The following is a 230,686-nucleotide window of genomic DNA, read 5'->3' on the forward strand; positions in this document are numbered from 1 at the left end:
TACCTGGTGACGAACGTCGCCAACCAGAACCTGCTGCCCGGCTGGCTCGCCGCGACCCACCCCGACGTCGTGCTCATGCACTTCGGCACCAACGACGTGTGGAGCAACATCGCCCCGGCCACCATCCTCGCCGCGTACTCGAAGCTGGTGGACCAGATGCGGGCCAGCAATCCGGCGATGCGGATCATCGTCGCGAAGATCATCCCGATGGCCCCGTCGAGCTGCGCCGAGTGCGGGCAGCGGGCGGTGGCCCTGAACGCCACGATCGACGGCTGGGCGGCGGGGAAGACCACCGCCGCGTCGCCGATCGTCGTGGTCGACCAGTGGACCGGGTTCAGCACCACCACCGACACCTACGACGGGGTGCACCCCAACGCGGCAGGCGACCAGAAGATGTCCGACCGGTGGTACCCGGCGCTGGTGGCCGCCCTCGGCGGGGTCATCCCGAGCACCACCCCGACCGGCTCGCCCACCCCGACCGGCCCGCCGAGCCCGACGGTCAGCCCCACGGTCCCGCCCACCGGCTCACCCACTGTCGACCCGCCGACCACCTCGCCGCCGGCCGGGGTGGCCTGCACCGCCAGCTACCGGATCACCAACCAGTGGCAGGGCGGGCACCAGGGCGAGGTGACCGTCCGCAGCACCGGCACCGCACGGACCACCGGCTGGCGGGTCACCTTCACCCTGCCCGCCGGACAGCAGATCACCCAGACCTGGAACGCCGAGCTGACCCAGACCGGCAGCGCGGTCACCGCCCGCAACGTGAACTGGAACGGGGCGCTCGCCCCGGCCGCCGAGGCCACCTTCGGGTTCCTCGGCACCCACACCGGCACCGCCACCGCCCCCACGGCGACCTGCACCGCCAGTTGACCCGCCTGGGGGTCCGGGCCCCGGCCCGGACCCCCGCCCGGGTCAGCCGGCAGCCGACATGGCGTGGTCCAGGGCGGTCAGCAGGCGGGCGCGCAGCACGGCGGCCCGCTCGGCGAAGCCGCGCTGCGCCGCCGCGTACTCGGCCCGGCCCTCGGTGGTCTCCACCCGCACCGGCGGGTAACCGAGGGCGGCCAGGTCGTAGGGGCTGGCCCGCATGTCCAGCGTCCGGATCTGCCGGGCCAGCGCGAAACAGTCCGCCACCAGCTCCGCGGCGACCAGCGCTGAGAGCTTGTACGCCCACTTATAGAAATTTCTGCGTATCCTCATCCCAGGCAACTTTGAGGGGAGGGAACGCAGGGATGGACGTCGTCATCTACGCACGGCTCAGCCTGGACAAGCTGGGTAACGAGCTGGGCGTTGATCGGCAGCTCGAAGCTTGCCGGGAGTTGGCAGCTCGTCAGGGCTGGATGGTGACGCGGGAGCTGATCGACAACAGCATCAGCGCCACGACCGGCCGGGTCCGGCCGGCGTTCGAGAAGCTGCTCACCCTGAGCCCGAAGCCGGACGCCATCATCGTCTGGCATCTCGACCGGCTCGTCCGCCTCACCCGTGAGCTGGACCGGGTGATCAGCTACGGCGTACCCGTCCACGCCGTGACCGCAGGGATGCTTGACCTGAGCAACCCGACAGGCGTCCTGATGGCGAACGTGGTCACGGCGTTCTCTCAGTTCGAGGGTCAGCAGAAGGCTGCTCGTCAGCGTCTGGCAGCCACGCAGCGCGCTTCCCAGGGCAGGCCTTGGTGGTCTGCTCGACCCTTCGGATACGAGCGTGACGGAACACCTCGTGGTGGTGAAGTCGAGGCCGTTCAGCGTGCGTACCAGGATCTGTTGGCGGGGCGCTCCCTGTTGTCGATCGCCGAGGAGTGGAACTGTCAGGGCATGCTCACCACCAGGGGGAGGAACTGGACGGGAGCAACTGTTCGTCAGCTCCTCGTGTCCGCCAGGAACTGCGCTATCCGGACGTACGCAGGGGATGAGGTCGGCCCTGGTAACTGGGATGCCCTGGTACCCGAGGAGATCTACCGTTCCGCTGTCCGTGTGCTGAACTCTCCTACCCGTAAGACTGGTGGTGGCGGTCCCCGTCGGAGCCTGCTGACGGGCGTCGCTACCTGTGCCAACTGTGGTGGCCCCATCCGCACGGCATGGCGTGGACGGAAGGGCGAGCAGGGTAGCTACGCCGTCTATGAGTGCAAGTTCAAGCACTGCGTGTCCCACCGTCAGGACGAGGCTGACACCATGGTCAGCGAGCGGGTGATCCGGTTCCTGACTGCGCCGCAGTTCGCGGAAGCGTTCGAGCAGAGCGGGGACGATCTGCCTGCTCAGCAGATGAGGGACGAGCTGGGGAGCCTGCGGTCACGGCTCGATGATCTGGCCACCGACTACGCTGCCGGACTCGTTACGCGATCGCAGTTCCTGACTGCATCCCAGACCATGCGCAGTCGGGTGGATGAGTTGGAGGATCAGCTATCCCAGCTGGGGAGTGACAGCGCCGTCAAGGGCGTCACCGGGATGACGGACGAGCAGGTGCGCCGTCACTGGGACGGGTTGGATGTAGACCGCAGGCGGTCCCTGATCCTGGCGGTTGTCGTGAGCTGTCGTCTCCGTCAGAAGGGGCGTGGCGTCCGCCGCACCGATGAGCGGCATGTCGATGTGTTGTTCAGGGCGGGAGACCCCGCGCAGGTTGCGAGCATCTGACCCAGGGGAGGAACCGAACCGGGGAGAGGGCCCCGAAGGGGCCCATCTTCGGACTCCTGATCCTCGGGTTCTCCGCCGACACATGAACACAGGGAGCGCAGTGATCCTGTAGCGCAGACGCTTCGCGTCAGTACCCCTGTATCCCAGTGCTACTGGTATCCAGCTATACAGATAGACCCCTTCGGGGTCTATCTAAGATCTTCTGTTTACAGGTTGTAGATCTACAGCAGAACAGCACTACTCCTACGGAGTAGTTCCTTGGTACGCGTACGCGAGGGCGTGCGCCTACGCGCGTAGGAGGACACCCTCCCCGGCTTCCTTCCGCTGCATCACCCTGCCGAGGCTGGCGCTCCTGACAGCTCAGCCAGCAGTTCCTGCGAGAGCCGCAACGGTGCGAGGAGGTCTCGTACGTATGCCGCAGGTTGTTCGTCGTTGGCGTCCTGCCACCACTCGCCTGCCTGGGCCAGGTGAGCGCGGACGGCCTCTACGCGGTGGTGGTGCGTATCGGCGTTCCGCCAGGTGCGCCACCCTTGGCCCGGGTCGGCGGCCTCAAGGGCGTCAGCCAGGCAGCGCTGTCTTCCCAGGTCAAGAGCCAGATCCCCGCTCCTGGGCAACCTTGGAACCGGGGCAAGATGGCGGATGCTATGACGTAGCGGTGCGGAGAGGGTGTCTCAGGGGGTCATGCCCCCACCCTTGCCGGTGGATCCGCTCCCTCAAGCAGCGACGCACATACATCGATCAACCGGGCGCGTAGTCGGCCCGCGCGCTGCGAGAACTCGCGTTGACGAGCGATGTACTCGGCCTTGCCCTCGGGTGTCTCGATGGCCACCGTCGGTTCCCCGTAGGAGGAGAAGTCGTACGGGGACGCCTGCATGTCGAGCAGCCGGATGTCCCTCGCCAACTCGAAGCAGTCGAGCGCCAGATCCCCCGGAACCGCAGGGCCCAGCTTGGTTGCCCACTTGTGGCAGTCCATCGAGGCATGCAAGCAGCCCGGCTGGTCAAGCTCTACCTGGCTCTCCCTCGTTGGTTGGAGCCGGTTGAGGCTGACTGCGTCAGGGGTGAAGAACCGGAACGCATCGAAGTGCGTGCAGCGGATCTGGTGAGACTCGACTACCGCGTCAGTTCCCTCTTGCCCAAGTCGCAGGGGGAGCGGATGCCGATGCTCGCGTTGGCGGTACACCATCGCCCACTCGTGCAGGCCGAAGCAGCCGGTGAAGGCCGGTCGTGACGAGATGGCGGACAACAGTCGGTGGATGAAGCGCACCGACTCAGCCCGGTCGGCAAGGAACGCTGCGACGTCGAAGCTCACGATCCCGTCCGCGTCGGTGGCATACCAACGCCACTGCCGGTGTGGGGCAGAGCCGTGCGGTCCCGGTTCCAAGGAGCTGCCCACGCCGGGGTGCCACCGTCGGAGCACGGAGGGTCGGGTGCCGTAGTAGTCGTATAAGAAGTCATCGATCGCGTGGCGCTCCCTCGTGGCCTTGCGGGCGCGGTGGCCTGCGGTAAGGGAGTCGGCGCGCTTCTCGTGAGCTTCCAGGAGGGGAAGCCAGCTTGCGGCGGGGATGTTGGTCAACGGTTCGGACCCTTTTTGTCCGCTTCGTGGTCCAGCCAGGTGGCCACCCGCGCCGCGTGGGCCGCCCGCCGGGCCTGCCAGTCGGCCGCGTCGAGGGCGGCGGGGGCGAGGGCGGTGGTCACACCCCTGAGGGTACGACCGCCGCCCGCCCCCGGTCAGGGCACGTCCACCCGGACCCCGGCGGAGAACACCCCGCTGCGCAACTCCAACTGCTTCGGCTTCTGCGCGCCGTGCACGGTGAAGACCAGCGGCAACACCACCCTGCTGCCCGCCGAGACGGGCTGGGCGAAGACGTCGCGTCCCAGGTTCGCCAGCCGGGTGGCGTCCTCGTCGGTGCTCACCCAGCTGCCACCGGGCAGGTACGCGCGCTGGAGCTGACCGTGCCAGCTCTGCTGCTCCGGGGTGAGGTTGCGCACCCCGACCGTGGCCTGGCACTGCTGGCTGGCCACCCGCGCGGTGGCGCAGGCCACCCGGTAGACGGTGAACTCGAACGCCTTCTCCCGCAGCGGGGTGCCCACCGGACCGGTCATCGTGGTGCCCGTCCACGCCCCGGCAGTCGGCTGCTTGGTGGTGTCGATGGCGGCGACCTCGCGGGTGGCCGTCCAGGCGGCGGCGAAGACCACCCCGGCCAGCACCGTCGCGGCCACCCCCACCACCAGCCACACCGACGGGCTGCGGCGTCGCCTCACCTGTCCGGGTACGGCGGGGCGCGGGTACACCGTCCCGCCGCCCGGGGCCGCCGGGCCGCCCGCGTACGGCGCGGTGCCGGCCGCCACCGGCGCGGTGCCGGTCGGCTCGATCCCGCCCACCCGTCGCCGGGCCCGCCGCCACCACCAGAGCGCGCCGGCCAGCAGCGCCAGCACCACCAGGGCCGCGCCGAGCAGGATCGGCGGTTGCCGCCAGGTCGGCGTCGCGGGCACCACCGCCTCCGGGGTCGCCGCGCTGTGCCAGGTGGCCGTCGCGCAGTCGTACGGCTGGTCGCCGTCACCGGTGTACGCGCAGGCCGGCGCGGTGAGCGCCTGGCCCGGCGCGGCGGCGGCCAACGCGGTGTCCAGGGTCCGGGTCGCCCCGGCCGGTAGGACTAGCCGCCAGGTGACCTCCCCGCCCGAGCCCGCCCCACCCGGCCGGGTGACCAGGCCACCCGCGCTGACCGCGGTGGTCGAGGTGCCGGCCGGCAGCTCCTGCCGGACCATGGTCTGCACCGTCGAGCCGCCCGTGTTGCGCACCATGATCCGGTAACCCGGCACCGTGGTCGCGGCGGGTGCCACGGCCACCGTGACCGGGGGTGCCGGCCGGGGCGCGCCCGGGTTGCCGGCGGTGGTCATCCCGGGGGCGGGCGCGGTCGGGGTGACCGGCACGACCGCGCCGCTGGCCGCCACGCCGGGGGCGGCCCGCGCCGGCCGGGGAGACGGCGTCTCCCGGGCGGCGAGGTGGGCCGGTACGGCGGGGCGGGCGGTGGCCGTCGGCCGGGCCCGGGTGACCGGTTCCGCCGGTGCCGGGCCTTGTCCCGCCGGTGCCGGGCCTTGTCCCGCCGGTGCCGGGCCCTGTTCCGCCAGGCCGGTGGGTGCCGCCGCCGGTGCCCGACCCGCTTGCGGGCCGGTCGACGTGGTGGCCGCCACCGGGGTGGCCGCAGGCGCGCGGGGCGCGGGGTCCGCGCCGGGCAGCGCCGGCACGGCGGCGAGAATGCCCAGGCAGTTCACGAAAACCGCGAGGGCCCTGTGGTGTCGTCTCGATGCAGGCATACCAACGAACCTCCGGAGCCGACGTTAGGAGCGCGCACCCTCCGGGCGGGTACGAAGCGCCGAACCCCGCCCGCCGCGCTGACCGATGGCCTACGCTGCGCCGACGTCCCGGTGGTCGACGGGCGACGCCGGGGGTGGGGATAGATTGGCCTGGTGCGTATCGCTCGTTTCGCTCATGCCAAGGGAATGTCGTTCGGGGTCGTCGAGGGCGAGCCGGAGGCCGGGCCACAGGGCCTGACCGTCGCCGAGATCGAGGGCCATCCGTTCGGGCAGATCCAGTTCTCCGGCGCCCGGTGGGCGCTCTCCGACGTGCGGCTGCTGTCGCCGATCCTGCCCAGCAAGGTGGTCTGTGTGGGGCGTAACTACGCCGAGCACGCCGCCGAGCACGGCAACGAGGTACCGAAGGAGCCGCTGCTCTTCCTCAAGCCGTCCACCTCGGTGATCGGCCCCCGGGACGCGATCCGGCTGCCGATCTTCTCCAAGCAGGTGGAACACGAGGCCGAGCTGGCCGTGGTGATCGGCGCGCCGGGGGCCCGCCGGGTCGACCGGGCCACCGCGGCGAAGGCCATCTTCGGCTACACCTGCGCCAACGACGTCACCGCGCGGGACCTCCAGCGTTCCGACTCGCAGTGGACCCGGGCCAAGGGCTTCGACTCGTTCTGCCCCATCGGCCCCTGGATCACCACCGGGCTCGACGTCTCCGACCTGGAGGTGCGCTGCGAGGTGGGGCGCGACCCGGACGAGATGGAGGTACGTCAGCTCGGCCGGACCAAGGACATGGTCTTCGACGTGCCGGCGCTGGTGTCGTACATCTCGCACGTGATGACCCTGCTGCCCGGGGACGTGGTGCTGACCGGCACCCCGGCCGGGGTTAGTCCGCTCACGGACGGGGATACGGTCACCGTACGGATCGAGGGGATCGGCGAGCTCACCAACTCGGTGGTGCCGGTCGCCTGACCCGTACGACACCCCTGTTTCCGCAGCTCAAGGGCGGTTTGGGGGATTGGATTTGGCCTGTTGGCGCGGGGAGGGTAAAGTTCCTTCCCGGCGCCACAAGGGGCCAATGGGGTATGGGGTAATTGGCAGCCCAACTGATTCTGGTTCAGTTAGTCTAGGTTCGAGTCCTGGTACCCCAGCGCAACCGCGGGTTCACCCGAATACGCGGACGCTGGATTCTGACGGCGATCGCTCCGTCCCGTTCGTCGGGGCGAAGTTGATCTCTGATAGAGTGCAGCTTCCTCGCCCGGCAGGGCAGGGAAGCACTAGCTATGTTCTGGCCCCGTCGTCTAGTGGCCCAGGACGCCGCCCTCTCAAGGCGGTAGCGCCGGTTCGAATCCGGTCGGGGCTACAACGCTGACAGCCCGTCCCACGTTTGCCTGGGACGGGCTTCTTCGCGTCCCGGGCAGCCCCGGCCTTGCGCGTGCCCGGCCGGCCCGATCGGCCGGCCCCGGCTCGTGCGCCCAGCCCCGGCTCGTGCGGCCCGGCCCCGGCTCGGCTCGTGCGGGGCTGGGCGTGCGGTGGAGCCCGCTCGGGTGGTGATGTCGCGCTGTCCCGGCCGCTGGACACCCCTGTTTCGCCACCCGGGCACCGACCTCGCCGGGATGCCGACCCCCGTCTCGGGGGCCGGGTGCCGGTGCCGTTAGACTAATGCCGCACCGCCCCACGGGGTGGTGAAGCAGGAAAAAGTGCCTGGCCCCGTCGTCTAGTGGCCCAGGACGCCGCCCTCTCAAGGCGGTAGCGCCGGTTCGAATCCGGTCGGGGCTACCACACGATCGGCCCGTCTCGCCCGCGAGGCGGGCCGATCGCCGTTTCCCCCTCGCTTCCAGCCTCCCCCCGCGCCGCCCGCCCCGCCGGTCACACCGCCCCCGCCCTCGCCCCCGCCCTCGCCCCCGCCCTCGCCCCCGGCCGCGCCGACCCGCCCCTGCCACGCTCACCCTCCCCGGTCTCACCTGCGCCCCGCCGCTCTCGCCTCGGTGATCAAGAGGTTTGCGTCACGTGATCAAGAGGTTTGCGTCACTTTGATCTCTAAACATGACGCAAACTTCTTGATCACCGAGGCAGGGCGAGGCGAGGCAGGGCGCGGCAGGCGAGGCGAGGCGAGGCGGGGCGGGGGAGGCGGGGCAGGGCGGGGTGGGCGGGGTGGAGAGGGGGTGGGTGGTTAGAGGCCGGAGAGGCGTTGGCCGGCGCGGACGACGGCCATGGCGTGGCGTTCGCCGGGGCGGCGGCCGAGGCGTTCGATCGGGCCGGAGATGCTGATCGAGGCGATCACCCGGCCGGTGCGGTCCCGGATGGGGGCGGAGACGCTCGCCACACCGGCCTCCCGTTCGGCGACGCTCTGCGCCCAGCCCCGGCGGCGTACCTCGGCGAGGGTGCGGCCGGTGAACTTGGACCGGGGCAGCAGCGGCATGACCGCCTCGGGCGGCTCCCAGGCGAGCAGGATCTGCGCGGCGGAGCCGGCCGTCATGGGCAGCACCGAGCCGACCGGCACGGTGTCCCGCAGGCCGCTGGCCCGTTCGGCGGCGGCCACGCAGACCCGTTCGTCGGCCCGGCGCAGGTAGAGTTGGGCGCTCTCCCCGGTGGCGTCGCGCAGCGCGGCCAGGAGTGGCTCGGCGGCGGTCAGCAGGACGTCCGGTGCGGCGTTGGCCAGCTCGCCGAGCCGGGGCCCGGGACGCCATCGCCCCTGGGTGTCCCGGACCAGCATCCGGTGGATCTCCAGGGCCTGGGCCAGCCGGTGTGCGGTGGCTCGGGGCAGCTTGGTGCGTTCAACGAGTTCGGCCAGGCTGGCGCCGTCGACACAGGCGGCCAGGATGACCACCGCCTTGTCGAGCACGCCGACACCGCTCATACTGTGTCCCACAAGCCGAAATTTACCTCCCAGAATTTAGGATGTCCAGATGGTGGGAGTCACTCAACCGAGGACCCTGGCCGAGAAGGTCTGGGACGCGCACGTCGTACGGACCGCCGAGGGTGAGCCGGACCTGCTCTACATCGACCTGCACCTGCTGCACGAGGTGACCAGCCCGCAGGCGTTCGACGGGCTGCGCCAGGCCGGCCGGCGGGTCCGCCGCCCCGATCTCACGCTCGCGACCGAGGATCACAACACCCCGACCGGGTACGACGATCCCGCGTTCCGGCTGCGCCGGGGCGACCTGCTGACGATCGCGGACCCGACCTCGCGTACCCAGATCGAGACGTTGCGCCGCAACTGCGCCGAGTTCGGCCTGCGGCTGCACCCCCTGGGCGACGAGAATCAGGGCATCGTGCACGTGATCGGCCCCCAGCTGGGCGTCACCCAGCCCGGCATGACGATCGTCTGTGGCGACTCGCACACCGCCACCCACGGCGCGTTCGGTGCGCTGGCCTTCGGCATCGGCACCAGTGAGGTCGAACACGTCCTGGCCACCCAGACCCTGCCGCAGGCCCGTCCGAAGACCATGGCGGTCAACGTCACCGGTCAGCTCGCCCCCGGCGTCACCGCCAAGGACCTGGTCCTCGCGCTGATCGCGCAGGTGGGCACGGGCGGCGGACGCGGCCACATCGTGGAGTACCGGGGTGAGGCGATCCGGGCGCTGTCGATGGAGGGCCGGATGACGGTGGCGAACATGTCCATCGAGTGGGGCGCCAAGGCGGGCCTGATCGCGCCGGACGAGACCACCTTCGCGTACCTCAAGGGCCGGCCGCACGCGCCGACCGGGGCGGACTGGGACGCGGCGCTGGCCCACTGGCGGACGCTGCCCACCGACGAGGACGCGACCTTCGACGCCGAGGTGACCCTGGACGCGAGCCGGATCACCCCGTTCGTCACCTGGGGCACCAACCCCGGTCAGGGCGCTCCGCTCGGCGCGGCCGTGCCGGACCCGGAGGAGTTCACCACCGACGCCGAGCGGACCGCCGCGCGCCGGGCCCTGGAGTACATGGACCTCACCCCGGGCACCCCGCTGCGCGACCTCGCCGTCGACGTGGTGTTCGTCGGTTCCTGCACCAACGGCCGGCTGGAGGACCTGCGGGCCGCCGCCGACGTGCTGCGCGGCCACCGGGTCGCCGACGGGGTACGGATGCTGGTGGTGCCCGGCTCCGCCGCCGTGCGGGAGGCCGCCGAGGCGGAGGGCCTGGACAAGGTCTTCGCCGACGCCGGAGCGGAGTGGCGGTTCGCCGGCTGCTCGATGTGCCTGGGCATGAACCCGGACACGCTGAAGCCGGGCGAGCGTTCGGCCTCGACCTCCAACCGCAACTTCGAGGGCCGGCAGGGCCGGGGCGGGCGTACCCACCTGGTGTCGCCGCCGGTCGCCGCCGCCACCGCCGTGACCGGCCGGCTCGCCGCCCCGGCCGATCTGTAGAAGGGCAGCCGAGAGATGGACAAGTTCACCACCCACACCGGCACCGCAGCACCGCTGCGCCGTTCCAATGTGGATACCGATCAGATCATCCCGGCCGTGTACCTCAAGCGGGTGACCCGTACCGGCTTCGCCGACGGGCTCTTCCGGGCCTGGCGCGACGATCCCGCATTCGTGCTCAACAACCCGGCGTATTCCGGGGCCACCATCCTCGTGGCGGGGCCCGAGTTCGGCACCGGGTCGTCCCGGGAGCACGCTGTGTGGGCGCTGCGCGACGGGGGTTTCCAGGCGGTCATCTCGCCCCGGTTCGGCGACATCTTCCGGGGCAACGCACTCAAGGAAGGACTCCTCCCGGTCGAATTGGAACTGGCCGCGGTCGAGCAGATCTGGGACCTGGTGGAGGCCGATCCGACCACTGCGGTGACGGTCGACCTGACCACCCGTGAGGTCCGGGTCGGGGATTCCACCTGGTCGTTCCCGCTCGACGACCACAGCCGCTGGCGGCTGATGGAGGGCCTCGACGACATTGGACTCACCCTGCGGCACGTCGCCGACATTGAGGCGTACGAGGCCGGCCGACCGTCGTTCACCCCCGCCGTGGTCTAGCCGTACGCCGGGCCACGGCACCGTTTTCGCCCCCACCGGTTCATCCGGTGGGGGCGAATCCGTTACGACACAAGGGCTTTTTTCCACCGAATGTTTGTGTCCAGGCAGCACAGGGCATACGGTGCGCGCAGAATGGCTCGCGTCGAGTCAGTTGCACAATCGGGAGGAAGTCGTGAACAAGGCCGAGCTCATCGAGGCACTCGCCGCTCGCCTGGGGGACCGCAAGTCGGCGACGGCGGCGCTCGACGCGGTCCTCGCCGAGGTCCAGGCGGCGGTCACCAAGGGCGACAAAGTGGCGATCACCGGTTTCGGATCGTTCGAAAAGCGTGTCCGGGCGGCGCGAACAGCGCGCAACCCGCGTACCGGTGAGGCGGTGAAGGTCAAGAAGACATCCGTTCCGGCCTTCAAGCCGGGCGCCGGTTTCAAGGAGATGGTGGCCACCGGCAAGGTGCCGAAGACCGCCGCTCCGGCGAAGAAGACCACCACCACGGCGGCCGCCAAGGCCACCGGCACGAAGGCCACCGCCGCCAAGGCGACCGGCACCAAGGCCACGGGCGCGAAGGCGACCACGGCCAAGGCGACCACGGCCAAGAAGACGACCGCGGCCAGCAAGGCGACCGGGACCAAGGCCACCGCGGCCAAGAAGACGACCGCGGCCAGCAAGGCCACCGGTGCCGCCAAGACCACCGCGGCGAAGGCCACCAAGGCCGCCACCGCGACCAAGGCGGCCACGAAGAAGGCCGCTCCGGCGAAGAAGACCGCCACGGCGACCAAGTCGGCTCCCGCCCGGAGCGCGGCGGCCAAGAAGACGACCGCGGCCAAGAGCACCACCGCCAAGGCCACCACCGCGAAGAAGGCGCCGGCGAAGCGGACCGCCGCCAAGCGCTGATTTTCCGGTACGACGCGACGGGCGCCCACCGCCATGGTGGGCGCCCGTTTCCGGTGTCCAGCCCCGGTCGGCTCGTGAGTGTTCAGAGCCGGTCGGCGGCGAGCAGCCCGTCGGGGGTGAAGGCGAGCAACCAGCCGCCACCCTTGGCGGTGCCGAAGTCGTCGTCGCGCCCCGCCAGCCGGGCCAACGCACCCGGGATCACCTTGCCCTGGCTGCACACCCCGACCGGCTGCCCGGTGGCGGCCAGCTCGACCAGCCGGCCGGCGGCGGCCAACGCGCACTCGTCGACCTGCTGGCCCGGCTGCGGCTCGTCGAAGTCGCCGCACACCTCGATCGGCAGGTCCAGCAGGGCGGCTGCCGGATCCAGCGTCTGCACGCAGCGTCGGGGCGAGGCCGACAGCAGCCGTACCGGCCGGACCAGGGCGACCAGCGGGGCCAGCGCCCGCGCCTGGGCGACCCCCTCGGCGTCCAACGGGCGGCCGGTGTCCGGCCCCGACCAGGTGGCCCGCCTGCCGGCATGCGCGTGCCGCACCAGCGCCACCGTGCCGGTGACCGCCGGCAGGGCGGCGAACGCGGCCAGCACCTGCGCGTCGTGCGGGTAGCTCACCCGGTCGACCGCCGCGTCGACGTCGAGCCAGCACACGTCGTCGACCTCGGTGCCCGGCTGGAACCCGCCGGTGCCCACGGCCCGCATCGACCAGTAGTCGACCGCCTTCGGCCGGCCCTCGCTGCGGTACCGCACGGTGGGCAGCCGGACCTGTGGCACCGCGCGGACGTCGGACTCCTCGGCCACCTCACGGACGGCGGCCAGCAGCGGATGCTCGCCCCGTTCCAGCTTGCCCTTGGGCAGCGACCAGTCGCCGTAACGGGGCCGGTGCACCAGGCAGACCTCGACCCCGCCACCGTCGGCCGGTCGCCACGCCACCCCACCGGCGGCCCGGATGCCGACCGGTTCCTCGTCCACCATCCGATCACCCTACGTCCGTGGAATACCGCGTACCTGTCGCCCGCCGCGACCACCTGGTGGATCAGCCGGCGGAACTGCCCACCCGGCGCAGCAGCAGCTCCTGCAGGTCGTGCAGCGGCTCTTCGGCGGTGCCGGTCCGCCGGGTCCAGCTGCCGTCGGCGGCGAGCTCGAACGCGTCCACGTCCGGGCTCATCGCCGTGGTCATCACCTGGTCCAGCTCGGCGCGGGCGACCGGGTCGCTGACCTGCACCAGCGCCTCCACCCGGCGGTCGAGGTTGCGGTGCATCAGGTCGGCCGACCCCATCCAGAACTCGGCGTCGCCGTTGTTGCCGAACCGGAAGATCCGCGAGTGTTCCAGGAACCGGCCGAGGATCGAGCGGACCCGGATGTTCTCCGACAGCCCCGGCACCCCCGGCCGCAGCGTGCACATGCCCCGGATCAGCAGGTCCACGTGGACACCGGCCTGCGACGCCCGGTAGAGCGCGTCGGTGATCTCCTCGTCGACCAGCGAGTTCACCTTGAACTGCACCAGCCCCGGCATGCCCAGCCGGACGTGCGCGATCTCCCGCTCGATCCGCTCCACCAGCCCGCTGCGGATGCCCTGCGGGGCCACCAGCAGCCGCCGGTACGCGGTCTGCCGGCTGTAGCCGGTGAGCACGTTGAACAGGTCGGTCAGGTCGGCGCCGATCTCCGGGTCGGCGGTGAGCACGCCGAAGTCCTCGTACAGCCGGGCGGTCTTGGGGTGGTAGTTGCCGGTGCCGATGTGGCAGTACCGGCGGATCTGGTTGCCCTCCTGGCGTACCACCAGGGCGGTCTTGCAGTGCGTCTTGAGCCCGACCAGGCCGTACACGACGTGGCAGCCGGCCCGTTCCAGGGTGCGCGCCCAGCCGATGTTCGCCACCTCGTCGAAGCGGGCCTTCAGCTCCACCAGCACCACCACCTGCTTGCCGGCGGCGGCGGCGTCGACCAGCGCGTCGACGATCGGGGAGTCCCCGCTGGTGCGGTAGAGGGTCTGCTTGATGGCCAGCACGTTCGGGTCGGCGGCGGCCTGCTCGACGAACCGCTGCACGCTGGTGGCGAACGAGTGGTACGGGTGGTGCACCAGCACGTCGCCGTCGCGCAGGGTGGCGAAGACGCTGCGCGGCACCTCGCCCTCGGTCAGCCGGGGGTGGGTGGCCGGCACGAACGGCTTGTCCTTGAGGTCGGGGCGGTCCGCCTCGCCGTAGAGCTGCCACAGCGCCGACAGGTCCAGCAGGCCGGGGACCCGCAGCACGTCGTGGTCGTCCATGTCCAGCTCGCGGACGAGCAGCTCCAGCATGTGGTCGGAGATGGAGGCGGCCACCTCCAGCCGGACCGGGGGGCCGAAGCGCCGCCGGGCCAGCTCCCGCTCCAGGGCCTGGAGCAGGTCCTCGTCGCGGTCCTCGTCGACCTCCACCTCGGCGTTGCGGGTGACCCGGAACAGGTGGCACTCGACCACCTGCATGCCGGAGAAGAGCTGCCCCAGGTGCACCGAGATGAGGTCCTCGACGGGCAGCATCCGCAGCCCCGGCTGGTCCCGGCCGACCCGGACGAAGCGCGGCACGTTGTTGGGGACCTTGACCCGGGCGAACAGCTCCGACCCGCCGTCGGGGTCCCGCACCGCCACGGCCAGGTTCAGCGACCGGCCGGAGATGTACGGGAACGGGTGCGCCGGGTCCACCGCGAGCGGGGTGAGCACCGGGAAGATGTGTTCCCGGAAGTAGGTGCGCAGCCGCTCCCGCTCCGGGTCATCCAGCTCGGCCCAGCGGATGATGCGGATGTCCTCCCGGGCGAGCTGCGGCAGCAGGTCGTCAACGAAGCAGGCGGCCTGCCGGGCGACCAGCCCGGCGGCGCACTCGGTGATCCGCTCCAGCTGGGTGCGCAGCGGCAGCCGGTCCCCGCCGCGTACCGGCAGGCCGGCGGAGAGCCGCCGTTTGAGCCCGGCCACCCGCACCATGTAGAACTCGTCGAGGTTGCTGGCGAAGATGGCCAGGAACTTGGCCCGTTCCAGCAGCGGCGTGCGCGGGTCCTCCGCCAGGGCCAGCACCCGGCCGTTGAAGTCGAGCCAGGACAGCTCCCGGTTGAGGAACCGGTCCGCCGGTAACGGTGTGACGGCGGGCGGCCCGTCGGTCGCTGTCTCCTCGCCGCCGGCCGGCCTCTCGGCGGTGGCCGGGCGGTCGTCGGCGTCGAGCACCTCGTCCAGTCCGGCGGAGGCCCCGGCGGCGCTGGCACCGGGGGAGTCGGGGGCGGTGGCGGAGACCTCCTCCGGGGCGCGGCGGGTCCGGGAACCGGTGCGACGGCGGGTGCCGTTGCGGGCGGGGTCGGCGGCGGTGGACGGGCTGGTGGGGTGCTCGCGAGGGGTGCTCACCCGCTCATAATCACCCGATTACGGTTAACGCAAAATGAACTTGGGCCTGGTTGTTCAGACCATCGTCGGCAACGTCACCCGGACGACCGCGCCGTCCGGATCGGTGTGCACCGTCAACCGTTGGCCGAGGCGCAGCAGCCGCAGCCCGGAGGCGTCGAAGGCACTGGCCGGGAAGGGCAGTTCGGTGCCGTCGTCGAGGAGCAGCACGCCGGTGCGGCTCTGCGCGTCGAAGGTCGCCACGGTGCCCTGCATGCCAGCACCGTACACCTGACCGTCGGTACGCGGCCCCCGGCCGGTGCGGCCGGGGGCCGCCGGGACGACGCCGGTCAGCGCGGCGGTCGCCGGGCCGAGACCGAGCCGGGCCGCGTCGGCCAGGTCGGCGGCGGTGTCCACGTCGCGGCGCAGGCTCGGCCAGACACCGGGCAGCGGGACCGCCCCGGAGGCCAGGTGCGCCGCCGCCGAGCCGGCCCCGAACCGGGGCGCAAGCGGCACCCCCGGGGGTGTGGTGAGCAGCACGGTGCCGGTGCCGGGGGCGTCGGCCACGAACCGGCGTACCCCCGTCGGGCCGGTGCCGGCCGCGTGCAGCGCGGCGGCCAGTTCGGCCGGGCGTAGCGCCGGCAGGTCGGCGGTGAGGGCGGCCAGCCAGCTCCGGCCGTCGTCGGCCGCCGCCTGCACGCCGTGCCGCAGGGCGGCGTTCAACCCGGCGTCCGGATGGTCCGGCACCACCCGCGCGCCCGCCGCGCCGACCGTCGCCGCCACCTGCGGGTCGGCGGTGACCACCAGCACCTCGGCCACCGCCGGGCAGGCCAGCGCCGCGCCGACCGTGTCGGCCACCAGCGCCAGCGCCAGCTCCTCGTGCGGTACGGCCGGCAGCGCCCCCCGCAACCGGCTCTTCGCCGCGCGGAGCCGCTTCACCGGCACCACCGCCACCCACCTCGCCTGGCCCACGTCGACAATCCTGCCAGCGGCGGCGGCGGTACCCGCACTGGCCGTACCCGGGACGAGCAGGCATGATTTCCGCTGCGGGCACGCAACGGTGGGGGTGCGGCACGCGGGTGGGGTGACGAGGAGGCACGGTGGCGCGGCGCAGGCTGGGTTTCTGGCGACGGTTCGCCGTGGCGCTGGTCAAGCCCGTGATGCTGGCCTGGACCCGGCGCACCTGGCACGGTGTCGAGCAGCTGCGCCGCCCCGGGGGCGTCATCATCGTGCCCAACCACATCTCGCACGCCGACCCGCTGGTCTGCGCCCACTTCATCTACGACGCCGGCCGGTGGCCGCAGTTCCTCGGCAAGGCCAGCGTGTTCCGGGTGCCTCTGGTCGGCTACATCCTGCACCGTTGCCGGCAGATCCCGGTGGAACGGGAGACCGCCACCGCGGTCAAGTCGCTGGACCGGCTGGTCGCCGCGCTGGACGCCGGAGGCGCGGTGGTGATCTATCCGGAGGGCACCATCACCCGGGAGCCGCAGCTGTGGCCGATGAAGGGCAAGACCGGGGCGGCCCGGCTGGCCCTGGCCACCGGCGCGCCGGTGGTCCCGGTGGTGATGTGGGGTCCGGAACGTCTCTTCGACCCGCGTACCAGCCGGGTGGGGCTGCGTCCCCGGACCCCGGTGACGGTGGTGGCCGGTCCGCCTGTCGACCTGGACCGGTGGGCGGGGGCCACCCCGAGCCGGATGGTGCTGGAGGAGATGACCGACCAGATCATGCTGACCCTGCGGGACCTGCTCGCCGGGGTCCGGGGCGGCACACCACCGCCGCTGTGGGAACGTCCCGTCCGTACGCGTACTCCCGAGGGGACCGAATGAGCGAGTGGATCGACCGGCGCGACGCAGGGGCAGGGGTGGCGTGAGCGGGCACGTGGCGGTGCTGGGGGCCGGTTCGTGGGGGACGGCGTTCGCCAAGATCCTCGCCGACGCCGGTCGGGAGGTGACCATCCTCGCCCGGCGCGAACAGGTCGCCGAGGCGATCCGCGTCCACCGGCGTAACCCCGACTACCTGCCGGAGCTGCGGCTGCCCGACCGGGTCACCGCGACCGGCGACGCGGCCAAGGCGATCTCCGGCGCGGAACTGGTGGTGCTGTCGGTACCGTCGCAGACGCTGCGCGGCAACCTCGCCGAGTGGGCCGGCCACCTCGCCCCGGACGCCACCCTCGTCTCCCTGATGAAGGGGATCGAGCTGGGCACCACCAGGCGGATGAGCGAGGTGATCGTGGAGACGGCCCGGGTCACCCCGGACCGGGTGGTGGTGGTCTCCGGCCCCAACCTGGCCCCCGAGATCGCCGTCGAACAGCCGGCCGCGACGGTGGTCGCCGGCACCGACGCCCGCCGCGCCGAACTGGTGCAGCAGTCGATCCGCACCCCGTACTTCCGGCCGTACACCAACGACGACGTGATCGGCTGCGAGCTGGGCGGAGCGGTCAAGAACGTGATCGCCCTGTCGTACGGGATCGCCACCGCGATGGGGTTCGGCGACAACACCCGGGCCATGCTGATGACCCGGGGACTTGCCGAAACCGCCAGGTTGGGGGTGGCGCTCGGGGCCGACCCGATCACCTTCGCCGGCCTGGCCGGGATGGGTGACCTGGTGGCCTCCTGCTCGTCGCCGCTGGCCCGCAACCGCACCTTCGGCGAGCACCTGGGCCGGGGGGAGACCCTGGAGCAGGCGCAGGCGGCCACCCGGCAGACCGCCGAGGGCGTGAAGAGCTGCCTGGCCATCCGGGACCTGGCCCGCGCGCACGGGGTGGAGATGCCGATCACCGAACAGATCGAGCGGATCTGCCACGAGGGGATGGACCCGAGACTCGCGGTGGACGCCCTGATGAGCCGGACCGCCAAGCCGGAGTCGTACGAGTGAGCGGCGGACCCGTCGACCCGGCGACGCCCTGGCACGACGGCACCCGGTGCGTGCACGCCGGGCTGCCCGAGCCGGAGCCGGGGCAGCCGTTCCTGCCCGGCCCGGTCTTCGCCGCGCCCTACCACCTCGACCCGTGGCAGGGGCCGGCCGCGACACCGAACGGCTACGGCCGCCCGGACAATCCGACCCGACGGCTGCTGGAGGCGGCCATCGGCGAGTTGGAGGGCGGCGACTGCCGGGTCTTCGCCTCCGGTCAGGCCGCCATCACCGGGCTGCTGCTGGCCGTGCTGCGCCCCGGTGACACCGTGTTGCTGCCCGCCGACGGGTACTTCCCGGTCCGGGCGTTCGCCACCGCCACCCTCGCCGCCCTGGGGGTACGGGTCGGGTTCGTGCCCACCGCCGGGCCGTACCCGTCGTTCGACGACGTACGGCTGGTGCTGCTGGAGACCCCGGCGAACCCGGGCCTGGACGTGGCCGACATCGCCGCGGTGGCCGACGTGGCGCACGCGGCAGGCGCGTTGGTGGCGGTGGACAACACCACCGCCACCCCGCTCGGGCAGCGCCCGTTGGATCTCGGCGCGGACCTGGTGGTCGCCTCCGGCACCAAGGCGTTGACCGGCCACTCCGATCTGCTGCTCGGCTACGTGGCCGCCCGGTCGACCGAGCTGCTGGAGACGGTGACCGGGTGGCGCACCACCACCGGCGCGGTGCCCGGGGCGTTCGACGCCTGGCTGGCCCACCGCTCGCTGGCCACCCTGGACCTGCGGCTGGCCCGGCAGTCCGCCAACGCGGCGGCCCTGGTCGAACTGCTCGCCGCCCGGCCCGACGTGACCGGGCTGCGCTGGCCGGGCCGCCCGGAGGATCCGGCGTACCCGGTGGCGTCGCGGCAGCTGCGCCGGATGCCGGGGGTGCTCTCGTTCGACCTCGGTGACGCCGACCGGGTGGCCCGGTTCGTCGCCGCGTCCCGGCTGGTCGCCGCCGCGACCTCGTTCGGTGGCCTGCACACCAGCGCCGACCGGCGGGCGCAGTGGGGCGACGACACCGCCCCCGGGTTCGTCCGGCTCTCCTGCGGGGTGGAGGACACCGCCGACCTGGTCGCCGACGTGACCGCCGCACTGGACGACGCGGGGGCGGCCGGTCCGCTATCGTGATCCCGGCCCGCACGGGCCCCGACCGGAGGAGGTGAGTCCGATCCATCAGACGTCAGGACCGGCGCTCCCCGTCGAGTCCCGTCGCCGCGGCAACGGATCCCCGTCGCCGCGCTAGCGACGGTGGGAGCGCCGACGTGCGCTCCCGAAAGGCATCACCATGGCATCCGATCCGTTCCCCCACGACCCCGCCGCTCTCGTCGCCCGGCTGCGCGCCGCCGGCTGCGTCTACGCCGAGGACGAGGCCGCGCTGCTCACCGCCGCCGCCGACTCGCCGCAGGCGCTCGCCGCCCTCACCGACCGGCGGATCGCCGGTGAACCGTTGGAACACCTGCTCGGCTGGGCCGAGTTCTGCGGCCGGCGGGTCGCCGTCGACCCGGGGGTGTTCGTCCCCCGGGCCCGGACCGCGCTGCTGGTGGAGACCGCCGCGTCGGTCGCCGGGCCGGACCCGGCGCTGGTCGACCTCTGCTGCGGGTCGGGGGCGATCAGCGTCGCGCTGGTCGACCGGCTCGCCCCGCGCTGGCTCGCCGCCGTCGACGTCGACCCGGCCGCCGTCGCCTGCGCCCGCCGCAACCTGGCCGGCCGGGACGTCACCGTCGTGCAGGGCGACCTGTACGACCCGCTGCCGGCGCACTGGCGGGGCCGGCTGGACGTGGTGGTCGCCAACGCCCCGTACGTGCCGACCCCGGCGGTGGCGCTGATGCCGGCGGAGGCCCGGCTGCACGAGGCGACGGTGGCGTTGGACGGCGGCGTCGACGGGCTGGCCGTGCTGCGCCGGGTCGCCGCCGGTGCGGTCGACTGGCTGCGGCCCGGCGGTCACCTGGTGGTGGAGGTCAGCGCCGGGCAGGCCGGGGCGCTCAGTGCCGCGATGACCGACCTGGGGCTGCTGCCGACGGTCCTGCACGCCGACCGGTGGGACGCGACAGGCGTCCTGGCCCGCCGCCCGGAGTGAGCGCCGCGCCGGCCGGCCGCGTGCCGTCCGCGCCGGTCGACGCCGCCGTCCGCGCCGGTCCCGTGCCGTCGGCGCGGGGCCGGTCGCCCCGGCGTGGGCGGTCGGTCGGTGGGCTGGCCGCACGTGGGGCGTGACGGGCGCCGGGAACGGGAACTAACCTCGCATCAGGCCCGGTCGGAGGTGGCGGATGGTCAGCGTGGACGTGCCGGTGGTGGTCGGCCTCGACAACGGTGGCACCAGCAACAATGCCACGGTGCTCCGCCTGGACGGCCGGTTCCTGGTCGACGGCTTGGTGGAGACCCCCAGCAGGGTGACCGCCGGCCCGCAGGCGGCCATCGAGGCGCTGGCCGACGCGTTCGACGGGGTGCTGGCGCACGCAGGTGTCTCCCCCGGCCAGGTCCGGGCGGTGGGGCTGGACACTCCCGGCCCGGCCAGCGCGACAGGCGTCATCTCGTCGCGGGGCTCGACGAACTTCGCCCAGCCCGCCTGGCACGGCTTCGACGTGCGCGGCGCGCTGGAGCGGCGGCTCGGACTGCCGGTGATCTATCACAACGACGGCAACGCCGCCGCGCTCTACGCCCACCACGTCCATTTCGGAGCCGACGCGGCGGCCCGGTCGTCGGTGGCGGCGATCGTCGGCACCGGCCTCGGCGGCGCGGTGGTGGTCGACGGGCGGGTGGTCACCGGGGCCGCCGGCATGGCCGGCGAGTTCGGTCACGTGCACATCCCGCTGGCCGGACTGCTCGCCCCCGGCCAGCCCGAACCGCGCTGCGCCTGTGGGTTCGCCGGGGACGCGGAGAGCGTCGCCTCGCTGACCGCGATCCGGCGCAACCTGCTGCCGTACTGGCTGTCGCGGTATCCGGGGCATCCGCTGGCGCAGGAGCCGCCGGATCGGGCCGCCACCCTGCTGCGTGGGTACGCCGAGCGGGGCGACGCGCTGGCCCGGGAGGTCTTCGCCCAGCAGGCGACGGCGCTCGGCCGGCTGTTCACCATCGCGGCCAACTTCACCGATCCGCACGCGTACTTCGTCGGTGGCGGGGTGGTGGAGGCGGCACCGGAGTTCCGGGACTGGTTCCTCGACACCGTCCGCGCACACACCGTGCTGCGGGAGGAGCAGGCCGCGCTGGCGACGTTCGCGCTGGTGCCGGACCGGGACATGGCCGGCGCGCGCGGGGTGGCCATCGCCGCCGCCGAGGCGGTCCGGTCCGCCGCGACCGTACCCGCCGACGCCCCGGTCGACTGACCCCTCCACCCGCCGACGCGCCCGGCCCCGCCCCGCACCCTGTCATGAAGGGTGCGGGGCGGGGCCTGGGTGTTCAGCGGCGCGGTGGGGCGGTGGCGAAGGCGGACCAGGCGGCGGGCGGGAAGAGCAGCACCGGCCCGCCCGGGTCCTTGGAGTCGCGGACCGCGACCCGGCCCGGCAGCGACGCCAGCTCGACGCAGGCCCCCTCGTCCCCGCTGTGGCTGCTCTTGCGCCAGGCGGCCCCGGACAGGGCCCCGCCGATCGTCGGTGTCATCGGTCTCCTACCGTCCCTTCATCAGTTGCACGAGTTGGTCGCGGCTGTCGGCCGGGCTGAGCGCGACGGTCCGCAGGTGTTCCATGATCTTGGTGCAGGTACGCAGGTCACCCGGCCGGTCCAGGACCATCTGGCCGGCGACCGTCTCCACCGAGGCGATCAGCGGGTCCTCCGGGTCGGCGAACTCCAGGATGTGCAGCGAGCCCCGGGTACCCCGGTGGTAGCCGGCGGCGAGCGGGATCACCTGGACGGTGACGTTCGGCAGCTCCGAGGTCTTGAGCAGGTGGCTGAGCTGTGCGTGCATCACCGTCCGGTCGCCCACCGGACGCAGCAGCGCGCCCTCGTCGATGATCGCGTCGAAGATCGGCGGTTCGGCGGAGGTGATCCGCTGTTGCCGGTCCAGCCGGAGTTTGACCCGCTGTTCGACCTGCTCGTCGGTGAGGGTGTGCGGCCCGCCCCGCATCACGCCCCGGATGTAGTCGGCGGTCTGGAGCAGCCCCGGGACGATGGACGGTTCGAAGTTGGCGATCGCGGTGGCCTCGGCCTCCAGCGCGATGAAGTCGATGGTGCGTTTGTCGAGCAGGTGTGAGTAGGGCACCCACCAGCCGGGCTTGCGGGTGTCCTTGGCCAGCTGGACCGCGGCGGCGATCTCGTCGGGCCGGACCCCGTAGAGGCTGAGCAGCGCGCGGACGGTGGCCGGGCTGACCAGCGTCTGCGCGTTCTCGTAGCGGCTGAGCGTGCTGCGGGTGCTGTTGATCTCGTCGGCGGCGGCCTCCAGGGTGAGGCCGGCCGCTTCCCGGTGGGCGCGCAGGGCGATGCCCAGGCGGCGAGCCCGGGCGGTCTTCGGTGCCATACGTCGATGGTGACACAGGTCTATGGGAAGACGTGCATGAGAGAAGGTCGATGAGAGTTGCATTCACGCCTGTCCACCTGTCACTCTGTAACGGAGTCCTCACCAGCGGTTGTCGTGGCGACGGCGATGGTGAGTGACCGGAGGGGATGAGGCGCGTGGCGATCGGTTTACTCCCCCGTTCCCGATCGCCACGTGCCGCCGCCGCATGCGTCGAGAAAGGACTTCCAACAGTGAGGGGTCTGGTGACGGCGATGACGCGGTTCCTGGTGGTGCTCAGCGACGTCCGGCCGGTGGAGACACCCACCCGCGACGAGCGGGCCCGGCCCGAGCGTCGGCGGCAGGTGGTCGGCACCAGCAGCCGGGAGGCCGCCGACCGGATAGCCGGGGCGTTCATGGCCCTCGGCATGGTCCGGGCCGGGCGGCAGCGGGTGAAGGTGATCGCGGTCGGACGGGGGCGTGGCAACCGCCTCCACCGGCCCTGATCGTGACGTAACGTATCGGGTCGGATGACCGTTTGCGAGGGTCGCTCGCTTCCTGCCGGGTATCACCATCGGCGCCCCGCAACCCACAGTAAGGTCAGTCGGGTGAGCGCAACTGACGGCTCCGCAGTCGCGTACCGAGAGGTGACCCGAGTGACCACCCCAGGCAAGACCCGCGTGGCGATCGTCTTCGGCGGACGCAGCCCCGAGCACGGCATCTCCTGCGTCAGCGCGGGCAGCGTGCTCGGCGCGCTCGACCCCGACGAGTACGACGTGGTGCCGGTCGGCATCACCCGGCAGGGCCAGTGGGTGCTGACCAGCGGGGACCCGGGCGAGTTGGCGATCCGGGCGCGCAAGCTCCCGGAGGTCACCGCCGGGGCCGGGGCCGAGGTGGTGCTCCGCGCCGACCCGACCGCCGGTGGCCTGCTGGTGCTCGACCCGACCGAGGGCCCCCGCGCGTTCGCCGACGTGGACGTGGTCTTCCCGGTGCTGCACGGCGCGTACGGCGAGGACGGCACCATCCAGGGCATGCTGGAGATGGCCGACATCCCGTACGTCGGGGCGAACGTCTTCGCCTCCGCCGCCGCGATGGACAAGGAGTTCACCAAGAAGCTCTGCGCCGCCGAGGGCATCCCGGTCGGCCCGTACGCGGTGCTGCGCAACGGAATGACCCTCAGCGAAGCCGACAGGCAGCGGCTGGGCCTGCCGGTCTTCGTCAAGCCGTCCCGGGCCGGCTCGTCGTTCGGCATCACCCGGGTCGACGACTGGGCGCAGCTCGACGCGGCCGTCGCCACCGCCCGTGAGATCGACACCAAGGTGCTGGTCGAGGCCGCGGTCGTCGGCCGGGAGATCGAGTGCGGCGTGCTGGAGGGCGAGGCCGGCGGTGCGCCCGAGGCGTCCGTGCTGGCCGAGGTCCGGATGGTCGGCGACCGCGAGTGGTACGACTTCGAGGCCAAGTACCTCTTCGCTGACGAGGTCTGCGAGTACGACGTCCCCGCCGGCCTGCCCGACCGGGTCACCCGCCAGGTCCAGGAGTACGCCACCCGCGCCTTCACCGCGCTGGACTGCGCCGGCCTGGCCCGGGTCGACTTCTTCGTCACCCCCGACCTGGACGTCTACCTCAACGAGATCAACACGATGCCCGGGTTCACCCCGACGTCGATGTTCCCCCGGATGTGGGCGGCCAGCGGCCTGGAGTACCCCAAGCTGGTCAACCGGCTGATCCGCACGGCCCTGCACCGGCACTGACCACCGCGCCGGCCGTCCCGCTGCCTCGGCGGCGCTCGCCCGGTGTCCACGAACGGTCAGGGCCTGCGGGCCGTCGTGGCGTGGGCAGGCCGCCGGGTGGCGCTCTGCGGCGGCGGGTGCCCCGGGTCCGCCGGCCGCACCCCGGCGCGCCGCACGAAGATGCTCCGCCGGGTCACCGCCCGGTCCCGGGCGTCGAGCTGGTAGACCTCAAGCCAGACCCACCCGTCGTACGTCGGCCGGTCGTCGATCCGGATCAGCCGGCACCTGATCGGGCGGATGAACTGCACACTGGCGGCCCGGGTGATCAGCAGCAGGTCGCCGGGTCTCACGGCGTACCCCGGTCGGTCTGCGCAGGTCGGTGGGTCTGCGCGGGCCGGTCGGTCGACGCGCCGTGTTCGTGGGTGGTGGGTTCCCGGGGCTGCCGGTCGGGGCGGTCGCGCCAGACGCGGAGGGTTTCGGCGGCTGCGGCGAGGCGGAGGCAGGAGCCGTCGGGCAGACAGCGGGTGCAGGCGTCGCGGTGGTGGAAGTCGACCACGTAGCCGGCCATCAGGACGCGGAACGGCGGTTCGGGCCGCCCCTCAAACACGGCCGGATCCCCGCCCGACTGGTCCGTCCACCCGGGCCGGTGCATCGGGCGGAACGGTCCGTCGCGCAGGGGACGGCTGGCCGATGACATCGATCGGATGATCTTTGCGCTGGAACCACTTCCGACGGGCCACGTGGCCACCTCCATTGATCGTCGACAGGCCGCTCTGCCAGCCACGATCCGAGATCAGAGCTGATCCGTGCAATGCTCCCGATGAGACACTCGCCGGAACGGTGCGCCTTGCGGGTGGCGAAGCGGAAACCGTCGCACGGCACGTCTGGTGACGTGTCGTGGTGAGACAGGAAGGATGGTGTCCGTGACGGAGATCGGCTCGACCGTGCCGAGACGAGAACTCGGCCGGCTGCTCAGACAGGCCCGGGAAGTCGCCGGCTTCGGCCTGGAGGCCGCCGCGTCCGACCTGGAGTGGTCACGTGCCAAGATGTACCGGATAGAGGCCGGGCAGACACCGCTGCGCGCACTCGACGTCGACCAGATGTGCCGCCTCTACGGCACCCCGTCCGAGCTGACCGAGGTCCTGGTCAGCCTGGCCAAGGAGTCGAAGAGCAAGGGCTGGTACCACGCCTATGGCGCGGTCATCCCGCGCTGGTTCCAGTTGTACGTCGGCCTGGAGGTGGCGGCCAGTCGCATCCGCACCTACGAACACGCCCTGGTCCCGGGCCTGCTCCAGATCCCGGAGTACGTCGCCGAGGTGGCCCGCACCAGACCTGGTATCGCAGACGAGGACGTGGTGAAACTCGTCGAACTCCGACAGGAACGTCAACGCCTCCTCACCAGGAAGCGGCCCGCGGCACCCGAGTTCGAGGCGATCATCGAGGAATCAGCACTACGTAAGCGGGTGCCTAGTATGGCTGGGCAGATAGACAGGCTGATCGAAGCTGGCCGGGCTGAGAACATCACTGTCAGGATCATTCCGGTCGCCTCGGGGCTGAGTCGCGCAGCGATCGCAGGGAGCTTCGTCATCCTGGATTTTCCCACCAAGGGAGCCCGGTCTGCCGAGCCGACGACGGTCTACAGCGAAGGGCTCTCCGGAGCGCTCTATCTCGATCGCCTCGACGAGGTCAAGGCTTACGCCCAGGTGTGGAACACGCTCAATCTTCAGGCACTGAACGCGGAGGAGTCGTGCAGGCTGATGCAGAAGATCAAGGAGGAGTGCCATGGCTGAACTCAACAGGCTGATCTGGCGTAAGAGCAGCCGTAGTAGCGACCAGGGCAACTGCGTCCAGGTCGCGGACAACCTGTCCGCTGTGGTGGGAGTGCGGGACAGCAAGGACATCGCTGGGCCGGTGCTGGTCTTTTCCGTGTCCTCCTGGCGGAATTTCCTCTCTGTCGTCCGTCAGGCCGACTGAGGAGCCACTCGGACGATCTCGCCCCTCTGCCCAGGCTCGTCGGCGGAGGGGCGCTCGATCGACGCGTAATGCGATGCTACTGCTGACCGCTCTCGTCGGATAAATTACCCAAATATTCCCTGATCTGCTCGATTAGGGCAGTCGCGCCTATTTTTTCCGCAGCGGCGAGGCTGATTTCCCACAATTGGCGAGCCTGGTCGATCTGGCCTGCGGATGCCATTAGTTGCCCGAATGTAAAACCGACGATCGCGATCCCGTCGGCACGTTGAAGCCGGCGCAGGATTAGTAGAGATTCGTCCAGGTGTTCGACGGCAGACTCGTAATTCTGCTGGGCTAGATCTATCTGTGCCAGGCCCCACCTGGCCGACGCGATACTATCGAGATCGCCGTGCTGCTCGTGTACCTGCAGCCGCTTTCGGTGCAGCTTTCTCGCTTCGTCGTAGTTGCCGCGTTGGTAGTGGATTTCGGCGATTCGGCCGTGGGTGGTTGCGGTTTCGCGGGTGTCGCCGAGTCGTTGGTAGACGGGTAGTTGTATTTCTTGGTGGATGCGGAGTGCTTCGTCGTAGTCGCCACGTTGGTGGAGTATGTCGGCGATTTTTCCGTGGGTGACGGCGGTTTCGCGGATGTCGCCGAGTCGTTGGTAGACGGGTAGTTGTATTTCTTGGTGGATGCGGAGTGCTTCGTCGTAGTCGCCGCGTTGGTAGTGGATGTCGGCTATTTTTCCGTGGGTGACGGCGGTGGCGCGGGTGTCGCCGAGTCGTTGGTAGACGGGTAGTTGTATTTCGCGGCGGATGCGGAGTGCTTCGTCGTAGTCGCCGCGTCGGTAGAGTATGTCGGCGATCTGGCCGTGGGTGACGGCGGTGGCGCGGGTGTCGCCGAGTCGTTGGTAGACGGGTAGTTCGATGTCGCGGCGGATGCGGAGTGCTTCGTCGTAGTCGCCGCGTTGTTGGAGTATGTCGGCTATTTTTCCGTGGGTGATGGCGGTGGCGCGGGTGTCGCCGAGTCGTTGGTAGACGGGTAGTTGTATTTCGCGGCGGATGCGGAGTGCTTCGTCGTAGTCGCCGCGTTGTTGGAGTATGTCGGCGATTCTTCCGTGGGTGATGGCGGTGGATTGGGTGTCGCCGAGTCGTTGGTAGACGGGTAGTTCGATGTCGCGGCGGATGCGGAGTGCTTCGTCGTAGTCGCCGCGATAGAAGAGGATGTCCGCAATGCTGCCGTGGCAGGTCGCGGCCTCCTGCTCTGATCCCCCCTCGGTAAAGAGGCGTTGGGCGTATCGCAGTAGTTGTTCGGCCCGGTCGGGTTGACCGCGGGTTATCAGAAACGTTGCCTGTTCAGCGATGGCCCGGGCCTGTTCGAGTCGATCCACTTCCGACGCTTCGGTGCTCTGCGCCTGCCGTACCGCACGGTCGAACATCTCCTCTGCGGTGTCGCCGTCACCGCTGGTCATCGCAGCGTCGGCGACCACACGGAGCAGGTGGGTCGGCACCACGGTGCGATGCCGGTCGAGGAGGGCAATCGCCTCTTCACCGAGCCGGAAGGCATCCCCGGCATGGCCGGCGCGCACTTCTCGTACCGCCCCGGCGCTGCAGGCCGCGACGACGGCGGCCGACGTGTCGGCGGTCAGGGCCAGACGGGTCAGTTGTAGGTCCAGGGCCGAGTCCCGCCGTCGGGATGCGGTGCCACCCCATGCGGTGAAGAGCGGCTCCACCGCCAGTGCCGCCAGCTTGGCATGTTCCTCGTCGGTGAGCGGGGCGAGCCGGCCGGCGGCGAGCGCGTTGACGGCGACCGCCGGCCGTTGTGGGTCGTACCGGTCGGGGAAGGTGTCCAGCAGGCCGAGCCCGCGCAGCCGCTCCGTCGACCCGCCGACCTCGCCGGCCAGCGCGTCGACCACCGGCACGGGCACCGGCAGGTCGAAGAGGGTGACCGCCCGCAGCAGGGCGACGTGCGGCGGGCCGGCCTGCGCCAGCAGCTCGTCCAGGGCGAGGTTCTCCAGGAACGTCCGCACCTCGGCGTCCGGGGGCAGGTCACCCTGGCGCAGGTACGCCTCCATGCCGGCCACCGCCGCCTCGGACCGTTCCGTCGGCACCTGCTCGCTGTAGACCAGCCGCAGCACGATCAGGTCCTGAAGGCCGGGGTTGCCCCGGCTCACCCACAGTGCCCGTCGGGCCAGCCTGGCCCGTTCGGCCTGCCGGTCCGGTGGTACGAGTGCCTGCTGGCGTCGGTGCAGCTTGCCCTGGGCCACCCCGGACAGCGGGCGCAACTGCACCGGGGTGAGCCGGCTTTCCAGCCCGTCGAGGGTGAACAGGAAGCGGCTGGTGAGCACCAGACGGCTGTCGGTCTCGGCGGGGTCGAACGCCCGCAGCACCGCCGCCAGCACCGGCGCGGCTTCGGCCGTCACCCGGTGCCGTCCCGCCGGGTCGGGACGGAGGATCTGTTCCAGGTCGTCGATGATCAGCAGCAGTGGGCGCTGTCCCTCGCCGGTCTGGGCGCACGGGCCGGTCAGCAGGTCGATGAGCACCGCCTCCAGCGCGTCGGGCCGGCTGCGCACCTCCGGCAGCCGCCTGGCGATCAGCTCCCGCGCCTGTTGGTTGGCCCGTACCGCGTCGGCGACCGCGTCCAGCACCGCCAGCGCGCCGTAGTCACCGAAGACCACCCCGACGGCCCGGTCAGGGAAGCGGTCGACGATCCGGGCGGCCAGGCTGGACTTGCCCAGCCGGCCCTGCCCGTGCAGCAGCACGCCGGCCCGGTCGCCGGACCGCAGCGCCCGCAACGACTGCTGCAACTCCGGCCGTCGACCGACGAACATGTCCGCCGTGGCCACCGGCACGTGCTGCTTGCGGTCGAGGAACTTCTTGGTGCCGCGTACGGCGGACACCAGCGACCGTCGCCGGGTGCCCGCCACCAGCGGGCCGCCGCCGCCCGGCCCCAGCCACAGGCGGGCCAGGTGCCAGTCGGCCCGCAGCCGCGGTGTCGTCGACTCCAGCAACGTCCGACGGGCGTCGGCGACGGCCACCGCGAGGTCGGCCCGGTCGCCCAGCCGCCCGTACAGCCGCTCGGCGAACACGGTGGCCGACCGGTCGCCGACCGAGCCGTCCCAGCCGAGCACCGCCGGCACGCCGGCCGACACCAGGGCGGTGGCCAGTGAGTGGGCGAGCAGCTCGGCCCCGGCGGTCGGCGTACCGGTGCCGGCACGCCGGCCCGGTCCGGGCGGAAGTTGGCCGGTGGCGTCGGCGGCGGTCGCGGTGAGGCAGGCGGAGACGAAGACCAGCCGGGGCATCGTGGTGAGCAGCCCGACCAGGTCGGTGGCGGTGGTGGGGCGCTCGTCGCCCAGCTCGTCCTCCAGCATCAGCACCGGCTCGGCCCTCCGGTCGGGCTGCTCCCGCCAGTTGTTCTGCCCGTGGCAGGACAGGTGCAGCACGGGCAGGCCGCCCAGGTCGGCCAGCCGGTGCGCCAGCTGCGTCGGGTCGCCGGTGTCCTCGACCATCAGGTCGAGCCGGGCCTCGCCGACCGCACGCAGGATCGCCGCCTCCTCGGCCTCGAAGTCGAGTTCGCGCTGCCCGCGCGGTGCCGCCGCCATGAATCCCAACCCCAGCCGGTACGGGTCGAGGGCGGGCCGTACCCCGGGCGGCCCCAGCCGTCGGACGACACCGAAGCGCAGCAGGGCGTCCGCCGCGAGGAACCCGCCGTCGGGGCGGGCCAGCAGCTCGAACGGCGCCCGCAGCACCGCCCACTGTCGCTCGGACGGGGTGCGCGGCCCCTGCACCTCGAAGGTCAGCGGGGTCGCTGCCCGGTGCAGCAGGTCGGTCAGCTGCCCCAGCTCGCCGTCCAACCAGGCGTACAGCGACCGGCCCAACCCGGTCAGCACGTCGTCACCGGCGTCGGCCTGGACCGCCTGCGCGTAACGGGTGCCCAGGTCGCCCACCAGGGTGGCATCCTCGGGGCCGAGTGGTCGGCGCGGTCCGACCCGTTCGCCGTCGACCAGGATCTCGAAACCGGTGTCGTCGAGCACCAGACCAGTTGTCACGCGACCCTCCCCGTGCCGACGCCCACTCCGCTGCGCCGGGTGTTCCCGGTGGCAGGCCCCGTGTCGGAAAGCGACGAGTCGGAAGGGACGTGCCGTCGACGCGTCGACCGGCGTCAGGGAGGGGATTGATCGCCACATTACCCAGCGGGGGAGCGGGCACAACGAAAGTCGAGAAGCCGACAGTCATCGGCAGCGTGAAGCTGTCCCCTGTGGAGCTCGGTGGGGGAGCGGCGGTGCCGGGGCGGTCACCGGGGGCGGGCTCCCCGGAGGAACTGGTCGACGGCGGTTCGGGTGATCCCGTCGAGCAGTTCGGCTGCGACCAGGTTGCCGTTGACCAGCGTGGCGATGCCCTGCAAGGTGGCGAACAGCACGGTGCCGGCGCGGTCCGGGGGACCGGGTTCGAGCATCCCCTGGGCCTGTCCCTCGATGATCAGGTCGTGCAGGAGCCCGAATGGTCCGGCGGCTGCGGCGACGAGGTGTTCGGCCCCCTCGCGGTGCTTGCCGGTGAACATCAGCTCCAGCAGGGCGGCGTCCTCGGTGGCGAACCGCAGGTAGGCGGCGGCGACGGCGTGCAGGCGTGCCCCGAAGTCCGTCCCGGCGTCGGTGAGCGCGGCGCGCAGTTCGGTGTGCAGCCTGGCGAATCCGGCCTCGGCGAGAGCGTCCAGCAGCGCCTGCCGGTCGGCGAAGTGCCGGCGCGGCGCGGCGTGGCTGACGCCCGCCTCCCGGGCCAGTTCGCGCAGCGAGAGCTGGCCCGCGCCGTGCTGGCGCAGGCTGCGCTCGGCGGCGGCGAGCAGCGTCGACCGCAGGTTTCCGTGGTGGTACGTGGGCACGGCGTCATCGTAGCCGGATTAAAGTCGCTGTTGCCAACATTGTTGTCGCCGGATACATTGTTTCCCATGACAACATTCACGACCGCCCAGATCCCCGCCCAGACCGGCCGTACCGTCATCGTGACCGGCGCGAACAGCGGCATCGGCCGGGTCGCCGCGACGGCGCTCGCCGCCCGGGGTGCCCGGGTCGTGCTCGCCGTCCGCGACCCCGCCAAGGGCGCCGCCGCCGCTGCGGGCATGACCGGTGACGTCGAGGTGCGCCGGCTCGACCTGGCCGACCTGGCCTCCGTCCGTGCCTTCGCCGAGGGCTGGACCGGGCCGATCGACCTGCTGATCAACAACGCCGGCGTGATGATCCCGCCGCCGACCCGGACCGCCGACGGGTTCGAGCTCCAGTTCGGCACCAACCACCTCGGGCACTTCGCGCTCACCAACCTGCTGCTGCCGCAGATCCGGGGGCGGGTGGTCACCGTCGCCTCGTCCGCGCACCGGGGCGGAAAGATCGACTTCGCCGACCTCAACTGGGTGCGCAGGCCCTACCGGGCGTTTCCCGCGTACGCCCAGTCGAAGCTGGCGAACCTGCTGTTCACCGCCGAACTGCACCGCCGCCTCACCGAGGCCGGCTCACCGGTGCTGGCGACCGCCGCCCATCCCGGCCTGGCCGCCACCAACCTGCTCGGGCACCTCGACAACGACCGTACCTGGTGGAACCGGCTCCAGACGGCCATGGTCGACCGCTTCGCGCAGAGCGACGCCGACGGCGCGTCGCCCACCCTCTTCGCGGCCGTGGCCGACATCCCGGGCGGCAGCTACGCCGGGCCGGACGGCCTGTTCGAAGGGCGAGGTGCGCCCAAGCTCGTCGGCCGCTCGAAGGCCGCCCGCGACGGTGCCGCCGCTCGTCGGCTGTGGACGGTCTCCGAGGAGCTGACCGGTGTCACCTTCCCGTTGGCCGCCCAGCTCAGCCGGTAGACGACCCGGGCCGTCACCGTCCGTCGTTTGTGGAGGATGGAACCGGGGAACAGGGCCGGTATGGCGAACGGACAGATGAAGACCTTCGGTGGTCTGCTCATGCGGGTTCTCGGTGTGCTGCTGGTCGTGGTGGGTGTGCTGGGCGCGCTGGCCTCGTTGACCCAGGGCAACGTGGTCGGGGTCGTCCTCGGCGTCGGCTTCGTCACGGGTGGCGCGGTGCTGCTCAAGCGTTCGGGGCGGGCCGGCCGACCGGGGGCGGTGGCGTCGACCCGGTGACCGCGCGGCGCGTGGTTAGGGTGGGGCCATGGTGTTCTGGCAACTGACTGTCGACGCGAACGACCCGGCCCGGCTGGCCCGGTTCTGGGCCCGGGCGTTGGGTTACCGGCCGACGCCGCCGGCCGAGCCGTCGACCACCTGGAACGCGCACTTCCGTGGCCGGTTGGGCGGGGCGGCGGCGTTCGAGGACCGGCTGTTCGACCCGGCCGGGCTGCGTCCGCCGCTGTGGTTCCAGCGGGTGCCGCAGGAACAGGCCGGGAAGAACCGGCTCCACCTGGACATCTACCCCACCGGTCGGGACGATGCCATGCCCCAGGCGCAGCGGATCGAGATCGTCGAGGCGAAGGTGGCCGAACTGGTCGCGTCGGGCGCGACCGTGCAGCGCCGCACCCGGGGCGACGACCCGGCGGACCTCTACTACTACGTCACCATGCACGACCCGGAGGGCAACGTGTTCTGCGTGAGCTGACCCCGGGCCGGTCGACAGGTGCGCTGCGCCGGCGCTCAGCGGCGGCGTAGCGCCGGGTCGAGCAGGGCCGGCGGGGTGTCGTGCTTCTCGCCGGGGGCGAGGTCGACGCCGGGGGCGACGATGGCGTCGATGGCGTCGAGCACGTCGGGGGTGAGCACGGTGTCGGCGGCGGCGAGTTGGCTGTGCAGGTGCTCCAGCGTCCGGGGACCGATGATCGCGCTGGTCACGGCGGGGTGTGCGGTGACGAAGCCGAGCGCGAGCTGGATCAGGGTGAGCCCGGCGGCGTCGGCGACCTTGGCCAGCTGCTCGACGGCGTCGAGCCGGGCCCGGTTGGCGGCGATGGTGAGGTCGAAGCGCTCGGGCAGGACGTCGGCGCGGTGGGTGGTGATCTCCCGGCCCGCCCGGACCGCGCCCGACAGCCACCCGGAGGCGAGCGGGCTCCAGGCGAGCACGCCCAGGCCGTACTGCGCGGTGACGGGCAGGACGTGGGCCTCGATGCCGCGTTGCAGGATCGAGTAGCTGGGCTGCTCGGTGACGTACCGGCCCAGGTGGTGTTCCCGGGCGGCCCACTCGGCCTGCACGAGGCGGTACGCGGGGAACGTCGAGCAGCCGAAGTAGCGGATCTTGCCGGCCCGCTGGAGGTCGGTGAGGGCGGACAGCGTCTCCTCGTCGCTGGTCGTCGGGTCCCAGCGGTGGACCTGGTAGAGGTCGATGTGGTCGACGCCGAGCCGGCGCAGGCTGCCGTCGAGCGCGGTGTGCAGCCAGCGGCGGGAGGTGCCCCGGTGGTTGCGTTCGTCGCCCATCGGCATGGCCGCCTTGGTGGCCAGCACGATGTCGTCGCGGCGGCCGGCGATGGCCCGGCCGACCAGTTCCTCCGACTCGCCCTGGCTGTAGCGGTCGGCGGTGTCGATCAGGTTGATCCCGCCTTCCAGGGCGGCGTCGATGATCGCGGTGGCCTCGGCCTGGCCGGTGCGGCCGATGACGCCGAAGTTCATCGCGCCGAGCACGAGGCTGCTGACCTGGACGCCGGTGCGGCCGAGGGTGCGGTACTGCATGAGGGTTTCCTCCACGGGGTGACGGGGTGGCGGCCGGTCGGTGCCGCCGGGAACCACGGCGCGTGCGGACGCACCGTGGGCTGGTGGGGGAGGGGACGGGGCGCGGCTGGTGGCCGGCCGTCCGGCTCTGGCATCATGGTTCAAGCGGAACCGTGTTCCGCTCTGAACTATACGGAACACTGTTCCGTTTGCCAAGGGTGTCCGGAGGTGACGGCGCGATGGTCGACGGTGAACCGGTGCCGCCCACCCCACCCGGGCGCACCGACGCGCCCCGGAAGCGGGCCGACGCCCGACGCAACGAGGCGGCCCTGCTGGAGGCCGCCGCCGAGGCATTCCTCGCCGCCGGGGTCGACGTGCCGGTACGCGACATCGCCGCGCGGGCCGGCGTCGGCGTCGGCACCATCTACCGCCACTTCCCGACCCGGGCCGACCTGATCGTCGGGGTCTACCGGCACCAGGTGCGGGCCTGCGCCGAGGCCGCGCCGGCCCTGCTCGCCGAGGGCGGCACGCCACACGCCGCCCTGACCGCCTGGATCGACCAGTTCGTCGACTTCCTGGTCACCAAGCACGGCCTCGCCGGGGCGATGAACTCCGACACCGCCGCCTTCGAGACGCTGCACGGGTACTTCCTCGACCACCTCGTCCCGGCCTGTGCCAGCCTGCTCGACGCCGCCGCCGCGGCCGGCGAGATCCGCCCCGGCACCGACCCCCGGGAACTGCTGTTCGCCGTCGGCAACCTCTGTGCCGGTCGTGCCCCCTACTACGACGCCCGCCGGATGGTCGGCCTCCTCGTCGCGGGGCTGCGGCTGCGCTGAGGGGCGACGTCCCCGGAGTCGGGGTCGTCCGCGCCGCGGCTCAGCGCGCGTAGTGCGCGGCGACCGCGGCGAACGCGGCCTTCGGTTCCCAGGGCAGACCGGGGTACGTGTCACCGGTACGACCGTCGAGCACCCTGACGATGCCGGGGCTGGCGAGGTCCAGGTCGTCGCGCGGGTCGCCGTCCGGTCGGTGCGGAAGGCTGGGCAGCGCGAAGAGGTGGACGAAGGCGCTGTCGACGCCCTCGCTGTCGAAGATGTCGAGCAGTTCGCTGAGATACGCGGCCTGGCCGTGTTCGTCGCGCTCGTATACCCCGTTCAGCCGGTGGGGTCTGCCGCTCGGGTCGTACTCGATGATCTCCATGCTGCGCGGCGCGACGTCGCCCGCGCCGCGCCAGGTGGCGGTGCCGAAGCCGGTGACGGCGACCGGCTTGGGCTGGTCGACGAGCCGGCGTACGCCGTCGCGGAACTGGTCGGCGACCTCGGCGGAGCGGATCAGTTCGACGGTCACCACGTCGAACAGGTCCCAGTCGACGCCCTCGAACGGGATCGCGGCGTAGGTGACCCTGCCGTGGAAACGTTCGCGGACCGCCGCCACGGTGGCGCGCAGGAAGCCGTCGAGGCGGGTACGGACCCCGGCGATGCGCTCGGCCCGGCCGTCCGGATCGGTGAACAGGTGGGTGAGGCGGTCCGCGAGGCGCTCACCCTCGATGAATCCACGGTTCATGATGCTCAGCTCGGCACCGGTGACGAAGACGATCTCGGCCCCGGCCGCGCGGAGCCGCTCGGCCCGCTCGGCGCAGTCGAGGAACAGGGCGCGGATCAGGTCGGGTTCCAGCTCCAGGGGGTACGGCGAGAACCACACCTCCAGGCCGAGCCCGGCGGCGATCCGGGCGGCGGACTCCAGCCGCCGGGGATCGCCGCCGACCAGGTGGACGGCGGTGCAGTGCAGGTCGTCCCGGATGATGGCCAGCTCCCGCCGGACCATCTCGGGGTCCCAGTGCGGCACCGAGCTGACGCCGTCGGTGACGAATCCGGTGTCGTAGGCCATGCCCTTGGCGCGCATGTCGGTCCCTTCGGTCGTGGTGCTCCCGCGGTTCGGAGGGACCGTAACATAATTTTGCGCGCACGCAATTTTGCGTGCGCGTACCGAAGGTGGGACAGTGGCACCGTGACCGATCCATCGACGCTGCGGGAACGCAAGAAGCGGGCCACCCGGGAGGCCCTCCAGACGGCGGCGCTGCGCCTCGCGCTGGAACGGGGGCCGGACAACGTCCGCGTCGAGGAGATCGCCCAGGCGGCGGGCGTGTCGCCCCGGACCTACAACAACTACTTCCCGAGCCGGGAGCAGGCGATCGTCGCCGGGGTCGCCGCCGACCGCGCGGCAGGCGTCGCGGCGGCGGTGCTCGCCCGGCCGCCGGAGACCGGCCTCGCCGACGCGGTCGTCGACGCCGTCGTGGGCCTGTACGCCGACCCCGGCGACCGGCCGCCCGCCGCGTTGCTGATGATCGCCGCCAGCCCCGCGCTGCGGGCCTGCTACGTCGAGGCCGTCACCACGTTCGAGGAACCCCTGGCCGGGGCGGTCGCCACCCGCTGTCCCGGGATCGGACCGCTGGTCGCCCAGGCGCTCGCCGCCGCGGTCGGCGCGGCGACCCGGGTGGCGCTGCGGCAGTGGCTGCACGGCACGACCGAGGTGCCGACGATGGCCGGTTTCGTGGTGCCGCCCGAGCCGCTGCCGGACCTCGTCCGGGCCGTGCTGCGACCACTGGCCCCGGCGCTCGACGCGGCCGTGCCCTGACCACGACCACGGTGGGCCCCGCCCCCGCCGGGCGGACGCCGGTCGCGCGTGGTGCCGACGCGCGGTCCGGATCCGGCCCGACGGGGGCGGGGGTACCGCGGGGCGGGACCGCATCGGTCCCGCCCCGGGCGAGGTGGTCAGGTACGCGACAGGGCGCGGTCACTGACCGAGGACTGGAGCCCGAACTGCCGGGCCCGGCGTTCGGCGAAATCGGTCAGGCCCTGACTGTCGGCATAGTCGAGGCTGTACAGGTCCAGCTCCAGCTGGAGCAACTGCTCGGCGATCTGGGCGTGGAACTCCAGCACGTCGGGCGGCCACGGCGCGTAGCCATGGTCGGTCCACCGGGCCGAGAACGACTCGAAGACGATCCCGTCGACGATCTCGGCCAGCCGGGGCAGCATGCCGAAACCCCGGTTCGCCAGCAGGTACGCCGGCTCCGCCTCCTCCCGGATCGCGGCGACCAGGGTCAGCAGGTGCGGCACGTCCTCCGGGAAGGTCAGCTCGACGTTGAGCGTGTCCAGGAACAGCCCGGCGAACCCCTGCGCGATCGCCTGCTTCGCCTGCCCCACCACGTGCGACACCCACAGCGGATGGTCGACGTGGACGAACGCGCCACCCCAGTCCGGGTTGCGTTCCTGCCGCTGCCAGGGCGCGGGCGGCCCCTGGTCCTCCGACAGCGACAGGTAGCCGAGGGTCTGCACGTCCTGCGCCGCGAGGTAGCGCAGCTCGGCCGGACGGTAGAAGTCCGGTTGCAGCACCACCCGTACGTAGCGGGTCAGTTCGGGCAGGCGACCGTCGCCGTAGTAGAAGCAGATCGGGCGGCGGTCCATCACGTCCACCCGTGTTCCCGGTACCAGGCGAACGTGCTGCGGACCCCCTCCTCCAGGCTGACGGCCGGCTCGTAGCCGGTCAGCTCACGCAGCCGGGACAGGTCCGGGCAGCGCCGGGCGACCGATCCCGGCGGCGCGTTCCCGGGTGCGATGGCCGGGCTCACCCCGGCCACCCGCAGGACCAGCTTGGCCAGGTCGCCGATGTTGGTCTCCTCCCGGTCGTTGCCGATGTGCACGATCTGCCCGGCGGCGGCCGGTGCCGCCATCAGCCGCACCATCGCCTCGACCGCGTCGTCGACGTGGCAGAACGCCCGGAACTGGTCGGCCCCGGGGACGGGGAACGGGTCGGCCCCGCGCAGGGCGCGCAGCGACATCTCCGGGATGACGTGGTCGGCGCCCATCCGGGGGCCGTACACGTTGTGGAACCGGCCCACCACGGTCGCGAAGCCCTTGGCGCGGGCCGTGTGCAGGAAGGCGGCCTCGCCGAGCAGCTTGCTGGCCGCGTACGCGAACCGGGGCGCGGCGATGTCGGAGATCATCGGCGGCACGGTCTCGTCCGTCGGCACCGGCACCACCCCGGCGGTCACGCCCCCGGCGTAGACCTCGCTGGTGGAGGCGAAGAAGACCCGCTCGCCCGGGGCCACCCAGTCGAGCAGGTGCAGCGCCGACAGGGTGTTGACCCGGATCACCCGGGCCGGGTCCTGCTCCACGTTGCGTACGCCTACCACGGCCGCGAGCAGGTAGATCTGGTCCCAGCCGGTGGGCAGCGCCGCCCAGGTGTCCGGGCTGGTCAGATCGCCGGAGACCACCTGCACGGCCGGGTCGGCGCGCAGCCGGTCGAGGTCGGCGTCGTCGCGGCCCCGGGAGAAGTCGTCCACGATCGTCACCCGGTGCCCGTCGGCGACGAGCCGGCGGGCCAGGTGCAGGCCGATGAAGCCGGCCCCGCCGAGCAGCAGCGCCCTCATGCCGACACCGTCGCGGTGGCCGCCGCGTCCGCGCCGGCCGCCCCGGCGGGGGCGGGCGGCAGGTAGCCGAGCCCGGCGTAGCGGACCCCGGCGGCCAGCACCGCGTCCGCGTCGAGCACCCGCCACGAGTCGTAGACGAACGCCGGTGGCGTCGCGCCGAGCACCTCGGGCACCCGCAGCGCCCGGTAGTCCGGGTGGTCGTTGATGATCAGGACGGCGTCCGCCTCGGTGAACGCCTTGTCCAGACTGACCGGTTCGCCGCCGTACTGGCGGATCACGTCGTCGGTGACCATCGGGTCGTGGCCGAGCACGGTGACCCCGGCGGCGGAGAACACCCGCATCATCGGCTCGATCGGCGTGCCGCGCATGTCGTCGGTCGCCGGCCAGCCCTTGTACGCCCAGCCGAGCACCGCCAGTCGGGCGCCGAGACTGCGCCCGCGCGCCTCGATCAGCATCCGGACCACGGTCTCGCCGACGTGGATCGGCAGGTACTCGTTGAGCTGGCGGGCCTTGCCGACGAGGAACGGCCGGCGGTCACCCGCGCTGTCGATCATGATGTACGGGTCCTTGGAGAGGCAACCACCGCCCACGTACCCGGGCTTGGCGAGATCGGGGCGCGGATAGTCGACGTTGGCCGCCCGGATCACCTCCAGCGGGTCGAGGCCGTGCCGCTCGGCGACCAGCGCGATCTCGTTGCCGAAGGCGTAGATCAGGTCGGTGTGGCAGTTGTTGGACAGCTTCACCAGCTCGGCGGCCTCCAGGCTGGAGACCGGGACGATGGTGCGGACCAGCCCGTTGAAGAACTCGGTCGCGGCGACCAGGCTGTCGTCGTCCAGACCACCGATCACCTGCGGCAGCTCCACCAGTTCCCGCAGCGCCTGCCCCTGGATGGTGCGCTCCGGGGCCATCACCAGCTTCACCCGCTCACCCCAGGCGGCCTGGAGCTCCGGCAGCACCACCCGACGGCTGGTGCCCACCGGCACCGTGCTGCGGACCACCACCAGGGTGTCCGGGCGGCAGCTCGCCGCCACCACCCGGGCGGCGGCGGCCAGGTTCGCCAGGTTGGGCCGGTGGGTCATGTTGTCCACCGGCGTCGACACGCTGATCACCGCCACGTCGACGGTGTCCTTCGGCAGGTCGGCGGCGACGTGGATGCGGGTGCCGAGGTGGGCGGCGAAGACGTCCTCGATGCCCGGCTCGAAGATGTGCGGCCGGCCGTGCGACAGCGCGTCCAGCACCGCCGGTGACACGTCCGCGCCGTACACCGTGAAGCCCTTGTCGGCGAGGGCGGCGGTGAGGGTGAGCCCCACGTAGCCCAGGCCCACGACCCCGATCTTCATGCTCATCTGCTGTCCTCTCGTGTGCGGGTGTGTCGTGAAGGGGGAGCGGTCCGCCGGCTCACCGCGCCTCGCCGGCGGCCCAGATGTCCTTGATCGAGGTGGCCAGGTCACGCACCGGCGACCAGCCCAGCCCGGCGGCCCGGCCGATGTCGGCCTGGATCCAGTCGACCGCCTGCGAACGCTGCGGCCCGGACCCGACCTCGCGGACCCGGCCCCGGTAGCCCGCCGCGTCGGCCAGCAGGGCGACCGCCTCCCGGGCGGTCACGGCCCGGCCGCTGCCGGCGTTGACCACCCGGTGCCGCAGCTCGGGCGCGAGGACCGCCGCGACGATCAGCGCGGCCAGGTCCCGCACGTCGACGAAGTCCCGGTACGCCGACAGCGGCCCGAGGGTGATCTCGGCGGCCCCGTCGTCCAGGGCGGCCCGCAGCCGGGCCGCCGCCCGACCGAGCAGGTTCTCCTGTGACATGCCGGGGCCGATCGGGTTGAACACCCGCAGCGAGACCGCGTCGACCTCGCCGGCCTCCCCGGCGAGCTGGAACAGCCGGGTGCCGGCCAGGTGGCTGACGCCGTACGCGCTGACCGGCCGGGCGGGGGAGTCCTCGGTGACCGGGACCCGCTCCGGCACCGGCCCGTACTCGCCTGCCGAACCGAGCCGGACCAGCCGGGCCCCCGGTGCCGCGACGGCGGTCGCCTCCAACAGTTTCGCCGCGACCAGGGTGTTCGCCGTGACCAGTTGCCCGGCGGAGCCGGTGAGGGCGCCCACGCAGTTGACCACCACGTCCGGGGCGACCTCCCGCAGCAGCCCGGCCAACGCGTCAGGCGTGCCGTCGAGCAGGTCGTGGGTGGTCCGTCCCGGGCAGACCACCTCGGCCACCCGGGGGTCCGCGGCCAGCGCGTCGCGGGCGTGTCCGCCGATGAACCCGGACGCCCCGAACAGCAGCACCCGGGTCACGTCAGCTCCCCGGCGCCCACCACGCCCGTCAGGTCGACGCCCACCGGCTCCCCGACCGGCTCCCCGACGGGCACCTCCACCGGTGCCGGTCCGGCCGGCAACAGGATCGGCTTGAGCTGGTGGAACGACCGGTTCGCCTCGTCGTAGTCCTCCGGCCGCCCGATGTCGAGCCAGAACCCGTCGAACGGGTACGTCATCGGCGGATCGCCGCTGGCGAGCAGGTCCAGCACGAGCTGGTCGAAACCGAGGGCCAGCCCGGCCGGGTAGGGCTCCAGGGTCCGCCGCGACATCCCGTAGACGCCCATGCTGACCGGGTAGCGCAGCGCCGGCTTCTCCCGGAACCCGACCACCCGGCCGGCGTCCACGTCGAGCACGCCGAAGTCGATCCGGTGCACCCGTTCGGAGGTCGCCAGGGTCAGCCCCGCCCCGGAGAGCTGGTGGCTGCGCAGCAGGTCGCCGTAGTCCAGGTCGGTGAGGACGTCCCCGTTCATCACCAGGAACTCCTCGGGCAGCCGGTCCTTGAGGCCGAACAGCGGGCCGACCGTGGACAGCGGCCGGTCCTCCTCGACGTAGTCGATGGCCAGCCCCCACCGGTTGCCGTCGCCCACGAACGCCCGGATCAGCGGGCCGAGATGGTTGATCGCCAGGGTCACCGAGGTGAACCCCCGCGAGGCGAGCTGGTCGAGCACGATCTGCAGGATCGAGTGGCTGTCCCCGATCGGCATCAGGGGCTTCGGCAGCGTCGTCGTGTACGGCCGGAGCCGCACCCCTTTGCCACCGGCAAGGATCACCGCGTGCAACCGGACCTCCCCATAGGTCTCAAGTGGAACTACCGGTAGTGCCGAACCTGCCCGATCACCGGAACCAGACCGAGCGCGAACAGCGCCTGGAGCAGCAGCACGCTGCCCAGGTGGAGCGAGGTGTCGGTGACCGGGTCGCCGCCCTGCCCGAGCAGCGGGGCGACGCCGAGCAACGCGCCGAGGCCGACGTGCAGCACGATCACCACCGTCATCGACAGGCACAGCCAGCCGTACCGGCCCTGCCCGGCCAGCAGGAACGCCAGGTAGTACGCCCCGGCCAGGGCCACGTGGGCGGCGGTCATCACCACCCCCGCCGTGGACAGCACGCCCGCCCGGCCGAGGACGACGAGCAGCAGCACCCCCAGTGCCGCCGGCACCGCGAGGCACACCACGAACTCCCGGCCGATGGTGCGCCAGATCCCGACGACGAAGGCGTGCGGGAGCCGGGCCCGCCGGGACAGGGCGACCCCGCCCGCCCAGAACCGGCTGGTCCGCCACTCGACGAACCCCATGGACAGGATCAGCGGCACCGCCGACGCCGCGACGTCCCACTGACCCAGCAGGTAGGGCGCCTGGGCGTGGAAGAGCAGCGTCGCCGAGCAGAGCCCGTACCCGGCGACGCCGAGCAGGGCGGGCCACGTCGGCCAGAGCGGGTCGCGGGGGGCCGGCTCCGTCGACCGGGCGGCGGCCCGGGTGGCCCAGAGCCCGGCGGCGAACGCGGCCAGCACGCCGAGGGCCGCCGCGCCCACCGCCCAGCGCCGCGCCACCATCCCGCCGTCGACCAGGAAGACCGCGCTGGCCAGGACGACCGGGACCAGCGCGGCGGCCAGCCACCCCTCCCGCCGGTAGAAGACCAGCAGGGTGCTGGCCAGCTGGTAGGCGAGTTGGCAGACCATCATCGTGGCCAGCGGCAGGCCGCCGTACGGCAGCATCAGGGCGCCGGCGGCCAGGCCGAGCAGCACGGCGGTCAACGCGGCGGTCCGCAGCACCCGGCTGGCCGAACGGGCCCGGCCCAGACCGAGCAGGCGGAACGCCGCGTAGGCGACCACACCCGACCAGACCCAGCCGAGGGTCCCGGCGAGGATCATCCCGGCCACCAGGCCCGGTCGTCCCACCACCGACAGCACGGCCGGGAACGCGGCGCTCGGCAGCACGTACAGCAGGCCGTGGGAGATCGTCCGCAGGTCGCCCCGCCGGTCGCGGCCGGCCCCCGGCGCGGCGGCGGGCCGCTGGTCGGGTGCCGGGGCCGGACCCAGCCGTCGGAACACCTCGGCGGCGAGGACGAAGACGTCGCGGTAGCCGTACTCGACCTGGGCACCCCGGTCGGTGTGCCCGTCGGCCTCCAGGGCGGCGGCGACCTGGAGCGCGTCCACCGCGCGGGCCAACTGCGGCCGTACCCGCTCGACCAGGTCGTCCACCGGGTCGGTGGAGATCCGGGGCAACAGGATGGTGCGTTCGGGGCCGTCGGACGACCCCGGCTCGGTGGTCATCGTGGCGACGGAGCGGAACAACGGATCGGTGACGTCCGGGTCGGTGGCCTCGGTCATCAGCGGCCACCGGGGGTACGCACGATGGCGATCGTCGTCTCGTCGTCGTCGTCCGGTCCGGGCGCGGCCGGCTGCGGCAGCTCCGGCGTGGCCGAGTTCGGGTCGTGGCGGGTCCGGTACGCCGCCGCCGAGTACTGCTCGGGTCCCCGCTGGCGGGGCACCCGCCCGGCCAGCGGCGACACCTCGGGGCGGACGGCAGCGGGCGTCGGCTCGGGTCGGGCGGCAGCCGGCGTCGCGGCGGCGGGGGTGAGCCCGGGCCGGGCGGTGGGCACGGCAGCGGGGCGGGCGGTGACCGACGCCACCCCGGGGCGGGTCGGCCGGTTCGGGACCCGGACGAAGCCCTGGGCCTGACCGCGCAGGTGCTTCGGCGCGGGCGACGCCCCGCGTGGCGCGGCCAGCCCCTCGTAGATGTCGCGGTACGCCTGTAACGACCGTTGCAGGGTGAACCGCTCCAGCACCCGCTGCCTGGCGGTCGCCCCGAGCCGCAGCCGCAGCTCCCGGTCGTTGAGCATCCGTACGCAGGCGGCGGCGATCGCGGCGACGTCGCGCGGCGCGACGACGAACCCGGTGTCACCGACCGCCTCGGCGACCCCGCCGACGTTGGTGCACACGGTCGGCCGGCCGCACGCCATCGCCTCCACCACCGTGTAGGGGAAGCCCTCGGAGATACTGGTGAGCGCCACCAGGCTGCCGGCGTGGTACGCCTCGACGGCGCTGCCGACCCGCCCCTCCAGCACCGCGTGCCCGGTCAGCCCGAGTTCGTCGATCAACGCCTCGCAGCTGGCGTGGTAGACCTTGTTGGCGGCCGGGGTTCCGCCGAAGATGCGCAGCCGGGCGTTCGGGATCTCCGCCCGCACCAGCGCGAACGCCCGGATCAGGGTGTGCAGGTCCTTCAGCGGGTCGATCCGGCCCATGAACGAGATGGTGGGCACGTCCGGTTCGCCGGCCGCGGGCGGGAACTCGTCCGGGTCGACGCCGTTGTACATCGTCCACATCCGCTCGGGGTCGGCGCCGTTGTGCAGCTGCCACCGCCGGTTGTACTGCGAGTGCGGGGCGAGCGCGCCGGTGATCAGGTAGGCCGCCCCGGCCAGCGAGCGGAAGAAGCTCAGCACCAGCACCCGGACCGGGTGCGGGGCGTCGTCGTGCAGGTAGGAGATGTAGCGTTCGCGCAGGTAGATGCCATGCTCCGAGAGCACCAGCGGGGTGCCGTACGTCCAGGTGGCGGCCATCCCGACGAGGGTGGCGAGACCGTTCATCGACGAGTGCACGATGTCGGCGCGGACCGGGGGCGCGCTCAACGGCCGCAGCATGTGCGCGATGAGCCAGGCCGCCTCCAGCGCGTCGGCGACGGTGGGGGCGGGCCCGGTCTCCTCGACCCGCAGGGTGTGCCAGGCCTCCAGCATCATCCGCAGCGCCTCGTTGGACAGCAGGGCCGCACCCAGGTCACCGCCGCCGGAGGCGTACTCGAACATCCCGCGCAGGGCGAGCAGGAAGGTGCTGCGGTTGACCGCCCCGGCCTGGGAACGGGTCGATTCCAGCGGGGTGACCAGGGCACGCAGGAACACCTCGTACGACTCGATGAACTCGGCGCCGGGCCGCCCGGAGGGGACCAGCACCCCCCGCCGGGGGCGGCGGCCTTTCGGCCGGCCGCCCCACAACGGGATCGAGTGCACGCGGTCGAGGTTGGCCGGCCGGTCGAACACCGGCTCCTCGGTGCCGTCCACGGTGAGCGCCACCACCTCCCACCGGTAGTCAGGCATTCCCCGGATGAGCTGTTCGCACCAGATGCTCACCCCACCCATCGCGTACGGGTAGGTGCCCTCCGAGACCAGCGCGATCCGCACCGGTTTCCCCCGTTCCTCTGTGCTTGTCTGAGCCGCTGTCCGCGCTACGGACGGGGAGCGGCGTTGAACGTCACGGCGGTGTTGGCCGCCAGCGTCACCGGCACGGTGACGTCGGTGCCGTAGGTGCCGGCACCGGTGGTGGTCGCGGCGACGCCGCCCAGTTGCAGCGAGCCGGCGGCCGGCGAGCTCACCGTGATCTCCCCGGTGGTCCGGTCGTAGATCGCCGACGCCCCGGCGGTCAGCGCCGCGAAGTGGGCCGTCCGTGCCCTGCTGTAGGCGGCGATGTCGGTCCACGCCGAGTTGAGCAGCGGCACCGAATAGAACGAGTCGTACTTGGTCAGCACGGCGTCGACCCAGTCGGTGAGCAGGGTGTTGCCCGAGCCGTAGTCACGCACGTTGGCGATGTGGAACGTGTGCGAGTAGATCGAGCCCGACGACACGTGCTGCAGGCCCACGGTGGACTCGTAGTCCAGGACCTGGGCGTACGTGCGGTCGGTGGGCCAGTACGGGAAGGCGCCGTTCGGGCCGTAGAAGGAGTTGTAGAAGTGCGCCTCCTCCGCCGGGTTGGTGGTGTGGTAGGCGATGTTCGTCGGCCAGCACGGCACCACCACGATGCTCGGGTCCAGCGGGTGCGGCGTCGACCCGTTGAAGTTCGCCGGCACGTGGCTGGCGAACGACATGTTGCCGGCGACCGTGTCGACGCCGAGATCCGCCGCCGCCTCGATCAGGTCCGGGTTGGACGCGGCGAGGCCGTGGTCGGTGAGCACCCCGCTCGAGTTGTTGTAGACGCCGAGACCTGAGTACTCGGGGGTCTTGAGCACGGTGGCCGGGGGGGTCAGCCCGATGGCGGTGCCAGCGGTCAGGTTCTCGGAGATCTCTTCGTGGTTGGTGGCGTAGTCCGTGGTGTTCAGCGCGGGGTGGTTCAACGTGTGGTTGATCCACCGGAAGTTGTTCTTGAGGCACTTGGTGGTGGCGGTGAGGGTGTTGGCGTCGCCGTTCGGGCTGCACGTGTTGCCGGCGAACGGGTCGATCTGGGCGCCGTTGTAGGGGATGTTGACGGTGAAGCCCGAGGCCAGCGGGTGCGCGGTGCGCAGCGCGGTCTGCTTCGCGTCGAGGTTGACCGCGTCGTGCCCGGTGACCCGGATCGCGGGGCCGTAGTCGACGGTGCCGTCGTCCATGTAGTGGGCCGAGGCGGCGAACCAGTCGTCGATGTCGACGTTGAGGTGGTGCTTCTGCTCACCGAGGAACAGGCCCTTGGTCGCCCACCGGAACAGGCCGTAGACCAGCAGGTCCGCGTGGAGCAGGTACTGGTTGGCGGTGAAGGTCAGCGCGATCCGCTCCCGGCCGTCGGTCGAGGTGGTGCGTACGGCCAGCACGTCGGACCCGTTGGTCATCAGGGCCTGGGCGTTGCAGCCGGCCCGGATCGAGGTGCGGTAGACGTACGACTGGGTGATCGGGATCTGGGCGGTGCTCTTGAGGTAGTCGAAGACCGCCGCGCCGCTGCTGGTCAGCGAGACGGGCAGCGGGGTCTCACCGACCGCGCCCTCCCCGGCGGAGTCGAGGCAGTAGTCCTCCGGCCAGGTGCCGTAGCTGGTGTAGAGGGCGACCTGACGCACCTCGAAGTTGCGCTCGTAGGCCCAGAGGGTGTTCCACTCCGTGCTGGTCAGGCCGCTGAGGTAGTTACCGCCCGACTCGTAGAGCTGCATGCTGTTGGTGAGCAGGACCGCGTTGTACTTGCCCACCCCGTTGCCGTCGACGAGCGTGTTCGCCGAGAGCGTCTGGGTGGTGGTGTAGAGGATGTCGTAGCCCGCACCGATCCGGTTGAGGGTGGTGGTGAGCGTGGCCACGCCGAAGTCCGCCGGGTCGGTGGCCAGGATCAGCGCCTTCAGCGCGACCTTGTCGTTGATCGCCTGGGTGCCCACGCCGCCGCTGCGGGCACCCGTCGGGGACGGGGCGACCTTGACGGTGCCGGCCCGGGTGGGCAGCGGGCCGGGCCGGGCCTCCTTCTTGCTCGCCACCTGGCCGAGGCCGGGTGCGCTCGGCGGCTGGGCCAGCGTGCGCGGCGCGGTCGGCGGCTGGGCGAGGCCCGGGGTCTGGGTGCCGAGCAGGACCGTGAGTGCGGTCAGCCCGGCGAGGGCGAATCGGTTCGCGCGACGGCGCTTAGGTCCGGTGTGGACCATGTGGTGACCTCCGATGAGGAGATGTGAACAATGCCGCCGGTCCTGTATGGACGACGGGGTTGCCATCGAAGGCTAGCAATTGTTGGTGCGGATTCCGCGCATGATCCTGTCGTATGTGGAGCATTGACGCAAGCGGGGTCGGGTGTTAATGCCGTTCGTCCGGAGGTGGCTTCCGGTAACGCGCTTTTTGTTGATCTTGGTGGTGTTGCTGGTCGGTTCCTGGTGTGTTGACGTGCTCTTTTCCGGAGGAGCCGAAACACCTCATTCACGTTCACTTCACACGCGTGAAGCCGGCCGTGGCCAGAATGTGGACCGTGGGCGGGTGCGGAACCGGGCGAACCTCAGCCATTCGCTCCGGCTGCGGCAATTGAGGTGCGGTAAGAGTGGCCGATCAGTCCATGCTGGCCCGCCGATCAGCCGATTACCCGACCATCCCTTCGGTTGACGGTGCCCCGCGCGGTCGGCACGGGGTGGGCCGGGGTCCGGAATGATCGCCGTTTTCCCAGTTCAGAGCACCTTCACGGGGGTGGGCCGGGGGTGGGACGTGCCTTTTGTCGGGCAATCGCTTGATCGACGGCACATCGTGGAGAATGTTGAGTTTCCGCAGCCGGGACGGCGGGTTAACCCGTACGGAAATGGCGAATACCACGGCGCTGACCCTCGAATCAGCCAGTTTCGGCGGAAGCGGTTCCCAGCCTCAGGAGTTGCCCATTGCCGGTCACCGGAAGCCGTCCGCTGTCTCCCCTATCAACACCGTCCGGGCCAAATCGTTTTACTATCCGATCGGTTTCGTGGAACTTCCACGGGGCGCAAATGCAGGAGTGGATGTGCGCGTCCTGAGTCGACGGTGGTGCCGGGACAAAACGCCAGACGGCGGATCGGCGCATCCTCCGGCGCGGTCCCACTCGGCGGCGCGGTGGAGAGGGCCCGACGCCATCGGCCGTGCAGTTTCGTCCGGGCCCGGCCGCCCGGCTGTCCGCCCCGGGCGAGGACCAGGCCCGGCGACGCGTGGGACAGCGACCAGGCGAACAGCGACCAGGCGAACACCGCGCCGGCCGGGACCGGCACCACCGACTCGGCGGCGGCACCCATCCCGGTCAACGCCCCCTGCACGGTGCCCTGCTCCTCGGCCCGGACGATCCGGGAGAGCCACGCCTGCACGGCGACGCCGCCGACCGTGGCGAGCACACCCACCGCTTCGCCACCCACGGTCAGCCGCAGGTACGGAGGATCAGATCATCGGTGCCGGCGCATGATTGTCCGGACCGTCGGGTCGCCGTCACCCCGGTCCGGTCGGGTGGGGCGGGCATGGGCCGGAGCCCGGTCGGGCGGAGGGGAACCTCAGCGTCGGCACCCGGACGGGCTGTCGCCGCCGGACGGCACGGATGCGACCACCGCGTCGGAGACCGGGGTGAGCCACTGCAACGGCCCCTCGTACGCCCGGGGCACCGTCACCGTGACCGCCGTCTCCCGGTCGAGCGTGGTGAGCACGGTGGCGTCCGACCGCTCGTCGGCGTACCAGCAGACCCCGTTGACGGTCCACACGTCGGCGGTGGCGTCCACGGTCGGCTCAGGGACACCGCAGGCGACGGTCAACGCCGGATCGCCGTAGGCGGCGTTCTGCTCGGCACCGGCCGTGACCGGGCGCTGGGCGAGCTCCCGGACGGTGGCCGGCAACTGCGAGACCAACGCCCGGCACACCACTCCGGGGCGCTCGGCCAGCGCCGGGGCGGCCATCTCGACCGGGGCGCCGGACTGGGGGCGCAGGCTGGTCGGCGACGCGCTCGGCGCGGCGACAGGGGTGTCCGGGGACAACTGGGCGAAGGTGAAGCCCGCCACGGCCACCGTCACCGGCACGGCGACCAGGGTGGCCCACAACGCGGCCCGCCGGGTCGACCGGTCCGCCGTGGGCCGGTCGGTGGTGGGTGCACCGGTGCTGGCCCGCTCGGTGCTGGTCTGCTCGGTGCTGGTCTGCTCGGTGCTGGGCACGGCGTCGGTCGGGATCTCGGGGGAGGAGGTCTTCTCGTCCACTTACAGGCGCACCACCGAACACGTGAGGGTGCGGGTGATGCCGGGCACCATCTGCACGTTGCTGACGATCAGTTTGCCGAGCTCGTCGACGGTGTTCGCCTCGGTGAGGACGACCACGTCGTACGGCCCGGTGACGGCGTCGACGCGTACCACGCCGGTAAGGTCCGCGATCAGACCGGCCACGTCCCGCGCCCGGCCCACCTCGGTCTGGATGAGGATGTACGCCTGTACCACGACTCGACCTCCGTCCGTCGCCGCCCAGGGGCGGCCCGAAGGGTGAAAATACCCTACGGAGCAGGCGTGATCCCTATCGGTGGTCGAGGTCAAGCAGCTAGCGAGCGTGTCGGAAGGAAGACATGGGTGTCGCGGACGTGGGCGAGTTCGGCCTCATCGACCGGGTGACCGCCCGGCTGACGTACGGATCGTTCTGCCTGCTCGGGCCGGGCGACGACGCCGCCGTGGTGGCCGCCGGCGACCGGCGGGTGGTCGCCTCCACCGACGTGCTGGTCGAGGGGCGGCACTTCCGGCGGGACTGGTCGGGCGCGCGGGACGTCGGGCACCGGGCGGCGGCGGCCAACCTTGCCGACATCGCCGCCATGGGGGCCACCCCCACCGCCCTGCTGGTCGCCCTCTGCATCCCCGCCGACCTGGACACCGCCTGGGTGGAGGAGTTGGCCGACGGGCTGGCCGCCGAGGCGGCACTGGTCGACGCGGGGGTGGTCGGTGGGGACATGTCCGCCAGCCCCACCCTGACCATCGCGGTGACCGCCCTCGGCGACCTGGCGGGTCGGGCCCCGGTGGTCCGCTCCGGCGCCCGGCCGGGTGACGTGGTGGCGCTCGCCGGCCGCACCGGCTGGGCCGCCGCCGGGCTGACCGTGCTCTCCCGTGGGTTCCGCACCCCCCGGGTGCTGGTCGAGGCGTACCGGCGGCCGGAGGTGCCCTACCCGGCCGGACCGGAGGCCGCCCGGCTCGGCGTCACCGCCATGATCGACGTGTCGGACGGGTTGCTGGCCGACCTGGGGCACCTGGCGAAGGCCAGCGGTGTCGGTGTCGACCTGCGCCGGGACGCCTTCGAGGTACCCCCGCAGATGCGGGACGCCGCCCAGGCGCTCGGCGTCGACCCGTACACCTGGATCCTGGCCGGTGGCGACGATCACGCCCTGGCCGCCACCTTCCCCCCGACGGTGGCGTTGCCGCCCCCGTGGCGCGCGGTGGGCCTGGTGGTCGAGGGCGGCGGGGTGACAGTCGATGGTGACGCGTACGACGGACCGGCCGGCTGGGACCACTTCCGGTAAGGGGCGGTCGTACCCTTCACCCCGTGAGTGAGATCGAGATCCGGCCGGTGGGCTTCGACGCGCCGGTGGCCCAGACGCTCATCCGGGCGACAATGGCCGACCTGGGCGTCCGCTACGGCGGCAGCGGCGACGAGACCCCCGTCGACCCCACCGAGTTCGTCCCGCCGCACGGCGAATTCCTCGTCGCCCACCTCGACGGCGAGCCGGTCGGCTGTGCCGGGTGGCGCAGCCACGGCGCGGACGCCGCCGAGCTGAAGCGGATGTACACCACCCCGGTCGTGCGGGGACGCGGGGTGGCCCGCGCCCTGCTCGCCGCCATCGAGGAGTCGGCCCGTCGGCACGGGCGCGAGCGGGTCATCCTGGAGTGCGGTGACCGGCAACCCGAGGCGGTCGCCCTCTACACCTCGGCGGGGTACGAGCGGATCGCCAACTTCGGCTACTACGCCGACGCCCCCGGCTGCCTGTCGTTCGGCCAGACACTCTGACCCGCCCGCCGGGGCCGGGTGAATCCGGATTCACCCGGCCGGTGCGGCGGCGTCAGGCGACGGTGAACCGGAGCCGGTCGGCGCCGGCGCGGGCGGTGGCCGCCGCCTCGGCCGGGTCGACGCCCCAGGCCAGCACGTGCCCGCCCCGGCGTACCGACGAGGTGACCTCGCCGACCCGGTCCCCGACGGCCACGTCGAGCTGCACGGCGAGGACGCCGGACACCCGGCGGGCGTCGCGCAGCCCGTCGACCGCGGTCAGCGTCCCCGGCGGCGGCAGCAGGAACTCCACCGCCGCCGCCCCGGACGGCCGGGCCGGCAGCCGGGGCCGCTCGCCGCGCAGCGTCCGCAGGTAGGCGTCGATGAAACTGCACTCGTACGCCACCGAGATCAGCGCGGCGATCATGTCGCCGGGCAGCCGGGCGGCGCACTCCACCAGCGTCGGCACCCCGTCGGCGACGATCCACTCGCTGTGCAGCACACCGCTGCCGAAGCCGGCCGCCGCCGCCAGCCGGGTGGCCGCCGCGACGAGTTCCGCGCGGCCGGCCGCCGGCAGCGCCGAGGGGACCGTGTGCCCGGTCTCCACCGGGCGGCGACCGGGCAGCACCCGCTTGTCGGTGACGTTGCCGAAACACACCTCGCCGTCGGCGACCAGCAGTTCGACGCTGTACTCCGGACCGACCAGGGTCTGCTCGACAAGCACCTCGGTGGGCAGGTCGGTGGCCGCCTCCACCGGTGCCTCCGGGGCGGCGGTCGCCGACCAGGCCGCCGCCACGTCGTCGGCGGCGTCGACCAGCTGCACGCCGAGGCTGCCGGAGCGACGGGTCGGCTTCAACACGCACCGGCCACCGAACCGGGCCGCGAACGCCGCTGCCCGCTGCGGGGAGTCGACCAGCTCGTACGCCGGATTGGCCAGCCCGGCCCGGTCGGCCAGCAGGCGCATCCGGTGCTTGTCGGAGAAGACGTCGGCGGCGTGCGATCCGGCACCGGGCAGGCCCAGCCGTTCGGCGAGCCGGGCGGTGGCCCCGACCGCGTACTCCAGGCCGGGCATCACCAGCCGGGCGGAGGCCAGCCCCGGCTCACCGGCGAGCAGCTTGTCGACGTCCAGGCCGGTCTGGTAGCGGGCGGGCACCACCCGGGAGACCACCGGCAGCCGGGCGGCCGTCGTGGTGAGGTTCCGCCGGGCGATGATCTCCGGCTCCTCGACGAGCACCACGCTGCCCGGCGGCAACTCCTCGGCGAACCAGTGCAACATGCCGAGCGAGGCGCCCACGACGATCATCTCGTCGCGGCCCAGGTCGAGGTCCAACGGTCGTCCTCCGTACGGGTCGGCCACCGGATTGCGGGGACACGACAGTACCGGCGGGCCGCAAGGCCCGCCGGTACTGATCGGAGCTGGGGCGGTGGAGGCGTCGCCAGGTCAGGCGCGGGTGACCTTGCCGGCCTTGATGCACGAGGTGCAGACCTGGAGCTTCTTGGTGGTGCCCCCACCGGCCGGGGTACGCACCGACTGGATGTTCGGGTTCCAGCGGCGGTTGGTCTTCTTCTTGGACCAGGGCACGTTGTGGCCGAAGCCCGGCCCCTTGCCACAGACGTCGCACACGCTAGCCACGGGATACTCCTGAGATTGATACGTTCATGAGGTCGCCGGCAGGCGCTGCCCGGACAACCTGGCCAGGGTACCCGATGCACTCCGGGCAGGACCAACCGCCCGTCCCGGCCCCCGCCGCCCGGCCCGGTCGGCCACCCCGGACCGGGACGTCACGCCCGAACCGGACCGGGACACGCCAGCCGACCCCGGCGGGTGTCGGTCGCCGCCAGTAGGCTTCTGGCCGTGCTGGACACCCTCGACGCCGCCGCGGTACGCCGCTGGTGCGCGAGCGGTCTGGCCGCGCTGCGCCGGCACCAGGGCGAGATCGACGAGCTGAACGTCTACCCCGTGCCCGACGGGGACACCGGCACCAACCTCGTGCTCACCCTCACCTCTGCCCAGCAGGCGCTGACGATGGAACCCGGCACCCTGCCCGAGGACGGCCCGACCGCGCACGGGCGGGCGCTGCGGCTGATGGCCCGGGGTGCGCTGCTCGGTGCGCGGGGCAACTCCGGGGTGATCCTCTCGCAGCTGCTGCGCGGCCTCGCCGACGCCCTCGGGGTGGTGCCCACCGTCGCCGGCCGGGCGCTGGCCGCCGCGCTGCGCGCCGCCAGCACCGCCGCCTACGCCGCGGTCGCCCAGCCGGTCGAGGGCACCGTGCTCAGCGTGGCCGCCGCCGCCGCGACCGCCGCCGAACGGGCCGACAGCGACGACCTGCGCACCGTGGTCCGGGCCGCCGCCGGGGAGGCCGCCCGCGCCCTGGCCCGCACCCCCGAGCAGTTGCCCGCGCTGGCCCGCGCCGGGGTGGTCGACGCCGGTGGCCGGGGGCTCTGCCTGCTGCTCGACGCGCTGGTCGAGGTGGTCACCGGGGAGGCCCCGCCCGGGCCGCCGCCGGTGGCCCGCCCGGTGCGCCCGGCGTCGACCGTCGTCCGGGAGACCGGTTCCCCCGAGTACGCCTACGAGGTGCAGTTCCTGCTCGACGCCCCGCCCGAGGCGGTGAGCCGGTTGCGCGCCGAACTGGCCACCCTGGGCGACTCGCTGGTGGTGGTCGGCGACGACGGCTCACCCACCGGGTCCACCACCTGGAACGTCCACGTCCACGTCAACGACGTGGGGGCGGCCGTCGAGGCGGGGGTGGCGGCCGGCCGGCCGTACCGGATCTCGGTGACCCGCTTCGCCGACCAGGCCCCGCCGGCCCCCGACGGCCGGGCGGCCGTGGTGGTCGCGACAGGCGTCGGCATCGCCGACCTCCTCGGCGGGGAGGGGGCGACGGTGGTGCCGGGCAACCCGTCCACCGGCGAACTGCTGGACGCCATCCGGGCCACCGCCGCCGCCCGGGTGGTGGTCCTGCCCAACGACCCGAACACCCAGGCGGTGGCGAACGCCGCCGCCCGGGAGGCGTACCGGCTCGGGGTGAAGGTCAGCGTGGTGCCGACCCGTTCACCGGTGCAGGCGCTGGCCGCGCTCGCCGTCCGCGACCCGCAGCGCCGCTTCACCGACGACGTCATCGCGATGGCCGAGGCGGCCGGTGCCTGCCGGTACGCCGAGGTGTGCCATGCCAGCCGGGAGGCGCTCACCGTGGCCGGCCCGTGCCGCCCCGGTGACGTGCTGGCCCTGGTCGAGGGGGAGGTCCACCTGATCGGCAGTGACCTGGTCGACACCTGCGCCGCCGTGGTCGACCGGATGCTCGGCGGCGGTGGTGAGCTGGTCACCCTGCTCACCGGCGCGGACGCCCCGGCCGGGCTCGCCGAGGCGGTCCGGGAGCACGTGGCCCGGCGTTGGCCCTTCGTCGAGGTGCAGGCGTACCCGGGTGGGCAACCGCACTATCCGCTCCTGGTGGGGGTCGAATGACGACGTCCGAGCCGGCCACGGTGGACACCGCGCTGACCAAGCTGGTGGGGGAGAAGACCGCCAAGGCGCTCGCCGGTCATCTCGACCTGCACACCGCAGGTGACCTGATGTACCACTTCCCGCGCCGCTACGACGAGCGCGGCGAACACACCGACATCCGTTCGCTGGACGTCGGTGAGCAGGTCACCGTGCTGGCCCAGGTGCAGCGCACGGCGGTGCGCCCGATGCGGCAGCGCCGGGGCAACCTGCTGGAGGTGACCGTCGGCGACAACTCCGGCGGGACGCTGACGTTGACGTTCTTCGGCAACCAGGCGTGGCGGGAACGCGAGCTGCGCCCGGGTCGGTGGGGGCTGTTCGCCGGCAAGGTCACCGAGTTCCGGGGCAGGCGGCAGCTCAACGGCCCCGAGTACGTGCTGCTCGGCGAGGGGGGCGAGGGCGAGGTGGCGGCCTCCGAGGAGGTCGAGGAGTTCGCCGGGGCGCTGATCCCGGTCTATCCGGCCGCCGCCGCCGTGCCGACCTGGGTGATCGCCAGGTGTGTCCGGGTGGTGCTGGACACCGTCACCCCGCCCGACGACCCGTTGCCGACGTCGCTGCGGGTCGACCGGAAGCTGGTCGGCATCGGCACCGCACTGCGCGAGATCCACCGGCCGTCCAGCAAGGAGGAGCTGTACCGGGCCCGTCGCCGGCTCAAGTGGGACGAGGCGTTCGCCGTGCAGCTGACCCTGGTGCAGCGCAAGCTGCGGGCGGCGTCCTGGCCGGCGAAGGCGCGCCCGGCGAAGACGGGTGGCCTGCTCGACGCGTTCGACGCCCGGCTGCCCTACGAGCTGACCCCCGGGCAGCGCGACGTCGGTGTCGAGATCGCCGCCGACCTGGCCACCCCGCATCCGATGCACCGGCTGTTGCAGGGCGAGGTCGGGTCGGGCAAGACGGTGGTGGCGTTGCGGGCGATGCTCCAGGTGGTCGACGCGGGCGGCCAGGCGGCGCTGCTGGCCCCGACCGAGGTGCTCGCCGCCCAGCACCACCGGGGCATGCTCGACCTGCTCGGCCCGCTGGCGCAGGCCGGTGAGCTGGGCGCGGCCGACGACGCGACCCGGGTGGAGCTGGTCACCGGCTCGCTGGGCGCGGCGGCCCGGCGGCGGGCGCTGGCCGAGGTCGCGCAGGGGCGGGCGGGCATCGTGCTCGGCACCCACGCCCTGCTCTACGAGGGGGTCGACTTCGCCGACCTGGGCCTGGTGGTGGTCGACGAGCAGCACCGGTTCGGCGTGGAACAGCGCGACGCGCTGCGCGCCAAGGCCGACCAGCCGCCGCACGTGCTGGTCATGACGGCCACCCCGATCCCCCGCACGGTGGCGATGACCGTCTACGGCGACCTGGAGACCTCCACCCTGTCCCAGTTGCCGCAGGGGCGCTCCCCGATCGCCTCGCACGTGGTGCCGGTGGCGGAGAAACCGGCCTTCCTGGACCGGGCCTGGCGGCGGGTCCGCGAGGAGGTCACCGCCGGCCACCAGGCGTACGTGGTGTGCCCGCGGATCGGTGAGGGGCCGGCGGCCGAGGAGGAACCACCGCGCGAGGACGACAACGGTCGACGTCCACCGCTGGCGGTGACCGAGGTGGCGCCGCTGCTCGCCGAGGGGCCGCTGCACGGGCTGCGGATCGGCGTCCTGCACGGCCGGCTGCCCGCCGACGAGAAGGACGCGGTGATGCGGTCCTTCGCCGACGGCGACCTCGACGTGCTGGTCGCCACCACGGTGGTCGAGGTCGGCGTGAACGTACCCAACGCCACCGTGATGATCGTGCTGGACGCCGACCGGTTCGGCGTCTCGCAGCTGCACCAGCTCCGGGGCCGGGTCGGCCGGGGGTCGGCCCCCGGGCTGTGCCTGCTGGTCAGCGAGGCGGCCGAGGGCTCGTCGGCGCGGGAACGGCTGGACGCGGTCGCCTCCACCACCGACGGGTTCAAGCTGGCCGAGCTGGATCTGGAGCAGCGCCGGGAGGGCGACGTGCTGGGCGCGACCCAGTCCGGCCACCGTTCCCACCTGCGGCTGCTCTCCCTGCTGCGCGACGCCGACCTGATCCGCGACGCGCGGGCCGAGGCGGTCACCCTGGTCGACCAGGACCCGGAGCTTTCGCGGCACCCGGCGTTGGCCGCCTCGGTCGCCGCCCTGGTCGACGAGGAGCGCGCGGAGTACCTGGAGAAGGGCTGACCGCCCCCGATCGGTCCCGGTTCCGGCGTGACGACCCGCTGTGGCCGAGGGGCCGCTGGTGGGTCGTCGGACGGGTGCTGACGTGCCGGCACCCGCTGCGGGTGTCTGGCGGGCGGGGTGGCGGTGGCGCGCGGTGGCGGCGCTCGGTGAGTGACGGCAGCGGAGCATGGTTCATCCGCGTCCTTTAGAGCTGATGACGTTGACGCATCAAGCCGTGGCAGCCTGCCCGGTCTCGGAGTTCGCGGCTGTCGGGTCCACTCCGTCCGGTTCGTTTCGGTGGGTTTCGGGTCGGTTCGTGCGGTGAATCGTCAACGTCATCAGATCTAAAGGACGCCCATGAGGTTATTGGTGCCCGCGAGGTACCGGGTAGCGCTGGAGCGGTTGGCGGTCGTGGTGTCGGCAACCGCGTCTGCTCCGTCCAATCGGCTCCGCGCCGGGGCCAGAGAGCGACGCAGGCGCGTGCCGACGATCCGGTCGGCACGCGCCTGCGTCGTGGTGCGGGTCAGCGGTGTTGCGGTCAGACGGTGAAGCGGATCCGCCGACGTCGGGCGACGAGGAAGAGCACCGCGCCGGCCACCAGCAGGGTGGCCGCGCCGGCCGCGATGGCGCCGGCCGCCGCACCGGTCACCGGGAGGCCGCCGTCCTGGTCGCCGCCGCCACCACCGCCGCCGCCGGTGGACGGGCAGTCCTTCGGCTGCTCCCACTTCAGCGGGCCGCCGGAGTCGAGGTCACCGGTGACGGTGACGGTGAGCCCCTTGCTGGCCGGGAAGCTGACCGTCCCGGTCCGGCCGGGCTCGACGGTGAGCTTCTTCGGTTCGCCCTTGTTGGGGGTGAACACCGAGGTCAGCGGGGTGCCGTCCTCCGGGTTGCTGATCCGGAAGGTCATCTTGTCGCAGCTCGACTCGTAGCTGGCGTCGGGGGTGCCGGCCTCGGGCTGCTGGCAGTCGGCGGGCTTCTGCCAGCCGCCGGTGAAGTCCTTCATGCCGGGGGCGGTGACGGTGATCTCCTGCGCCTCGCCGGCGCTGAGCTTGCGGGTCTCGATCTTGCGGAGCGGGACGGTCACCTTCTCGGTGAAGCCGCCGCTGCCGACGATGGCGAAGGTCGCCTCGGCGTTGCCGCTGCGGTTGACCAGGGTCAGCTCGACGTTGCCGTCGCAGTCGGACTCGGCGATCACCTCCGGTGCCGCCGAGCAGGTGCCCGAGCCGCCGTTGTACCAGGCGCTCGGGCCGGTGGAGCGGGCGCCGATGCCGCTCGGGCTGCCGACCTTGCGGTCGCCGTACCGGTCGCTGGTGTCGGTCAGCGGGTCGATCAGCTTGCTGCCGAAGACGAAGTCGACCTGGGTGTAGCAGTTGGGCACCTCGACGGCGAAGTCGAGGGTGGCCACGCCCAGCTCGCCCGGGGCCACCCCGGTGAACTTCTTGACCGACTTGTCGAGCACGTACTGCGGGACGGCGAACTTCGCCGACGGCGTCACGTACGACACCAGGGCCAGGTCCTGCTCCTCACCCCGGCACAGCGGGCCGTTGGTCAGCGTGATCGACGCCTTGCCCGCCGGCCCGTCGAAGGTGTGCGTGTAGCGCGCGTCGGCGGCGGCGACGCAGGACGGCGCGGGCTCCCCGCCGGGCGGGGTGGTGGCCGTCGCGCTCGGCGTGGCGGTCGCCGTCGGCGTGGCCGTCGGTGACGGTGAGGCTGAGGTGGCGCCCGCCGGGGCGGTCAGGGCGAGGACCGTGGCCAGGCCGGCCAGCGCGGCGGCGGTCACGGCGAGCGGTCGCCGTGGCGACAGCGGGGGACGGATCACGCGTACTCCCGGGGTGAAGATGCGTCAGGGCGCGGCGGGGGTGGCGTCTGCCGGGTCACGGCAGGATCTGGGAGTGCCGTGACGACGCCGGTGCGGCGCCCTGGCCGGCGGAGCGGCACCGGCACCGGGCCGACCCTAGTGGGCCCGTCGATACGGACACAGTGCACAGCCGGCACCCGGAGTGTTGTTATACATATGAGATCATTGATATACCCGAAGTGATCACTCCGTCACCCGGTCGGGGTGCACCGCGTCGCCGGCCCGCGCCGCCCGTCGCGTAGCGTCACAGGCATGCACAGGGGCAGACCGTGACCCGGATCGTGGCCGGCACGCTCGGCGGACGCCGGATCGCCGCACCCGCCGGCGGCGGCACCCGGCCGACCTCCGACCGGGTCCGGGAGGCGCTGTTCAGCGCCGTCAGCGCCGAGGTGGACCTGGACGGGGCACGCTTCGCCGACCTGTACGCCGGCTCCGGCGCGGTCGGCCTGGAGGCGTTGTCCCGGGGTGCGGCGCACGTGCTGCTCGTCGAGTCCGACCCCCGCGCCGCCCGGGTGATCCGGGAGAACGTCGCCGCGCTGCGGGCCGCCCCTGCCGCCCGGCTGGTCACCGGCAGGGTGGCCGGGGTGGTCGCGGCCGGGCCCGGCGACGCGCCGTACGACGTGGTCTTCGCCGACCCCCCGTACGCGGTGCCGGACGACGAGATCACCGCCCTGCTGACCGGGCTGGTGGAGCACGACTGGCTGGCCCCCGACGCGCTGGTGGTGGTCGAGCGGTCCACCCGGGGCGGCCCGGTCGACTGGGTGCAGGGCATCACTGCCGGGCGCAGCCGGCGTTACGGCGAGACCACTCTTTGGTACGGTCGCCGATCATGAGACGTGCGGTGTGTCCCGGCTCGTTCGACCCGGTCACCAACGGCCACCTCGACATCATCGGACGGGCCAGCCGGCTCTTCGACGAGGTGATCGTCGGCGTGCTGGTGAACCAGTCCAAGAGCGGCCTGTTCACCGTCGAGGAGCGGATCGACATGCTCCGCGAGGTGACCTCCTCGTACGGCAACGTCCGGGTCGCGTCCTTCCGGGGGCTGCTCGTCGACTTCTGCCGGGCACAGGAGGCGAGTGTGCTGATCAAGGGCCTGCGGGCGGTCAGCGACTTCGACTACGAGTTGCAGATGGCGCAGATGAACATCGGCCTGGCCGGCGTGGAGACGCTGTTCATGCCGACCAACCCGCTCTACTCCTTCCTCTCCTCCAGCCTGGTCAAGGACGTGGCGAAGTGGGGCGGCGACATCTCCTCCCACGTGCCCGACACCGTCCGCCGGGCGCTCCAGGCCCGGCTGACCGTCCCGCGTCCCTGACCGTACGCCCCCGCCCAGCCGGAGGCGGGGCCGCAGCGGACCGGGCGGCGCGTCGGGGCGGGGTGGTGGCGGCGGTGGTGGCCGGGGCACGACATCATGTGGTGCAGCGCCGAAGTCGGGCGCAGGCCGCATCATGTAGGTCGGCAGACGAACGACAGGGGTGAGGTACCGGTGGACCCGCTCGATCGCATCGACGAACTGATCGGCGTGCTGGAGCAGGCGCGCTCCGTCCCGATGTCGCGCAACAACTGCATGGTCGACCGGGGCGAGATGATCGCCGCTCTCGACGAGATGCGCGCCGACCTCCCCGCCGACCTGCGCCGCGCCGCCGCCCTGCTGGAGGAGCGGGACAAGATCATGGAGGCCGGTAAGCGGGAGGCCGACCGGATCATCAGCGAGGGTGAGGCGGAACACGCCCGGCTGGTCTCGGTGAACGAGATCACCGTCTCCGCCGAGCACGAGGGGGCCCGGATCATCGCCGAGGCCCGCGCCGAGGCGCAGCGGCTGCGCGAGGAGGTCGACGACTACGTCGACACCGCGCTGGCGAACTTCGAGCAGTTCCTCACCCGGGCGCTGGCCTCGATCGAGCGCGGGCGGGACAAGATGCACGCGCTGCGGGAGATCGGCACCTTCGGTGGGGACGAGGCGGAACGCCCGTTACCCTTCTGAGCGGCACCTCATCCCACCGACGGACGGGTCGGGCGTCGCCCCCGGTTCGACGACCCGGCGGTCGCCCAGGTAACCTTTTTTGTCGGCCTCTCACCGGCCGGAGTCTGACTATGCCCAAACACTCGCCTTCATCACTCAACCCCAGGGCGCCGCTGGTCCTCGACACGAGGGACCTGCCGCGTCGCCCTGGCGCGTTGCGTACGCATCGGCGGGTCGTGCCGGCACCGGCGGACCTCGGCGTGGAGTTGATCGGCGTGCCGGAGGGCGCGGACCTCGACCTCGACCTGAGGTTGGAGTCGGTGTCCGAGGGCGTGCTCGTCTCCGGGACCGTGACCGGTCCCGTCCAGGGCGAGTGCGGTCGTTGCCTGCGCGCGATCGACTACTCGTTGACCGTGAACGTCCAGGAGCTGTACGCGTACGAGAACAGCACCACGGACATCACGACCGACGAGGACGAGGTGGGCCGGATGCAGGACGATCTGATCGACCTGGAGCCGGCGCTGCGGGACGCGGTGGTGCTCACGCTGCCGACCAACCCGCTCTGCCGGGAGGACTGCCCGGGACTGTGCCCCGAATGCGGGGTGCACCGGGACGATCTGCCGGCCGATCACAGCCACCAGCAGATCGACCCGCGTTGGGCGAGCCTGTCGCAACTGAACCGTACAGAGGAGTAGGAACCGTGGCCGTCCCCAAGCGCAAGATGTCGCGCAGCAACACCCGGTCCCGCCGGGCGAACTGGAAGGCGGCTGTGGTCGCGACCGTGGCCTGCCCGCAGTGCAAGTCCCCCAAGCTGCCGCACGCGGCGTGCTCCGTCTGCGGCACGTACAACGGCCGCCAGGTCCTCGAGGTCTGACCTGGACGCCGAGTGACACCCCCGACCACAGGTCGGGTGGCGCGCGCACCCCGGCGATCGCCCGGTGCTCCGGCCCCCTCCGATGCCGTCCGGCCTGATCCGGCCGGCGCGACGAGGGGGCCGGGCACCGCGCGGATCGCCGTTGACCTCCTCGGCGGGGACGATGCTCCCGCCGTCGTGGTTGACGGCGCTCTGCGGGCGGTGCGGGCCGACCCGGACCTGCACCTGCTGCTCGTCGGCCCGACCGAGGTCGCGGCCGGGATCGTCGACGCCCTGACCCCGGCGCAACGCACCCGGATCACCATCCGCGCCACCCGTACCGCCGCCGGGCCGACCGAGCACGCGCCCCGCGCCGACAGCACCGTCCGGGCCGCCGTCTCCGCCGTCCGCGACGGCGCCGCCGACGCGCTCGTCTCCGCCGGGTCCACCGGCGCCACCGTCTCCGCCGCCGCCCTCGGCTTCGGCCGCTGGCCCGACGTGCGCCGGCCCGCGCTGGTGGCGACGCTCCCGGCCGTCTCCGGCCCGGTGGTGCTGCTCGACGTCGGCGGCTCGCTGGAACCCCGCCCGGCCACCCTGGCCCGGCACGCCGTGCTCGGCGCGGCCTACGCCGCCGTCGCCCACGCCGTTGCCGCCCCCCGGGTCGGCCTGCTCTCGGTCGGCACCGAGGCCGGCAAGGGGGACCGCCCGCGCCGCACCGCCGACCCCCTGCTCGCCGCCACCGCGTTGCCCGGCGACGCCCGCTACGTCGGCCTGGTCGAGGGGTACGACGTGACGTCCGGCATCCGCGCCGACGTGGTGGTCACCGACGGCTTCACCGGCAACATCCTGCTCAAGGCCATCGAGGGGGCGTACGCGATGGCCGGGGGCCCACCGACCAGCGGCGGGGCGCCGCGGGCGGCGGCCCTGCTCGGGGTCGCCGGGACGGTGGTGGTCTGCCACGGCGCGGCCACCCCGGACGACGTCGCCTCCGGTATCGCCCTGGCCGCCCACCTCTGGCGTCGCCGGGCCACCGACCAGGTCCGGGAGCAGGTCGCGCTCGTTCCCGCAGGCGACGGAACCGACCCGGAGCGGGAGGACGCCCCCACCCGTTCCGCCGCCGACCGGGTCCACGGGGTGGCCGTGGACAGCGGACCCGCGCCGGCCGACCCGGCGGTCCAGAACGCACCCGTCGCCCGGCACGCGGGTCATCCGCCCGCGTACCCCGGCGGGACCGAAGCAGAGGTAGGAACATGAGCAACGACAAGCGGCGGCGTGCACCCGTCAGCCACCTGGAGGCGGCGTTCGGGGTGACACTCGACGCCGAGCTGCTGGAGCGGGCCCTGACCCACCGGTCGTACGCGTACGAGAACGGCGGGCTGCCCACCAACGAGCGGTTGGAGTTCCTCGGCGACTCGGTGCTCGGTGTAGTGATCACCACGGCGCTGTTCCGTAACCACCCCGACCTGCCCGAGGGGCAACTGGCCAAGCTGCGGGCCAGCGTGGTCAACATGCGTGCCCTGGCCGACGTGGCCCGGGGCCTCGGCCCGGACGGGCTCGGCGCCTACCTGCTGCTCGGCAAGGGCGAGGAGACCACCGGCGGGCGGGACAAGGCGAGCATCCTGGCCGACACCCTGGAGGCGCTGCTCGGCGCGATCTACCTCCAGCACGGGCTGGACACCGCGGCGGTCGTCATCCACCGGCTGTTCGATCCGCTGATGGCCGAGTCGGCGGGCCGGGGCGCGGCGCTGGACTGGAAGACCAGCCTCCAGGAGTTGACCGCCGCGCTGGGCCTGGGGGTGCCCGAGTACCGGATCGAGGGCACCGGCCCGGACCACCTGAAGACCTTCACCGCCTGGGTGGTGGTGGCCGGCAACCGCTACGGCGGGTCGGAGGGGCGCAGCAAGAAGGAGGCCGAGCAGCGGGCCGCCGAGGCGGCCTGGCGGGAACTCACCGCCCAGGCCGAGCAGGACCGGGCCGGCACCGGGCCGGCCGACGCCGACGCCGACGCCGACGCGTCGCCCGGGTCCACCGGCGATAGCCCGACCGGGTCCAGCGGCGACGGCACGGTGGGGGCCGACGGCGACGGACCGGCCGCCGACGCGGCGGTGCCGGCGGGGGACGAAACCGCCGAGGCGGGACTGGGTCGTGCCTGAACTGCCCGAGGTCGAGACCGTACGGCAGGGGCTGGCCCAGTGGGTCACCGGCCGGCGGATCGCGACGGTGGAGGTGCGTCACCCCCGGGCCGTGCGACGGCACCTGCCCGGCGCGGCGCACTTCGCCGACGTGCTGGCCGGCCGGACGGTGACCGACGTGCGGCGGCGCGGCAAGTACCTCTGGCTACCACTGGACAGCGGTGACGCGCTCGTCGGCCACCTGGGCATGTCGGGGCAGTTGCTGCTCCAGCCGGCCGAGGCGGCCGACGAACTGCACCTGCGGGTCCGGTTCCGGTTCGCCGACGACGGCCCGCAACTGCGCTTCGTCGACCAGCGGACGTTCGGCGGGCTCGCGGTCAGCGAGGGCGGCGCCGAACTGCCCGCCGAGATCGCCCACATCGCCCGCGACCCGATGGACCCGGAGTTCTCCGACGCCGGGTTCGTCGCCGCCCTGCGCCGCAGGCGTACCGAGGTCAAGCGGGCCCTGCTGGACCAGACGCTGCTGTCCGGGGTGGGCAACATCTACGCCGACGAGGCCCTGTGGCGGGCCCGGCTGCACGGTGCCCGCCCGACCGACGCGGTGACCGCCCCCGCTGCGGGCCGGCTGCTCGGGCACGTGCGGGACGTCCTCGGCGAGGCGATCACGCAGGGCGGCACCAGCTTCGACGACCTGTACGTCAACGTCAACGGGGAGAGCGGCTACTTCGACAGGTCGCTGAACGTCTACGGCCGGGAGGGTGAGCCCTGCCGGCGGTGCGGCGCGCCGATCCGTCGGGAGGCGTTCATGAACCGGTCGTCGTACAGCTGCCCCCGCTGTCAGCCCCGGCCCCGGGGTGCCCTCAGGGGCTGACCCCGATCCGGTTCGGGGTTGCGCCGGTGTGCCGCGCCGCCGCCACCCCGGGACGCCGCCGGATTTTCCCCGATCCACCCGATCGGTCGTCCCGGTCGGCCCGGCCCGACCGCTCCCGCGTCCTCGGGGGCGGGCCGGGGCCGTTCCCCGATGTGCCCCGGCGTCGCCGTCCCTAGCGTCAGCACGGTCGGCAGGGCGCCGGCGGGAAGGGGGCCCGACTCAGATGGGCGGCAGACCGGTGACGGTGCGGTTGGCACGGTGGAGCGCGGAGCACCCGTGGCGCGCGATCGCGCTCTGGGTGGTTTTCGTGGCGGTGTGTTTCGTCGGGGGCAACGCCGCCGGCCTGAACGAGGCCACCCAGGCCGACCAGGCGATCGGCGAGTCCGGTCACGCCGACGTGATCGTCACCTCGGGCGAGTTCACCGACCCGGCGGTGGAGAACATCCTGATCACCCCGCGTACCGGCACCCTGGACCGGGCCGCCGCGCAGGCCGCGGCGACCGACGCGGCCGACCGGCTGCGGCAGGTCACCGGGGTGGCGTCGGTGGGCGAGCCGGTGCCGTCGGCCGACGGTGCCGCGCTGCTGGTGCCGGTCACCATGGCCGGTGACCCGGAGACCGCCGCCGACCGGGTGCAGCCGCTGCGTGACGCCACCGCCGGGGTCCAGACCGCCCACCCGCAGCTGCGGATCGAGCAGGTCGGTGGGCCGTCGATCAACCAGGCGCTGGACGACACCCTGGGCCGGGACTTCAAGCGGGCCGAGCTGCTCAGCCTGCCGGTCACCCTGGCCATCCTGATCGTCGCGTTCGGCGCGCTGATCGCCGCCGGGGTGCCGGTGCTGCTGGCGCTCTCCTCGGTGGCCGCCGCGATGGGACTGTCCACCCTCGCCTCCCACCTGGTGCCCGCCACCGACACCACCTCCAGCGTGATCCTGCTGATCGGGATGGCCGTCGGGGTGGACTACTCGCTGTTCTACGTCCGACGGGAACGGGAGGAACGGGCCAAGGGCCGGTCCGGGCTGGACGCGGTGGAGATCGCCGCCGAGACGTCCGGGCACGCCGTGGTCGTCTCCGGCTTCGCGGTGATCATCTCGATGGCCGGCCTGATGCTCGCCGACGACGTGGTCTTCTCCTCCCTCGCCGTCGGGTCGATCCTGGTGGTGGCCGTCGCGGTGACCGGTTCGCTGACCGTGCTGCCGGCGCTGCTGGCCAAGCTGGGCCGCTGGGTGGACCGGCCCCGGGTGCCGCTGCTGTGGCGGCTCACCGCCCCCCGCGCCGGGCGGCACGGGCAGCCGGCCCGGCCCCGGTTCTGGCCGGCGGTGCTGCGGCCCGCGCTGCGCGCACCCCGGGCCACCCTGATCGTCTCGGTGGGGCTGCTGCTCGCTCTGGCCGCTCCGGCCCTCGGCATGAAGCTGAAGTTCCCCGGCATGGAGGACCTGCCCCGGACCACGCCGGCCATGCAGGCGTACGACCGGTTGACCGCCGCCTTCCCGAGCACCGGCACCAGCCACACGGTCGCCGTACGGGCCCCCGCCGACCAGGCCGACCGGGTGCGGGCCGCGCTGACCGGGCTGGCCCGTACCGCCGCCGCCGACCCGCTGTTCGCCCCGGCCGAGGCGGACGGCCCGAAGATCGAGGTGTCGGCGGACCGCCGGGTGTCCGTGCTGGAGGTGGCCACCCCGTACGCCAGCCGGGACGACCGGTCCGTGCGTTCCCTGCACGAACTCCGCGACGACCTGCTGCCGGCCGCGCTGCGCGGCATCCCCGGCGTCGAGTACGCCGTGGGCGGCGGGGTCGCCGCCAGCGAGGACTACGCCCGGCACATCAAGGAGAAGCTGCCCCTGGTGATGGCGTTCGTGCTGGCGCTGACCTTCCTGGTGATGACCTGGACGTTCCGGTCGGTGGTGGTCGCCCTGACCTCGATCCTGCTCAACCTGCTCTCCGCCGGGGCCGCCTACGGCCTGCTGGTGCTGGTCTTCCAGGGCGAGTGGGCGCAGGACCTGCTCGGTTTCACCTCGATGGGGGCGATCGTCTCCTGGCTACCGCTGTTCCTGTTCGTGGTGCTCTTCGGGCTCTCGATGGACTACCACGTCTTCGTCGTCAGCCGGATCAGGGAGGGCATCCGCGCCGGCCGGTCCAACGCCGACGCGGTCGCCTACGGCATCACCTCCTCGGCCGGGGTGGTGACCAGCGCGGCGATCGTGATGGTCGGGGTGTTCGCGATCTTCGCCTCGCTCAGCACGATCGACATGAAGCAGCTCGGCATCGGGCTGGCGGCGGCGATCCTGCTGGACGCCACGATCATCCGGGCGGTGGTGCTGCCGTCGGTGATGACCCTGCTCGGCGAGGCCAACTGGTGGGCCCCCCGCTTCCTGCGCCGCCGCGACCGGCAGGCCGCCACCCCGCCGGCCGAACCGACGCCGGAGCTGGTCGGGGCACACTGACCGGCCGACCGACCCGCCGCCGGTGGCCGCCCGCCCGGGTGGTGCAGCGCCGTGACCGGCGGCACGGGTGACCCGGACCGCACCGCGCGGTCCGGGTCACCGCGGTGTGCCGGGGACCGGCCCGCCGACGCCGGGACAGGGCACCCGCCAGGCGTCCAGCTGCCGGTGCTTGCGGATCGAGGCGAAGCCGTAGCCGGTGCTGGTCACGCAGAACTGCTCCGGGTCACCGGCGTACTCGACGTGGAACACCGGTTTGTGTGCGTCGGCGAAGGGGAGCAGCCGGGCGCAGCGGCGCAACCTGACGCACTCCTGGTCGACCGCGAAGTCGAAGTCCGGGGCCAGGGCGGCCACCTGATCGACGTCGCCGACCAGGCCGGGGGAGAGGTCCAGGTAGCGGGCCAGCCCGGCCACCCGGCGGTTGAACAGCAACTGGTCGTCGAAGCCGAGCGGGAAACCCGACCGGTGGGCGTACCCGTCGGCGTCGATGAGGGCCACCGCGCCGAACCCCTTGCCCCGGCAGAGCCGGAACCGGTCGGCCAGGACGGGTCGCAGCAGGTCCCACCGCCTGACGTCCACCCACCGGGTGCCGGGCCGTCCGGCGGCACCGCCGCGCACCGCCGCCGGGTAGCGGTCGGCGTCCGGGTCCGTGCCGGCGTACGTCCCGACGGGCACGTGACAGATCAGCCGCCGGTCACGCCGACGTAGTTCCCCGGTCTCGGCGGTGCTCACCCGGACCGGGTCGAGCAGCACGACGTCGGCGTCGACGGTGGTGTCGACCGGGCCGGTGAGCTGCCACTGCCACCGCCACTGCCGGGCCACGCCGGTCGGCCACGGGGTCGGTGCACCGGGCGGTCCGAGGTCGGGACGGCAGGCGTACACCGGGGTCAGCAGGGCGAGCGCCAGCGTGGCCGGCAGCACCCGGCGGGCCGGGTGGTGGCGCGGCGGCCGGGTGGGCAGGGGCGACCCGCCGCGCGTCGCGGACGCTGACGGCCGGATGCGCATCGGCGGCTCCCGGGTCCCGTGCGGTACGCCGCACGCCTTACCCGGTCAAACGAGAAGCCCCCGGCGACGACGCGGTCACGTCGTCGCCGGGGGCCGGCCGTCCCCCGGTCAGCGCGGGGCGGCGAAGTCCTGCGTCCAGTACGGCCCGTTGCCGTTGGCCACCCCGACGCCGATCTCGGTGAACGCGCAGTTGAGGATGTTGGCCCGGTGGCCGGAACTGTTCATCCAGGCGTCCATCACCGCGGCCGGGGTCTGCTGGTTCCAGGCGACGTTCTCGCCGTAGGTGCGCCAGGCGTAGCCGGCCCGGTCCAGCCGCTGCCCGGCGTTGCTGCCGTCGCTGCCGGTGTGCGTCATGGTCTCGTGGTCGGCCTGGTCCTGGCTGTGCTGCTGGGCGGCGAGGGTCAGTTTGGCGTCCACCGTGACCGCCGCGCAGCCGGCCTTGGCCCGCTCGGCGTTGACCAGGTCGACGACCTGCTGGGCCTGGCTGCCCCCACCGCCGCCGCTGGCCGCCGCCCGGGTGGTGGTGGGGGCGGCCGGGGCCACGGTGCCGGAGCCGCCCCGGGCGGTCTGCCGCGACGCCGCCTGGGTCCGGCTCGGGGTGGGCGTCGGGGTGGCGGTCCGGCTCGGCGACGGGCTCGCCGACGTCGGTGCCGGGCTCGGCGACGCGCTGGGGGAGGCCGGGGCACTGGTGTCCGGGGCGGTGTCCGGGATGACCGGCGCGGTGGCCACCGGCTCGTCGAGGGCGGCCCGGTCGGCGTTGCCGTCGTCGTCGGGCAGCAGCAGCGCGCCCATGCCGAGGCTCACCACCAGGGTCGCCGCCGCGGCGGCCCCACCGATCAGCACCGGACGCTTCAGCCGGCGACGCGGCCGGCCGGGGCCGGTGGGTGTCGGCCGGCCGTCGCCGGTGGGTGTCGTCGGTCCGCCGGCCGGCACGACCGCCGAGGCAAGCACGGTGGCGTTCCGGTCGGCAGGCCCGGAACCGGCTCCGCTCAGGTACGCCTGCCGCCCGTCCGGTCCGCCCACCCAGGGCCCGTCCTGCTCGGTGGCCGGGTGCGTGTCCCCGCCCCACGTCCCGGCCGGTTCGCCCTGCCATTGCCCGGTCTGCTCGTCCTGCCACCGGTCGGCCGGCTCACCGTGGGTGTCCTGCCAGCGGTCGGCGGCATCGCCGTGCCACGGCCCGGCCTGCTCGCCACCCCACGTCCCGGCCGGCTCGCCGTGCCACCGGTCGGTCTGCCCGCCCTGCGTGTCCGGCCACCGGTCGGCGTGCCCGCCCTGCCAGCCACCGGCCGGTTCGCCCTGCCACTGCCCGTCGGATTCGCCCTGCCACTGCCCGGTCGGCGTGTCCTGCCACGAACCGGCGTGCCCGCCCTGCGTGGGACCGGTCTGGTCAGCCTGCCAGCGGTCGGTCCGGTCGTCCTGCCAGGTCCCGGTCGGTTCATCCTGCCGACGGTCGGTCCGGTCGGTGGCCGGCCACTGCTCGGCGGCCGCTGCGGTCCACCGGCCGGTCGGCTCGTCGCGCCACCGGTCCGCCGGCTCGTTCTGCCACGTTCCGGTCGGTTCCGCCGGGTGCTGGCCGGGTGCCGCGTCGGTCCGGTGGTCACCGGCGGGGGGCGGTCCGGCGGCCCAGCGGTCGGGTCCACCCGCGAAGCGCCCGGCGGAGGTGCCGGCCGGGTCGGGGCCGGTCCGATCCGGGCCGTCCGGCGTCGGGTCGTCACCGAAGAGGTACGCCGAGCGGGGCTCGGGACGGTCGGTCAGCCAGGCCGGGTCGTCCGTCGACGGCTGCGGCCGTCGGTATGCGGCGTCCGGGTCGTTCGGATCGGTCCAGCCGTACACGCCTGTCGCCTCCACGGGTCGCTTGCGGGCCGGGGTGACGCTACGGCGGCCACGGAACAGCGGCAATGTGGCTAAGGAAGAGTTAAGGCGGGGCGACCGTTCAGGGTCACCGTACCCGGCGGGGGAGGCGTAGAGTCAAGAAGTCCGGACAGAGAGTGTCCGAGCCTTGCGGCCCCCTCGGCAAGTGCACAGGGCAGACGTGGAGATGATCTACGGCCTGCGAGAACTTGACGAACGAGGGGTTGTCGCTCAATATGTAGGTGTCGCCAGTCGCGCCCAGCCACGCCCGGATTCCGATGGCCTGGTAGTAGTCGCGAACACGAAATGGGCGCGCGTTGGCCGGCTTTTCCGGCAGCGCATATCAAGGAGTCAGCATGGCGAAGGCCCTCTACGGCCACGTAGGTGCAGCGCCCGACCGGCGTCTGCTCGACGAGGTCACCCGACTGCGTTCCAGGGTCCAGGCCCTGGAGTTCGAGATCACGCGCCTGCGTGCCGACAACGATCGGCTCGCGGCGGCTGCGGCGGAGGTGGACGACCTCCTCCGGCTGGCCGAGCCGGCGCTCACCTGATCCTCGGCATCGCAGAAAACTGAACAGCACCACCGCGAAAAAGCGCGCCGACACTTTTGTGCCGGCGCGCAGTGCTGTCCGCCACATTTCTACCGCCCACCAATTCGCGATCTTGCGAACCGATGTGGCGTGGCGCACTCCGATCAATTCCACCCCCGAGTGCGCGGTGCGACCGGGGATGCCGGGGCGGGTCGCGTGCCGCTCACCGCGTACCCACGGGTTAGTCTGCGGGTTCATCAGGTCCGCGCAGCCCGCGATGCCTGCGGTGGCCACCGGACGAGGATCGGACAGGTGCATCTCAAGAGTCTGACGGTGAAGGGGTTCAAGTCCTTCGCCTCCGCCACGACGCTGAAGCTGGAGCCCGGGATCACCTGCGTGGTGGGCCCGAACGGCTCCGGCAAGTCCAACGTCGTCGACGCGATCGCCTGGGTGTTGGGCGAGCAGGGTGCCAAGGCGCTGCGCGGCGGCAAGATGGAGGACGTCATCTTCGCCGGCACCGCCGGTCGGGCGCCGCTGGGCCGGGCCGAGGTCACCCTCACCATCGACAACACCGACGGCGCGCTGCCGATCGAGTACACCGAGGTTTCCATCACCCGCCGGATGTTCCGCTCCGGCGAGAGCGAGTACGAGATCAACGGCGACTCGTGCCGGCTGCTCGACATCCAGGAACTGCTCAGCGACTCCGGCATCGGCCGGGAGATGCACATCATCGTCGGTCAGGGCCGGCTGGACGGCATGCTGCACGCCAAGCCGGAGGACCGCCGCTCGTTCATCGAGGAGGCGGCCGGCGTCCTCAAGCACCGCAAGCGCAAGGAGAAGGCGCTGCGGAAGCTCGACGCGATGCAGACGAACCTCAACCGGCTGACCGACCTCACCGCCGAGCTGCGCCGTCAGCTCAAGCCGCTGGGGCGACAGGCCGAGGTGGCCCGCCGGGCCGCCGCCATCCAGGCCAACCTGCGCGACGCCCGGCTCCGGCTGCTCGCCGACGACCTGCACACCCTGCGGGTCACCCTGGACAAGGAGATCGCCGACGAGACGGCGCTGCGGGAGCGGCGCGAACAGATCGAGGGTGAGCACGTCGAGGTCCAGGGCCGCCTCGGTGAGCTGGAGGCGGCGCTGGCCGAGGATGCGCCGCTGCTCGCCGCCGCCCAGGATACCTGGTACAAGCTCTCCGCCCTGTCCGAACGGTTCCGCTCGGTGGAGCAACTGGCCCGGGAGCGGCTGCGTCACCTCAGCGCCACCGGCGACGACGAGCGCCCCGGCCGCGACCCCGACCAGCTGGAGGCCGAGTCGCAGCGGGTCCGCGAGCAGGAGGAGGAGCTGCGCGCGGCGCTCACCGACGACCAGATCCGGCTCGCCGAGGCCGTCGAGCACCGGCAGGAGCTGGAACGGCAGCTCGCCGCCGCCGAGCGGGAACTGGTCGCCGCCGCCAAGGCGATCGCCGACCGGCGGGAGGGGCTGGCCCGGCTGACCGGGCAGGTGAACTCGGCGCAGGCGCGGACCACCAGCGCCGGTGAGGAGATCGACCGGCTCGCCGCCGCCCACGCCGACGCGCTGGCCCGCGCCGACCAGGCCCAGGCCGAGCTGGACGCGGTCGCCGAACAGTCCACCGAGGCCGACCGGGACAACGCCGAACTCGACGACCGGCACGCCGAGGCGGTGGCCGCCCACGAGCGGGCGCAGGCCACCGTCCGGGCGCTGGCCGACACCGAGCGGGCCGCCGAGAAGGATGCCGCGACGTGGAAGGCCCGCGAGGAGGCGCTCGCCCTGGGGCTGCGCCGCAAGGACGGTGCCGGGGCGCTGCTCGCCCGCGCCGACGAGGTGCCCGGTCTGCTGGGCAGCCTGGCCGGGTTGCTCACCGTCGCCGCCGGCCACGAGGCCGCGCTCGCCGCCGCGCTCGGCGGGCTGGCCGACGCGGTCGCGGTCACCGGTGTCGACGAGGCCGTCGAGGCGATGCGGCTGCTGAAGATCTCCGACGCCGGCCGGGCCGGCCTGCTGGTCGGCAGCCCCGCCGGCCCCGGCATGACCGGCTCCGCCGACGCGCTGCGCCCCCGGCTGCCGGAGACCGCCAGATGGGCGCCGGACCTGGTGGAGTGCGCCCCCGAGCTGCGTCCCGCCGTGCACCGGGCGCTGCGCGACGTGGCGCTGGTCGACGACCTCGCCGCCGCCGCCGAGCTGGTCGCCGGCAACCCGGAGCTGCGCGCGGTCACCCCGGACGGTGACGTGGTCGGGGCGTACGCGGCGGCCGGCGGGTCGGCCAAGGCGGCCAGCTTCATCGAGGTGCAGGCCGCCGTGGAGGAGGCCCGCACCAACCGGCACACCGCTGAGCGGACGGCCGCCGAGCTGCGCGAACAACTCGTCGACGCCCGGGCCGAGGTGACTGCGGCCAAGGAGGCGGTGCAGCACGCCGCCGCCGCGAAGCGGGAAGCGGAGAGCCACCGCAACGCCGCCGCCCGCCGGCTGGCCGAGCTGGGCGCGGCGGCCCGGTCGGCGAAGGCGGAGACCGACCGGCTCGGCGAGAGCCGGTCCCGCGCCGAGGCGGCCCGGGAACGTGACCTGGCCGCCCTCGCCGAGCTGGCGGAACGGCTGCGGCTGGCCGAGGACACCCCGATCGACGCGGAACCCTCCACCGAGGAACGGGACCAACTCGCCGCGATGGTGCCCCGGGCCCGGCAGAACGAGATGGAGGTCCGCCTCGCGGTGCGTACCGCCGAGGAGCGGGTGGCCTCGATCGCCGGCCGGGCCGACTCGCTGGCCCGGCAGGCCACCGCCGAACGGGCGGCCCGGGAGCGGGCGGCGGCCCGGCGGGCGGCCCGGACCCGGGGCGCGGCGATCGCCCGCGCCGTGGTCGGCGGTGCTCGCGAGGCGCTGACCCGGCTCGGCACCTCCATCGCGCGGGCCGAGGAGCACCGCGACGCGGTCGCCCGCGAACGCGCCGCCCGGGAGGCCGAACTCCAGGAGGTACGCGGCGCGGCGAAGCGGCTCGGCGCGGAGCTGGAGCGGCTGACCAGCCAGGTGCACCGGGACGAGGTGGCCCGGGCCGAGCAGCGGCTGCGCATCGAGCAGTTGGAGGCCAAGGCCGCCGAGGACTTCGGCCTGGACGTGGAGACCCTGGTCGCCGAGTACGGCCCGACCCAGCCCGTCCCGCCGACCCCGGTGGACGTGGCGGCGGCCGAACGCGACGGCCTGCCGGTGCCCGAGCCGGTCCGCTATGAGCGGCCGGTGCAGGAGAAGCGGGCCGCCAAGGCGGAACGGGAGTTGGCCCTGCTCGGCAAGGTCAACCCGCTCGCGCTGGAGGAGTTCGCCGCTTTGGAGGAGCGCTTCAAGTTCCTCTCCGAGCAGCTGGAGGACCTCAAGGCCACCCGCCGTGACCTGCTCACCGTGGTCAAGGATGTGGACGAGCGCATCCTGGAGGTCTTCGCCAGCGCGTTCGAAGACACCGCCCGCGAGTTCGAGCAGGTCTTCACGGTGCTGTTCCCCGGCGGCGAGGGCCGGTTGATCCTCACCGAGCCGGACGACCTGCTCACCACCGGCGTGGAGGTGGAGGCCCGGCCGCCCGGCAAGAAGATCAAGCGGCTGTCGCTGCTCTCCGGCGGCGAACGGTCGCTGACCGCGGTGGCGATGCTGGTGGCGATCTTCCGGGCCCGGCCCAGCCCGTTCTACATCATGGACGAGGTGGAGGCGGCCCTCGACGACGTGAACCTGGGCCGGTTGATCACCCTGCTGGCCCAGTTGCGGGAGAAGAGCCAGCTGATCGTCATCACCCACCAGAAACGGACCATGGAGATCGCCGACGCGCTCTACGGCGTGACCATGCGCAGCGGGGTCACCCAGGTGATCAGCCAACGGCTCAACCGGACCGACGCCGAGCGGTCCGACGGACACGAGGAGAATCACTAGTGGCACGGGAACGGCCGACGGCGCTCCTGCTCGACTTCGACGGCGTGCTGCGGCACTGGGACCCGGCGGTGGCCGCCGGCGTCGAACGGGAGTACGGCCTCGCCGCCGGGGTGCTCGGCGAGATCGCCATGCACTGGGGGCGGCTGCAACCGGTGCTGACCGGGCAGGTCAGCCACGCCGACTGGATGTCCAGTGTGGCCGACGCGCTGAGCGAGTCGGTCGGCCCGGAGCGGGCGCGGGCGGCGGTCGAGCAGTGGCAGCGCTACCGGGGCGAGGTCGACGCCGACGTGCTGGCCCTCGTCCGCGCGGCGCGGGCCGGCGGCGTCCGGGTCGGTCTCGGTACCAACGCCACCGACCTGCTCGACACCGACCTCGCCGAGCTGGGTCTGGTCGGCGAGCTGGACGTGGTGGTCAACTCCTCGGTGGTCGGGGTGCACAAGCCGGCGAAGGAGTACTTCCAGGCCGCCTGTGCCGCCCTGGAGACCCCGCCCGCCCGGGTGCTCTTCGTCGACGACGAGGACTGGGCGGTCCGGGGGGCGCGGGCGGCGGGGCTGTCGGCGTACCGGTGGAGCGGGCCGGAGGGTCTGCGCTACCTGCGGGCGGCGCTGGGGCTCTGACCCCGGGCGGGCGGGTCACTCGTCGCTGATGATGTCGGACTGTTCATGCTGCCGCCAGTACGTCAAGGCGTCGGTGGCGTCCGCGGTGAGCCGATGGTCCGATCCGAACACCCGCAGGCAGGTGGCGAGCAGCTCCTCCAGGGCTTCGGTGGCACCCTGCGGGTCTCCCGTGCAGCCCTGCCACCAGGCCAGGTTCCGGTGCGCGGTCAGCGTCAGTGGATGTTCGACGCCGAGAATCCGGGTGTAGTCCGCGATCAGGGTCCGGGTCTCGGTAACGGCGGCGGCGTGATCTCCGGATGCGCCGAGCTGGAAGGCCAGGCCGCTGCGGGCTTTCAGGGTGACGTGGTGTTCGGGACCCAGTAGCCGCCGGCAGTCGGCGAGCAGTTCACGGAGTGCGACGACTGCCTCGGCATGTTCACCCGCCTCTCCCTGTAGCCAGGCCAGGCTTCCTCGGGTGTTCAGTGTCTCCGGATGGTCTGGGCCGTTCACGCGGAGCCGGTCGGCGAGGACCTCGGCGGTGGCTTCGGCGGCACCGGCGGGGTCGCCCGCCTCCCCCCGCCAGAAGGCGATGTTGTGCCGGGTGGTCAGGGTGAGGTGGGCGTCCGGGCCGAGCACCCGGACGCAGTCGGCAGTCAACGTGGTGAACTCCTCCGCAGCCCTGGCGGCATCTCCGGCCCGCCCCTGGTAGAAGGCGTGCAGCAGGCGGAATGCGAGAGTGGCGGTATGGTCCGGCCCGTTCAGCCGGGCGGAGTCGGCGATGGCCTGCTCCGAGCCGGCGCAGGCGGCCCGGACCAGTCCAGCTTCCCCCAGGCTGCTGTAGAGGCGGATCAACACGTCGTGCAGGTCGTTGGCGAGCAGCAGGTCGCCGACGTGGTCGTGCAGCGCTACGGCGTTGGCCCGGAACGCCTGACTCACGGCGGGACGGGTCTCGGTCTCGGGCCACCGGCTCAGCAGCGCGCCGGCGGCGACCCGGGTGATCCGGGCGAGTTGCTTCTCGACGAGTTGGTCGCGTGTGGCGCGCTGCACCAGTGCATGCGCCCGCAGGGCACCCCCATGCGGATCGTGCGTGATCAGGTTGAGCCGGTGCAGGTTGTGCAGGGCTCGATCCACGTCGTCGACATCTGTCGTAACCGCGCCGTCGGCCCCGCGGGCGTCGGAGAGGTAGGCCAGGACGGGCGCGGTGGTGAGCAGCGCGGTGGGGACACCGTTGGGGTCGAGCAGCGCGACGAGGTTCAGCACCGGCCGGGCCAGGCCGGTGGGAACCGCCGCGTCCGCGACGTCGATAGACAGCGACCAGGTTGCCGCAACCGTCGCCCGGTGGTCGTCGGGGAGGGCGTCCGGCTGGGGCACCAACTCGTCGAGCCGCCGCCGGCGGTCGGTGAGTAGCCGGCGGTAGCCGGCGCAGTCGAGCCCCCGGTCCCGGATGAAGGCGGCGGCCTGGGCGACGGCCAGCGGCAGATGGCCGAGATCGGCGGCGAGTTGTCCGGCCTCGGCCAGCCGGCCCGGGTCGGCGATGGCCCGGTGCAGATAACCTGCGGCCTCGACCTCGCTGAAGAGCCCCACCTCGACCAGGACGCGTCCCTCGGCGGCGAGGACGGCGTCGCGTCGGCGGGTGGTGACGATCGTGCGCCCGTGGCGGTTGGCGGGCGGCCACCAGCCGGCCGCATGGGCCGGTGTGTCGAGGTTGTCCAGCACCACCAGCCAGCGGTGGTCGGTGCGTTCGCACCAGTTCAGCAGCGTCGAGGCGGCCTGCTCCGGGTCCACGGTCGGATCGACCAGGTGGAGTTGCCGGGCCGCCTGGGCGTAACCGGCGAGGATGGCGTCCCGGCTGATGGCGGTGATCCAGACCAGCAGGTCGAGTTCGCCGGTGTGGGCCAGCCGCCGGGCGAACTGGGCCGCGAGTTGGGTCTTGCCGACACCGCCCATACCGGAGAGCACCTGGGTGAGCACCGCGGTGCGACCGGTCCGGGCGACGCGGGTCAGGTCCAGCTGCGCGCGTCGGTCCTGGAACCAGGATGCGGACTGCGGCACTCGTCCGACCTGCACCAGACGGCCGGTCGCCGGTGCGCGGTCGGATCGGCCGACGCGCAGGGCCTGTACGGCGGCGACGGTGCCGACCAGGGAGAACACCGCGCTGATGATGCCGGCGATCCAGCCGGCCTGCTCGGTGCCGGCCCAGCCGGGGCGCAGCGTTGTGCCATCGGCGGGACGACGGAGCAGCACGATGGCCACGGCGGCGGCCAGCAACGCCGCCACCAACAGCACCACCACCCGCCTGCCGGGCGGGCGGCGGCGGAAGACCTCACCCATGTCTCCATCATCCGGTGTGGACGCACGCCGCTCATCGGCGCTGCGGAGCGCTGCTGCCATCTCGCGGACGGTGATGGTCGGTCATCCGGTCACGACGGGTGTCCGCGGGCCGCGATCGGGTGCCGTGCCCACGGGCGGAGAGCGGTCAGGGGACCACGGTCGTCGGGGTGCACAAGGCCGGCCAGGAGTACGTCCAGGCCGGCTGCGCCGACCGGCGGCGGGATCACTCGCCGGTGACCCCGTCGAGGCGTTCCCGGATCAGGTCGGCGTGGCCGTTGTGCCTGGCGTACTCCTCGATCAGGTGCAGGTAGACCCAGCGCAGGCTGAAGGTCCGTTTCTTGGTGCCGACCTCGGTGAACGTCTCGTCGAGCGAGCGGCCCGCGACGGCGGCGCGGGCCAGTTCGACCTGCCGGTGGTAGGTGGCGAAGTCGGCCTCGGCGTCGGCATGGCTGACGTCGAGGTCGGCGTCCGGATCGTCGGGGGTGAAGTACGGGTAGTCGACCTGCTGGCCGGCGAAGTTCTCCCGGAGCCACCAGGACTCCACCTCGCCGAGATGTCGGACCAGGCCGAGCAGGGTCAGTGTCGACGGCTGCACGCTCGGGGTGCGCAACTGCTCGGCGGTCAGCCCGGCGCACTTGAGCAGCAGGGTCTGCCGGTGGTAGTCGAGCCAGCTCTCCAGCATGGCCCGCTCGTCGCCGACGGGAAGTTCAGGGGTTCGGGTGATCTCCGGTGCACGCCAGGTCATGCCGGGCATCCTCGCCGACCGGTCCGACATTCCCCGGACCCGGTCCGGTCAGGGGACGACGAGGACCGGCCAGCGGCCGGTGCGGACCAGCCGGGTGGCGACGGAACCGACCAGCCGGTGCCCGGCCTGTTCGGAGGAGCCGACCACCACCAGGTCCGCCCGGGACTCGTCGGCCGCCGCCCGCAGCTCGGTGTACGCGTCCCCGCGCCGGCACAGGAACGTCACCGGCAGGCCCAGTTCCTCCGCACCCCGGCGGCACTCCTGCCGTAGCTCGTCGGCCAACTCGTCGTGGGTCTGCTGGACCGCCCCGGCCACCACTCCGGGCATCATGCTGGCGTAGCCGGCCGGGGCGCTGACGAAGACCACCACCAGTCCGGCGCACTGTCGACGGGCCAGCCCCGCCGCGTAGGCGGCGGCCCGCAGCGAGGTCCGGCTGCCGTCGACCCCGACCAGCACCACCCGGGGCCCGTCGGTGCCCCGCTCGAACTGCTGCGGGCGGGCCTGCGGGCCGTACTGTTCACGCTCGACGGGGATGCTCACCGGTCGGTCCCGGTGCGGACCACCGCCGCCCCGGCGCCCGCCGCGACGGCGGACTCCTGCGTGACGGTGTCGGTCACGGCGTCCCCGGTGTGCTGGCGCAGCGGGATCTCCTTGATGAAGATCACCGCGATCAGGGCGATCAACCCGAACGGGGCGGCGGCCAGGAAGATGTCGCCGGCACCGTGGCCGTAGGCGCTCTCCACCACGATCCGGATCGGGCCCGGCAGGGTGTGTACGTCGGGCAGGACGCCGCCGCTGCCCGAGCCGGAGGCCGGGATGCCCAGCGCGGTGAGGCCGTCGGCGATGTAGTCCTTGACCCGGTGGCCGAGGACCGCGCCGAGCACGGAGACCCCGACCGCGCCGCCGAGGCTGCGGAAGAACGCCACCACCGAGCTGGCCGCGCCGAGTTCGTGGGCGGCGACGGTGTTCTGCACGGCGAGGACGAGGTTCTGCATGGTCATGCCGAGCCCGAGCCCGATCAGCGCCATGTAGATGGAAAGGTGCCAGTACGGGGTGTCGTAGCGGATCGTGCCCATCAGCGCGAAGCCGGCGGTGAGCAGCGCGGAACCGGCGACCAGGTAGCGCTTCCAGCGGCCGGTCCGGGTGATGATCCGGCCGACGACGACGGAGGAGACCAGCAGGCCGAGGATCATCGGCATGGTCATCAGGCCGGACATGGTCGGGCTCTCGCCCCGGCTGATCTGGAAGTACTGGCCGAGGAAGACCGATGCGCCGAACATGCCCACGCCGACGGCGATGCTGGCGACGACGGCGAGGGTGATGGTGCGGTTGCGGAACAGCCGCGGCGGGATCATCGGCTCGCTGGCCCGGTTCTCCACCCGGACGGCGAGCGTGCCGAGCACGACCGCGCCGGTCACCATGACGGCGCTCTGCCAGGAGAGCCAGTCGTACTTGTCGCCGGCCAGGGTGACCCAGATCAGCAGCAGCGACACGGCGGCGGTGATCAGGGTCGCGCCCCACCAGTCGATCTTCACCTGGCGCTTGACGACCGGCAGGTGCAGGGTCTTCTGGAGCACCACCAGGGCGGCGATGGCGAACGGCACGCCGACGTAGAAGCACCAGCGCCAGCCGAGCCAGGAGGTGTCGACGATGACGCCGCCGATCAGCGGGCCGCCGATGGTGCCGAGGGCCAGCACCGCGCCGAGGTAGCCGCTGTACCGGCCGCGTTCGCGGGGCGCGATCATCGTCGCCATGATCACCTGGGCCAGGGCGGTGAGGCCGCCGGCCCCGACCCCCTGGAGCACCCGGCAGGCGATGAGCTGCTCGGTGGACTGGGACAGCCCGGCCAGCACGGAGCCCAGCACGAAGATGACCAGGGAGAGCTGGACCAGGATCTTCTTGCTGGTCAGGTCGGCGAGCTTGCCCCAGATCGGGGTGGTCGCGGTGGTCGCCAGCAGGGTCGAGGTGACCACCCAGGTGTAGGCGGACTGGCCGCCCCTGAGTTCGGTGATGATCCGCGGCAGCGCGTTGGAGACGACCGTGGAGGAGAGGATCGCGACGAACATGCCCAGCAGCAGTCCGGAGAGGGCCTCCAGGATCTGCCGGTGGGTCATCTCGACGCCGGTCGCCCGGGTGGGCGCTGTCGCCTGGGTCATCGTCGCTGCCTCCGCTGGTGGTGAAAAGGGTGCCTCGGGCAACCGTAAGCGTTCGTTGCCTCAAGCAACAACCGGACGTGACGCGGCTCTATTCCCCCGGCCCGGGGAACAGAGCCCGGGTTCAGAAGGTCTCGTTGAACCGGTGCATCAGGCGGGCGAACTCCTCGACGTCCCGTTTCGGCCAGGTCTCCATCGACCTGTTGATCTGGTCCATCCGGGCCGACCGGGCCGCGTCGAAGCGCCTGGTGCCCTCCTCGGTCAGCCGCAGCTGCGCCGCCCGCCGGTCGACCGGGTCCGGGTCGCGGCGCACCAGCCCCAACGTCTCCAACCCCTGGATCTGCCGGCTCAACGTGCCCTTACCGATACCCAGCTGGGCGGCCAGGTCGGTCAGCCGGGTCGACCCGGACCGGCGCAGCCACAGCAGCAGGCCGTACGCGTTGGGCTCCAGGTTGGGGTGCACCTCCCGGGCGATCTCCCAGGACAACGCCCGCCCCCGGCGGAGCAACGCGGTCAGTTCGTGCTCCAGCACGCGCAGCGTCTCCGGCAGATGATCGTCCACGGCACCGAGGGTACGTGGCGGAGGTCACTTCGCCGAGGAGAGCCGTTGCCGGGCCACCTCACGCAGGTGCCCGTCGCTGGTGGTGCCCTCGATCAGCACCACCGCCTCGCGTCCGGTGTGGCGCAGCGTGCTCACCGCGTTGCCGAAGTACGGGCCGGCGAGCTTCTTCCAGCGCACCGTCGGGCGGCGTACCCCGGCGGAGCGGGCCAGCGCCCGGGTGGCCGCCGCCGGCCCGGAACTCCAACCCAGCTTCATCAGCGGGCGCATCGCCGCCGGCACCTGGTTGTGGATCGGGGAGCAGGTGAGCTGGTGCACCGGGGTACGCACCGCCGGATCGTCGAACCGGGCGCGGGCCACGTACGAGTGGTGCACGTCGCCGGAGAGCACGCTGATCGACGCCGGCGCCGGGTACGCGGGCCCCGCGCCGACCCGGTCACCGGCGGTGGCCGGGACGCCGCTGCCCAGCCTGACGAACAGCGCGCCGAGAGCGTCGAACGACCGGCGGAACGCGGCCCAGTGCTCCAGGTCCAGCGCCCGGCGCAGTTTCTCGGCCAGCCCGGCGACCCACGGCCGGCCCGAGTCGGCCAGCCTCTCGTTCCACGCCTCCACGTGGTGGATGCCCGGCGGCAGCAGCCAGGGCAGCGATGCACCGACCACCAGGTGGTCGTAGACCCCGTGGGCCCGGTCCAGGAACCAGGACCACTCGCCGGCCGGCAGCATCGACCGGGCACCCGGTTCGAGCACCCGGCTGCACCTGTTGTCCAGCATGACCAGCCGGGTGCGGCCGAGATCCAGCGCGTAGCTCCACTGGTACTGCACGGCCCGCCAGCGTTCGGTGTCGTGCGCCTCGTCGGCCTCCTTGTCGACCCGCTCGCCGAACTCGCGCAGCACGTCGGTGGCGTCCTCGGCGGCGACGACCTTGGCGTAGAGCGGGTCGGCGGCGATCTCGTCCGGGGCCAGGTTGCCCAGGTGCTGGTAGACCCAGTAGGAGGCCAGGCCGCTGCGGATCCGCTCGGCCCACCAGGCCTGCTGGCGCATGTCGGTCCGCCACGACTTCGAGGTGTTCCAGTCGTCGATCACCTCGTGGTCGTCGAAGATCATCACGCTCGGCACGGTGGACAGCAGCCAGCGGATCTCCGGGTCGCGCCACGACTCCAGGTAGAGCTTGGTGTACTCGTCGAAGCTGACCACCTGGTCGGCCGGGGCGTCCTTCGGCCGCCGCCGACGCCGCTTGAGCAGCCGCTTGACCGTGGGCGAGGTGACGTCGGCATAGACCTGGTCACCGAGCAGCACCAGCAGGTCGGGCAGGTCGTCCGGGTCGGGCGCGGCCATCAGCCGGCGGGCGTACGCGTCGAGCGCGTCCGGGGGCAGCTTGCGGGCGGTGTTGTGCTGGGTGGTCTCCCGGCACGACCCGAAGATCAGGCTGACCGGCTGGTCCCGGTCGTCTGCCGCCCTGGTCCGGATCACGCTGGGCGGGAAGCCGTCCCGGGCCACCGGCCAGACCAGCTCGTCGTCGACCAGCACCTCGTAGGTGGTGGCGTGGTCCGGGGTGAGCCCCTCCACCACCACCAGCGCGTAGTGGTGGTCGTACGCGGAGAAGGTCGGTGCGGAGCCGGTGGCGCCGTCGGCCGTGCGGACGGTGACCACCGCGGGCCCGCTGGTCTCCACCCACACCGTCGCCCGGGTGCCGACGACCCGGCGCAGCAACGGGCCGATGAGCAGGCGAGGCTCGGGCATGGGTGGCACCTCCGAGGAGAAGACGGTTCATCTCTGCTACCCCGCGGGCGGGTGGGTCACCCCCGGCAGCGGCGAGCGTACCCGCAGCTCGCCCGGGTCTGGAGGGCGTGAGTGGGACGCGGTCGTCGGCATCTGACAGGATTTCGGCATGACGGACTACCTCCTCGTCGCACTGGCCCTGCTCGGCGTGCTGATCCTCGGCGGCCTCGGCCTGGTCGTGCCCCGGCTGCGTCGGCGTGCCGAACCCCCGCTGCCGCAGACCGAGGTCGACACCCGGGCCGAGGAGGACCTGGCCGGGCCGCCCGTCGAGGCGGCCGGGTCCGACCTGTCCACCGGTGTCCTGGTCGAGCCGCCGGTGGCGACGGCCCCGCCGCTGGAGGTCCCCGAGCCGACGGCCGGCCGGCTGGTCCGGCTGCGGTCCCGGCTGGCCCGCTCGCAGAACGCCTTCGGCAAGGGCCTGCTCGGCCTGCTCGCCCGGGACCACCTCGACGAGGACGCCTGGGAGGAGATCGAGGACAGTCTGATCACCGCCGACGTCGGCATCGACGCCACCCGGGACATCGTCGACCGGCTCCGCGAGCGGACCCGGGTGCTCGGCACCCGCTCCGCCGGTGAGCTGCGCGACCTGCTCGCCACCGAGCTGGTCACCGCGCTCGACCCGGGCCTGGACCGGTCGCTGCGCACCACCGGCCGCGACGGCGTGCCGGCGGTGCTGCTGGTGGTCGGGGTCAACGGTGCCGGCAAGACCACCACCTGCGGCAAGATCGCCCGGGTGCTGGTCGCCGACGGGCGCTCGGTCACCCTCGGCGCGGCCGACACCTTCCGGGCCGCCGCCGCCGACCAGTTGGAGACCTGGGGCGGCCGGGTCGGCGCCGAGACGGTCCGGGGCGCGGAGGGCGCCGACCCGGCCAGCGTGGCCTTCGACGCGGTCCGCCGGGGCATCGACGCCGGCACCGACACCGTGCTCATCGACACCGCCGGCCGGCTGCAGAACAAGATCGGCCTGATGGACGAGCTGGGCAAGGTCAAGCGGGTGGTCGAGAAGCACGGCCCGATCGACGAGACACTGCTGGTCCTGGACGCCACCACCGGGCAGAACGGGCTGGAACAGGCGCGGGTCTTCACCGAGGTGGTGAACGTGACGGGCGTGGTGCTGACCAAGCTCGACGGGACGGCCAAGGGCGGCATCGTGATCGCCGTCCAGCGCAAGCTCGGCATCCCGGTCAAGCTGGTCGGTCTCGGCGAGGGCGCGGACGACCTGGCCCCGTTCGACCCGGCGCAGTTCGTCGACGCGCTGCTCGGCACCGAGCCGCTCGCCCGGGACGCGTAACCTCGCGGTGAGCAACGACGATCGCGCGTACGCCGGGTGGCGTGACCCCCGCCATGCGTCGCCGGGCCTGGGGAGACCGTACGTGACCTCGCAGGAGATCCCGCTGCACGGCGGGAACGTGAGCACCGTGGTCCGGGTCGGCGACACCGTCCGGCGCAACGCCGGCCCGTGGACGCCCTCCGTGCACGCCCTGCTGCGTCACCTGGAGTACGTCGGGTTCACCGGCGCTCCCCGGGCGCTGGGCATGGACGAGCGCAACCGGGAGGTGCTGTCCTACCTCGAAGGGGAGTGCGGGGAGTACCCGCTGGCCCCGCACTGGGTCACCGACGAGGCGCTGGTGACGGTGGCCACCATGCTGCGGATGTTCCACGACGCCCAGTACGGTTTCGCCCCGCCGCCCGGCGCGGTCTGGCGCTCGTTCGGCCCGCCGCCACCGGACACCGAGGTGATCTGCCACCACGACGCCGCCCCGCACAATGTGATCTGGCGGCCCGACGGCACCCTCGGCCTGATCGACTTCGACCTCGCCTCGCCCGGGGCCCGGATCTACGACGTGGCGTACGCGGCCTGGACCTGGGTGCCGATCTTCGCCGACCGGGACTCGATCACGCTCGGCTGGAAGCACCCGGACCGGCCCCGCCGGTTGCGGTTGTTCGCTGACGCGTACGGGCTGATCCCCCGGGACCGGCACCGGCTGATCCGGACCATCCGCAAGCGGATCGTCGACCACGTGGAGGGCATCCGGCGGATGGCGGCGGCGGGGGAGCCGGCGTTCGTCCGGATTGTGCACAAGGGTCACCTCCGTCGCCCGATGCGCGATCTGCGCCTGCTCGACTACGAACGGCACGCCCTGGAGTACGCCCTGCGCTGAAGTGCGGCCCCGCCGCGCGTGCGGTGCCCCGGAACACCCCTCCGACCGACCGCAACGGGGAAAGAGTGGCCGTTCGTTGCCGAACGGCCACTCTTTCGTATCCGAGTTTTCATGATCGGGGTTCTTCACACGCCGGAAACAACCCGTCACGTGTCGGAAATCGAGGGGTGTCGGTCCAGGAAACAGCAGCCGGCCAAGCTTCCGCGCAACCGGCGTACGGGCGACGCTGCCCCGGAAGCCGCGAAGGAGGGAACTTCACCTTTAGGAGGCCAGCGTGCCTGAAGCACCGACGATCGACGGCGGCAACACCGTTTGGCTGCTGGTTTCGACCGCTCTCGTGCTGCTCATGACCCCCGGACTGGCGCTGTTCTACGGCGGCCTCAACCGGGCCAAGGGCGTGCTCAACATGATGATGATGAGCTTCTCTGCCATCGGGCTCATCTCTGTTCTGTGGTGGTTCTACGGTTTCAGCATTGCTTTCGGGACCGACGTCAACGGTTTCTGGGGCGACCCCGGTGCGTACCTGGGCACCAAGACCTTCCTCGCCGAGACCGACCTGTGGGGCGCGACGGCGGAGAACCCCAGCGGCATCGGCGTCCCGCTGTACGTGTTCATGGCGTTCCAGATGGTCTTCGCGGTGATCACCGTCGCGCTGATCAGCGGCGCGATCTCCGACCGGGCCAAGTTCGGCGGCTGGCTGCTGTTCGCCTTCGGCTGGGCCACCCTGGTCTACTTCCCGGTCGCCCACTGGGTGTGGGGCGGCGGCATCATCGGCGCCAAGATCCACGCGCTCGACTTCGCCGGTGGCACCGCGGTGCACATCAACGCCGGTGCGGCGGCCCTGGCCGTCGCCCTGGTGCTCGGCAAGCGGCTGGGCTGGCCGCGTGAGGGCATGAAGCCGCACAACATCCCGCTGGTCGCGCTCGGTGCCGGCCTGCTGTGGTTCGGCTGGTTCGGCTTCAACGCCGGGTCGGAGCTCACCGTCGACTCGGTCGCCGGGCTGGCCTTCATCAACACCCAGCTCGCCACCGCCGCGGCGGTGCTCGGCTGGATCGCGGTGGAGTGGATCAAGGACAAGAAGCCGACCATGGTCGGTGCCTCGTCCGGTGCCGTCGCCGGTCTGGTCGCCATCACCCCGGCCTGCGGGTTCATCGCCCCCTGGGCCGCGGTCCTGCTCGGCATCGTCGCCGGTGTGGTCTGCGCCCTGGCCATCAGCCTGAAGTACAAGCTCGGCTACGACGACTCGCTCGACGTGGTCGGCGTGCACTTCGTCGGCGGTTGGATCGGGTCGCTGTGGCTCGGCCTGTTCGCCACCAACTCGGTCAACGCCGCGATCAGCGACGTGGTCGGCGCCTCCGACGGCCTGTTCTACGGCGGCGGTGTGACCCAGTTCGGCCGCCAGGCCCTCGCCGGCCTGATCGTGACCGCCTGGTCCTTCGGTGTCGCCTGGGTGCTCGCCTTCGTCATCGACAAGACCCTCGGTTTCCGGGTCAAGGCCGAGGACGAGGTCGAGGGCATCGACATCAGCGAGCACGCGGAGAGCGGTTACGACCTCTCCCCGAGCACCGGCGGTGCCGGTGGCGGGGCGTTCGCGATGGCCGGGATCACCCCGGGCGGCGCGAAGGCCTCCGAGCCGGCCGCCGCGCCGGTGGACGAGAAGGTCGCCGGTTAACGTTCGGAGAATGGAGGGCATGGACATGAAGCTGGTGACCGCGGTCATCAAGCCGTACCAACTGGACGCGGTGAAGGAGGCCCTGCACGCTCTCGGCGTGGCCGGCCTGACCGTCAGCGAGGTCCAGGGGTACGGGCGTCAGAAGGGGCACACCGAGGTCTACCGGGGTGCCGAGTACACGGTCGAGTTCCTGCCCAAGATCCGGGTCGAGGTGCTCACCGACGAGATGGACGTCGACAAGGTCGTCGACGCGATCGTGGCCGCCGCCCGTACCGGCAAGATCGGTGACGGCAAGGTCTGGGTGACCGGCGTGGAAGAGGTCGTCCGGGTCCGTACCGGCGAGCGCGGCCTCGACGCCCTGTAGGAGGACCTGTAGATGACCTCGTCGACCAGGAGGAACGCGTCGGACGACAGCACCGACGCAGAGACGGACCTCCTGGTCGACGGGGTCGTCGGGGTTCCCGCGGGCATCGGCGAACCGGCCCGGGTCGCCCGGGCCGGGGCGTTCGACGCCTGGCTGCACCACCTGCTGCCGGCCCGGGAGGGCATCGCGCTGATCGCCGTCGGCGGCCTCGGCCGCCGGCAGTGCGCCCCCTACGGCGACCTCGACCTGGTGCTGCTGCACGCCGGGGTGGCCGGGGTGGACGAGCTGGCAGCCTCGCTGTGGTACCCGATCTGGGACGCCGGGGTCCGGCTCGACCACTCCGTGCGGACCCTCGCCGAGGCGCTGTCGGTGGCCCAGGACGACGTCAAGGTCGCCCTCGCCCTGCTCGACGCCCGGTACGTCGCCGGCGACCGGGCGCTGGCCGACACCCTCACCCGGACCGCCACCGACCACTGGCGGCGGACCGCCGTCCGCCAGCTGCCCGCCCTGCGGGAGATCACCGAGGTGCGCTGGCGTACCCACGGCGAGCTGGCCTTCCTGCTCGAAGGCGACCTCAAGGAGGCCGCCGGCGGGCTGCGTGACGTGGGCATCCTGCGGGCCATCGCCACCGCCGGGATCACCGACGCGCTGCGTCCCGCCGTCCGCGCCGCCCACCTGCGGCTGCTGGACACCCGCGACGCCCTGCACCAGCAGGTGGGCCGCCGGGTCGACCGGTTGGTCGCCCAGGAACGCGCCGGGGTGGCCGCGCTGCTCGGGCTGCGCCAGTCGTCGACCGAGGCCGCCGAGACCGGGGCGCGGGCGGACTCCGGCGACGGTGACGCCCTGCTGCGCCGGGTGGCCGGTGACGCGCGCACCGTCAGCCACGCGCTCGACGACGCCTGGCGGGCCGCCGACCGGCTCCGCTCCGGCCGTCGCCGGGGCACCGACGGCCGGCCGCTGCGCCGCCCGGTCGCCCGGGACGTGGTCGAGCACGACGGTGAGCTGGTGCTCGCCCGGACCGCCATCGGGGCCCGCCCCGACCCGAGCCTGTCGCTGCGGATCGCCGCCGCCGCGGCCACCCACCGGCTGCCGATCGCGCGGGCCACCTGCGAGTGGCTGGCCGCGTACTGCCCGCCGCTGCCCGCGCCCTGGCCGCCGGCCGCCCGGGCCGCGTTCGTCACCCTGCTCGGTGCCGGCCCCGGCCTGGTGCCCGCATGGGAGACCTGCGACCGGTACGGCCTGATCGACGGCTGGCTGCCCGAGTGGACCCGGCTGCGCAGCCTGCCCCAGCACAACCCGGTGCACCGGTTCACCCTCGACCGGCACCTGGTGCAGGCCGCGTACGAGGCGAGCCGGCACACCCGCGACGTCGAGCGCCCCGACCTGCTGCTGATCGGCGCGTTCCTGCACGACATCGGCAAGGGACTGGACGGCGACCACTCGACCGTCGGCGCGCCGCTGGCCGAGGCGGTGGCCACCCGGATCGGCCTGCCCGCCGAGGAGGCGGCGCTGATCGGCACGCTGGTCCGGCTGCATTTGCTGCTGCCCGACGTGGCGACCCGCCGCGACCTGTCCGACCCGAAGACGATCGCCGGGGTGGCCGAGCGGGTCGGCGACACCACCACCCTGGAGTTGCTGCACGCCCTGGTGCTGGCCGACGCCGCCGCCACCGGCCCGGCCGCCTGGTCCGGCTGGAAGGGCCGGCTGATCGCCGAGCTGGTCGCCCGGGTCCGGACCACCCTGGACACCGGCGTGGTCCCCGCCCCGCCGGCCCCCGACCCGGCGCTGGTCTCCGGGCCGCTGCCGGTCGTACACCTGACCGAGGACCGGGTGGCGGTGGCCGCGGCCGACCGGCGGGGGCTGCTCGCCACGGTCGCGGGTTGCCTGGCCCTGCACCGGCTGGAGGTGATCTCGGCCGATGCCGCCACGATCGACGGCCGGGCCCTGGTCGAGTGCCGGGTGCAGCCGCGCTACGGGCTGGCCCCGGACCCGATCGCGCTCAGCGCCGACCTGCGGCGCGCGGTCACCGGTGACGTCTCGGTGACCCAACGGCTGCGTGGCCGGGCGCTGGCCGCCCGCAGCGCGGGAGCGGCCCCCCGGGTCGTCTGGCACCGGGAGGCGGCCACCGACGCGGTGCTGCTGGAGCTGCGCGCGGCCGACGCGGCAGGTCTGCTCTACCGGGTCACCTGTGCGTTGGACGAGGCCGGGGCGCAGGTGCGCGCCGCCCGGATCTCCACCCTCGGCGGCGACGTGGTCGACGCGTTCTACCTGGTCGGTGGTTGGCCGTCGGACGAGGAGCGGGACCGCGTCGAGGCCGCCGTCCTCGCCGCCGTGTAGGGCCGCCGGCAACCGCCCGGGGCGACGCCGGTGCCCGGCGGCCGGTCGGGCCGGCGGGCGCGTCGTGGGCGGCCCGCCGCCGGCCGGTGCTCGGGCACGGTGCGGGCGCGGCGCGCGGGGCCGGAGCGGGCGTGCGGCCGGCGGGCTACCCTAACGGTGGGCTGGACAGCCGGCCCGGCCGCACCTGTGCCCGCCGCTGACGACATACGGGATGTTCGCGTGTTTGACACCTTGAGTGACCGCCTGTCCGGAATCTTCACCAAGCTCCGCGGCAAGGGCCGGCTCACCGACGCCGACATCGACGCCACCGCCCGCGAGATCCGCCTGGCGTTGCTGGAGGCGGACGTCGCGCTGCCGGTGGTGAAGGGCTTCATCGCCAACGTCAAGGAGCGGGCCCGCAGCGCGGAGGTCTCCCAGGCGCTCAACCCGGCCCAGCAGATCGTCAAGATCGTCAACGAAGAGCTGATCAACGTACTCGGTGGCGAGGGCCGTCGGCTCCAGTTCGCCAAGCAGCCGCCGACCGTGATCATGCTGGCCGGCCTCCAGGGCTCCGGTAAGACCACCCTCGCCGGCAAGCTGGCCCGCTGGCTCAAGGCCCAGGGGCACCAGCCGTTGCTGGTCGCCGCCGACCTCCAGCGTCCCAACGCCGTCGGGCAGCTCCAGGTGCTCGGTGGCCGCGCCGGCGTCGAGGTGTACGCCCCGGAGCCCGGCAACGGCACCGGCGACCCGGTGCAGGTGGCCCGCGCCTCGATCGAGCACGCGAAGCGGGCCGCCCGGGACATCGTCATCGTCGACACCGCCGGCCGGCTCGGCATCGACGCCGAGATGATGCAGCAGGCCGCCGACATCCGGGACGCGGTCGACCCCGACGAGGTCATCTTCGTCATCGACGCGATGGTCGGCCAGGACGCGGTCCGCACCGCCGAGGCGTTCCGCGACGGCGTGGGCATCACCGGTGTGGTCCTGTCCAAGCTCGACGGCGACGCCCGGGGTGGTGCCGCGCTGTCGGTGCGGGAGGTCACCGGCCAGCCGATCCTGTTCGCCTCCACCGGTGAGAAGCTGGAGGACTTCGACGTCTTCCACCCCGACCGGATGGCCAGCCGGATCCTCGGCATGGGCGACGTCCTCACTCTGATCGAGCAGGCCGAGCAGGCCTTCGACACCGATCAGAAGGAGAAGATGACCGCCAAGCTGATGGGCGGCGAGCAGTTCACGCTGGAGGACTTCCTCGACCAGCTGATCGCGGTGCGGCGGATGGGTCCGATCGCCAACGTGCTGGCCATGATGCCCGGCATGGGGCAGATGAAGGACCAGCTCGCCGAGCTGGACGACAAGCACTTCGACCGGGTCACCGCGATCATCAGGTCGATGACCCCGGCCGAGCGGACCAACCCGAAGATCATCAACGGCTCCCGGCGGGCCCGCATCGCCGGTGGCTCCGGGGTCACCGTGATGGACGTCAACCAGCTGCTCAACCGCTTCGCCGACGCGCAGAAGATGATGAAGCAGATGGGCGGCATGATGGGCCTGCCCGGTGGGGGCCGGCGCAAGGCCACCAAGTCGCCGAAGAACAAGCGCAAGGGCACCAAGGGTGGCAACCGGCCGCGCAGCGGCGCGGGCGCCGGGCTGCCGGGCGGCTTCCCCGGTGGCATGCCGCAGCTCCCGCCGGGGATGGACCCGAACGACCTGGCGGGCGGCCAGGGGCTGCCGCCGGGCTTCAAGCTTCCGAAGATCGACTTCAACAAGCTCGGCAGGGGCGACAACCGGCCCCGCTGACGCGTGTCGGTTACGGTGGGCGACGGGGTGGGCGCTTAGGGTGGTTCCGCCCCCTGGAAGGAGATGTCATGACCGCGGCCCCGATCCTGCCCGAACGGCACGAGTGGACGGTCGACGACCTCGGCGACCTGCCGAAGGACCTTCCGTACGAACTGATCAACGGAAGGTTGATCGTGCCGTCCCCCACTGCCCTGCATCAGGACCTGTGCGTCCGTCTGTTGCTCGCCGTCGAAGTCAACTGCCCGTCGGATCACCTCGTGAGTTTCGACCTGTCGATGCGGGTCGACCGCCGCAACGAGCCCCGGCCCGACGTGGTGGCGATCCATCGCCGGCACGCCGGCCGGTCGCCCGTCCCCGTCGAGGACGCCCTGCTGGCCGTGGAGGTGGTGTCACCCACCTCCACCTTCCGCGACATGTACGACAAGGCGAAGGTGTACGCGCACGCCGGGGTCCGCTCGTACTGGGTGGTCGACCCGCTCCAGGAGCGGATCACGCTGACCGAGTACGTGCTCGGTCCCGGCGGCCGCGACTACGAGCAGCTCACCCACACCGAGGACCTGTTCGTCACCGAGCAGCCGTGGAAGGTCTCGGTCGACCTGCCGGCACTGACCGCCCGGAAGAACGACCTGCTCGCCCCCGACGGGCGGTGATCGGGTAGGACTGTGCGCATGGCTCTGCATGTGCGCGGTGTGCTCCTGCCCGACGACGAGGTCCGGGACGTCTGGCTCGACGGCGACCGGGTCACCTTCGACCCGGTGCCCGACGCCGAGACGGTCGCCGACTCCGGGTTCGTGCTGCCCGGACTGGTCGACGCCCACTGCCACCTCGGCATCGCCCGGGGCGCCACCCCGGTCACCTCGCTCGACCAGGCCCGCACGTTGGCCCGTACCGACCGGGACGCCGGGGTGCTCGCGCTGCGCGACGCCGGCTCGCCGTACCCGTACCCCGAACTCGACGACGAACCGGACCTGCCGCGACTGGCCCGCGCCGGGCGGCACGTCGCCCCGCCGAAGCGCTACCTGCGTGACATCGGGCTGGAGGTCGACGCGGCGGAGGTGACCGCGGCGGTCACCGCGCAGGCCGCCGCCGGCAACGGCTGGGTCAAGCTGGTCGGCGACTGGATCGACCGGGGCGTCGGCGACCTCGCCCCGGCCTGGGACGCCGACACGATGGCCGCCGCCGTGGCCGCCGCGCACGCCGCCGGGGTACGCGCGGCGGTGCACACGTTCAGCGAGTCGGCCGTGGAGATCATGGTGCGGGCCGGGGTGGACTCGGTGGAGCACGGCACCGGGCTGAGCCTCGACCTGATCGACCTGATGGCCCGGCAGGGCACCGCGCTGGTCCCCACGATGATCAACATTCGGACCTTCGGGGGCATCGCCGCCGCGGCCCGCCCCAAGTTCCCCGGCTACGCCGACCACATGCTCGCCCTTCGCGACCGCTTCCCCGAGGTGGTCCGGGCCGCCCACGAGGCCGGGGTGCCGATCTACGTGGGCACCGACGCGGGCGGCGGGATCGACCACGGGCTGGCCGCCGAGGAGATGCTGCTGCTGCACGAGCAGGCCGGCATGCCCGCCGTGGACGTCCTCGCCGCCGCCTCCTGGCGGGCCCGACAGTGGCTCGGCTTCCCCGGCCTGGTCGAGGGCGGCCTGGCGGACCTGGTCGTCTACCCCGAGGACCCGCGCCGCGACCTGCGGGTGGTCCGGACGCCCAGCCGGATCGTCCTGCGCGGCCGGGTGGTCCGCTGACCGGCCGGGTCGCCCGTGGCCGGCCCGCGCGCCGGTTGCGCCGCCGACCACGGTGGTCGACGGCCACGGACGCCGCTCAGCGCACGTCGAGTTCGTACTCGGCCTCGACCCAGAACCGCGCGCCGTCGTGCCCGGCGAAGGTCAGCCGGTGCGTGCCCGGCGCCGGCGGCGGCACCAGCCCCCACAGGCCCCAGCAGGAGACCTGCACCGGCCACGGCCAGGTGGTGACGACGTTGTTGAAGAACCCCCGGACCGGGAACGAGGCGGCGGAGCCGGCCGGCCGTACCGGCACCGGGGCCCCGTCCAGTTCGGCGTGCCCGCTGGCGTCGGGCATCGGCTCGGCCGGCTCGTCGCGGCGGCCGGGCTGCCAGTAGCTGAACGCCGGGAAGAACAGCGGACGGCCCGCCGGCACCACGCAGCGCCGGCTGACCCCGCCGCCGAAGGTGCCCGCGAGGAACCACACGTCGTCTGGCTGGTGACGCCCGCCGTGCCGGCCGGTGTCGTCCTTGACCGGGTTGATCGGCTGACGGTGCGCGGCCACCCAGGCCACCCAGCGGGCGGCGAGCGGGGCCAGGGCCGGTGCCGGGTCGCAGAGCATGACGGCAGATGGTAGTGCGGGCGCGCCCGGCTGCGCCGACCTGTCGGGGGACGCATAGGATGTGCGGTCATGGCTCGCGTGCTCACTCCCCGTGCGGAGGACTTTCCCCGCTGGTACCAGGACCTGATCGCCAAGGCGAAGCTGGCCGACAACGGCCCGGTCCGGGGGACCATGGTCATCCGACCGGCCGGCTACGCCATCTGGGAGCGGATGCAGGCCGAGATGGACGCCCGGATCAAGGCGGCCGGCGCGGAGAACGCCTACTTCCCGCTGTTCATCCCGGAGAGCTACCTCAAGCGCGAGGCCGAGCACGTCGAGGGCTTCTCGCCGGAGTTGGCGGTGGTCACCCACGGTGGCGGCAAGCAGCTCGCCGAGCCGGTGGTGGTGCGCCCCACCAGCGAGACGGTGATCGGCGAGTTCATGGCCAAGTGGATCGACTCCTACCGGGACCTGCCGCTGCTGCTCAACCAGTGGGCGAACGTGGTCCGCTGGGAGTTGCGTCCCCGGATCTTCCTGCGTACCAGCGAGTTCCTCTGGCAGGAGGGGCACACCGCGCACGCCACCCGGGACGACGCCCGCGCCTACGCCCGCAAGATCCTGCACGAGGCGTACGAGGACCTGATGGTCAACGTCATGGGCATCCCGGTGGTGGTCGGGCTGAAGACCACCCGGGAGCGGTTCGCCGGGGCGACCGCCACCTACACCTGCGAAGGCATGATGGGCGACGGCAAGGCGCTCCAGCTCGGCACCAGTCACGAGCTGGGGCAGAACTTCGCCAAGGCGTTCGACATCAGCTACTCCTCGGCCGAGGGTGGCCGGGAGCACGCCTGGACGACCTCCTGGGGCACCTCGACCCGGATGCTCGGTGGGCTGATCATGGCGCACGGTGACGACAACGGGCTGCGGGTGCCGCCGCGACTGGCTCCGATCCAGGCGTACGTCATGATCGTCAAGGCGGGCGACGGCGTCGGCGAGGCGGCGGCCAAGCTGCGCGACGCGCTGCGCGACGCCGGCGTCCGGGTCGCGCTCGACGACCGGACCGACACCGCGTTCGGCCGCCGGGCCGTCGACGCCGAGCTGCGCGGCTATCCGGTACGCGTCGAGGTCGGGCCCCGCGACCTGGCGGCCGGCAACGCGGTCGTGGTCCGCCGGACGGACGGCTCGAAGGCCCCCACCCCGGTCGCCGACGTGGTCGGCGCGGTCCTGGCCGCCCTGGAGGCCGACCAGCAGGCGCTGCACGACGAGGCACTGGCCCACCGGCGGTCCCGCACCGTCACGGTGTCCACCCTGGCCGAGGCGATCGAGGCGGCGGCCACCGGCTGGGCCATGGTGCCCTGGTCGGCCGTCGGTGTGCCGGGCGAGGCCGAGGCCAACGGCCAGGGCGTCACCGTCCGGTGCCTGCTGCGCGCCGACGGCTCCGTCCCGGACAGCGAGGACGAGCCGGACTTGACCGCCATCCTGGCCCGCGCCTACTGATCCGGCCCCGGGGTCCCGCAGGCCGACCCGGCATGCGGGGTCCCGCAGGTCAGGCGTCCGGGTCCCGACCGGCCGTGGGCGCGGCGCTCCGCCTCGCTCCGCAACCGGCACCCGGAGCCGGCCGCACGTCGGTCCCGGCTGCACCGTCGCCCCGGGGGCGGGGCTGCCGGGCCGGAGCGTCGCGATCCCGTCCCGATCTGTGGAGGTGTGATGCGTTTCGAACCGGGTCAGTTGATCCTGCACCGGAACGTGCGGCGTGGCCGGATCGGGTGGGTCCGGCCGGCGCGGGTGGTGCTCGACGACGACCGGGGCCTGCTGCTCTGGGTGGCCCGGGACACGCCTGTGGCGCACGAGGTGTCCGAGGCGGGTCTGGGCATGCGGGCGATGCCGTTCACCGAGTGGATCGCGTCGTCGTACCGGTTGGCCCGGGGCCGGTGGAACGGGCCGCCGCTGCTGGAGTTCCTGCCTGCGGGCGCGGCCCACTCGGTCTGGTTCTTCCGCGACGAGCAGGACCGGTTCGTCGCCTGGTACGTCAATCTGGAGGAGCCCGGCGTCCGGTGGGACGACGGACCGGTGGCCGGGGTGGACGTGGTCGACCAGGACCTGGATGTGGTGGTCCGCCCCGACCTCAGTTGGCAGTGGAAGGACGAGGGCGAGTTCACCGAGCGGCTCGCCTTCCCCGACCACTACTGGGTGGCCGACGAGAAGGCGGTCCGGGCCGAGGGGGAGCGGGTGATCGCCCTCGCCGAGGCGGGCGAGTTCCCGTTCGACGGCACCTGGTGCGACTTCGTCCCGCCAGCCGACTGGACGACCCCGACGGAGCTGCCGCCCGGCTGGGACCGGCCACCCGCACGGTAAGTGTGATGCGGATCACTCTGGACGGGTCGCCGTGAGGGTCGGGCCGGCCGGCCGTGCCGGTGGGCCGGCCCGATGTGAGTGTTCGGCGGGTGATCTGGCAGAATGGGTCGCTGGTATCCGGCGCGCGTCCGGCGCCCTCTAACCCGGGCGCGTCGCCAGTCCATCGAGCAGTCTCCGGCCCAACCCCACTGTGTCGGTCGACGCTCACCCGTGCACCGCCCGTCGCCGGGTCGGTGAAATCGCAACAGGAGCGAAACAACTGTGGCCGTAAAGATCCGGCTCCTGCGGATGGGCAAGATCCGCAACCCGCAGTACCGCATCGTCATCGCGGACTCGCGCACCAAGCGTGACGGTCGCGCGATCGAGTTCGTGGGCGTCTACCAGCCGAAGGAAGACCCCTCGATCATCGAGGTCAAGTCGGAGCGGGTCCAGTACTGGCTCTCGGTCGGCGCGCAGCCGAGCGAGGCCGTCCAGCGTCTGCTGGAGCTGACCGGCGACTGGCAGAAGTTCAAGGGCCTGCCGGCCCCGCCGCCGCTCAAGGTCGCCGCCGAGCGCGCCGACCGCAAGGCGGCGTACGAGGCCGAGGCGAAGGCCGCTGCCGGCCTGGCCCCGGAGACCCCGGCCAAGCCGGCCCGCAAGGCCGCCGCCAAGGCGGAGACCCCGGCCGAGACCGAGGCGCCGAAGACCGAGGCCCCGGCCGAGGCCCCGGCTGCTGCTGCCGACGCCGGTGAGCAGGCCTGACATGCCGCTGCGTCCCGCCCTGGAGCACCTGGTCAAGGGAATCGTCGACCACCCGGACGACGTGCGCGTCCGCATGGTCGACTCCCGTCGGGGCAAGCGGCTGGAAGTCCGCGTGCACCCGGAGGATCTCGGCACGGTGATCGGGCGGTCCGGGCGGACCGCCAAGGCGCTGCGTCAGGTGATCGGCTCCATCGGTGGGCGCGGGGTGCGCGTCGACATCGTCGACTCGTACTGATGCTGCTCATCGTCGGCAGGATCGGCAAGCCGCACGGCATCCGCGGTGAGGTCACCGTGGAGGTGCGGACCGACGAGCCCGAAGCGCGGTTCGCCCCCGGCGCGGTGCTCAGCACCGAGCCGGGGGCGACGCCCCGGGCGGCGGCACCGCGCCGGGGCGAGGCCGAACCGGCCCCGACCGTCGATCCCGGTGTGGTCTACGAGGTTCCCGGCGAGCTGACCATCGAGTCGGCGCGCTGGCACCAGGGGCGGATGCTGGTGGCCTTCGAGGGGGTGCTCGACCGGGAGACCGCCGAGGCGCTGCGCGGCACCCTGCTCGGGGTGGACAGCGCCTCCGTCGCCCCGCCGGAGGACCCGGAGGAGTTCCACGACCACCAGCTGGTCGGCCTGGCCGTGGTCACCCCGGCCGGTGAGCACCTCGGCGAGGTGGCGAAGATCGACCACGCGCCGGCCTCCGACCTGCTCGTCCTGCGCCGCCCGCAGGGGGGCAGCGCGCTGATCCCGTTCGTCAAGGCGATCGTCCCGGAGGTCGATCTCGCCGGCGGACGCGTCGTCGTCGACCCGCCGGCCGGTCTGCTCGACCTCTAGCCGGAAGCCACCCACATGCGCGTCGACATCGTGTCGATCTTCCCGGAGTACTTCGCCCCGCTCGACCTGTCCCTGATCGGGCGGGCCCGGGAGCAGGGCCTGCTCCGGCTGGCCGTCCACGACCTGCGGGCCTGGACCCACGACGTGCACCGTACGGTCGACGACACGCCGTACGGCGGCGGGCCGGGCATGGTGATGCGGCCCGAGCCGTGGGGCGAGGCGCTGGACGCGTTGGCCCCCGACGAACTGGCCCCGGACGGCCTGACCCTGCCCCGGCTGCTGGTGCCCTCTCCGGCCGGTGTGCCGTTCACCCAGGCGATGGCGCACGAGCTGGCCGCCGAGTCGCACCTGCTCTTCGCCTGCGGCCGGTACGAGGGCATCGACCAACGGGTGCTCGACCACGCGGCCACCCGGCTGAAGGTCACCGAGGTCTCACTCGGCGACTACGTGCTCTTCGGCGGCGAGGTCGCGGTGCTGGTGATCCTGGAGGCGGTCACCCGGCTGTTGCCCGGGGTGCTCGGTAACGCCGGTTCGCTGGACGACGAATCGCACGCCCACGGCCTGCTGGAAGCCCCGATGTACACCAAACCGGCGAGCTGGCGGGGGCACGAGGTGCCCGACGTGCTCCGCTCGGGCGACCACGGGCGGATCGCCCGCTGGCGGCGCGACGAGGCGCTGACCCGGACGGCCCGCCGACGGCCCGACCTGATCGCCGCGCTGTCCCCGGAGATCCTCGACAAACGGGACGTGGCCGCGCTGGACCGGGGTGGCTTTCCCCTGCCCCCGGGGGATGTGGCAAAGTAGAGGGGTTGCCGCATCCGTCCGCGCCGCGGATGGCTGCGAGGATTCCCGACCGGGGTCGGCCCGCCGGCAACCACCCGGGGATCAGAATCACCCATCCGCGCACCGAGTGACGGTGCGCCGTGAGCATCACGAGGACGCAGCGATGAACATCCTGGACGCCCTTGACGCCCAGTCGAAGCGTACCGACATCCCCGACTTCCGGGCCGGTGACACCGTCAAGGTGCACGCGCGGGTCGTCGAGGGCAACCGGTCCCGGGTCCAGATCTTCCAGGGCGTCGTCATCCGCCGCCAGGGTGACGGTCTGCGCGAGACCTTCACGGTCCGCAAGGTCAGCTTCGGCGTGGGTGTGGAGCGGACGTACCCGCTCAACGGCCCGGGTATCGACCGGATCGAGGTCGTGACCCGCGGTGACGTGCGCCGGGCCAAGCTCTACTACCTGCGCGAGCTGCGCGGCAAGAAGGCCAAGATCAAGGAGAAGCGCGAGAAGCAGCCCAGCTGATCTCCGTTCGCCACGCCGCCTGACCTGCGCGGATGTCGTATCGACCAGAGCGCATTACGCTGATCGGTACGGGCGCAGACCGGCGGGTGGCGTCGCGACGACAGGTCGCGGCGCTCCGATCGTCCCTGCCGCCCGTGGGGCCTCGACGAGGCCCCCGGGCGGTAGTGTCGTTTCTGCGGACCGGGGAGTGGCGTGGTGCAGGTGCTTGACTCGAACGGCACAGCGGACCCGTGGCGTCGGCGGGCCCGTCCCGCCCGTCGGCAGATGCCCCTCTGGCAGGAGCTGCCCCTGCTGTTGATCGTGGCGTTCTGCCTCGCGGTGCTGATCCGCACCTTCCTGCTCCAGGCCTTCTTCATCCCGTCCAGCTCGATGGAGGACACCCTCCTCATCGGCGACCGGGTGCTGGTCAACAAGGTCGTCTACGACATGCGCGACCCGCTGCGCGGCGAGGTGGTGGTGTTCCGGGGCACCGACAAGTGGGTCGCCCAGGAGAATCCGGTGCCGCCGACCGGTGCCGCCGGCAAGATCGGACGCACCCTCGGCGACCTGGTCGGGGTGAGCCGCCCCGGCGAGAAGGACTTCATCAAACGGGTGATCGGGCTCCCTGGCGACCGGGTCAAGTGCTGCGACGACCAGGGTCGGGTCATGGTCAACGGCATCCCGCTCGACGAGCCGTACGTGGTGCGCGACTCCCCGCTGGACGTGCCACCCAACCCGAAGGAGTGCCGGTCCCGCCGCTTCGACGAGGTGGTCGTGCCCCCGGGGCAGATCTTCGTGATGGGTGACCACCGGCTGGTCTCCCAGGACGCCCGCTGCCAGGGCCCGGTGCCCATCGACAACGTGGTCGGCCGGGCGTTCATGGTGGTGTGGCCGTCGTCGCGGTGGACGTCGCTGCCGGTGCCCGCCACCTTCGCCAAGCTGTCCGACTCCGCCGCCGCGAACACCGCCCCGGCCCCGGTCCGGCCGACCCCGACCGGCGACGTGGTCCTGCTCCTCCCGGTCGCCGCCCTGCTCGCCGCCGTCACCCGGTCCGGGCGACGGGCGTGGGCCCGTGACCCCGCCCGGCCCGTTGACCGGGGGCGGATCCGACGACGGGAACGGCGACGACGGGCCGGGTGGCCGCAACACCTCCGGCGTTCCGGGCGGCCCCGTCGGCTCCGGCGACGTAGGCTCCACCCGTGATTGACGAGCAGACCGAAAAGCCGCGCAGCTCCTTCTGGAAGGAGCTGCCCATTCTCCTGGGCGTCGCGATTCTGGTGGCGGTGCTGGTCCGCGCATTCGTGCTGCAGACCTTCTTCATCCCGTCGCCGTCCATGGAGAACACCCTCAAGATCGACGATCGGGTGCTGGTCAACAAGCTGGTCTACGACTTCCGCTCACCGCACCGCGGCGAGGTGGTGGTGTTCAAGGCGCCGACCGAGTGGAGCGGCAACCCCGACGGTGAGGACTTCATCAAGCGGGTGATCGGGGTCGGCGGTGACCACGTGGTCTGCTGCGACGCGCAGGACCGGCTGACCATCAACGGCAAGTCCCTCGACGAGCCGTACATCTACTCCGCCAACGGCGAGCAGGACAAGCCCGCCGACCAGGAGTTCGACATCACCGTCCCGGCGGGGCGGCTCTGGGTGATGGGTGACCACCGCTCGGCCTCCGGGGACTCCCTGGAGCACTGGCAGCAGTCCGGCCGCAACATCGACAGCGCCACCATCCCCGAGGGCGAGGTGGTGGGCCGGGCCTTCACCGTGTTCTGGCCGTTCGACCGGGCCACCTGGCTGACCGTGCCGAAGTCGTTCGACGACATTCCCAACCCCTGACCGGCTGCGCCCGCCCCGGGCGTGGCCGACCGCCGGCACCGTCTGGCAGGCTGGTGCGGTGACCGTCTTCCACCCCCGTCGTGCGGGCCGGGTGCTGCTCGTCGACGCGTCCGGCCGGGTGCTCCTCTTCGAGGGCGTCGACCCGGCCCGCCCGGGTCACCGGTACTGGTTCACCCCCGGCGGTGGGCTCACCCCGGGGGAGTCCCCGGCGGTCGGTGCCGCCCGGGAGTTGGCCGAGGAGACCGGGCTGCGGCTGACGCCGGCCGAACTGGGCCGGTCGGTCCGCACCGAGACGATCGAGTTTCCCTTCGACGGCGTGTGGTACCGCCAGGAACAGGAGTTCTTCGTGGTGCGGGTGCCCACCTGGGACGTGGACACGGCCGGTTTCGACGCGATCGAGCGGGCCAGCGTCACCGGGCACCGCTGGTGGTCGGCGGCCGAACTGGCCGACACCGCCGATCGGTTCTACCCCACCGACCTGGCCGCCCTGCTCACCCAGGTGCTGGCCGCCGCCCCGGCCCCGGAGGCGTCGTGCTGACCCCGCCGCGCACGGTGGTGCGCCGCGACGGTGGGCTCTACGCGCTGGAACGCGCCCTGCAACGACGCGGGTTCCGGCACGTCGCGGGCGCGGACGAGGCCGGCCGGGGGGCCTGCGCCGGCCCGCTGGTGGCCGCCGCCGCGGTGCTCCCCGAGGGACGACGCGGCGAAATCGAGGGACTGGCCGACTCCAAGCTGCTCACCCCGGCCAGCCGGGAGCGGGTCTACGCCGAGGTGGTCGCCCGCGCCCTGGCGTACGCGGTGGTGGTCATCCCGGCCGAGGAGGTCGACGCCCGGGGGCTGCACGTGTGCAACCTCGCCGCGATGCGCCGGGCCCTGGCCTCGTTGACCACCCGACCGGAGTACGTGCTCACCGACGGCTTCGGGGTGGACGGGCTGGACGTGCCGGGGCTGGCGGTCTGGAAGGGCGACCGGGTGGCGGCCTGCGTGGCGGCGGCCAGCGTACTGGCCAAGGTCACCAGGGACCGGATCATGGTGGAGCTGGACGCACGCCACCCGGGGTACGGTTTCGCCGAGCACAAGGGGTACGTCACGGCCGAGCACACCGAGGCGCTGCGTGAGCGGGGGCCCTGCGTGGAGCACCGGTTCTCGTACGTCAACGTGGCCGCCGTCTCCGGCCGGGAGGGTGCCCCGCCCCGGGCCCGCCGGCCGGTCGGCGCAGCCGCCCCCGAGCCGATGGAGCGCTCGGGGCCGACAGGGGGTACCGTCGGCGTGGCGTTGGGCGAGCAGCCTCGGCCTCCGGCACCGGTGGGGGAAGATGTGGTCATGGAAGGCGGAGTGCGATGAGCGCGGAAGATCTCGAAAAGTACGAGACCGAGATGGAGCTGCAGCTCTACCGGGAGTACCGCGACATTGTCCGTCAGTTCTCCTACGTGGTGGAGACGGAACGCCGCTTCTACCTGGCCAACCAGGTGGACCTGCACGTGCGCAACTCCGACGGCGAGGTCTACTTCGAGGTCGAGATGCACGACGCCTGGGTCTGGGACATGTACCGTCCGGCCCGCTTCGTCAAGAACGTCCGGGTGATGACGTTCAAGGACGTCAACGTCGAGGAGTTGGAGAAGCCCGACATCTCGCTGCCCGCCGACTCGGGCTTCGGTAGCTGACCGGCGGCCCGGCGTCGACGCCCCACCCGCCGACGCCGGGCCCCGACCAGCCCCGTACCGCCCTCACTCCCCGATGACCACCACGTCGACCCGCTGGACGAGGTTGTTGGCGAACCCGCCCCGGTTCCACGGCTGCTCCACCGGCTGCGTCCGCCCCGACGCGTCGGTCGCCCGCGCTCCCAGCGCGTAGCGGCCGGGTTGCGGCGTCCACTCGTACCGCCAACGTCGCCACGACCACCCGCCGCCGGCGGGCGGGTCCAGGATGGCCGGCGACCAGTTCGCCCCGCCGTCCGTGGTCACCTCCACCGCCACCACCGGGCCGTGCCCCGACCAGGCGCGTCCGTCCACCGTGCACGGGCCCGGCCGCAGCATCCGCGTCCGGGACATGAAATCCGGGAAACCCGGCGGCCGGACCAGCGCCCGGGGCTCGATCCGGGTCACCGGCACCCCCGGGTCGTCGGCGTCGCGCCGCAGCCGGTAGGCCACCGCGTTCTGGTAGCCGTCGAACTCCCGGGTCAGCACGCTGATCGTGCGCAGCCACTTGACGTGCGCCATGCCGTACCAGCCGGGGACGATCAACCGCAGCGGCGCGCCGTGCTGGGGCAGCAGGGGAGCACCGTTCATCTCGTACGCCAGCAGCACCTCGTCGCGCAGCGCGTCGTCCACCGGCAGGGCCCGCTGGTAGTCCTGCTCCACCCCGCGTTCCACGCCGTGGTCGGCACCGGTGAACACCACGTCCACCGCGTCGGAGGCGATCCCGGCCTCGCGCAGCAACGGCGCCAGCGGGGTGCCGGTCCACTCGGCGTTGCCCACCGCCTCCACCAGCCAGGGCTGGCTGACCGGGCGCGGGTGCAGCAGCGCCCGGCCGTTGCCGGCGCACTCCAGCGTCACCCGGTGGGTCACCCGGGGGCGTTCGCGCAGTTCGGCCAGCCCGAGCCGGAGCGACCGACCCACCGCCCCGGCCACGGTCAACGTGTGGGCCGCCGGGTCGAGGTCGGGGATGTCGTAGTGGATGAGCAGATAGTGCAGGCCGGCCGGGGTGACGTCGTACCGCAACGCTTCGAGCGGTATGCCATGGTTGCGGGCGGCCAGCTGGAGTTCCTCCGGGCTGATCGCCTCGTCCGGCCCGGCGACCCGCGAGGGTCGGCTCACGTCGTCCATGGTGGTCATCGGTGGCCTCCCGGTCCGCGCCGCACTGCGATCCCGCCAGCCTAGACCGGTCCGCCGGCCGGCACCGTGGTCGCTCCGCCCCGGCGACCGGCAGTGCTCCCTCCGCCCCGGCGGTGGCCGGCACCGTCGTCGTTCCGCCCCGACGGCGGGCGGCATAGCAGATCCACCGGCCCGTCGGGCGTTTTCCACAGCCCGCCCCGTCATCCACAGCGGACACCGGGTGCGCGGCACGACGCGTGCGATCCCGGCATGCTGCGGTGATGCGCACAGGACTACGGCAGGTGACGGCCCTCGGGGTCGCCGTGCTCGTGTTCGGCTCACACGGGCTCCCCGTCCGGCCGCCCCCGCCACGATCCGCCCCCCTCCGGGCCGCGCCCACACCGGCGTTCCGGTGGCCACTCGACGGTCCGCCCCGGCCGGTACGCCCGTTCGACCCACCCCCAATGCCCTGGCTCGCCGGCCACCGGGGCGTGGACCTCGCCGCCGCACCCGGTGCCGCCGTCCGGGCCGCCGGCGCCGGCACGGTGCTCTTCGCCGGCATGGTCGCCGGCCGGCCGGTGGTCACCGTCGGCCACCCGCAAGGACTACGGACCACCTACGAGCCGGTACGTCCCCGGGTGCGCACCGGTGACGTGGTGGCGGCCGGTGCCGCGGTGGGCGTGCTGCTGGCCGGGCACCCGGGCTGCCCCCTGACGGCCGTACCGGCCGAGGGCTGCCTGCACTGGGGTGCCCGACGCGGCCCGGAGTACCTCGACCCGCTGGCCCTGCTGGGGCTCGGTCGGGTCCGCCTGCTCCCGGTGACGGCCGGCCCCAGCCCCGGCGTCGGACCGGGTTCCACCGTCGACGCCGGCTTCCACCCGACCCGCGAAACCGCCACGGGACGCCGTCCGGCCAGCGGCGACGCGCCCGCCCCCACCGGTGGTGGTCGACGATGGGGTGCCGGGCCGGACGGGGTCGCCCGGCGGGACGACGCGGCACCCTGCCGGTGCGGTCGGCGCTCCGCCGGCGTCGGCTCAGCCCCGCCCGGCCAGCAACGCCGGCAGTCGGGCCGCGAGCCGCTCGTACTCGTCGGGGGTGTTGTAGACCTGGCCGCACAGCCGCAGCCAACCCCGCCCGTGCCAGGCCATCACCGCGACCTCGGCGGCGAGGCGTTCGGCGATCAGGCCCCGCAGGGCAGCAGCCTCCTCCAGGGTGCCGGCGACACCCGCCGGCAACGGCACGATCCGCATCGCCACCCCCGGCCCGCCCGGGTCGGGCAGGTCGGTCGGGGCCACCCCGAGCGCGTCCCCGACCACCCGCTGCCCGTACGCCGCCAGTGCGGCATTGTGCTCCCGGACCCGCTCGATGCCGAGGCTGCGCAGCGCGTAGAGACCGGCCGGGGCGCTCAACCAACTCGTGTAGTCGAGGGTGGCCTGCCACTCGACGTTGCCCGGGAAACCCTCGGCCTGCTGCCAGGACACCACCAACGGCTCGATCCGCGACCGCCACGACGGGGCGACGACCAGCACGGCGGTGCCGCGTGGGGCGAACCCCCACTTGTGCAGGTTGCCCACCCAGAAGTCGGCCCCGATCGCGTCGACCTGCACCGGCAGCATCCCGGGCACGTGCGCGGCGTCCACCAGGACCGGAATGCCGTGCTCCCGGGCCACCGCCACCAGCGCGGCGACCGGCAGCACCCGGGCGGTGGCCGAGGTGAGCTGGTCGACCAGCAGCAACCGGGTACGCCCCGGCCGCAGGCCGGCCCGAACGATGTCCACGATCTGCGCGTCGGTGGCAAACCGGGGCAGGTGCAGGGTACGGGTGGTCGCGCCCGTGCGACGGCACTCCCGGGCGACGGAGTAGTTCACCGCGCCGTACCCGTGGTCGGTGCCGAGCACCTCGTCGTCGGGGCGCAGGCCGAGCGACTGGAGCACCACGGCCACCCCCGTGGTGGTGTTGCCGACCAGGGCGGTGCCCTCCGGATCGGCACCGAGGAAAGCCGCCAGGTGCCGTCGGGTGTGGGCGAACCGTTCGACCAGCGCCATGCCGAAGAAACGCTGTGGGTTGGCTTCCATCTCGTCGCGCAGCCGCTGCTGGGTGCGCTGCACGCTGAGCGGCACCGCACCGAACGCCCCGTGGTTGAGGTAACTGACCGAGGGGTCGAGGGTGAAGAGCAGTCGGGCCCCGGGAATCGACTCGGGTGGCGTCGGGACGCTCATCGGGCGATCGTAGCCCGCACCCCGCCGGGCGGCCGGACCGATCGTCGCCGCTCACCACACCCCGCGTGCGGCCTGCGGGGCGCTCAGGCCCGGGGGTGGGCCTGACGGTAGGCGGCGCGGAGCCGTTCCACCGACACGTGGGTGTAGATCTGGGTGCTCGCCAGGGACGAGTGCCCCAGCAACTCCTGCACCGCCCGCAGGTCGGCCCCGCCGTCCAGCAGATGGGTGGCCGCCGAGTGCCTGAGCCCGTGCGGGCTGGTCGGCGGTAACCCGGCGGCCCGTGCGTACCCGGCGACGATCCGCCGGGCCATCGTCGGGTGCAGCCGCCCGCCCCGGGCACCGAGGAACAGGGCCCGCCCGGAGTCCGGACCGGCCAGTTCGGGTCGGCCGGCCGCCAACCACCTGTCGAGCGCCCGCTGCGCCGGCAACCCGTACGGGACCGTCCGTTCCCGGTTGCCCTTGCCGAGGACGCGGATCACCCGACGTTCCCGGTCGACGTCCGTGGTGTCCAGACCGCACACCTCGCTGATCCGCGCGCCTGTCGCATAGAGCAGTTCGAGCAGCGCCCGGTCACGCACCAGGACCGCCTCGTCCGCCGGGTCCACCTGCGCCGAAGGCCCGCCGGCACCGGAGTGACCAGGCCCGCCGGGCCCGTCGCCCGGGGACCTGTCCTGCGGGGAACCGCCGTCGTGGCCCGGGGCGGCGGACCGGTCCCGTCCCGGTGCCTCCACCAGGGTGGCGACTTGGTCGGCGCGGAGCACCACAGGCAGTTCCCGCCGCGTCTTCGGGGTGGCCAGCGGGGCGGCCACGTCCGTCGCCGTCAGGCCGGACCGGTGGGCCCAGCCGCTGAAGGTACGCGCCGCAGCGGCCCGTCGGGCCGACGAACTGGATGCCGCGCCGGTGGTCCGTTGCTTCGCCAGCCAACTGCGCAACACGCCCAGATCCAGGTCGGCGGGGGCCGTGCAGCCCATCCGGACCGCATGGTCGAGCAGCGAGACCAGGTCGGCGACGTACGCCCGGACGGTGTGCGCGGAGCGGTTGCGTACCTGCGCCAGGTGCGCGGCGAACCCGTCGACCGCGTCCCGCATGGCCGGTGGCAACGCCTGATGGGTGGCCCGGGTCCCCGCGCCGTCCCGGCTCACCGCGCCGTCCCGGCCGGGACGGCCCTGCGTCGGCGGATCGACGGTCGCCGTCCTGTCACCGCGCGGTCGTCCGGGTCCATCGGGCCAGCTTACGGACGACCACGGGTGGCGACAGGCCCGGACCCGGCCAGGTTCCCGGCGGTGGCCACCGGAGACCGGTCCGTCCGCCGGGCAGGTGCGGATTCCCTTGCAGCGGCCCGCCCGGCGGGATGCGCGAGCGGGCGGCACCGACGCCGACCTGCGGTCAGGCGAACGTGTCGGCCACGGCGACCCGGGCCGGGTCCGGGTCGGCCCAGCTCCAGTTCGGGTGGGCGCGGTTGGTCAGCAGCACCAGCACCCGGCGACGGTCGGGCTGGACCAGGAACGAGGTGCCGGTGAACCCGGTGTGCCCGAAGGTGGCGGGTCGGGCGAGCCTGCCCATGAACCAGGGTTGGTTGAGCACCACGCCGAGGCCGTGGTCGGAGGTGCGTCCCGGCCGGTCCGGGTCGACGGCGGGCAACCCGGTGTTGGCGTTGCGCAGCATCCGGGCGACGGTGTTCTCCGCGAGGATGCGCTTCCCGCCGTGGCTGCCGCCGTCGAGCAGCAGTTGCCCGATGACCGCCACCTCCCCGGCGGGGGCGAAGATCCCGGCGTGGCCGGCGACCCCGCCGAGGTGGTTGGCGACGTCGTCGTGCACCACACCCCGCAGCAGTCCGCGGGAGGAACGGGCGTCGGTGGCGACCAGGCGGTTGGCCCGGTCGGCCGCGCTGAGCCAGGTGTTGGGGTTGAACCCGGTGTAGCGCAGCCCCAACGGGGTGGTCAGGTAGGTCTTCAGCGCCCGGTCGAGGGTGAGCCCGGTGACCTGCTCGACGATCTTCCCGGCCACCATCAGACCGACGCTGGAGTAGCGGAACACCGTGCCCGGGGTGGCACCGCTGACCAGCGGGGTGGCCAGCACCGCCTGCCACCGCTGCGCCATCGTCGAGTAGCCGGTCACCTTCGCCCCGACCGGTAGGCCGCTGGTGTGGGCCAGCAGCATCGCCACGGTGACGGTGGACTTGCCGACGCCGGTGAACCCGGGCAGGTACCGCACCACGGGAGCGTCCAGATCGATCCGGCCACTGTCGACCTGTTGCAGGGTGAGGATCGCGGTGTAGACCTTGGTGAGCGAGGCCAGATCGAAGATCGAGTCGGGGCGCATGGCGACCCGCTTCGCCGCCGGCAGCAGCACCGGCCCGGCGTCGTAGCGCAGCGCCTCACCGACGGCCAGGTGGTCGGTCGGCTCGCCGTCGGTCGTCGCCAGCACCACCGCCCCGGCGTACGTCGGATGCTTCGGGTTCTCGGCGGTGGGCTGGAGGTAACGCTGGAGCGCCACGGTGAGCGTGCGCGGCTTGCTCGCTGCGGTCGGGGCGGCACCCCGGGCGGCGGCCCCCGACCGGCCGGCCGCCGCGCCCTGTCCGCCCTGCGGGCCGTCACCGGGGGAGGGGGTGGCCCAGGAACCGGCCGACCCGGCGGGCGGGTGTTGCGCGCAGCCGGTCAGCCCGAGGGCGGCGGCGAACCCGAGACCGAGGACGGAACGACGGGGAATCGACACGGCAGCGATCATCGCACTCCAACCCGTCCACCGGGGTGGCACCTTCGGGTGGCATCCGTCGCCTCCACCTCAGCGTGACGGGGGCCGGGTGAGGGCATAGCCGTCGTCCCGGCGGGCCACCAGGCCCAACTCCTCCAGCAGGGCGAGTTTGCGTAACGCCGTCCGGACCGGAACGCCGGCCCGGGCGGCGAGCACGTCCGCGCCAACCGTGCCGCGTCGGGGCATCGACTCGCGCACCATGGTCGCCTCGTCGTCGAGGATGTCGGTCGGGCGGGCCGCACCCCGGGCGGGCGGCGCCAGGTCGACTCCGATCCGGCCCACCTCCTCCAGCACGTGCGCGAGCCCGGTGACGAGCCGGGTGTCCCCGTACTCGCGGAGCAGCTCGTGTGCGCCGACGGACAGCGCCGAGGTGACCGGGCCGGGCACCACCATCGAGGGACGGCGGAGGGCGATCGCCCGGTGCATGGTCTGGGCTGCTCCGCTGCGGGCCGCCGCCTCGACCAGCACGCTGCCCCGGGTCCCGGCGGCGATCACCCGGTTGCGGACCAGGAAGCGGGGACGCAGTGGCTCGGCACCCGGCAGCCACTCGCTGACCAGCAGGCCGGTCTCGGCGATCCGGTCGAACAGCGCGGAGTTGCCCATCGGGTAGGGGCGGTCCACCCCGCAGGCCAGCACCGCCACCGTCACCCCACCGGCGTTCAACGCGCCCCGGTGGGCGGCGGCGTCGATGCCGAACGCGCCGCCGGAGACCACCGTCCACTCCCGGTCGGCCAGGCCGTACCCGAGTTCGGTGGCGACGTGCACGCCGTACCCGGTGGCGGCCCGTGCGCCGACCACCGCGACCGAGCGGTCCAGCACCTCGGCCAGCGGCCATCCACCGCGTACCCACAGGCACAGCGGTGGGGCGGTCTCCCGGTCGACCTTCCGGGTCGCCCCGGGCAGTTCGAGCCGTTCCAGGTCACCCAGCGGGGCGGGCCACTCGTCGTCGGCCGGACAGACGATCCGCGCGCCGAGCCGGTCGACGAGTGCCACCGCCTCGGCGGCCACCGCCCTGGGGTCGCCGGCCTCCAGCCGGGCCGCCACCGTCGCCCGCAACGTGTCGTCGGGCGCCCCACCGTCGAGCAGCAGCTCCAGGGTGTCCACCGCACCCAGCCGACCCACCAGCTGGTGGACCGACCGGGTGCCCGGCTCGGCCAGCCAGGTCAGCGCCACCCGGGCGTGCAGGTCCTCGATGCTGGTCACGCTTCCTCCCCTGTTCTGAGGCCGATGGCCTCCCGGACGTCGTCACGGTCGGGCCGGGTCCGGCCGTCGAGGTCGGCGATCGTCCAGGCGAGCCGGATGATCCGGTCGAAGCCCCGGGCCGAGAGCGAACCCCGGTCGAGCCGACCGCGTAACTCGGCGGTCGCCCCGGCGGCGAGCCGCCACGGTGGGCGGCGCAGCAGCGGGCCGGGCACTTCCGCGTTGAGCCGGTGCCCGACCGCAGCCCACCGTTCGGCGGCTGCCCCGCGCGCCGCCGCCACCCGGGCGGCGACCGCCGCCGACGGCTCACCGTCCGGGTCGGTGCCCATCAGCTCGGCCGCCCGCACCGGCAGCACCCTGACCTGTACGTCGATCCGGTCGAGCAGGGGACCGGAGAGCCGGCCGAGATACCGCCGGCGCGCCAGCGGACTGCATTCGCACAGCGTGTCGCCCCCGGGCCGGGCGCAGGGGCAGGGATTGGCGGCCAGCACCAACTGGACCCGGGCCGGATACCGGGTGCCGCCCCGGGCCCGGGTCAGGTGCACCTGCCCGCTCTCCAGTGGTTGCCGCAACGCCTCCAGCGCGGCCTTGCTGAACTCGGCGGCCTCGTCGAGGAAGAGCACACCCCGGTGCGCCAGCGACAGCGCCCCCGGCCGGGCCAGTCCCGAGCCGCCGCCGACCAGGGACGCCATGGTGGCCGAGTGGTGCGGTGCCTGGAACGGTGGACGGCGCAGCAGCCGGCCGTCGGGGGGCAGGATGCCGGCGATCGAGTGCAGCGCGGTCACCTCCAGCGCGGCGGCGTCGTCGAGTTCCGGCAGGATCGACGGCAACCGCTCGGCCAGCATCGTCTTACCGGCACCGGGTGGCCCCAGCAGGGAGAGGTGGTGTCCGCCGGCCGCCGCCACCTCCACCGCGCGTCGTCCCAGACCCTGCCCGGCGACGTCGGCGAGATCCGGCCCGGCCACCGCCTCGACGGGGCCGGGTGGGGGTGGTTCGAGCAAGGGAGTGCCGTCCCGGATGAAGGCCACCAGCCGGTGCAGGGTGTCGACAGCGCGGACCCGTACCCCGGGGATCACCGCCGCCTCCGCCGCGTTGCCCACCGGTACGACCACCCGGTCCAGCCCGGCGCGCACGGCGGCGGTGACCATCGGCAGTACGCCACGGACCGGCCGGACCGTCCCGTCGAGCCCCAACTCGCCGAGCACCACCACCCCCTCCACCGGCAGCAGCGGCAGTTCACCGGCGGCACCGAGCAGGGCGACCGCGATGGCCAGATCGAAGGCCGAGCCGTACTTGGGCAGCGTGGCGGGCAGCAGATTGAGGGTGATCCGACGGTTGGGCCAGCGCTGCCCCGAGTTGACCACGGCCGCCCGGACCCGGTCCCGTGCCTCGTGCAGGGCCGTGTCCGGCAGCCCGGAGATGACCACCGCCGGCAGCCCGGGGGAGAGGTCCGCCTCGACCTCGACCAGGTGGCCGGTGACGCCGACCAACCCCACCCCGAGCACCTTGGCGTAGCTCACCGTGCCACCCCCGACCGGACCCACCCGCCGGTCCGCCGGTCGTCGTCCCGGCTCCCGCCGGTCATCAGAAGGCCCCCTTGAGGTGCTCGACCCGGGCCGGCCCGGCCGATGGCAGCCGAACCGACAGGACGTCGAACCGGATCTCGTCGGCGGTGGTCCCGGTCTCGGCCAACCAGCGGACGGCGAGCCCGCGCAACCGTCGGGCCTTGGCCGGGACGACCGCCTCGGCGGGACTGCCGTAGGTGTCCCCCCGGCGGGTCTTCACCTCGCAGAAGGCGAGTACCGGGCCGTCCCAGGCGATGACGTCGATCTCGCCCGCGCGGCAGCGCCAGTTGCGGGCCACCGGGCGCAGCCCGGCCCCGATCAGATGGCGTACGGCGCACCGTTCGCCGTACGCGCCGATCGCCTGGTTCCGGTTGGTCATGACCGCCAGGGTCCGGGTGGTGGTGGGCGGGACGCGACCCCCGTGGTCCCGGCTGTGGACAACCCGGGGGCCTGTGGACGAACGGACGATCAAGGCCGCGACGTGCTATGGAAACCCGGATATGCCCTGCTCCGGGGTGGGTCGGCCACCGGGGATGATCCGTCCGATCGGTCCTGCCGAGCGGCCCGACCTGCGAATGGCGTCGGACGGGTCGGTCGCATACGGTGCCGGACGTGGACGCACGACGGAGCTACCCCGAAGATCAGGAGTCGCGTTGGTACCCGGCCGGCCGGGACCGCGCATACGACGACCCGGACTGGCGGACGGCGAGCGGGGTGCGCCGGTACGACGAGTTGCGCACACCCGACCAGCGGGCCGCCGAAGAGGGCCGGTACGCGGACGCGAACCGCCTCGATCCGGGGCGCTTCGACGCGGCCGACCCGTTGGGTGACGGTGGGGGCGACTCCGCCGGATACCGGCCGACCAGGCTCCGTCGGGACGAACCGGAGGTATCCGGTGAACTTCCCACCGACCGGGTGGGTCGACGGGCCGCCCGCGAGGCCGGCGTCGCCGACTCCGGTCCGCTCGGGGACACCGGCACGGGAGCGCTCGGCGGCTCGCCCCGGGGCATCGGCGACACCGGGACCGGCCGTCTGACGGACACCGGCCTGGGGCGGAGTGTGGGTGACACCGGGACCGGCCGTCTGACGGACACCGGCCTGGGGCGGAGCGTGGGTGACACCGGGACCGGCCCGCTCGGCGTGGCCCGGTCGAGCGGCGACACCGGTGTCGGGGCGCTCGGTGGCCTCCCGGTACGGGGTGCCGGTGACACCGGGGCGGGCCTGCTGACCGGCCCCGGGGTGGACCGGGGTGGCGGCGACCCGGGCCGGTCGGGTGGTGCCGGTCGGCTCGGCGCGGCTGACGGCGGCACGGGTCGGTTCGCCGCCGACTCCGGCGTGCTGGGGGTCGGCGGGGCCGGTCCGCTGGCCGGCTCCGAGCCGGCCCGGCCGGCGGCGCTGGGCAACTATCCGATCGTCGAACCGAACCGGTCGGCCGAGCCCTCCCCGTTGGAGGTGCCGACCGGCCCGATGACGCCGGTCGTGCCCCGTCCCGACGGCGTGGCCGGCCCCGACGGGGCGTACCGGACGGGTGGGCCGGCCTCCGACGGCGTGTACCGCACCCGGCGGCCGGCGCTGGCGGCGCTGCTGGGCCTGTCGGTGCTGGTCTTCGAGATCCCGGCGCTGCGGGTGCTGCTGCACGGCCTGACCGGCGATCCGGTCCCGGTGTCACACGTCGTCGTGGGCATCTTCCTGGTGGTCGGGTTGCCGATCTTCGCCGGTGGCCTGTACGGGTTGCGTGCCGGCGGGCTGGCGATGGCCGACGGCGACCGGGGCTGGCTGCGCCCGCCGACCGCCTACCTCACCGTCGGGCTGGTCCTCTTCGTCGCCGCCGCACTGGCCGCCCGCTGACCCCCTGCACCGTCCGGCGTGCCACCACCGCCGGGACCGCCGGTGCGCGGGAAGCCCGCCCATACCCCACCAGCCGGGACCGGTCGATGCGGGGGGAAACAGGCCCACCTGCCGGGACCGGTCGATGCGGGGGGAAACAGGCCCACCAGCCGCCCGTGCCGGGGCCGTCCTTTCGCCGGAGGGGAGCCCGGGGCCGGGTGGCGGGGTGGGGGCGTACACTGGGCTCTTGGCGACCGCCTTGCGCGGTCGACCTCGCGTGCCCTCCCCACGTCTCGTCGTGGGGCGACGGCCTCCCTGGTCCCGATCCCGTCGGGCCCACCATGGCCGGCGACCAGGCGCCAGGACGCCCGGCCACCGGTCGGGCGGAACAACCAGGGATCTTGAGGAGTACCCCACCATGGCCGTCGTGACCATGCGTCAGCTGCTGGAGAGCGGTGTCCACTTCGGGCACCAGACCCGGCGCTGGAACCCGAAGATGAAGCGCTTCATCATGACCGAGCGCAACGGCATCTACATCATCGACCTGCGCCAGACCCTCGACTACATCGAGAAGGCGTACGACTTCGTGCGCAACACGGTGGCCGAGGGCGGCAGCATCCTGTTCGTCGGCACCAAGAAGCAGGCTCAGGAGGCCATCTCCGAGCAGGCGACCCGGGTCGGTCAGCCGTACGTCAACCACCGCTGGCTCGGTGGCATGCTGACCAACTTCCAGACGGTGTACAAGCGGCTGCAGCGGATGAAGGAGCTGGAGGCGCTGGGTGACCTGACCGGCACCGCCGCCGGCTACACCAAGAAGGAGACCCTTCAGCTGTTCCGCGAGAAGACCAAGCTCACCAAGACCCTCGGTGGTCTGCGGGACATGCAGAAGCTCCCGGCCGCGGTCTGGATCGTCGACACCAAGAAGGAGCACATCGCCGTCGACGAGGCCCGCAAGCTGGGCATCCCGGTGATCGCGGTGCTGGACACCAACTGCGACCCGGACGAGGTCGACTTCCCGATCCCGGGCAACGACGACGCGATCCGCTCCGCCGAGCTGCTGACCAAGGTCGTGGCCGCCGCCGTCGCCGATGGTCTGATCGCCCGTTCCGGCCGGCGTCGTGGTGGCGACGAGAAGCCGGAGGGCCAGGTCGGCAGCGACGAGCCGCTGACCGAGTGGGAGCGCGAGCTGCTCGAGCCGAAGAAGGCCGAGGAGCCGGCTGCCGCCGAGCAGCCCGCCGTCACCACCGAGCAGCCGGCCACCGCCGCCGCCGAGTGACCGCGCCGCCGCATCCCGCCGCCGGTTCGGGCGGCGGGATGCGGCGGTCACTGCCGGCAGCTCCGGCCCCGGGGCCGGGTTGCCCGCCACCTCAGACCACCCACCGCAGTCTCAACACCGAAGAGAGAGTCATGTCCAACTTCACCGCCGCGGACGTCAAGAAGCTCCGCGACCTCACCGGCGCCGGCATGATGGACTGCAAGAAGGCGCTCACCGAGGCTGAGGGCGACTTCGACAAGGCCGTCGAGATCCTGCGCGTCAAGGGCGCCAAGGACGTTGGCAAGCGGGCCGGCCGGACCGCCGCCAACGGCCTCGTCGCGCACTCCGGCAAGGCGCTGCTGGAGCTCAACTGCGAGACCGACTTCGTGGCCAAGACCGACGCGTTCGTCGCGCTGGCCCAGCAGTTGGTCGAGCACGGGGAGCGCAGCGGCGTCGGCACCGCCGAGGAACTGCTCGCCACCGAGCTGGACGGCAAGACCGTCGCCGACCTGATCCAGGAGCAGTCCGCCAAGATCGGCGAGAAGCTGGTGCTGAACCGCTTCGCCAAGCTCGACGGCACCGTCGCGGTCTACCTGCACCGCAAGAGCCAGGACCTGCCGCCGGCCGTCGGCGTGCTGGTGGAGTACACCGGCAAGTCCGACGAGGCCGCCGACGCCGACGCCCGGGGCACCGCGATGCAGATCGCCGCGATGCGCCCGAAGTACGTCACCCGCGACGAGGTGCCGGCCGAGGTCGTCGAGTCCGAGCGGCGCATCGCCGAGCAGACCGCCCGCGAGGAGAACAAGCCCGAGGCGGCCCTGCCGAAGATCGTCGAGGGCCGGGTGAACGCCTTCTTCAAGGACTACGTCCTGATCGAGCAGGCGTCGGTCTCCGACAACAAGAAGACCGTCAAGCAGGTGCTGACCGAGGCGGGCATCGAGGTGACCCGCTTCGTCCGGTTCGAGGTCGGCCAGGCCTGAGCCGCCACCGTCCGGGCGCGTTGCGCGCCGGGACGGGCACGCAACGTCGACGAGGAGGCCGCTGGTGTACGCGACAGGCACCGCGGCCTCCTCGTCACATAGGGTCGGCATCGGGCAGGTACGCGGTGACGCGGCGCGGTCGACGCGCGCGCGGGAGGGGCGGGGCGGATGACGCAGGTTGTGAACGACCGGAGCCTGGAGGCGGACGACCCGACGGCGCCGCCGCCCGGCCGTGCCCGTCGGGTGGTGCTGAAGCTCTCCGGTGAGGTCTTCGGCGGTGGGGCGATCGGTGTCGACCCCGACGTCGTGCAGGCCATCGCCCGGCAGATCGCCACCGTGGTCCGCCGTGGTGTGCAGGTCTCCGTGGTGGTCGGTGGCGGCAACTTTTTCCGCGGTGCGGAGTTGCAGAAGCGCGGCATGGACCGGGCCCGCGCCGACTACATGGGCATGCTCGGCACCGTGATGAACTGCCTGGCGTTGCAGGATTTCCTGGAGAAGGAGGGCATCGAGACGCGCGTGCAGAGCGCGATCACGATGGCCCAGGTCGCCGAGCCGTACATTCCGCTGCGGGCGATCCGGCACCTGGAGAAGGGTCGGGTGGTCATCTTCGGGGCCGGTGCCGGGATGCCGTACTTCTCCACCGACACGGTGGCCGCCCAGCGGGCACTGGAGATCCGCGCCGACGTGGTGCTGATGAGCAAGAACGGCGTGGACGGCGTCTACAGCGCCGACCCCCGGATCGACCCGGCCGCCAGCAAGTTCGACTCGATCACCTTCTCCGAGGTGTTGCAGCGAAACCTGCGGGTGGCCGACGCGGCGGCGTTCAGCCTCTGCATGGAGAACGGGCTGCCGATGCTGGTCTTCGGCGCCCAGGGCGAGGACACGATCATCCGGGCGGTCGGCGGCGACAAGATCGGTACGCTGATCACCGCCTGACCGATCCCGCCGGCCACCGCAGCGGTCCTCCGCATCAGATCAGCAGATCAGCCCACGACGAGCAACAGAAGGAGGCGAGGAGACCGGTGATCGACGACACCCTCCTCGAGGCCGAGGAAAAGATGGAGCGTGCGGTCGAGCACGCCAAGGAGGAGTTCGGCGCCATCCGTACCGGTCGCGCCAACGCCGCCATGTTCTCCAAGGTCGTCATCGACTACTACGGCACGCCCACCCCGCTGCCCCAGATGGCGTCCATCGGGGTGCCGGAGCCGCGCATGGTCATCATCAAGCCGTACGACAACTCGCAGATCAACGCCATGGAGAAGGCGATCCGCGACTCGGATCTCGGGTTGAACCCGAACAACGAGGGCAACCAGCTGCGCATCCTGCTCCCGCAGATGACCGAGGAACGCCGCCGCGAAATGATCAAGGTGGCCCGGCACAAGGGTGAGGAAGCCAAGGTGGCGGTCCGCAACATCCGCCGCAAGGGCAAGGAAGAGCTGGACCGGCTGGTCAAGGACGGCGAGGTCGGCGAGGACGACGGCCGCCGCGCCGAGAAGGAACTCGACGACCTGACCCAGCGGTACGTCGCCACCGTCGACGAGCTGGTCAAGCACAAGGAGTCGGAGCTGCTCGAAGTCTGATCTCCCGGCTGCCACGGCACCGGCGCGGCACCGCCTCACGGCGGCGTCGCTCCGGTGCCGTCGTCGTCGAGGGGCACCGGCCGGCGGGCCACCACGCGGGGGCCCACCGGTTCCGTGCGGTGACGGGCCGACGGCACGGGGCGTCGGTCGGGCGGCACGGACGCCACCGCTGGCCGCCGGGCCCGGCGTCCACCGTGCCCGGCCGGCCCGTGCAGTAGGCTCGGCACGATTCCCGGCCACCGGGCGGTGAACGGCGGGGATCGACCGGCCGTCGGGCCGGTCAACCGACGTTGTCACGCGGGTAGGGGATGGTTGTGGTCTTGCGTCATGTGGTGGCACTCGTACCGTCGTCCGGCACGTGATGTCCCCCCTCGACCCCTACAGCGGCACCGAGCCCCGTGGTTGGGAGCGGTCCGACAGTCCCCCGGCGCTGCCCTGGCCGGACCGGGAGGTCGAACCGTGGTCCCCCCGGCAGTCAGGCACCGAGCTGTCCGCGGTGCCGCAGGCCCCGCCCCGGCCCCCCGTGCGTCGGCACGACGAGTCGCCTGACGGTCCGTACGATCCGGCGGCCGGCCGGCCGTTCGCCGACGACACCCCGACCTCGCAGCTGCCCCCGGTCCGCGCCGACGAGGCCCCGACCGCCCACCTGACGCCGGTCCGCGACGACGCCGCGCCCACCTCGCCGTTCGTCCCGGTCCGCGACGACGCCGCCCGGCCGGGGGACGACGCCGACCCGCCGGAGCCGCCGCCCGGCCGGCGGTCCCCGGGGCGGCGGCGGGCCAGCGCCGACCGGCCGGCCACCCCGCAGCCGTCGACCGGCCGGGCCGGACGCAACCTGCCGGCCGCGATCGGGGTCGGTCTCGGGCTCGGTGCGCTGGTCCTGGTGCCGCTGTTCTTCTTCCTCCCCGGTTTCCTGGCCGTGCTGGCCGCCGCGATCGGGGTCGGCATCTGGGAGATGGCCCGCGCGGTGCGGCGCAGCGGCGCCCATCCGCCGCTGGTGCCGCTGCTCGCCGGTGGCGTGCTCACCATCGGGCTGGCCTGGTTCGCCGGCCCGGATGCGCTCAGCCTGGGCCTGCTGGTCACCGTGCTGGGCACGATGATCTGGCGGTTGGGGGACGGCCCGGCCGGTTTCCAACGGGACATCACCGCGGCCACCCTGATCGCTGTCTACGTGCCGTTCCTGGGCGGTTTCGCGGCGCTGCTCGCGGCTGCCCCCGGCGACGGACACCTGCGGGTGCTGGTCACGGTGGTCGGCGTGGTGCTCTCCGACACCGGCGGGTACGCCGCCGGGGCGAACTTCGGCAAGCATCCGATGGCGCCGCGGATCAGCCCGAAGAAGTCCTGGGAGGGGTTCGCCGGTTCGCTCGTCGCGGCGGCTGTCGGCAGTGCCCTGCTGCTCTGGCTGCTCTTCGACGTGGCTCCCTGGTGGGGCGCGCTGTTCGGCATGGCGGTCTCGGTGGCGGCGGTGCTGGGCGACCTCGCCGAGTCCATGATCAAGCGGGATCTGGGCGTGAAGGACATGAGCAGCCTGTTGCCGGGGCACGGGGGGCTGATGGACCGGCTGGACTCGATTCTGTTCGCCGTACCCACCGCCTATCTGCTGCTGGCGGTCCTCGTTCCGGTGGTGGGCTGAGGGATGAATCACGCCGTACCACCCGGGCGGTCCCGGCGGTGGCTGTCGATTCGGCACCTCCGGCCGGGCGGCTGCGGCACACGGCGTGACAGACTGGACCAGCCATGACGAGCCTGCCTGTGATCCCCGTTGACCCCGACGCCCCCGGCCGCCGCCCGGCGATGCCGCCCCGGCACCTCGCCGATCTCGATCTGCCGGGCCGCAGGGCGCTCGTCACCGAGCTGGGTGAGCCGGCCTTCCGGGCCCGGCAGATCTCCCACCACTACTTCGGTCGGCTGGTCCGCGACCCGGCCGAGATGACCGATCTGCCGGCGGCCAGCCGGGACCGGCTGGCCGGGGCGCTGCTGCCCCGGCTGCTCACCCCGGTCCGCGAGTTGGCCTGCGACGACGGCGCCACCCGCAAGGCGCTGTGGCGGCTGCACGACGGTTCGCTGGTGGAGAGCGTGCTGATGGGCTACCCGGACCGGGTGACCGTCTGCATCTCCAGCCAGGCGGGGTGCGGGATGGCCTGCCCGTTCTGCGCCACCGGCCAGGCCGGGCTGACCCGTAACCTGTCCGCCGCCGAGATCGTCGACCAGGCGGTCTACCTGGCCGGGGTCGCCGCCTCGGGCGCGGTGGCCGGGTCGCCGCCCCGGCTTTCCCACGTCGTGTTCATGGGGATGGGTGAGCCGTTGGCCAACTACTCCCGGGTCGTCACGGCGATCCGGCGGCTGGTCGCGCCGGCCCCCGAGGGGTTGGGTCTGTCGCAGCGTCACATCACCGTCTCCACGGTCGGCCTGGTGCCTGCCATCCGCCGACTGGCCAGCGAAGACCTCTCGGTGACCCTTGCGTTGTCGCTGCACGCGCCCGATGATGAGCTGCGCGACGAACTCGTGCCGGTCAACCAGCGCTGGAAGGTAGCCGAGGTGCTGGACGCAGCGTGGGACTACGCGGCGACGACGGGGCGCCGGGTGTCGATCGAGTACGCGATGATCAAGGACGTGAACGATCAACCGTGGCGGGCCGACCTGCTCGGACGCCTGTTGGCCGGTCGGTCGGCGCACGTCAACCTCATCCCGCTCAATCCGACGCCGGGCAGCCGGTGGGACGCCAGCTCCAAGCCGGTGGAACGGGAGTTCGTCAGAAGGTTACGCGAGTCCGGCGTGTCCACCACGGTGCGTGACACCCGGGGGCGTGAGATCGACGGTGCGTGCGGGCAGTTGGCTGCGGCGGGGGACAGTGACAGCGAGGCGGCGCGTGGGGCGCGACCGGGCGTAGCGGTACGAGACCAGGAGACATAGTGGCGAGTCAGGGTCAGCGTTTCCGGCGTAAGGCGCTCCGCCGGGGCTACAAGGTCGACGAGGTCGACGCCTTCCTGGATCGGGTTGAGGCGACCCTCGCCGGTCAGCCGGTCGGTGCTCCGGTGGCCTCCCAGGAGGTGCACGACGTCGTCTTCCGGGTCCGCTTCAACGGCTACGACGAGTGGCAGGTCGACCTGCACCTGGACCGGGTGGAGCGGCAGTTGGCCGAGCTGGAGGAGCGGTCCACCCCGAGTGGCCGCGGTGCCGACCCACGCGGCGCGGACCGACTCGCCCCGCCGATGCGTGACGACCACCGGGGCCTCCCGCCGGCCCCAGCGCCGATGCCGCCGCGTGCCATGCCGGCGCAGCCCGGCCCGCCCGACCGTTACGGCAGCCGCTACGACGAGCCGACGGGTGCCTTCGCCGGTGGCTACGACGCCCCTCGTGGCGGCTACGACGCCCCGCGCGGCCAGTTGGGGCCGGGTACGGGTGGGCCGCACGGTCCGGGTGGGCCGATGGGCCCCGGTCCGGGTGGGCCGATGGGACACGGCGGTCCGCCGCCGCGTGGCCTGCCGGCCGGTCCGGGCAGTGGCTACGGGCCCCCCGACGAGCAGCGGTTCGACGGGTTCGAGGCCGGTCGGCACGGCCGCGCCGACATGACCGCCGAGATCCGGATGTCGGACCGGGACCGGATGCCCGAGCGGGACCGGTTGCCCGAGCGGGACCGCATGCTGGACCGGGACCGGATGCCCGAGCGGGACCGCATGCCGGACCGGATGGCCGAGCACGACCGCATGCTGGACCGGATGCCCGAGCACGACCGGATGCCCGAGCGGGACCGGATGCTTGAGCGCGACCCACGGGACATGCGTGGCCGGGGCCCGGTGGGCCCGCCGCCGATGCCGCCGCAGCCGCTGGGTGGTCCGCCGCTGGGTGGCCCGCCCGCGCCGATGGGTCCGCCGGTCGGTGGCCCGCCGATGGTGGGCCCGCCGATGGCCGGCCCGCCGGGCAGCGAGCTGTACCGGGTCGACCAGATCCGACGCAGCTTCCAGGTGCGCCGGTTCGGCAGCGGGTACGACCCGGACCAGGTGGACCGGTTCTTCGAGAGCCTGCTCGGGGGCATGCAGGGCCGCAACCAGATGCCGGTGAACCCGAAGGACCTGGACACGTTGCGCTTTCCGCTGGTGCCGGGCGGCTACTTCGAGGCCGAGGTCGACGCCGCGCTCAAGGACGTGCAGGACATCCTCTTCGGCAGGTGATCCACCACACGTGACGAGGGCCCATCCCCGGCCGGGGATGGGCCCTCGTGGCGTTGCGGGGGCGGTGCGTCAGGAGCGCAGCCCGCTGCGACGCAGCACGGCGTCACCGACGACGATCGCCAGCAACAGCACGGCCAGGCCGACCAGCCAGATCTCCTCGACCTTGCCCTCGTGGTTGCCGCACAGCATCGCCAGCAGCGCCAACGCGGAGAGCACCGCGCCGATCCGCCCGGCCTTGCGGTGCCCGGGCCTGTGCTGATCTGGCGCGGTTACCGGCTCGCTTCCTGCCACTGTCGGTCCTTCCCTCGCGATCGGATCTCCGGTTAGTCTGGCACGCCCCGCCCCGGGCCCGGTGCGGGGTCCGCCCTGCTGGGGGCGCGCTGCGGCGCAGGACCACGCGACCGGGTGGGCGGCTGGCCGGGGCGGCACCCGGGCCGATGGACCCCTTCCCGGTGGGGCGGGTCGGCTCTACCGGCGTCGCGGGCCGTCGACCACACTGCCTCCGGTAGCGTTCTGACGTACACCTTGATTGTCTGTTTGAGGGGGACTGCGGTGCGAGTGACCGGTACGGGACACGCCAGCATGCGGATCGACACGGCTGCGGGCAGCATCCTGTGCGACCCGTGGGTCAATCCGGCCTACTTCGCCTCGTGGTTCCCGTTCCCCGACAACTCCCTGCTCGACTGGGAGACCCTGGGCCGGGTCGACTACCTGTACGTGTCGCACCTGCACCGGGACCACTTCGACGCCAAGCACCTGCGCGAGTTCGTGAGTAAGGACGCCACCGTCCTGCTGCCCGAGTTCCCCACCTCCGAGATGGAGGACGAGCTGCGGGCGCTGGGCTTCACGAAGTTCCTGCGGGCCCCCAACGAGCAGGTGGTGGAGCTGGACGGCGGCCTGAAGATCATGATTCAGGCGTTGACCAGCCCGACCGACGGCCCGATCGGCGACTCGTCGCTCTGGGTGGAGTACGACGGGGTCCGGCTGCTCAACCAGAACGACGCCCGCCCCACCGACCTGACCGTCTTCGCCGAGCTGGGCCACGTGCACGCGCACCTGCTCCAGTTCTCGGGCGCGATCTGGTACCCGATGGTCTACGAGCTGCCGCAGGCGGCCAAGACCGCGTTCGGCAAGCAGAAGCGGGAGCGGCAGTTCGACCGCACCTGGCGTTACATCGACGACCTGAAGGCCGATCACGTCTTCCCGATCGCCGGCCCGCCGTGCTTCCTCGACGACGCGCTGTGGCAGTTCAACGACATCCACGGCGACGAGGGCAACATCTTCCCGGACCAGTCGGTGTTCCTGTCCGAGTACGCGAAGGTCGGCGGCACCAACGGCATCGTGCTGCTGCCGGGCAGCGTCGCCGAGGTGACCACCTCCGGCGCGACCACCACCCACCCGCAGCCGGTCGAGGAGTTCTTCGCCAACAAGAAGGCCCACCTGGAGGAGATGCGGGAGCGTAAGCGCGGCGTCATCGAGGCCGAGAAGGCGTCCTGGCGGCACCCCGAGATCGATGTCCTGGCCGGGATGAAGCGCCGGATCGAGCCGCTGCTCGACGAGTCGATCTACCTGGCCAAGGGGGTCGGCGGCCCGGTCCGCTTCGACCTGGTCGGCTACGACGGTTCCGAGATCGAGTCGATCGTCGTGGACTTCCCGGGCAAGCAGGTCCGGCCGTACGCCGAGGAGAAGGTCCGGTACCGGTTCCGTACCGAGCGGGCGCTGATCGAGCACCTGCTGTACATCGACGAGGTTGACTGGGTCAACTCGCTCTTCCTGTCCTGCCGGTTCTCGGCGGCCCGGATCGGGCAGTACAACGAGTTCGTCTACGCCTTCTTCAAGTGCCTGTCCACCGAGCGCCTCCAGTACGCCGAGGGCTGGTACGACGAGCACGAGCGGGCCGTCGACGCCGAGGACGTCACCCTGGGCGACTGGGTGGTGCAGCGCCGCTGCCCGCACCTGAAGGCGGACCTGACCCGGTTCGGCATCGTCGAGGGCGACCAGCTCACCTGCCAGCTGCACGGCTGGAAGTTCGACCTGCCCTCCGGCCGCTGCCTGACCAGCGTCGGCCACAAGATCCGCGCCACCCGCCCCTAACCCCCTCCCGTCCCCCACCCCCGTCCCACCCCCGTTTCCGGCGATCATGGAGTTGTGCTGGGCCACAGAGGCCCTGAACCGGCACATCCCGGGCACCACAACTCCATGATCGACACAGGCAATGGAGGGGGGAGGGTGGGAGGTGAGGGGGGTGGGGGGTGAGGGGGAGGAGGACGAGTATGAGTTTGGGCATCGGCGGGAGAAGGAGCGGGACGCGTCGCGGGTGGAGGCGTTCAGCGACGCGGTGATCGCGATCGTGCTCACCCTGATGGCGGTGGAGCTGCTCCAACTCAGCCCGCAGCGGCCCGAGGGGCAGGATCTGCCCGGGGCGCTGTTCCACGAGTGGCCCGCCTACCTGGCGTACGTGATCACGTTCGTGATCGTCGGGCAGGTCTGGCTGACCCACCACAACATGTGGCGGTACGTGGTCAAGGTCGACCAGTTGCTGCTCGTGCTCAACCTGCTGTTGCTGCTGTTCGTGGCGGCGATCCCGTTCGCGGCCAGCCTGCTCGCCGACAACCTGCGGGGCACCGTCGCCGACCAGCGGCTGACCGCCGCGCTCTACGTGGGCACGGTGCTCGGTGAGGCGCTGTTCTTCAACCTGAGCTGGTGGTGGGCCCGCCGCCGCCGGCTGCTCGACCCGGGGCTGGACCCCCGGCTGGCCCGCGCCGTGGCCCGCCGGTTCCTGCTCGGTCCGGTGCTCTACGTGGTCGCGTTCGGCATCTCCTTCGTCGACCCGGTGCTCAGCCTCGCGGCGTACTTCCTGCTCACCGGGCTCTACCTGATCCGGGGTCCGGGCGACCTGCCGTCCTCCCGCCCGGCCCCCACGTGAGCGGGGGCACGGGCCGGGCGGGTGTCAGCGGCCGGGCGGGTGTCAGCGGCCCAGGTCGGCGAGGATGCGCTGGGCGGCGTTGTGGCCGGCCGCGCCGATCACGCTGCCCGCCGGGTGGCAGCCGGCACTGCCCGCGTACACCCCGTCGATGCCGGTGGCGTACGGCATCCGGTCGGTGAACGAGACGGTGTTGTCGACGTGGTGGATGTGCCCGCCGGTGATGCCGAAGTGCGCCTCGATGCCGGGCGGCGGCAGCGGCACCGCGTCGGCGATCAGGTCACCGGTGCCCGGGGCGTACCGTTCGCAGATCTCCACCAGCCGGGTGACGTAGCCGGGCAGCGCGGTGTCCCAGTCGGTGCCGGCCAACGTGTAGGGCACCGACTGGACGAACAGCGCCGACGAGTGGTGCCCGGCCGGGTCGGACAGCGACGGGTCGACGGTGGTGTGCAGGTACCACTCGATGGTCGGTTCGTCGGGCAGCCGCCCGGCCTGCACGTCGGCCCACATCGCCCGCAGCGCCGCCATCGGCGACTCGCCGCCGGCCCCGACCAGCGACGCCGACCCGGGCAGCAGGTGGATGGTGGACCCGAACGGGCTGGGCGCGTCGGCCGGTAGGCAGGAGAAGCGGGGCAGCCCGGTCAGCGCCAGGTTGAGCTTGAGGGTGGTGCCGGGCCGGCGGACCGCCGCCATCCGCGCGCCCAGCTCCGCCGGCAGCGCGCCGTCGGGCACCAGCTCCATCAGCCGGTACGGGTCACACGCGCCGAGCACCACCTCGGCGGCGACCTCCCGACCGTCGGCGAGCCGGACGCCCGACGCCGCGCCCCCGGACAGGGTGACGGCGTCGACCCGGGCACCGGTCAGGATGGTCGCCCCGGCCGACCGGGCGGCCTCGGCGAAGGTACGCGAGACGGTGCCCATCCCGCCCTCGGCGATCATCCAGGTGCCGTCCGCGCCGGGCAGCCGGCACATGTTGTGCACCAGGAAGTTGTGGCCGGTGCCGGGGTCGTCGGGGCCGGCGTTGAGGCCGGACAGTCCGTCGGTGACCGCGTACATGCTGACCAGCAGCTCGGAGCGGAAGTCGAAGCGGGCCAGGTAGTCGGCGACGGAACCACGCACCAGGTCGACGAAGACCTGCCGCAGGGCGGGGCGGACGTGGCGTTCGGCGGTCTGCTCCACCGGCAGCGGCTCGGCCAGCCAGGCCGGGGCCAGGTCGGCGCGCAGCTGCGCCAGCTCGGCCTGGAGCGCGTCGTCGGCGGCCACGTCGGCGGGGGAGAAGAACTCGGTGAGCTGCCGCCGGGTCGCCGTGGTGTCGCTGCCGAACAGCAGGTAGGGCGCACCGGGCCCACCCGGGGTGGGCAGGAAGTAGTGCGGGTCGCGGCGCAGCACCGGGATGCGCACGTCGAGGGTGGCGAGCAGCTCCGGCGGCATCAACCCGAGCAGGTACGACCCGGTGGAGTGGCGCAGCGCGGGCACCTTCGGGAACGGGTTCTCGGTGCGGGTGGCCCCGCCGATCACCTCCGCCGCCTCCAGCACCAGCACGTCCAGCCCGGCGCGGGCCAGCAGGACGGCGGAGACCAGCCCGTTGTGCCCCGATCCGACGATCACGACGTCGGCGCGGGACGGCAGCTCACTCGCATCGCTCATGCCTGCGCAGCCTAGTGCGGCGCGGGGCGTGAAGTATGCCGCCTCGACCGGCTGTCGCGGGCCGCCCGGCTGATCCGGGTCGGCCTGCTGACCCGGGCCGGGGTCCGGCTGACCCGGGGCGAGCGGGTGTCGGCAGCATCAGGCGCGGAACACGGTATGCCTGAGCGGCATAAACATGACCCACAGGCATACCGGTCACCACGGGAAGCGGTGCCCCGCCCGCTCCGGCACCCGGGGGCGACCGGCCCGGCCCGTCGAACGTGAACGCTTGTTGCAATAGTGGACGGCGATCGCTGCGGGGCCGACGCCGGCCGGCGGCCCGGAGGCGGGCGACGACGGGTCGGCGGGTCGACGAGGGGAGAGGCCGATGTTCGCCTGGTGGGGGCGGGTGGTGGTGCGCGCCCGTTGGGTGGTGCTGGCCGTCGCCGGGGTGTTGATGGCCGTCGGGGCGACCTGGGGTGCCGGGGTGTTCGGCGAGTTGAGCGGGGGCGGCTTCGACGATCCGTCGAGCGAGTCCAGCCGGACCGTGCAGCGGGTGACCGTCGAACTCGGCCGGCAGGGCGCCGACGTGATCGTCCTGTGGTCCAGCGACACCGTCACCGTCGAGGACCCGCGGTTCCGTGACCCGGTCACCGCCACGGTGGCCGCGCTGCGCCAGCGTGCCGAGGTGGCCGAGGTGACCACCTGGTACGACGCGCCCGCGCCCGCGCTGGTCGCCACCGACCACCGGGCCACCTATGGGCTGGTCAAGCTCACCGGCGGCGACGAGGACGCCCGCTCGGCGCAGTTCACGGCGTTGCGGCCCGCGCTGGACGCACCCGGGCTGCGGACCGACGTCGGCGGGCTGGTGGCGTTCCAGGAGGCGGCCACCACCCAGAGCACCGAGGACATCACCCGGGCCGAGCTGCTGTCCATGCCGGTGCTGCTGGTGCTGCTCGTGTTGATCTTCGGTGGGCTGGTCGCCGCCGGCACCCCGCTGCTCGTGGGTGGGCTGGCCATCCTCGGCGCGTTCATCGCGGTCCGCCTGGTCAACCTGGTCACCGACGTGTCGATCTTCGCGATCAACGTGATCACCCTGATCGGCCTCGGGATGGCGGTGGACTACGCACTGTTCGTGGTCAGCCGGTTCCGGGAGGAGTTGGCCGCCGGTCGGCCCGTCGCCGAGGCGATCCGGCGCACCATGCTCACCGCCGGCCGGACCGTCTTCGTCTCCGGGCTCACCGTCGCGCTCGCCATGGCCAGTTTGTTGATCTTCCCGCAGCCGTTCCTGCGGTCGATGGGCTTCGGCGGGATGGCCGCCGTGCTGATCGCCATGCTGGCCGCGCTCACCGTGCTGCCGGCCCTGCTGGTGGTGCTCGGCCACCGGGTGGACGCGGTGCGCGTACCGCTGCCGTGGCGGCGGGGGTCGCGGGGTGCGCGGCGGGCGGCGGGTGAGCCCGGCGGCGCCTGGGCCCGGATCGCGCGCAGCGTGATGCGCCGGCCGGTGCTGTACCTGGTGGGGGTCGCGGTGCTGCTCGGCGTGCTGGCCACCCCGTTCGCGCGGATCACCTTCGGCGGGGTCGACGAGCGGGTGCTGCCGGCCGACGCCGCACCCCGGGTGGTCTCCGAGCGGATCGCCGCCGAGTTCCCCGGCGGCACGATCGCCCCGGTCGAGGTGCTGGTCTCCGGCGCGTCGGCCGATGCGGTACGCCCGTTCGCCGACCGGATCGCGGCGCTGCCCGGGGTGACCGGGGTGCAGGTCACGGCGGCGAAGGGGGAGTCCACCCTGCTGTCGGTGAGCTACCCGGGGGAGCCGACCGGCGACGCCGCCCGGGACCTGGTGCGGACGCTGCGCGACCTGCCCGGCCCGGCCGGGGCGCAGGTGCTGGTCGGCGGCCGGCCCGCCGCCGACGTCGACCTGCTGGACAGCCTCGGCGACCGGCTGCCGTGGATGGCGCTGCTGATGGCCGGCGCGACCCTGCTGCTGCTCTTCCTCGCCTTCGGCTCGGTGGTGCTGCCGGTCAAGGCGGTGCTGATGAACCTGCTGTCGATCGGCGCGTCGTTCGGCGTGGTGGTCTGGATCTTCCAGGACGGCCACCTGTCCGGGCCGCTCGGCTTCACCTCCACCGGGTTCATCGAGCCGAGCAACCTCATCCTCATGCTCGCGGTGCTGTTCGGGCTGGCCACCGACTACGAGGTGTTCCTGCTCAGCCGGGTCCGCGAGGAGTGGGACCGCACCGGCGACAACACCGCCTCGGTCGCCGCCGGCCTGCAACGCACCGGTCGGATCATCACCGCCGCCGCGCTGCTGCTGATCATCGTGGTGGCCGGCTTCACCACCGGCGGGATGGCCTACATCAAGCTGATCGGCGTCGGCATGATCGTGGCGATCGTGGTGGACGCAACCCTGGTCCGGGCGCTGCTCGTGCCGGCCACCATGCGGCTGCTGGGCCGGTGGAACTGGTGGGCCCCGACGCCCCTGGCCCGGTTCTGGGCCCGCTACGGCCTGCGCGAGACCGACGCCCCGGCGGCGTCGCCGACCCCCGACGCCTCGGAGCCGGACGCCGACCCGGAGGCGGCGGCGCGGCCGACCCGCCAACGGGACAACGCGAGGGTGGCCGAGTAGCCGGCCAGCACGATCACGTGGAACAGGTAGAGCCAGAGCAGCACCGCGACGCCGGCCCCGACCGGGTCGAACCCGCCGAACGGCACCCCGAGATCCAGCGGGAGCGAGCAGAACAGCACGAAGCCGTGCAGGAAGCCGGAGAGGTTGGCGGCGGTGAACGAGCCGACCGCCAACGTCGACAGCCAGTCCGGTGAGGCCGGCCCGACCACCCGGAACACCCACATCAGGACCGGGGTGAGCACGAGCCACACCGCCAGGAACGACAGCACGATGCCCAGCGCGGCGACCCAGCCACCCTGCCGGATCAGCCGGGTGGTGGTGGGCAGCGCGATGAGGATCGACAGCAGCAGGGCGGGGGCGGGGGCGAGCAGCGGCAGCAGCAGCAACCGCCCCCGCCAGCCCACCAGCGACTCGTCCGGGTTCGGCGCGGTCGCCACCGAGACGAACGCCCGGCGCAGCCCCTCACCGTAGAGCGAGGCGGGCAGCAGGGAGGCCAACGCCAACAGCGGGGTCAACTGCACCCCGGCGTTGACCAGCGCGTCCACCGCGTCGGGCGCACCGATCGCGTCCGGCAGCGTCTCCACGGCGTACGCGGTGAGCCGGCGTACCCGGTCCGCCCCGGCCACCAGTGAGGTCAGCCAGATCGCCAGCAGGGCGACGGGCACCACGGCGATCGCCCCGTAGAAGGTGATCGCGGCGGCGTGCAGGGATAGGTCCCGTCCGCGTACCGGCCGGAACGCGGCACTGGTGATCCGCTTCGTACGCTGCCATGCGTCGCCCATCGCGATGTTCTTCCCCCTGTCACCCGCCGCCACGCATCACGATCCCGCGTCACGCCCGTGTGCCGGCCGTGATCGGTTCAACTGGGCCGATGTTGCGGTGTCATGGCGCCGGGATGGCGCAACATCGGCCCCAGCGAGTGGATCACTAGCGGCTGGCCGGCGGTTGGGCGGTCATTAGCCGCATTCCGGACGACATCTTGCGGTATCGATAGACGCCACCCTATCCTCGCTTGTGGAAAGCGCTTTCCAGATGCTCAGTGCGGGTGCCACGGCGAGTTCCACCACCGCCGCAGGCGCCAGTTCGCCGTGCGCGGCAGCACGGCGAGCGGGTCGACCCGACCACCGGCGCAGACGTCCCTGGCCGGCCGGCGACTCCGCCTGACGGCCGCGAAGGCCCGGCCCGTCCCCGGCGCGCAGAGGTCCGACAGGACCACCGTCATCACCGCCGCCCGACCGGGCACCACACCACCCGGCAGCGGCACCACCACCAGGTAATGAGAAAGGTGACGTGAGGATGAGACGACCAGTTGCACGACGAGTCCAGGCGGGGCTGGCCACGGCCGCCGTCGGTGCCGCGATCTGCGTGGCCCTGCCGGTGCACCAGGCGTCGGCGGCGGCCGGCAGCGCCAGCGGCTACGCCACCCAGAACGGCGGCACCACCGGCGGCGCGGGCGGCCAGACCGTACGGGCCACCACCGGCACCGCGATCCACGCTGCCCTGTGCAACCGGGCCAGCAGCAGCACCCCGATCGTCATCGAGGTGCAGGGCACCATCAACCACGGCAACACCACGAAGGTCTCCGGCAGCAGCTGCAACACCGCCGCCGACAAGATCGAACTGAAGGAGATCAGCAACGTCACCATCGTCGGGGTCGGCAGCGGGGCGGTCTTCGACCAGCTCGGCATCCACATCCGCGACTCCCGCAACATCATCATCCAGAACGTGACCGTGCGGAACGTCAAGAAGTCGGGCTCGCCGACCTCCAACGGTGGGGACGCCATCGGCATGGAGAGCAGCGTTCGCAACGTCTGGGTCGACCACACCACCCTGGAGGCGTCGGGTGGCGAGTCGGCGGGCTACGACGGGCTGTTCGACATGAAGGACGACGTCCAGTACGTGACGCTGTCGTACAGCATCCTGCGCAACTCCGGCCGGGGCGGCCTGATCGGCTCCAGCGAGAGCGACCGGGGCAACGGCTTCGTCACCTTCCACCACAACCTCTACCAGAACATCGACTCCCGTACGCCGCTGCTGCGGGGCGGGATCGCGCACATCTACAACAACTCGTACGTGCAGTTGAACGAGTCGGGGATCAACTCCCGGGCCGGCGCGCGGGCCAAGGTGGAGAACAACTACTTCAAGAACTCCCGGGACGTGCTGGGCACCTTCTACACCAGCGAGGCCGGCTACTGGCAGGCCAGCGGCAACATCCTGGACAACGTGACCTGGTCCAGCCCCGGCAGTGAGACCAACCCCGCCGGCCCGGGTATGCCGTCCAACACCAGCGTCAGCATTCCGTACTCCTACCGGCTGGACGGGGCGAGCTGCGTGCCGGACATCGTCCGGCAGACGGCCGGCGCGAACATGGGTCTCAAGGAGTCGAACGGGAGCTGCACGCCGACCACCCCGAACCCGACCACCCCGGCCCCGACCACCCCGGCCCCGACCACGCCTGCGCCGACCACGCCGGCCCCGACCACCCCGCCGCCCACCAGCACGCCCGGCGGGACCAACCTCAGCATCGGCGCCGGCTCCGACGGCTCCAGCAAGGCCAGCGGTACGAGCTACGGCGACGTGCGGGACGGCAACATGGGCACCTTCTGGTCCCCGGCCGGGTCGACCGGTGACATCTCGATCAAGTGGGGCTCCGCCACCAGCATCTCCTCGATCAACATTCGGGAGGCGTCCGGCTCGGTCGGCAGCGTCACCTCGTGGCAGGTGCTCAACGGCGACACCGGCGCGGTGCTGGCCTCCGGCAGCCGGGCCGGGGTGATCACCTTCGCCCGTACCTCGCTGAAGAAGGTCACCTTCCGGATCAACAGCTCTGCTGCCACCCCGAAGGTCGCCGAGTTCGAGACCTACGCCTGACCGTCGTCCCCGGGCCGGTCCCGGGGCGATGATCGACACAGTGGGGCCGAGGTAGGGGTGTCCGGTCGGCGAGGACACCCCCACCTCGGCCCTCTTGTGTCGATCAACCCAGGTCGACGGGCGACGACTCGGATGGCGTGCCGGGTGGCGTGCCGGGTGGTGGCCGGTCGTGGCGGGTCCAGGCGAGGAACCGGGTGAAGTAGGCGGCCGGGTCGACCGGGCCGGTGCCGACCCGCAGCGCATCGGCGATCGCGTCGTGCATCAGCAGGCAGAGGTAGATGGCCAGCGCCGGCCGGTCGTGGGCGTACTCCCGCCGCAGGCTCAGCTTGGCCGGCTGGCAGGGCCACGGCGCGGCGCAGACCCGGCACCGCCACGCGGCGACATGCGGACCGGGACCTTCCTGCCGTCCCGCCGCCTGCCGCCAGCGCTGCGCGCCACCCTCCTGCGGGGTGACCGGTGCCGGCTGCCCCCGCCGTGGGCCGCCCGTCGGTGGGGTCACCGGTGGCGGCCGTTCGCCCGGCGGGCCTGGCCCCGGGTGGCCAGGCCCGCCGCGCCCACCCAATAGACGGCGGTGGGACCGTTCCACAGGTGGGGGCGGTGCGCCGGCAGTGGTGGCGGTGGCGGTTCCCCCAGCGGTACGCCGGCCAGCCGGTCCGGGCACGGCCAGCGCAGCCCGCAGGTGCAGTGCCGACCCCACCGGGACCAGTCCCGCCGATGCCGTGGCGCTGTCGGTACCGGTCTGTCGCGTCGGCGCTTGCCAGGAGTTTCCATCGTGCCTCCGGGTGCGGGCGTTCGGGTAACCGGGGGTGGGAGTCGGGATGAGGTGTCGGGAAGAACTCCCACCCCCGGTCGACCGCCGCCGGTGGCGGCTGGTCATCCACGATGGTCATTTCACTACTAGCTGAGCGCAATGTTTTGCTGGAGAATACGAACCAAGGGATGAGGTGCCTTACGCAGCGGCACTGAAGGAGATGACGTGGACGATTCGGGGAGCACCGTCCCGCGTAGACAACTCGGCAGATACCTGAGAGAACTTCGGGAAGGCGCGTATGTGACAGTGGCGGCGGCGGCCAAGGAGCTCGAATGGTCGACGCCGCGCATCTGGCGTTACGAGACCGGTCAGGTCTCCATGCATCCGAACGATGTGGAGGCCATGTGCCGCGTGTATGGCGCGTCCCGGGAGACCATCGAGACGATGCGTGCTCTGGCCCGGGAAACCAAGGCTCACGGCTGGTGGCACAGCTACGGCGAGCCGATCAAGGACTGGTTCAAGCTCTACGTGGGCCTGGAAGCTACCGCCACCAGGATTCGGCACTACGAGGTCAACCTGGTGCCGGGCCTCGTGCAGACTGTCGAGTACATGACGGAGGTGATCGCCACCGACAACCCGCAGTTGAGCGACGCTGAGCGTAAGGCGAAGGTGGACGTCCGACTGCGCCGACAGCGCCTGTTGGCAAGGGCGGTGCCACGCCCGCCGCAACTGGACGTGATTCTCAGCGAGGCGGTGCTGCGCCGGCCGCTGCGGGACCGGGCAGCGATGATCCGTCAGCTCGACTCACTGGTCACGATGAGCCGGCAGCACAACATTCGGCTGCGCGTGCTGCCACTGGCGGCCGGATTGGTCCGCTCGGCGCACGCGGGCACCTTCACCATGCTCGACTTCCCGACCGACGTGCGCGACCCGGAGCCGACCACCATCTACATGGACGGCCCGTGCGGTGCGGTCTACCTTGACAAGGCCCACGAGATCCAGACCTATGAGGCAGCCTGGCGCTCGCTCGGTGAGCGGGCGCTCGACGAGGACGAGAGCCGCGAACTGATCGTGGCGATGGCGAAGGAGATGGTCGATGAGACGTGACGGGGTGTGGCGGACGTCGTCCCGGTCCGGTGGTGAGGGCAACTGCGTCGAGGTGGCAGCGTTCACCGACGCGGTCGGGGTGCGGGACAGCAAGGACCGGAGTGGCCCCGCGTTGGTCTTCGCGCCCGCTGCCTGGTCCGACTTCGTGGCTGCGACCAGGGCGGGTTCGTTCGCGGGTCACCCGTAACGGATCTGCTCACCACTGCGCATGATCAAAAGAGCTTCGGGGAATCCGCCGAGAAGTAGGCCCCTTGAAACAGGTCCTTGCGAGCTGTCTCCAGGTTCCGGGCGGCGGTGTCGAGCATCCGGGCTAGGTCGTCGCAGCCGACCGTCATGGAGGCCGTGCGCTTCGCCCGTTCGGTCCGCTTGATCGCCTGCTCGATGTTGAGCAGCGCTTCGGAAACCTCGCGGAGGCCGGACTCTCGGGCTGCTTGTTCGGGGGTGTGGTCAAGATCGGACATGCATGGTCACCCTCGGGAATTGAGTGGAATCGGTGGGTGCTCTGACCGGGCGGTCCGACGGGGCACACTTCCACTCCTCGTCGGTGGCGGTCGCACCTGCTGTGCGACCGCCCTGACGGATGCTGTGTGACGGTGGCCCCCTGCCGCCCCGCAGTTCGCGTCGACCGGCCTCGTGGGCAGGGCAGGTGCATTTCCCGGAGGCAGGTTGCGGCGATGAGGGCCAGGCACGACAAGGCGCTGTGGGAGCGCAACGAGGCATGGACCGCGCGGCGGGCGCTCGACCTCGTGCCGCCCCACAACGGCCCCCGCGTGGAGGTGCTTCGCGGCAGTGTCGTCATTTCACCCGATGGCGACTACGACCAGCGGACTGCCCAGCGGGAGCTGACGTATCTGATCAGCCGAGCTTGCCGGCCCCACGGGTGGTGGGCGGGCTGGTCGGTGAACCTCACCGCACTGGATGATCTCTTGGTTCCGCACCTCGCGGTGCTGCGACAACAGGGAAGAGGCCGACGAGCCATGCCGGTGGAGGCGGCGGTGCTGCTCGGCGAGATCGGCCCGTCCCAGGTCGCAGGTCCCGGTGTGATCGACCGGCCCCGGGAGTACGCCGCCGCGGGGGTTCCCTTTTTCCTCCGGGTCGACCTGCGGAACCGGATCCCCGCGCTGACGCTCCACGAACTCGCCGACGGCGGGTACCGCCCGACGGCCGCTGCCGCAGCGGGGACGACCTTCGTGATGACACGACCGTTCGCGTTCTCCGTCGACCCGGCCGCCCTGCTGGACGAGGCGGCACCTGTCGGCGAGGAGGCGCTGGTCGAGGAGGCGGAACCGCCCGGCGGGGAGAATCCGGTGGGGGAGGGGGACGGCGGCGGGTGAGGCTCCCAGCGGGAGCACAGCGCGTACGGGGCAGAATGGCCGGGTGACAACTCCCCGGGATCTCGTCCTGCTCGGCTCCACAGGTTCGATCGGCACCCAGGCGATCGACATCGTCAGGCGCAACCCGGACCGGTTCCGGGTGGTGGCGCTCGGTGCCGGCGGCGGCAACGTCGAGCTGCTCGCCACCCAGGCGCTCGAACTGGGCGTGGACGCGGTCGGGGTGGCCAAGGCGTCCGCCGCGCAGGATCTCCAACTCGCCTTCTATGCCGAGGCGAGCCGGCGCGGCTGGGCCACCGGGGACTTCAAGCTTCCGAAGATCATCGCCGGCCCGGACGCCATGACGGAGCTGGCGCAGTGGCCCTGCGACGTGGTCCTCAACGGGGTCGTCGGGTCGCTCGGGCTCGCGCCGACGTTGGCCGCGCTGCGCTGTGGTCGTACCCTCGCGTTGGCCAACAAGGAGTCGCTGGTGGCCGGCGGCCCGCTGGTGAAGGCCGCGGTGACGCGGCCGGGGCAGATCGTGCCGGTCGACTCGGAGCATTCGGCGCTGGCCCAGTGCCTGCGCGGCGGGACGCGCGGCGAGGTGCGGCGGCTGGTCGTCACGGCCAGCGGCGGGCCGTTCCGGGGACGGCGGCGCGACGAGCTGGCCGCTGTCACCCCGGAGCAGGCGCTCGCCCACCCGACGTGGAACATGGGGCCGGTCGTCACGATCAACTCGGCCACCATGGTCAACAAGGCGCTGGAGGTGATCGAGGCGCATGAGCTGTTCGACGTGCCCTACGCCGACATCACCGTGATGGTGCACCCGCAGTCGGTGATCCACTCGATGGTCGAGTTCGTCGACGGCTCCACGCTGGCCCAGGCGAGCCCGCCGGACATGCGGCTGCCCATCGCGCTCGGCCTCGGCTGGCCCGACCGGGTGCCCGACGCCGCCACCGCCGTCGACTGGACCACCGCCCACACCTGGGAGTTCGCCCCGCTCGACGACGAGGCGTTCCCGGCGGTGGCGCTGGCCAAGGCGGCCGGCATGGCGGGCCGCTGCCGTCCGGCCGTCTACAACGCGGCCAACGAGGAGTGCGTGGCGGCGTTCGTCGCCGGCCGGCTACCGTTCCTCGGCATCGTCGACACCCTCGGGCGGGTGTTGGAGGAGGCTCCCGATTTCGGTGAACCAGGTACCGTCGAGGACGTGCTCGCCGCCGAATCGTGGGCGCGCGCGCACGCGCAGGAGATCATCTCGGGGTCGGGGAAGGAAGCCTGATGCTCTATCTGCTCGGGGTGGTGGTGATCGCCCTGGCGATCCTCATCTCGGTGAGCCTGCACGAGGCCGGTCACATGTTGACCGCCAAGGCGTTCGGCATGAAGGTCACCCGCTACTTCGTCGGCTTCGGGCCGACCATCTGGTCGTTCCGCCGGGGTGAGACGGAGTACGGCCTCAAAGCCATCCCGCTCGGCGGATTCTGCAAGATCGTCGGCATGACGCCGCAGGACGACGACGTCGAACCGGGCGACGAGAAGCGGGCGATGTGGCGTTACCCGGTCTGGAAGCGGACGATCGTGATGTCCGCCGGCTCGGTCACCCACTTCGCGCTGGCCGTCGTCGCGATCTGGCTGGCCGCCATGTTCATGGGCCTGCCCAACAAGAACCTTCCCAACCCGCTCCCGGCGCACGTCAAGGTCGTCGAGTGTGTCGTCCCCACCGACGCGGTCCGCGAGTGCGCCCCCGGTGACCCGGTCAGCCCCGCCAAGCAGGCCGGGCTGCGCGACGACGACAAGATCGTCGCGATCAACGGGGTGGCGGTCGCCGACTACACCGCGCTGGTCAAGACCGTCCGCGACCTGCCGCCGGGCCAGCCCGCGACCATCAGGTACGAGCGCGACGGCGTGTCCGGTGAGGTCCGGGCCGACCTCGCCGCCGTGCAGCGCAGGCCGCTGGACGACCCGAACGGCGCCCCGGTCACCGTCTCCGCCCTCGGCGTCGCCGGCCCGATGCTCCCGCCCGGCGTCCCGGCGAACGTCACCTACGGCCCGGTCGAGGCCATCCCGGCCACCGCCGGCTACACCAAGGACCTGGCCGTCGGCACCTACGAGGCGATCAAGCGGATCCCCGACAAGATCCCCGCCCTGTGGACGGCCGTCACCGGCGGCGAACGCGACAAGGACACCCCGATCAGCGTCGTCGGCGCGAGCCGGCTCGGCGGCGAAGCCCTGGAGAACGGCGTCTGGCAGCTGCTGGTCCTGCTGTTCATCTCGCTGAACTTCTTCGTCGGCGTGTTCAACCTGCTGCCGCTGCTGCCCCTGGACGGCGGCCACATCGCCATCGCCTGGTTCGAACGGGCCCGCTCCTGGCTCTACGCCCGGATCGGCCGGCGCGACCCGGGCCGGGTCGACTATCTCAAGCTGATGCCCATCACGTACGCGGTCATCCTCATCGGCGGCGCGTTCACGCTGCTCACCGCCACCGCGGACATCGTCAACCCCATCACGCTCTTCACAAGGTGAGTGCCTGAAGTGACCGCTGTCAGTCTCGGTATGCCCGCAGTACCGCCCCCGCCGCTCGCCCCGCGCCGGGCCAGCCGCCAGATCATGGTCGGCTCGGTGCCGGTCGGTGGGGGTGCCCCGGTCTCGGTGCAGTCGATGACCACCACCCTCACCTCCGACGTCAACGCCACCCTCCAGCAGATCGCCGAGCTGACCGCGTCCGGCTGCCAGATCGTCCGGGTCGCCGTGCCCAGTCAGGACGACGTGGAGGCACTGCCGGCGATCGCCCGCAAGTCGCAGATCCCGGTGATCGCCGACATCCACTTCCAGCCGAAGTACGTCTTCGCCGCGATCGACGCCGGCTGCGCGGCCGTCCGGGTCAACCCGGGCAACATCCGCCAGTTCGACGACAAGGTCAAGGAGATCGCCGCAGCCGCCTCCGCCGCCGGTACGCCGATCCGGATCGGCGTCAACGCCGGCTCGCTGGACAAGCGGCTGCTCGCCAAGTACGGCAAGGCCACCGCCGAGGCGCTCGTCGAGTCGGCGCTGTGGGAGTGCTCGCTGTTCGAGGAGCACGGCTTCCGGGACATCAAGATCTCGGTCAAGCACAACGACCCGGTGGTGATGATCCGGGCGTACCGGCAGCTCGCCGAGCAGTGCGACTACCCGCTTCACCTGGGGGTGACCGAGGCCGGCCCGGCGTTCCAGGGCACCATCAAGTCGGCTGTCGCCTTCGGCGCGCTGCTGGCCGAGGGGATCGGCGACACGATCCGGGTGTCGCTGTCGGCCCCGCCGGTCGAGGAGATCAAGGTCGGCAACCAGATCCTGGAGTCGCTGGGGTTGCGCGAGCGCGGGCTGGAGATCGTCTCCTGCCCGTCCTGCGGCCGGGCCCAGGTGGACGTCTACAAGCTCGCCGAGGAGGTCACCGCCGGCCTGGAGGGGCTGCCCGTCCCGCTGCGGGTCGCCGTGATGGGCTGCGTGGTGAACGGGCCGGGCGAGGCCCGCGAGGCCGACCTCGGGGTCGCCTCCGGCAACGGCAAGGGGCAGATCTTCGTCAAGGGTCAGGTCGTCAAGACCGTCCCCGAGGGGCAGATCGTCGAGACGCTCATCGAGGAGGCGCTGCGGATCGCCGACGAGATGGGTGCGGAGATCCCCGAGGAACTGCGCGACCTCGTCCCCGGCCCTACGGTCACCGTGCACTGACCCACCGTCGAGAAGGGCGGTCCTCCCACCGGGAGGGCCGCCCTTTCGGGTACGTGGTTGAGCGTCGCCGGGATGCTTCGGCACCGGTGGGCGCGACTTTCAAGGTGGCCCGCACCTTCGAGGAGATCCGGCTCGGGCGGTTGTGGTGGTCCTGGCCCGACCGGCGGGGTTCGCCGTGCCGGGCCAGGGCGTCGCGGGTCGCCGGGGTGCCGGGTGCCCGGCGGTCACTCCGATTCGGCGAGGATCGCGTACAGCTTGCGGCGGGTCTCGTCGAGCACCTGGGCAGCGCGTTCCCGCTGGTCGTCGGTGCCGGTCATCATCACCTGGCGCAGCGCGTGCATGGCCTGCGCGCCCGCGTCGCGGATGTCGTGCCAGCTGTTGACGGTGTCCTCGGCGAACTCCGCCCAGGGCGGGGTCTGCGCGGCCGTGGTGGCCTCCTCCCGACCGGCATCGGTCAGGTCGAACCGCTTGCGCCCGCCGCCGGCCGCGTCGGTGCTGGCGGCGATGACGCCCTCGTCCTCCAGCAGTTGCAAAGTCGGGTAGATCGATCCGGGGCTGGGCCGCCAGGCCCCGCCGGTGCGGGAGTCGATCTCCTGGATCATCTCGTAGCCGTGCATCGGCCGCTCGGTGAGCAGGGCCAGCACGGCGGCCCGGACGTTGGGTCGGCGTCCCCGGCCCCGCCCGCGCCCACCCCGGCCGCCGCCCCAACCGCCGTGCCCGTGCGGGCCGGGGGGCATGGGCGGGAAGCCGAAGCCGCGCTGCCGGGCCTCCTGCAGTGCGTGGATCCGACGGTGGAATCCCATCATGTCGTCCCTTCATCGTGCTGTCGCTGATGCATCAACGATATATCGGCAATGTGTTGTCGACAAGTCCTCTGGTGGCTGTGCCGGTCACCCGGCGAAGCACCGCCCTGATCTGGCAGGCTGGTAACCGTGCTGACGGTGCCGGTACGCCAACTGGGAGAGTCGGAGCGGCGTGCCGTCGAACGGCTGCTCGACCTCGACCCGTTCGCAGGCGCGCAGGTCGCCGAGCGGGTCGCCGCGCGCGGTCTCGCCTGGTGGCGGGCCGAGGGCCGCATCCTCGGCTACGGCACCCGCCGCAACCTGGAGTCGATCTGCTGGCTCGGTGGCAACCTCACCCCGATCCTCGCCACCGACTCCGCCGTCGCCGCCTTCGCCGAGCAGCTCTCCGGCGAGGAACGGCTCTGCTCCTCCATCGTCGGACGCGCCGATGCGGTGCTCGGCCTCTGGGACCGGCTCGCCGACCAGTGGGGGCCGGCCCGCGACGTCCGCCCCAACCAGCCGCTCCTGGCCGTCGACACCCTGCCCGCCATCCCGGTCGACCCCGAGGTGCGCCGGGTCCGCCCCGACGAGGTGCACCTGCTCTTCCCCGCCGCCGTCGCCATGTACGCCGAGGAGGTCGGCGTCTCGCCGCTGGCCGAGGACGGCGGCCGGGCCTACCGCCGACGGGTCGAGGACCTGGTCCGCGCCGGCCGGGCGTACGCCCGCATGGTCGACGGCGAGGTCGTGTTCAAGGCCGAACTGGCGGTGGTGACCCGCCGTACCGCCCAGGTCCAGGGCGTCTGGGTGGCCCCCACCTGGCGCGGACGCGGGATCGCCAGCGCCGCGATGGCCGCCGTCGTCCGCGACGCGCTGCTCCGGGTGGCCCCCACGGTCAGCCTCTACGTCAACGACTTCAACCGCCCCGCCCGCCGGGTCTACGAACGCTGCGGCTTCCACCGCGTAGGCACCCTCGCCACCATCCTCTTCTGACCCATCACCGGTCCCGTCGCCGCTCCGGTCCCTGTCGCTTTCCGGTCCCTGCCATCTCCCGGACGCTTGCCCACCCACCCGGCCTTCCCGGGCACCCCACCCCGCCCCTCACCCGTTCACCCGCTCATCCGCTCCCCGCTCATCCGCCCCCGCCCCGGCCTCTTCGCCCCGCCCCGACCTCTTCGCCCGCCTCGTCCCGGCCTCTCCGCCCCTCCGGTTGGCCGCGGCCCCACCCTGTTGGTCACCCTCTCGCCTTCTCGGCTGCCGCCCCGTCCCGGTGATCAAGAGGTTTAGGTCAGTTGATCAAGAGGTTTAGGGCAATTTGAAGATCAATATTGACGCAAACCTCTTGATCACCGGGGCGGGGCGGGGTGGGGCGGGGCGGGACGAGGCGGGGTGGGGTGGGGTGGGGGGTCGGGGGTGGGTGGGTTGGTGGTAAATGCGTTGAGGGGAGGGGGGCGGGGGGGTCAGGCTGGGGGGTACCGCCACCCCGAGTTCCGGAGGGAATTTCCATGCGCCTGCTCCGTGATCTCTGGGCGTCCGCGCCACGCCGCGTGACGGTCGTGATCGTCCTCGTCGTCCTCGGTGCCGCCGGTCAGGCCGCCGCCTCGGCGGTCGCCGGCCCGGTGCTGGTGCACCGCTCGGCCGGGTGGTTCGCCGCCCTGGTCGTCGCGCTGGTCGTCGCCGTCTTCGGCGAGTTGGTGATCGCGCTGTTGATGGCGGGCATCACCGCCGACTGGTCCGCCGACGTGCGTCGCCGGCTCTGCCGGGTCGCCCTCGGGCAGGATCTGCCCACCCTGGAGGGCACCCCGGTCGGCGAGTTGCTCGACCGGATCGACAACGACGTCTACCAGGTCGCCTCCGAGCTGCGGAACACCGGCGTACGGCTGGTACAGGGGTTGGTGCTCTGTCTGCTCGCCACGGTCAGCGCGCTGTTCGTCTGGTGGCCGGCCGGGGTGGCGATGCTGCTGCTCACGGTGCTGCTCGTCGCGCTGCTGCGCCGGCCCACCGCCGCCATCGCCCCGGCCCGGATGTCCGAGGAGGAGGCCTGGTCGGACCTGGCGGCCGTGATGGAGGAGGCGGTACACGGCCAGGACGACGTCCGTACCAGTCTGGCCCAGCCGTACGTGCTGCGGTTGTACGCCCGACGGGCCGCCGAGGTGCTGGCCCGTTGCCGCCGGGTCTTCCTGATGTCGGCGCGGGTCACCGCCTTCGCCGCCGGCACCATCCGGGTCGGGATCGCCGGGGTGGTGCTCGCCGGGGCCTGGGCGTTGACCACCGGCCGGGTCGACGGGGCCCGGTTGACGGCGATCTGGCTGCTCGCGTTGAGCTTCGGCGCGACCGTCGAACACCTCGCCCGCTGGGTGCCGCACCTGCAGTACGCGCTCGGCGCCTGGGCCCGGGTGCTGCTGCTCTCCGACTCCAGGCAGGAACCCTCCGGCGGCCTCACCCCCACCGACGGCGACCTGACCCTGCGCGGGCTCACCTTCCGCTACCCGGCCACCGGCGAGGACGAGCGCGCGCCCGCGCTGCGCGACGTCCGGCTCAGCTTCGTACGGGGCCGGTCGTACGCGTTGGTGGGGCGGACCGGTTCGGGCAAGTCGACGCTGGCCAAGGTGCTCACCCGGGCGGTCGAGGTGCCGCGCGGGACCGTGCTGCTCGGCGACACCGACCTGTGTGACCTGGACGTCGAGGAACTGCGCCGGTGGATCGCGGTGGTGCCGCAGCGTACCGAGATCCTCGCCGGCACCCTCGCCGAGAACGTGGCCCTGTTCGACCCGGACCTGCTCGACGACGCGCCCCGGGCGCTGGCCGAGCTGGGGCTCACGGAGTGGGTCGCGGAACTGCCCGACGGCATCCGGACCCGGCTGGGCGAGGGCGGCCACGTGCTCTCCGCCGGCCAGGAACAGCTGGTGGCGTTCGCCCGCATCCTGGTGCGCGACCCGCACGTGGTGATCCTCGACGAGGCCACCGCGCGGCTGGACCCGGTCACCGAGACCCGGGTACGCGAGGCGACCGAACGTCTGCTCACCGACCGGATCGGCATCATCATCGCGCACCGGCTGTCGTCGGTGCGGCGCTGCGACGAGGTGGTGGTGATGGCCGACGGGGCGGTCCTGGAGGCCGGCCCGCTGCGCTCCTCGGCCCGCTTCGCCGAGTTGCTCGCCACCAGCCACGCCGCCGCGTACACCCCGGTCGGTGCGGGCCGGTCCGCCAGCCGGGGCGGCGTGGACCTGCTGGACGGCCCTGCCGGCTGGCCGGACGCCGACGCGACGTCCCCGGCCCGGCCGGACGACACCGGAGCGGGTCTCGACGGGGCGGATCCCGACGGGCCGGGCCGGGTCGCCGCCGTGCGGGGGACCGGGCCGGCCGGGCGGGCGGCGGTGGCCGTACCGAAGCAGGACCCGCCGCCGCTGCCACCGCTGCCGCCCGCGCGGACCATGCGGGAGATCCTGCGTCTGGGCCTGAACGACCCACGCTTCGGCATGCTGTCGGTCGCACTGTTCATGGTGATCACCGTGCTCGGCCTGGACGGCAGCGTGCTGCCCTGGCTGTGGGCGGACGTCGTCGACGGCGGTGACCCGTGGCTGCCGGCGCTGGGCATCGCCGCCGCGCTGGTGATCGTGCTGCCGCTGCCCTACTGGACCAACCTGCGGTTCCCCCAGTGGTGGGTACGCCAGATGCTGCGGATGAGCCTGCGGCTGGTGCACGGTCAGACCGGTCCGCGCCGCACCAGCCGGCACACCCCGGCCGAGGTGGTGGCGCAGAGCGGGGACACCGAACGGGTCGTGCAGCTCGCCGACAACCTGATGGACCAGCTCATCGCCCTGGTGACGATGGTGACCATGACGCTGATCACGGGCAGTCTCGTGCCGGCGTTGTTCTTCGTGGGCACGATGGCCGTGTCCGGGCTCGCCGCGACCCTGTTCGGCCCCCGGTTGGAGCGTTCCGCCCGGGACACGGTGGCGGCCCGCGCCGCCTTCGCCACCGCGCTGGTCTCCTCGCTGTCGGCGGCCCGGACGGTCAAGCTCGCCGGGGCGACCCGGCCGGTGCTCGACCACCTCTCCGCGCTGGACCTGGTACGCAGCGACCGGCAGCGGCGGGAGATCGCCGTGCAGGTGTGGGCGCGTTCCACCCCCTCGGTGGCCAGCGGTCTGCTGCCGATCGCGGCGTGGGCGCTCTACCTGACCGGCGGACTCTCCGCCGGTGCCACCCTGGTCGCCGTCTCCACCCTCGGGGCGGCCCGCTGGTTCGCCTGGACCACCGCGTCCCTGGTCTCGCAGTACCCGTCGGCGCGGGTGTGGACCCGCCGGACGGTGGCGATGGCCGGGATCGGGGCGTACTCGGCGGAGGTGCCGGGGGTGGACCTCGCCGCCGGTACCGCCCCGACGCCGCAGCCGCCGCCGCGCCGGCCGCTGCGCCGCCTGGAACTGGCCGGCTTCGGGGCGCTGCACTCCGACGGCACCCTCGCCGTACGGGACGTCGACCTGACCGTGGACCGGGGCCGGCTGGTGCTGGTGGTGGGGCCGGTCGGCTCCGGCAAGTCGTCGCTGCTGCGGGCGCTGGCCGGGATCGTGCACCACGTCGGTGAGCTGCGCTGGAACGGCGAGCCGGTGACCGAGCCGGAGCTGTTCCTGCGCCCCCAGCAGGTCGGCTACGTCGGTCAGCTGCCCCGGGTGCTCTCCGGCACGGTCGCCGACAACATCGCCCTCGGTCACGACGTGGACGCGGCCGGGGCGGTGGGCACCGCCCAGCTGGAGCACGACCTGGCGGGCGGCGGTGGGCTGGGGCTGCTGATCGGGCACAAGGGCACCCGGCTGTCCGGCGGGCAGTTGCAGCGGCTGGCGCTGGCCCGGGCGCTCGCCCCGCGTACCGAACTGTTGGTCGCCGACGACGTGTCGTCCGCGCTGGACGTCACCACCGAGCTGGCGCTGTGGGCGGCGTTGCGGGAGCACGGGGTGACCGTGGTCGGCTCGACCTCGAAACGGGCGGCGCTGGTCCGCGCCGACCACGTGGTGGTGCTGGTCGACGGCACGGTCGCCGCCCAGGGCGGGTGGCGGGACCTGGAGGACGACTGGGGTCACCTGGCCGGCTGACCCGGGCACCCGCGCCCGCCCCCGCCCGGTCGGGCGGGATCGGGGAGAGTTGTCGTCGCTCCAGCGACAACAACTCTCCCCGCAGTGGTCGCCGCCTGCCGGTCGGCGGATGGTCAGAAAGCGCGGGCGTACGGGTCGGGCCAGTCGGGGCCGGCACCGAGCTTCGCGGCGGCCCGGCGCGGCCAGTACGGGTCCCGGAGCAGTTCCCGACCGAGCAGCACCAGGTCGGCCTCACCGGCGACGACGATCTGCTCGGCCTGTTCCGGCTCGACGATGAGGCCGACCGCACCCGTCGGTACGCCCGCCTCGCGCCGGATCTGGGCGGCCAGCGGCACCTGGTAGCCGGGACCGACCGGGATGGTCGCCCGGGCCGACGCCCCGCCGGAGGAGACGTCCACCAGGTCGACGCCGGACGCGGCCAGCTCGGCGGCGAGGGCGACGCTGTCGTCCGCCGTCCAGCCGCCCTCGACCCAGTCGGTGGCGGAGATCCGGGTGAGCACCGGCACCTGCTCGCCGACGGTGGCGCGGACCGCGCGGGCGACCTCCAGGGTGAGCCGCATCCGGGCGGCCCGGTCGCCGCCGTAACCGTCGGTGCGGTGGTTGGTCAGCGGGGACAGGAACTCGTGCAGCAGGTAGCCGTGCGCGGCGTGGATCTCCACGACGGCGAAGCCGGCGTCGACGGCCCGGCCAGCGGCGGTGGCGAACGCCGACACCACCCCGGCGATCCCGGCCTCGTCCAGCGCGGTCGGCCGCCGGTAGTCGGGCAGGAACGGTTCGACGCCGGGGCCGACGGGCGTCCAGCCGCCCTCGTCGTCAGGCACGCCGCCGCGCTCGGCCGCCCACGGCCGCCAGGTGCTGGCCTTGAACCCGGCGTGGGCGAGCTGCACGGCGGGCACCGCCCCCTGGCCGACGACGAACGCGGTGACCGGCCGCCACGCGTCGACGTGCGCGTCGGACCAGATGCCCGTGTCCTGGGGGCTGATCCGTCCCTCGGGAACGACCGCGGTGGCCTCGGTGACGACCAGGCCGGCACCGCCGACGGCCCGGGACCCGAGGTGCACCAGGTGCCAGTCGGTGGGCAGCCCGTCCGGGCCGGCGCTGTACTGGCACATCGGCGCGAGGGCGATCCGGTTGGGCAGGGTGACGCCGCGCAGAGCGAGCGGGGTGAACAGGGCACTCATGCGGGTGATCCTCCGGTACGGGCGGGTGGCGGTGCGGGGCGGGGCGGGGTGTCCGGGGGAGGGCCCGGCCGGCGTGCTCAGGCGGGCGTCGGCGCGAGGTCGTCGCGGCGGGCCGGCCGGCCGGCGGTCCCGTCGGCGTCGGCCGGGTCGGCGTCGGTCAGGTCGCGCCGGCCGGCGGCGGCGTAGGCGTCGCGGTCCAGGATGCCCTCGCGGGCGGCCACGATGGTCGGCACGACGGCCTGCCCGGCCACGTTGGTGGCGGTGCGGATCATGTCCAGGATCGGGTCGATCGCCAGCAGCAGGCCGGCGCCGGCCAGCGGCAGGCCCAACGTGCTCAGGGTCAGGGTCAGCATGACGATGGCACCGGTCAGACCGGCGGTGGCGGCCGAACCGACCACCGAGACGAAGGCGATCAGCAGGTAGTCGCCGATGCCGAGGTCCACCCCGAAGACCTGGGCCACGAAGATCGCGGCGAGCGCCGGGTAGATCGCGGCGCAGCCGTCCATCTTGGTGGTGGCACCGAACGGCACCGCGAAGGAGGCGTACTCGCGGGGGACGCCGAGCCGCTCGACGGAACGCTGGGTGACCGGCATGGTGCCCACCGAGGAGCGGGAGACGAAGGCCAGTTCGATCGCCGGCCAGGCGCCGGCGAAGAACCGCAGCGGGTTGAGCCGCCCGGCGGTGACCAGCAGCAGCGGGTAGACCACGAACAGGACGATGGCGCAGCCGACGTAGACGGCGGTGGTGAACTTCGCCAGCGGGGCCAGCAGGTCCCAGCCGTACGCGGCGACGGCGTGTCCGATCAGGCCGAGGGTGCCGATCGGGGCGAGCCGGATCACCCACCACAGCGCCTTCTGCACGATGGCCAGCACCGCGCGGTTGACCTCGACGAACGGCTCGGCGGCCGCGCCGACCAGCAGCGCGGCGGCACCGACGACCAGGGCGAGGAAGACGATCTGGAGCACGTTGCCCTCGACGAACGCGCCGACCGGGTTGGTCGGCACGATGCCGGTGAGGAAGTCGGTCCACGAGCCGGTGGTCTTCGGCGCGGTCGCGCCGCCGACGTCCAGGCTCACCCCCCGGCCCGGGTCGGTGAGCAGACCGATGCCGAGGCCGAGGCTCACCGCGATCAGCGCGGTGACGCCGAACCAGAGCAGCGTCTTGAGCGCCAGCCGGGCGGCGTTGGCCACCCCGCGCAGGCTGACCACGCTGACCACGATCGCGGTGAAGACCAGCGGCGGGACGGCCAGCTTGAGCAGTTGGACGAAGAGCCCGCCGACGGTGTCGAGGGTGCTGGCCAGCCAGCTCAGGTCGTTGGCACGGGCGAGGAAGCCCAGCGCCGCGCCGAGCACGAGGCCGAGCAGGATCTGGGCGGAGAAGGGGAACTTGCGCAGGGTGGAAGCCATCAGGGCGGGTCCAATGTCGGTAGGGGTCGGTCGGCGGCAGCGTCAGGAGCGTGGCTGCGCCGGACAGACCCCACTGGCCTGCCGTCGGAGGTCGACGTACAGGCGCACGGTGAGGTGCCAGACATTGGTCATCGCCTGTCGACGCTACTCCCGGCCGGGCGCGAGCTGGAAGGACCGATCCGGGTGAGGCTCCTTACACGGACGTTGTCGACCCGGTGACCCGTTCGTCACGTTCGACGTGCTCACGGGCACCGGGCACGACGGGCCCGGTCCGGTCGGCCGGTCCGTCAGCGGTCGGCCGGTGCCGGGACAGCAGCAGCGCGGTGCACAGGCCCCAGCCGGCGCAGAGCACCAGCAACACCCGTTCCAGCCCGGCCACCAGGTCGCCCCGGCCCACGGTCAGCAGGCCCAGCGCGACCGCCCCGGCCACCGGCAACGCCACCACCCCGGCGACCCGGGCCACCCGGCGCAGCCCCGGCGTCGCCGGCCGGAGGAACCCGACCACCAGCATCGCGAGCACGGTCACCCCGGCCGCCACGATGCTCGCCCCGGCGTGCACCAGGTCGGCCGGGGTCGCCGCCTCGAACGGCGGCAGCGGGCAACCGGCGCTGCACGTCACCGCACCGGAGAGCACGGTGCCGGCCGCGCCGGTCAGCAGCAGGCCGGCCGCGAGCCGCAGCGTCACCGGCAGCGCCGCGGCCAGCGACAGCAGCGCCGCCGCCAGGGCGAACACCCCCATCCGGTACGTCGAGGCAAAGGCGCTGTCGCTGACCCCGGCCTCGCTGACGTACCCGCGCCACGGGCCACCCGGACCGGCCCCGACGGCGACGGTCACCGCGACCGCGCCGAGCAGCACGAAGCCGGCGGCGACCCGGCCGGCGACGGCACGGGCGGCGTCAGGCACGGCCGTGCGGGGTGAGCCAGCCGGAGGTGTCCGGTCCCGCCGGCACCACGCCGGTGGGATTGATCTCACGGTGGGTGGCGTAGTAGTGCCGCTTGATGTGGTCGAAGTCCACCGTCTCGCCGAAGCCCGGGGTCTGGAACAGGTCCCGGGCGTACGCCCAGAGCACCGGCAGCTCGGTCAGCTTCTGCCTGTTGCACTTGAAGTGCCCGTGGTAGGCCACGTCGAAGCGGACCAGGGTGGTGAACAGCCGCACGTCCGCCTCGGTGATCGCGTCACCCATCAGGTACCGCTGCCCGGCCAACCGCTGCGACAACACGTCCAGCCGGGCGAACAGCGCCGCGTACGCCTCGTCGTACGCCTGCTGGGAGGTGGCGAAGCCGCACCGGTACACGCCGTTGTTGACGTCGGTGTGGATCTCGGCCATCAGCGCGTCCAGTTCCGGGCGTAGCGCGACCGGGTAGAGGTCGGGCGCGTCCGGGGCGTGCAGGCGTCGCCACTCGGTGGAGAAGTCGAGGGTGAGCTGCGGGTAGTCGTTGGTGACCACCCGGCCGGTGAGCGTGTCCACCAGCGCCGGCACGGTAACCCGGCCGGTGTAGTCCGGATCGGTGGCCAGGTACGCCTCGGAGAGGAAACCGATGCCCAGCGCCGGGTCGAAGCCGTCCGGGTCGAGGGTGAACCGCCACCCGCGTTCGTCGCGGATCGGGTCGACCGTGCCCAGCGAGATCACCCCGTCCAGGCCGAGCAGGCCCCGCACGATCATGGCCCGGTGTGCCCAGGGGCAGGCCCGGCACCAGATCAGCCGGTACCGGTCGGCCTCCAACGGCCAGCGCCCCTGGTCGTCCGGCCCACCGCCCTCGGGTGAGGTGGAGTGCGGGGTGACCCGGCCGGTGAACCGGTTGGGCTGGCGGACGAACGCCCCGCCGCCGGAGGTCTCTGCGCTGAACTGGGCCCGGGTCATACCGCCAACCTATCCGGCGTACGCCCGCCTGACCTGTCGTGCGACCCGGCCGGGGCGGCGTCCGGCGCGGGCGTGGATATCCTGACGGCGGACGTCCCCCGTGACCCGGGTGACGCCGGGACCGCCAGCCCCTTCCCATCCCCGAAGGACGTGCGTCGATGACCGTGGCCTACCTCGTGTCCGGAGTCCGTACCCCGATCGGCCGGTACGCCGGCGTCCTCGCCGGGGTGCGCCCCGACGACCTGGCCGCCCATGTGCTGCGCGAACTGGTCGCCCGGCACCCGGCGGTGGACTGGGAGCGGGTCGACGACGTGGTGCTCGGCTGCGCCAACCAGGCAGGTGAGGACAACCGCAACGTGGCCCGGATGGCGGCGCTGTTGGCCGGCCTGCCCCAGGAGGTGCCGGGCAGCACCGTCAACCGGCTCTGCGGCTCCGGCCTGGACGCGCTGGCCACCGCCGCCCGTGCCGTGGTGGCCGGGGAGGCCGACCTGGTGCTCGCCGGTGGCGTCGAGAGCATGAGCCGCGCCCCGTTCGTCATGCCGAAGGCCGCCACGCCGTATTCGCGGGCCGCCGAGGTGTACGACACCACCCTCGGCTGGCGGCTGGTCAACCCGCTGATGGCGGCGGGGTGGGGTACCGACTCGATGCCCGAGACGGCCGAGAACGTGGCCGCCGAGTTCGGCGTCGACCGGCGTGTGCAGGACGAGTTCGCGCTGCGTTCCCAGCAGCGGGCCGCCAAGGCGCAGGCCGACGGCCGGTTCGCCGAGGAGATCGTGCCGGTGACCGTGCCGGCCGGCCGGCGGGAGACGAAGCTGGTCGAGGTCGACGAGCACCCCCGGGAGACGACGCTGGCGAAGCTGGCCGCGCTGCCCACCCCGTTCCGGGCCGGCGGCACCGTCACCGCCGGCAACTCCTCGGGCGTCAACGACGGCGCGGTGGCCCTGCTGGTCGCCTCCGAGGCGGCGGTGGCCCGGTACGGCCTGAGCCCGCTCGCCCGGGTCAGCGGCGCGGCGGCGGCCGGCGTACCACCCCGGATCATGGGGATCGGCCCGGTTCCGGCCACCCGCCGGCTGCTCGACCGGCTCGGTGTCGCCCTCGCCGACGTCGACGTGGTCGAGCTGAACGAGGCGTTCGCCGCGCAGGGGATCGCGGTGCTGCGCGAACTGGGCCTGCCGGAGGACGCCGAGCACGTCAACCCGAACGGCGGGGCGATCGCCCTGGGGCACCCGTTGGGGGCCAGCGGGGCCCGGCTGGCGTTGACCGCCGCCCTGGAACTGCGTCGCCGGGGCGGCCGACGGGCCCTGGCGACCATGTGCGTCGGGGTGGGGCAGGGCATCTCGCTGTTGCTGGAATCCGTCGACTGAGGCATCCGGACGCGCCACGGTGGCCTGTGGTGCGCGGGCGGACGCGCAGCGTGACCACGGTTCGTCCGGCGGCTCCGACCTGCCGGTCCCGGGCACAGATCGGGCTCCGCTGATCTCCCGTACCTGGGCGGACGGGCCTAGAGTGGTCAGCACCACACGATCCGCGGGTCGGCCGGTGCGGCTCCGCGTGCCCGCGCACGCCGTCGACACCGGTGCCCTCCCGCACCGCGGCGACGAACTGGGGGCCAGCGATGCAGACGTCGGACGGACTTCCCGCCGAGATCGACCTGAGCCGGCCCAGCGCCGCCCGGGTCTACGACTACTTCCTCGGCGGCGCGCACAACTTCGAGATCGACAGGCGGCTCGCCGAGCAGATCGCCAGCATGACCCCGAACCTCGCGGCCACCATGCGCTCCGGGCGGGAGTTCCTGCGCCGTGCGGTGCGGGCGCTGCTCGACGCCGGCATCGACCAGTTCCTCGACATCGGCTCGGGCATCCCCACCGTCGGCAACGTCCACGAGGTCGCCCAGGCGGCCAACCCGCAGGCCCGGATCGTCTACGTCGACATCGACCCGGTCGCCGTGGCGCACAGCCGGGAACTGCTCACCGGCAACGACCGGGCCGTCGCCGTGCACGCCGACCTGCGGGAACCGAAGCTGATCCTCGACGAGGCCCGGTCCAGCGGCCTGATCGACTTCGACCGGCCGCTGGGTATCCTGCTCGCCGGGGTGGTGCACTTCGTCCCCGACGCCGACCGCCCGGCCGACGTCCTCGCCACCCTGCGGGCCGCCGCCGCACCCGGCAGCTTCCTGGTCATCTCCCACTCCACCTTCGAGGACCAGCCCCAGGAGATGCTCGACGCGCAGCGCCTCTCGGCGCGCACGGACACCGAGATCACCCTGCGCTCCCGTGCCGAGATCACCGGCTTCTTCGGCGACTGGACGCTGCTTGAGCCCGGCGTGGTGCACATGCCGCTGTGGCGGCCCGACTCCCCGTCCGACGTCGACGAGCATCCCGAGCGGTTCGGGGCGTTCGGCGGCGTCGCCCGGTACGACCGTCCCGCCGGCTGAGCCGACCATGTCCGCCGTTCCGGACCCCGGCGGCACCGACGCGTCCCGTCCGGGCGCGCAGGGCTACGCCGCCGACTGGGCACGGGCGGTACGCCGGCTCGGGTTCGTGCCGATGAGCACGGACGAGACCGAGCGGCTGCTGCTGACGCACACCGTACGGCTGGCGCGGGCCCTGCTCGCCGAGGACTTCTCCGCCGCCCCGGCGGAGGAGGTGGGCCGGGCGCTGGTGGAGGCGCACCTGACCGAACCGCGCATCCTGGACTGGTCGGTGCGGGCGCTCGGCGAACAGCTACCGCAGCGGGTGCTGCCCCCCGACGACCCGCCGCCCGACCTGGCCGTCCGGGTGGCCGCGTTGCAGGGTGGGCTGGCCGCCGGGTTCGGCCGGGCGCTGCGCGACCGTACCTTCAGCCAGCAGGAGCGGATCGCCCGCTCGGCCTGGCAGGCGCGGGACTCGGTGGAGCGGGCGCTGCGCGACAGCGAGGCGCGGTTCCGGGCGGTCTTCACCGGGGCGGTCATCGGCATCGGCATCGCCGGCATCGACGGCCAGATCATCGACGTCAACCAGTCCTTCGCCGACATGCTCGGCTACACCCCGGAGGAACTGCGGCAGACCAACGTCGCGTCGCTGTTCCACCCCGACGACGCAGCCGGGATGTGGGAGCTGTACCAGGAGCTGATCGAGGGCAAGCACGACAGCGTCCGGGTGGAGAAGCGCTACTACCGCAAGGACGGCAGTGTCGTCCTGACCGACCTGGCCGTGTCGCTGATCCGGCACGACGACGGCCGCCCCCGGTTCACGGTGGCGATGATCGAGGACATCACCCAACGGTACGAACTCCAGCAGCGGCTGCGGTTCCAGGCCCTGCACGACCCGCTCACCGGCCTGCCCAACCGGACGCTGTTCTTCGAGAAGCTCGGCCAGGTCTTCGCCGACGCCGGGCCCGAGCAGCGGATCGGCGTCTGCTTCCTCGACCTGGACGGGTTCAAGGCGGTCAACGACAGTCTCGGCCACGACCTCGGTGACCGGCTGCTGGTCACCATCGCCAGGCGGCTGTCCGACTGTGTCATCGGCCAGGGGCACCTGGTGGCCCGGATGGGTGGTGACGAGTTCGTCATCCTGGTCAACGGCGGCGAGGGCATCGACGACGCGGTCGGTGTCGCCGAGTTGGCGCTCGCCGCGGTGGCCGCCCCGGTGCTCGTCGGCGACCATCAGCTCGCCGTGTCGGCGAGCGTCGGGGTGGTCGAGTGCCCGGCCAGCGAGACCAGCGTGTCCGAGCTGATGAAGGCCGCCGACACCACGCTGTACTGGGCGAAAGCGGAGGGCCGGGGCCGCTGGGCGGTGTACGACCCGGAGCGCAGCGCCGCCGACATCGCCCGGTCCGCGTTGGCCGCGGGTCTGCCGGCGGCACTGGACCGGGGCGAGTTCGTGGTCCACTACCAGCCGATCGTGTCCCTGCTGGACGGCTCGATGCTCGCCGTGGAGGCGCTGGTCCGCTGGGCCCACCCGGAGCTGGGCCTGGTCGGCCCGGACCGGTTCATCGGCCTGGCCGAGGAGACCGGGCTGATCGTCAGACTGGGCGAGTGGGTGCTGCGGCAGGCGTGCCGCGACGCCCGCGCCTGGCACCGGGAGTTCCCGGAGGCCAAACTGGTGGTCAGCGTCAACCTGGCCGCCCGGCAGGCCGACGACCCGGCCATCGTGGACACCGTCGCCAGCTCGCTGAGCCGCAGCGGCCTGCCGGCGGAGCTGTTGCAGCTGGAGTTGACCGAGAGCGCCGTGATGGGCACCGCCGGGGAGCCGTTACGGTCGTTGTACCGGTTGGCGGATCTGGGCGTACGGCTGGCCATCGACGACTTCGGCACCGGCTACTCGAACCTGGCGTACCTGCGGCGGCTGCCGATCCACTGCCTGAAGCTGGCCGGCCCGTTCGTCGAGGGCATCCGGGGTGACGGCGGCGACTCCTCGCCCGACCATCGGGACGTACGGATCGTCGACGCCCTGGTCCGGTTGGCGCACGCGTTGGAGTTGTCGGTGACCGCCGAGGCGGTGGAGACGGAGGAACAGGCCGAACGGCTGCGGGCGTTGCGCTGCGACACCGGGCAGGGGCGCTGGTTCGGCCCGCCCGCCCCGGCGGACCAGATCACCGCCCGGCTGCGCGGCGGGACCGGGGCGGGACCGGGCGGGGGAGAGGTGGCGGGGTGAGCCTGACCGACGGTGAGGCGGCGTTCTCGGTGATCGCGGCGATCGCGATCGTCGCCGGGTTGGCCGGGGTGGTGGTGCCCGGCCTGCCGGCGCTGCCGCTGTGCTGGGGCGGGGTGCTGCTCTGGGCGATCTTCGGCGGCGCCGGGCCGGGGCGTTGGGCGGTGCTCGCCGCCGCCACCGTGGTCGCCGCCGCCGGTGCCGTGATCAAGTACGCCTGGCCGGGGCGCAACCTCAAGCGCACCGGGGTGCCGACGTCGTCGCTGCTCGTCGGGGGTCTGCTCGGGCTGGTCGGGTTCTTCGTCATCCCGGTGGTGGGCCTGGTGATCGGTTTCGTCGGCGGGGTGTGGGGGGCCGAGCGGCTGCGGCTGGGCAGCAACCAGCTCGCCTGGCCGGCGACCGTGCAGGCGTTGAAGGCGGCCGGCCTGTCGATGATGGTGGAGTTCCTGGCCGGCCTGGTGATCGCCGCCCTCTGGGTGGCCGGCCTCCTCTTCACCTGACCCCCACGACAGCGGCCGGGACCACCCACGGGAGCACCCGGCAAGGTCGACTCGGTTGGGTCGATGTTGCGGTATTCGGCCGCCGGGACACCGCAAGATCGGCCCAGGCGAGTCGATCAAGACGTGGCGGGCCGGCGATGGTCGGGGAAGGTCAGGCAGCGGGGCCGATCTGCTTGGCCAGGTCGACGAACGACTGCCAGGTGTCCGGAGCGAAGGCGAGGGTGCCGCCGGCACGGTCCTTGGTGTCGCGGACGAGGACGACGCCGGGCAGATTGTCCGCCACTTCGACACACGAGCCGCCGTTGTTGCCGCTCTTGGTGCTCTTGCGCCACTGCGCTCCGGTCATGTCCATGATCCTGCCGCTTCCCTGATCAGGTCTAGAGATTGGCTTCGGGAGAGGGCCTCGCCCCTGATGCGTTCCCACCTACGACTGAGGGTAGCAACGTCGGTAGCCTCATTGAGGATCTGCGCGGGCGCCTGACTGTCGACGTGAGCGACGTGCTCACCACTGGGCAGCTCAGCGATGATGAAGCCGCCCCCAAGCCCCGGATACATGCCGATCTCTCTCGGCACGATATGCACCTGCACGGTGGGGAGGGCCGCGTAGTGGGCAAGCTGCTCGATCTGTTCGCGCATCAGCTCACGGTCACCATAGACCGACTGGTATAGCACGCCTTCGAAGATTACGGCGATGAACAGAGGGGGGCGGTCCCTGCGCAGAACGGCCTGTCGCCCGATGCGCGAGGCCACCAGATCGTCAGCCTCCGCAGTGGTCAGCGCCTCCCCGGCGAGGGTTGCCCGTGCATACGCCTCGGTCTGAAGCAACCCAGGTATCCAACAGTGTTCGAACCAACGCAGGGCCAAGGCTTCGCGCTCCCAATCGACCCATTTTCTCAGCCACTGTGGCTCGCGGCGTTTGAGGACGTCGGGCCATAGGTCACCAACGTCCCGGCCCAGGATCGCGGCCACGGTCACACGTCGGCGGGGCTGCGGCACACGTCCCGGCGATATCCAGCGCGCTGCCGTCTTGGGGTCGACTCCTGTTTGAGCAGCAAGACTCTCTGCTGTCTCGCCGACCTCGGCCATGGCCTCCTGAAGTGCGTGGTTCATCCCGCCTCCATCATGGATGTCACGAACGTCCCTGAGCATAGATTAACGTCGTGTACTGATCCCGTCGCGCTGGGCAAGGTTGCCTCAGGTGGGTCGGCTCTGGCGGGACGGTGTCGGGGCCGACTTCGCGGGGGCCGCTCCCTTACTGGCCAGTGGGAGCGGCCCCTTCCCAGACACGCGAGGAGGTCGACATGAAGGGTTCGGTCATGTGGTGGAGGAGCATGAGGACGCCGCCCTGCCGGATGGTCGGGAGCGTCGGTCGGTTCCTGTGGTCGGCTGACCTGATCGACGACGAGGCGCAGGCCGCCGCGCTGTGGGGGCGGTGATGGTGGTGGTTCGTCCGCCTGTCCCGCACGTCGCGATGCGTCCGCTGTGGCGCTGTCGTAACTGCGGCCGGCAGTGGCCCTGCCAGCCGGCCAAGCTCGCGCTGCTCACCGAGTACCGGCACGACCGGATGTCCCTGCTGATCTATCTCGGCACCCTGATGCACGAGGCCACCAGCCAGCTCACCCAACTCCACCCGGCCCACCCGCCCACCGGGATGACCGAGCGCTTCCTGTCCTGGGCCAGGGCCCGGGGCTGAGGGCCGTGCAGGATCGGCAGCAAGATCGACTCTTCTGGGTCGATGTTGCGGTGTCCACGCCCGGCGGATACCGCAACATCGACCCAGGTGAGTGGATCAGGGCGGGAGGGAGGCGGGGCGGGACGCCCGTCGGGTACGGCACGACGCCGTACGTGAGAGAGAGGTGGGCGTCCCGCGCCGCCGTGGTGCCGGGCTCCTGCCGAGTGCCCGGCGTCGGCCCGTCGCGATCGGGCCTGGTCACGGGCTCAAGCATGCGTCGGTGCGAGGTGCGGGGCAACCTGATTACCGTCCGGTCGGGTGACATCATGTAACGGGTTCGGTACCGGGAATGGATTGACCGTCGTGATCGGCGGGACGAGACTCGGGCGCACCCGGGGATCTCCCGGGTAGTTCCGGGTACCACCTCAGGGAGGTGTGCTGTGGCCACAACGCCCCCGCCGACCACCGGGCAACCGCCGACAGCCGGGAACGGGCAACCGCCGGCAGCCGGGCCGCACGCGCCGGACGACGACGCCCGACGGCTCGCCGAACTCGGCTACCAGCAGGAGTTGCACCGGAAGTGGAGCGGCTTCTCCAACTTCGCCATCTCGTTCTCGATCATCTCGATCCTGGCCGGCTGTTTCACCACCTTCGGCCAGGCGTGGAACAACGGCGGGCCGGTCGCCATCTCCTGGGGCTGGCCGCTGATCTCGCTGTTCATCCTGATCATCGGGTTCTGCCTGGCCGAACTGGTCTCGGCGTACCCGACCGCCGGGGGGATCTACTGGTGGGCGGCGAAGATGGGCCGGCCGGTGCACGGCTGGTTCACCGGCTGGCTCAACCTGATCGGCCTGGTCGCGGTCACCGCGTCGGTGGACTACGGCTGCGCCACCTTCCTCAACCTGACCCTGTCGGCGCTCTTCGACGGGTGGGAGGGGACGCTGCGGCAGGCGTTCGTCCTGTTCGTGATCATCCTGGCCCTGCACGGGCTGATCAACATCTTCGGGCACCGGATCATCGACGTACTCCAGAACGTGTCGGTCTGGTGGCACGTGGCCGGCGCCGCCGCCGTGGTGGCCATCCTGCTGCTGGTGCCCGACCGGCACCAGAGCTTCCAGTTCGTGTTCACCGAGCGGTTCAACAACTCCGGTTTCGGTGACGGCGACACCGGCGGGTTGACGTTCTGGTTCTATGTGCTGCCGCTGGGCTTCCTGCTCACCCAGTACACGATCACCGGATTCGACGCCTGCGCGCACGTGTCCGAGGAGACCCGGGGCGCGTCGCAGGCCGCCGCCAAGGGGCTGTGGCGGTCGATCTTCTATTCGGCGGTGGGCGGGTGGATCCTGCTGCTGGCGTTCCTGTTCGCCGCCACCGACGTGGACGCGGTCAACGCGGCCGGCGGATTCTCCGGTGCCATCTTCGAATCCGCGCTGACCCCGTTCTTCTTCAAGACGGTCATCATCATCTCCACCATCGGGCAGTTCTTCTGCGGGATGAGCTGCGTGACCTCGATGAGCCGGATGACGTACGCGTTCAGCCGCGACCGGGCGGTGCCGGGCTGGCGGCTGTGGTCCAAGGTCGACCGCAACGGCACCCCGGCCAACGCGATCATCGGGGCGACGGTGGCCGGCCTGGTGCTCACCCTGCCGGCGCTCTACGAGAGCCCGTCCGGCATCCCGGTCGCCTTCTACGCGGTGGTGTCGGTGGCGGTGATCGGCCTCTACCTGTCCTTCGTCATCCCGATCGCGCTGCGGCTGCGCCTCGGCGACCGGTTCGAGCCGGGCCCGTGGACGCTCGGCCGGAAATACAAGCTGCTCGGCTGGATCGCGGTGGTCGAGATCGTGATCATCTCGGTGTACTTCGTGCTGCCGATCGTGCCGGCCGGGGTGCCCGGCAACGCGGAGTTCAGCTGGTCGGCGGTGAACTACGCGCCGCTGGCCGTCGGCGGGGTGCTGCTCGGGGTGGGCATCTGGTGGTACGCCTCGGCCCGGAAGTGGTTCACCGGTCCGCGCCGGACGGTCGACGTACCCGAGCCGACGGCACCGACGGTGGACGCCGCCCGGGTCGACGGACCGGCCTGACCACGAGCCCTGCGGGGCGACCACGGACAGCCCCCGGCCGGAACCCTGACGGGTTCCGGCCGGGGCCGCCCGGCGCGACCGTCAGAGATAGACGCTGTTGCTGAAGGTGAGCGGAATGAACGTGGTCGGGCCGCCGTAGTTCCAGGTGATGAAGGCGTCCGCACCCGTCTTGTACTCGCCGGTGTACCGGGGGTACTCGGTGTCGACGTTGCCGAGGACGGTGCTGTAGGCCGTCTTGGTGTTGTAGGTGACCTGGGTGCCGTAGCGGAACAGGGCGACCTCGACCTGGATCGCCCAGACCGGATAGGTGCACTGCACCGCCGCCAGGCCCTCCTCGCCGCCGCCGTACGGGCCGCCGTAGTAGACGAACGGGGTGCTCGGGGTCAGCGTGCAGGTGACGGTGATGGAACCGACGGTCCCCGTCACCGAGGTCGAGGCGAGGGTGCCGGCGGAACCCGCCGACACGCCGGTGGCCCCGGTGGACAGCGGCGCGAGGCGACCGGCCCGCGCGCCGTCGGTGGCGGACGATCCGGCCGCCGGCCGCGCGGCATCGGCACCGGCGGTGCGGGGGGCCGCCTGGGTCGGGCTGGCCACCGCGAGCAGCGCGGCGGAAACGGCGATCGCCACCAGGGCGGCAAGGGCCCGGGGCTTCCCACTGGGACGTACTCTCGTCATTACGCGTCCTTCGGTGCGTCGTGATGGAGCAGTTCGGGTGTTTCTGGGCCGGCCGGCCCGGTGCGACCGAGAGGGCCGAACATCCACGCTCCGGTGACCGGTCGACGCATTGCGCGCGAATACGCGGCAGGTCAGGGGAAGTGGTCGTGCGGATCGGCCGACAAAATGCCGTGCGTCGCACCGGCCGGCTCAAATTCTGGCAAGGGTTCCAACTTCCACGCAAGGTCGCCGCGCGATTACCGATCGGTGTGGTCGGCTATGTGTCCGAACGGATGAGTGGCGTGTCGCGGCGCTTCTTTCCCGCCTTTGGGAAAAGCGTTTCCGTCGTTGTGCGTACGACAATTTCCGCTCGTTCCGCGCGTCGGGTCGCGTCCGGCTCCGGGGCGCGGGCGGGCGCTCGCGGACCGGGCCGCCGGGTCCGGACCGGGACCGGCCGGACCACCCCGGCCCGGGGGGTTTGCCGGCCCGCCCGGACGGGGCATTGACGGTGATCCGCTCGGCCCGGTAGACCTTGGTGATGGAGGCGCACGGATGAGGAAAGCCCCGCTCACGTTGGAACAGCTCCGGGTCGCCGTCGCCGAGGGCGAGATCGACACGGTGGTGCTCGCCCTGACCGACATGCAGGGCCGCCTCCAGGGCAAACGGTTCCACGCCCCGTTCTTCCTCGACCAGGTGGTCGCCAACGGCAGCGAGGGCTGCAACTACCTGCTCGCCGTGGACGTCGACATGAACACCGTCGACGGGTACGCCATGTCGAGCTGGGAACGCGGCTACGGCGACTTCGCCATGCGCCCCGACCTGTCCACCCTGCGGCGGATGCCGTGGCAGCCGGGCAGCGTCCTGCTGCTGGCCGACCTGGAGTGGCTGGACGGGTCGGGCCCGGTGGTCGCCTCACCCCGGCAGATCCTGCGCCGGCAGCTCGACCGGCTGGCCGACCACGGGCTGACCGCGTACGCCGGCACCGAGCTGGAGTTCGTCCTCTACCGCGACTCGTACGAGGAGGCGTGGCGGCGCGGGTACCGCGACCTCACCCCGGCCAACCAGTACAACGTCGACTACTCGCTGCTCGGCACCGCCCGGGTGGAGCCGCTGCTGCGTCGCATCCGCACCGAGATGGCCGGCGCGGGGCTCACCCCGGAGAGCGCCAAGGGCGAGTGCAACCTCGGCCAGCACGAGATCGCCTTCCGTTACGACGAGGCGGTGGCCTGCGCCGACCACCACGTGATCTACAAGAACGGGGCCAAGGAGATCGCCGCCCAGGAGGGCGTGTCGATCACGTTCATGGCCAAGCCCAACGCCCGGGAGGGCAACTCCTGCCACATCCACTTCTCGCTGCGCGACGTCGACGGCCGCTCGGCGATGCTCGGCGACGGGCCGGCGCAGCTCAGCGTCACCGGGCAGCGGGTGCTGGCCGGGCTGCTCGCCACCATGCGCGAGATGAGCGTGCTGTTCGCCCCCAACATCAACTCCTACAAGCGTTACCAGCCCGGCTCGTTCGCGCCGACCGCGCTGCGCTGGGGCACCGACAACCGCACCTGCGCGCTGCGGCTGGTCGGCCACGGGCAGGGGATGCGGGTGGAGAACCGGGTGCCCGGCGCGGACGTCAACCCGTACCTGGCGATCGCCGCCCTGGTCGCCGGGGCGGTGCACGGCATCGAGCAGGAACTGGAGCTGGCCGACGAGTGCACCGGCAACGCCTACGACGACCCGGCCGCCGAGCGCGTCCCCGCAACCCTCCGCGACGCCCTGACCCTCTGGCAGGGTTCCGAGATCGCCCGCTCGGCCTTCGGCGACGAGGTCCACGCCCACTACGCCAACCAGGCCAAGGTCGAACTGGCCGCCTTCGACGCCGCCGTAACCGACTGGGAACTAACCCGTGGCTTCGAACGCCTCTAACCCCCACCCCCACCCCCACCCTTGCCCCCACCCCCACCCCCACCCCTTGCCCGTGTCGATCTTGGAGTTGTGATGGACGATATGTGGCGGTATGTGGTTTGTGCGGGGTACCACAACTCCAAGATCGACGGGGAAAGGGGTGGGGCGTGACGCGGGTGGTTGATCCGGCTAGTGGGGATGTGGTGGGGGAGGTGGGGGAGACCGGGCTGGGGGAGGTGGATGCGGCGATCGGGCGGGCTGCTGGTGCGTTCGAGGGGTGGCGTCTGGTTGCGCCGGGGGAGCGGGGGCGGGTGCTGCGGAGGTTCGCCGGGCTGGTCGACAGCCACCTGGAGGAGTTGGCGCAGCTGGAGGTGCGTAACGCCGGGCACACCATCGGCAATGCGCGGTGGGAGGCGGGCAACGTCCGTGACGTGCTCGACTACTACGCGGGTGCGCCGGAGCGGTTGACCGGGCAGCAGATTCCGGTGCCCGGCGGGTGGGACGTCACCTTCCACGAACCGCTCGGCGTGGTCGGGGTGATCGTGCCGTGGAACTTCCCGATGCCGATCGCCGCCTGGGGTTTCGCCCCGGCGCTGGCCGCCGGCAACACGGTCGTGCTCAAGCCCGCCGAGCTGACCCCGCTGACCGCGCTGCGCCTGGCGGAGTTGGGGCGGGAAGCCGGCCTGCCGGAGGGCGTGTTCACCGTGCTGCCCGGCCGGGGCGACGTGGTCGGCGAACGGTTCGTCACCCACCCGGCCGTGCGTAAGGTCTGCTTCACCGGCTCCACCGAGGTCGGCACCCGGATCATGGCCGGCTGTGCGGCCCAGGTGAAGCGGGTCACCCTGGAGTTGGGCGGCAAGAGCGCCAACCTGGTCTTCGCCGACGCCGACCTGGAGAAAGCGGCGGCCACCGCGCCGTACGCCGTGTTCGACAACGCCGGCCAGGACTGCTGCGCCCGCTCCCGGATCCTGGTGCAGCGCCCGGTCTACGACAGGTTCCTGGAGTTGCTGGAACCGGCGGTCCGGGCGCTGCGGGTGGAGAACCCCGCCGCCGAGACCGCCGAGATGGGACCGCTGATCTCCGCCGCCCACCGGGACCGGGTCGCCGGCTACCTCGACGGTGCGACTGTCGCGTTCACCGGCACCTGCCCCGACGGCCCCGGCTTCTGGCACGCCCCGACGGTGCTGCTCGCCGACTCCCCGGCCGACCGGCACTGGCGGGAGGAGATCTTCGGGCCGGTCGTCTCGGTGCTCCCCTTCGACGACGAGGCCGACGCGGTCCGGCTCGCCAACGACACCGAGTATGGCCTGTCCGGTTCGATCTGGACCCGGGACGTCGGCCGGGCGTTGCGGCTGGCCCGCGCGGTCCAGGCGGGCAACCTCAGCGTCAACTCGCACTCCTCGGTGCGCTACTGGACCCCGTTCGGTGGGATGAAGCGTTCCGGGCTCGGCCGTGAGCTGGGCCCGGACGCGTTGCACGCCTTCACCGACGTCAAGAACGTCTTCATCAGCACAGAGGAGTGATGCGCGTGCAGGGTCGGCTACAGGACCGGGTCGCCGTGGTGACCGGGGCGGGCAGCGGGATCGGCTTGGCCACCGTGCGGCGGTTCGCCGCCGAGGGGGCCCGGGTGGTCTGCGTCGACATCGACGACGAGGCCGGCGGGCGGGCCGCCGAGGAGGTCGGCGGGGAGTACGTGCACACCGACGTCGCCGACGAGGCGGCCGTGCGGGACCTCTTCGACGGGGTGGTGCAGCGGCACGGCCGGGTCGACGTGGCGTTCAACAACGCCGGCATCTCCCCGCCCGACGACGACTCCATCCTCGACACCGGGCTGGACGCCTGGGAGCGGGTGCTGCGGGTCAACACCACCAGCGTCTACCTGTGCTGCAAGTACGCGATTGCGCACATGCGCCGGCAGGGCAAGGGTTCGATCATCAACACCGCCTCCTTCGTGGCGCTGATGGGGGCGGCCACCTCGCAGATCGCGTACACCGCGAGCAAGGGCGGGGTGCTGGCGATGACGCGGGAGTTGGGCGTGCAGTTCGCCAGGGAGGGCATCCGGGTCAACGCGTTGTGTCCCGGCCCGGTCGCCACCCCGTTGCTGATGGAGCTGTTCGCCGCCGACCCGGAGCGGGCCGCCCGCCGGCTGGTGCACGTGCCGATGGGCCGGTTCGGCGCACCGGAGGAGATCGCCGCCGCGGTGGCGTTCCTGGCCAGCGACGACGCGTCGTTCATGACCGCCGCGCAGTTCGTCGTCGACGGTGGCATCACCGGCGCGTACGTCACCCCCCTGTGAGCGGATCCGACCGGCCCGGCCCGCCAGCCCGCGTCACCCGGCCCGGGGGGTCCGGCCGGCGGGCCCGTCCGCTGATCGGGATCACCGGGTACGTCGAGCCGGCGAGCTGGGCGGTCTGGCGGGACGTGCCGGCGTCGCTGGTGCCGCAGGCGTACGTCCGCTCGGTGACCGCCGCCGGGGGCCGGGCCGTGGTGCTGCCCCCGGACGAGCTGGACGCCGACGTGGTCGACGTGCTCGACGGGCTGCTGCTGGCCGGGGGCGCCGACGTCGGCCCGCACCGGTACGGCCAGCCGGTGGACCCGCGTACCGAGCCCCGGCCCGACCGGGACGCCGGTGAGTCGGCGCTGCTGGCCGCCGCGCTCGCCGTGGACCTGCCGGTGCTCGGGGTGTGCCGGGGCATGCAGTTGCTGGCCGTCACGTACGGCGGGTCGCTGCACCAGCACCTGCCGGACGTGGTGGGTCACGACCGGCACCGCCCCGCCCCCGGGGTGTACGGGGCGCATCCGGTCCGGTTCGCGCCGGGGACCCGGACGGCGTCGGTGCTGGCCGGGGTGGACCGGGTCAACTCGTACCACCATCAGGCGGTGGCCGATCCGGGCGGGCTCACCGTCACCGGCTGGGCCGACGACGCGGTGGTGGAGGCGGTGGAGGACCCGGCGCGACGGTTCCTGCTCGGGGTGCAGTGGCATCCGGAGAACGACGACGACCCGCGTCCGGTGACCGCCCTGGTGAGGGCGGCCCGGGAGGGCTGACGCTTCCCATAAAGCGGGAAATCTGTCCCGAAATGCGGTCAGCGGCGGCAGGATGACCGCATGGGGACCGTGTATCCGGCGCTGGACGGGCGACTGCGGGAGTTCGTCGAGGCGCAGCCGATGTTCTTCGTGGCCACCGCGCCCAGCGGCGGCGACGGGCACGTCAACGTCTCACCCAAGGGCATGCGGGGCACCTTCGTCGTGCTCGGCCCGCACCGGGTGGCCTGGCTCGACTACCACGGCAGCGGCGCGGAGACGATCGCCCACCTGCGCGACAACGGCCGGATCACGCTGATGTTCTGCGCCTTCGACGGCCCACCCAAGATCGTCCGGCTGCACGGGCGGGGCGTCGCCACCCCGGTCACCGACCCCGGCTACGCGGCGCTGCTGGCCGACTTCCCCGAGCCGCCCGACGTGCACGCCGTCCGGGCGGTGATCGGGGTGACCGTGGAGCGGGTCAGCGACTCCTGCGGCTACGCGGTGCCCCTGATGGACTACCGCGGCGACCGGGACCTGTTGCTCACCTCACACTCCCGGCGGACCGCCGAGGATCTGGTCACCTACCGGGCGACCAAGAACGCGGCCAGCATCGACGGCCTGCCGATCTTCTGAGCGGACCGCCCCTCACCGTGCGCTGTCGGGCAGATGACGGCAGGATGAGGCACGGGTTACCAGCGTCCGTTCGAACCCATGCGTTACGTTCCTGATCCGTCGGGGTAGAAGACGGACGCGACCGGCGTGAGCCGAGGCGTTTATGGGGGGCACGACCGGCCGAAGCAGGGGGCGCGGATGAGCTCGGCCCGTGGGGGCGAGGACGGACGAGGGCGGTCCGCGCTGTCGTCCGTCGACCCCGTGCTGCCGCCGTGGCTGGCCGGGGCGTTCACGGCCGGCGGCGAGATGGGCCGCCGGCTGCGCGGACACGACTGGGCGGCCAGCCCGCTCGGCAGCCCCGACACCTGGCCGGCGGCGCTGAGTCACGCCATCGGCATGATGCTCTCCTCGCGGGCCCAGATCGTGATGTTCTGGGGCCCCGACCAACTGGCCTTCTACAACGACGCCTACCGGCCCACCATCGGCGACAAGCATCCCGTCGCGCTCGGCCGGCCGGCCCGGGACCACTGGGCCGAGACCTGGGACGTGCTCGGCCCCCTGCTCGACGGCGTGTGCCGCAGCGGTGAGTCCTACCGGGCCGAGAACCACCCGTTCCTGCTCGACCGGCACGGCTTCGTCGAGCGGGTCTACTTCGACATCTCCTACGACCCGATCCGCGACGACGACGGCAGCGTCAACGGCGTCTTCTGCTTCGTCAACGAGACCACCGGCCGGGTCGTCGGGGAACGCCGGCTGCGGGCCCTGGCCGAACTCGGCTCCCGGCTCGGCGCGGCCGGCAGCATGGCCGAGCTGGGGCAGGCCACGGCGGCGGTGCTCGACGGGCACCGGGCCGACGTCCCGTTCGCCCTGGTCTACCTCACCGACGAGACCGGCCGGCCGGTGCCGGCCGGAGTCAGCGGCGTCGATCCCGCCCGGGTGCCGGCCGAGCTGCCGGCCACGCTGGCCCGGGTCGCCGCCGGTGGGGTGGCCGCCGAGATCGAGGTGGCCGAACTGCTCGGCGCGGTGCCGGGCGACGCCGCCACCCGGGCCATGGTGCTGCCGCTCACCGCCACCAGCGAGCCCGCCGGGGCGCTGGTGGTCGGCCGGTCCGCCCGACTGCCGTTCACCGACGAGTACCGCGACTTCCTCGGCCTGATCGCCGCGCAGGTGTCCCGGGTGGTCGGCCAGCAGCGGGTGTACGAGCAGGAGCGGGCCCGCGCCGCCGAGCTGGCCGCGCTGGACCGCGCCAAGACCAACTTCTTCGCCAACGTCAGCCACGAGTTCCGCACCCCGCTGACCCTCGTCCTCGGCCCGCTGGAGGACCTGCTGGCCGACCCGACGCTGTCCGCCGCGCACCTCGACCGGCTGACCGTGATGCACCGCAACGCGCTGCGCCTGCTCAAGCTGGTCAACACCGTGCTCGACTTCTCCCGGCTGGAGTCCGGCCGGCTGACCGCCCACTACCAGCCCACCGACCTGGCCGAATACACCTCCCGGCTGGCCAGCACCTTCCGTTCCGCGACCGAGCGGGCCGGGCTGCGGCTCGTGGTCGACTGCCCGCCGCTGCCCGCGCCGGTCCTCCTGGACCGCGACATGTGGGAGAAGATCGTCTTCAACCTGCTCTCCAACGCGCTGAAGTTCACCTTCGACGGCGAGATCCGGGTCCGGGTGGCCGCTGCCGACGGCGCGGCACGGCTGGAGGTGACCGACACCGGGGTCGGCATCGCCGCCGAGGAAGTGCCGCACGTCTTCGAACGGTTCCACCGGGTGCCGGGGGTCCGCTCGCGTACCCACGAGGGCACCGGCATCGGCCTGGCCCTCGTCCGTGAACTGGTCGAGATGCACGGCGGCACGGTCGCCGCCACCAGCCGGGTCGACCACGGCACCACGGTCACCGTGACCGTCCCGTTCGGCTCCGCGCACCTGCCGCCCGACCGGGTCGCCGCCGCCGCACCGCTGCCCACCGGCGAGTCGGCGCAGGCGTCGCTCCACGTCGCGGAGACCGCCCGGTGGACCGACCGGCCCGACCAGGCCGGCGGGCGGCCCGATCCGGCCACCGGCGAACCCGGGAGGTCCGGCCGGGTCCTGCTCGCCGACGACAACGCCGACCTGCGCGAACACGTCTCCCGGCTGCTCAGCCCCGAGTACGAGGTGGTGGCCGTGCCGGACGGCGCGGTGGCCCTCCAGCAGGCCACCGCGGGCCCGTTCGACCTGGTGCTCACCGACGTGATGATGCCCCGGCTGGACGGCTTCGGCCTGGTCACCGCGCTGCGTGCCAACCCGGCGACCCGGCACGTGCCGATCGTGCTGCTCTCCGCGCGGGCCGGTTCCGCCGAGGCGGTCGCCGGCCTGTCGGTGGGCGCCGACGACTACCTCACCAAGCCGTTCTCCGGGGCGGAGCTGATCGCCCGGGTCCGGGCCAACGTCGAGCTGGGCCAGCTGCGTGGGCAGATCATCCGCCGGCTGCGGGCGCTCGCCGACGCCGCCGTGGCGGTCAACACCGCGAAGTCGACAGCCGACGTGGTCCGGGTCGCCGCCCGGCACGCCCTGCACCTCGCCGATGCGGCCCGGGTGTCGGTCACCACGGTCACCGGCGTACGGCACGAGGCCGACGGTGGCGGCCCCGGCACCGACCAGCCGTCCCAGGTGCTGCCGCTGACCGGCAGCACCGGTGGGCAGCTCGGCGAGCTGCGGGTCTGGCGGCGGGAGGGCGACGGCACCGAGCACGTCGCCGTCGGGGAACTGGCCCGCCTGGTCGGCGTACGACTGGAGAACGCCCAGCTCTACGAGGCCGAACACCGGATCGCCACCACCCTCCAGCACAGCCTGCTGCCGCGTTCGCTGCCCCAGCTCCCCGGCGCGGTGGTGGCCAGCCGCTACCTGCCCGGCAGCACCGACGTCGAGGTCGGCGGCGACTGGTACGACGTGATCGGCACCGGCGACGACGAGGTGGTGCTGGTCATCGGCGACGTGGTCGGCAAGGGCGTCCAGGCCGCCGCCGCGATGGGTCAGCTCCGCAACGGCCTGCGGGCCTATCTGCTGGAGGGCTACGACCCGGGGCAGGCGTTGACCCGGCTCAACCGGCTGGTCGGCTCGACCGAGCGGCAGTCGTACGCCACGGTGTTCTGCCTCTCCTTCACTCCGCGCACCGGCCGGCTGCGGTATGCCAGCGCCGGTCATCCGTCCCCCCTGCTGATCCGAGGAGACGACGTGGCCTTCCTGCACGAGCGGGCCCTCGGGCCGCCCATCGGCGCGCTCACCGGCACCGACTACCGCACCGTCGAGGGTGGACTCGCCCCCGGCGGTCGGTTGCTGCTCTACACCGACGGGCTGATCGAGGACCGGCAGGCCGGCATCGACGCGGCGCTCGCCCAGCTCCGGGCGGACGCCGGCGCGGGCACCGGCGGCGGGCACGTCGCCGATCTGGTGGACGCCGTGGTGGAGCGGGTCGACGGGCGTGACCGGCACGACGACGTCGCGGTGCTGGCGCTGGAGGCCGCCGAGCTGAACCGGTTCGCGTTGCGGCTGCCCGCCGACCCGACCCGGCTCAGCGTGCTGCGCAAGCGGCTGGAGGACTTCCTGGTCGCCCACGGCGTCGGCGAGAACGACCTGTTCGACCTGATCGTCGCCGTGTCCGAGGCCGCCGCCAACGCGATCGAGCACCCGGTCGCGCCGGCGGAGCCGACGATCGGGGTGGAGGTGTCGATCGTCGACCGGACGGTGGTGGCGACGGTGCGTGACAGTGGCCGCTGGCGGGAGTCGACCGGGGCCGGGTTCCGGGGCCGCGGGCTCGCGTTGATCGAGGCGCTGGGCGAGCTGACGGTACGCCGTACCGGCGAGGGGACCGAGGTGTCGCTGCGCCGCCGGCTGGCCGACTGAGCCGGAGCCCGGGTCAGAGTGGGCGCAGCCACTCCTGGTCGCCGAGGCCGGAGATCTCCAGCACCCGGCTGACCTGCCGGGACGGGAACACGGTAAGTGTCTTCGGGAAACGCCGGGCGAGCTGGACCACCGCGTGGATGGCGGCGGAGTCGAAGAAGGTGACCGCGCGCAGATCCAGGGTGACCTGCCGGGCCGGCTCACGGAGGGTGGTCTGGACCATGGTGTCGGCGGTGGCCATGTCGACCTCGCCGGTCACCGTGACGCGGACGTGGTCCCCGGTGACCTCCGCGCGCGCGGAGAACACCGGCGGTGCGCCCCCTGGATCCACCCCGCCACCATTGCACAGCCCGGTGGGCGGCAACAACCGCCGGGCCGTGCGGGAGGCCCTCCGCCCTACGGAGATAGGCTGTCGTCATGACCGTCCGTGCCCCGCTCACCCCCGGCACGCTCTCCCCGTGGCGAGCGGTCCCCGACCACATCGCCCGCCCGGAGTACGTGGGCCGCAAGCAACCCCAGCAGTGGCGCGGCTCGCACGTGCAGACCCCGCAGACCATCGAGAAGATGCGGGTCGCCGGCCGGTTGGCGGCGCAGGCCACCCAGCTCGCGGGGGAGCACTGCAAGCCCGGGGTCACCACCGACGAGATCGACCAGGTGGTGCACGAGTTCCTCGTCGAGCACGGCGCCTACCCGTCGACGCTGGGCTACCGGGGCTTCCCCAAGTCCTGCTGCACCAGCATCAACGAGGTCATCTGCCACGGCATCCCCGACTCGACGGTGCTCGCCGACGGTGACATCGTCAACGTCGACGTCACCGCCTACCTCGACGGGGTGCACGGCGACACCGACGCCACCTTCTGCGTGGGTGAGGTGAGCGAGGAGGCCCGGCTGCTGGTCGAGCGCACCCACGAGGCGATGATGCGCGGCATCCGGGCGGTGCGCCCCGGCCGGCAGATCAACGTGATCGGGCGGGTCATCGAGTCGTACGCCAAGCGGTTCGGCTACGGGGTGGTCCGCGACTTCACCGGCCACGGCATCGGCGAGGCCTTCCACAGCGGCCTGTACGTGCCGCACTACGACAGCCCCCGGCCCACCGACATCATGGAACCGGGCATGACCTTCACCGTCGAGCCGATGATCACCCTCGGCACCTACCAGTACGACATGTGGGACGACGGCTGGACGGTCGTCACCAAGGACCGGAAGTGGACGGCCCAGTTCGAGCACACCCTCGTCGTCACCGACGACGGCTTCGAGATCCTCACCCTGCCGTGACCGACACCCCGGCCGCGCTGCGCGAGGCGCACCACGCGGACGTGTCAGGCGGCTGGCTGCGGCCCGCCGTGTTCGGCGCGATGGACGGCCTGGTCACCAACATCGCCCTGATCGCCGGGGTCGGCGGCGGTGGGGTGTCGGCGCACAGCATCGTGCTGACCGGCACCGCCGGCCTGGTCGCCGGCGCCATCTCGATGGGGCTGGGCGAGTACACCAGCGTCCGGTCGGCCAACGAGCAGGTCGCCGCCGAGGTGGCCAAGGAGCGCCGCGAGCTGGAACGCCACCCGGAGGCCGAGGCCCGCGAGCTGTCCGACGCCTGGGTGGCCCGGGGCCTGCCCCGCGACCTGGCCAACCAGGTCGCCGAGGCGGTACGCCGCAACCCGGAGGAGGCGCTGCGGGTGCACGTCCGGGAGGAGTTGGGCGTCGACCCCGACGAGCAACCCAGCCCCTGGGCGGCGGCGATCTCGTCGTTCCTCTGCTTCTCCGTCGGCGCGCTGATCCCCCTGCTGAGCTACCTGCTCGGCTCCACCAGCCTGGCCCTGGCGCTCGCCGTCGGTGGGGTGGGGCTCTTCGCGGCCGGCGCGGTCGTGGCCCGGTTCACCGGCCGTCCGTGGTGGGCCGGCGGGCTGCGGCAACTGCTGCTCGGTGCGGCGGCGGCCGGCGCGACCTACCTGATCGGGATGCTCATCGGGGTGCAGGGCGGGCTCGGCTGACCTCGGGCTCAGCCGGCGAGCAGGTCGTCCACCGTGCCGTCGACCGGGCGGCCCCGGGCGGCCAGTTCCTCGGCCTGCCCGGTCAGCACCCGGCCCACCTCGGTCATGTCCGCGCCGGCCAACCCGGTACGCCGCACCGCGTCGCCCGGGTCACGGAAGTAGGTGCGGCTGAGCAGGCCGCTGACCGTGGCCGCCGCCAGCCGCGCCTCGCCCAGCATCACCAGCGCCTGGTCGGTCTCGTACCACTCGGCGAGCCGGGCCGCGCGGGCGTGCGCCGCCCAACCCCGGTACCAGGCCGCCCGCGCGGCGGCACTGAACTCGGCCGGCCGGGCCCGGGCCAGCCGGCCCAGGTGCTCGTCGCGCAGGGTACGCAGCCAGCCGGTCGGATCGTGGAGCGCGACGGTGGTGACGTACCGGTCGGCGGTCAGCGGCCAGGCCGGGGTCAGCGTCCGGGCCTGCCGCAGGTAGCTCTCGGCGTCGACCACGGTCAGCGCGACCAGCACCCCGTCCACCCGCCGGGTCGACGGGGCCGGCCCGCCGCCCGCCCGGTAGGTGACCAGCAGCAGGCCGACCTCGGCGTCCCCGCCACCGTCGTCGTCGCCGTGCGCCAGCGGGCCGTGCACGGCCACCGCCAGGATGTCCGCCGGGAAGCGTCGCCGCGCCGCGTCGGCAGTCCGACCGGCGACCCGCCAGCGTGGATCGTCCGGGTCCACCCCGGCCGCCGGCTCCGGCACGGTCACGACAGGTCGGGACCGGTCGGGGCCAACCGGAAGATGTGGATCTCCCGGCCGCCGGCCCGCTGCACGTACGTCCGGTACGCCGGCCACTCGGTGACCAGCAACTGCCAGAGCCGGTCCCGCTCGGCCCCGGCGGCCAGGTCGGCGCGGACGGCGAGCCGGCGACCCTTGACGGCGACCTCCGCCTGCGGCCGGGCGAGCAGGTTCAGCACCCAGCCGGGCTGGCGTGGCTGGCCCCAGTTGGAGCCGATCACCACGAACCCGTCGCCGTCCGGTACGTACAGCAGGGGGTTGCTGCGCGGCAGGCCGGAGCGGTGGCCGGTGGTCGTGATGATCAGCGAGGGGACCAACCCGAGCGCGACCACCCGGCCCCGGGTCAGCCGCCCGACCAGCCGGTCGGCGGGGACCAGTAGGCGCATGGTGGCACCGAACCACTCGTGGTGACCGAGCCGCCGGGTGAGGGTTCCGAGTACGGGCATCCGGCCAGTCTGCCTGGTCGACGCGGTGTGCGCACCCACCGGCTTCCGGCGGGCCGCTCAGTCCAGCCGGCGTTCGACCGTGAGGCGGGACCTGGTGAACAGGCCGGCACCGAGCATCGCCACCAGCGGCACCACCACCAGCACGCCGAGGGTCTGCCAGGGCACCACCACCGGGTACGGCGTCTGGACCGGCCAGGTCTGCGCGTACTGGCGGTTCGTCGAGGTGAGGATGATCAGCGCGGAGCCGAGTCCGGCCGCGATGCCGAGCGCCGAGCCCACCACGGCGATCACCCCCGCCTGGCAGAGCGAGAGCACCCGGCGTACCCGGGGACTGGCCCCCACCGCCGCGAGCGTGGAGAGGTCCCGGCGGCCCTCCGCCGCGGCGAGCCCGGTGGCCACCCCGGCCGCGCCCAGGGTGATCACCCCGGCGCCGGCCGCCAGCAGGAGCAGCACCGGCCGCTGCTCCGAGCGGGGCGGACCCCGCTCGATCTGCGCCGTCACCGGCAGCAACGGCCGCAGCGCGGTGACCACCCGGTCGAGTTGCGCGGTGGTCGGCGCGGACCGGGTGTCGACGGCGAAACCGAGCGGCTCCGTGCGCAGGCCGGCCCGGGTGGCGGCGGCGGGGGAGAGCACCAGCCGGTCCACCGGCAGCCCGTCGCGCAGCAGGTGACCGGGGAGGGTGACGGTGGTAGCCACCGTCGGGCGGGATTCGTCGACCGACCGGTCGACCCGGAGCGTCACCCGGCCGTCGACCAGGTAGCGGGGGTCGGTCACCACCACGCCGCCGGCCCGCAGCACGGCGGTCGCCGCCGCCACCTCGGCCGCCGGGGCACCGCTGAGCACCCCGAGGGCGGCGCCGTCGTCGACCATCGCGGGCAGGTAGAAACCGCTGACGATGCGGACCGGCGGGACGCAGCGCGGGTCGGCCAGCGCCTCGCGGCGGACCTCGGCCGTCCGGTACGACTCCGCGTCGTACGGGCAGGCCCGGCCGGCGGGCAGCACCGGCGCGACCGTGCAGTAGGCGCTCGGGCGTCGCACCTGGGTGCAGCCGGGCACCGCCACCGGCAGCACGGCGTCGGTGCCCAGCTCGGCCCGGACCCGCTCGGTGATCAGCGGAAGCGGGGGCAGCGGGGCGGTGGAGTCCCGGTCGCCGCGCAGCAGCAGCACCCGCCCCGGCGGCAACCCCGGCTGCCACTCGGCCTGGTTGCGGGCGTCGTCGCTGGCCACGTAGACGCCCAGGGCGACGCTGCCGGCGACGGCGGCCATCACCGCGGAGATGGCCGGGGCGGCCGACGAGCGGTTGCGGCTGGCGTCGCGCAGCGCGATCCGGGGCGCTGGCGGCAGCAGCCGACCGAGCCGGGCCAGCAGCCCGATCAGGGTGGGCGTGCAGAAGACCAGGCCCAGCTCACCCAGGACCAGCCCGGCGAGGATCACCGGGGTGTCGCCCCCGGTGGCGCCCAGGGCGGCGGCCCCGCTGCCCAGCACGGTCAGCGCCACCCCGATGAGCAGCCACCGGCGGCGGTGCGGTGGCGCGGTCCGGCGACCGGCCAACCCGGCCACCACGTCCTGCCGGGCGGCGGCCAGCGCCGGTGCGAGCGCGGCCAGCACCCCGGCCAGCACCGCGACCGCCGCGATCGCGGCGAGCGCCGCCGGGAAGACCCGGTAGCCCCCGCTGCGCGTCCCCAGCAGGTGCTCCTCGACCAGCGACCGGCCGGCGAGCGCGGCGGTGACCCCGAGCAGCAGCCCGCACGCGGCCCCGAGCCCACCGAGGACCACCCCGTCGGCGAGCACGATCCGTCGCAGGTGCACCGGGTCGCCGCCGGCCACCGCGACCAGCGCCAGGTCCCGCCGCCGTCGCCGGACCCCGACCGCGAAGGCCGGGCCGACCAGCAGGACGACCTCCAGCAGACCGAGGCCGCCGACCAGCACCGCGTTGCTCGCCAGCACCGGGTCGGGCAGGTTGAGCGTCGACCCGTCGGGGGATCGGGCACCCGGCACCGGGCCCCGGGCGCTGACCAGCACGCCGTGCGCGTTGAGCCGGTCCACCAGCGCGGCGTCCACCGGGCCGGGAAGGTCGACCAGCCAGCTCTCGTCGTAGCTCCGTTCGTCCCGGGACAGCCCGGCCGGGGGCAGGGCGACGATCTCCCCGAGCTGGTCGGGGAACTCGACCACGCCGACCACCCGCCACCGGCGGGTGCCGTCGGCCGCGTCGACCGACCCGCCCATCCGGACACCCATCCGGGCGGCGGCCTGGGCGCTCACCGCGACCTCGTCGGGCGCGGTGGGGACCCGCCCGGACCGCAGCCGCACCGTCGAGCGGGCCACCGGATCCGTCAGGTCCAGCGCCCGCCCGTCGAGGGTCCTGGTCCGGTCGCCGATCCGCACCTCGAACGGCACCCACCAGCTCACCCGGCTGGCGCTGCTGCCGGCCGGCAGCAGCGCCTCGATCTCCGCCCGGCCCACCGGCCGCTCCCGGGTCACCTGATCACCCGTGCGGGCCCAGTTCGTGTCCCCCCAGGAGTCCTGGTGGATCGGGTTCTCCGCCACCCAGTTCAGCTCGACGTCGGCGGTGCCGGCCCGCTGGACGAAGCTCTCCTCCCGGGTGAGGTCGGCCATGTCGTAGGTGACCGCGACGAAGCTCAGCACCACCACCGGCAGGGCGATCATCGTCAGCACCAGCGCGGTACGCCCCCGCGCCCGCCACGCCTCCCGCCTGGCGATCCGCAGCGCCGCCCGCCAGGACCCGACCGTCCCGGCGAGCCGACCGGGCGGTCCCACCCGGTCCCTCACGTCGGGCCGCGCCGCCGTTTGGGGCGGGGCGGTCACCGGCCGATTCCGGAGAGCAGGTGCTCGACCCCGGCCAGCGGCGCGGTGGAGTCGACCATGACACCGTCACGGAGGAACACCACCCGGTCGGCCCAGCCCGCGTGCCGGGCCTCGTGGGTCACCAGCACGCCGGCCGCGCCCGCGTCGACCCGGCGGCGCAGCAGGTGCAACACCGCCTCCCCAGTCTGCGAGTCCAGCGCCCCGGTCGGCTCGTCGGCCAGCACCAGCCGCCGCTCGCCGACCAGCGCCCGCGCGATCGCCACCCGCTGCTGCTGCCCTCCGGACATCTGATCGGGGAAGCGTCCGCCGAGCCCGTCCAGGCCGACCTCCTCCAGCGCCGCCAGGGCCGCCCGCCGGGCCGGCCGTACGCCGACCCCGTCGAGTTCCAGCGGTAGGGCCACGTTCTCGGCGGCGGTGAGGCTGCCGAGCAGGTTCAGATCCTGGAAGACGTAGCCGATCCGGCGACGGCGCAGCCGGGCCAGCCGCCGCCCGTCGAGCGTGCCGAGCGTCTCCCCCTCCACCAGCACCTCCCCGGCGGTCGGCCGGTCCAGCCCACCGGCCAGGGTGAGCAGTGTCGACTTGCCCGAGCCGGAGGGACCCATCACGGCCACCAGCTCGCCCGGTCGTACGGCGAGGCTCACCCCGCGCAGCGCGTGCACGGCGGCCTCCCCACCCCCGTGGGTGCGGTGGACGTCGCGCAGTTCGAGCACCGCGCCGCCGGGGCCGGTCACCGGTGTGCCTCCTCGCCGGCCCGCTCCACCACCTCCGGCGGTGACCCGCTGCGTGCGGTGGGGGCCGCCGGCCGGTGCCGGACCAGGCTGGTCTCGCAGTGGTCGAGCCAGCGGATCTCCGCCTCGGCCTGGAACATCATCGCGTCCAGCACCAGCCGCCAGGGCAGGTCCTCCGGCCGGTCACTGGTGTACTTGAGCCGGGTCAGCTCCTGCAACGTGCGCATGGTCGCGCCACGCTGGGTCTGCACCACCGCCCGCACGTCCACCCCGGGGGTGGTCAGCGCCAGGGCCAGCTTGATGGACAGTTCGTCGCGGGGGCGGTCGTTGCGGCTGATCGGGGTGACGAACCACAGCGCCAGGTCCGCCCGTCCGGCATCGGTGATCTCGTACGGCCGCTGCCCGCCCTCGTGCTCGGGCAGCGAACGGACCAGGCCGTCCCGCTCCAGCCGGTTGAGGGTGGTGTAGACCTGACCGATGTTCAGCGGCCAGGTCGAGCCGGTCGACTCCTCGAACGCGGCCCGGAGCTGGTAGCCGTACATCTGGCCGCGCTCCAGCAGGGCGAGCAGGCCGTGACGGATGGACATGCGACGGAGTATGCATACCCCGTATGCGGACCGCAACCGCAGGGTACGGCCGGTGGGGGTCAGGTGGGACTGCCGGGGAACGGGACGGTCAGTGGGGTCAGGCCCGCGCTGCGCCGCCACCGGGTGGCCCGTACCGCGCAGTCGGTCAGCGCGTTGAGCGCCCGGGTGCGGTCCGCGCCGGTGGTCACCGGCAGCGCCGCCCGCCAGAACGCCCCGGTGCGCTCCTCCACCTGCACGGCCAGCCGCAGCGCGGTGGCCCGGTCGGTGACCGGGAACGGCAGGGCGTAGCCGGCCTGGTCGGCCGGGACCGTCCCCCCGGCGGAGCTGAGCTGGAGCACCAGCGCGTCACGCCGGGACCGGTGGGCCGCCTCGGCGGCGCGGGCCGCCCGCCGGTCGGCGTCGGTGAGGTGCACCCCGATCGGGCCGTAGGCGTAGATCGCGGCGTACTCGGCGGTCAACGCCCCGGCGAGCGCGTCGCCAGGCGTGGCGGGGGCGGTGGAGCGGTTCACTTCAGCGCCTCCAGGTGGGTGGCGCGGGCGGCGGCGATCGCGCCGAGCAGCGCGGCCCGGTCGCCCGGCGCGTCGGCGCACGCCTTCGCCGCGTTGTCCCGGCCCTGCTGCTCGGCCGAGCGCAACGCGGCCAGCACGGCGGCCCGGTCACCCCCGGCGGGAGACGGGTCCGGCGACGCCGCGGCGGAGGGTTCGGGGCGGCCGATCACCCGACGCAGCTCGTCGGCGTGCGCGGTGTGGGCGTCGGCGATCGGGGTGAGCCGGGCGGCGAGCCCCGCGTCGGCGGCGATCGCGGCCCGGTGCCGGTCGGCCAGCGACCGGGCCTCGGCCGCGAGGGGTTCCAGCGGGTCGGGCGGCGGGGGCGGGTCGTCGCGGTCGAGGAGACCGCACCCGGTCAGCGGTACGGCGGCGACGCCGGCCGCCAGGAGCGCGCCGGCCCGCAGCACGGTACGCCGGGACTGCCCCGTTCCGTCGTGGTGCGTCGTTGTTCTGCCCGTGGCCACCGGACAAGTCAACACCATCCCCGCCGTCCGCCGGGCGACCGCCGTCGGTGCGCCGCCGGGGCCGCCGTACCGACGGCGCGTTACGCTCTGCGCAGCCACCGGCGCTGCCGCCCCGGTGGCGTCCCGGCGTGCCGGTCCGACGACCGCCGCCGACCAGGAGAAGGGTGCCCAGATGACGCAGCGTGGCCGTGCCACCAGGCCGACGGCGCCGGCGGGACGCTCCCGCCGCACCGACGGTCCCCGGGGCGGCGACCGTGCCGGCGCATCCCGGGGTGACCTGGCCGCCCGTCGTGACCGGTTGCGCGCGGTGATCGAGCCGGTGGTCGCCGGGGCGGGCTACGACCTGGAGGACGTCTCGGTCTCCCGGGCCGGCCGCCGGCACGTGGTCCGGGTGATCGTGGACGCCGACGGCGGGATCAACCTGGACGCGGTCGCGGTCGTCTCCCGGGCGGTCTCGGCGGCGCTGGACGCGGCCGAGGAGTCCGGCGGGGACATCGTGGCGGGGGAGTACCAGTTGGAGGTCAGCTCCCCCGGGGTGGACCGCCCGCTGACCCTGCCCCGGCACTGGCGGCGCAACGCCGGCCGACTGGTCAAGGTGACCGTCCGGGCCGGGGAGCCCGCCGTGGACCGGCAGGTCACCGGTCGGGTGGTGGCGGCCGACGACGAGCGCGTGGTGCTGGAGACCGAATCCGGTCCGGTGGAGCACCGGTACGCCGAGCTGGGCCCCGGCCGGGTGCAGGTCGAGTTCCACCGCCTCGACGAGATCGACGAGGCGGACGAGATCGACGAGGTCGGCGACGACACCGACGAAGATGACGACGATGATGTGGAGGACGAGGAGAGGTGAACATCGACCTCGCGGCGCTGCGCGCACTGGAGCGCGAGCGGGAGATCCCGTTCGACACGATCCTCGCGGCGATCGAGACCGCGTTGCTGACCGCCTACCGGCACACCGACGGCGCCGAGTCGTACGCCCGGGTGGAGATCGACCGCAAGAACGGCGCCGCCCTGGTCTACGCCCAGGAGCTGGACGACGACGGCAGCGTGGTACGGGAGTGGGACGACACCCCGCACGACTTCGGCCGGATCGCGGCGATGACCGCCAAGCAGGTGATCCTCCAGCGGCTGCGGGAGGCCACCGACGAGGTGCACTTCGGCGAGTACGTCGGCCGCGACGGCGACCTGGTCACCGGCGTGGTGCAGGCGCACGAGGCGCGCAGCGAGAAGGGCATCGTCAGCGTCGACCTGGGCAAGCTGGAGGGCGTGCTGCCGCAGTCCGAGCAGGTGCCCGGCGAGCGGTACACCCACGGCGAGCGGATCCGCTGCGTGGTGGTGCACGTGACCAAGGGGATGCGTGGGCCGCAGATCACCCTGTCCCGCTCGCACCCGGCGCTGGTGAAGAAGCTCTTCGCGCTGGAGGTGCCGGAGATCGCCGACGGCACCGTGGAGATCGGGGCGATCGCCCGTGAGGCAGGTCACCGCACCAAGATCGCCGTCCGGTCCACCGTGCAGGGCGTGAACGCCAAGGGCGCCTGCATCGGGCCGATGGGCCAGCGGGTCCGCGCGGTGATGAGCGAGCTGCACGGCGAGAAGATCGACATCATCGACTGGTCGGACGACCCGGCGACCTTCGTCGGCAACGCGCTCTCGCCGGCCAAGGCGCTGCGGGTCGAGGTGGTCGACCTGGCCACCCGTACGGCCCGGGTGACCGTCCCGGACTTCCAGCTCTCCCTGGCGATCGGCCGGGAGGGGCAGAATGCCCGACTTGCCGCCCGGTTGACCGGTTGGCGGATCGACATCCGGTCCGACGCGGAGCAGCCGGGCACCGGCGGTCGGGGCGGCGGCGAGCACGTCCCGGAGCCGGGCGGAGCGATCTCGGGCGGCTAGGGGTAGACTTCTTCCAGTGGTACGACGCGCGCATCCGGAGCGCACCTGTGTGGGTTGCCGGAAACGTGCGCCGGCCAGCGAACTGCTGCGGATCGTCGCGGTCGGTGACGAGGATGGTCACAGTCTCCGGCCTGATCCGAGCCGCAGTCTGCCGGGTCGGGGAGCGAACATGCACCCGGATCCGGCCTGCTTCGCGCTGGCGGTGCGGCGTCGCGCCTTCGGGCGGGCGCTGCGACTCACCGGGGTCCCCGATCACGGTGCCGTCGCGGAGCACGTCGATGCGTCAACCACTACGTCCGGTCAACCCGATCGGGCGAGGGTCGCTAGCAAGGTAGGACGACCGACATGAGCACACGATGAAGTCCCTGAAATGACCAGGCTTCAAGTGCACGAGTGAGGTCGCTGCGGGTGCTGCCCGCACGACCTCGGAGTGAGGAGTGCAGTGGCAGGTAAGGCCCGCGTACACGAGCTTGCTAAGGAGCTCGGGGTCGAAAGCAAGACAGTGCTCGCCAAGCTGAAGGAAATGGGCGAGTTCGTTAAGTCCGCGTCCAGCACCGTCGAGGCGCCCGTCGCCCGACGCCTGCGTGGCGCATTCGTCGCGTCCGCCGGTGGTTCGTCGGCACCGTCCGCTCCGGCGGCGGCCCCGAGCCCGGCACCGACCCCGACGCCGCCCCCGACCCCGGGTGCCCCCCGGGTCTCGGCCCGACCGATGCCGCCCCGGCGGCCGGCCGCGCCGACCCCTGGACCGAAGCCCAAGGGCCCGGTCCCCGGCCCGCCGCAGCCGGTGACCCCGGTCGCCAAGCCGGCGAGCGCACACGACATCGAGGTGGCCGCCGCCGAGGCGCGCGCCGCCGCGTTGAAGGCCGAGCAGGAGGCCGCGGTCAAGGCCGCCCAGGCCGCCCGGCAGCAGCAGCGGGACAACGTCCGGCGGGAGCCGCCCACCGAGGGTGGCCCGCGTCCGGGTCCGCGTCCCGGCCCCAACGCCGTACCGCCGCGTCCGGGCACCCCGGCCGCTGGCCGGCCCGGTGGTCCCCCGGCGGGCCCCGGTGCCCGTCCCGGTGGTCGTCCGCCGGCGCGCGGTGCCGGTAACAACCCGTTCGGTATCCAGGGTGGCCAGCAGCAGCGGCCCCCGGCGGCCGGCGGCGGCGGTCCCCGGCCGAGCCCGGCCGGCATGCCCCCGCGGCCGAGTCCGGCGTCGATGCCCCCGCGGCCCAGCCCGGCCTCGATGCCGAGCCAGCGGCCCACCACCGGTCGCCCCGGCGGTCCCGGTGGCGGTCGTGGTGGCCCCGGCGGCGGTGCCGGTCGTCCCGGTGGCGGTGGCGGTGGCTTCCGTCCCGGTGGCGGCGGCGGTGGCGGTGGCTTCCGTGGCGGTCCCGGTGGCGGCGGTGGCGCCGGCGGCGGTGGCTACCGTGGTGGCCCCGGTGGCGGCGGTGGCGCTCCCGGCGGTGGTTTCCGTCCGGGTGCCCCGGCCGGTGGCGGTGGTCGTCCCGGTGGTGGCGGTCGTGGCCGTGGCGGCGGTGCCGCGGGTGCCTTCGGGCGTCCGGGTGGCCGGCCGACCCGTGGCCGCAAGTCCAAGAAGCAGCGCAGACAGGAGTTCGACAACCTGTCGGCCCCGACCATGAGCTCGGGTGCGCCCCGGGGTCAGGGTCAGGTCGTCAGGCTCTCCCGTGGCGCCTCGCTGTCGGACTTCGCCGACAAGATCAACGCCAACCCGGGTTCGCTGGTCCAGGAGATGTTCAACCTGGGCGAGATGGTCACCGCGACCCAGTCCTGCTCTGACGAGACCCTGCTGCTGCTCGGTGAGCACCTCGGTTTCGACGTGCAGATCGTCAGCCCGGAGGACGAGGACCGCGAGCTGCTCGCGCAGTTCAACATCGACCTCGACGCCGAGGTCGCGGAGGACCGCCTGGTCAGCCGTGCGCCGGTGGTGACCGTCATGGGTCACGTCGACCACGGTAAGACCAAGCTGCTCGACGCGATCCGTAAGGCGAACGTGGTGGCCGGCGAGGCGGGTGGCATCACCCAGCACATCGGCGCCTACCAGGTCCACGTCCCGCACGAGGGCGAGGACCGCGCGGTGACCTTCATCGACACCCCGGGTCACGAGGCGTTCACCGCCATGCGTGCCCGTGGTGCCCAGGTCACCGACATCGTGGTGCTGGTGGTGGCGGCCGACGACGGCGTCATGCCGCAGACGATCGAGGCGCTCAACCACGCCAAGGCGGCCGAGGTGCCGATCGTGGTCGCGGTCAACAAGGTCGACAAGCCGGAGGCGAACCCCGACAAGGTCCGCCAGCAGCTGACCGAGTACGGCCTGGTCGCCGAGGAGTACGGCGGCGACACCATGTTCGTCAACGTGGCGGCCAAGCCGGGCATCGGCATCGACGAGCTGCTGGAGGCGGTCCTGCTGACCGCCGACGCGTCGCTGGAGCTGACCGCTCCGATCGACGGGCCGGCGCAGGGTGTGGCCATCGAGGCGCACCTGGACAAGGGTCGTGGTGCGGTGGCGACGGTGCTGGTGCAGAAGGGCACCCTGCGGGCGGGCGACTCGATCGTCGCCGGTGGGGCCCACGGCCGGGTCCGCGCCATGCTCGACGAGAACGGCAACCAGGTCGCCGAGGCCGGTCCGGCCCGTCCGGTCCTGGTGCTCGGTCTGACCGCGGTGCCGGGTGCGGGTGACACCTTCCTGGCCGCCGAGGACGACCGCACGGTGCGGCAGATCGCCGAGCAGCGACAGGCACGACGGCGGGCGGCGTCCTTCGCCAACTCCCGTGGCCGGGCCACCCTCGAAACGCTCATGGAGCAGCTCAAGGAGGGCGAGAAGACCTCGCTCAACCTGGTGCTCAAGGGCGACGTCTCCGGTTCCGTGGAGGCCCTCGAGGACGCGCTGTTCAACCTCGACATCCCCGAGGAGGTCCAGCTCAGGATCATCCACCGGGGTGTGGGTGCGATCACCGAGAGTGACGTCATGCTCGCGAGCGCCTCGTCCGAGGCGGTCACGATCATCGGCTTCAACGTGCGGGCCGCCAACAAGGTCCGCGAGATCGCCGACCGCGAGGGCGTGGAGATCCGGTACTACACCGTCATCTACCAGGCCATCGAGGAGATCGACGCCGCGCTCAAGGGGCTGCTCAAGCCGGAGTACGAGGAGGTCGAGCTGGGCACCGCGGAGATCCGCGACGTCTTCCGCTCGTCCAAGATCGGCAACATCTCCGGTTGCATCGTCCGGTCCGGCATCATCCGCCGCAACGCCAAGGCGCGGCTGCTGCGGGACGGGGCGGTCGTGGCGGACAACCTCACGATCAGCTCGCTCAAGCGGTTCAAGGACGACGCGACGGAGGTCCGCGAAGGCTTCGAGTGTGGTCTGACTCTGGGCGGTTTCAACAACGTCCAGGTCGGCGACACCATCGAAACCTTCGAGATGCGGGAGAAGCCGCGCGCCTGATCCGAGGCTGACAACAGTGCTCAAGGGGTTTACGCCATCCGGCGTAAACCCCTTGAGCATGTCCGGGCCGGTTCCGTAACGTCCGTGGCGATGTATACCGGAACCGCACTCTTCGACCTGCTCCTGCCGGGTGACTCCCGCTCGCTCAAGGCGAAGCGCTCCTACGTCCGGCCCATCGTGGCGGCGCTGCGCCGGTTCGAGGTGTCGGCCGCCGAGGTGGGCGCGCTCGACCTGCACGGTCGGGCCGAGATCGGGGTGGCCGTGGTGGCCGCCGAGGCGACCCACGTCCGCGACGTGCTCGACTCCTGCGAACGGCTGGTCGCCGCCCGCCCCGAGGTCGACCTCCTCTCCGTCCGCCGCCACCTCCACACCCCCGAAGACTGACCACCCTCCCCGCCGGCCCCGCTGATCCCGTACACCCTCCCCACCGGCCCCCCGCTGGCGCCCGCCTGCCCTCGTGGACCCCGAGTGTCTTCGTTGACCCCACAGCTCCTCGTTCACCCCTGGGCCCTCGTTGAGCTCGCCTGCCCTCGTTGATCAAGAGGTTTGCGTCAGCCTCGACGGTGATCAAGAGCTTTGCGTCAGCTTTGATCTTCAGGTTGACGCAAACCTCTTGATCAGTTGACGCAAACCTCTTGATCACCGGGGCGGGTTGGGCGGGGCGGGTTGGGCGGGGCGGGGAGTGGGGCGGGAGTGGGGCGGGGTGGGGGCGGGCGGGTGGGGGTGGCGCGCGGGTAGTGTTCGAGGTGTTGGGTGGTTGGTCCCGGCGACGTCCGCGTCGCCGTTCCGGCCGCGGAAGGAACGCCCTGGAGGTGGGGGACATGACTGATCCGGCCAAGGTTCGCCGGCACGCCGAGCGGATTCGCGAACTGGTCGCCTCGGTGGTGCGGAGCCAGATCAAGGACCCCCGGCTCGGGATGATCACCATCACCGACGCCCGGATCACCGCCGACCTGCGCGACGCCACCGTCTTCTACACCGTCCTCGGTGACGCGGCGGCCCAGGCCAGCACCGCCGCCGCGCTGGAGAGTGCCAAGGGCATGCTGCGCAGCACCGTCGGCAAGGCCCTCGGGCTGCGTCACTCGCCCTCGCTGACCTTCGTCCTCGACGACGTGCAGGACCAGGTCAAGCAGATCGACGACCTGCTCGCCCAGGCCCGGCACGCCGACGCCGAGGTGCAGCGGCTGGCCGCCCAGGCCAAGTACGCGGGCGACGCCCAGCCGTACCGGGTCGACGACGAGGACGACGAGGCGGACGACGACGTCAGCACCGACACGTCCGCGACGGACCGGCGGTGACGGCCGCCCCGGGCACGGCCGACGAGCTCCGTACCGGGTCACCGTCCGCGGGCCCCGGCGAGGATGACTGGGCTGCCGCTGTCGCGGCGGTACGTGGCCTGTCGGCCGACGCCCGGGTGCTGCTGATCTGTCACGTCAACCCGGACGGCGACGCGCTGGGCAGCATGCTCGGCTTCGGGCTCGGGCTGCGCCGGCTCGGCGTCCACCGGTTGCAGGCCACCTTCCCGGGGCCGCCCGAGGTGCCGGAGCCGTTCCGTTGGCTGCCGGGCCTCGACCTGCTGGTGCCGGCGGCGGAGGCGTACCCGGACCCGGACCTGGTGGTCTGCTTCGACGCCGCGAGCGAGTCGCGGCTCGGTGACCTGGTCGACCGGCTCGACACCGCCGGCACCTCGATCGTCCTCGACCACCACGCCTCGAACACCGGTTTCGGTGCGGTATGCCTGGTCGACCCGGTGGCGGCGGCGACCTCGGTCGTCGCCGAGCAGTTGCTCTCCCGGCTCGACGTGCCGCTGGACGCCGACATCGCGACGGGTCTCTACGTCGCGCTGACCACCGACACCGGCTCGTTCCGGTTCGCGGCCACCACTCCCGAGGTGCACCGGCTCGCCGCCCGGCTGCTTGCCACCGGCCTGCACCCCGGTGACATCTCCCGTCAGGTCTTCGACACCCGGCCGTTCGGGGCGGTCCGGCTCTTCGGTGAGGTGCTGGGCCGCGCCCGGCTCGAACCGGAGGCCGCCGCCGGTCACGGCCTGGTCTGGACCGACGCCACCCTCGACGACCTGGCCCGGCACGACCAGCAGCCGTACGTGCTGGAGTCGCTGATCGACTCGGTCCGCTGCACCGCGGAAGCGGACGTCGCCTGTGTGCTCAAGCAGGTCGGGCCGGTCGAATGGGCGGTGTCGATGCGCAGCAAGGGTGCCGTCGATGTCAGCGCGGTGGCGGTGGCGTTGGGTGGCGGAGGCCACCGCTTCGCCGCCGGTTTCACCGGATCGGGCGACGCCGAGCAGGTCATCGCCCTGATCAGGGCCGAGTTGGCCGGTGCGCTGACCGGTGGCCCCGCCGATGCCGACGGGTGTCGGTCTTCCCGCACGCGGTGACCCCGGGGAGAATCGGACGATGGAGCAGCCGCACGAGATCACCGTGGACGTCTCCCGCGCCTGGGACAGGCCGGTGGTCACCGTGCCGGTGCTGGCCTGCCTCTCCCTGGTCGGTGGGCAGTTCCCGTCGTTCTCGGCGCAGGCCAACATCTGGACGCTGGGAACCGGCGGTGCGCTGATCTGGCTCGGGCTCGGCAACCGGGTGCAGCGTCGGCCGGCACCGCGTCGGCTGGGCCGGGGCGCCGTCTGGTGGCTGCTCCCGGCGGCACTGTTCGGGGTGCTCGAAGGGGCCACCTTCGTCATGGCGGTCGGCGACGAGTTCCCCACGTTCTCCCGCCTGGCCGATCCGCTGCTGGAGGACGACCTGGTCCGTTCAGCGGCCTGGTTCGCCTGGCTGGCCGCGTTCTGGGGGCTGGTACGGCGATGATGCGGACCCTCGCCATCAGTGGCTTCCTCGCTTCGTTGGTGCTTTTCGCGGTCGTCGAGTGGGCGGCCCGCCGGGCGGGTTCCCGGATCCCCTCCCTGGGCGACATCTGTGCCTACGTGATGCGGTACGAGGTCGGGCCGGTGCCGGTCGGACGGATCGGCGTGTTCGGGTTCTGGTGGTGGCTGGGCTGGCACTTCCTGGCCCGCTGACCGCCTACCTCCCGGCGGGTCCCGGCCGCTGCGGGCCGGGCAGGAGCGGCGGCTAGGGGTCCGGGCCCGGTGCTACCTGTTCGGCTGGGGCTCGGGTCTGGCCGGCGGGTTCGGCCCGGTGTCAGGTGGTTGGTCCGGGCCGGCCTTTCCTCCCTCGTGCGGTGCGTCCGCCCGGCCCGGTTCTGCCGGGTTCGAGCTGCCCGGTCGCACACCTCGTGCGGGTTCGACCCGATTGAGGCTCGTCTTCGGTCGGGGTCGGGCCGGTTCGGCGGTGCCGTTCCGTGGTCGGCGTGTCCTGCTCGATCGGACGGGTCACGGGGGCTCCGGCGGAGTCCGGTTCCTGCGCGGTGCGGGTGTTCGTGCCGCGTCGGTCGGGTCGGGGTGCTCCCGGGGTGCTCGCCAGGCTCGTCCAGATGACGGGAAGAGTGGGCACTATTTGGAAAGTAAACGTTAACTTGGGAGAGGCCGACGTCACGCCGTGACGCAGGTCGCGGGCGGTGGTGCCACACCCGGTGCCGCCTCCCTCCAGGGTCTGACCGACCCGGGCTCACGCTGCCAGGCGAGCCGCTCCGGTGATCCCGGGCTGCCTTCCCGGCGCTCAGCAGGACCGCCCGTCCGGGCCACCTGTTCAGTGGTCCGCACCCTGGAAGGACACACCGCCATGGCGACCAAGCCCAAGACCGAGACCACCGACGAGGCCCGCGAGCAGATGCGCCGCGCGTTGCAGACCTCGATGGACACCCGTCAGTGACCCTGCCCCACCACCGGTGACCCCGCCGCCCGGCTGAGTCGTGACTCAGCCCGGCCCGGTGGTCGTGCTCGGTTCCGCTAGGCCCGGTGCCGTTCGTCCCACCCGGCTCAGCCCCGGGTCGGGGTCCCGGTGTGGCCCGGCTCCACCCCGGCCCAGGTGCGGTCCGGCTCGGCCGTAGCGCCGACTCCGGATCGTCCCGACCCTGGCGTCAGCCGGGTACGGGCCGGTCCAACACCGGCTGCGCTCAGCTCCATCCCCTCCCGGCCCTCGGCCCGGCTCCGGTTGCGCTCGGCTCCACCATGGCCAGGGCCCGACTCTGGCCGCGACCGGTGCCCCAGCAGGGCCAGACTGTTCAACCCACCCGGCCGAACCGTGTTCGACCGGCTCCACCATGCGGTGTCCAGGGTCGCCCGGCTCAGGCCGCGTCCGACCGCAATGATGGGACGACATCCAAAGATCACTCGATCGGTCGGTGCACCCCGCGGTGACCGAAACCGTCCCATCAGCCGGCCGGTCGGGTCCTGGCCAGAGCCGGGCCGCCCGTTGGCCCGCATCCGCCGGGCCGCGCCGGCCGGGGCACCCCCGTCGCGTCCGTCGGGGCGACCGACCGGGGCACCCCCCCCGTTGCCTCCGTCGGGCCGACCGGCCGGGGCACCCCCCGTCGCCTCCGGGCCGCGCCGCCTCCGCCAGCTCGGCCCATGTCAGTCGCGCCCGGCTCGGTCCACGTGAGCCGCGCCGGCTCGGTCCACGCCGGTCGAACCCCGCCGTTCGGGCCAGGGACGCCAGGCCAGGGACGCCAGGCCAGGGACGCCAGGCCAGGGACGCCGGGCCGGGCACGCCGGGCCGGGCACGCCGAGCCGGGGACGCCGGGCAAACCATGCCCCGCAATCCCGCCCCCCGCTGAATCCGCCCGGCCCAGACATTCCGCCTCACCCACTCCATCACCCGGATGCCCGGCCCCTACGGTCGCGTGCGTCGCCGGGTCGTTTCCGTCGACGCCGTTCGGTAAGTGATGCTGACGCTTGCGTTCCTTACCGCAGGCATGCCAGGATCGGCGGCGATGAGCCAGTCCACCGCCACCGCCACCGCCACCGCGCTCGCCTCGCCGCGCCGGATCGCCGCGCTCGCCCTGCCCGCCCTGGTGGTGCTCGCGGCCGAACCGCTCTACGTGCTGGTCGACACCGCCGTCGTGGGGCACCTGGGCCGGGTCCCGCTGGCCGCGCTCGCCGTCGGCGGCACGGTGTTGACGCTCACCGCCTGGCTCGGCACCGTGCTGGCGTACGGCATCACGGGGCGGGCGGCCCGCCGGTTCGGTGCCGGTGACCGGGCTGCGGCGCTGGCCGAGGGCGTCCAGGCGTCCTGGTTGGCGTTCGGGGTGGGCGTGCTGGTGGCCGTCGGCATGCAGGTCGGCGGTGACGCGCTGGCGCGTACCCTCGCCGGTGGTGGTGGCGAGGTGGCCGACACCGCCGGGCAGTGGCTGCGGATCGCGGCCCTGGGCGCGCCCGGCCTGCTGCTGGCCGCCGCCGGCAACGGCTGGCTGCGCGGCATCCAGGACACCCGCCGCCCGCTGCTGTTCGTGCTCGGGCCGAACCTGCTCTCCGCACTGCTCTGCCCCCTGCTGGTCTACCCCGCCGGGCTCGGGGTGACCGGCTCGGCGGTGGCCAACGCGATCGCCCAGACCGTCTCGGGTGCCCTCTTCGTCGGGGCGCTGCTCCGGGAGCGGGTGGGCGTGCGGCCCCGGCCGGCGCTGATCCGCCAGCAGTTGGTGCTCAGCCGGGACCTGCTGATCCGGGGGCTCGCCTTCCAGGCCAGCTTCCTGTCCGCCACCGCCGTCGCCGCCCGGTTCGGCGCCGCCGCCGTGGGGGCCCACCAGATCGCGCTGCAACTGTGGTTCTTCACCGCATTGCTGCTCGACGCGTTGGCGATCGCCGCGCAGGCGTTGATCGGCGCGACACTGGGTGCCGGCGACGCCGCCGGGGCGCGCGCCCTGGCCCGCCGGTTCGCCCTGCTCGGCGGGGTGTGCGGGGTGGCCTTCGCGGTGCTGATCGCCGCCGGGGCCGGCGTCGTGCCGTCCCTGTTCAGCTCGGATCCCGAGGTACGCGGGCAGGCGATGGTGGCGTGGCCCTGGTTCGTGGCGATGCAACCGTTCGCCGGGGTGGTGTTCGCCCTCGACGGTGTGCTCATCGGTGCCGGCGACATCCGCTACCTGCGCAACCTGACCGTGGTCGCGGCGGTCGGCGGCTTCCTGCCGGCGATCTGGCTCTCCCACGCGTTCGACCTCGGTCTGGGCGGCATCTGGGCCGGCCTCACCCTGCTCGTGGTGATCCGGCTCGTCGGCGTGCTGCTGCGACTGCGGTCCGGCAGGTGGGCGGTGGTCGGCGCGGTGCGCTGACCGACGCGCGGCGACCGGTGACGGTTCTCCGGCCGGCCAGCTCCCGTCGTGGACGTCGCCCGTCGGGGCCGGTGCGGTCCGCCGGCGCGCGGTCCGGCCCCGACCAGCTCGGACAACCGCCGGCCGAGGGTACGACGGTGACGCATCCACTCGGGGAGTCCGACCCGGGCACGGTGCCCGGGTGGGGGCGGTGTGGTCATGCCGCTCCTGACGACCGACGAGGCGTCTGCGGGGTGGCACGGCATGGTGCCGTGCGGTGGCGGGCGGGATGGACCCGTCTGGCAGGCTTGGCGGTCGTGAACGGTGACGGTCTGATCGTGGTCGACAAGCCCGGCGGCATGACGTCGCACGACGTGGTGGCGCGCATCCGCCGGTTGGCCCGTACCCGCCGGGTCGGGCACGGCGGCACCCTCGACCCGATGGCGACGGGGGTGCTGGTGATCGGGGTCGGCCGGGCCACCCGGCTGCTGACGTACGTGATCGGGGCGGGCAAGAGCTACACCGCGACGGTCCGGCTCGGCCAGTCCACGGTCACCGACGACGCCGAGGGCGACGTGATCGGGACCACGCCGGCCGGTGCGTTGACCGACGCCGCGATCCGGGCCGCGTTCGTGCCGTTGACCGGCGAGATCGACCAGGTGCCCAGCGCGGTCAGCGCCATCAAGATCAATGGGGAGCGGGCGTACAAGCGGGTCCGGGACGGCGAGCAGGTCGAGCTGCCCGCCCGGCGGGTCACCGTCTCCCGGCTCGACGTGTCGGCGATCCGCCGGGACACCCCGGACGTGGTCGACGTGGACATCGACGTCGACTGCTCGTCGGGGACGTACATCCGGGCGCTGGCCCGGGACGCGGGCCTGGCGCTCGGCGTCGGCGGGCACCTCACCGCGCTGCGGCGGACCGCTGTGGGCAGTTTCACCCTGGCCGAGTCGGCGACCCTCGCGGCGCTGGAGCAGCGCGCGCCCGAGGTGGTCACCCTGCCCCTCGACACGGCCGCCGACAGGTACTTCTCCCGTCGGCAGGCCAGCGCCGACGAAGCGAAGGTGCTCTCCCACGGCGGCCCGCTGGACCCGGTGGGCATCGCCGGACCGTACGCCGTCTTCGGACCGGACGGTGGCCTGATCGCTATCGTCAGCGAGCGGGACGGCCGGGCCCGCGCGGAGATCGTGCTCGCCCCGGCCTGACCGGGCCGCCGGCCGGCGCGGTGGGGACGGGGTGGGCAACGACGGCCGGGACGACCGGCGGCGGGTGGTACGGGTGTGAGCCGGTCAGCGGCGGAGCAGGAAAGGAGCGGCATGCAGCGGTGGCGGGGGTACGAGGCGACGCCCGGTGACTGGGGGCGGTCGGTCGTCACCATCGGCGTCTTCGACGGTGTGCACCGGGGGCACCAGGCGACCATCGGGCACGCCGTGGCGCGGGCCCGTGAGCTGGGCGTACGGTCGGTGGTGGTGACCTTCGACCCGCATCCGGCCGAGGTGGTCCGCCCCGGCGCGCACCCGGCCGTGCTCACCGAGCCCACCCGCAAGGCGGAGCTGATCGAGGCGCTCGGGGTCGACGTGCTGTGTGTGGTGCCGTTCACCGCCGAGCTGTCCCGGCTGCCGGCCGAGGCGTTCGTGCACGACATCCTGGTCGAGCACCTGCACGCGGCGCTGGTCGTGGTGGGGGACAACTTCCGGTTCGGGCACCGGGCCGCCGGGAACGTGGCGCTGCTCGAACAGCTCGGTGGGACCTTCGGCTTCGGGGTGGAGAACGCCCCGCTGGTCGCCGCCGACGGCACGGTCTTCTCCTCGACGTACGTCCGGGCCCGGATCGAGGCCGGGGACGTGGCGGCGGCGACCGTCGTGCTCGGCCGGCCGCACCGGCTGGAAGGGGTGGTGGTGCTGGGCGACCAGCGCGGCCGGGAGCTGGGTTTCCCCACCGCCAACCTGCGCTGCCCGCCGCACGCGGCGGTGCCCGCCGACGGGGTGTACGCCGGCTGGCTGGTGCGCGGGGGCATCGAGCGGCTGCCGGCGGCCATCTCGATCGGCACCAATCCGACGTTCGCCGGCCGGGAGCGCCGGGTCGAGGCGCACGTGCTGGACTTCGCGGGCGATCTGTACGGCGAGCAGGTCGCCCTCGACTTCGCCGCCCACCTGCGTGGCCAGATCCGGTACGACGCGATCGAACCGCTGCTGGTGCAGATGGCCGAGGACGTCGCGCGGACCCGGGTGGCGGTCGGCTGACCGGCCCGGCGGGCGGGGTCGGCGGGCCGCCGACGCCCGCCGCGCGGGCCTTGACCGGGCGGTTCCGCGACGGGCTGGTAGTGTGGCGGTGACGTCGGATGACCGACGCGGGGCCTCGCGTGCCTGCACGACGCCGCGGGTGCGAGGTTCGTCCGTCCCCGGTCCGTTCGGACCCGAACGACGGACACCAGTTGTCAACCCACCGAAACAGGGAGAACATGGCGCTCGACCAGGAAGCCAAGGCCAAGATCCGCTCGGAGTACGCGACCGCCGAGGGCGACACCGGTTCGCCGGAGGTCCAGGTGGCGGTCCTCACCAAGCGGATCGCGGAGCTGACCGAGCACCTGAAGGTGCACAAGCACGACCACCACAGCCGCCGTGGGCTGCTGCTGCTGGTCGGTCGGCGCCGTCGGCTGCTCAACTACGTCCAGAAGAAGGACATCAACCGCTACCGGTCGCTGATCGAGCGGCTCGGCCTGCGCCGATGACGTGACGGGGGAGCGGCCATCTGCCGCTCCCCCGTTCCGCGCACCACCAGAAGAAGAGGGCCGCGCGACCACCCGAGAGGGAGCCGGTCAGCGTACCGGTCTCCGGTAGTGGCCCCCGGGCATCCCGGCAACATGCCGGCCACCCGGGCGCTTCGATCGAAGACCGGCCGTCTGAGCAGCTCCGGTGTCGTGGGCCCACGACGCGAAGGAGTACCGCCGCACATGACCGAGACCAACCTCGGCACCGAATCCCGCACCGCCGTGATCGACAACGGGTCCTTCGGCACCCGTGAGATCACCTTCTCCACCGGCCGGCTGGCCCGCCAGGCCGCCGGCTCCGTCATCGCCCAGCTCGGCGAGACGGTCGTCCTCTCCGCCACCACCGCCGGCAAGCACCCGAAGGAGCAGTTCGACTTCTTCCCGCTGACCGTCGACGTCGAGGAGCGGATGTACGCCGCGGGCCGCATCCCCGGCTCGTTCTTCCGCCGCGAGGGCCGGCCCAGCGAGGACGCGATCCTCACCTGCCGGCTGATCGACCGGCCGCTGCGCCCGTCGTTCGTCAAGGGCCTGCGCAACGAGGTCCAGGTCGTCGAGACCGTCCTCGCGCTCGACCCGCAGCACCCGTACGACGTGGTCGCCATCAACGCGGCCTCGATGTCGACGAAGCTGTCCGGCCTGCCGTTCTCCGGCCCGATCGGGGCGACCCGGGTGGCCCACGTCGACGGTCAGTGGGTGGCCTTCCCGACCCTGGAGGAGCTGGCGCGGGCCACCTTCGACATGGTGGTGGCCGGCCGGGCCCTCGACGACGGCGACGTCGCGATCATGATGGTCGAGGCCGAGGCGACCCCGCACGCGGTCACCCTGATCGCGGCCGGCGCGACCGCCCCGACCGAGGAGATCGTCGCCAGCGGCCTGGAGGCCGCCAAGCCGGCCATCCGCGAGCTGTGCCGCGCGCAGAGCGAACTGGCCGAGGTGGCCGCGAAGCCGGTCACCGAGTTCCCGGTCTTCCTCGACTATCAGGACGACGTCTACCAGGCGGTGGCCGAGCTGGTCCGCGCCGAGGTGGCCGAGGCGCTCCAGATCGCCGGCAAGGCCGACCGCGAGGAGGCCCTGGACCGGGTCAAGGCCAGGGTCGCCGAGGAACTGACGGCCCGCTTCGAGGGCCGGGAGAAGGAACTCTCCGCCGCCTTCCGGTCGCTGACCAAGTCCGAGGTCCGCAACCGGGTGCTGCGCGAGCAGGTTCGCATCGACGGCCGGGGGCCGCGCGACATCCGGCCGCTGACCGCCGAGGTCGGCGTACTGCCCCGGGTGCACGGTTCCGCGCTGTTCGAGCGGGGCGAGACCCAGATCCTGGGCGTCACCACGCTGAACATGCTGCGCATGGAGCAGATGGTGGACACCCTCTCCCCGGAGAACCGCAAGCGTTACATGCACAACTACAACTTCCCGCCGTACTCGACCGGGGAGACCGGCCGGGTCGGCTCGCCGAAGCGGCGGGAGATCGGCCACGGCGCGCTGGCCGAGCGGGCGTTGCTGCCGGTGCTGCCGTCGCGCGAGGAGTTCCCGTACGCCATCCGGCAGGTGTCCGAGGCGCTCGGCTCCAACGGCTCGACCTCGATGGGGTCGGTCTGCGCCTCGACGCTGGCGCTGCTGTCGGCAGGTGTGCCGCTCAAGGCGCCGGTGGCCGGCATCGCGATGGGCCTGATCTCCGACGAGGTCGACGGCAAGACCCAGTACGTGACGCTGACCGACATCCTCGGTGCCGAGGACGCGTTCGGTGACATGGACTTCAAGGTCGCCGGTACGCCGGAGTTCGTCACCGCGCTCCAGCTCGACACCAAGCTCAACGGCATCCCGTCGGACGTGCTCGCCGCCGCGCTCCAGCAGGCGAACGAGGCCCGGCAGACGATCCTCGGGGTGATGCAGGCGGCGATCGAGGCCCCGGCCGAGATGTCGGACTACGCGCCCCGGGTCACCACCGTCAAGATCCCGGTGGACAAGATCGGCATGGTGATCGGCCCGAAGGGGCAGACCATCAACGCCATCCAGGACGAGACCGGTGCCGAGATCTCCATCGAGGACGACGGCACGATCTACGTCGGCGCGACCAACGGCCCGTCGGCGCAGGCCGCCGTGGACCGGATCAACGGGATCGCCAACCCGACCCTGCCCAAGGCCGGCGAGCGGTTCCTCGGCACGGTGGTCAAGACCGCCGCGTTCGGCGCGTTCATCTCGCTGCTGCCCGGCCGCGACGGCCTGCTGCACATCTCCAAGGTGGGCGACGGCAAGCGGGTCGAGCGGGTCGAGGACTTCCTCAACGTCGGCGACAAGGTCGAGGTGGAGATCGCGGACATCGACGCCCGCGGCAAGATCTACCTGGACAAGGTCCGGCCGGAGGGCGCCGAGGCGCCGGCCGCCGGAGAGGCCGCCGGTGGCGACCGGCCGGCCGGCCGGGGCGGTGACCGGGGTCCGCGTGACCGCGGTGACCGGGGTGGCGACCGGGGCGGTCGTGCCCCGGAGCGCGGCGAGCGTGGCCCGGGTGGCGGCGAGGGTGGCGACGGCGGCGAGCGTCCGCGTCGGCGTACCCGGCACAGCTGAGCAGTGACCGGCCGGGTGACGACGTCGTCGTCACCCGGCCGGTGTGTTCCCTCCACCCCTCGTCGCACCGAGAGCAGGTCTGCGTGAGCCGTTCGCCGTTCCCCCCGGCTCGACGGCCGGTGGCGTCGCCCGGCGTCGTCCGGCACGCCACCGCCGGGCAGGCCGGCCGCGCCGGTGCGGCGTCCCGGGCGGTCACCCGCACGATCAGTGACGACCCGTTGGGCGGCACCGTGCGGCGGACCGTGCTGCCGAGCGGGCTGCGGGTGCTCACCGAGGCGATCCCGACGATGCGCAGCGTCTCGTTCGGCATCTGGGTCACCGTCGGCTCGCGGGACGAGACGGGCCCGCAGGCCGGTGCCGCGCACTTCCTGGAACACCTGCTGTTCAAGGGCACCCACAAGCGCACCGCACTGGAGATCTCCGCCGAGATCGAGGCGGTGGGTGGCGAGACCAACGCCTTCACCACCAAGGAATACACCTGCTACTACGCGCGGGTGCTCGACGAGGACCTGCCGCTGGCCATCGACGTGATGTGCGACGCGGTCGCCGACTCGCTGCTGGAACCGGCCGACGTGGAGACCGAACGCGGGGTCATCCTCGAAGAGATCGCCATGCACGACGACGAGCCCGGCGACGAGGTGCACGACCTGTTCGCCCGCGCCGTCTACGGTGACCACCCCCTCGGCCGGTTGATCTCCGGTACCGAGGAGACGGTCACCCCGATGACCCGCCGGCAGATCCAGAGCTTCTACCGTCGCCGCTACACCGCGCCGCAGATCGTGATCGCCGCCGCCGGCAACCTCGACCACGCCGCCGTGGTCCGGCTGGTCCGCCAGGCGCTGCGCGGCACCCCGCTGGACACCGACCCGGCCGCGCCGGGCACGCCCCGACGCAACACCCCGGCGGTACGCACGAAGCCGGCCGCCGTCCTGGTCGAGCCGAAGGAGACCGAGCAGGCGCACGTCATCCTCGGCTGCCCCGGCATCGACCGGGTCGACGAGCGGCGGTTCGCCCTCGGGGTGCTGAACAACGTCCTCGGCGGCGGCATGTCCAGCCGGCTGTTCCAGGAGATCCGCGAGCGGCGTGGCCTGGCCTACTCGGTCTACTCCTACGCCAGCCAGTACGCCGACAGCGGCCTGTTCGCCGTCTATGCCGGCTGCGCGCCGGGCAAGGTCGACGAGGTGCTCCAGCTGACCCGCGCCGAACTGGCCCGGGTGGCCGCCGACGGGCTCACCGAGGCGGAGGTGGCCCGGGGCAAGGGGATGAGCAAGGGCTCGTTCGTGCTGGGCCTGGAGGACACCGGGTCCCGGATGAGCCGGCTGGCCAAGGGCGAGCTGCTCTACGGCGATCTGATGCCGGTGGACGAGTTGCTGGCCCGGGTCGACGCGGTGACCGTGGCCGACGTGAACACCCTGGCCGCCGAGCTGCTGGGCCGGCCGATGTCGCTGGCGGTGGTCGGCCCGTTCGGCGAGCACGACTTCGCCGGCTGAGCCCGCCACCCACCACCCTCCGCCGGGCCGTCCGGGCGGCGGTCGACCCGTCGGTGTCCGGGGTGCGCGGCGACCCGCGATACGGGTCCGGAGCGCGTGCCGGGACCGGCCGGTGGGACGGTGGTGGTCCGGCGGTGGCCCGCGTCCCGATTGGGATAGGTTGTGCCGCGTGACTGACGAGCAGGAGAAGGTTCCGGGCGGGGCGGTCCGGGTCGGCGTGCTGGGGGCCCGGGGCCGGATGGGTGCCGAGGTGTGCCGGGCGGTCGACGGGGCCGACGACCTGGCGCTGGTGGCCGCCGTCGACCAGGGTGACGAGCTGTCCGCCGCCGCCTCCGCCGAGGTGGTCGTCGACTTCACCACCCCGGACGTGGTCATGGACAATCTGCGCTGGTGCATCGACCAGGGCGTGCACGCGGTGGTCGGCACCACCGGCTTCACCGGGCAGCGGCTGGAGCAGGTGCGCGGCTGGCTCGCCGCCCGGCCCGACGTCGGGGTGGTGATCGCCCCCAACTTCGGCATCGGCGCGGTGCTGATGATGCAGTTCGCCGCCCGCGCGGCCCGGCACTTCGAGTCCGTGGAGATCATCGAGCAGCACCACCCGCGCAAGCTCGACGCGCCGAGCGGCACCGCCACCCACACCGCCCGGCTGGTCGCGCAGGCCCGCGCCGAGGCCGGCCTCGGCCCCGCCCCCGACGCGACCAAGGACGAGGTGCCCGGCGCGCGGGGCGCCGACATCGACGGGGTACGCGTGCACGCGGTCCGCGCCACCGGCCTGCTCGCCCACCAGGAGGTGCTGTTCGGCACCCTCGGCGAGACGCTGACCATCCGGCACGACTCGTACGACCGGGTGTCGTTCATGCCCGGGGTGCTGCTGGCCGTGCGGGCGGTCCGGCAGCGGCCGGGCCTGACCGTCGGCCTGGACGCCCTGCTCGACTGAGCCCTGCCCGACTCGCCCCGCCCGGCCGAGGGGCCGGCGGTCGGTGTCGCCTCGACACCGGATGCGGCGGCGGCGAATTCGTTGGCGGTGCGCCGGCCCGGCCCCTAGGCTGCCCCGGTGCTGGATTCCGGACATACCGATCGGCTCGGGCGGCGGGTCACCCTGCGTCCGGTGGACGACGACAACTGGCGGGCGGTGGCCGACCTGGCCCCCCGCGACGACCAGCGGGACTGGGTACCGGCGCTGGCGGCCCGCTACCTGGTGCTGACCGCGCGTTCCGAGGTCTGGACGTCGCTCGCGGTGCACGCCGACGAGACCGTGGCGGGCCACGTCATGTGGGGCGTGGACGACGACGGGTCGCGGTGGATCGGCGGGATGCTCATCGACGCCGCCGAGCAGGGCCGGGGGGTGGGCCGGGCCGCCGTACGCACCCTCGCCGACTGGCTGGGCGGGCCGGACGGCGGGCACCCCGTCCGGTTGTCGTACCACCCGGACAACACGGCCGCCGCCCGGCTCTACACCGCGCTGGGTTTCGTCCCCACCGGCGTGGTGGAGGACGACGAACTGGTCGCCGAACTGCGCCGCTGACCCGGCGGTGGGATCACTCCTGCTCGATCACCGACAGGATGTTGCCGGCCGGGTCGGTGAACCAGGCGATCGTCGGCCCGTTGTCGCGCATGATCCCCCGGTCGTCCTGCGGCAGCCCCGGGTAGCGCGCGAACCGCACCCCGCGTGCGGTCAGCTCGTCGACCGCCCGGTCGACGTCGGCCACCGGGAAGTTGAGCACGGTGAACGTCGCCGGCACGTGGTCGGCCTTGGGATAGACCACCACGTCCCGGTCGCCGGCCAGGTGCAGCATCAGCAGCCCACCGGGGCCGCCGAGCTGCGACACCCGCAGGTCGAGGGTGCCGGCGTAGAACTCCCGGGCCCGGTCGGTGTCGTCGGCCGAGAACCCGCTGAACGCCTTCGTCTCCCGGAACATGCCCGTCTCCCTCACCGTCGGTGGCGTACCGCCGCCTCCGGTCTACCAGGACGGGCCGACAGAACCGGCCGGATCAGGGCGTGTCGTCGTCCGGCTCGGTGGGCACCGCGACGTGCAGCCGTACCTGGGGGACGAGCATGTCGTCGACGTCCAGCGCGCGGGCCGCGCCGTCCGGCTCCCAGCCGGTGCTGGTGAGGAACCTACGGGTCGCCTCGTCGCCGTCGAACGCCCAGGCGACCGCATGGGTGAACCCGTCGCCGCGCCAGGCGTCCACGGCGGCGGTGAGCAGCCGGCTGCCGTGCCCGCGCCGGCCCCAGCGCGGCTCGACCAGCAGGTCGGTCACCGCGACCACCTCGGCCCCCAGCGCGGTGGCCGGCTCGCCCGGGGCGAGCGCTTCGGCGTCCGCCGGCCCGGAAGCCGCGAACCCCACCAGATAGGATTGCTCGGCCTGTTCCACGGCGACGAGCACCCGGTGTGCGGCCGAGGGCGGCTCCTGCACCGCCGCGCTCCACCGCCGGGCGAGCCACGCCTCGTCCAGGTTGTCGAGCACGTGCCGGGGCAGCAGCCGACGGTACGCGACCCGCCAGGTCGCGAGCTGCACACGGGCGATCTCGGCGGCGTCCTCGGGACGCGCCGGGCGGACGTACCCCAGAGCCATGGCACGAAAGCCTAGGCCACAGCGAGGGAGACGACGGTGGCGCAGGGGGCCAGGCGCACGACCGGGCAGGTCGTCGCGGTGGTGGTGCTCGCCGTCGCGGTGGCCGCCTTCCTGTCCGTGGCGGCCGTCCGGCACGGCTTCTTCGACCTGAAGGTCTACTACGGCGCGCTGACCTTCTGGGTGCACGACCACGGCGAGATCTACGACTACCTCAAGCCCGGCACCCAGTACGGCTTCACCTACCCGCCGTTCGCCGCCCTGGTGATGCTGCCGATGGCGTACCTGCCGTGGCCGGTCGCGATCACCGTCAGCGTGGCCGCCACGGTGGTGGTCAGCGCGGTGCTGGTCTGGTGGCTGCTCGACCCGGTCGCCCGGCGGGCCGGCTGGACGCGGTGGTTCGTCCTGGCGGTGGCGCTCTGCCTGGCCGCCGCGTTCGAGCCGATGCGGGAGACGGTCAACTTCGGCCAGGTCAACATGCTGCTGCTCTTCCTGGTGGCGGTGGACCTGCTGCGGCTGCTGCCGGCCGGTAACAGATGGGCCGGGGTGGGCATCGGGCTGGCCACCGCGATCAAGCTGACCCCTGGCGTGTTCATCGTCTACCTGCTGGTCACCAGGCGGTTCCGGGCCGCCGGCACCGCCGTCGCCGCCGCCGCGGCGGCCACCCTGCTCGCCGCGGCCCTCTTTCCCGACGCCGCCCGGGAGTTCTGGACGTCGGCGCTGTGGAACACCGACCGGGTGGGCGAGTTGGCGTTCGTGTCCAACCAGTCGCTGCGCGGGGTGGTGGCCCGGCTGAACCCGGAACATCCGAGCACCCTGGCCTGGCTGGCGCTGGTGCTGGTCACCCTGGCGGTCTGGGGCTGGCGCTGCCGGGCCGCCGTGGCCGTCGGCGACGAGGCCACCGGGCTGGCCCTGACCGGCGCGCTGATGTGCCTGGTCAGCCCGGTCACCTGGGTACACCACCTGGTCTGGTTGATCCCGGCGCTGATCCTGCTGGTCGACAACGCGGTCGCCGCGCCCGCCGGCAGCCTGCGGCGGCGGGCGCTGCTGGCCCTCGCGGTGGTCTCCTACGTGCTGCTGTGCAGCCGGATCGTCTGGGCGTGGGAGAAGGACTTCACCGGGGTCGGCGGCTTCCTGGGCAGCAACACCTACGTCTGGATCAGCCTGGCCCTGCTGGTGCTGCTGCCGATCCGCACCTGGGCGGCACCGGTCGGTGGCGGGCCCGGCGACCCGGTCGGACCGGTCGACCCCGCCGTCGGGCGGCGGCCGGCCGGCTCAGCCGGGCAACCGGCCGGTGTAGCGCAGTTCGTCGAGGTGGACCGGGGGGCCGCCACCGGCCAGCGGCACCTGGTAACGGGACCGCTCGCCGTCGACTGACAGCCCGGCCCGCTCGTAGAACCGGCGGGCGCGGGCGTTGTCGGCGAGGACCCAGAGCCGGTACTCCCGCCAGCCGCGTGCCGCCAGCCCGTCGCGGGCGGCGGCGAACAGGGCCTGCGCGGTGCCGTCGCCCCAGTGGGCCGGCTCGACGTACATCGCCAGCACCTCGCCGTACGCCGGGTCGAGATCGCCCCGGTCCTGGTTGTTGCGGTACGGCCCGAAGGTGGTGAACCCGGCAGGCAGCCCGTCGATCTCGGCGAGCAGGGTGGTGAACGGGTGCTCCGGGTCGGCCGTGCCCACGTCCCGTCGGCGTTGCGCCCAGGCCACCGGGTTGAGTCGGGCCAGCACCTCGGCCGGCATGATGCCGGCGTACCCGGCCTGCCAGCCGTGGATGTGCACCCGGGCGATCGCCTCGGCGTCGTCGGGCTCCTCGCGGCGGATGGTGAGCATGCGTCCGTTCTATGCCCCGACGGGCGGTCGGTCCAGTGTCCGCTCCGGTGTCGTACCACTGGTCTAGGGTCGTCGCGATGGCCGCACCGGAATCGCTCTCGCTCGCCCAGGCCCGGCGGATGACGCTCGCCGCCCAGGGCTTCGCCGACCCGCCGCCCGCCGGCACGCCCACCCGCCGCCACCTGCGCCGGGTGCTCGACCGGGTCGGGCTGATCCAGATGGATTCGGTGAACGTGCTGCAACGCGCGCACTACCTGCCGCTCTACAGCCGGCTCGGCCCCTACCCGACCGGCCTGCTCGACACCGCCGCCTACCGCCGCCCGCGTGAGCTGTTCGAATACTGGGGGCACGAGGCGTCCCTGGTGCCGGTGGGGCTGCACGCCGCGCTGCGCTGGCGGATGGCCAAGGCCCGCGACGACGCCTGGGGCGGGATGCGCCGGATCGCCGCCGAGCAGCCCGAACTGGTCGCCTGGGTGCGCGACGAGGTGGCCGCCGCCGGGCCGCTGACCGCCGCCGAGATCGAACACGACGCGCCCCGGGAGACCGGCAACTGGGGCTGGAACTGGTCAGCGGTCAAGCGGGCACTGGAGTTCCTGTTCTGGGCCGGCGAGGTCACCGCCGCCGACCGGACGCCCTCCTTCGCCCGCCGCTACGACCTGCCCGAACGGGTGCTGCCGGCAGCCGCGCTCGACGCCCCCACGCCGACCGACGCGCAGGCGTACCGCACCCTGGTCGCGGTGGCCGCCCGGTCGCTGGGGGTGGCCGCCGAGCCGGAGCTGCGGGACTATTTCCGGCTCCCGCTGGCCGGTGCCCGGCAGGCGGTCGCCGACCTGGTCGAGGCCGGTGAGCTGGTGCCGGTGACGGTGCAGGGGTGGCGGCAGCCGGCCTGGCGGCACGTCGACGCCCGGCTGCCCCGGTGGGTGCGGGGCAACACCCTGGTCAGCCCGTTCGACCCGCTGGTCTGGCAGCGGGCCCGCACCGAGCGGCTGTTCGGCTTCGGCTACCGGATCGAGATCTACGTGCCGGCGGCGCAACGGGTGCACGGCTACTACGTGCTGCCGTTCCTGCAGGGCGAACGGTTCACCGCCCGGGTCGACCTCAAGGCCGACCGCAGGGCCGGGGTGCTGCTGGTGCCGGCGGCCTGGCAGGAGCCCGGCGTCGCCCCGGGGGAGACCGCCGTCGCGCTCGCCGCCGAACTGCACCGGCTCGCCGGCTGGCTCGGCCTGGACGCGGTCGCCCCACCGGCGGCCGGTGACCTGGCCGCCCCGCTGACCGCCGCGTTGCGCAGCCTCACCGGTGTACCGTGAGGCCGTGACGAGCGTTGACGGGCCGACCGGGCCGACCCGGTCGGGGCAGGGCACCGATCCGACGTCGACCGGTGCCACACCGGCCGGCACCACCCACACGCTGAGCGACCCGCCCGCCGTCGGCACGCCGACCGGTCCGTACCCCGTCGGCACGCCGACCGACCCGTACCTCCACCCGGGCGCGGGCGTCGACGGGCTGCCGCCCGGGTCCTGGTCGGCGGGGCCGCCGGTGGTGTGGCAGCCACCCGAGCCGGACCGGCTGACCCGGTTCGTGCTCCGGCTGCACGCCCGTTCGCCGCGCTGGGCGGCGCCGCTGGCCGCGCTCGGCTGCGTCGCCGCGGGCATGGGTTACGCGCTGGTCAGTGACCCGACCACCAGCGACCCGGACGCCGCGCCGAGCTGCCTGCTCAAGCTGACCACCGGGCTGGACTGTCCGGGCTGCGGGGGCACCCGCGCGCTGTGGTACCTGCTGCACGCCGACCTGCCGGCCGCCGCCCGCCACCACGCCGTGTTCGTCTTCGCGGTGCCCTTCCTGGCGTACCTCTTCGTCGCCTGGGCGGGCCGGCAGGCGTTCGGGTGGCGGTTGCCCGAGCTGCGGCTCAGCTCCCCGGTGATCGGCGGGTTCCTCGCGGTCTGGATGGCGTTCTCGGTGCTGCGCAACCTGCCCTGGGCGCCGTTCACCGCGCTCTACGTCTGACCGGCTGCGGCCCGGCCGGAATCGGGTGGGAGACGTTGGCCACCCGCCGCCGGCCCGGGGCGGAACTGTCCATGATCTCGCTGGTCAGCGCGGTGGCCCGAGTTTCCCCGCAGCCCACCGGGCCACTACAGTCGCAGGAATGCCGGAGATGGTGCAGCCCCAGGTGCAGCTGATCGCGTGGACCCAGTTCCAGGCCCCCGACGACGTGCCGTGGTCGACCGACGCCGAGGGCGGCCAGGCGCTCGCCGAGTTCGCCGGCCGGGCCTGCTACCAGAGCTGGAAGAAGCCGAACCCGGCGACCGCCACCAACGCCGGCTACCTGGCGCACATCCTGGAGGTCGGGCACCTGTCGGTGCTGGAGCACGGCAGCGTGACGTTCTACTTCACCGGGGTGTCCCGCTCGTTCACCCACGAGCTGATCCGGCACCGGCACTTCTCCTACTCCCAGCTCTCCCAGCGCTACGTCCCGGAGCGGGACGCGGCGATGGTCGAGCCGGCGGTGATCGCCGACGACCCGGAGCTGCACAAGCGGTTCGTCGAGGCCGCCGAGGCGAGCGTGCGGGCGTACACCGAGCTGTTGGAGGGGTTGGAGCAGCGGTTCGCCGACGAGCCCAACCCGACGCTGCGCCGCAAGCAGGCCCGGCAGGCGGCGCGGGCGGTGCTGCCCAACGCCACCGAGACCCGGATCGTGGTCACCGGCAACTACCGCGCCTGGCGGCACTTCATCGGGATGCGGGCCACCGAGCACGCCGACGTGGAGATCCGTGAGCTGGCCGTGGAGTGTCTGCGGCAGCTCCAGCGGGTGGCCCCGAACGTCTTCGCCGACTTCGTCGTCTCGACGCTGCCCGACGGCACCGAGGTGGCGACCAGCCCGCACGCACAGCTGTCCTGAGCCCTTCCCCACCGGCTGTCCGGTGCTCGTCCGCTAGGTTGTGAGCATGACGCACGACCACCCTGCCGCCCCCGACCGGGGCGTGTCGCGCCCGTTCGGGCGACTGCTCACCGCGATGGCGACCCCGTTCACCGCCGACGGCTCCCTTGATCTCGACGGCGCCGTCCGGCTGGCGACCCACCTGGTCGACGAGCAGGGCAACGACGCGCTGGTGCTCAACGGCACCACCGGCGAGTCGCCCACCACCTCGGACGCGGAGAAGGAGACGCTGATCCGGGCGGTGGTCGAGGCGATCGGTGACCGGGCGCAGATCGTGGCCGGTGTCGGCACCAACGACACCCGGCACACCATCGAGCTGGCCGCCGCGGCCGAGAAGGCCGGCGCGCACGGCCTGCTGGTGGTGACCCCCTACTACAGCAGGCCGCCGCAGCGGGGGCTGGTGGCGCACTTCACCGCCGTCGCCGACGGCACCGGCCTGCCGATCATGATGTACGACATCCCGCACCGCGCCGGGGTGCCGATCGAGACCGAGACGCTGGTGCGGCTCGCCGCACACGAGCGGATCGTCGCGGTCAAGGACGCCAAGGGCGACCTGACCGCCACCGGCTGGGTGACCAGCCGTACCGACCTCGCCTTCTACAGCGGCGAGGACTCGCTCACCCTGCCCACCCTGGCGGTCGGCGGGGTCGGACTGGTCGGCACGTCGACCCACTTCACCGGCGCGCTCGCCAAGCAGATGATCGAGGCGTACGACGCGGGTGACACCGGCACGGCGCTGGCCCTGCACCGGCGGCTGCTGCCGCTGTTCACCGGGATCTTCCGCAGCCCGGGCACCATCCTGGTGAAGGCGGGCCTGAACGTACTGGGCCTGCCCGCCGGTCCGGTGCGTCCGCCGTTGGTGGACGCCACCGACGACGAACTGGCCCTGCTGCGCGCGGACTGCGCGGCGGCGGGCCTGGACCTGCCCGAATGATCGAACGACACGACGGACGCCGGGTTACGGCGTCGCAGAATGAGGTGGACGCGTGACCGAGGCGCAATTCGAGGGTGAACTGCCCCCGCCGCTGCCCGAGGGCGGGCTGCGGATCATCCCGCTCGGCGGACTCGGTGCCATCGGCCGGAACATGACAGTCTTCGAGTACGACGGCAAGCTGCTGATCGTCGACTGCGGGGTGCTCTTCCCCGACGTGGAGCAGCCCGGGGTGGATCTGATCCTGCCCGACTTCGGGCCGATCCTGGACCGGCTGGCCGACGTGCAGGCGATCGTGCTGACCCACGGTCACGAGGACCACATCGGCGCGGTGCCGTACCTGCTCGCCCACAAGCCGGACATCCCCCTGGTCGGCTCCCAGTTCACCCTCGCCCTGGTCGAGGCGAAGCTGGCCGAGCGGCGGATCCAGCCCTACACGCTGACCGTCCGCGAGGGCGGCCGGGAGCGGCTGGGGCCGTTCGAGTGCGAGTTCTTCGCGGTCAACCACTCGATCCCGGACGCCCTGGCGGTGGCCGTGCGTACCCCCGCCGGCCTGGTGCTGCACACCGGTGACTTCAAGATGGACCAACTGCCGCTGGACGGCCGGATCACCGACCTGGCCGGCTTCGCCCGGCTCGGCGCGGAGGGTGTCGACCTGCTCCTGTCGGACTCCACCAACGCCGAGATCCCCGGTTTCGTCACCCCGGAGCGGGAGATCGGGCCGGTGCTCGACTCGATCTTCGCGAAGGCGAAGGGGCGGATCATCGTCGCCTCGTTCGCCTCGCACGTGCACCGGGTGCAGCAGGTCTTCGACTCGGCGCTGGAGCACGGCCGCAAGGTGGCGCTGATCGGCCGCTCGATGGTCCGCAACATGGGCATCGCCCGCGACCTCGGCCTGCTCAACATCCCGGCCGGTCTGGTGATCGGGATCGAGGAGGCCACCACGCTGCCGCCCGACCAGATCGTGCTGATGTCCACCGGGTCGCAGGGCGAGCCGATGAGCGCCCTGGGCCGGATGGCCAGCGGCGACCACCGGCACATCACCATCGCCCCCGGCGACACGGTCGTGCTCGCCTCGTCGCTGGTCCCCGGCAACGAGACCTCGGTCTACCGGGTGATCAACCGGCTGGCCCGGGCCGGCGCGGTGGTGGTGCACAAGGACGTCGCCAAGGTGCACGTCTCCGGGCACGCCCCCGCCGGTGAACTGCTCTACCTGCTCAACGTGGTGCGCCCGAGCAACCTGATGCCGGTACACGGCGAGTGGCGGCACCTGCGGGCGCACGCCCGCCTCGGCATCGAGTCCGGGGTCGCCCCGGACCGGGTGGTGATCTGCGAGGACGGCGACGTCGTCGACCTGGTCGAGGGCCGGGCCAGCGTGGTCGGGCACGTGAAGAGCCGGTACGTCTACGTCGACGGCCTGGCCGTGGGCGACGTCAGCGAGTCGCTGCTCACCGAGCGGCGGATCCTCGGCGACGGCGGTTTCATCGCCACCACCGTCGTCGTCGACTCGGTCACCGGCAAGGTGGTCGCCGGCCCGACCCTGTCGGCGAAGGGCTTCTCCGAGGACCCGGCCGCGTTCAACCCGGTGATCCCGCTGGTCACCGAGGCGCTGAACCGGGCCGCCGCGGACGGCATCACCGACCCGCACCAGCTCCAGCAGATCGTCAGGCGCACCGTGGGGCGCTGGGTCAACGACGCGTACCGCCGCCGCCCGATGATCGTCCCGACCGTCGTCGAGGTCTGAGCGGCTTCCCCCACCCGGACGCTGCGGGCCGGCCACCGTCGTCACGACGGTGGCCGGCCCGTTGTCCGGTCGGTTCAGCGGTGGCGCAGGGTGGCCACGATCAGGTTGGGGTCGGTCGCCGTGACGTAGGCGGCGCTGGCCACCAGGACCGTGTGTCCGCGTACGGCCACCGAGGTGGGGTTCTGGAGCCCGTCGGCACCGGTCAGCAGGGTCCTGGTCCGCCCGTCGTGGTCGATGCCGACCACCGTGTTGGGCCCGTTGAGGGCGGCGACGACCCGGCCGTCGGCGGTGAACGCGAAGTCGTCGATGCCGACCAGTCCGGTCGCCCTGACCTCGACGGCTCCCGGGCGGCCCTGCCGCAGCGGAATCCGCAGCAGGGTGCCCTGGTCCAGGTTGGTCACCCAGACCGCGCCGCCGCGCACCTTGACCCCGTTGACGCCGAGGAAGCCCGTCGCGGCGAGGGCGGACGCCGACGACCAGATCCGGGCCGGGCCGCCGGCCAACGGCACCGTGGAGATGGTGCCGAGCACCGAGTCGGTCAGGTAGAACGTCCGGCCCGTCGGGTCGAGCGCCAGCCCGTTGGGCAGCCCGGTGGCGGGCAACGCGGCGATCCGTCGGGGCGGCTGACCGGGCGTCAACCGGTAGAGGCCGGTGCTGGCGGCGTCACCGCTGGCGTACAGGAAGTACAGGGTGCCGTCGCCGGTCCGGACGATCCCGGTGGTCAGGGCGAAGCCGAGCACCGGGGTGTGCACGCCGCCGTCGGCGGGGGCGGGCAGGGTGGCCAGCACCCGGGTCCGGCCCGCCGGGTCGACGGCGACGACCTGCCGGGCCGCCGCGAAGGTGAGGTAGGCGGTGCCGTCCGGGGCCCACACGATGTTCTCCGGCAGCTGTCCCGTCGTCGGGTCGAAGTGGACCGCGATCCGGGCCGGCAGGGTCGACGGGCCGGTGGCGGCCGGGACGGTTCCCGACGGGCCGGCGACCGCCGGTGCCATCTGCGTCGCCGGTGCGGCCAGGACGCCGACTGCCGCGACGGCCACCGCGAGGGTACGGATTCTTCTGCGCATGGTTCGTCCTTCGTGGGTGTGCGGACCCGCCGATCGGGTCCGGTGTCGGGCACGGACGGCCGGACGCCCCGTGCGGAGCGCCGTCGTCGCGTGGTGTCGGGCAGCGCCGACCCCCGCCGGACCACACGGTCCGGTGGCGGGCCCGGCGCGGCCGGGTGGGACGGCGGCACCCTGTCGACGCCGCCGGGATCGGGAGTGGAGGGTCAGCCGGGCAGCGGTTGCCGGGCGATGGCGCGGCCGGTGACCGTGGCGTGCACCAGCAGGGTCATCGCCGCCTGCGACGGGGAACCCGGTGCGGTGGTGGCGACGACGACCGTCTGGTCGTCCTCGGTGCGCAGGTTCTGCTGGGTGACGGTCAGCGTGCCGACCAGCGGGTGCCGCATCGCGTACGTGGCGGTGCCGCCGGCCTTGACCCGGTGGTCGGCCCACCGGGCGGCGAACTCGGCGCTGCCCACCGCCAGTTCGCCCACCAGCGCGGCCAGCAGCGGATCCGTCGGGTGTTGCCCGGAGGCCATCCGCAGGGTCGCCACCACAGCCCGCGCCTTGGCCTGCCAGTCGACGTACAGCTCACGGGTGTGCGCGTCGAGGAAGACCAGCCGGGCCATGTTGGGTCGCCGGTCCGGCCGGTTCACCATGTCGGGTTCCAGGTGCCCGGCGAACAGGGCGTGCCCGGCGGTGTTCCAGGCCAGCACGTCGAGCCGCCGGCCGAGCACCAGCACGGGCACGTCCCCCAACGCGGCGACCAGGTCGTGCACCGCGGCGTCGACCCGTTCCGGCGGGGGCCGGCGGACGGCCGGGCGACGGGGGGCGGCGGCCAGCCCGGACAGGTGGCGGCGTTCCGCGGCGTCGAGCCGCAGCGCCCGGCTGAGCGCGTCCAGCACCTCGGGTGAGGCGTTCGTGGCCTGCCCCTGCTCCAGCCGCGCGTAGTAGGAGGCGCTCACCCCGGCGAGCAGGGCCAGCTCCTCCCGGCGCAGCCCCGGCACCCGCCGTCGGCCGCCGTAGGTGGGCACCCCGGCCTCCTGCGGGCTGAGCCGGGAGCGTCGGGAGCGGAGGAACTCGCCGAGTTGTCGTCGCGCCTGCATGGCTCCCAGTATCGGCAGCGGCCACCCGGCCAACCACACCCTGCGGGGGACAGGCAGCGCGGGAATGCGTGACCCGACGGTCACCGTACGTCGATAACTGTGGATCGGCTCATCCGTTCGCGGGCCGGCTGCGTACCCCCGTCCGGTGGGCGTACCCCGCGTCGGCCGAAAGGAGCATGGCGGATGGACCGCAGACGGATGACAGCGATCGGCGTCGTGCTGGCGGCAGCGGGACTGACGGCGGCGGTGACCCTGCCGTCGTTCGCCGGTGACCAGGGCACGCCCCGCGCCGGGGGCACCGACGCCCGCGCGGCCGGTGGGCCGGCCCCCGAGGTGGTGGACGCGCTCAGCCGTGACCTGCGGATCAGCCGGGACCAGGCGGTCCGGCGGTTGACCGTGGAGCAGCAGGCGACGGCCCGGTTGGCCGGGCTGCGGGCGGCCCTCGGCAGCGACTACGGCGGGGCCTGGCTCAGCGGCGACGGGTCCACCCTCAACGTGGCGGTCGCCGACCCCGCCCAGGCCGACCGGGTCCGGGCCGCCGGTGCGGTGCCGAAGCCGGTCGACCGGGCCGTCAGCGAGCTGGACGCGGCGAAGACCCGGCTCGACGCGGTGGGCGGGCAGGCGTCCCCGGCCATCACCGGCTGGTACGTCGACGTCGCCAGCAACTCCGTGGTGGTGCTCGCCCAGCCGGGTGCCGAGGCGCGGGCCCGCCGGTGGGCGGCGGGCAGCGGGGCCCCGGCGGACGCGGTGCGGGTCACCACCTCCCGGGAGCAGCCGCGACCGCTGTTCGACCTGGTCGGCGGTGACCCGTTCTTCATCAACGACGTCGGCCGCTGTTCGATCGGCTTCTCCGTGGTGGGCGGGTTCGTCACCGCCGGACACTGCGGCCGGGTCGGTGACCGCACCACCGGGTTCAACCAGGCCCGGCAGGGGGTGTTCGCGGCGTCGTCGTTCCCGCGTGACGACTGGGCGTTCGTGCGCACCAACGGCCAGTGGACCCCGCAGGGGGTGGTCAGCGACTTCAACGGCGGTACGGTGCCGGTCAACGGCTCCGTCGAGGTGCCGCCCGGCGCGTCGATCTGCCGTTCCGGCTCGACCACCGGGGCCCGGTGCGGCGTCGTCCAGGCCCGCAACGCCACCGTCAACTATCCGGAGGGGACGGTGACCGGCCTGACCCGGACCGACGTCTGCGCCGAACCGGGCGACTCCGGTGGCTCGTGGATCGCCGGTGACCAGGCGCAGGGCGTCACCTCCGGCGGCTCCGGTGACTGCACCGTCGGCGGCGTCACGTTCTTCCAGCCGGTCAACGAGATCCTCCAGCGCAACAACCTGACCCTGGTCACCGCGAACGGCGGCCAGCAGGCGACGCGACGCGGCAGGTAACCGCCCCGCGCCCCGGTACCGCGGCCCCCGACCTCCACCGCCCGGAGGCCGGGGGCCGCTCCCGTCTCCGTCGGCCGGTGGCGGTCAGGGCAGGGCGGCGACCGCGGCGGCGTATGCGACGCCGGTGCTCACCGCCGCGTCGACCAGGATGCCGAGCTGCGCCGGGGCCACCCCGTGCGCCAGGTCGGTGGTGACGTCGCCGGCCAGCACCAGCTCACCGCCGGGCAGCTCGTGCACGTACGCCTTCGGCAGCAGCCGGTCGTGGTTCCACGCGTTGCAGAACTCGTACGCCTCGGCGAGCCGACCCGCCGCCAGCCGCCGGGCCGCCACCACCCGGGCGTGCAGGATCTCCCCGTCCCGGCCCAGCAGGCGGAACTGCACGACCGCCTCGTCCCAGCGGCCGACCACCACACCACCGGCGTCGACGGCGTACACGTCGCCCCGGGTGTCCAGCACGGCGGTGAGCTGCGAAAGGCTCAGCGGGGCCGGCTCCTCGGCCGAGGGCAGGAACGGTTCGTCGGCCGGGTCCTCGACGCTCTCCGGCGTCGGCAGGGGCACCGGGTCGCCGGTCGGCCGTTCGGCCAGCCAGGCGGCGATCCGGCCGGCGTGGTGCCCGGTGCCGTTGCGGGCGTCGAAGCTGCCCGCCAGCCGGGTCGCCTCGGCCAGCAGGTCGACGCTGAGGGTCGCCACGTCCAGGTCGGCGGCGGGCCGGTCGGCGTGGCCGGGGCGGCGGATCCGGCGGGCGTCGAGGCCGGACTCGGCGGCGAGCGTGCAGACCAGCGCCCCGGCGGCGGCGAACTCCAGCGCCGACAGGTCGTCGTAGGGGTGGTCCAGCCGGGGCAGCTGCTCGGCGAGGAGGTCCAGCGCCCGGTCCGGGTGCCCGGCCAGCACGCAGAACCGCAACTGCGCGGCCAGGTACGGCAACGCGGCGCGTTCCCGCCGGTGCCGCCGGTACGCCCGCAGGTGCGCCGTCGCGGCCCGACCGGCCGCCCCGGTGCGCAGCCACGGCAGCAGCCCCACCGCGAGGGCCCGTTCCGGCTGGTCGGTGCAGTCGACCCCGGCGTCGAGCGCGGGACGCAGCGCCGCCAACGCGGCCCGGTCGTCGCCCCAGCCGGCGAGCAGTTCGGCGCGGCGTACGGCCAGGCAGGCGGGGCAGCCGGCCTCCGGGTCCGGCGCGGCGGCCGTCCACCTGTCGTACCACAGGCGGGCGGTGGGCTCGTCGCCGGTGTGGTCGGCGAGCCGGCAGCGCAGCTGGGCGACCACGCCGGCCTCCGCGCCGACCCGGTGGGCCAGCGCGTCGAGCAGGGCGTTGGCCTGGTCCAGCCCGATCCGGGGGGTGCCGATGGCGGCCTCCACCGCCTGGCGCAGGTGCCGGCGCAGCAGTTCCGCGTCACCGGGGCGGGCGTCGAGCAGGTCGGGGGACCGGTCCACGGCGGCCAGCAGGCGGCGTACCGGCTCGATGATCCGCCACCGGCCACCGTGTCGCAGGTACGCCGCCACCAGCGCGAACCGGGCGTCCAGGGCGGAGTGCGGGTCGCCGAGCGCGTCGGCGCGGGCGGCGATCCGGTCGAGTTCGGCCAGCCGGGCCTCCCCGTCGGGCAGGTCCCCGGCGTCGGCGAACGCGGCGGCCAGGCCCGGGTCGCGCGGCGCGGGCGGCCCGTCCGCCCCGGGAGTGAACCCGCCGGTCATCCGGGCGTCCGGCCGGGTAGCTGGCCGACGGCGGCGGCGAGCTGGCAGCCGGCGGTGATGCCGCAGTCGAGCAACCGGTCGAGCTGGTGCGGGGTGACCCCGCGTTCCAGGTCGGTGATCACCTCACCGCAGACCTGGGCCCGGCCGTCGTCGTCGACGTGCACGAACGCCTTCGGCCAGAACCGCTCGTGGTTCCACCCGTTGCAGAAGGCGTAGAGCGCCGGGACGTGTTCGATGTCGAAGGTCGCCGCCGTCAGGGTGCGGACCTGGAGCAGCTCGCCCTGGCCGCCCTGGCGCAGGAACCAGATCAGGCTGTCGTCCCAGCGGCCCACCAGGTCCCCGTCCCCGTCGGCGACCACGACGTACCCCCGGGTGCCCAGCACGGCGGCGACCAGCTCGGTGGTCAGCGGACGCAGGGCCTGCGGGTCACCCGCCAGGGGGTCGGGACGGTCCGCGAAAGCAGGCGACGCCATCGGGCATCCCTTCTGAGGCGAATAACACGTCTGCGGGCGTGGTCCGTGCTGCGACGCGCGGACACGACCCGGAAAAGCGGCGGTCTGCCGGGTCACGCCGTTACGGTGACTCTATGGCGGGCCGTACCTCTCAGGCGAGCCGGCGACGCGGCGCGTCGCCGCGCGGCACCACGAACAGTCGTGCCCGTCAGCCGGCGAAGAAGACCACCCGGGCGACGGCCCGGCGGCGACCGGCCCCCCGGCCCGCTCCGGCGGCGTACGTGGGCCGGGCCGTCGGGGCACTGTGGATGGGCCTGGCGCACGGGGTCGGCTGGGGCTTCCGGGCCGCCGGCCGGCAGGCCGCCTCCGCCCGGGAGCTGGACCCGGAACACCGCCGCGACGGTGCCGGTCTGCTGCTGTTCGGGCTGGCCATCCTGAGCGCGGTGGCGATCTGGTTCTCCGGCGCCGGCCCGTTCGGCGCGCGGCTGGCCGACACCGTACGCCTGTTCCTGGGCGCGATCGCGGTGGTGGTGCCGGTGCTGCTGATGATCGGCGCGTGGCGGCTGATGCGGACCCCGGTGGACCTGGAGCACCGGGGCCGGGGCCTGGTCGGCTGGGGCTCCATGCTGGTCGCCACGGCGGCGATGCTGCACATCGGACAGAATCCGGTCGACCCGGTGCAGCGTGACTACGCCGGTGGCCTCGTCGGCGCCGGCATCGGTAACCTGCTGGAGCGGGCGGTGACCGCCTGGGTGGCGATGCCGCTGCTGATCCTGCTGCTCGTCTTCGGCCTGCTGGTGGTGACCGCCACCCCGATCAATAAGATCCCGGAACGGCTCGGGCTGCTCGCCGGCACGCTGGTCGCCCCGCCCGAGGCCCCGACGGAGGAGGACGCGGAGCCGACGGAGGCCGTCGCGAAGCCGGCCCGTAAACGCCCGGCCCGCAAGGCTGCGCCCCCGCCGCCCGACCCGGACGACTTCGACGACGTCGGCCCGGAGGTCGACCTCCAGGAGACGATCGTGCTGCCCCGCCGGCCGGCGAGCCGGGTGCCGGCCAGCCGCAAGCCGGTGGAGCCGCCTGAGCACTCCGCCCCGCCCACCCGCGCCGAGCAGCTCGCGCTGACCGGGCTGGCCGGCGACTACGTGCTGCCGCCGGCCAACATGCTCACCGGTGGCGCGGCCCCGAAGACCCGCAGCAAGGCCAACGACGAGGTGATCGCCGCACTGACCGGCGTCTTCGACCAGTTCGGGGTGGACGCCGAGGTCACCGGCTTCACCCGGGGCCCCACCGTCACCCGGTACGAGGTCGAGCTGGGGCATGGGGTCAAGGTCGAGCGGATCACCCAGCTCTCCCGCAACATCGCGTACGCGGTGAAGTCGCCCGACGTACGCATCCTCAGCCCCATCCCGGGCAAGAGCGCGGTCGGGGTGGAGATCCCCAACACCGACCCGGAGAACGTCGCCCTCGGTGACGTGCTGCGGTCCCGGGCCGCCACCAGCGACCACCACCCGATGGTGGTGGCCCTCGGCAAGGACATCGAGGGCGGCTTCGTGGTGGCCAACCTCGCGAAGATGCCGCACATCCTGATCGCCGGTGCCACCGGCGCGGGCAAGTCGAGCTGCCTCAACACCCTGCTGGTGTCCATCCTGACCCGGGCCACGCCGGACGAGGTGCGGCTGCTGCTGATCGACCCCAAGCGGGTCGAGATGACCGGCTACGAGGGCATCCCGCACCTGGTCACCCCGATCGTGACCAACGCCAAGAAGGCGGCCGACTCGCTGGAGTGGGTCGTGCGCGAGATGGACATGCGCTACGACGACCTCGCCGCCAACGGGGTCCGGCACATCGACGACTTCAACCGCAAGGTGCGCAACGGCGAGATCAAGGCCCCACCGGGCAGCGAGCGGGAGATGCGGCCGTACCCGTACCTGCTGGTGATCGTGGACGAGCTGGCCGACCTGATGATGGTCGCCCCGCGCGACGTGGAGGACTCGGTCGTCCGGATCACCCAGCTCGCCCGCGCCGCCGGCATCCACCTGGTGCTGGCCACCCAGCGGCCGAGCGTCGACGTGGTCACCGGCCTGATCAAGGCGAACGTGCCGTCCCGGCTGGCGTTCGCCACCTCGTCGCTCGCCGACTCCCGGGTCATCCTCGACCAGCCGGGCGCGGAGAAGCTGCTCGGCCGGGGCGACGGGCTGTTCCTGCCGATGGGCGCGTCGAAGCCGGTCCGCATCCAGGGCGCCTGGGTGACCGAGCGCGAGATCGCCGACGTGGTGAAGTTCTGCAAGGACCAGCGCGAGCCGGAATTCCGCTCCGACGTGCTGGCCCCGGCGCAGGACAGCAAGAAGAAGATCGACGAGGACATCGGCGACGACCTGGACCTGCTGGTGCAGGCGGTGGAGCTGGTGGTGACCTCGCAGTTCGGCTCCACCTCGATGCTCCAGCGCAAGCTGCGGGTCGGCTTCGCCAAGGCGGGCCGGTTGATGGACCTGATGGAGACCCGGGGGGTGGTCGGCCCGTCCGAGGGTTCCAAGGCCCGCGACGTGCTGGTCAAGCCGGACGAGCTGGAAGAGGTCCTGGAGGGGCTGCGCGGCGACGTGGACTGAGCCTCCCTTAACCATCGTTTATCGGAAGAACGACAATCGAGGTATGGAGGTTCGTGGGGTGTCGGTGCCTTAGAGTGGGCATCCGATATCACCGGGGCCAGGGGGATCCGTGCCGGACGAAGTATCTGCTCGCAGTGCGGATTCCCGCGGCGCAGATACTCAGGGCACCTGGTCGTCCCTGGGGGGAATTCTGCTCCTCGTGGTGGGACTCGGAGCGGGCACCGTCTATCTTCTCGCCCTGGGAACGAAAGGGAACGATATCGCCCAGGTGCTGAGCCTCACGGCGGCCCTGGTGTCCCTTCTGGTCACCGTCTACGAAAAGAGATGGCGTCCCCGGGCGGCCCGCCCTCCCGTCCACCTACGGTGGCGGCGGTTGTGGGTGGCTATCGTGGCGGCGGTCCTGGCCTGTGTGTGCACCGTGGTGGTGTGGCGGGTCAGTGGGCGCAACAATCTCAACGTCACCGTCGACATGGCCGAGGCCGTGCCCGTTGCCGCCTTCGGCCCCGGCACCGAGTTGACGCTGCCGGTACCCGGTGACCCCCCTCGACGGCGATGGCTGGCGTTGACGCTCGCTCTCGAAAACGTTCAGGAGACCGGCAACTGCGCAGGGCCGGCAGTGCTGACTCTGCAGCCGACCGTCGACGGGGTGGCGGCGGCAACGGTCCAGGTGCGCTCGGGCAAGGAGGCGAAGTTGCCCCTGGCCGGTGCGACCAGGCGGGCGGAGGTCAAGGTCGGTGTCCGACGCGACGACTCCGAGTGCTCCTACCGGTTGGTCGTGCAACAGGCAGTTCTCTTCAACTAGCCCAGGGAGTCGCCGATGGCGGGGTGGCGCAAGTGGTCGTGGGTGGGGCCGGCGTTCGTGATGCTTCTCGCCGGCTGCCCTGCTGCGCCGGTGGTGGAGCCGACAGCAACCCCGACGCCGGTGGTGCGGCCGGGCGGTCCGCTCGTCAAGTCCATCGGCGTGGATGGGGACCAGCCCGGCTTCAGTCTGATGACCGGAGTGGGGAAATTCGACGGTTTCGATGCCGAGCTGGTGCAATGGTTGGTGGATCAGCGTGATTGGAACGCGAAGCCCTTCGTGGTGGCCTCCAGGTTCCGTGAGAAGGTCATCCAGGAAGACGTCGCCGGCGAGACCATCGTCATATCCACGTACTCGATCACCGACAAACGTCGCACCTTGGTAGGGATGGCCGGCCCTATCTCAAAACCCGACAGGGCGTGTTGGTGCGGGCCGGCGACAAACGTATCCAGTCCACAGACGATCTGCAGCCGATGTCGGTGTGTACGGTGGCCGGCACCACCTCCGAGGAGCAACTTGGTGAACAGGGGGTCACCAGGCTCACGCTGCTCGACGGTTTCCAGGAGTGCGTCGATCGGCTGAAGGCACGCCAGGTGGATGCGGTCTCCACGGACCTGTTGATCCTGTACGGATTCGTCAGGGCTGAGGCGGGGGCGGTGGAGGTGGTGCCGGATCTCTCCTTCGGCAAGTCCGAGGAGTACGGCATCGGCTTCAAGCGTGGCGACATGGCGATGTGCAAGCTGCTTACTGAGTCGATCAGAACGTTCATCAACAGCGGAACCTGGCGCACGTACTACCGTAACCATGACTTTCCGCCGGAACTGGAGGACGCCAGTCGACCCGATCCGCGCAACCTCGACCCCTGCTGAACGCAGGGCCTGCCGGGGTGCCGGCAGGCCCTGCGCGAAGAGGTGTCGGGTCAGCTGTTCAGCATGGCGCTGATCAGCACGAGGCTCAGGACGATGGCGGCCACGTTCGCGGCGGCCGCGTACCAGCCGAGTGGCTTGTCGCCGAGCACCGCACCGACGATGCCGAGCGCCAGGCCGATGATGCCGAAGATGACCGGCGCGATCAGCAGCGCGACGACGGCGAAGACGAACGCCAGGATGGTGCAGATGCGGGCGGCGTTGGTACGCGGGCGGGCGGGGGCGTGGGTGTCGGCCATGACGTCCTCCGTGGTCGGGGGCTGGTTGCTGTGGTGATCGATCACTACCCACACCGGACGGAAACTACGCACCGGGCGGCGATGCGGTGCCGGCGCGGGAATTCCGGTCGATCCGGGGCCGGACGGTATGACAGGGTCACCCGATGCCGGCATCCCGTCGTGACCTGCTGCGGTCGCAGTTCGAGCTGACCTGGTCCCTGTTCGAGTACCACCTGGAACGTCTGGAGCCGGCGGACCTGCTCTGGGAGCCGGTGCCGCACTGCTGGACGATGCGCCCGGCTGCCGACGGTGGATGGGTGCCGGACTGGGCGGACGTCGAGCCCGACCCGGTCCCCGTCCCGACGATCGGCTGGATCACCTGGCACATCGGCTGGTGGTGGACGGTCGCCGTGGACCATGCGCGGGGGCGTCGGCCGCGGGAGCGTACCGAGATCGACTGGCCCGGTGACCGGGACCGGACGGTGGCATGGCTGGGCGACCTGCGTACCGCGTGGTTGGCGGTGTTGGACCAGCTCGGCGACGCCGATCTCGACGCGACCGCGTCGTTCCCGTGGCGGGACGACCCGGCGTACACCGTGGCCCACATGGTCGGCTGGGTGAACGCCGAGCTGATGAAGAACGTCGCCGAGATCGGTCAGCTCCGGCTGCTGCGGCACGCGGGCGACGCGCCCTGACCCGGGCGGTTCCCCGGGCCCGCTCAGTGGAAGAGCTTGAGGCCGATCACGCCGGCCACCACCAGCAGCAGGCTGAGCAGCCGGGGCAGGCTCGTCGACTCGCCGAGGGCGACCATGCCGACCACGGCGGTGCCGACCGCCCCGATGCCCACCCAGACCGCGTAGCCGGTGCCGACGGGGATGTCGCGCAGCGCGTACGCCAGGCCGGCCATGCTGGCGACCAGGGTGACCGCGAAGACGGCCGAGGGCAGCGGCCGGGTGAACCCGGCGCTGCGGTCGAGGGAGACCGCCCACGCGGTCTCCAGGAGTCCGGAGAGCACCAGCACGATCCAGGCCATCGGGCATCACCTCGGGGGTGCGGGTCCCGGGCCGTCGGCCGGGGACGAGTCGGTCAGGTACGGGGCGTCTTGGCCTGACCGGGTACGCCCGCGACTCGTCCGGGGTGGCCGCGCGGGCCACCACGACCGACGCTAGCACCGCCGGCCGCCGGGGTGGGGTGATCCTCCCCACCACACCTTGAGTTGAAGTCAGCTTGAGGTCGCAGCATGGGGAGCATGACGCTGCTCTTCGACGACCGGCAGGTCGCCGCCACCCTGGACTCGCCGACCACCGTCGCGGCGATGCGGGACGCCCTGCTGGCCGCCCACGCCGGCCGGCTCGTCGCGCCACCCCGGGCCTCCGCACCGCTGGCCGGCGGGCGGATGGTGCTCACCGCCGGGCAGCTCACCGACGAGTGGTACGGCTTCCGCTCGTACGACACCCTCGGCCACCCGGCCGGCGAGCAACTGGTGGTGCTGCACGACGCCCGGACGGGCGCGGTACGGGCCATCGCCGTCGGCGCGGAGCTGGGCTCCCGGCGTACCGGTGGGCTGGGCGCGGTGGCCGTCGACGCGCTGGCCCGCCCGGACGCCGCCACCCTGGGCGTGATCGGCTCCGGCGGTCAGGCGTGGACGCAGGTGTGGGCGACCGCCGCCGTCCGGCCCCTGCGTGAGGTGACCGTGCACAGCCGCTCGGTGGCCCGCCGCGAGGCGTTCGCCGCCCGGGTCCGCGCCGAGCTGGGGATACCCGCCCGCGCCGTCGGCTGCGCCGCCGAGGCGGTCCGCGACCGGGACGTGGTGGTGCTCGCCACCACCAGCGTCACCCCGGTGCTGGCCGCCGCCGACCTCGCCCCGGGCACCCACGTCAACACCGTCGGCTTCAAGCAGGTGCACCGGCACGAGTTCGGCACCGACCTGCTCGACGCCGCCGACGTGCTGGTCACCGACTCGCCGGCCCAGGCGGCGGCGTACGACCCGCCGATGCTGACCGCCGTCGGGCCGTACCCGGGCAGGTTGCGTGACCTGGGGGCGGTGCTGGCCGGCGCGGTCCCCGGCCGCACCGGCGCGGACCAGGTGTCGGTGTTCTGCTCCACCGGCCTGGCCGGCACCGAGGTCGCCCTGCTGGACCGGCTGGTCCGGGTGGGCGCGACGCCGGTCTGACCGCCGGCGCGTCCGGGGAGGGTGAACCGGCCGACACCGCACGCCGCCGTCGGTCGGGCCCGCGACGTCGCCCGGTACCCTCGGATGGTGTCCGCCACCCCCACGCCTGACAACGCCGGCCCGTCGCGGCCCGCCCCGCAGCCGTCGCCCGCCGACGGTCGACGGGTCGCCCTGCTGACCCTGGGCTGCGCCCGCAACGAGGTCGACTCGGAGGAGCTGGCCGCCCGGCTGCACGCCGACGGCTGGCAGGTCACCACCGACGGCGAGGGCGCCGACGTGGTGGTCGTCAACACCTGCGGGTTCGTGGAGAAGGCCAAGCAGGACTCGATCCAGACGCTGCTCGCCGCCGCCGACACCGGGGCGAAGGTGGTCGCCGCCGGTTGCATGGCCGAACGGTACGGCCGGGAGCTGGCCGACAGCCTCCCCGAGGCGCAGGCGGTGCTCAGCTTTGACGACTACCCCGACATCGCCGCCCGGCTCGACTCGGTGCTGGCCGGCGAGGCGATCGGCGCGCACACCCCCCGGGACCGCCGCGAACTGCTGCCGCTCACCCCGGTCAACCGGCGCGAGTCGGCGGTGTCGCTGCCCGGCCACGGCACCCCCACCCGGGCGACGATGGAGACCGACGAGCACACCCCCGCACACCTGCGGCAGGTGCTGCGCCGTCGGCTCGACACCGGCCCGGTGGCCTCGCTGAAGCTGGCCAGCGGCTGCGACCGGCGGTGCGCGTTCTGCGCGATCCCCGCGTTCCGGGGCGCGTTCGTCTCGCGTACCCCCGACGAGCTGCTGGCCGAGGCGGAGTGGCTGGCCAAGACGGGCGTCCGCGAGCTGGTGCTGGTCAGCGAGAACTCCACCTCGTACGGCAAGGACCTGGGCGACCCGCGCGCGCTGGAGAAGCTGCTGCCGCAGCTCGCCGCGATCGACGGCATCGTCCGGGTGCGGGCCAGCTACCTCCAGCCCGCCGAGACCCGCCCCGGCCTGGTCGAGGCGATCGCCACCACCCCCGGCGTGGCCGCCTACTTCGACCTGTCGTTCCAGCACTCCAGCGAGCCGGTGCTGCGCCGGATGCGCCGGTTCGGCTCCACCGACCGGTTCCTGGAGCTGCTGGCCAGCGCCCGCGCCCTGGCCCCGGAGGCGGGCGCGCGGAGCAACTTCATCGTCGGCTTCCCCGGCGAGACCCGGCAGGACGTGGCCGAGCTGACCCGCTTCCTGACCGAGGCGCGGCTCGACGCGATCGGCGTGTTCGACTACAGCGACGAGGACGGCACCGAGGCCGCCGGCCTGCCCGGCAAGCTCTCCGCCGCCACCGTCAAGCGCCGCTACGACCGGCTCGCCGCGCTCGCCGACGAGTTGTGCTCGCAGCGGGCCGAGGAGCGGCTCGGCAGCACCGTCGAGGTGCTGGTCGACACGGTCGACGACGGTGTGGTGGAGGGCCGGGCGGCGCACCAGGCCCCCGAGGTCGACGGCTCGACCACCCTGGTCGCCCCGGTCGGCGGCGGCGTCGACCTGACCGCGTTGCGCCCCGGTGACCTGGTCCGGGCCACGGTCACCGCGACCGAGGGCGTCGACCTGGTGGCCGTGCCGGATGAGATGATCTCGGCGGCGCCCGGCGCGGAACGGTGACGGTGGGCCCGGACGGAGCGGGGGAGCCAGGTGGGGCGGTGCCAGGTGGTCCGGAGCGGGGCGCGGCGGTGACCGGGGCGGCGGAGTCCGCGCCGCCGGTGGCCCGGGTGCCGGTGCTCAACGCGGCCAACGGCCTGACCCTGCTGCGGCTGGTGCTGGTGCCGGTCTTCGCCGCGTCGGTGGTCGCCTCCGGCATGACCCACACCGGGTGGCGGATCGCCGCCTGCCTGATCTTCGCGTTCGCCTCGATGACCGACCTGGTGGACGGCTGGATCGCCCGCCGCTTCGGCCTGGTCACCTCGGTCGGCAAGGTGGCCGACCCGATCGCCGACAAGGCACTCACCGGCGCGGCCCTGGTGCTGCTCTCCGTCTACGACCGGCTGCCCTGGTGGGTGACGGTGCTGATCCTCGTCCGCGAGCTGGGCATCACCGGGCTGCGGTTCTGGGTGATCCGGCACGGCGTGATCGCCGCCAGCCGGGGCGGCAAGCTCAAGACGGCGTTGCAGATCCTGGCCATCGCCTGGTACCTGTGGCCGATGCCGGCGGCCCTCGCCGCCGTCGGGCCCTGGATCATGGCCGCCGCCGTGCTGGTCACCGTGGTCACCGGCTTCGACTACGTCGCCCAGGCCCTGCGCCTGCGCCGCCCCCGCTCCTGACCGGGGCTTCCCCACCTCACCTCGCGCGCCATGCGGCCCGCGCGCGGCCGGCGTCAATCCCCGGCCGGCCACCGTCGGCTCCCGGCCCCGTGCCGTAATCCCGGGTCGGCGGGACGGCTGTCCCTGCCGGCCGGGACGTCCCGCCCCGCAGAGTCGTCACCGCACCGGCCCTGTGCCCGGTGTGGCGTCGGCCCGGTCGGATCGACGCCCGGTGACGGCGGGCGCGGTCGCGCCCGCAGGCGGGAGGAGCAGCGGTGGGGACAGCGACGAGACATGCCCGGGGGCGGTCCCCGGGCGGCGGGTGGCGCAGCCGCCGGCTGTGGGCGGCGGGCCTGACGGCGGTGCTGGCGGTCACCATGCACCAGGCCCCGGCCCGCGCCGCCGACCCGGTGCCGTTCGACGAGCAGGCGGTGCACGGGGCGCTGTTCGGGGCGGTGGTGCAGCTGCGCGACGCCGGGGCGGCCGGGCTGAAGGACGCCCTGCTCACCGCCGAGCTGCTGGATTGGCGTACCGGCCAGCCGGGTGCCGACGCGACACAGGTGGCGGGGCACGTGGCCACCACCCGGGTGGTCGCCGACGCGGCGGTCGGCGACGCGCGGGCCGAGGACCGGTCCCGGTTCGCCGTGGCGATGGCGGTACTGGCCCGGCTCGGCGAGTCCAGCGGCGCGGTGACCACCGGCCCGGCGGTGCGGGCCTTCCTGGCCAGCACGGTCGGCGCGGAGGGCGCGAACGTGGTGCCGGACGCGTTGAACCTGGTCCGGGGCGGCTACCAGGACGCGGCGTGGAACGCCCGTTCCCGGGACCTGGTCCAGGACACCTGGCGGGAGCTGCACCGGCGGGCCGCCACCGACGACGCGCTGGCCACCGGCTGGGACAGCGCGTTCGCCGGGCGCACCGGCACCGGGGTGCGTACCCCGGTCGACGGGTTGCTGGCCGCGCGGATCCACGAGCCGCGTGCCGACGGCAACACCGGCACCCTCGGCTACTACGTGCCGCTGTCCGCGATCCGCGACGTCCGCGGTGACGCGACCGCCTTCAAGGCGCTGGTGCAGGAGCGGGCGTACGCGACGCTGAAGGTGCTCGACACCGACGGCAACAACCGGATCACCGAGGTGGTCGGCTACGCCACCACGTACCCGCTCAATCAGGACCCGAAGCCCAGCCAGGCGGTCATCGACGCGGAGAAGGCGAAGACCGAGTCCAACCGCAAGATCTTCGAGGGGCTCGGGTCCACCGTCACGGTGCTGTCCACCCTGGTCGGCTTCGTCGACAAGAAGTTCGGCAAGCAGTTGGAGACCATCGGCAAGGCCGTGGTGACCTCGGTGACCGCGATCAACACGTACGTGACGACGGTGCTCGGGCAGGGGCTGACCATGGCCGCCACGGCGATGGGCACGGCGGTGCTGACCGGCAACCTGCTCGGCGCGGCGGTGAGCCTGATCGGCCTGTTCGCCGGGGGCGGTGACCCGAACGCCGCGATCCAGGCGGAGATCGGCAAGCTGCGCCAGCAGATCGACCGGCTGGCCAAGGGGATCGACAAGCGGTTCGACCGGATCGAGTCGGCGCTCAAGGAGATGTACGCCGGGTTGGTCGCCCAGCTCGACGCGCTCACCAAGGGCCTCGACGAGGTACGCGCCAACCTGGGCCGGATCGCCACCCAGTTGCAGACCATCGAACGCAAGGTCGACTCGATGGCGCTCGCCACCCACGTGGCCCTGGAGAACATCGCCAAGAGCCAGCTCAACCAGGTGATCACCACGTACGTGCACCACAAGGAGATCACCGGGCAGCCGATCCCGGACTACCTGGGCACCTACTTCCCGAAGGCCGAGTCGCCGACCTTCACCTTCGCCACCGTCAACGCCGCCGACGAGGGCACCTTCACCGCGCCGGCCGGCACCAGCCTCGCCGACCCGGTCAGCGTGCTCGACACCCACCTGCCCGCCGGCTCGATCAACTACCTGGGCCAGTGGGCGCGTAACCGGGTCGGCGGCACCTGGACCGTCGGCCCGGTCGCCAACGCCGCCGCCTGGTCCACCGCCGCCCGGGTCTACAACATCCTGCAACTGGAGAACCCGCAGTTCGCCGCGCAGGTGGCCGCCGGGCGGGGCGACGCCGTCGCCGAGACCGGGCGGACCATCAACGAGCGGGTGCGGCAGTTCAGCCAGCCGACCGCCGACGGCGGCACCAACCCGTTGTTCACCGCGCTGATGGCCGACTACCGCACCGCGGTCGCCGGCTGGAACGCCCAGGTGGAGAACGTCCGCAAGGCGGTGGTGTGGAACGGCAGCGACACCCTGCCGGTGCACGACATGTGGGGCAGCCCGGACCAGGAACTCCCGGCCGCGAACCGCATTCCCGAGGCCGAGTCGATCGGCGGGTGCGGCCCGACCCGGGTCGGCCGGCCGATCCCGTCCACGCTCCGCCGCAGCAACCTGCCCAACGCGTTCCACCTGGCCCGCCACGCCATGCCGCCGGGGCACGCCCCGGAGTTCTCCACCTGCTACGACGCGAACTTCGTCAACGTCGAGGAGCACGAGGGGCCCCGGTTCCAGACCACCACCGGCGACCTCCAGATCACCCTGCGGTCGCGGGTGAAGTGGGCCGGCGGGGACTGGCAGGAGGTGCAGACCGCCACCCGGGTGTTCCCCATCGGCACGTTCTGCTCGTGGGACGTCCGGTCCCCGATCCCGCAGGGCTACTGCTACGACGAGAACAAGTACCTCACCGACCGGTGGGCGGGGACGTACAAGCCGGCGTTCGAGTCGGCGGCGATCCCGGTCGTCGCCACCCAGGCGACGTCCGCCCGCAGCAAGGCCGCCGCGATGCTGTCCGGCCGGCAGAAGTACTTCTACCGGGTGATGCGGGCCGGCACCGGGCCGAACCCGCCGAGCAGCGACACCTGGGAGGTGTCCCGGGTGCTCTGGCAGAAGGGCAAGGCGGTCTCCGACGCGCTGCGGCTGTTGCAGGCGTACACCGAACTGGGCTGGGGGACCGCGCTGGAACTCGACGACAGCCTCGCCGGCCTGCTCTACGGCGGCCAGGGGCTGCCCGCCGACTACAGCCGCCCGCGCAGCGACGGCGACCAGTCGGCGCACCAGCACCTGCGCAACGCGATGACGCAGGCGGTGGAGAACTACGCTGACTGCGTCCAGACGTTCGACTGGAACCCGTGCGACGGGGAACGGTCGGGTTTCGACCCGCTGCGCGACCAGGGCCAGTACGGCGTCGGCTGCGCCCAGGCCAGCGTGCCGGACAAGCCGCGTGACCCGCTGAGCGCCTGCCTGGCCGGCGCGGCGTTCGTCCGGGTCGGCCAGCTCGGCCAGCGCTACGACCACTGGTCGTCCCGGGTGCGTTCCGGCGGGCACACCGAGGGGCTGCCGGAGGTGACCGCGGCGACCGACATGACCCGGGCGACCACGGTGAGCGTGCACCCGGCGGGCTGACCGCGCGTCGACCGGGAAGGGCCCCGTCGGCCCGAGCGGGTGGGACCCTTCCCCCGCCCGCCGGGCCGGCCGGGGCCCTTCCCCGGCGTCGCGCGCCCCGTCCCCGTCGCGGGCCGGGCCTTGCCGGTCGCCGGCCGCGCGGGGCGCTTCCCACCGGGCACCGCGCGGGGCGCGCTTCCCCGGGTCACCGGGCGGGCCGCCGTCCGATCGGTCCCGCCGGGCCGGGACATCCGACCCGGGTCGGCGGGACAGCCGGCGGGTGACGATGGCGCGACCGTCCACCCCGCCGGCCCGCCCGGCGGTGCCACTGTGGACTGTCGACCACCTACGCTGCGGCGGACGGGTGCCGGGCGACCGGTCCCGCCGTCCAGGTACGGCACCCGAGGAGTGATCATGACCCTGACCGCTGGCGACGACCGACGGATCGTGCTGATCGCGGCCGACGACACGTTCTGCCACGTCTACCAGGACCTGTCCGACCTGCTGTCGACCGCCGACCACGGCGAGAAGCTCGCCGGGGCCGTCGAGTTCTTCGACGTCACCGGGAGGCGGCTGCACCCGGTCTACTCCGCCGACTGGCGGCTGGAGGCCCTCGACGCCGGCACCGCCCCGGCGCAGCCCGAGGCCGTCCGGCAGCGGTTGACCGCGGTGCTCGCCCACGTGGCGCAGTACGTCCGCAGCCACCCGGACGTACTCACCCGCTCCCGGATCACCCTGGAGCAGGCCCTGGCCCAACTGCCCCGGCTGGACGGCCCGGACCTGCCGCACGACATCGGCACCCTGCCCGACCACCTCGAACACGACACCGGCAACTGGCTGCACAACGCGATGCACGCCGCCGGCTGGGCCGACTGACCGATCCCACCACCGACCGACACCCCGGAGGGCCTGCCGTGCCGTCGCCCATCGCCGTGCTGTCCCCGTCCCGCCGGGTCCTGGCCGGGGCGGGCCTGGTCGTCGCCGGGCTCGTCCTGGCCGGGCAGTGGTGGCACCCGCAGCCGGCGGCCCTCGGGCCGGCGGCGCTGACCGGCACGATCGCGGTCGCGTTCACCGCGCTCGGCGCGCTGGTGCTCGCCGGGCTGCCCGGTCACCCGGTCGGCCGGCTGATGCTGGCCGCCGGACTGGTCGCCGGGACGGCGGTGCTGGCGTTGAGCTGGCCGGCGGTCACCCCGCTGGCCTGGCTGGGGCAGTGGCTCTGGTGGCCGCCGTACGGGCTGATCTTCCTGGCCCTGCTGGTCTTCCCGGACGGCCGGCTGCCGGGCCGGGGGTTCCGGCCGGTCGCGGTCGGGTTGGTGGTCACCACGGCGGTGGCGGCCGTGGCGCTGGCGGTGGCCGCGACCAGCGACCCCCGGGGCCTGCTGCTGTCCGCGACGACGGCCGCCGACCCGACCGCGCGGCTGCTGGTCCGGGTCGCCCTGCTGACCGTCGGGGTGGAGCTGCTGCTGGTGGTCGCCGTGCTGGTGGCGCTCGCCCGCCGCTTTCGACGGGCCGTCGGCGAGGCCCGCCAGCAGCTCGCCTGCCTGCTGGCCGCCGGGGCGCTGTTCCTGCTGGGCTTCCTGCTGGACTGGCTCAACCTGTCCGGCGCGTGGGTGCTGATGGTGATCGCGATCCCGGGCGCGATGACGCTGGCCGTGCTCCGCTACCGGCTCTACGGCCTGGAACAGGTGATCAACCGGACCCTGGTCTGGCTGGTGATGAGCCTGCTGGTGATCGCCGCCTTCGTCGGGGTGGTCACCCTGCTGCGGGACCTCGTGCTGCGCGGGGACACCTCGAACGCCTCACTGGTGGCCACCGGGCTGATCGCGGTGACCTTCGAACCGCTGCGGCGGCGGGTGCAGCGCGGGGTGAACCGGCTGCTCTACGGCGACCGCGACGAGCCGTACGCGGTGCTGGCCCGCCTCGGTGACCTGCTGGAGCGGACGGTCCAGCCGGAGGCGGTGCTGCCGCTGCTGACCGGCACCATCGCCCGCTCGCTCCAGGTGCCGTACGTGGCGGTTGAGCTCGGCGGGGACCGTGCCGACGACGGGCGGCCCACCCGGGTGCACGCCGCGCACGGCCGGGCCACCACCACCCTGGAACGCTTCGACATGGTGACCCACGGGGAGCGGGTGGGACGCCTGGTGGTGGCCCGCCGGGCACCCGGCACCCGGTTCACCCCGGTCGAGCGGCGGCTGCTCAGTGACGTCGCGTTGCACGCCTCGGTGGCCGCCGCGACCGCCCGGCTGATCCGCGACCTGCGCGACTCCCGGGAACGCCTGGTCACCGCCCGGGAGGAGGAGCGCCGCCGGCTGCGCCGGGACCTGCACGACGGGCTCGGCCCGACCCTGGCCGGCATGTCGATGCAGGTACGCGCGGCCCGCAAGCTCGCCGCCGTCGACCAGGCCCGGCTGGCCCGCATCCTCGACGGGCTCGCCGACGACCTGCTCACCTGCACCTGGGAGGTACGCCAACTGGTCGACCAGCTCCGTCCGGCGGCCCTGGACCGGGGGTTGGAGTCGGCGCTGCGGGCCGAGTGCCAGCGCTTCGACGGCCCGACCCTGACCGTGCGGCTGAGCGTGGCGGACCCGCTGCACGGGCTGCCGGCGGCGGTGGAGGTGGCGGCGTACCGGATCGTCGGCGAGGCACTGGCCAACACGGCCCGGCACGCCGGGGCGACCTGCTGCGACGTGGTGGTGCGCCGGGGCCGGTCGCTGGTCGTGGAGGTGTCCGACGACGGCACCGGCATCGTCGCCCGCCGGACCGGCGGCGTCGGGCTGGACTCGATCCGGGAGCGGGCCGCCGAGCTGGGCGGCGGCAGCGACATCGTCGACCGCGACCCGCACGGCACCCTGATCCGCGTCCGGCTCCCCCTGCCCCCCGCCCCGCCCGCTCCCGGTGATCAAGAGGTTCGCGTCAGAATCCGCCCGGAGGATGACGCGAACCTCTTGATCACCGAAGGTCCCCCGGTGCTGGAGGATGACGCGGACCTCTCGATCACCGGAGGTCCCGGGGTGGAGCAGAGTGCTGCGGGAGGGGGAGGGCAGTGACGGGAGAGGGGACTCGTGGCGGGCCGGTCCGGGTGCTGATCGTGGACGACCACCCGGTGGTCCGCCGTGGCCTGCGGACGATGCTGGAGGGCGAGACCTGGGTCGACGGCGTGCTGGAGGCCGCCACCTGTGCCGAGGCGATCGGCATCGCGTCGACCGAGTCCGTCGGGGTGGTCGCGATGGACGTGGCGCTGCCGGACGGCGACGGTGTGGAGGCGACCCGGCGGATCGTCCAGGGCCGGCCGGAGATCCGGGTGCTGATGGTGACCATGACCGACGACGAGGACGTGGTCGGTCGGGCGTTGCGGGCCGGTGCGCGGGGCTACGTGCTCAAGGACACCGACCCGGATGTGATCGTCGACGCGCTGCGGACGGTGGCCGGCGGCGGGCTCGTCCTCGGCCCCCGGGTCGGTCCGCAGGTGCTGACCAGCCTGCGCCGCCAGCCGGTCGAGCTGCCGCCCCCGTTCGACCGGCTCACCCCGCGCGAGCGGGACATCCTGCGCCGGCTGGCCGGCGGCGACACCAATGCCCGGATCGCCCGCCACTTCGGGCTCAGCGAGAAGACGGTCCGCAACCAGCTGTCGGCCGTCTTCGCCAAGCTCGGGGTGGCCGACCGGGTCCAGGCCGCCCTGCTCGCCCGGGACGCCGGCCTCACCGGCTGACCCTGATCCGGCGGGCGGGAGCGGATCCGACGATGCCGCCCGGACGCCGCACCGGCGGGGCGGGAACTGACACGATGATCGGTCGGGCCGACATGAGTAGCAGGGTGACGTCGGGGAAGGAGGACGGCATGGGGACCGATGCGCAGCACGAGCGACCCGCGGGCAGCCCGGCGGCGGGGGTGGTGCACAGCCTGCACGAGCGGCAGCAGACCCTGGCCACCGTCGAGTCCCTGACCGGTGGGCTGCTGGCCGCCGCGATCGTGGAGATCGCCGGGGTGAGCGCCGTCTACCGGGGTGGGTTGGTGACCTACGCCACGGAACTCAAGGCGCGGCTGGCCGACGTACCCGAGGATCTGCTGGCCCAGCGCGGGCCGGTCGACCCGGACGTGGCCATCGCCCTGGCCGAGGGGGGTCGGCGGCGCTGCGCCGCCGACTGGGGGCTGGCCACCACCGGGGTGGCCGGTCCCGAGCCGCAGGACGGCAGACCTGTCGGTCTGGTCTATGTCGCGGTGGCCGGGCCGGGTGGCCCGGTGGTCCGCCGGCTCGACCTCGACGGAGGCCGGAACCACATCCGCGCAACGGCGGTGATCGAGGCGTTACGCCTGCTGGCGACGCGTATCCACAGGGCCTTTCCGGAGCCGGGGCCGGGCCCGCGACCCGGGCCGGCGGCGGGGGCGCCGCCGGCCGGCGCGGGCCGGCGGTGAGCGGTGTTGTCCAGATCCGACAGGCGGGGTGGGATGTCGCCGGGCCGACCAACGGGTACGGTTGCGGGAAGGCTCCGGCGTACGGCGTCGGCGGCGGCGCGGTCGACCGCGTCCGGCGCGGGCGACGGTCCGCCCGGAGCGTGAAATCCCGTCAGGGGGAGGTGCGATGGTCCTGCTACGCCGGGTGATCGGTGACGCACTTCGGGCGCGCCGCCAGGGTCAGCACCGCACCCTGCGCGAGGTCTCCACCGCCGCCAACGTGAGCCTCGGTTACCTGTCCGAGATCGAGCGCGGCCAGAAGGAACCCTCCAGCGAGCTGCTTGCCGCCATCTGCGACGCGCTGGGTGCCCGCCTGTCCGAGTTGCTCCGCGAGGTGAGCGACACCGTGGCGCTGGCCGAACAGTTGCCGGGCGTGCTCATGCCGGTGCAGGACGAGCCGGCCGCCGCCGGTCCCGCCACCGGGGTGCGCAAGGCCACCGGTCGGGGCGTGCGTCAGGTGACCACCGACGGTGCGGTCGCCGTCTCGGTCCGCCAGGAATCCCCACTCAAGGCCACCCTGCGCAGCGCCCGGGTCCGCCCGAGCGACCGGGACGTGGTCTGCGCTGCCTGACCCCGCCGTCCGTCCCGTGGCCGGGGTGGCCGACGCCGCGTAGTGTTGATCGCAGGCCGCCGGAGCACTCCCCACGGCACGATCGGCCCTGCTGGCGTCGGGTTGCGACGATGGGGGGCGTGTCGGGCGGCCCGTCCGGCCCCGCTGTGGCCGAGGCGCAGCGACGCTACTGAGGGGATACTGCGGAGATGGCGAACCCGTTCGTCAAGGGCTGGAAGTACCTGATGGCGCTGTTCGGTGCCAAGATCGACGAGCACGCCGATCCGAAGGTGCAGATCCAGCAGGCCATCGAGGACGCGCAGCGTCAGCACCAGGCGCTGGTCCAGCAGGCGGCGGCGGTGATCGGCAACCAGCGGCAGCTGGAGATGAAGCTCTCCCGGCAGATGACCGAGGTCGAGCGGCTCCAGGGCAACGCCCGGCAGGCGCTGGTCCTCGCCGACCAGGCACGGGCCAAGGGCGACGAGGCCGAGGCCGGCCGCTATGAGCAGTCCGCCCAGGTGCTCGCCACCCAGTTGGTCTCCGCCGAGCAGGCCACCGAGGATCTCAAGACCCTGCACGACCAGGCGCTCGGGGCCGCCGCCCAGGCCCGCCGCGCGGTCGAGAACAACTCGATGATCCTCCAGCAGAAGCTCGCCGAGCGGACCAAGCTGCTCAGCCAGCTCGAACAGGCCAAGATGCAGGAGAGCGTGGCCCGGTCGCTGGAGTCGATGTCCTCGATGACCGCGCCGGCCAACACCCCCTCGCTGGACGAGGTGCGCGACCGTATCGAGCGCCGCTACGCCAACGCGATGGGCCGCGCCGAGCTGGCCGGCAACTCCGTCGAGGGACGGATGCTGGAGATCCAGAAGTCGACGCTGGACAGCGCCGGGTCGTCCCGGCTGGAGCAGATCCGGGCCAGCATGGCCGGCGACCAGCTCGGTGGCCGGCAGGAGCAGCCGGCGGCACAGCAGCAGGCCCAGCCGGCCGCCCCGACGGCCGACCCGGCCGCCGCCGCAAGGCTGGACGAGATCCGGGCCAGCATGAGCCGCGACCGCGGCGTGGGGGACACCACCGCCGGCTGACCGCCGGCACGAGGAGGTACGGGTGGCCGACGAGCGAACGCGACACTTCCGTCGACTGGGCCGGCTGCGGCGTTCCGCCCGCCGGTGGAGCGTCCTGGCCGGTGGGCTCACCGGCGCGGCCGCGGTGCTGACCCCGTACGCCGGGCTGGGGTTGCCGGACGCGGCCTGGGCCGGTGCCGCGGGCAGCGCCGTCGCGCTGGCCGCCTGGCGGTGGATCGACCTGCGGGCGTTCGCGGCCCGCCCGGTGCCCCCCGCCCTCGACCCGGCCGAGGCCGCCGCCCGCTCCCGAGCCCGGCTGGTCGCCGCCGTCGAACGCCTCCCGGTCGGCCCCGGCGTGCTCGCCGAGGCCCGCCGGTTCCGCTCCCGGTTCGCGCTGCGCGGCACCTCCGCCGCCGAGTCGTGGGCCCGGCTGGACCGGGCCGCGCTCACCCTGGCCGGGATCGCGCCCCGGCTGACCGGCCTGGCCGAGCCGGCGGTGCTGGAGGCCGCCGCCGCCGACCGCTCGTTGCGCGACCTGGCCGACCGGACGGCCGGGGTGGAGCGCGCCCTGCGGCTCGCCCCACCCGAGGCCCGGCCCCGGCTCGCCGAGGCCCACCGTGCCCTGCTCGACCAACTGGTCACCGGGGTCACCGCCTACGAGGGACTGGTCGCCGCCGCGGCCGGCTACGTCGCCGAGGACGCCCACCCGGAGGTCCTCGCGGACCCGTCCGCCGCCCGGCTGATGGAGGCGACGGACCTGCTGCACGGCGTCGCCGCCGCCCTGGCCGAGCTACGCGCCGTCGGCGAACCCCAGCGCACCCCCACCCGCTGAGCGCCAGCGCGGCGGCCCGGCCCGCCGCGCCGGACTGGTCACCGCCCGCAGCCGAGCCGGTCGACCTCAGTGGGGCGTGTGCACCGGCAGCGGGCCGGTCCACGGTGAGCTGCCCACCACGTTGAACGAACGGACCCGGTAGTGGTAGGTGACCCCCCGGGCCAGGCCGGTGTTGGTGAAGCTGCGGCCGGTGACGGTGAAGCTGGCCACCTCCCGGTCGAACGTCGGGTCCACCGCGCGCTGCACCACGAACCCGGCTCCCGGGCCGGCCGGGACGCTGGCCACCCAGTTCAACGACACTGTCGCCGTGTCCGGCGCGGGTACGGCGACCGTCGCGGCGACCCCGGTCGGCAGCTCCGGCACCGGCGGGGTGGTCACCGTCGCCACCGTCGACCACGGTGAGGCCGCACCGAGGTAGGTGGTCCGGACCCGGTAGTAGTACGTGGTCTCCGGGGCGACCGCCGGATCGAGGTGGTGGTCGGACACCGGCACGGCGGTGGTGCCCGGACCGCTGGTGAAGGTCGGGTTGGTGGCCCGCTGCACGTCGAGCCCGGTGGCGAAGGAGCGGTTCACCCAGCGCAGCGCCACCCGCAGCGGCGCCGCCGGTGGCACCGTCGCGGCCAGCCCGCCCGGCGCGGACAGGCGCACCGACGCCGGGCTGCTGTTCGACCAGGCCGAGCAGCCGGCCCCGTTCTCGGCCCGGATGCGGTAGTGGTAGGTCACGCCGGGGGTGATGCTGGCGTCGGTGTACCGGGTCGCGGTCGCCGCCACCGTGATGGTGGTCAGTCCGGCGGTGAAACCGGCGTCGGTGGCCCGCTGGAGCAGATGCCCGGTGGCCGCCGGCCGGCTGCCGTTGCCCGTCCAGGCCAGCGCGATCGCCGGGAGCGCCGTCGCCGAGCCGGGCACCGGGGTCGCGGTCAGCCCGGTCGGCGCGCGGGGCGAGACCCGTAGCACCAGCGGCCGGCTCATGCCCAGGTCCCGCAGTCCCGCCGCGCCGCTTGCCCAGCGGAACTCCCAGCCCAGGTTGACCTGCTGGTTGACCACGGTCGCCGGCCGGCCGTCGCAGGGGCTGACCGGGCTGGCGTCGAGGCGTACCCCGGTGGGTCGGGTCGGGTCGAGCAGCCGCAGGCTGTCGGCGACCTTGAACGGCAGCGGCGGCACCTCGGGTCGCAGCGCCACCACCACGTCCTCGGCCGGGTTGACCCGGACGGTCTGCTTCCAGCCCCGCTCCCCGCCGTCGGGGGCGCGGACCGTGCCGTCCCCGCCGATCCGGTTGACCACCTGCACGTCGCAGCCGTCGAACCGGACCGGGTGGGTCTGCCGGCCGGTCCCGCAGATCCGCCACAGCTGGATGCCGTCGGCCGGGTCGGCCGGCCCCACCGTCGGGTCGGCGGCGACGAGGATCTCGGTGGCCGGGTCGGTCGGGCCGAGCGGCAGGGTCACCGGGCCCAGCGGGCCGGCACCCGGGTGGGGTACGCCGAGCCGGCCGGCCCGTCGCCCGTACTCCGGCTCGAAGACCGGGCCCACGGTTTTCACCTGGATCGGCAGGGTGACCGGCGTGGTGCCACCCGGCGGGGTGAAGGTGAGCGAGGTGGCCTGCGCGGAGGCGACCGTCGCCCGTGCGGTGGTGGTGCCGAACGCCAGGTCGTACACCGGGTGCGGGACCACCGGCGGGCGCTGGCCGGCGGCGTACGCGGCGGGCAGCCGCTCGGCCAGCCGGTCCAGGTCGTACCGGCGACCCGGGGTGCCGGAAACCCGGAACTGGAGCACGGTACGGGTGTTCGGGCCGTACCCGGGCAGGGTGGTGGGGCCGCCGCCCTCGGCACGGCGGTCCCCGGCGGTGGTGTGCCGGTCGTAGCGGGGGTCGAAGCCGGGCAGCGGGGCCGGACAGTCGTTGTAGAGCAGCACCGTCGCGCCGGGCGGCAGGGTGGAGAAGTCGACGATCACGTCGGCCCGTTCGCCGGGGGCGAGCAGCAGCGCGGCCGAGTCGACGTTGAGCACCGTCGGGTCGCGGCGGTCGTAGCGGTAGCCGACCGGCCGGTTGGGCAGCACCACCGGGGCGGGGAGCAACCCGCACTCGTTGCCGATCTGGATCATGGGTGGGCCGGCGGCGGCCGGGTCCGGCACCCCGCCGTCGCGCCCGTCGGTGGGCCAGTCGGCGGGCCGGCCGGGGGCGCGGACCGCCTCCACCATCGGCACCTCACCGGCGTCGGCGTCGGCGAGGCTGCCGTCGGCCTGCCACATCGGCCCGTCGGAGCGGGCCCGGTAGAGCTGGAGGTTGACCGACCGGTCGGCGCAGCCGTTGACGATCCGGAACCGGTACGCCGTCGGCCGCACCCGCAGGTACGGGTAGGCGACCCCGTTGACCAGCATGGTGTCCCCGTACGCCTCGGGCACGGCGCTGGGGTGCGGCACCCCGGGGGCCTGTGGCGGCTCGTGCGGCGCGGCCACCGGATCGTGGTGCGGGTTGTCCACCGGGCCGACCCGGGGCCCGTCCTGCCCGTCCACGGCGGGCAGCCACGGGCCGTAGTCCCAGCGGCCGGTGGGGTTGCGCCCGTGCTCCCGGTACGGGTCCTGGCGGGGCTGGTAGACGTGCGGGTGCCACAGGCTGCCCCGGGCACCCCAGCGGTCCCGGTCCCAGGTGGGGTCCTCGGCGGCGAGTTGGGCGTCGTCGGGGACGAAGGTGCGGTCCTGGATCACCAGCGGGATCTGGTCGGCGGGGAGCACCCCGTCGGCGGTCAACTCCTCCTCGACCGGGTCGGTGAGCAGGTAGAGGGCGAACTGACCGGACAGCACGGTCAGCCGGGACAGGCCGAGGGTGTTGTCGTGCAGGCACATCAGCCGGCCGCTCTGCGCGTTCGGGTAATAGAGCGTGGTGGCTCCCGCCCCGGGCGGCGGCATGTCCGGCACGTGGGTGAGCCCCGGCCCGGTCGGGTACGGGGTGATCTCCCCGGCCGGGGTCACCCACTGCCAGGGGT

At 73.1% G+C, this 230,686-nt stretch carries 202 protein-coding genes, 3 tRNA genes, 6 pseudogenes and 1 riboswitch (2 of these 212 only partly in view); of the genes and pseudogenes, 133 read left to right on the forward strand and 78 right to left on the reverse strand.

What is annotated here, in order from left to right; translation table 11 throughout:
- Nucleotides 1–870 carry the 3' portion of a cellulose binding domain-containing protein gene (locus JQN84_RS02760; protein ID WP_204956807.1) on the forward strand. It extends 285 nt beyond the left edge of the window, so the window shows 870 of its 1,155 coding nt (coding positions 286–1,155); the start codon falls outside the window, past its left edge; it ends in the stop codon at nt 868–870.
- Between the two features lie 42 nt (nt 871–912).
- Here JQN84_RS02760 and JQN84_RS02765 read toward each other — a convergent pair.
- A pseudogene (locus tag JQN84_RS02765) lies at nt 913–1,179 on the reverse strand (3-methyladenine DNA glycosylase); the annotation flags it as partial.
- Nucleotides 1,180–1,229: 50 nt separating this feature from the next.
- Here JQN84_RS02765 and JQN84_RS02770 point away from each other — a divergent pair.
- Nucleotides 1,230–2,624: a recombinase family protein gene (locus JQN84_RS02770; RefSeq protein WP_204956808.1), complete on the forward strand. Its 1,395-nt coding sequence runs from the start codon at nt 1,230–1,232 to the stop codon at nt 2,622–2,624.
- 679 nt (nt 2,625–3,303) lie between these two features.
- Here JQN84_RS02770 and JQN84_RS02775 read toward each other — a convergent pair.
- The 3 genes from JQN84_RS02775 to JQN84_RS02785 form a co-directional block, all read right to left on the reverse strand.
- Nucleotides 3,304–3,933, reverse strand: coding sequence for a hypothetical protein (locus JQN84_RS02775; RefSeq protein WP_239484638.1), 630 nt, complete (start codon nt 3,931–3,933; stop codon nt 3,304–3,306).
- A gap of 260 nt (nt 3,934–4,193) precedes the next feature.
- Nucleotides 4,194–4,319: a hypothetical protein gene (locus tag JQN84_RS31895; protein ID WP_255553770.1), complete on the reverse strand. Its 126-nt coding sequence runs from the start codon at nt 4,317–4,319 to the stop codon at nt 4,194–4,196.
- Between the two features lie 33 nt (nt 4,320–4,352).
- Nucleotides 4,353–5,939 (reverse strand): hypothetical protein, encoded by a 1,587-nt coding sequence (locus JQN84_RS02785; protein WP_239484639.1) that lies wholly within the window; start codon nt 5,937–5,939, stop codon nt 4,353–4,355.
- Nucleotides 5,940–6,092: 153 nt separating this feature from the next.
- Here JQN84_RS02785 and JQN84_RS02790 point away from each other — a divergent pair, with 153 nt between their 5' ends.
- From JQN84_RS02790 to JQN84_RS02805, 4 genes are all read left to right on the forward strand, one after another.
- Nucleotides 6,093–6,896: a fumarylacetoacetate hydrolase family protein gene (locus JQN84_RS02790; protein WP_204956810.1), complete on the forward strand. Its 804-nt coding sequence runs from the start codon at nt 6,093–6,095 to the stop codon at nt 6,894–6,896.
- Nucleotides 6,897–7,003: 107 nt separating this feature from the next.
- Nucleotides 7,004–7,075 (forward strand) — tRNA-Gln (locus JQN84_RS02795).
- 139 nt (nt 7,076–7,214) lie between these two features.
- A tRNA-Glu gene (locus JQN84_RS02800) sits at nt 7,215–7,287 on the forward strand.
- A gap of 343 nt (nt 7,288–7,630) precedes the next feature.
- Nucleotides 7,631–7,706: transfer RNA gene (locus tag JQN84_RS02805), tRNA-Glu, on the forward strand.
- Nucleotides 7,707–8,097: 391 nt separating this feature from the next.
- On the opposite strand, the gene JQN84_RS02810 is transcribed toward JQN84_RS02805, so the two are convergent.
- A complete protein-coding gene (locus tag JQN84_RS02810) occupies nt 8,098–8,784 on the reverse strand; it encodes an IclR family transcriptional regulator (RefSeq protein ID WP_088646078.1) in 687 nt (228 codons plus the stop codon).
- A gap of 49 nt (nt 8,785–8,833) precedes the next feature.
- Between JQN84_RS02810 and leuC the strand changes: the two genes are divergently transcribed.
- The 3 genes from leuC to JQN84_RS02825 all read left to right on the forward strand — a co-directional run bounded on the left by leuC (nt 8,834) and on the right by JQN84_RS02825 (nt 11,768).
- The gene (gene leuC, locus JQN84_RS02815; protein WP_204956811.1) at nt 8,834–10,276 is read left to right on the forward strand and encodes a 3-isopropylmalate dehydratase large subunit; all 1,443 of its coding nucleotides are present in this window, start codon (nt 8,834–8,836) and stop codon (nt 10,274–10,276) included.
- Nucleotides 10,277–10,291: 15 nt separating this feature from the next.
- On the forward strand, nt 10,292–10,879 hold the full coding sequence (leuD, locus tag JQN84_RS02820) for a 3-isopropylmalate dehydratase small subunit (protein WP_204956812.1): 588 nt from the start codon (nt 10,292–10,294) through the stop codon (nt 10,877–10,879).
- 172 nt (nt 10,880–11,051) lie between these two features.
- Nucleotides 11,052–11,768 carry an HU family DNA-binding protein gene (locus tag JQN84_RS02825; protein ID WP_204957299.1) on the forward strand — a complete coding sequence of 239 codons (717 nt, stop codon included), beginning with the start codon at nt 11,052–11,054 and terminating at the stop codon, nt 11,766–11,768.
- Between the two features lie 82 nt (nt 11,769–11,850).
- On the opposite strand, the gene JQN84_RS02830 is transcribed toward JQN84_RS02825, so the two are convergent.
- The 3 genes and pseudogenes from JQN84_RS02830 to cofC form a co-directional block, all read right to left on the reverse strand.
- Nucleotides 11,851–12,735: an NUDIX hydrolase gene (locus JQN84_RS02830; protein WP_204956813.1), complete on the reverse strand. Its 885-nt coding sequence runs from the start codon at nt 12,733–12,735 to the stop codon at nt 11,851–11,853.
- A 61-nt stretch (nt 12,736–12,796) separates the two neighbouring features.
- Nucleotides 12,797–14,956 (reverse strand): RNA degradosome polyphosphate kinase, encoded by a 2,160-nt coding sequence (locus JQN84_RS02835; RefSeq protein WP_239484816.1) that lies wholly within the window; start codon nt 14,954–14,956, stop codon nt 12,797–12,799.
- Between the two features lie 459 nt (nt 14,957–15,415).
- Nucleotides 15,416–16,069, reverse strand: a pseudogene (gene cofC, locus JQN84_RS31200) (2-phospho-L-lactate guanylyltransferase); the annotation flags it as partial.
- Between the two features lie 128 nt (nt 16,070–16,197).
- Here cofC and JQN84_RS02845 point away from each other — a divergent pair.
- The 5 genes from JQN84_RS02845 to JQN84_RS02865 all read left to right on the forward strand — a co-directional run bounded on the left by JQN84_RS02845 (nt 16,198) and on the right by JQN84_RS02865 (nt 21,314).
- Entirely contained in the window at nt 16,198–16,923 is a 726-nt protein-coding gene (locus JQN84_RS02845; RefSeq protein ID WP_204956816.1) for a lysophospholipid acyltransferase family protein, read from the forward strand.
- A gap of 40 nt (nt 16,924–16,963) precedes the next feature.
- Nucleotides 16,964–17,971, forward strand: a complete 1,008-nt coding sequence (locus tag JQN84_RS02850) for an NAD(P)H-dependent glycerol-3-phosphate dehydrogenase (RefSeq protein ID WP_145918311.1) — start codon at nt 16,964–16,966, stop codon at nt 17,969–17,971.
- A complete protein-coding gene (locus JQN84_RS02855) occupies nt 17,968–19,122 on the forward strand; it encodes a cystathionine gamma-lyase (RefSeq protein ID WP_204956817.1) in 1,155 nt (384 codons plus the stop codon). Before JQN84_RS02850 ends, JQN84_RS02855 begins: the two co-directional genes overlap by 4 nt.
- 157 nt (nt 19,123–19,279) lie before the next feature.
- On the forward strand, nt 19,280–20,071 hold the full coding sequence (locus JQN84_RS02860; protein WP_204956818.1) for a putative protein N(5)-glutamine methyltransferase: 792 nt from the start codon (nt 19,280–19,282) through the stop codon (nt 20,069–20,071).
- A gap of 187 nt (nt 20,072–20,258) precedes the next feature.
- Nucleotides 20,259–21,314, forward strand: a complete 1,056-nt coding sequence (locus JQN84_RS02865) for an ROK family protein (protein ID WP_204956819.1) — start codon at nt 20,259–20,261, stop codon at nt 21,312–21,314.
- A 73-nt stretch (nt 21,315–21,387) separates the two neighbouring features.
- Here the strand turns inward: JQN84_RS02865 and JQN84_RS02870 are convergent, their stop codons facing one another.
- Both JQN84_RS02870 and JQN84_RS02875 read right to left on the reverse strand, forming a co-directional pair.
- Complete coding sequence (locus JQN84_RS02870; protein WP_145918315.1) at nt 21,388–21,588, reverse strand: DUF397 domain-containing protein; 201 nt, start codon at nt 21,586–21,588, stop codon at nt 21,388–21,390.
- 7 nt (nt 21,589–21,595) lie between these two features.
- Nucleotides 21,596–22,441: a helix-turn-helix domain-containing protein gene (locus JQN84_RS02875; protein WP_204956820.1), complete on the reverse strand. Its 846-nt coding sequence runs from the start codon at nt 22,439–22,441 to the stop codon at nt 21,596–21,598.
- Between the two features lie 251 nt (nt 22,442–22,692).
- Between JQN84_RS02875 and JQN84_RS02880 the strand changes: the two genes are divergently transcribed.
- Together JQN84_RS02880 and JQN84_RS02885 are read left to right on the forward strand one after the other, a co-directional pair.
- Complete coding sequence (locus JQN84_RS02880) at nt 22,693–22,923, forward strand: hypothetical protein (protein WP_204957300.1); 231 nt, start codon at nt 22,693–22,695, stop codon at nt 22,921–22,923.
- A gap of 150 nt (nt 22,924–23,073) precedes the next feature.
- On the forward strand, nt 23,074–24,168 hold the full coding sequence (locus JQN84_RS02885) for a D-alanine--D-alanine ligase family protein (protein ID WP_204956821.1): 1,095 nt from the start codon (nt 23,074–23,076) through the stop codon (nt 24,166–24,168).
- 56 nt (nt 24,169–24,224) lie between these two features.
- On the opposite strand, the gene JQN84_RS02890 is transcribed toward JQN84_RS02885, so the two are convergent.
- The gene (locus JQN84_RS02890; RefSeq protein WP_204956822.1) at nt 24,225–24,497 is read right to left on the reverse strand and encodes a hypothetical protein; all 273 of its coding nucleotides are present in this window, start codon (nt 24,495–24,497) and stop codon (nt 24,225–24,227) included.
- A complete protein-coding gene (locus JQN84_RS02895) occupies nt 24,494–24,754 on the reverse strand; it encodes a hypothetical protein (protein ID WP_204956823.1) in 261 nt (86 codons plus the stop codon). The genes JQN84_RS02890 and JQN84_RS02895 overlap by 4 nt, the downstream gene beginning before the upstream one ends.
- 316 nt (nt 24,755–25,070) lie before the next feature.
- Here JQN84_RS02895 and JQN84_RS02900 point away from each other — a divergent pair, with 316 nt between their 5' ends.
- Both JQN84_RS02900 and JQN84_RS02905 read left to right on the forward strand, forming a co-directional pair.
- Nucleotides 25,071–25,937, forward strand: coding sequence for a helix-turn-helix domain-containing protein (locus tag JQN84_RS02900; protein ID WP_307820970.1), 867 nt, complete (start codon nt 25,071–25,073; stop codon nt 25,935–25,937).
- Complete coding sequence (locus JQN84_RS02905) at nt 25,930–26,121, forward strand: DUF397 domain-containing protein (RefSeq protein ID WP_204956825.1); 192 nt, start codon at nt 25,930–25,932, stop codon at nt 26,119–26,121. The genes JQN84_RS02900 and JQN84_RS02905 overlap by 8 nt, the downstream gene beginning before the upstream one ends.
- Before the next feature lie 76 nt (nt 26,122–26,197).
- Here the strand turns inward: JQN84_RS02905 and JQN84_RS02910 are convergent, their stop codons facing one another.
- On the reverse strand, nt 26,198–30,145 hold the full coding sequence (locus JQN84_RS02910; protein WP_204956826.1) for a tetratricopeptide repeat protein: 3,948 nt from the start codon (nt 30,143–30,145) through the stop codon (nt 26,198–26,200).
- Between the two features lie 245 nt (nt 30,146–30,390).
- The gene (locus JQN84_RS02915) at nt 30,391–30,975 is read right to left on the reverse strand and encodes a TetR/AcrR family transcriptional regulator (RefSeq protein ID WP_204956827.1); all 585 of its coding nucleotides are present in this window, start codon (nt 30,973–30,975) and stop codon (nt 30,391–30,393) included.
- A 66-nt stretch (nt 30,976–31,041) separates the two neighbouring features.
- On the opposite strand from JQN84_RS02915, the gene JQN84_RS02920 reads away from it, so the two are divergent.
- Genes JQN84_RS02920 through JQN84_RS02930 form a run of 3 tightly spaced genes read left to right on the forward strand, consistent with a single transcriptional unit; the run spans nt 31,042 to nt 32,689 of the window.
- A complete protein-coding gene (locus tag JQN84_RS02920; protein ID WP_204956828.1) occupies nt 31,042–31,944 on the forward strand; it encodes an oxidoreductase in 903 nt (300 codons plus the stop codon).
- Nucleotides 31,945–32,004: 60 nt separating this feature from the next.
- A complete protein-coding gene (locus JQN84_RS02925) occupies nt 32,005–32,220 on the forward strand; it encodes a hypothetical protein (protein ID WP_204956829.1) in 216 nt (71 codons plus the stop codon).
- A 28-nt stretch (nt 32,221–32,248) separates the two neighbouring features.
- The gene (locus JQN84_RS02930) at nt 32,249–32,689 is read left to right on the forward strand and encodes a VOC family protein (RefSeq protein ID WP_204956830.1); all 441 of its coding nucleotides are present in this window, start codon (nt 32,249–32,251) and stop codon (nt 32,687–32,689) included.
- 35 nt (nt 32,690–32,724) lie between these two features.
- On the opposite strand, the gene JQN84_RS02935 is transcribed toward JQN84_RS02930, so the two are convergent.
- Nucleotides 32,725–33,744, reverse strand: a complete 1,020-nt coding sequence (locus JQN84_RS02935; RefSeq protein WP_204956831.1) for an aldo/keto reductase — start codon at nt 33,742–33,744, stop codon at nt 32,725–32,727.
- 218 nt (nt 33,745–33,962) lie between these two features.
- On the opposite strand from JQN84_RS02935, the gene JQN84_RS02940 reads away from it, so the two are divergent.
- Nucleotides 33,963–34,559 carry a TetR/AcrR family transcriptional regulator gene (locus tag JQN84_RS02940; protein WP_204956832.1) on the forward strand — a complete coding sequence of 199 codons (597 nt, stop codon included), beginning with the start codon at nt 33,963–33,965 and terminating at the stop codon, nt 34,557–34,559.
- Between the two features lie 40 nt (nt 34,560–34,599).
- Here JQN84_RS02940 and JQN84_RS02945 read toward each other — a convergent pair whose 3' ends face one another.
- Entirely contained in the window at nt 34,600–35,622 is a 1,023-nt protein-coding gene (locus JQN84_RS02945; protein WP_204956833.1) for a glycoside hydrolase family 113 protein, read from the reverse strand.
- Between the two features lie 105 nt (nt 35,623–35,727).
- Between JQN84_RS02945 and JQN84_RS02950 the strand changes: the two genes are divergently transcribed.
- Nucleotides 35,728–36,354, forward strand: a complete 627-nt coding sequence (locus tag JQN84_RS02950; RefSeq protein ID WP_307820971.1) for a TetR/AcrR family transcriptional regulator — start codon at nt 35,728–35,730, stop codon at nt 36,352–36,354.
- A gap of 137 nt (nt 36,355–36,491) precedes the next feature.
- Here JQN84_RS02950 and JQN84_RS02955 read toward each other — a convergent pair whose 3' ends face one another.
- The 11 genes from JQN84_RS02955 to JQN84_RS03005 all read right to left on the reverse strand — a co-directional run bounded on the left by JQN84_RS02955 (nt 36,492) and on the right by JQN84_RS03005 (nt 49,077).
- Nucleotides 36,492–37,184 (reverse strand): putative glycoside hydrolase, encoded by a 693-nt coding sequence (locus tag JQN84_RS02955; RefSeq protein WP_239484824.1) that lies wholly within the window; start codon nt 37,182–37,184, stop codon nt 36,492–36,494.
- Nucleotides 37,184–38,149 (reverse strand): NAD-dependent epimerase/dehydratase family protein, encoded by a 966-nt coding sequence (locus tag JQN84_RS02960; protein WP_204956834.1) that lies wholly within the window; start codon nt 38,147–38,149, stop codon nt 37,184–37,186. Before JQN84_RS02960 ends, JQN84_RS02955 begins: the two co-directional genes overlap by 1 nt.
- Entirely contained in the window at nt 38,146–39,495 is a 1,350-nt protein-coding gene (locus tag JQN84_RS02965; protein ID WP_239484640.1) for a nucleotide sugar dehydrogenase, read from the reverse strand. The genes JQN84_RS02960 and JQN84_RS02965 overlap by 4 nt, the downstream gene beginning before the upstream one ends.
- Before the next feature lie 52 nt (nt 39,496–39,547).
- Nucleotides 39,548–40,441 (reverse strand): NAD-dependent epimerase/dehydratase family protein, encoded by an 894-nt coding sequence (locus tag JQN84_RS02970; protein ID WP_204956835.1) that lies wholly within the window; start codon nt 40,439–40,441, stop codon nt 39,548–39,550.
- Nucleotides 40,438–41,232, reverse strand: coding sequence for a nucleotidyltransferase family protein (locus JQN84_RS02975; protein ID WP_307821026.1), 795 nt, complete (start codon nt 41,230–41,232; stop codon nt 40,438–40,440). Before JQN84_RS02975 ends, JQN84_RS02970 begins: the two co-directional genes overlap by 4 nt.
- Before the next feature lie 38 nt (nt 41,233–41,270).
- Nucleotides 41,271–42,788, reverse strand: coding sequence for a hypothetical protein (locus tag JQN84_RS02980; protein ID WP_204956837.1), 1,518 nt, complete (start codon nt 42,786–42,788; stop codon nt 41,271–41,273).
- Nucleotides 42,788–44,632, reverse strand: a complete 1,845-nt coding sequence (pelF, locus tag JQN84_RS02985; protein WP_204956838.1) for a GT4 family glycosyltransferase PelF — start codon at nt 44,630–44,632, stop codon at nt 42,788–42,790. Before pelF ends, JQN84_RS02980 begins: the two co-directional genes overlap by 1 nt.
- A 44-nt stretch (nt 44,633–44,676) precedes the next feature.
- Nucleotides 44,677–46,812 (reverse strand): Agd3-related carbohydrate-binding protein, encoded by a 2,136-nt coding sequence (locus tag JQN84_RS02990; protein WP_204956839.1) that lies wholly within the window; start codon nt 46,810–46,812, stop codon nt 44,677–44,679.
- A 747-nt stretch (nt 46,813–47,559) separates the two neighbouring features.
- Nucleotides 47,560–48,006 (reverse strand): hypothetical protein, encoded by a 447-nt coding sequence (locus tag JQN84_RS02995; RefSeq protein WP_204956840.1) that lies wholly within the window; start codon nt 48,004–48,006, stop codon nt 47,560–47,562.
- Nucleotides 48,007–48,153: 147 nt separating this feature from the next.
- The gene (locus tag JQN84_RS03000) at nt 48,154–48,843 is read right to left on the reverse strand and encodes a DUF3515 family protein (RefSeq protein WP_372445881.1); all 690 of its coding nucleotides are present in this window, start codon (nt 48,841–48,843) and stop codon (nt 48,154–48,156) included.
- The gene (locus tag JQN84_RS03005) at nt 48,844–49,077 is read right to left on the reverse strand and encodes an Lrp/AsnC ligand binding domain-containing protein (RefSeq protein ID WP_067305404.1); all 234 of its coding nucleotides are present in this window, start codon (nt 49,075–49,077) and stop codon (nt 48,844–48,846) included.
- 122 nt (nt 49,078–49,199) lie between these two features.
- Here JQN84_RS03005 and JQN84_RS03010 point away from each other — a divergent pair, with 122 nt between their 5' ends.
- Both JQN84_RS03010 and JQN84_RS03015 read left to right on the forward strand, forming a co-directional pair.
- On the forward strand, nt 49,200–50,138 hold the full coding sequence (locus tag JQN84_RS03010) for a thiamine-phosphate kinase (RefSeq protein WP_204956841.1): 939 nt from the start codon (nt 49,200–49,202) through the stop codon (nt 50,136–50,138).
- Nucleotides 50,139–50,161: 23 nt separating this feature from the next.
- Nucleotides 50,162–50,623 carry a GNAT family N-acetyltransferase gene (locus JQN84_RS03015; protein WP_204956842.1) on the forward strand — a complete coding sequence of 154 codons (462 nt, stop codon included), beginning with the start codon at nt 50,162–50,164 and terminating at the stop codon, nt 50,621–50,623.
- A gap of 52 nt (nt 50,624–50,675) precedes the next feature.
- On the opposite strand, the gene JQN84_RS03020 is transcribed toward JQN84_RS03015, so the two are convergent.
- Nucleotides 50,676–51,929 carry an ATP-grasp domain-containing protein gene (locus JQN84_RS03020; RefSeq protein WP_204956843.1) on the reverse strand — a complete coding sequence of 418 codons (1,254 nt, stop codon included), beginning with the start codon at nt 51,927–51,929 and terminating at the stop codon, nt 50,676–50,678.
- A 111-nt stretch (nt 51,930–52,040) separates the two neighbouring features.
- Entirely contained in the window at nt 52,041–52,232 is a 192-nt protein-coding gene (gene rpmB / locus JQN84_RS03025) for a 50S ribosomal protein L28 (RefSeq protein ID WP_046569512.1), read from the reverse strand.
- A gap of 222 nt (nt 52,233–52,454) precedes the next feature.
- On the opposite strand from rpmB, the gene JQN84_RS03030 reads away from it, so the two are divergent.
- Nucleotides 52,455–54,062: a DAK2 domain-containing protein gene (locus tag JQN84_RS03030; protein WP_204956844.1), complete on the forward strand. Its 1,608-nt coding sequence runs from the start codon at nt 52,455–52,457 to the stop codon at nt 54,060–54,062.
- On the forward strand, nt 54,059–56,263 hold the full coding sequence (recG, locus tag JQN84_RS03035) for an ATP-dependent DNA helicase RecG (RefSeq protein ID WP_204956845.1): 2,205 nt from the start codon (nt 54,059–54,061) through the stop codon (nt 56,261–56,263). Before JQN84_RS03030 ends, recG begins: the two co-directional genes overlap by 4 nt.
- Nucleotides 56,264–56,780: 517 nt before the next feature.
- Here recG and JQN84_RS03040 read toward each other — a convergent pair.
- The gene (locus JQN84_RS03040) at nt 56,781–58,061 is read right to left on the reverse strand and encodes a hypothetical protein (RefSeq protein WP_204956846.1); all 1,281 of its coding nucleotides are present in this window, start codon (nt 58,059–58,061) and stop codon (nt 56,781–56,783) included.
- Between the two features lie 308 nt (nt 58,062–58,369).
- Here JQN84_RS03040 and rsmD point away from each other — a divergent pair, with 308 nt between their 5' ends.
- The 9 genes and pseudogenes from rsmD (at nt 58,370) to JQN84_RS03085 (ending at nt 66,362) form a co-directional block, all read left to right on the forward strand.
- Nucleotides 58,370–58,933 carry a 16S rRNA (guanine(966)-N(2))-methyltransferase RsmD gene (gene rsmD / locus JQN84_RS03045; RefSeq protein WP_204956847.1) on the forward strand — a complete coding sequence of 188 codons (564 nt, stop codon included), beginning with the start codon at nt 58,370–58,372 and terminating at the stop codon, nt 58,931–58,933.
- Nucleotides 58,930–59,415, forward strand: coding sequence for a pantetheine-phosphate adenylyltransferase (gene coaD / locus JQN84_RS03050; RefSeq protein ID WP_088646035.1), 486 nt, complete (start codon nt 58,930–58,932; stop codon nt 59,413–59,415). The genes rsmD and coaD overlap by 4 nt, the downstream gene beginning before the upstream one ends.
- A gap of 171 nt (nt 59,416–59,586) precedes the next feature.
- Nucleotides 59,587–60,084, forward strand: a complete 498-nt coding sequence (locus tag JQN84_RS03055; protein ID WP_204956848.1) for an SPFH domain-containing protein — start codon at nt 59,587–59,589, stop codon at nt 60,082–60,084.
- 110 nt (nt 60,085–60,194) lie between these two features.
- Nucleotides 60,195–60,758: a YceD family protein gene (locus JQN84_RS03060; RefSeq protein ID WP_204956849.1), complete on the forward strand. Its 564-nt coding sequence runs from the start codon at nt 60,195–60,197 to the stop codon at nt 60,756–60,758.
- Between the two features lie 5 nt (nt 60,759–60,763).
- The gene (gene rpmF, locus JQN84_RS03065; RefSeq protein ID WP_088646032.1) at nt 60,764–60,937 is read left to right on the forward strand and encodes a 50S ribosomal protein L32; all 174 of its coding nucleotides are present in this window, start codon (nt 60,764–60,766) and stop codon (nt 60,935–60,937) included.
- A gap of 135 nt (nt 60,938–61,072) precedes the next feature.
- Nucleotides 61,073–62,014 (forward strand): annotated as a pseudogene (locus JQN84_RS03070) (phosphate acyltransferase PlsX); the annotation flags it as partial.
- Between the two features lie 152 nt (nt 62,015–62,166).
- Nucleotides 62,167–63,069 (forward strand): ribonuclease III, encoded by a 903-nt coding sequence (gene rnc, locus JQN84_RS03075; protein ID WP_239484641.1) that lies wholly within the window; start codon nt 62,167–62,169, stop codon nt 63,067–63,069.
- Nucleotides 63,062–63,919, forward strand: coding sequence for a bifunctional DNA-formamidopyrimidine glycosylase/DNA-(apurinic or apyrimidinic site) lyase (mutM, locus tag JQN84_RS03080; RefSeq protein ID WP_204956850.1), 858 nt, complete (start codon nt 63,062–63,064; stop codon nt 63,917–63,919). The genes rnc and mutM overlap by 8 nt, the downstream gene beginning before the upstream one ends.
- Before the next feature lie 223 nt (nt 63,920–64,142).
- Nucleotides 64,143–66,362: an MMPL family transporter gene (locus tag JQN84_RS03085; protein WP_204956851.1), complete on the forward strand. Its 2,220-nt coding sequence runs from the start codon at nt 64,143–64,145 to the stop codon at nt 66,360–66,362.
- Nucleotides 66,363–66,458: 96 nt separating this feature from the next.
- Here the strand turns inward: JQN84_RS03085 and JQN84_RS03090 are convergent, their stop codons facing one another.
- Together JQN84_RS03090 and JQN84_RS03095 are read right to left on the reverse strand one after the other, a co-directional pair.
- Complete coding sequence (locus tag JQN84_RS03090) at nt 66,459–67,364, reverse strand: endo alpha-1,4 polygalactosaminidase (RefSeq protein WP_204956852.1); 906 nt, start codon at nt 67,362–67,364, stop codon at nt 66,459–66,461.
- Between the two features lie 108 nt (nt 67,365–67,472).
- Complete coding sequence (locus JQN84_RS03095; protein WP_239484642.1) at nt 67,473–69,263, reverse strand: CAP domain-containing protein; 1,791 nt, start codon at nt 69,261–69,263, stop codon at nt 67,473–67,475.
- A gap of 308 nt (nt 69,264–69,571) precedes the next feature.
- On the opposite strand from JQN84_RS03095, the gene JQN84_RS03100 reads away from it, so the two are divergent.
- From JQN84_RS03100 to JQN84_RS03110, 3 genes are all read left to right on the forward strand, one after another.
- Nucleotides 69,572–69,766 carry a hypothetical protein gene (locus JQN84_RS03100; RefSeq protein ID WP_067305353.1) on the forward strand — a complete coding sequence of 65 codons (195 nt, stop codon included), beginning with the start codon at nt 69,572–69,574 and terminating at the stop codon, nt 69,764–69,766.
- A gap of 291 nt (nt 69,767–70,057) precedes the next feature.
- The gene (gene smc, locus JQN84_RS03105) at nt 70,058–73,666 is read left to right on the forward strand and encodes a chromosome segregation protein SMC (RefSeq protein ID WP_204956853.1); all 3,609 of its coding nucleotides are present in this window, start codon (nt 70,058–70,060) and stop codon (nt 73,664–73,666) included.
- Nucleotides 73,666–74,283 carry an HAD family hydrolase gene (locus JQN84_RS03110; RefSeq protein WP_204956854.1) on the forward strand — a complete coding sequence of 206 codons (618 nt, stop codon included), beginning with the start codon at nt 73,666–73,668 and terminating at the stop codon, nt 74,281–74,283. Before smc ends, JQN84_RS03110 begins: the two co-directional genes overlap by 1 nt.
- Before the next feature lie 15 nt (nt 74,284–74,298).
- Here the strand turns inward: JQN84_RS03110 and JQN84_RS03115 are convergent, their stop codons facing one another.
- From JQN84_RS03115 to JQN84_RS03140, 6 genes are all read right to left on the reverse strand, one after another.
- Nucleotides 74,299–76,593, reverse strand: coding sequence for a tetratricopeptide repeat protein (locus JQN84_RS03115; protein ID WP_204956855.1), 2,295 nt, complete (start codon nt 76,591–76,593; stop codon nt 74,299–74,301).
- A 223-nt stretch (nt 76,594–76,816) separates the two neighbouring features.
- Nucleotides 76,817–77,338 (reverse strand): DinB family protein, encoded by a 522-nt coding sequence (locus JQN84_RS03120; protein ID WP_204956856.1) that lies wholly within the window; start codon nt 77,336–77,338, stop codon nt 76,817–76,819.
- A gap of 48 nt (nt 77,339–77,386) precedes the next feature.
- The gene (locus JQN84_RS03125; RefSeq protein ID WP_281899848.1) at nt 77,387–77,878 is read right to left on the reverse strand and encodes a universal stress protein; all 492 of its coding nucleotides are present in this window, start codon (nt 77,876–77,878) and stop codon (nt 77,387–77,389) included.
- Entirely contained in the window at nt 77,875–79,494 is a 1,620-nt protein-coding gene (locus JQN84_RS03130) for an MDR family MFS transporter (protein ID WP_204956857.1), read from the reverse strand. The genes JQN84_RS03125 and JQN84_RS03130 overlap by 4 nt, the downstream gene beginning before the upstream one ends.
- Before the next feature lie 121 nt (nt 79,495–79,615).
- Nucleotides 79,616–80,053 (reverse strand): MarR family winged helix-turn-helix transcriptional regulator, encoded by a 438-nt coding sequence (locus tag JQN84_RS03135; protein WP_307820975.1) that lies wholly within the window; start codon nt 80,051–80,053, stop codon nt 79,616–79,618.
- A gap of 24 nt (nt 80,054–80,077) precedes the next feature.
- Complete coding sequence (locus JQN84_RS03140; protein WP_204956858.1) at nt 80,078–81,790, reverse strand: DUF7800 domain-containing protein; 1,713 nt, start codon at nt 81,788–81,790, stop codon at nt 80,078–80,080.
- A gap of 148 nt (nt 81,791–81,938) precedes the next feature.
- Here JQN84_RS03140 and ftsY point away from each other — a divergent pair, with 148 nt between their 5' ends.
- The 8 genes from ftsY (at nt 81,939) to JQN84_RS03180 (ending at nt 91,888) form a co-directional block, all read left to right on the forward strand.
- Nucleotides 81,939–83,120, forward strand: a complete 1,182-nt coding sequence (gene ftsY, locus JQN84_RS03145) for a signal recognition particle-docking protein FtsY (protein ID WP_204956859.1) — start codon at nt 81,939–81,941, stop codon at nt 83,118–83,120.
- 7 nt (nt 83,121–83,127) lie between these two features.
- Nucleotides 83,128–83,991 (forward strand): phosphotransferase, encoded by an 864-nt coding sequence (locus JQN84_RS03150; RefSeq protein ID WP_204956860.1) that lies wholly within the window; start codon nt 83,128–83,130, stop codon nt 83,989–83,991.
- 274 nt (nt 83,992–84,265) lie between these two features.
- Complete coding sequence (locus JQN84_RS03155) at nt 84,266–85,663, forward strand: ammonium transporter (RefSeq protein ID WP_204923816.1); 1,398 nt, start codon at nt 84,266–84,268, stop codon at nt 85,661–85,663.
- Nucleotides 85,664–85,688: 25 nt separating this feature from the next.
- Nucleotides 85,689–86,027 carry a P-II family nitrogen regulator gene (locus tag JQN84_RS03160; protein WP_067307311.1) on the forward strand — a complete coding sequence of 113 codons (339 nt, stop codon included), beginning with the start codon at nt 85,689–85,691 and terminating at the stop codon, nt 86,025–86,027.
- A gap of 12 nt (nt 86,028–86,039) precedes the next feature.
- A complete protein-coding gene (locus JQN84_RS03165; RefSeq protein WP_204956861.1) occupies nt 86,040–88,364 on the forward strand; it encodes a [protein-PII] uridylyltransferase in 2,325 nt (774 codons plus the stop codon).
- 219 nt (nt 88,365–88,583) lie between these two features.
- Nucleotides 88,584–90,140 carry a signal recognition particle protein gene (gene ffh / locus JQN84_RS03170; RefSeq protein WP_204956862.1) on the forward strand — a complete coding sequence of 519 codons (1,557 nt, stop codon included), beginning with the start codon at nt 88,584–88,586 and terminating at the stop codon, nt 90,138–90,140.
- 68 nt (nt 90,141–90,208) lie between these two features.
- Nucleotides 90,209–90,790 carry a Uma2 family endonuclease gene (locus JQN84_RS03175; protein ID WP_204956863.1) on the forward strand — a complete coding sequence of 194 codons (582 nt, stop codon included), beginning with the start codon at nt 90,209–90,211 and terminating at the stop codon, nt 90,788–90,790.
- Nucleotides 90,791–90,808: 18 nt separating this feature from the next.
- Entirely contained in the window at nt 90,809–91,888 is a 1,080-nt protein-coding gene (locus JQN84_RS03180; protein WP_204956864.1) for an amidohydrolase family protein, read from the forward strand.
- A gap of 76 nt (nt 91,889–91,964) precedes the next feature.
- On the opposite strand, the gene JQN84_RS03185 is transcribed toward JQN84_RS03180, so the two are convergent.
- On the reverse strand, nt 91,965–92,486 hold the full coding sequence (locus JQN84_RS03185) for a hypothetical protein (protein WP_204956865.1): 522 nt from the start codon (nt 92,484–92,486) through the stop codon (nt 91,965–91,967).
- Between the two features lie 69 nt (nt 92,487–92,555).
- Between JQN84_RS03185 and proS the strand changes: the two genes are divergently transcribed.
- From proS to JQN84_RS03245, 12 genes and pseudogenes are all read left to right on the forward strand, one after another.
- Complete coding sequence (gene proS, locus JQN84_RS03190; RefSeq protein ID WP_204956866.1) at nt 92,556–93,962, forward strand: proline--tRNA ligase; 1,407 nt, start codon at nt 92,556–92,558, stop codon at nt 93,960–93,962.
- 210 nt (nt 93,963–94,172) lie between these two features.
- On the forward strand, nt 94,173–94,820 hold the full coding sequence (locus tag JQN84_RS03195) for a ribonuclease FAU-1 family protein (protein WP_204956867.1): 648 nt from the start codon (nt 94,173–94,175) through the stop codon (nt 94,818–94,820).
- Nucleotides 94,821–95,081: 261 nt separating this feature from the next.
- Nucleotides 95,082–95,561 (forward strand): 30S ribosomal protein S16, encoded by a 480-nt coding sequence (gene rpsP, locus JQN84_RS03200; RefSeq protein WP_204956868.1) that lies wholly within the window; start codon nt 95,082–95,084, stop codon nt 95,559–95,561.
- The gene (locus tag JQN84_RS03205; RefSeq protein WP_172862164.1) at nt 95,536–95,796 is read left to right on the forward strand and encodes an RNA-binding protein; all 261 of its coding nucleotides are present in this window, start codon (nt 95,536–95,538) and stop codon (nt 95,794–95,796) included. Before rpsP ends, JQN84_RS03205 begins: the two co-directional genes overlap by 26 nt.
- Before the next feature lie 2 nt (nt 95,797–95,798).
- On the forward strand, nt 95,799–96,383 hold the full coding sequence (rimM, locus tag JQN84_RS03210) for a ribosome maturation factor RimM (RefSeq protein WP_204957309.1): 585 nt from the start codon (nt 95,799–95,801) through the stop codon (nt 96,381–96,383).
- Between the two features lie 15 nt (nt 96,384–96,398).
- Nucleotides 96,399–97,187, forward strand: a complete 789-nt coding sequence (trmD, locus tag JQN84_RS03215; protein ID WP_204956869.1) for a tRNA (guanosine(37)-N1)-methyltransferase TrmD — start codon at nt 96,399–96,401, stop codon at nt 97,185–97,187.
- Between the two features lie 142 nt (nt 97,188–97,329).
- A complete protein-coding gene (rplS, locus tag JQN84_RS03220) occupies nt 97,330–97,686 on the forward strand; it encodes a 50S ribosomal protein L19 (RefSeq protein WP_088646705.1) in 357 nt (118 codons plus the stop codon).
- Nucleotides 97,687–97,878: 192 nt separating this feature from the next.
- Nucleotides 97,879–98,700, forward strand: a pseudogene (gene lepB / locus JQN84_RS03225) (signal peptidase I); the annotation flags it as partial.
- Between the two features lie 164 nt (nt 98,701–98,864).
- The gene (gene lepB, locus JQN84_RS03230) at nt 98,865–99,500 is read left to right on the forward strand and encodes a signal peptidase I (RefSeq protein ID WP_204956871.1); all 636 of its coding nucleotides are present in this window, start codon (nt 98,865–98,867) and stop codon (nt 99,498–99,500) included.
- Between the two features lie 58 nt (nt 99,501–99,558).
- Nucleotides 99,559–100,038: an NUDIX hydrolase gene (locus JQN84_RS03235; protein WP_204956872.1), complete on the forward strand. Its 480-nt coding sequence runs from the start codon at nt 99,559–99,561 to the stop codon at nt 100,036–100,038.
- Nucleotides 100,032–100,844, forward strand: a complete 813-nt coding sequence (locus JQN84_RS03240; protein ID WP_204956873.1) for a ribonuclease HII — start codon at nt 100,032–100,034, stop codon at nt 100,842–100,844. The genes JQN84_RS03235 and JQN84_RS03240 overlap by 7 nt, the downstream gene beginning before the upstream one ends.
- Nucleotides 100,841–101,164 (forward strand): DUF2469 domain-containing protein, encoded by a 324-nt coding sequence (locus JQN84_RS03245; protein WP_011905215.1) that lies wholly within the window; start codon nt 100,841–100,843, stop codon nt 101,162–101,164. Before JQN84_RS03240 ends, JQN84_RS03245 begins: the two co-directional genes overlap by 4 nt.
- A gap of 63 nt (nt 101,165–101,227) precedes the next feature.
- On the opposite strand, the gene JQN84_RS03250 is transcribed toward JQN84_RS03245, so the two are convergent.
- Nucleotides 101,228–102,334 (reverse strand): sulfite oxidase, encoded by a 1,107-nt coding sequence (locus tag JQN84_RS03250; RefSeq protein ID WP_204956874.1) that lies wholly within the window; start codon nt 102,332–102,334, stop codon nt 101,228–101,230.
- 260 nt (nt 102,335–102,594) lie between these two features.
- Here JQN84_RS03250 and JQN84_RS03255 point away from each other — a divergent pair.
- Nucleotides 102,595–103,143 (forward strand): annotated as a pseudogene (locus JQN84_RS03255) (peptidoglycan DD-metalloendopeptidase family protein); the annotation flags it as partial.
- Between the two features lie 204 nt (nt 103,144–103,347).
- Here the strand turns inward: JQN84_RS03255 and JQN84_RS03260 are convergent.
- From JQN84_RS03260 to JQN84_RS03285, 6 genes are all read right to left on the reverse strand, one after another.
- Entirely contained in the window at nt 103,348–104,532 is a 1,185-nt protein-coding gene (locus tag JQN84_RS03260; RefSeq protein ID WP_204956875.1) for an aminotransferase class V-fold PLP-dependent enzyme, read from the reverse strand.
- An 83-nt stretch (nt 104,533–104,615) separates the two neighbouring features.
- On the reverse strand, nt 104,616–105,620 hold the full coding sequence (locus JQN84_RS03265) for a tyrosine recombinase XerC (protein ID WP_204957310.1): 1,005 nt from the start codon (nt 105,618–105,620) through the stop codon (nt 104,616–104,618).
- Between the two features lie 298 nt (nt 105,621–105,918).
- Nucleotides 105,919–107,247, reverse strand: a complete 1,329-nt coding sequence (locus JQN84_RS03270) for a serine hydrolase domain-containing protein (protein ID WP_307820980.1) — start codon at nt 107,245–107,247, stop codon at nt 105,919–105,921.
- A 69-nt stretch (nt 107,248–107,316) separates the two neighbouring features.
- Entirely contained in the window at nt 107,317–108,489 is a 1,173-nt protein-coding gene (locus JQN84_RS03275; protein WP_204956877.1) for a DNA-processing protein DprA, read from the reverse strand.
- Entirely contained in the window at nt 108,486–110,006 is a 1,521-nt protein-coding gene (locus JQN84_RS03280) for a YifB family Mg chelatase-like AAA ATPase (RefSeq protein ID WP_204956878.1), read from the reverse strand. Before JQN84_RS03280 ends, JQN84_RS03275 begins: the two co-directional genes overlap by 4 nt.
- Before the next feature lie 64 nt (nt 110,007–110,070).
- On the reverse strand, nt 110,071–110,430 hold the full coding sequence (locus JQN84_RS03285; protein WP_204956879.1) for a YraN family protein: 360 nt from the start codon (nt 110,428–110,430) through the stop codon (nt 110,071–110,073).
- Between the two features lie 233 nt (nt 110,431–110,663).
- Here JQN84_RS03285 and JQN84_RS03290 point away from each other — a divergent pair, with 233 nt between their 5' ends.
- From JQN84_RS03290 to JQN84_RS03325, 8 genes are all read left to right on the forward strand, one after another.
- Nucleotides 110,664–111,899: a hypothetical protein gene (locus JQN84_RS03290; protein WP_372445884.1), complete on the forward strand. Its 1,236-nt coding sequence runs from the start codon at nt 110,664–110,666 to the stop codon at nt 111,897–111,899.
- A 397-nt stretch (nt 111,900–112,296) separates the two neighbouring features.
- Nucleotides 112,297–113,154: a 30S ribosomal protein S2 gene (gene rpsB / locus JQN84_RS03295; protein ID WP_204956881.1), complete on the forward strand. Its 858-nt coding sequence runs from the start codon at nt 112,297–112,299 to the stop codon at nt 113,152–113,154.
- Nucleotides 113,155–113,285: 131 nt separating this feature from the next.
- Nucleotides 113,286–114,113, forward strand: coding sequence for a translation elongation factor Ts (gene tsf, locus JQN84_RS03300; RefSeq protein ID WP_204956882.1), 828 nt, complete (start codon nt 113,286–113,288; stop codon nt 114,111–114,113).
- Between the two features lie 168 nt (nt 114,114–114,281).
- Nucleotides 114,282–115,049 carry a UMP kinase gene (gene pyrH / locus JQN84_RS03305; protein ID WP_239484643.1) on the forward strand — a complete coding sequence of 256 codons (768 nt, stop codon included), beginning with the start codon at nt 114,282–114,284 and terminating at the stop codon, nt 115,047–115,049.
- An 86-nt stretch (nt 115,050–115,135) separates the two neighbouring features.
- Nucleotides 115,136–115,693 carry a ribosome recycling factor gene (gene frr, locus JQN84_RS03310; RefSeq protein WP_204956883.1) on the forward strand — a complete coding sequence of 186 codons (558 nt, stop codon included), beginning with the start codon at nt 115,136–115,138 and terminating at the stop codon, nt 115,691–115,693.
- Nucleotides 115,694–116,054: 361 nt separating this feature from the next.
- Complete coding sequence (locus JQN84_RS03315; protein ID WP_204956884.1) at nt 116,055–117,326, forward strand: phosphatidate cytidylyltransferase; 1,272 nt, start codon at nt 116,055–116,057, stop codon at nt 117,324–117,326.
- 104 nt (nt 117,327–117,430) lie between these two features.
- A complete protein-coding gene (gene rlmN, locus JQN84_RS03320) occupies nt 117,431–118,606 on the forward strand; it encodes a dual-specificity RNA methyltransferase RlmN (protein WP_204956885.1) in 1,176 nt (391 codons plus the stop codon).
- Nucleotides 118,606–119,865, forward strand: a complete 1,260-nt coding sequence (locus JQN84_RS03325; protein ID WP_204956886.1) for a DivIVA domain-containing protein — start codon at nt 118,606–118,608, stop codon at nt 119,863–119,865. The genes rlmN and JQN84_RS03325 overlap by 1 nt, the downstream gene beginning before the upstream one ends.
- 69 nt (nt 119,866–119,934) lie before the next feature.
- On the opposite strand, the gene JQN84_RS03330 is transcribed toward JQN84_RS03325, so the two are convergent.
- Entirely contained in the window at nt 119,935–120,156 is a 222-nt protein-coding gene (locus tag JQN84_RS03330; protein ID WP_204956887.1) for a DUF2631 domain-containing protein, read from the reverse strand.
- A 261-nt stretch (nt 120,157–120,417) separates the two neighbouring features.
- Between JQN84_RS03330 and JQN84_RS03335 the strand changes: the two genes are divergently transcribed.
- Nucleotides 120,418–121,959 (forward strand): Rieske 2Fe-2S domain-containing protein, encoded by a 1,542-nt coding sequence (locus JQN84_RS03335; RefSeq protein ID WP_204956888.1) that lies wholly within the window; start codon nt 120,418–120,420, stop codon nt 121,957–121,959.
- Nucleotides 121,960–122,110: 151 nt separating this feature from the next.
- On the forward strand, nt 122,111–122,791 hold the full coding sequence (locus JQN84_RS03340) for a TMEM175 family protein (protein WP_307820981.1): 681 nt from the start codon (nt 122,111–122,113) through the stop codon (nt 122,789–122,791).
- Between the two features lie 42 nt (nt 122,792–122,833).
- Here JQN84_RS03340 and JQN84_RS03345 read toward each other — a convergent pair whose 3' ends face one another.
- On the reverse strand, nt 122,834–124,435 hold the full coding sequence (locus JQN84_RS03345; RefSeq protein ID WP_204956890.1) for a phytoene desaturase family protein: 1,602 nt from the start codon (nt 124,433–124,435) through the stop codon (nt 122,834–122,836).
- A gap of 436 nt (nt 124,436–124,871) precedes the next feature.
- Between JQN84_RS03345 and JQN84_RS03350 the strand changes: the two are divergent.
- Nucleotides 124,872–126,887: pseudogene (locus tag JQN84_RS03350) on the forward strand (MMPL family transporter); the annotation flags it as partial.
- A gap of 26 nt (nt 126,888–126,913) precedes the next feature.
- On the opposite strand, the gene JQN84_RS31205 reads toward JQN84_RS03350, so the two are convergent.
- On the reverse strand, nt 126,914–127,822 hold the full coding sequence (locus JQN84_RS31205) for a YhjD/YihY/BrkB family envelope integrity protein (protein WP_239484645.1): 909 nt from the start codon (nt 127,820–127,822) through the stop codon (nt 126,914–126,916).
- A gap of 254 nt (nt 127,823–128,076) precedes the next feature.
- Nucleotides 128,077–128,310: a hypothetical protein gene (locus JQN84_RS03355; RefSeq protein WP_204956892.1), complete on the reverse strand. Its 234-nt coding sequence runs from the start codon at nt 128,308–128,310 to the stop codon at nt 128,077–128,079.
- A gap of 26 nt (nt 128,311–128,336) precedes the next feature.
- Here JQN84_RS03355 and JQN84_RS03360 point away from each other — a divergent pair, with 26 nt between their 5' ends.
- Entirely contained in the window at nt 128,337–129,911 is a 1,575-nt protein-coding gene (locus JQN84_RS03360) for a pectate lyase family protein (RefSeq protein ID WP_204956893.1), read from the forward strand.
- 103 nt (nt 129,912–130,014) lie between these two features.
- Here the strand turns inward: JQN84_RS03360 and JQN84_RS03365 are convergent, their stop codons facing one another.
- A complete protein-coding gene (locus JQN84_RS03365) occupies nt 130,015–130,410 on the reverse strand; it encodes a hypothetical protein (RefSeq protein ID WP_307820982.1) in 396 nt (131 codons plus the stop codon).
- Between the two features lie 477 nt (nt 130,411–130,887).
- Between JQN84_RS03365 and JQN84_RS03370 the strand changes: the two genes are divergently transcribed.
- Nucleotides 130,888–131,769 carry a helix-turn-helix domain-containing protein gene (locus tag JQN84_RS03370; RefSeq protein WP_204956894.1) on the forward strand — a complete coding sequence of 294 codons (882 nt, stop codon included), beginning with the start codon at nt 130,888–130,890 and terminating at the stop codon, nt 131,767–131,769.
- A gap of 4 nt (nt 131,770–131,773) precedes the next feature.
- The gene (locus JQN84_RS03375; RefSeq protein ID WP_204957312.1) at nt 131,774–131,956 is read left to right on the forward strand and encodes a DUF397 domain-containing protein; all 183 of its coding nucleotides are present in this window, start codon (nt 131,774–131,776) and stop codon (nt 131,954–131,956) included.
- Between the two features lie 25 nt (nt 131,957–131,981).
- Here JQN84_RS03375 and JQN84_RS03380 read toward each other — a convergent pair whose 3' ends face one another.
- On the reverse strand, nt 131,982–132,230 hold the full coding sequence (locus JQN84_RS03380; protein ID WP_204956895.1) for a hypothetical protein: 249 nt from the start codon (nt 132,228–132,230) through the stop codon (nt 131,982–131,984).
- 213 nt (nt 132,231–132,443) lie between these two features.
- On the opposite strand from JQN84_RS03380, the gene JQN84_RS03385 reads away from it, so the two are divergent.
- From JQN84_RS03385 to ispG, 4 genes are read left to right on the forward strand one after another with little or no spacing between them, the layout of a single operon-like run.
- Nucleotides 132,444–133,103: a Uma2 family endonuclease gene (locus tag JQN84_RS03385; RefSeq protein WP_204956896.1), complete on the forward strand. Its 660-nt coding sequence runs from the start codon at nt 132,444–132,446 to the stop codon at nt 133,101–133,103.
- Nucleotides 133,104–133,146: 43 nt separating this feature from the next.
- Nucleotides 133,147–134,358: a 1-deoxy-D-xylulose-5-phosphate reductoisomerase gene (dxr, locus tag JQN84_RS03390; RefSeq protein ID WP_204956897.1), complete on the forward strand. Its 1,212-nt coding sequence runs from the start codon at nt 133,147–133,149 to the stop codon at nt 134,356–134,358.
- Complete coding sequence (locus JQN84_RS03395) at nt 134,358–135,599, forward strand: M50 family metallopeptidase (RefSeq protein ID WP_204956898.1); 1,242 nt, start codon at nt 134,358–134,360, stop codon at nt 135,597–135,599. Before dxr ends, JQN84_RS03395 begins: the two co-directional genes overlap by 1 nt.
- A gap of 9 nt (nt 135,600–135,608) precedes the next feature.
- A complete protein-coding gene (ispG, locus tag JQN84_RS03400) occupies nt 135,609–136,781 on the forward strand; it encodes a flavodoxin-dependent (E)-4-hydroxy-3-methylbut-2-enyl-diphosphate synthase (protein WP_204956899.1) in 1,173 nt (390 codons plus the stop codon).
- A 224-nt stretch (nt 136,782–137,005) separates the two neighbouring features.
- Here ispG and JQN84_RS03405 read toward each other — a convergent pair whose 3' ends face one another.
- A complete protein-coding gene (locus JQN84_RS03405; RefSeq protein WP_204956900.1) occupies nt 137,006–137,584 on the reverse strand; it encodes a PadR family transcriptional regulator in 579 nt (192 codons plus the stop codon).
- A 129-nt stretch (nt 137,585–137,713) separates the two neighbouring features.
- On the opposite strand from JQN84_RS03405, the gene JQN84_RS03410 reads away from it, so the two are divergent.
- Both JQN84_RS03410 and JQN84_RS03415 read left to right on the forward strand, forming a co-directional pair.
- Nucleotides 137,714–138,553 carry a GNAT family N-acetyltransferase gene (locus JQN84_RS03410; RefSeq protein ID WP_204956901.1) on the forward strand — a complete coding sequence of 280 codons (840 nt, stop codon included), beginning with the start codon at nt 137,714–137,716 and terminating at the stop codon, nt 138,551–138,553.
- A gap of 512 nt (nt 138,554–139,065) precedes the next feature.
- A complete protein-coding gene (locus tag JQN84_RS03415) occupies nt 139,066–142,650 on the forward strand; it encodes an ATP-binding cassette domain-containing protein (RefSeq protein WP_204956902.1) in 3,585 nt (1,194 codons plus the stop codon).
- A gap of 113 nt (nt 142,651–142,763) precedes the next feature.
- Here JQN84_RS03415 and JQN84_RS03420 read toward each other — a convergent pair whose 3' ends face one another.
- From JQN84_RS03420 to JQN84_RS03435, 4 genes are all read right to left on the reverse strand, one after another.
- Nucleotides 142,764–143,831, reverse strand: a complete 1,068-nt coding sequence (locus JQN84_RS03420) for an NADH:flavin oxidoreductase/NADH oxidase (RefSeq protein WP_204956903.1) — start codon at nt 143,829–143,831, stop codon at nt 142,764–142,766.
- Nucleotides 143,832–143,908: 77 nt separating this feature from the next.
- The gene (locus tag JQN84_RS03425) at nt 143,909–145,225 is read right to left on the reverse strand and encodes a dicarboxylate/amino acid:cation symporter (RefSeq protein WP_204957313.1); all 1,317 of its coding nucleotides are present in this window, start codon (nt 145,223–145,225) and stop codon (nt 143,909–143,911) included.
- A 205-nt stretch (nt 145,226–145,430) separates the two neighbouring features.
- The gene (locus JQN84_RS03430) at nt 145,431–146,141 is read right to left on the reverse strand and encodes a DUF998 domain-containing protein (protein WP_204956904.1); all 711 of its coding nucleotides are present in this window, start codon (nt 146,139–146,141) and stop codon (nt 145,431–145,433) included.
- On the reverse strand, nt 146,134–147,099 hold the full coding sequence (locus tag JQN84_RS03435; protein WP_204956905.1) for a glutathione S-transferase family protein: 966 nt from the start codon (nt 147,097–147,099) through the stop codon (nt 146,134–146,136). The genes JQN84_RS03430 and JQN84_RS03435 overlap by 8 nt, the downstream gene beginning before the upstream one ends.
- A gap of 158 nt (nt 147,100–147,257) precedes the next feature.
- Between JQN84_RS03435 and pcaF the strand changes: the two genes are divergently transcribed.
- The 4 genes from pcaF (at nt 147,258) to JQN84_RS03455 (ending at nt 152,230) form a co-directional block, all read left to right on the forward strand.
- A complete protein-coding gene (gene pcaF / locus JQN84_RS03440; RefSeq protein WP_204956906.1) occupies nt 147,258–148,463 on the forward strand; it encodes a 3-oxoadipyl-CoA thiolase in 1,206 nt (401 codons plus the stop codon).
- Between the two features lie 251 nt (nt 148,464–148,714).
- Complete coding sequence (locus JQN84_RS03445; RefSeq protein WP_204956907.1) at nt 148,715–149,533, forward strand: SAM-dependent methyltransferase; 819 nt, start codon at nt 148,715–148,717, stop codon at nt 149,531–149,533.
- Between the two features lie 7 nt (nt 149,534–149,540).
- Complete coding sequence (locus JQN84_RS03450) at nt 149,541–151,733, forward strand: putative bifunctional diguanylate cyclase/phosphodiesterase (RefSeq protein ID WP_204956908.1); 2,193 nt, start codon at nt 149,541–149,543, stop codon at nt 151,731–151,733.
- A complete protein-coding gene (locus tag JQN84_RS03455; protein ID WP_204956909.1) occupies nt 151,730–152,230 on the forward strand; it encodes a DUF456 domain-containing protein in 501 nt (166 codons plus the stop codon). Before JQN84_RS03450 ends, JQN84_RS03455 begins: the two co-directional genes overlap by 4 nt.
- 151 nt (nt 152,231–152,381) lie before the next feature.
- Here the strand turns inward: JQN84_RS03455 and JQN84_RS03460 are convergent, their stop codons facing one another.
- Both JQN84_RS03460 and JQN84_RS03465 read right to left on the reverse strand, forming a co-directional pair.
- A complete protein-coding gene (locus JQN84_RS03460; protein ID WP_204956910.1) occupies nt 152,382–152,576 on the reverse strand; it encodes a DUF397 domain-containing protein in 195 nt (64 codons plus the stop codon).
- Complete coding sequence (locus JQN84_RS03465; RefSeq protein WP_204956911.1) at nt 152,573–153,340, reverse strand: DUF5753 domain-containing protein; 768 nt, start codon at nt 153,338–153,340, stop codon at nt 152,573–152,575. Before JQN84_RS03465 ends, JQN84_RS03460 begins: the two co-directional genes overlap by 4 nt.
- A gap of 325 nt (nt 153,341–153,665) precedes the next feature.
- On the opposite strand from JQN84_RS03465, the gene JQN84_RS03470 reads away from it, so the two are divergent.
- Nucleotides 153,666–153,923 (forward strand): flavin reductase, encoded by a 258-nt coding sequence (locus JQN84_RS03470; protein WP_204956912.1) that lies wholly within the window; start codon nt 153,666–153,668, stop codon nt 153,921–153,923.
- Nucleotides 153,924–154,342: 419 nt separating this feature from the next.
- Entirely contained in the window at nt 154,343–155,983 is a 1,641-nt protein-coding gene (locus JQN84_RS03475) for an amino acid permease (protein WP_307820985.1), read from the forward strand.
- An 81-nt stretch (nt 155,984–156,064) separates the two neighbouring features.
- Here the strand turns inward: JQN84_RS03475 and JQN84_RS03480 are convergent, their stop codons facing one another.
- On the reverse strand, nt 156,065–156,658 hold the full coding sequence (locus JQN84_RS03480) for a hypothetical protein (protein ID WP_204956913.1): 594 nt from the start codon (nt 156,656–156,658) through the stop codon (nt 156,065–156,067).
- Between the two features lie 531 nt (nt 156,659–157,189).
- On the opposite strand from JQN84_RS03480, the gene JQN84_RS03485 reads away from it, so the two are divergent.
- The 6 genes from JQN84_RS03485 (at nt 157,190) to JQN84_RS03510 (ending at nt 166,051) form a co-directional block, all read left to right on the forward strand.
- On the forward strand, nt 157,190–158,554 hold the full coding sequence (locus JQN84_RS03485; RefSeq protein ID WP_204956914.1) for a glutamine synthetase family protein: 1,365 nt from the start codon (nt 157,190–157,192) through the stop codon (nt 158,552–158,554).
- Nucleotides 158,555–158,709: 155 nt separating this feature from the next.
- Nucleotides 158,710–160,056, forward strand: a complete 1,347-nt coding sequence (locus tag JQN84_RS03490) for an aldehyde dehydrogenase family protein (protein WP_372445909.1) — start codon at nt 158,710–158,712, stop codon at nt 160,054–160,056.
- The gene (locus JQN84_RS03495; protein ID WP_239484647.1) at nt 160,056–160,829 is read left to right on the forward strand and encodes a 3-oxoacyl-ACP reductase; all 774 of its coding nucleotides are present in this window, start codon (nt 160,056–160,058) and stop codon (nt 160,827–160,829) included. The genes JQN84_RS03490 and JQN84_RS03495 overlap by 1 nt, the downstream gene beginning before the upstream one ends.
- 71 nt (nt 160,830–160,900) lie before the next feature.
- Complete coding sequence (locus JQN84_RS03500; protein WP_204957315.1) at nt 160,901–161,581, forward strand: gamma-glutamyl-gamma-aminobutyrate hydrolase family protein; 681 nt, start codon at nt 160,901–160,903, stop codon at nt 161,579–161,581.
- 60 nt (nt 161,582–161,641) lie between these two features.
- The gene (locus JQN84_RS03505; RefSeq protein WP_204956916.1) at nt 161,642–162,193 is read left to right on the forward strand and encodes a pyridoxamine 5'-phosphate oxidase family protein; all 552 of its coding nucleotides are present in this window, start codon (nt 161,642–161,644) and stop codon (nt 162,191–162,193) included.
- Nucleotides 162,194–162,370: 177 nt separating this feature from the next.
- Nucleotides 162,371–166,051 carry a SpoIIE family protein phosphatase gene (locus tag JQN84_RS03510; protein ID WP_204956917.1) on the forward strand — a complete coding sequence of 1,227 codons (3,681 nt, stop codon included), beginning with the start codon at nt 162,371–162,373 and terminating at the stop codon, nt 166,049–166,051.
- A 13-nt stretch (nt 166,052–166,064) separates the two neighbouring features.
- Here the strand turns inward: JQN84_RS03510 and JQN84_RS03515 are convergent, their stop codons facing one another.
- Nucleotides 166,065–166,379 carry an STAS domain-containing protein gene (locus JQN84_RS03515; RefSeq protein ID WP_204956918.1) on the reverse strand — a complete coding sequence of 105 codons (315 nt, stop codon included), beginning with the start codon at nt 166,377–166,379 and terminating at the stop codon, nt 166,065–166,067.
- 86 nt (nt 166,380–166,465) lie between these two features.
- Here JQN84_RS03515 and map point away from each other — a divergent pair, with 86 nt between their 5' ends.
- Both map and JQN84_RS03525 read left to right on the forward strand, forming a co-directional pair.
- Complete coding sequence (gene map / locus JQN84_RS03520) at nt 166,466–167,323, forward strand: type I methionyl aminopeptidase (protein WP_204956919.1); 858 nt, start codon at nt 166,466–166,468, stop codon at nt 167,321–167,323.
- Nucleotides 167,320–168,036, forward strand: a complete 717-nt coding sequence (locus JQN84_RS03525) for a VIT1/CCC1 transporter family protein (RefSeq protein WP_204956920.1) — start codon at nt 167,320–167,322, stop codon at nt 168,034–168,036. The genes map and JQN84_RS03525 overlap by 4 nt, the downstream gene beginning before the upstream one ends.
- 8 nt (nt 168,037–168,044) lie before the next feature.
- On the opposite strand, the gene JQN84_RS03530 is transcribed toward JQN84_RS03525, so the two are convergent.
- From JQN84_RS03530 to JQN84_RS03560, 7 genes are read right to left on the reverse strand one after another with little or no spacing between them, the layout of a single operon-like run.
- Nucleotides 168,045–168,776, reverse strand: coding sequence for a nucleotidyltransferase domain-containing protein (locus tag JQN84_RS03530; protein WP_281899743.1), 732 nt, complete (start codon nt 168,774–168,776; stop codon nt 168,045–168,047).
- Entirely contained in the window at nt 168,773–169,252 is a 480-nt protein-coding gene (locus JQN84_RS03535) for a nitroreductase family deazaflavin-dependent oxidoreductase (RefSeq protein ID WP_204956921.1), read from the reverse strand. Before JQN84_RS03535 ends, JQN84_RS03530 begins: the two co-directional genes overlap by 4 nt.
- 57 nt (nt 169,253–169,309) lie before the next feature.
- A complete protein-coding gene (locus tag JQN84_RS03540; RefSeq protein WP_204956922.1) occupies nt 169,310–172,030 on the reverse strand; it encodes an FtsX-like permease family protein in 2,721 nt (906 codons plus the stop codon).
- A 44-nt stretch (nt 172,031–172,074) separates the two neighbouring features.
- Nucleotides 172,075–172,809 (reverse strand): ABC transporter ATP-binding protein, encoded by a 735-nt coding sequence (locus JQN84_RS03545; RefSeq protein ID WP_204956923.1) that lies wholly within the window; start codon nt 172,807–172,809, stop codon nt 172,075–172,077.
- Nucleotides 172,806–173,393 (reverse strand): PadR family transcriptional regulator, encoded by a 588-nt coding sequence (locus JQN84_RS03550; protein WP_204956924.1) that lies wholly within the window; start codon nt 173,391–173,393, stop codon nt 172,806–172,808. The genes JQN84_RS03545 and JQN84_RS03550 overlap by 4 nt, the downstream gene beginning before the upstream one ends.
- A gap of 59 nt (nt 173,394–173,452) precedes the next feature.
- A complete protein-coding gene (locus JQN84_RS03555; RefSeq protein ID WP_204956925.1) occupies nt 173,453–173,902 on the reverse strand; it encodes a ferritin-like domain-containing protein in 450 nt (149 codons plus the stop codon).
- Entirely contained in the window at nt 173,899–174,405 is a 507-nt protein-coding gene (locus JQN84_RS03560; RefSeq protein ID WP_372445886.1) for a hypothetical protein, read from the reverse strand. The genes JQN84_RS03555 and JQN84_RS03560 overlap by 4 nt, the downstream gene beginning before the upstream one ends.
- Before the next feature lie 172 nt (nt 174,406–174,577).
- Between JQN84_RS03560 and rimP the strand changes: the two genes are divergently transcribed.
- The 17 genes from rimP to JQN84_RS03645 all read left to right on the forward strand — a co-directional run bounded on the left by rimP (nt 174,578) and on the right by JQN84_RS03645 (nt 194,231).
- Nucleotides 174,578–175,252, forward strand: coding sequence for a ribosome maturation factor RimP (gene rimP / locus JQN84_RS03565; RefSeq protein WP_204956926.1), 675 nt, complete (start codon nt 174,578–174,580; stop codon nt 175,250–175,252).
- Nucleotides 175,249–176,292 carry a transcription termination factor NusA gene (gene nusA / locus JQN84_RS03570; protein ID WP_204956927.1) on the forward strand — a complete coding sequence of 348 codons (1,044 nt, stop codon included), beginning with the start codon at nt 175,249–175,251 and terminating at the stop codon, nt 176,290–176,292. Before rimP ends, nusA begins: the two co-directional genes overlap by 4 nt.
- 16 nt (nt 176,293–176,308) lie before the next feature.
- The gene (locus JQN84_RS03575) at nt 176,309–176,641 is read left to right on the forward strand and encodes a YlxR family protein (protein ID WP_204956928.1); all 333 of its coding nucleotides are present in this window, start codon (nt 176,309–176,311) and stop codon (nt 176,639–176,641) included.
- 93 nt (nt 176,642–176,734) lie between these two features.
- The gene (gene infB, locus JQN84_RS03580) at nt 176,735–179,737 is read left to right on the forward strand and encodes a translation initiation factor IF-2 (protein ID WP_204956929.1); all 3,003 of its coding nucleotides are present in this window, start codon (nt 176,735–176,737) and stop codon (nt 179,735–179,737) included.
- Between the two features lie 90 nt (nt 179,738–179,827).
- Nucleotides 179,828–180,121 carry a DUF503 domain-containing protein gene (locus JQN84_RS03585; protein WP_204956930.1) on the forward strand — a complete coding sequence of 98 codons (294 nt, stop codon included), beginning with the start codon at nt 179,828–179,830 and terminating at the stop codon, nt 180,119–180,121.
- 437 nt (nt 180,122–180,558) lie between these two features.
- Nucleotides 180,559–181,035, forward strand: coding sequence for a 30S ribosome-binding factor RbfA (gene rbfA / locus JQN84_RS03590; protein WP_204956931.1), 477 nt, complete (start codon nt 180,559–180,561; stop codon nt 181,033–181,035).
- Nucleotides 181,032–182,132, forward strand: a complete 1,101-nt coding sequence (locus JQN84_RS03595; protein ID WP_204956932.1) for a DHH family phosphoesterase — start codon at nt 181,032–181,034, stop codon at nt 182,130–182,132. The genes rbfA and JQN84_RS03595 overlap by 4 nt, the downstream gene beginning before the upstream one ends.
- A 19-nt stretch (nt 182,133–182,151) precedes the next feature.
- On the forward strand, nt 182,152–182,559 hold the full coding sequence (locus JQN84_RS03600) for a hypothetical protein (RefSeq protein ID WP_204956933.1): 408 nt from the start codon (nt 182,152–182,154) through the stop codon (nt 182,557–182,559).
- Nucleotides 182,559–182,768, forward strand: coding sequence for a DUF6186 family protein (locus JQN84_RS03605; RefSeq protein ID WP_204957318.1), 210 nt, complete (start codon nt 182,559–182,561; stop codon nt 182,766–182,768). The genes JQN84_RS03600 and JQN84_RS03605 overlap by 1 nt, the downstream gene beginning before the upstream one ends.
- Nucleotides 182,769–184,579: 1,811 nt before the next feature.
- A complete protein-coding gene (locus tag JQN84_RS03610) occupies nt 184,580–185,911 on the forward strand; it encodes an MATE family efflux transporter (RefSeq protein ID WP_204956934.1) in 1,332 nt (443 codons plus the stop codon).
- 296 nt (nt 185,912–186,207) lie between these two features.
- Nucleotides 186,208–187,092 carry a tRNA pseudouridine(55) synthase TruB gene (gene truB, locus JQN84_RS03615; RefSeq protein WP_204956935.1) on the forward strand — a complete coding sequence of 295 codons (885 nt, stop codon included), beginning with the start codon at nt 186,208–186,210 and terminating at the stop codon, nt 187,090–187,092.
- A 111-nt stretch (nt 187,093–187,203) separates the two neighbouring features.
- Nucleotides 187,204–188,130 (forward strand): bifunctional riboflavin kinase/FAD synthetase, encoded by a 927-nt coding sequence (locus JQN84_RS03620; RefSeq protein WP_204956936.1) that lies wholly within the window; start codon nt 187,204–187,206, stop codon nt 188,128–188,130.
- A gap of 218 nt (nt 188,131–188,348) precedes the next feature.
- A complete protein-coding gene (gene rpsO / locus JQN84_RS03625) occupies nt 188,349–188,618 on the forward strand; it encodes a 30S ribosomal protein S15 (protein ID WP_067302624.1) in 270 nt (89 codons plus the stop codon).
- A gap of 222 nt (nt 188,619–188,840) precedes the next feature.
- Nucleotides 188,841–191,216: a polyribonucleotide nucleotidyltransferase gene (locus tag JQN84_RS03630; protein ID WP_204956937.1), complete on the forward strand. Its 2,376-nt coding sequence runs from the start codon at nt 188,841–188,843 to the stop codon at nt 191,214–191,216.
- Between the two features lie 119 nt (nt 191,217–191,335).
- Nucleotides 191,336–192,706: a M16 family metallopeptidase gene (locus JQN84_RS03635; RefSeq protein WP_204957319.1), complete on the forward strand. Its 1,371-nt coding sequence runs from the start codon at nt 191,336–191,338 to the stop codon at nt 192,704–192,706.
- 169 nt (nt 192,707–192,875) lie between these two features.
- Nucleotides 192,876–193,643: a 4-hydroxy-tetrahydrodipicolinate reductase gene (gene dapB, locus JQN84_RS03640; protein ID WP_204956938.1), complete on the forward strand. Its 768-nt coding sequence runs from the start codon at nt 192,876–192,878 to the stop codon at nt 193,641–193,643.
- Nucleotides 193,644–193,760: 117 nt separating this feature from the next.
- Nucleotides 193,761–194,231: a GNAT family N-acetyltransferase gene (locus tag JQN84_RS03645; RefSeq protein ID WP_204956939.1), complete on the forward strand. Its 471-nt coding sequence runs from the start codon at nt 193,761–193,763 to the stop codon at nt 194,229–194,231.
- Nucleotides 194,232–194,244: 13 nt separating this feature from the next.
- Here the strand turns inward: JQN84_RS03645 and JQN84_RS03650 are convergent, their stop codons facing one another.
- Nucleotides 194,245–194,625, reverse strand: a complete 381-nt coding sequence (locus JQN84_RS03650; protein ID WP_145918428.1) for a VOC family protein — start codon at nt 194,623–194,625, stop codon at nt 194,245–194,247.
- Between the two features lie 73 nt (nt 194,626–194,698).
- Nucleotides 194,699–195,283: a GNAT family N-acetyltransferase gene (locus tag JQN84_RS03655; RefSeq protein ID WP_204956940.1), complete on the reverse strand. Its 585-nt coding sequence runs from the start codon at nt 195,281–195,283 to the stop codon at nt 194,699–194,701.
- Nucleotides 195,284–195,319: 36 nt separating this feature from the next.
- Between JQN84_RS03655 and JQN84_RS03660 the strand changes: the two genes are divergently transcribed.
- Nucleotides 195,320–196,657: a glycosyltransferase 87 family protein gene (locus JQN84_RS03660; protein ID WP_204956941.1), complete on the forward strand. Its 1,338-nt coding sequence runs from the start codon at nt 195,320–195,322 to the stop codon at nt 196,655–196,657.
- On the opposite strand, the gene JQN84_RS03665 is transcribed toward JQN84_RS03660, so the two are convergent.
- The gene (locus JQN84_RS03665) at nt 196,556–197,107 is read right to left on the reverse strand and encodes a GNAT family N-acetyltransferase (protein ID WP_204956942.1); all 552 of its coding nucleotides are present in this window, start codon (nt 197,105–197,107) and stop codon (nt 196,556–196,558) included. The two genes, JQN84_RS03660 and JQN84_RS03665, sit on opposite strands and share 102 nt — an antisense overlap.
- A 77-nt stretch (nt 197,108–197,184) precedes the next feature.
- Here JQN84_RS03665 and JQN84_RS03670 point away from each other — a divergent pair, with 77 nt between their 5' ends.
- The 5 genes from JQN84_RS03670 to JQN84_RS03690 all read left to right on the forward strand — a co-directional run bounded on the left by JQN84_RS03670 (nt 197,185) and on the right by JQN84_RS03690 (nt 202,717).
- On the forward strand, nt 197,185–198,414 hold the full coding sequence (locus JQN84_RS03670; RefSeq protein WP_204956943.1) for a winged helix-turn-helix domain-containing protein: 1,230 nt from the start codon (nt 197,185–197,187) through the stop codon (nt 198,412–198,414).
- A gap of 4 nt (nt 198,415–198,418) precedes the next feature.
- Nucleotides 198,419–199,111, forward strand: coding sequence for a DUF2752 domain-containing protein (locus JQN84_RS03675; RefSeq protein WP_372445889.1), 693 nt, complete (start codon nt 198,419–198,421; stop codon nt 199,109–199,111).
- 148 nt (nt 199,112–199,259) lie between these two features.
- Nucleotides 199,260–200,003, forward strand: coding sequence for an FAD-dependent thymidylate synthase (gene thyX, locus JQN84_RS03680; protein WP_204957321.1), 744 nt, complete (start codon nt 199,260–199,262; stop codon nt 200,001–200,003).
- A gap of 46 nt (nt 200,004–200,049) precedes the next feature.
- Nucleotides 200,050–200,976 (forward strand): 4-hydroxy-tetrahydrodipicolinate synthase, encoded by a 927-nt coding sequence (gene dapA / locus JQN84_RS03685; RefSeq protein WP_204956944.1) that lies wholly within the window; start codon nt 200,050–200,052, stop codon nt 200,974–200,976.
- Between the two features lie 52 nt (nt 200,977–201,028).
- Nucleotides 201,029–202,717 (forward strand): ribonuclease J, encoded by a 1,689-nt coding sequence (locus JQN84_RS03690; protein ID WP_145918435.1) that lies wholly within the window; start codon nt 201,029–201,031, stop codon nt 202,715–202,717.
- 74 nt (nt 202,718–202,791) lie between these two features.
- Here the strand turns inward: JQN84_RS03690 and JQN84_RS03695 are convergent, their stop codons facing one another.
- A complete protein-coding gene (locus JQN84_RS03695) occupies nt 202,792–203,781 on the reverse strand; it encodes an SMP-30/gluconolactonase/LRE family protein (protein ID WP_204956945.1) in 990 nt (329 codons plus the stop codon).
- 203 nt (nt 203,782–203,984) lie between these two features.
- On the reverse strand, nt 203,985–204,863 hold the full coding sequence (locus tag JQN84_RS03700) for a helix-turn-helix domain-containing protein (RefSeq protein ID WP_204956946.1): 879 nt from the start codon (nt 204,861–204,863) through the stop codon (nt 203,985–203,987).
- 183 nt (nt 204,864–205,046) lie between these two features.
- On the opposite strand from JQN84_RS03700, the gene JQN84_RS03705 reads away from it, so the two are divergent.
- Nucleotides 205,047–206,246: a S1 family peptidase gene (locus JQN84_RS03705; RefSeq protein ID WP_204956947.1), complete on the forward strand. Its 1,200-nt coding sequence runs from the start codon at nt 205,047–205,049 to the stop codon at nt 206,244–206,246.
- Nucleotides 206,247–206,330: 84 nt separating this feature from the next.
- On the opposite strand, the gene JQN84_RS03710 is transcribed toward JQN84_RS03705, so the two are convergent.
- Together JQN84_RS03710 and JQN84_RS03715 are read right to left on the reverse strand one after the other, a co-directional pair.
- On the reverse strand, nt 206,331–207,935 hold the full coding sequence (locus tag JQN84_RS03710; RefSeq protein WP_204956948.1) for a type III secretion system chaperone family protein: 1,605 nt from the start codon (nt 207,933–207,935) through the stop codon (nt 206,331–206,333).
- Nucleotides 207,932–208,408, reverse strand: coding sequence for a type III secretion system chaperone family protein (locus tag JQN84_RS03715; protein WP_204956949.1), 477 nt, complete (start codon nt 208,406–208,408; stop codon nt 207,932–207,934). Before JQN84_RS03715 ends, JQN84_RS03710 begins: the two co-directional genes overlap by 4 nt.
- A 113-nt stretch (nt 208,409–208,521) precedes the next feature.
- On the opposite strand from JQN84_RS03715, the gene JQN84_RS03720 reads away from it, so the two are divergent.
- The 3 genes from JQN84_RS03720 (at nt 208,522) to JQN84_RS03730 (ending at nt 212,661) form a co-directional block, all read left to right on the forward strand.
- On the forward strand, nt 208,522–210,993 hold the full coding sequence (locus JQN84_RS03720) for an FtsK/SpoIIIE family DNA translocase (RefSeq protein ID WP_204956950.1): 2,472 nt from the start codon (nt 208,522–208,524) through the stop codon (nt 210,991–210,993).
- A gap of 202 nt (nt 210,994–211,195) precedes the next feature.
- Nucleotides 211,196–211,795: a hypothetical protein gene (locus JQN84_RS03725; protein WP_204956951.1), complete on the forward strand. Its 600-nt coding sequence runs from the start codon at nt 211,196–211,198 to the stop codon at nt 211,793–211,795.
- Nucleotides 211,796–212,217: 422 nt separating this feature from the next.
- Nucleotides 212,218–212,661 carry a type 2 periplasmic-binding domain-containing protein gene (locus JQN84_RS03730; RefSeq protein WP_204956952.1) on the forward strand — a complete coding sequence of 148 codons (444 nt, stop codon included), beginning with the start codon at nt 212,218–212,220 and terminating at the stop codon, nt 212,659–212,661.
- Nucleotides 212,662–212,711: 50 nt separating this feature from the next.
- Here JQN84_RS03730 and JQN84_RS03735 read toward each other — a convergent pair whose 3' ends face one another.
- A complete protein-coding gene (locus JQN84_RS03735) occupies nt 212,712–212,957 on the reverse strand; it encodes a hypothetical protein (protein ID WP_204956953.1) in 246 nt (81 codons plus the stop codon).
- A gap of 143 nt (nt 212,958–213,100) precedes the next feature.
- Between JQN84_RS03735 and JQN84_RS03740 the strand changes: the two genes are divergently transcribed.
- Nucleotides 213,101–213,631: a DinB family protein gene (locus tag JQN84_RS03740; protein WP_204956955.1), complete on the forward strand. Its 531-nt coding sequence runs from the start codon at nt 213,101–213,103 to the stop codon at nt 213,629–213,631.
- Nucleotides 213,632–213,654: 23 nt separating this feature from the next.
- Here JQN84_RS03740 and JQN84_RS03745 read toward each other — a convergent pair whose 3' ends face one another.
- Nucleotides 213,655–213,969 (reverse strand): DMT family transporter, encoded by a 315-nt coding sequence (locus JQN84_RS03745; protein ID WP_204956957.1) that lies wholly within the window; start codon nt 213,967–213,969, stop codon nt 213,655–213,657.
- A 58-nt stretch (nt 213,970–214,027) separates the two neighbouring features.
- Nucleotides 214,028–214,094: riboswitch (guanidine-III (ykkC-III) riboswitch) on the reverse strand.
- Between the two features lie 91 nt (nt 214,095–214,185).
- Here JQN84_RS03745 and JQN84_RS03750 point away from each other — a divergent pair.
- The 11 genes from JQN84_RS03750 to pspM all read left to right on the forward strand — a co-directional run bounded on the left by JQN84_RS03750 (nt 214,186) and on the right by pspM (nt 227,708).
- The gene (locus JQN84_RS03750; RefSeq protein ID WP_204957322.1) at nt 214,186–215,109 is read left to right on the forward strand and encodes an ornithine cyclodeaminase family protein; all 924 of its coding nucleotides are present in this window, start codon (nt 214,186–214,188) and stop codon (nt 215,107–215,109) included.
- An 84-nt stretch (nt 215,110–215,193) separates the two neighbouring features.
- Entirely contained in the window at nt 215,194–216,732 is a 1,539-nt protein-coding gene (rimO, locus tag JQN84_RS03755; RefSeq protein WP_204956958.1) for a 30S ribosomal protein S12 methylthiotransferase RimO, read from the forward strand.
- 68 nt (nt 216,733–216,800) lie between these two features.
- A complete protein-coding gene (gene pgsA / locus JQN84_RS03760; RefSeq protein ID WP_204957323.1) occupies nt 216,801–217,388 on the forward strand; it encodes a CDP-diacylglycerol--glycerol-3-phosphate 3-phosphatidyltransferase in 588 nt (195 codons plus the stop codon).
- 254 nt (nt 217,389–217,642) lie between these two features.
- The gene (locus JQN84_RS03765; protein ID WP_204956960.1) at nt 217,643–220,834 is read left to right on the forward strand and encodes a hypothetical protein; all 3,192 of its coding nucleotides are present in this window, start codon (nt 217,643–217,645) and stop codon (nt 220,832–220,834) included.
- Between the two features lie 393 nt (nt 220,835–221,227).
- Complete coding sequence (locus JQN84_RS03770; protein WP_204956961.1) at nt 221,228–221,689, forward strand: hypothetical protein; 462 nt, start codon at nt 221,228–221,230, stop codon at nt 221,687–221,689.
- A gap of 38 nt (nt 221,690–221,727) precedes the next feature.
- Nucleotides 221,728–223,860: a sensor histidine kinase gene (locus JQN84_RS03775; RefSeq protein WP_307820988.1), complete on the forward strand. Its 2,133-nt coding sequence runs from the start codon at nt 221,728–221,730 to the stop codon at nt 223,858–223,860.
- 41 nt (nt 223,861–223,901) lie between these two features.
- Nucleotides 223,902–224,522 carry a response regulator gene (locus JQN84_RS03780; protein WP_281899672.1) on the forward strand — a complete coding sequence of 207 codons (621 nt, stop codon included), beginning with the start codon at nt 223,902–223,904 and terminating at the stop codon, nt 224,520–224,522.
- A gap of 128 nt (nt 224,523–224,650) precedes the next feature.
- Nucleotides 224,651–225,226 carry a CinA family protein gene (locus JQN84_RS03785; protein WP_204956963.1) on the forward strand — a complete coding sequence of 192 codons (576 nt, stop codon included), beginning with the start codon at nt 224,651–224,653 and terminating at the stop codon, nt 225,224–225,226.
- Between the two features lie 166 nt (nt 225,227–225,392).
- Nucleotides 225,393–225,836, forward strand: a complete 444-nt coding sequence (locus JQN84_RS03790; RefSeq protein ID WP_204956964.1) for a helix-turn-helix domain-containing protein — start codon at nt 225,393–225,395, stop codon at nt 225,834–225,836.
- A 188-nt stretch (nt 225,837–226,024) separates the two neighbouring features.
- Entirely contained in the window at nt 226,025–226,897 is an 873-nt protein-coding gene (locus JQN84_RS03795) for a PspA/IM30 family protein (protein ID WP_204956965.1), read from the forward strand.
- A gap of 22 nt (nt 226,898–226,919) precedes the next feature.
- Nucleotides 226,920–227,708 carry a phage shock envelope stress response protein PspM gene (pspM, locus tag JQN84_RS03800; RefSeq protein WP_204956966.1) on the forward strand — a complete coding sequence of 263 codons (789 nt, stop codon included), beginning with the start codon at nt 226,920–226,922 and terminating at the stop codon, nt 227,706–227,708.
- A gap of 66 nt (nt 227,709–227,774) precedes the next feature.
- Here the strand turns inward: pspM and JQN84_RS03805 are convergent, their stop codons facing one another.
- A protein-coding gene (locus tag JQN84_RS03805) for a hypothetical protein (protein ID WP_204956967.1) crosses the window boundary here: on the reverse strand, nt 227,775–230,686 show its 3' portion. 694 nt of this gene lie beyond the right edge of the window; 2,912 of the gene's 3,606 nt are visible here — the last part of the coding sequence; the start codon falls outside the window, past its right edge — the gene reads right to left on this strand; the stop codon is at nt 227,775–227,777.

Origin of the sequence: Micromonospora humidisoli (assembly GCF_016900955.1) — a bacterium.
GTDB lineage: Bacteria > Actinomycetota > Actinomycetes > Mycobacteriales > Micromonosporaceae > Micromonospora > Micromonospora wenchangensis.

Excerpts from the sequence above, each read along its gene's own strand:
- rimO (WP_204956958.1), top strand. The coding sequence starts at position 215,194 with ATGGTGTCCGCCACCCCCACGCCTGACAACGCCGGCCCGTCGCGGCCC.
- JQN84_RS03445 (WP_204956907.1), top strand. The coding sequence starts at position 148,715 with ATGCAGACGTCGGACGGACTTCCCGCCGAGATCGACCTGAGCCGGCCC.
- JQN84_RS02860 (WP_204956818.1), top strand. The coding sequence starts at position 19,280 with ATGGCATCCGATCCGTTCCCCCACGACCCCGCCGCTCTCGTCGCCCGG.
- JQN84_RS03315 (WP_204956884.1), top strand. The coding sequence starts at position 116,055 with ATGTCCCCCCTCGACCCCTACAGCGGCACCGAGCCCCGTGGTTGGGAG.
- JQN84_RS03505 (WP_204956916.1), top strand. The coding sequence starts at position 161,642 with ATGGGGACCGTGTATCCGGCGCTGGACGGGCGACTGCGGGAGTTCGTC.
- pyrH (WP_239484643.1), top strand. The coding sequence starts at position 114,282 with ATGACGCAGGTTGTGAACGACCGGAGCCTGGAGGCGGACGACCCGACG.
- JQN84_RS03180 (WP_204956864.1), top strand. The coding sequence starts at position 90,809 with ATGGCTCTGCATGTGCGCGGTGTGCTCCTGCCCGACGACGAGGTCCGG.
- JQN84_RS03700 (WP_204956946.1), bottom strand. The coding sequence starts at position 204,863 with ATGCAGGCGCGACGACAACTCGGCGAGTTCCTCCGCTCCCGACGCTCC.
- JQN84_RS03770 (WP_204956961.1), top strand. The coding sequence starts at position 221,228 with ATGACCCTGACCGCTGGCGACGACCGACGGATCGTGCTGATCGCGGCC.
- JQN84_RS03085 (WP_204956851.1), top strand. The coding sequence starts at position 64,143 with ATGGGCGGCAGACCGGTGACGGTGCGGTTGGCACGGTGGAGCGCGGAG.
- JQN84_RS03485 (WP_204956914.1), top strand. The coding sequence starts at position 157,190 with ATGAGGAAAGCCCCGCTCACGTTGGAACAGCTCCGGGTCGCCGTCGCC.
- JQN84_RS03260 (WP_204956875.1), bottom strand. The coding sequence starts at position 104,532 with ATGAGCGTCCCGACGCCACCCGAGTCGATTCCCGGGGCCCGACTGCTC.
- JQN84_RS03140 (WP_204956858.1), bottom strand. The coding sequence starts at position 81,790 with ATGCCCGAGCCTCGCCTGCTCATCGGCCCGTTGCTGCGCCGGGTCGTC.
- JQN84_RS03060 (WP_204956849.1), top strand. The coding sequence starts at position 60,195 with ATGCCCAAACACTCGCCTTCATCACTCAACCCCAGGGCGCCGCTGGTC.
- JQN84_RS03120 (WP_204956856.1), bottom strand. The coding sequence starts at position 77,338 with ATGACCTGGCGTGCACCGGAGATCACCCGAACCCCTGAACTTCCCGTC.
- JQN84_RS02920 (WP_204956828.1), top strand. The coding sequence starts at position 31,042 with ATGACAACATTCACGACCGCCCAGATCCCCGCCCAGACCGGCCGTACC.
- JQN84_RS02955 (WP_239484824.1), bottom strand. The coding sequence starts at position 37,184 with ATGGACCGCCGCCCGATCTGCTTCTACTACGGCGACGGTCGCCTGCCC.
- JQN84_RS03665 (WP_204956942.1), bottom strand. The coding sequence starts at position 197,107 with ATGCTCACCATCCGCCGCGAGGAGCCCGACGACGCCGAGGCGATCGCC.
- JQN84_RS02940 (WP_204956832.1), top strand. The coding sequence starts at position 33,963 with ATGGTCGACGGTGAACCGGTGCCGCCCACCCCACCCGGGCGCACCGAC.
- JQN84_RS03655 (WP_204956940.1), bottom strand. The coding sequence starts at position 195,283 with ATGGCTCTGGGGTACGTCCGCCCGGCGCGTCCCGAGGACGCCGCCGAG.
- JQN84_RS03165 (WP_204956861.1), top strand. The coding sequence starts at position 86,040 with ATGACCTCGTCGACCAGGAGGAACGCGTCGGACGACAGCACCGACGCA.
- JQN84_RS03605 (WP_204957318.1), top strand. The coding sequence starts at position 182,559 with ATGCGGACCCTCGCCATCAGTGGCTTCCTCGCTTCGTTGGTGCTTTTC.
- leuD (WP_204956812.1), top strand. The coding sequence starts at position 10,292 with ATGGACAAGTTCACCACCCACACCGGCACCGCAGCACCGCTGCGCCGT.
- JQN84_RS02830 (WP_204956813.1), bottom strand. The coding sequence starts at position 12,735 with ATGGTGGACGAGGAACCGGTCGGCATCCGGGCCGCCGGTGGGGTGGCG.
- JQN84_RS02935 (WP_204956831.1), bottom strand. The coding sequence starts at position 33,744 with ATGCAGTACCGCACCCTCGGCCGCACCGGCGTCCAGGTCAGCAGCCTC.
- ftsY (WP_204956859.1), top strand. The coding sequence starts at position 81,939 with ATGACGGACTACCTCCTCGTCGCACTGGCCCTGCTCGGCGTGCTGATC.
- JQN84_RS02930 (WP_204956830.1), top strand. The coding sequence starts at position 32,249 with ATGGTGTTCTGGCAACTGACTGTCGACGCGAACGACCCGGCCCGGCTG.
- coaD (WP_088646035.1), top strand. The coding sequence starts at position 58,930 with ATGAGACGTGCGGTGTGTCCCGGCTCGTTCGACCCGGTCACCAACGGC.
- JQN84_RS03395 (WP_204956898.1), top strand. The coding sequence starts at position 134,358 with ATGCTCTATCTGCTCGGGGTGGTGGTGATCGCCCTGGCGATCCTCATC.
- rplS (WP_088646705.1), top strand. The coding sequence starts at position 97,330 with ATGAACATCCTGGACGCCCTTGACGCCCAGTCGAAGCGTACCGACATC.
- JQN84_RS03630 (WP_204956937.1), top strand. The coding sequence starts at position 188,841 with ATGACCGAGACCAACCTCGGCACCGAATCCCGCACCGCCGTGATCGAC.
- JQN84_RS03010 (WP_204956841.1), top strand. The coding sequence starts at position 49,200 with ATGGGTGTCGCGGACGTGGGCGAGTTCGGCCTCATCGACCGGGTGACC.
- rimP (WP_204956926.1), top strand. The coding sequence starts at position 174,578 with ATGACGCAGCGTGGCCGTGCCACCAGGCCGACGGCGCCGGCGGGACGC.
- JQN84_RS03550 (WP_204956924.1), bottom strand. The coding sequence starts at position 173,393 with ATGTCCATCCGTCACGGCCTGCTCGCCCTGCTGGAGCGCGGCCAGATG.
- JQN84_RS03510 (WP_204956917.1), top strand. The coding sequence starts at position 162,371 with ATGAGCTCGGCCCGTGGGGGCGAGGACGGACGAGGGCGGTCCGCGCTG.
- JQN84_RS02990 (WP_204956839.1), bottom strand. The coding sequence starts at position 46,812 with ATGGTCCACACCGGACCTAAGCGCCGTCGCGCGAACCGATTCGCCCTC.
- JQN84_RS02865 (WP_204956819.1), top strand. The coding sequence starts at position 20,259 with ATGGTCAGCGTGGACGTGCCGGTGGTGGTCGGCCTCGACAACGGTGGC.
- JQN84_RS03535 (WP_204956921.1), bottom strand. The coding sequence starts at position 169,252 with ATGCCCGTACTCGGAACCCTCACCCGGCGGCTCGGTCACCACGAGTGG.
- JQN84_RS03715 (WP_204956949.1), bottom strand. The coding sequence starts at position 208,408 with ATGGCGTCGCCTGCTTTCGCGGACCGTCCCGACCCCCTGGCGGGTGAC.
- JQN84_RS31205 (WP_239484645.1), bottom strand. The coding sequence starts at position 127,822 with ATGGGCGACGCATGGCAGCGTACGAAGCGGATCACCAGTGCCGCGTTC.
- JQN84_RS03480 (WP_204956913.1), bottom strand. The coding sequence starts at position 156,658 with ATGACGAGAGTACGTCCCAGTGGGAAGCCCCGGGCCCTTGCCGCCCTG.
- JQN84_RS03380 (WP_204956895.1), bottom strand. The coding sequence starts at position 132,230 with ATGTCCGATCTTGACCACACCCCCGAACAAGCAGCCCGAGAGTCCGGC.
- JQN84_RS03695 (WP_204956945.1), bottom strand. The coding sequence starts at position 203,781 with ATGCGCAGAAGAATCCGTACCCTCGCGGTGGCCGTCGCGGCAGTCGGC.
- JQN84_RS03650 (WP_145918428.1), bottom strand. The coding sequence starts at position 194,625 with ATGTTCCGGGAGACGAAGGCGTTCAGCGGGTTCTCGGCCGACGACACC.
- map (WP_204956919.1), top strand. The coding sequence starts at position 166,466 with ATGACCGTCCGTGCCCCGCTCACCCCCGGCACGCTCTCCCCGTGGCGA.
- JQN84_RS03705 (WP_204956947.1), top strand. The coding sequence starts at position 205,047 with ATGGACCGCAGACGGATGACAGCGATCGGCGTCGTGCTGGCGGCAGCG.
- JQN84_RS02770 (WP_204956808.1), top strand. The coding sequence starts at position 1,230 with ATGGACGTCGTCATCTACGCACGGCTCAGCCTGGACAAGCTGGGTAAC.
- JQN84_RS02880 (WP_204957300.1), top strand. The coding sequence starts at position 22,693 with ATGACGCGGTTCCTGGTGGTGCTCAGCGACGTCCGGCCGGTGGAGACA.
- thyX (WP_204957321.1), top strand. The coding sequence starts at position 199,260 with ATGGTGCAGCCCCAGGTGCAGCTGATCGCGTGGACCCAGTTCCAGGCC.
- JQN84_RS03465 (WP_204956911.1), bottom strand. The coding sequence starts at position 153,340 with ATGAACCACGCACTTCAGGAGGCCATGGCCGAGGTCGGCGAGACAGCA.
- JQN84_RS03785 (WP_204956963.1), top strand. The coding sequence starts at position 224,651 with ATGGGGACCGATGCGCAGCACGAGCGACCCGCGGGCAGCCCGGCGGCG.
- JQN84_RS03265 (WP_204957310.1), bottom strand. The coding sequence starts at position 105,620 with ATGCGGGACGCGGTCGACGGGTTCGCCGCGCACCTGGCGCAGGTACGC.
- JQN84_RS03245 (WP_011905215.1), top strand. The coding sequence starts at position 100,841 with ATGAGCGCGGAAGATCTCGAAAAGTACGAGACCGAGATGGAGCTGCAG.
- JQN84_RS03345 (WP_204956890.1), bottom strand. The coding sequence starts at position 124,435 with ATGAGCGATGCGAGTGAGCTGCCGTCCCGCGCCGACGTCGTGATCGTC.
- JQN84_RS03090 (WP_204956852.1), bottom strand. The coding sequence starts at position 67,364 with ATGCGCATCCGGCCGTCAGCGTCCGCGACGCGCGGCGGGTCGCCCCTG.
- JQN84_RS03495 (WP_239484647.1), top strand. The coding sequence starts at position 160,056 with ATGCGCGTGCAGGGTCGGCTACAGGACCGGGTCGCCGTGGTGACCGGG.
- JQN84_RS03470 (WP_204956912.1), top strand. The coding sequence starts at position 153,666 with ATGGTGGTGGTTCGTCCGCCTGTCCCGCACGTCGCGATGCGTCCGCTG.
- proS (WP_204956866.1), top strand. The coding sequence starts at position 92,556 with ATGGCTCGCGTGCTCACTCCCCGTGCGGAGGACTTTCCCCGCTGGTAC.
- leuC (WP_204956811.1), top strand. The coding sequence starts at position 8,834 with ATGGTGGGAGTCACTCAACCGAGGACCCTGGCCGAGAAGGTCTGGGAC.
- JQN84_RS03360 (WP_204956893.1), top strand. The coding sequence starts at position 128,337 with ATGAGACGACCAGTTGCACGACGAGTCCAGGCGGGGCTGGCCACGGCC.
- JQN84_RS03740 (WP_204956955.1), top strand. The coding sequence starts at position 213,101 with ATGCCGGCATCCCGTCGTGACCTGCTGCGGTCGCAGTTCGAGCTGACC.
- JQN84_RS02905 (WP_204956825.1), top strand. The coding sequence starts at position 25,930 with ATGGCTGAACTCAACAGGCTGATCTGGCGTAAGAGCAGCCGTAGTAGC.
- JQN84_RS03285 (WP_204956879.1), bottom strand. The coding sequence starts at position 110,430 with ATGACCAACCGGAACCAGGCGATCGGCGCGTACGGCGAACGGTGCGCC.
- dapA (WP_204956944.1), top strand. The coding sequence starts at position 200,050 with ATGACGCACGACCACCCTGCCGCCCCCGACCGGGGCGTGTCGCGCCCG.
- JQN84_RS03790 (WP_204956964.1), top strand. The coding sequence starts at position 225,393 with ATGGTCCTGCTACGCCGGGTGATCGGTGACGCACTTCGGGCGCGCCGC.
- JQN84_RS03435 (WP_204956905.1), bottom strand. The coding sequence starts at position 147,099 with ATGACCCGGGCCCAGTTCAGCGCAGAGACCTCCGGCGGCGGGGCGTTC.
- JQN84_RS03620 (WP_204956936.1), top strand. The coding sequence starts at position 187,204 with ATGCAGCGGTGGCGGGGGTACGAGGCGACGCCCGGTGACTGGGGGCGG.
- JQN84_RS02875 (WP_204956820.1), bottom strand. The coding sequence starts at position 22,441 with ATGGCACCGAAGACCGCCCGGGCTCGCCGCCTGGGCATCGCCCTGCGC.
- JQN84_RS03460 (WP_204956910.1), bottom strand. The coding sequence starts at position 152,576 with ATGACCGGAGCGCAGTGGCGCAAGAGCACCAAGAGCGGCAACAACGGC.
- JQN84_RS03420 (WP_204956903.1), bottom strand. The coding sequence starts at position 143,831 with ATGAGTGCCCTGTTCACCCCGCTCGCTCTGCGCGGCGTCACCCTGCCC.
- JQN84_RS02980 (WP_204956837.1), bottom strand. The coding sequence starts at position 42,788 with ATGACCGAGGCCACCGACCCGGACGTCACCGATCCGTTGTTCCGCTCC.
- rlmN (WP_204956885.1), top strand. The coding sequence starts at position 117,431 with ATGACGAGCCTGCCTGTGATCCCCGTTGACCCCGACGCCCCCGGCCGC.
- JQN84_RS03585 (WP_204956930.1), top strand. The coding sequence starts at position 179,828 with ATGTATACCGGAACCGCACTCTTCGACCTGCTCCTGCCGGGTGACTCC.
- JQN84_RS02945 (WP_204956833.1), bottom strand. The coding sequence starts at position 35,622 with ATGCGCGCCAAGGGCATGGCCTACGACACCGGATTCGTCACCGACGGC.
- JQN84_RS03100 (WP_067305353.1), top strand. The coding sequence starts at position 69,572 with ATGGCGAAGGCCCTCTACGGCCACGTAGGTGCAGCGCCCGACCGGCGT.
- rbfA (WP_204956931.1), top strand. The coding sequence starts at position 180,559 with ATGACTGATCCGGCCAAGGTTCGCCGGCACGCCGAGCGGATTCGCGAA.
- JQN84_RS02965 (WP_239484640.1), bottom strand. The coding sequence starts at position 39,495 with ATGAGCATGAAGATCGGGGTCGTGGGCCTGGGCTACGTGGGGCTCACC.
- JQN84_RS03250 (WP_204956874.1), bottom strand. The coding sequence starts at position 102,334 with ATGACCACCATGGACGACGTGAGCCGACCCTCGCGGGTCGCCGGGCCG.
- tsf (WP_204956882.1), top strand. The coding sequence starts at position 113,286 with ATGTCCAACTTCACCGCCGCGGACGTCAAGAAGCTCCGCGACCTCACC.
- JQN84_RS03185 (WP_204956865.1), bottom strand. The coding sequence starts at position 92,486 with ATGCTCTGCGACCCGGCACCGGCCCTGGCCCCGCTCGCCGCCCGCTGG.
- JQN84_RS03735 (WP_204956953.1), bottom strand. The coding sequence starts at position 212,957 with ATGGCCGACACCCACGCCCCCGCCCGCCCGCGTACCAACGCCGCCCGC.
- JQN84_RS03450 (WP_204956908.1), top strand. The coding sequence starts at position 149,541 with ATGTCCGCCGTTCCGGACCCCGGCGGCACCGACGCGTCCCGTCCGGGC.
- JQN84_RS03600 (WP_204956933.1), top strand. The coding sequence starts at position 182,152 with ATGGAGCAGCCGCACGAGATCACCGTGGACGTCTCCCGCGCCTGGGAC.
- pcaF (WP_204956906.1), top strand. The coding sequence starts at position 147,258 with ATGACCGTGGCCTACCTCGTGTCCGGAGTCCGTACCCCGATCGGCCGG.
- JQN84_RS03405 (WP_204956900.1), bottom strand. The coding sequence starts at position 137,584 with ATGGGATTCCACCGTCGGATCCACGCACTGCAGGAGGCCCGGCAGCGC.
- JQN84_RS02810 (WP_088646078.1), bottom strand. The coding sequence starts at position 8,784 with ATGAGCGGTGTCGGCGTGCTCGACAAGGCGGTGGTCATCCTGGCCGCC.
- JQN84_RS03610 (WP_204956934.1), top strand. The coding sequence starts at position 184,580 with ATGAGCCAGTCCACCGCCACCGCCACCGCCACCGCGCTCGCCTCGCCG.
- JQN84_RS03195 (WP_204956867.1), top strand. The coding sequence starts at position 94,173 with ATGCGTTTCGAACCGGGTCAGTTGATCCTGCACCGGAACGTGCGGCGT.
- JQN84_RS03115 (WP_204956855.1), bottom strand. The coding sequence starts at position 76,593 with ATGGGTGAGGTCTTCCGCCGCCGCCCGCCCGGCAGGCGGGTGGTGGTG.
- JQN84_RS03670 (WP_204956943.1), top strand. The coding sequence starts at position 197,185 with ATGGCCGCACCGGAATCGCTCTCGCTCGCCCAGGCCCGGCGGATGACG.
- JQN84_RS03745 (WP_204956957.1), bottom strand. The coding sequence starts at position 213,969 with ATGGCCTGGATCGTGCTGGTGCTCTCCGGACTCCTGGAGACCGCGTGG.
- recG (WP_204956845.1), top strand. The coding sequence starts at position 54,059 with ATGACGACGTCCGAGCCGGCCACGGTGGACACCGCGCTGACCAAGCTG.
- JQN84_RS03130 (WP_204956857.1), bottom strand. The coding sequence starts at position 79,494 with ATGACCCAGGCGACAGCGCCCACCCGGGCGACCGGCGTCGAGATGACC.
- JQN84_RS02925 (WP_204956829.1), top strand. The coding sequence starts at position 32,005 with ATGGCGAACGGACAGATGAAGACCTTCGGTGGTCTGCTCATGCGGGTT.
- JQN84_RS03795 (WP_204956965.1), top strand. The coding sequence starts at position 226,025 with ATGGCGAACCCGTTCGTCAAGGGCTGGAAGTACCTGATGGCGCTGTTC.
- JQN84_RS02960 (WP_204956834.1), bottom strand. The coding sequence starts at position 38,149 with ATGAGGGCGCTGCTGCTCGGCGGGGCCGGCTTCATCGGCCTGCACCTG.
- JQN84_RS03175 (WP_204956863.1), top strand. The coding sequence starts at position 90,209 with ATGACCGCGGCCCCGATCCTGCCCGAACGGCACGAGTGGACGGTCGAC.
- rpsO (WP_067302624.1), top strand. The coding sequence starts at position 188,349 with ATGGCGCTCGACCAGGAAGCCAAGGCCAAGATCCGCTCGGAGTACGCG.
- JQN84_RS03710 (WP_204956948.1), bottom strand. The coding sequence starts at position 207,935 with ATGACCGGCGGGTTCACTCCCGGGGCGGACGGGCCGCCCGCGCCGCGC.
- JQN84_RS03160 (WP_067307311.1), top strand. The coding sequence starts at position 85,689 with ATGAAGCTGGTGACCGCGGTCATCAAGCCGTACCAACTGGACGCGGTG.
- JQN84_RS02785 (WP_239484639.1), bottom strand. The coding sequence starts at position 5,939 with ATGCCTGCATCGAGACGACACCACAGGGCCCTCGCGGTTTTCGTGAAC.
- JQN84_RS02870 (WP_145918315.1), bottom strand. The coding sequence starts at position 21,588 with ATGACACCGACGATCGGCGGGGCCCTGTCCGGGGCCGCCTGGCGCAAG.
- trmD (WP_204956869.1), top strand. The coding sequence starts at position 96,399 with ATGCGCGTCGACATCGTGTCGATCTTCCCGGAGTACTTCGCCCCGCTC.
- JQN84_RS03415 (WP_204956902.1), top strand. The coding sequence starts at position 139,066 with ATGCGCCTGCTCCGTGATCTCTGGGCGTCCGCGCCACGCCGCGTGACG.
- rpsB (WP_204956881.1), top strand. The coding sequence starts at position 112,297 with ATGGCCGTCGTGACCATGCGTCAGCTGCTGGAGAGCGGTGTCCACTTC.
- JQN84_RS03720 (WP_204956950.1), top strand. The coding sequence starts at position 208,522 with ATGGCGGGCCGTACCTCTCAGGCGAGCCGGCGACGCGGCGCGTCGCCG.
- rnc (WP_239484641.1), top strand. The coding sequence starts at position 62,167 with ATGAGCAACGACAAGCGGCGGCGTGCACCCGTCAGCCACCTGGAGGCG.
- JQN84_RS03750 (WP_204957322.1), top strand. The coding sequence starts at position 214,186 with ATGACGCTGCTCTTCGACGACCGGCAGGTCGCCGCCACCCTGGACTCG.
- JQN84_RS03385 (WP_204956896.1), top strand. The coding sequence starts at position 132,444 with ATGAGGGCCAGGCACGACAAGGCGCTGTGGGAGCGCAACGAGGCATGG.